This window comes from Mesorhizobium sp. L2C084A000 (genome assembly GCF_000502875.1).
Lineage (GTDB): Bacteria > Pseudomonadota > Alphaproteobacteria > Rhizobiales > Rhizobiaceae > Mesorhizobium.
The window spans coordinates 110,582-335,958 of the sequence record NZ_AYWX01000009.1; the positions used below are offsets into that span (position 1 = coordinate 110,582).

General features: G+C 62.0%; 232 protein-coding genes, 4 tRNA genes and 6 pseudogenes (1 of these 242 cut by a window edge). 80 read left to right on the forward strand and 162 right to left on the reverse strand.

Going from position 1 to position 225,377, the window contains the following annotated elements; all coding sequences use genetic code 11:
• Window positions 1-289: 289 nt before the first annotated feature.
• The 4 genes from X735_RS147675 (at window position 290) to X735_RS1000000167680 (ending at window position 1,710) form a co-directional block, all read left to right on the forward strand.
• Window positions 290-589, forward strand: a complete 300-nt coding sequence (locus X735_RS147675; protein ID WP_013531539.1) for a PRC-barrel domain-containing protein — start codon at window positions 290-292, stop codon at window positions 587-589.
• Between the two features lie 128 nt (window positions 590-717).
• Window positions 718-1,104 (forward strand): GFA family protein, encoded by a 387-nt coding sequence (locus tag X735_RS147670; protein WP_245273245.1) that lies wholly within the window; start codon window positions 718-720, stop codon window positions 1,102-1,104.
• An 80-nt stretch (window positions 1,105-1,184) separates the two neighbouring features.
• Entirely contained in the window at window positions 1,185-1,385 is a 201-nt protein-coding gene (locus X735_RS147665) for a KTSC domain-containing protein (RefSeq protein WP_023811991.1), read from the forward strand.
• Between the two features lie 160 nt (window positions 1,386-1,545).
• Window positions 1,546-1,710 carry a hypothetical protein gene (locus tag X735_RS1000000167680; RefSeq protein WP_023811992.1) on the forward strand — a complete coding sequence of 55 codons (165 nt, stop codon included), beginning with the start codon at window positions 1,546-1,548 and terminating at the stop codon, window positions 1,708-1,710.
• 62 nt (window positions 1,711-1,772) lie between these two features.
• On the opposite strand, the gene X735_RS147660 is transcribed toward X735_RS1000000167680, so the two are convergent.
• The 4 genes from X735_RS147660 to X735_RS147645 form a co-directional block, all read right to left on the reverse strand.
• A complete protein-coding gene (locus X735_RS147660) occupies window positions 1,773-1,985 on the reverse strand; it encodes a hypothetical protein (RefSeq protein ID WP_031213488.1) in 213 nt (70 codons plus the stop codon).
• Window positions 1,986-2,076: 91 nt separating this feature from the next.
• Window positions 2,077-2,316 (reverse strand): hypothetical protein, encoded by a 240-nt coding sequence (locus tag X735_RS147655; RefSeq protein ID WP_031213489.1) that lies wholly within the window; start codon window positions 2,314-2,316, stop codon window positions 2,077-2,079.
• Between the two features lie 208 nt (window positions 2,317-2,524).
• Window positions 2,525-3,703 (reverse strand): acetate/propionate family kinase, encoded by a 1,179-nt coding sequence (locus X735_RS147650; RefSeq protein ID WP_023811995.1) that lies wholly within the window; start codon window positions 3,701-3,703, stop codon window positions 2,525-2,527.
• Window positions 3,700-6,111, reverse strand: coding sequence for a phosphoketolase family protein (locus X735_RS147645; protein ID WP_023811996.1), 2,412 nt, complete (start codon window positions 6,109-6,111; stop codon window positions 3,700-3,702). The genes X735_RS147650 and X735_RS147645 overlap by 4 nt, the downstream gene beginning before the upstream one ends.
• A 262-nt stretch (window positions 6,112-6,373) precedes the next feature.
• Here X735_RS147645 and X735_RS147640 point away from each other — a divergent pair, with 262 nt between their 5' ends.
• The 4 genes from X735_RS147640 (at window position 6,374) to X735_RS1000000167685 (ending at window position 9,433) form a co-directional block, all read left to right on the forward strand.
• The gene (locus X735_RS147640) at window positions 6,374-8,365 is read left to right on the forward strand and encodes a protein-L-isoaspartate(D-aspartate) O-methyltransferase (RefSeq protein ID WP_023811997.1); all 1,992 of its coding nucleotides are present in this window, start codon (window positions 6,374-6,376) and stop codon (window positions 8,363-8,365) included.
• Between the two features lie 101 nt (window positions 8,366-8,466).
• Complete coding sequence (locus tag X735_RS147635; protein ID WP_013531530.1) at window positions 8,467-8,673, forward strand: hypothetical protein; 207 nt, start codon at window positions 8,467-8,469, stop codon at window positions 8,671-8,673.
• A gap of 46 nt (window positions 8,674-8,719) precedes the next feature.
• Window positions 8,720-9,190, forward strand: coding sequence for a YbhB/YbcL family Raf kinase inhibitor-like protein (locus tag X735_RS147630; RefSeq protein WP_023811998.1), 471 nt, complete (start codon window positions 8,720-8,722; stop codon window positions 9,188-9,190).
• Between the two features lie 84 nt (window positions 9,191-9,274).
• Window positions 9,275-9,433: a hypothetical protein gene (locus tag X735_RS1000000167685; RefSeq protein WP_023811999.1), complete on the forward strand. Its 159-nt coding sequence runs from the start codon at window positions 9,275-9,277 to the stop codon at window positions 9,431-9,433.
• 110 nt (window positions 9,434-9,543) lie between these two features.
• Here X735_RS1000000167685 and X735_RS147625 read toward each other — a convergent pair whose 3' ends face one another.
• Window positions 9,544-9,972, reverse strand: a complete 429-nt coding sequence (locus tag X735_RS147625) for a hypothetical protein (protein ID WP_023812000.1) — start codon at window positions 9,970-9,972, stop codon at window positions 9,544-9,546.
• 191 nt (window positions 9,973-10,163) lie between these two features.
• On the opposite strand from X735_RS147625, the gene X735_RS147620 reads away from it, so the two are divergent.
• Complete coding sequence (locus X735_RS147620) at window positions 10,164-12,065, forward strand: DUF4396 domain-containing protein (protein WP_023812001.1); 1,902 nt, start codon at window positions 10,164-10,166, stop codon at window positions 12,063-12,065.
• A 55-nt stretch (window positions 12,066-12,120) separates the two neighbouring features.
• On the opposite strand, the gene X735_RS1000000167690 is transcribed toward X735_RS147620, so the two are convergent.
• A complete protein-coding gene (locus tag X735_RS1000000167690) occupies window positions 12,121-12,279 on the reverse strand; it encodes a hypothetical protein (RefSeq protein ID WP_023812002.1) in 159 nt (52 codons plus the stop codon).
• A gap of 150 nt (window positions 12,280-12,429) precedes the next feature.
• Entirely contained in the window at window positions 12,430-12,657 is a 228-nt protein-coding gene (locus X735_RS147615; protein WP_023812003.1) for a hypothetical protein, read from the reverse strand.
• A gap of 251 nt (window positions 12,658-12,908) precedes the next feature.
• Between X735_RS147615 and X735_RS147610 the strand changes: the two genes are divergently transcribed.
• A complete protein-coding gene (locus X735_RS147610) occupies window positions 12,909-13,304 on the forward strand; it encodes a hypothetical protein (protein ID WP_023812004.1) in 396 nt (131 codons plus the stop codon).
• A 453-nt stretch (window positions 13,305-13,757) separates the two neighbouring features.
• Window positions 13,758-13,943: a hypothetical protein gene (locus X735_RS147605; RefSeq protein WP_023812005.1), complete on the forward strand. Its 186-nt coding sequence runs from the start codon at window positions 13,758-13,760 to the stop codon at window positions 13,941-13,943.
• Window positions 13,944-13,981: 38 nt separating this feature from the next.
• On the opposite strand, the gene X735_RS147600 is transcribed toward X735_RS147605, so the two are convergent.
• Window positions 13,982-14,731, reverse strand: a complete 750-nt coding sequence (locus X735_RS147600) for a metallophosphoesterase (RefSeq protein ID WP_023812006.1) — start codon at window positions 14,729-14,731, stop codon at window positions 13,982-13,984.
• On the reverse strand, window positions 14,724-15,533 hold the full coding sequence (locus tag X735_RS147595) for a nucleotidyltransferase family protein (protein WP_023812007.1): 810 nt from the start codon (window positions 15,531-15,533) through the stop codon (window positions 14,724-14,726). Before X735_RS147595 ends, X735_RS147600 begins: the two co-directional genes overlap by 8 nt.
• A gap of 366 nt (window positions 15,534-15,899) precedes the next feature.
• Here X735_RS147595 and X735_RS147590 point away from each other — a divergent pair, with 366 nt between their 5' ends.
• Window positions 15,900-16,811, forward strand: coding sequence for an agmatinase (locus X735_RS147590; protein ID WP_023812008.1), 912 nt, complete (start codon window positions 15,900-15,902; stop codon window positions 16,809-16,811).
• A gap of 2 nt (window positions 16,812-16,813) precedes the next feature.
• On the opposite strand, the gene X735_RS147585 is transcribed toward X735_RS147590, so the two are convergent.
• The 9 genes and pseudogenes from X735_RS147585 to X735_RS147550 all read right to left on the reverse strand — a co-directional run bounded on the left by X735_RS147585 (window position 16,814) and on the right by X735_RS147550 (window position 24,753).
• Window positions 16,814-17,470 carry a DUF1629 domain-containing protein gene (locus tag X735_RS147585; RefSeq protein ID WP_023812009.1) on the reverse strand — a complete coding sequence of 219 codons (657 nt, stop codon included), beginning with the start codon at window positions 17,468-17,470 and terminating at the stop codon, window positions 16,814-16,816.
• Between the two features lie 64 nt (window positions 17,471-17,534).
• Entirely contained in the window at window positions 17,535-18,197 is a 663-nt protein-coding gene (locus X735_RS147580) for a glutathione S-transferase family protein (RefSeq protein WP_023812010.1), read from the reverse strand.
• A gap of 40 nt (window positions 18,198-18,237) precedes the next feature.
• Window positions 18,238-19,110: an aldose 1-epimerase family protein gene (locus X735_RS147575; protein WP_023812011.1), complete on the reverse strand. Its 873-nt coding sequence runs from the start codon at window positions 19,108-19,110 to the stop codon at window positions 18,238-18,240.
• A gap of 175 nt (window positions 19,111-19,285) precedes the next feature.
• Window positions 19,286-20,002, reverse strand: coding sequence for a Bax inhibitor-1/YccA family protein (locus X735_RS147570; RefSeq protein ID WP_023812012.1), 717 nt, complete (start codon window positions 20,000-20,002; stop codon window positions 19,286-19,288).
• A gap of 23 nt (window positions 20,003-20,025) precedes the next feature.
• Window positions 20,026-20,834 (reverse strand): annotated as a pseudogene (locus tag X735_RS01000000165985) (anti-sigma factor).
• Window positions 20,831-21,346, reverse strand: coding sequence for a sigma-70 family RNA polymerase sigma factor (locus X735_RS147565; protein ID WP_245273246.1), 516 nt, complete (start codon window positions 21,344-21,346; stop codon window positions 20,831-20,833). The pseudogene X735_RS01000000165985 and the gene X735_RS147565 overlap by 4 nt, the downstream one beginning before the upstream one ends.
• 251 nt (window positions 21,347-21,597) lie before the next feature.
• On the reverse strand, window positions 21,598-22,131 hold the full coding sequence (locus X735_RS147560; protein ID WP_023812014.1) for a response regulator transcription factor: 534 nt from the start codon (window positions 22,129-22,131) through the stop codon (window positions 21,598-21,600).
• Window positions 22,121-23,443 carry an ATP-binding protein gene (locus X735_RS147555; protein ID WP_081734886.1) on the reverse strand — a complete coding sequence of 441 codons (1,323 nt, stop codon included), beginning with the start codon at window positions 23,441-23,443 and terminating at the stop codon, window positions 22,121-22,123. Before X735_RS147555 ends, X735_RS147560 begins: the two co-directional genes overlap by 11 nt.
• Window positions 23,440-24,753, reverse strand: coding sequence for an MFS transporter (locus X735_RS147550; protein ID WP_023812016.1), 1,314 nt, complete (start codon window positions 24,751-24,753; stop codon window positions 23,440-23,442). Before X735_RS147550 ends, X735_RS147555 begins: the two co-directional genes overlap by 4 nt.
• Window positions 24,754-24,919: 166 nt before the next feature.
• Here X735_RS147550 and cyoA point away from each other — a divergent pair, with 166 nt between their 5' ends.
• The 7 genes from cyoA (at window position 24,920) to mazG (ending at window position 32,338) form a co-directional block, all read left to right on the forward strand.
• Window positions 24,920-26,089 (forward strand): ubiquinol oxidase subunit II, encoded by a 1,170-nt coding sequence (gene cyoA / locus X735_RS147545; RefSeq protein WP_023812017.1) that lies wholly within the window; start codon window positions 24,920-24,922, stop codon window positions 26,087-26,089.
• 15 nt (window positions 26,090-26,104) lie between these two features.
• The gene (gene cyoB / locus X735_RS147540) at window positions 26,105-28,117 is read left to right on the forward strand and encodes a cytochrome o ubiquinol oxidase subunit I (RefSeq protein WP_023812018.1); all 2,013 of its coding nucleotides are present in this window, start codon (window positions 26,105-26,107) and stop codon (window positions 28,115-28,117) included.
• A 5-nt stretch (window positions 28,118-28,122) separates the two neighbouring features.
• Window positions 28,123-28,749: a cytochrome o ubiquinol oxidase subunit III gene (gene cyoC / locus X735_RS147535; protein ID WP_023812019.1), complete on the forward strand. Its 627-nt coding sequence runs from the start codon at window positions 28,123-28,125 to the stop codon at window positions 28,747-28,749.
• Window positions 28,746-29,126: a cytochrome o ubiquinol oxidase subunit IV gene (gene cyoD / locus X735_RS147530; RefSeq protein ID WP_023812020.1), complete on the forward strand. Its 381-nt coding sequence runs from the start codon at window positions 28,746-28,748 to the stop codon at window positions 29,124-29,126. Before cyoC ends, cyoD begins: the two co-directional genes overlap by 4 nt.
• Before the next feature lie 96 nt (window positions 29,127-29,222).
• Window positions 29,223-29,930: an SURF1 family protein gene (locus X735_RS147525; protein WP_031213493.1), complete on the forward strand. Its 708-nt coding sequence runs from the start codon at window positions 29,223-29,225 to the stop codon at window positions 29,928-29,930.
• A 258-nt stretch (window positions 29,931-30,188) separates the two neighbouring features.
• Window positions 30,189-31,373, forward strand: coding sequence for an amino acid aminotransferase (locus X735_RS147520; protein WP_023812022.1), 1,185 nt, complete (start codon window positions 30,189-30,191; stop codon window positions 31,371-31,373).
• A gap of 140 nt (window positions 31,374-31,513) precedes the next feature.
• Entirely contained in the window at window positions 31,514-32,338 is an 825-nt protein-coding gene (gene mazG, locus X735_RS147515) for a nucleoside triphosphate pyrophosphohydrolase (protein WP_023812023.1), read from the forward strand.
• A 6-nt stretch (window positions 32,339-32,344) separates the two neighbouring features.
• Here the strand turns inward: mazG and hflX are convergent, their stop codons facing one another.
• The 8 genes from hflX to dusB all read right to left on the reverse strand — a co-directional run bounded on the left by hflX (window position 32,345) and on the right by dusB (window position 42,481).
• Entirely contained in the window at window positions 32,345-33,736 is a 1,392-nt protein-coding gene (gene hflX, locus X735_RS147510; protein WP_023812024.1) for a GTPase HflX, read from the reverse strand.
• Window positions 33,737-33,982: an RNA chaperone Hfq gene (gene hfq / locus X735_RS147505; RefSeq protein WP_006202172.1), complete on the reverse strand. Its 246-nt coding sequence runs from the start codon at window positions 33,980-33,982 to the stop codon at window positions 33,737-33,739. It lies immediately after the preceding gene.
• Between the two features lie 145 nt (window positions 33,983-34,127).
• Complete coding sequence (locus tag X735_RS147500; RefSeq protein WP_023812025.1) at window positions 34,128-34,991, reverse strand: D-amino-acid transaminase; 864 nt, start codon at window positions 34,989-34,991, stop codon at window positions 34,128-34,130.
• 99 nt (window positions 34,992-35,090) lie between these two features.
• A complete protein-coding gene (locus X735_RS147495; RefSeq protein WP_023812026.1) occupies window positions 35,091-36,452 on the reverse strand; it encodes a sigma-54 dependent transcriptional regulator in 1,362 nt (453 codons plus the stop codon).
• A complete protein-coding gene (locus X735_RS147490) occupies window positions 36,442-38,727 on the reverse strand; it encodes a PAS domain-containing sensor histidine kinase (protein WP_023812027.1) in 2,286 nt (761 codons plus the stop codon). The genes X735_RS147495 and X735_RS147490 overlap by 11 nt, the downstream gene beginning before the upstream one ends.
• Before the next feature lie 129 nt (window positions 38,728-38,856).
• On the reverse strand, window positions 38,857-40,317 hold the full coding sequence (gene ntrC, locus X735_RS147485) for a nitrogen regulation protein NR(I) (RefSeq protein ID WP_023812028.1): 1,461 nt from the start codon (window positions 40,315-40,317) through the stop codon (window positions 38,857-38,859).
• Entirely contained in the window at window positions 40,314-41,456 is a 1,143-nt protein-coding gene (locus X735_RS147480; protein ID WP_023812029.1) for a nitrogen regulation protein NR(II), read from the reverse strand. The genes ntrC and X735_RS147480 overlap by 4 nt, the downstream gene beginning before the upstream one ends.
• The gene (dusB, locus tag X735_RS147475; RefSeq protein ID WP_023812030.1) at window positions 41,453-42,481 is read right to left on the reverse strand and encodes a tRNA dihydrouridine synthase DusB; all 1,029 of its coding nucleotides are present in this window, start codon (window positions 42,479-42,481) and stop codon (window positions 41,453-41,455) included. The genes X735_RS147480 and dusB overlap by 4 nt, the downstream gene beginning before the upstream one ends.
• Window positions 42,482-42,743: 262 nt before the next feature.
• Here dusB and X735_RS147470 point away from each other — a divergent pair, with 262 nt between their 5' ends.
• Entirely contained in the window at window positions 42,744-43,973 is a 1,230-nt protein-coding gene (locus X735_RS147470; protein ID WP_023812031.1) for a bifunctional 2-C-methyl-D-erythritol 4-phosphate cytidylyltransferase/2-C-methyl-D-erythritol 2,4-cyclodiphosphate synthase, read from the forward strand.
• Window positions 43,970-44,452, forward strand: coding sequence for a CinA family protein (locus X735_RS147465; RefSeq protein WP_023812032.1), 483 nt, complete (start codon window positions 43,970-43,972; stop codon window positions 44,450-44,452). The genes X735_RS147470 and X735_RS147465 overlap by 4 nt, the downstream gene beginning before the upstream one ends.
• 45 nt (window positions 44,453-44,497) lie before the next feature.
• Here X735_RS147465 and plsY read toward each other — a convergent pair whose 3' ends face one another.
• The 18 genes and pseudogenes from plsY to X735_RS1000000170270 form a co-directional block, all read right to left on the reverse strand.
• Window positions 44,498-45,172: a glycerol-3-phosphate 1-O-acyltransferase PlsY gene (gene plsY, locus X735_RS147460; protein ID WP_023812033.1), complete on the reverse strand. Its 675-nt coding sequence runs from the start codon at window positions 45,170-45,172 to the stop codon at window positions 44,498-44,500.
• Window positions 45,173-45,182: 10 nt separating this feature from the next.
• The gene (locus tag X735_RS147455; RefSeq protein ID WP_023812034.1) at window positions 45,183-45,638 is read right to left on the reverse strand and encodes a type II toxin-antitoxin system RatA family toxin; all 456 of its coding nucleotides are present in this window, start codon (window positions 45,636-45,638) and stop codon (window positions 45,183-45,185) included.
• 12 nt (window positions 45,639-45,650) lie between these two features.
• The gene (lipA, locus tag X735_RS147450; RefSeq protein ID WP_023812035.1) at window positions 45,651-46,616 is read right to left on the reverse strand and encodes a lipoyl synthase; all 966 of its coding nucleotides are present in this window, start codon (window positions 46,614-46,616) and stop codon (window positions 45,651-45,653) included.
• A gap of 137 nt (window positions 46,617-46,753) precedes the next feature.
• Entirely contained in the window at window positions 46,754-47,011 is a 258-nt protein-coding gene (locus X735_RS147445; protein ID WP_023812036.1) for a GlsB/YeaQ/YmgE family stress response membrane protein, read from the reverse strand.
• Window positions 47,012-47,100: 89 nt separating this feature from the next.
• Window positions 47,101-48,546 (reverse strand): dihydrolipoyl dehydrogenase, encoded by a 1,446-nt coding sequence (gene lpdA / locus X735_RS147440; RefSeq protein WP_023812037.1) that lies wholly within the window; start codon window positions 48,544-48,546, stop codon window positions 47,101-47,103.
• Window positions 48,547-48,558: 12 nt separating this feature from the next.
• A pseudogene (locus X735_RS01000000165990) lies at window positions 48,559-49,265 on the reverse strand (SGNH/GDSL hydrolase family protein).
• A complete protein-coding gene (locus X735_RS147435; protein WP_023812040.1) occupies window positions 49,262-49,678 on the reverse strand; it encodes a hypothetical protein in 417 nt (138 codons plus the stop codon). The pseudogene X735_RS01000000165990 and the gene X735_RS147435 overlap by 4 nt, the downstream one beginning before the upstream one ends.
• A 42-nt stretch (window positions 49,679-49,720) precedes the next feature.
• Window positions 49,721-50,950 (reverse strand): annotated as a pseudogene (locus tag X735_RS01000000165995) (2-oxo acid dehydrogenase subunit E2).
• Window positions 50,951-50,968: 18 nt separating this feature from the next.
• Window positions 50,969-52,372 (reverse strand): pyruvate dehydrogenase complex E1 component subunit beta, encoded by a 1,404-nt coding sequence (locus tag X735_RS147430; protein ID WP_023812041.1) that lies wholly within the window; start codon window positions 52,370-52,372, stop codon window positions 50,969-50,971.
• A 15-nt stretch (window positions 52,373-52,387) separates the two neighbouring features.
• The gene (gene pdhA / locus X735_RS147425) at window positions 52,388-53,425 is read right to left on the reverse strand and encodes a pyruvate dehydrogenase (acetyl-transferring) E1 component subunit alpha (RefSeq protein WP_023812042.1); all 1,038 of its coding nucleotides are present in this window, start codon (window positions 53,423-53,425) and stop codon (window positions 52,388-52,390) included.
• 194 nt (window positions 53,426-53,619) lie between these two features.
• On the reverse strand, window positions 53,620-53,943 hold the full coding sequence (locus X735_RS147420) for a septum formation initiator family protein (RefSeq protein ID WP_023812043.1): 324 nt from the start codon (window positions 53,941-53,943) through the stop codon (window positions 53,620-53,622).
• 270 nt (window positions 53,944-54,213) lie between these two features.
• Window positions 54,214-55,488: a phosphopyruvate hydratase gene (gene eno, locus X735_RS147415; protein ID WP_023812044.1), complete on the reverse strand. Its 1,275-nt coding sequence runs from the start codon at window positions 55,486-55,488 to the stop codon at window positions 54,214-54,216.
• Window positions 55,489-55,863: 375 nt separating this feature from the next.
• A complete protein-coding gene (locus tag X735_RS147410) occupies window positions 55,864-56,229 on the reverse strand; it encodes a PRC-barrel domain-containing protein (protein ID WP_023812046.1) in 366 nt (121 codons plus the stop codon).
• An 86-nt stretch (window positions 56,230-56,315) separates the two neighbouring features.
• Complete coding sequence (locus X735_RS147405) at window positions 56,316-56,519, reverse strand: dodecin family protein (protein ID WP_023812047.1); 204 nt, start codon at window positions 56,517-56,519, stop codon at window positions 56,316-56,318.
• A gap of 96 nt (window positions 56,520-56,615) precedes the next feature.
• Window positions 56,616-57,476: a 3-deoxy-8-phosphooctulonate synthase gene (gene kdsA, locus X735_RS147400; protein WP_031213495.1), complete on the reverse strand. Its 861-nt coding sequence runs from the start codon at window positions 57,474-57,476 to the stop codon at window positions 56,616-56,618.
• Entirely contained in the window at window positions 57,473-58,363 is an 891-nt protein-coding gene (locus tag X735_RS147395) for a VOC family protein (protein ID WP_023812049.1), read from the reverse strand. The genes kdsA and X735_RS147395 overlap by 4 nt, the downstream gene beginning before the upstream one ends.
• Before the next feature lie 113 nt (window positions 58,364-58,476).
• Complete coding sequence (locus X735_RS147390) at window positions 58,477-58,767, reverse strand: Dabb family protein (protein WP_023812050.1); 291 nt, start codon at window positions 58,765-58,767, stop codon at window positions 58,477-58,479.
• Window positions 58,768-58,858: 91 nt separating this feature from the next.
• The gene (locus X735_RS1000000170270; RefSeq protein ID WP_023812051.1) at window positions 58,859-58,993 is read right to left on the reverse strand and encodes a hypothetical protein; all 135 of its coding nucleotides are present in this window, start codon (window positions 58,991-58,993) and stop codon (window positions 58,859-58,861) included.
• Between the two features lie 331 nt (window positions 58,994-59,324).
• Between X735_RS1000000170270 and X735_RS147385 the strand changes: the two genes are divergently transcribed.
• Window positions 59,325-60,581 (forward strand): cyclopropane-fatty-acyl-phospholipid synthase family protein, encoded by a 1,257-nt coding sequence (locus X735_RS147385; protein WP_023812052.1) that lies wholly within the window; start codon window positions 59,325-59,327, stop codon window positions 60,579-60,581.
• Between the two features lie 85 nt (window positions 60,582-60,666).
• Here X735_RS147385 and X735_RS147380 read toward each other — a convergent pair whose 3' ends face one another.
• Both X735_RS147380 and X735_RS147375 read right to left on the reverse strand, forming a co-directional pair.
• A complete protein-coding gene (locus X735_RS147380; protein ID WP_023812053.1) occupies window positions 60,667-62,646 on the reverse strand; it encodes a bifunctional 2',3'-cyclic-nucleotide 2'-phosphodiesterase/3'-nucleotidase in 1,980 nt (659 codons plus the stop codon).
• A 148-nt stretch (window positions 62,647-62,794) separates the two neighbouring features.
• Complete coding sequence (locus X735_RS147375; RefSeq protein ID WP_023812054.1) at window positions 62,795-64,060, reverse strand: NAD(P)/FAD-dependent oxidoreductase; 1,266 nt, start codon at window positions 64,058-64,060, stop codon at window positions 62,795-62,797.
• A 163-nt stretch (window positions 64,061-64,223) separates the two neighbouring features.
• On the opposite strand from X735_RS147375, the gene X735_RS147370 reads away from it, so the two are divergent.
• Complete coding sequence (locus tag X735_RS147370) at window positions 64,224-64,877, forward strand: 5-formyltetrahydrofolate cyclo-ligase (protein ID WP_023812055.1); 654 nt, start codon at window positions 64,224-64,226, stop codon at window positions 64,875-64,877.
• Between the two features lie 364 nt (window positions 64,878-65,241).
• Here X735_RS147370 and X735_RS147365 read toward each other — a convergent pair whose 3' ends face one another.
• Window positions 65,242-65,715 (reverse strand): Lrp/AsnC family transcriptional regulator, encoded by a 474-nt coding sequence (locus X735_RS147365; RefSeq protein ID WP_023812056.1) that lies wholly within the window; start codon window positions 65,713-65,715, stop codon window positions 65,242-65,244.
• Between the two features lie 155 nt (window positions 65,716-65,870).
• Between X735_RS147365 and ald the strand changes: the two genes are divergently transcribed.
• Together ald and X735_RS147355 are read left to right on the forward strand one after the other, a co-directional pair.
• Window positions 65,871-66,986, forward strand: a complete 1,116-nt coding sequence (gene ald, locus X735_RS147360) for an alanine dehydrogenase (RefSeq protein ID WP_023812057.1) — start codon at window positions 65,871-65,873, stop codon at window positions 66,984-66,986.
• Between the two features lie 208 nt (window positions 66,987-67,194).
• Complete coding sequence (locus tag X735_RS147355; RefSeq protein WP_031213496.1) at window positions 67,195-68,502, forward strand: outer membrane beta-barrel protein; 1,308 nt, start codon at window positions 67,195-67,197, stop codon at window positions 68,500-68,502.
• Window positions 68,503-68,725: 223 nt separating this feature from the next.
• Here the strand turns inward: X735_RS147355 and X735_RS147350 are convergent, their stop codons facing one another.
• From X735_RS147350 to X735_RS147325, 6 genes are all read right to left on the reverse strand, one after another.
• Window positions 68,726-69,193 (reverse strand): DUF1203 domain-containing protein, encoded by a 468-nt coding sequence (locus X735_RS147350; RefSeq protein ID WP_023812059.1) that lies wholly within the window; start codon window positions 69,191-69,193, stop codon window positions 68,726-68,728.
• Between the two features lie 132 nt (window positions 69,194-69,325).
• Window positions 69,326-69,883 carry an OmpA family protein gene (locus X735_RS147345; RefSeq protein ID WP_023812060.1) on the reverse strand — a complete coding sequence of 186 codons (558 nt, stop codon included), beginning with the start codon at window positions 69,881-69,883 and terminating at the stop codon, window positions 69,326-69,328.
• 111 nt (window positions 69,884-69,994) lie between these two features.
• Window positions 69,995-70,558 carry a GNAT family N-acetyltransferase gene (locus tag X735_RS147340; protein WP_023812061.1) on the reverse strand — a complete coding sequence of 188 codons (564 nt, stop codon included), beginning with the start codon at window positions 70,556-70,558 and terminating at the stop codon, window positions 69,995-69,997.
• A gap of 5 nt (window positions 70,559-70,563) precedes the next feature.
• Complete coding sequence (gene sseA, locus X735_RS147335; RefSeq protein WP_023812062.1) at window positions 70,564-71,415, reverse strand: 3-mercaptopyruvate sulfurtransferase; 852 nt, start codon at window positions 71,413-71,415, stop codon at window positions 70,564-70,566.
• Window positions 71,416-71,455: 40 nt separating this feature from the next.
• Entirely contained in the window at window positions 71,456-72,199 is a 744-nt protein-coding gene (locus tag X735_RS147330; RefSeq protein ID WP_023812063.1) for an alanyl-tRNA editing protein, read from the reverse strand.
• On the reverse strand, window positions 72,199-73,233 hold the full coding sequence (locus tag X735_RS147325) for a cysteine synthase A (protein ID WP_023812064.1): 1,035 nt from the start codon (window positions 73,231-73,233) through the stop codon (window positions 72,199-72,201). The genes X735_RS147330 and X735_RS147325 overlap by 1 nt, the downstream gene beginning before the upstream one ends.
• 226 nt (window positions 73,234-73,459) lie before the next feature.
• Here X735_RS147325 and X735_RS147320 point away from each other — a divergent pair, with 226 nt between their 5' ends.
• Window positions 73,460-74,281, forward strand: a complete 822-nt coding sequence (locus X735_RS147320; RefSeq protein ID WP_023812065.1) for an SDR family oxidoreductase — start codon at window positions 73,460-73,462, stop codon at window positions 74,279-74,281.
• A 78-nt stretch (window positions 74,282-74,359) separates the two neighbouring features.
• Window positions 74,360-75,335 (forward strand): annotated as a pseudogene (locus X735_RS01000000166005) (alpha/beta fold hydrolase).
• Window positions 75,336-75,436: 101 nt separating this feature from the next.
• Here the strand turns inward: X735_RS01000000166005 and X735_RS147315 are convergent.
• Window positions 75,437-76,858, reverse strand: a complete 1,422-nt coding sequence (locus tag X735_RS147315; protein WP_023812066.1) for a DEAD/DEAH box helicase — start codon at window positions 76,856-76,858, stop codon at window positions 75,437-75,439.
• Between the two features lie 408 nt (window positions 76,859-77,266).
• Here X735_RS147315 and X735_RS147310 point away from each other — a divergent pair, with 408 nt between their 5' ends.
• Window positions 77,267-78,799: an acyl-CoA carboxylase subunit beta gene (locus X735_RS147310; RefSeq protein ID WP_023812067.1), complete on the forward strand. Its 1,533-nt coding sequence runs from the start codon at window positions 77,267-77,269 to the stop codon at window positions 78,797-78,799.
• A gap of 41 nt (window positions 78,800-78,840) precedes the next feature.
• Here the strand turns inward: X735_RS147310 and X735_RS147305 are convergent, their stop codons facing one another.
• Window positions 78,841-80,841, reverse strand: coding sequence for a hypothetical protein (locus X735_RS147305; RefSeq protein ID WP_023812068.1), 2,001 nt, complete (start codon window positions 80,839-80,841; stop codon window positions 78,841-78,843).
• Complete coding sequence (locus tag X735_RS147300) at window positions 80,842-82,383, reverse strand: bifunctional ADP-dependent NAD(P)H-hydrate dehydratase/NAD(P)H-hydrate epimerase (protein WP_023812069.1); 1,542 nt, start codon at window positions 82,381-82,383, stop codon at window positions 80,842-80,844.
• A 359-nt stretch (window positions 82,384-82,742) separates the two neighbouring features.
• On the opposite strand from X735_RS147300, the gene X735_RS147295 reads away from it, so the two are divergent.
• A complete protein-coding gene (locus X735_RS147295; RefSeq protein ID WP_006205430.1) occupies window positions 82,743-83,081 on the forward strand; it encodes a P-II family nitrogen regulator in 339 nt (112 codons plus the stop codon).
• Between the two features lie 64 nt (window positions 83,082-83,145).
• Window positions 83,146-84,630, forward strand: coding sequence for a glutamine synthetase beta-grasp domain-containing protein (locus X735_RS147290; RefSeq protein WP_023812070.1), 1,485 nt, complete (start codon window positions 83,146-83,148; stop codon window positions 84,628-84,630).
• Window positions 84,631-85,369: 739 nt separating this feature from the next.
• On the opposite strand, the gene X735_RS147285 is transcribed toward X735_RS147290, so the two are convergent.
• The gene (locus X735_RS147285; RefSeq protein ID WP_023812071.1) at window positions 85,370-86,410 is read right to left on the reverse strand and encodes a glutamine synthetase beta-grasp domain-containing protein; all 1,041 of its coding nucleotides are present in this window, start codon (window positions 86,408-86,410) and stop codon (window positions 85,370-85,372) included.
• A gap of 315 nt (window positions 86,411-86,725) precedes the next feature.
• On the opposite strand from X735_RS147285, the gene X735_RS147280 reads away from it, so the two are divergent.
• Window positions 86,726-86,923: a DUF2735 domain-containing protein gene (locus X735_RS147280; RefSeq protein ID WP_023812072.1), complete on the forward strand. Its 198-nt coding sequence runs from the start codon at window positions 86,726-86,728 to the stop codon at window positions 86,921-86,923.
• A gap of 104 nt (window positions 86,924-87,027) precedes the next feature.
• On the opposite strand, the gene X735_RS147275 is transcribed toward X735_RS147280, so the two are convergent.
• The 38 genes and pseudogenes from X735_RS147275 to X735_RS01000000166015 all read right to left on the reverse strand — a co-directional run bounded on the left by X735_RS147275 (window position 87,028) and on the right by X735_RS01000000166015 (window position 114,227).
• Window positions 87,028-88,914, reverse strand: coding sequence for an MFS transporter (locus X735_RS147275; RefSeq protein WP_023812073.1), 1,887 nt, complete (start codon window positions 88,912-88,914; stop codon window positions 87,028-87,030).
• A 191-nt stretch (window positions 88,915-89,105) separates the two neighbouring features.
• Window positions 89,106-89,897 (reverse strand): ATP12 family chaperone protein, encoded by a 792-nt coding sequence (locus X735_RS147270; RefSeq protein ID WP_023812074.1) that lies wholly within the window; start codon window positions 89,895-89,897, stop codon window positions 89,106-89,108.
• A gap of 11 nt (window positions 89,898-89,908) precedes the next feature.
• A complete protein-coding gene (locus X735_RS147265; RefSeq protein ID WP_050592714.1) occupies window positions 89,909-90,781 on the reverse strand; it encodes a DMT family transporter in 873 nt (290 codons plus the stop codon).
• Window positions 90,782-90,843: 62 nt separating this feature from the next.
• The gene (locus X735_RS147260) at window positions 90,844-91,824 is read right to left on the reverse strand and encodes an RluA family pseudouridine synthase (RefSeq protein WP_023812076.1); all 981 of its coding nucleotides are present in this window, start codon (window positions 91,822-91,824) and stop codon (window positions 90,844-90,846) included.
• A gap of 62 nt (window positions 91,825-91,886) precedes the next feature.
• Complete coding sequence (gene crcB, locus X735_RS147255) at window positions 91,887-92,261, reverse strand: fluoride efflux transporter CrcB (protein ID WP_023812077.1); 375 nt, start codon at window positions 92,259-92,261, stop codon at window positions 91,887-91,889.
• Between the two features lie 76 nt (window positions 92,262-92,337).
• Window positions 92,338-93,006, reverse strand: a complete 669-nt coding sequence (locus tag X735_RS1000000169865) for a hypothetical protein (protein ID WP_245273248.1) — start codon at window positions 93,004-93,006, stop codon at window positions 92,338-92,340.
• 256 nt (window positions 93,007-93,262) lie between these two features.
• Window positions 93,263-94,054: a hypothetical protein gene (locus X735_RS1000000169870; protein WP_245273249.1), complete on the reverse strand. Its 792-nt coding sequence runs from the start codon at window positions 94,052-94,054 to the stop codon at window positions 93,263-93,265.
• A 100-nt stretch (window positions 94,055-94,154) separates the two neighbouring features.
• Window positions 94,155-94,985 (reverse strand): aspartyl/asparaginyl beta-hydroxylase domain-containing protein, encoded by an 831-nt coding sequence (locus X735_RS147250; protein WP_023812078.1) that lies wholly within the window; start codon window positions 94,983-94,985, stop codon window positions 94,155-94,157.
• Window positions 94,986-95,156: 171 nt separating this feature from the next.
• Window positions 95,157-96,464 carry a replication-associated recombination protein A gene (locus X735_RS147245; protein WP_023812079.1) on the reverse strand — a complete coding sequence of 436 codons (1,308 nt, stop codon included), beginning with the start codon at window positions 96,462-96,464 and terminating at the stop codon, window positions 95,157-95,159.
• Window positions 96,465-96,512: 48 nt separating this feature from the next.
• Window positions 96,513-98,000 carry a DegQ family serine endoprotease gene (locus X735_RS147240; RefSeq protein WP_023812080.1) on the reverse strand — a complete coding sequence of 496 codons (1,488 nt, stop codon included), beginning with the start codon at window positions 97,998-98,000 and terminating at the stop codon, window positions 96,513-96,515.
• A 200-nt stretch (window positions 98,001-98,200) separates the two neighbouring features.
• Window positions 98,201-98,632 (reverse strand): 50S ribosomal protein L17, encoded by a 432-nt coding sequence (gene rplQ / locus X735_RS147235; protein ID WP_013531439.1) that lies wholly within the window; start codon window positions 98,630-98,632, stop codon window positions 98,201-98,203.
• 104 nt (window positions 98,633-98,736) lie between these two features.
• Window positions 98,737-99,747 carry a DNA-directed RNA polymerase subunit alpha gene (locus tag X735_RS147230; RefSeq protein ID WP_023812081.1) on the reverse strand — a complete coding sequence of 337 codons (1,011 nt, stop codon included), beginning with the start codon at window positions 99,745-99,747 and terminating at the stop codon, window positions 98,737-98,739.
• A gap of 102 nt (window positions 99,748-99,849) precedes the next feature.
• Complete coding sequence (gene rpsK, locus X735_RS147225) at window positions 99,850-100,239, reverse strand: 30S ribosomal protein S11 (protein WP_006205444.1); 390 nt, start codon at window positions 100,237-100,239, stop codon at window positions 99,850-99,852.
• Window positions 100,240-100,400: 161 nt separating this feature from the next.
• A complete protein-coding gene (gene rpsM, locus X735_RS147220; RefSeq protein ID WP_013531437.1) occupies window positions 100,401-100,769 on the reverse strand; it encodes a 30S ribosomal protein S13 in 369 nt (122 codons plus the stop codon).
• A gap of 210 nt (window positions 100,770-100,979) precedes the next feature.
• The gene (locus X735_RS147215) at window positions 100,980-101,576 is read right to left on the reverse strand and encodes an adenylate kinase (protein ID WP_023812082.1); all 597 of its coding nucleotides are present in this window, start codon (window positions 101,574-101,576) and stop codon (window positions 100,980-100,982) included.
• Entirely contained in the window at window positions 101,573-102,913 is a 1,341-nt protein-coding gene (gene secY, locus X735_RS147210) for a preprotein translocase subunit SecY (RefSeq protein WP_023812083.1), read from the reverse strand. The genes X735_RS147215 and secY overlap by 4 nt, the downstream gene beginning before the upstream one ends.
• Before the next feature lie 192 nt (window positions 102,914-103,105).
• A complete protein-coding gene (gene rplO, locus X735_RS147205; protein ID WP_013531434.1) occupies window positions 103,106-103,582 on the reverse strand; it encodes a 50S ribosomal protein L15 in 477 nt (158 codons plus the stop codon).
• A 22-nt stretch (window positions 103,583-103,604) separates the two neighbouring features.
• A complete protein-coding gene (gene rpmD / locus X735_RS147200) occupies window positions 103,605-103,802 on the reverse strand; it encodes a 50S ribosomal protein L30 (RefSeq protein ID WP_006205449.1) in 198 nt (65 codons plus the stop codon).
• A gap of 24 nt (window positions 103,803-103,826) precedes the next feature.
• A complete protein-coding gene (rpsE, locus tag X735_RS147195) occupies window positions 103,827-104,390 on the reverse strand; it encodes a 30S ribosomal protein S5 (protein WP_006333394.1) in 564 nt (187 codons plus the stop codon).
• A gap of 148 nt (window positions 104,391-104,538) precedes the next feature.
• Window positions 104,539-104,898 (reverse strand): 50S ribosomal protein L18, encoded by a 360-nt coding sequence (gene rplR, locus X735_RS147190; RefSeq protein WP_023812084.1) that lies wholly within the window; start codon window positions 104,896-104,898, stop codon window positions 104,539-104,541.
• 139 nt (window positions 104,899-105,037) lie between these two features.
• Window positions 105,038-105,571 (reverse strand): 50S ribosomal protein L6, encoded by a 534-nt coding sequence (rplF, locus tag X735_RS147185; RefSeq protein WP_013531432.1) that lies wholly within the window; start codon window positions 105,569-105,571, stop codon window positions 105,038-105,040.
• An 89-nt stretch (window positions 105,572-105,660) separates the two neighbouring features.
• A complete protein-coding gene (gene rpsH / locus X735_RS147180; RefSeq protein WP_013531431.1) occupies window positions 105,661-106,059 on the reverse strand; it encodes a 30S ribosomal protein S8 in 399 nt (132 codons plus the stop codon).
• 12 nt (window positions 106,060-106,071) lie between these two features.
• Window positions 106,072-106,377, reverse strand: coding sequence for a 30S ribosomal protein S14 (gene rpsN, locus X735_RS147175; RefSeq protein ID WP_013895695.1), 306 nt, complete (start codon window positions 106,375-106,377; stop codon window positions 106,072-106,074).
• Between the two features lie 27 nt (window positions 106,378-106,404).
• Window positions 106,405-107,004, reverse strand: coding sequence for a 50S ribosomal protein L5 (gene rplE / locus X735_RS147170; protein ID WP_013531429.1), 600 nt, complete (start codon window positions 107,002-107,004; stop codon window positions 106,405-106,407).
• Complete coding sequence (gene rplX, locus X735_RS147165; RefSeq protein ID WP_013531428.1) at window positions 106,997-107,311, reverse strand: 50S ribosomal protein L24; 315 nt, start codon at window positions 107,309-107,311, stop codon at window positions 106,997-106,999. The genes rplE and rplX overlap by 8 nt, the downstream gene beginning before the upstream one ends.
• A 12-nt stretch (window positions 107,312-107,323) precedes the next feature.
• Entirely contained in the window at window positions 107,324-107,692 is a 369-nt protein-coding gene (rplN, locus tag X735_RS147160) for a 50S ribosomal protein L14 (protein ID WP_006205457.1), read from the reverse strand.
• An 83-nt stretch (window positions 107,693-107,775) separates the two neighbouring features.
• A complete protein-coding gene (rpsQ, locus tag X735_RS147155) occupies window positions 107,776-108,015 on the reverse strand; it encodes a 30S ribosomal protein S17 (RefSeq protein WP_010909280.1) in 240 nt (79 codons plus the stop codon).
• An 11-nt stretch (window positions 108,016-108,026) separates the two neighbouring features.
• A complete protein-coding gene (gene rpmC, locus X735_RS147150) occupies window positions 108,027-108,227 on the reverse strand; it encodes a 50S ribosomal protein L29 (RefSeq protein WP_006205459.1) in 201 nt (66 codons plus the stop codon).
• A gap of 13 nt (window positions 108,228-108,240) precedes the next feature.
• Window positions 108,241-108,654 carry a 50S ribosomal protein L16 gene (rplP, locus tag X735_RS147145; RefSeq protein ID WP_013531427.1) on the reverse strand — a complete coding sequence of 138 codons (414 nt, stop codon included), beginning with the start codon at window positions 108,652-108,654 and terminating at the stop codon, window positions 108,241-108,243.
• Window positions 108,655-108,681: 27 nt separating this feature from the next.
• Complete coding sequence (gene rpsC / locus X735_RS147140; RefSeq protein WP_013531426.1) at window positions 108,682-109,407, reverse strand: 30S ribosomal protein S3; 726 nt, start codon at window positions 109,405-109,407, stop codon at window positions 108,682-108,684.
• On the reverse strand, window positions 109,407-109,796 hold the full coding sequence (rplV, locus tag X735_RS147135; protein ID WP_006205462.1) for a 50S ribosomal protein L22: 390 nt from the start codon (window positions 109,794-109,796) through the stop codon (window positions 109,407-109,409). The genes rpsC and rplV overlap by 1 nt, the downstream gene beginning before the upstream one ends.
• Window positions 109,797-109,798: 2 nt before the next feature.
• Complete coding sequence (gene rpsS / locus X735_RS0134445) at window positions 109,799-110,095, reverse strand: 30S ribosomal protein S19 (protein WP_031213501.1); 297 nt, start codon at window positions 110,093-110,095, stop codon at window positions 109,799-109,801.
• Window positions 109,987-110,838 (reverse strand): 50S ribosomal protein L2, encoded by an 852-nt coding sequence (rplB, locus tag X735_RS147130; protein WP_023812085.1) that lies wholly within the window; start codon window positions 110,836-110,838, stop codon window positions 109,987-109,989. The genes rpsS and rplB overlap by 109 nt, the downstream gene beginning before the upstream one ends.
• Window positions 110,839-110,860: 22 nt before the next feature.
• On the reverse strand, window positions 110,861-111,154 hold the full coding sequence (locus tag X735_RS147125; RefSeq protein WP_013531424.1) for a 50S ribosomal protein L23: 294 nt from the start codon (window positions 111,152-111,154) through the stop codon (window positions 110,861-110,863).
• Window positions 111,151-111,771, reverse strand: a complete 621-nt coding sequence (gene rplD / locus X735_RS147120; RefSeq protein ID WP_013531423.1) for a 50S ribosomal protein L4 — start codon at window positions 111,769-111,771, stop codon at window positions 111,151-111,153. Before rplD ends, X735_RS147125 begins: the two co-directional genes overlap by 4 nt.
• The gene (gene rplC / locus X735_RS147115; RefSeq protein WP_013531422.1) at window positions 111,771-112,499 is read right to left on the reverse strand and encodes a 50S ribosomal protein L3; all 729 of its coding nucleotides are present in this window, start codon (window positions 112,497-112,499) and stop codon (window positions 111,771-111,773) included. Before rplC ends, rplD begins: the two co-directional genes overlap by 1 nt.
• Before the next feature lie 61 nt (window positions 112,500-112,560).
• Window positions 112,561-112,869, reverse strand: coding sequence for a 30S ribosomal protein S10 (gene rpsJ / locus X735_RS147110; RefSeq protein WP_010909272.1), 309 nt, complete (start codon window positions 112,867-112,869; stop codon window positions 112,561-112,563).
• A gap of 69 nt (window positions 112,870-112,938) precedes the next feature.
• Window positions 112,939-114,227: pseudogene (locus X735_RS01000000166015) on the reverse strand (elongation factor Tu).
• Between the two features lie 379 nt (window positions 114,228-114,606).
• Between X735_RS01000000166015 and X735_RS147105 the strand changes: the two are divergent.
• Together X735_RS147105 and X735_RS1000000169305 are read left to right on the forward strand one after the other, a co-directional pair.
• On the forward strand, window positions 114,607-115,494 hold the full coding sequence (locus X735_RS147105; RefSeq protein ID WP_023812086.1) for a DMT family transporter: 888 nt from the start codon (window positions 114,607-114,609) through the stop codon (window positions 115,492-115,494).
• A gap of 176 nt (window positions 115,495-115,670) precedes the next feature.
• On the forward strand, window positions 115,671-115,808 hold the full coding sequence (locus X735_RS1000000169305) for a hypothetical protein (protein ID WP_164778452.1): 138 nt from the start codon (window positions 115,671-115,673) through the stop codon (window positions 115,806-115,808).
• 75 nt (window positions 115,809-115,883) lie between these two features.
• Here the strand turns inward: X735_RS1000000169305 and X735_RS147100 are convergent, their stop codons facing one another.
• Window positions 115,884-116,141 carry a GlsB/YeaQ/YmgE family stress response membrane protein gene (locus tag X735_RS147100; protein ID WP_023812088.1) on the reverse strand — a complete coding sequence of 86 codons (258 nt, stop codon included), beginning with the start codon at window positions 116,139-116,141 and terminating at the stop codon, window positions 115,884-115,886.
• Window positions 116,142-116,272: 131 nt separating this feature from the next.
• Here X735_RS147100 and X735_RS147095 point away from each other — a divergent pair, with 131 nt between their 5' ends.
• Window positions 116,273-116,737, forward strand: coding sequence for a YidB family protein (locus X735_RS147095; RefSeq protein WP_023812089.1), 465 nt, complete (start codon window positions 116,273-116,275; stop codon window positions 116,735-116,737).
• A gap of 78 nt (window positions 116,738-116,815) precedes the next feature.
• Here X735_RS147095 and X735_RS147090 read toward each other — a convergent pair.
• Together X735_RS147090 and X735_RS147085 are read right to left on the reverse strand one after the other, a co-directional pair.
• Window positions 116,816-116,889 (reverse strand) — tRNA-Gly (locus X735_RS147090).
• 89 nt (window positions 116,890-116,978) lie between these two features.
• Window positions 116,979-117,063, reverse strand: a tRNA-Tyr gene (locus tag X735_RS147085).
• A gap of 198 nt (window positions 117,064-117,261) precedes the next feature.
• Here X735_RS147085 and rlmB point away from each other — a divergent pair.
• Window positions 117,262-118,110 (forward strand): 23S rRNA (guanosine(2251)-2'-O)-methyltransferase RlmB, encoded by an 849-nt coding sequence (rlmB, locus tag X735_RS147080; protein ID WP_023812090.1) that lies wholly within the window; start codon window positions 117,262-117,264, stop codon window positions 118,108-118,110.
• 107 nt (window positions 118,111-118,217) lie between these two features.
• Here rlmB and X735_RS147075 read toward each other — a convergent pair whose 3' ends face one another.
• The 3 genes from X735_RS147075 to gcl are packed head-to-tail and all read right to left on the reverse strand — an operon-like array spanning window position 118,218 to window position 121,764.
• Window positions 118,218-119,135: a 2-hydroxy-3-oxopropionate reductase gene (locus X735_RS147075; RefSeq protein WP_023812091.1), complete on the reverse strand. Its 918-nt coding sequence runs from the start codon at window positions 119,133-119,135 to the stop codon at window positions 118,218-118,220.
• Window positions 119,136-119,168: 33 nt separating this feature from the next.
• Window positions 119,169-119,972 carry a hydroxypyruvate isomerase gene (gene hyi / locus X735_RS147070; protein WP_023812092.1) on the reverse strand — a complete coding sequence of 268 codons (804 nt, stop codon included), beginning with the start codon at window positions 119,970-119,972 and terminating at the stop codon, window positions 119,169-119,171.
• Window positions 119,973-119,982: 10 nt separating this feature from the next.
• Window positions 119,983-121,764: a glyoxylate carboligase gene (gcl, locus tag X735_RS147065; RefSeq protein ID WP_023812093.1), complete on the reverse strand. Its 1,782-nt coding sequence runs from the start codon at window positions 121,762-121,764 to the stop codon at window positions 119,983-119,985.
• A gap of 214 nt (window positions 121,765-121,978) precedes the next feature.
• Between gcl and bhcR the strand changes: the two genes are divergently transcribed.
• Window positions 121,979-122,797: an HTH-type transcriptional regulator BhcR gene (bhcR, locus tag X735_RS147060; protein WP_023812094.1), complete on the forward strand. Its 819-nt coding sequence runs from the start codon at window positions 121,979-121,981 to the stop codon at window positions 122,795-122,797.
• Window positions 122,798-122,876: 79 nt separating this feature from the next.
• On the opposite strand, the gene X735_RS147055 is transcribed toward bhcR, so the two are convergent.
• The 3 genes from X735_RS147055 to X735_RS1000000167705 all read right to left on the reverse strand — a co-directional run bounded on the left by X735_RS147055 (window position 122,877) and on the right by X735_RS1000000167705 (window position 124,239).
• Window positions 122,877-123,182 (reverse strand): BA14K family protein, encoded by a 306-nt coding sequence (locus X735_RS147055; RefSeq protein WP_023812095.1) that lies wholly within the window; start codon window positions 123,180-123,182, stop codon window positions 122,877-122,879.
• 444 nt (window positions 123,183-123,626) lie between these two features.
• Window positions 123,627-123,842 (reverse strand): hypothetical protein, encoded by a 216-nt coding sequence (locus tag X735_RS147050; protein ID WP_023812096.1) that lies wholly within the window; start codon window positions 123,840-123,842, stop codon window positions 123,627-123,629.
• Window positions 123,843-124,071: 229 nt separating this feature from the next.
• Complete coding sequence (locus X735_RS1000000167705; RefSeq protein WP_013531392.1) at window positions 124,072-124,239, reverse strand: hypothetical protein; 168 nt, start codon at window positions 124,237-124,239, stop codon at window positions 124,072-124,074.
• A gap of 156 nt (window positions 124,240-124,395) precedes the next feature.
• Between X735_RS1000000167705 and X735_RS147045 the strand changes: the two genes are divergently transcribed.
• The 4 genes from X735_RS147045 (at window position 124,396) to X735_RS147030 (ending at window position 127,255) form a co-directional block, all read left to right on the forward strand.
• Window positions 124,396-124,471 (forward strand) — tRNA-Thr (locus X735_RS147045).
• A gap of 456 nt (window positions 124,472-124,927) precedes the next feature.
• Complete coding sequence (locus X735_RS0134460; RefSeq protein WP_023812097.1) at window positions 124,928-125,581, forward strand: outer membrane beta-barrel protein; 654 nt, start codon at window positions 124,928-124,930, stop codon at window positions 125,579-125,581.
• Between the two features lie 516 nt (window positions 125,582-126,097).
• Window positions 126,098-126,370 carry a hypothetical protein gene (locus X735_RS147040; RefSeq protein ID WP_023812099.1) on the forward strand — a complete coding sequence of 91 codons (273 nt, stop codon included), beginning with the start codon at window positions 126,098-126,100 and terminating at the stop codon, window positions 126,368-126,370.
• Window positions 126,371-126,871: 501 nt separating this feature from the next.
• Complete coding sequence (locus X735_RS147030) at window positions 126,872-127,255, forward strand: hypothetical protein (protein WP_023812102.1); 384 nt, start codon at window positions 126,872-126,874, stop codon at window positions 127,253-127,255.
• Between the two features lie 350 nt (window positions 127,256-127,605).
• Here the strand turns inward: X735_RS147030 and X735_RS147025 are convergent, their stop codons facing one another.
• Window positions 127,606-127,833 (reverse strand): hypothetical protein, encoded by a 228-nt coding sequence (locus X735_RS147025; protein WP_023812103.1) that lies wholly within the window; start codon window positions 127,831-127,833, stop codon window positions 127,606-127,608.
• Between the two features lie 858 nt (window positions 127,834-128,691).
• On the opposite strand from X735_RS147025, the gene X735_RS147015 reads away from it, so the two are divergent.
• The gene (locus X735_RS147015) at window positions 128,692-128,991 is read left to right on the forward strand and encodes a DUF1236 domain-containing protein (protein WP_013531386.1); all 300 of its coding nucleotides are present in this window, start codon (window positions 128,692-128,694) and stop codon (window positions 128,989-128,991) included.
• Window positions 128,992-129,239: 248 nt separating this feature from the next.
• Here the strand turns inward: X735_RS147015 and X735_RS1000000169310 are convergent, their stop codons facing one another.
• The 3 genes from X735_RS1000000169310 to X735_RS147005 all read right to left on the reverse strand — a co-directional run bounded on the left by X735_RS1000000169310 (window position 129,240) and on the right by X735_RS147005 (window position 130,743).
• Complete coding sequence (locus X735_RS1000000169310) at window positions 129,240-129,422, reverse strand: hypothetical protein (RefSeq protein WP_196815335.1); 183 nt, start codon at window positions 129,420-129,422, stop codon at window positions 129,240-129,242.
• A 12-nt stretch (window positions 129,423-129,434) separates the two neighbouring features.
• Complete coding sequence (locus tag X735_RS147010) at window positions 129,435-130,004, reverse strand: DUF2569 family protein (protein ID WP_023812106.1); 570 nt, start codon at window positions 130,002-130,004, stop codon at window positions 129,435-129,437.
• Between the two features lie 124 nt (window positions 130,005-130,128).
• On the reverse strand, window positions 130,129-130,743 hold the full coding sequence (locus tag X735_RS147005; RefSeq protein WP_023812107.1) for a TetR/AcrR family transcriptional regulator: 615 nt from the start codon (window positions 130,741-130,743) through the stop codon (window positions 130,129-130,131).
• Between the two features lie 91 nt (window positions 130,744-130,834).
• On the opposite strand from X735_RS147005, the gene X735_RS147000 reads away from it, so the two are divergent.
• Genes X735_RS147000 through X735_RS146980 form a run of 5 tightly spaced genes read left to right on the forward strand, consistent with a single transcriptional unit; the run spans window position 130,835 to window position 135,388 of the window.
• A complete protein-coding gene (locus tag X735_RS147000; RefSeq protein WP_023812108.1) occupies window positions 130,835-131,914 on the forward strand; it encodes a spermidine/putrescine ABC transporter substrate-binding protein in 1,080 nt (359 codons plus the stop codon).
• A 13-nt stretch (window positions 131,915-131,927) separates the two neighbouring features.
• Window positions 131,928-132,782: an ABC transporter permease gene (locus X735_RS146995; protein WP_023812109.1), complete on the forward strand. Its 855-nt coding sequence runs from the start codon at window positions 131,928-131,930 to the stop codon at window positions 132,780-132,782.
• Window positions 132,783-132,784: 2 nt separating this feature from the next.
• The gene (locus X735_RS146990) at window positions 132,785-133,567 is read left to right on the forward strand and encodes an ABC transporter permease (RefSeq protein WP_023812110.1); all 783 of its coding nucleotides are present in this window, start codon (window positions 132,785-132,787) and stop codon (window positions 133,565-133,567) included.
• Window positions 133,564-134,628: an ABC transporter ATP-binding protein gene (locus X735_RS146985; protein WP_023812111.1), complete on the forward strand. Its 1,065-nt coding sequence runs from the start codon at window positions 133,564-133,566 to the stop codon at window positions 134,626-134,628. Before X735_RS146990 ends, X735_RS146985 begins: the two co-directional genes overlap by 4 nt.
• Window position 134,629: 1 nt before the next feature.
• Window positions 134,630-135,388, forward strand: coding sequence for an MBL fold metallo-hydrolase (locus X735_RS146980; RefSeq protein WP_023812112.1), 759 nt, complete (start codon window positions 134,630-134,632; stop codon window positions 135,386-135,388).
• 6 nt (window positions 135,389-135,394) lie between these two features.
• On the opposite strand, the gene X735_RS146975 is transcribed toward X735_RS146980, so the two are convergent.
• From X735_RS146975 to X735_RS146965, 3 genes are all read right to left on the reverse strand, one after another.
• Window positions 135,395-136,096 carry a TetR/AcrR family transcriptional regulator gene (locus X735_RS146975; protein WP_023812113.1) on the reverse strand — a complete coding sequence of 234 codons (702 nt, stop codon included), beginning with the start codon at window positions 136,094-136,096 and terminating at the stop codon, window positions 135,395-135,397.
• A gap of 138 nt (window positions 136,097-136,234) precedes the next feature.
• Window positions 136,235-137,662, reverse strand: a complete 1,428-nt coding sequence (locus X735_RS146970) for an amidase (protein WP_023812114.1) — start codon at window positions 137,660-137,662, stop codon at window positions 136,235-136,237.
• 82 nt (window positions 137,663-137,744) lie between these two features.
• Window positions 137,745-138,779: an extracellular solute-binding protein gene (locus X735_RS146965; protein WP_023812115.1), complete on the reverse strand. Its 1,035-nt coding sequence runs from the start codon at window positions 138,777-138,779 to the stop codon at window positions 137,745-137,747.
• A 954-nt stretch (window positions 138,780-139,733) separates the two neighbouring features.
• Here X735_RS146965 and X735_RS146955 point away from each other — a divergent pair.
• Together X735_RS146955 and X735_RS146950 are read left to right on the forward strand one after the other, a co-directional pair.
• Window positions 139,734-140,507 (forward strand): NAD kinase, encoded by a 774-nt coding sequence (locus X735_RS146955; RefSeq protein WP_023812117.1) that lies wholly within the window; start codon window positions 139,734-139,736, stop codon window positions 140,505-140,507.
• Window positions 140,508-140,709: 202 nt separating this feature from the next.
• Window positions 140,710-142,299 (forward strand): DEAD/DEAH box helicase, encoded by a 1,590-nt coding sequence (locus tag X735_RS146950; protein WP_031213506.1) that lies wholly within the window; start codon window positions 140,710-140,712, stop codon window positions 142,297-142,299.
• Between the two features lie 73 nt (window positions 142,300-142,372).
• On the opposite strand, the gene X735_RS146945 is transcribed toward X735_RS146950, so the two are convergent.
• From X735_RS146945 to X735_RS146900, 10 genes are all read right to left on the reverse strand, one after another.
• A complete protein-coding gene (locus tag X735_RS146945) occupies window positions 142,373-142,978 on the reverse strand; it encodes a hypothetical protein (protein WP_023812119.1) in 606 nt (201 codons plus the stop codon).
• A gap of 226 nt (window positions 142,979-143,204) precedes the next feature.
• Window positions 143,205-143,855, reverse strand: coding sequence for an OmpA family protein (locus X735_RS146940; protein ID WP_023812120.1), 651 nt, complete (start codon window positions 143,853-143,855; stop codon window positions 143,205-143,207).
• A gap of 175 nt (window positions 143,856-144,030) precedes the next feature.
• The gene (locus tag X735_RS146935) at window positions 144,031-144,399 is read right to left on the reverse strand and encodes a GFA family protein (RefSeq protein WP_023812121.1); all 369 of its coding nucleotides are present in this window, start codon (window positions 144,397-144,399) and stop codon (window positions 144,031-144,033) included.
• A gap of 158 nt (window positions 144,400-144,557) precedes the next feature.
• Window positions 144,558-144,935: a hypothetical protein gene (locus X735_RS146930; protein ID WP_023812122.1), complete on the reverse strand. Its 378-nt coding sequence runs from the start codon at window positions 144,933-144,935 to the stop codon at window positions 144,558-144,560.
• 286 nt (window positions 144,936-145,221) lie between these two features.
• Window positions 145,222-145,641 carry a GFA family protein gene (locus X735_RS146925; protein WP_023812123.1) on the reverse strand — a complete coding sequence of 140 codons (420 nt, stop codon included), beginning with the start codon at window positions 145,639-145,641 and terminating at the stop codon, window positions 145,222-145,224.
• Window positions 145,642-145,711: 70 nt separating this feature from the next.
• Window positions 145,712-146,843 (reverse strand): peptide chain release factor 2 gene (prfB, locus tag X735_RS146920; protein WP_127291384.1). Its coding sequence is split into 2 segments (ribosomal slippage): window positions 145,712-146,776 and window positions 146,778-146,843, totalling 1,131 coding nucleotides; the frame shifts between segments, so codons are not numbered across the junction.
• A gap of 118 nt (window positions 146,844-146,961) precedes the next feature.
• On the reverse strand, window positions 146,962-149,409 hold the full coding sequence (locus X735_RS146915; RefSeq protein ID WP_023812125.1) for a penicillin-binding protein 1A: 2,448 nt from the start codon (window positions 149,407-149,409) through the stop codon (window positions 146,962-146,964).
• Window positions 149,410-149,622: 213 nt separating this feature from the next.
• Complete coding sequence (locus tag X735_RS146910; RefSeq protein ID WP_023812126.1) at window positions 149,623-150,885, reverse strand: N-acetylmuramoyl-L-alanine amidase; 1,263 nt, start codon at window positions 150,883-150,885, stop codon at window positions 149,623-149,625.
• A 3,617-nt stretch (window positions 150,886-154,502) separates the two neighbouring features.
• Window positions 154,503-155,486 (reverse strand): glutaminase, encoded by a 984-nt coding sequence (locus tag X735_RS146905; RefSeq protein ID WP_050592706.1) that lies wholly within the window; start codon window positions 155,484-155,486, stop codon window positions 154,503-154,505.
• A gap of 4 nt (window positions 155,487-155,490) precedes the next feature.
• The gene (locus tag X735_RS146900) at window positions 155,491-156,639 is read right to left on the reverse strand and encodes an aminotransferase class I/II-fold pyridoxal phosphate-dependent enzyme (RefSeq protein WP_023812129.1); all 1,149 of its coding nucleotides are present in this window, start codon (window positions 156,637-156,639) and stop codon (window positions 155,491-155,493) included.
• 144 nt (window positions 156,640-156,783) lie between these two features.
• Between X735_RS146900 and X735_RS146895 the strand changes: the two genes are divergently transcribed.
• The 6 genes from X735_RS146895 (at window position 156,784) to aat (ending at window position 162,095) form a co-directional block, all read left to right on the forward strand.
• Window positions 156,784-158,178 (forward strand): M48 family metalloprotease, encoded by a 1,395-nt coding sequence (locus tag X735_RS146895; RefSeq protein WP_023812130.1) that lies wholly within the window; start codon window positions 156,784-156,786, stop codon window positions 158,176-158,178.
• A gap of 61 nt (window positions 158,179-158,239) precedes the next feature.
• Complete coding sequence (locus tag X735_RS146890; protein ID WP_023812131.1) at window positions 158,240-159,043, forward strand: DsbA family protein; 804 nt, start codon at window positions 158,240-158,242, stop codon at window positions 159,041-159,043.
• A gap of 148 nt (window positions 159,044-159,191) precedes the next feature.
• The gene (aroQ, locus tag X735_RS146885) at window positions 159,192-159,626 is read left to right on the forward strand and encodes a type II 3-dehydroquinate dehydratase (protein WP_013531359.1); all 435 of its coding nucleotides are present in this window, start codon (window positions 159,192-159,194) and stop codon (window positions 159,624-159,626) included.
• A 26-nt stretch (window positions 159,627-159,652) separates the two neighbouring features.
• On the forward strand, window positions 159,653-160,111 hold the full coding sequence (gene accB / locus X735_RS146880) for an acetyl-CoA carboxylase biotin carboxyl carrier protein (RefSeq protein ID WP_023812132.1): 459 nt from the start codon (window positions 159,653-159,655) through the stop codon (window positions 160,109-160,111).
• A gap of 10 nt (window positions 160,112-160,121) precedes the next feature.
• Window positions 160,122-161,465 (forward strand): acetyl-CoA carboxylase biotin carboxylase subunit, encoded by a 1,344-nt coding sequence (accC, locus tag X735_RS146875; protein WP_023812133.1) that lies wholly within the window; start codon window positions 160,122-160,124, stop codon window positions 161,463-161,465.
• 12 nt (window positions 161,466-161,477) lie between these two features.
• Complete coding sequence (gene aat, locus X735_RS146870) at window positions 161,478-162,095, forward strand: leucyl/phenylalanyl-tRNA--protein transferase (RefSeq protein ID WP_023812134.1); 618 nt, start codon at window positions 161,478-161,480, stop codon at window positions 162,093-162,095.
• Between the two features lie 28 nt (window positions 162,096-162,123).
• On the opposite strand, the gene X735_RS146865 is transcribed toward aat, so the two are convergent.
• The 3 genes from X735_RS146865 to X735_RS146855 form a co-directional block, all read right to left on the reverse strand.
• Window positions 162,124-162,510 carry a hypothetical protein gene (locus tag X735_RS146865; RefSeq protein ID WP_023812135.1) on the reverse strand — a complete coding sequence of 129 codons (387 nt, stop codon included), beginning with the start codon at window positions 162,508-162,510 and terminating at the stop codon, window positions 162,124-162,126.
• Between the two features lie 75 nt (window positions 162,511-162,585).
• Window positions 162,586-163,179, reverse strand: coding sequence for a DUF2155 domain-containing protein (locus tag X735_RS146860; RefSeq protein WP_023812136.1), 594 nt, complete (start codon window positions 163,177-163,179; stop codon window positions 162,586-162,588).
• 123 nt (window positions 163,180-163,302) lie between these two features.
• Window positions 163,303-163,701: an NADH:ubiquinone oxidoreductase subunit NDUFA12 gene (locus tag X735_RS146855; protein ID WP_013531353.1), complete on the reverse strand. Its 399-nt coding sequence runs from the start codon at window positions 163,699-163,701 to the stop codon at window positions 163,303-163,305.
• 229 nt (window positions 163,702-163,930) lie between these two features.
• Between X735_RS146855 and panB the strand changes: the two genes are divergently transcribed.
• Both panB and panC read left to right on the forward strand, forming a co-directional pair.
• The gene (gene panB / locus X735_RS146850) at window positions 163,931-164,773 is read left to right on the forward strand and encodes a 3-methyl-2-oxobutanoate hydroxymethyltransferase (protein ID WP_023812137.1); all 843 of its coding nucleotides are present in this window, start codon (window positions 163,931-163,933) and stop codon (window positions 164,771-164,773) included.
• On the forward strand, window positions 164,770-165,621 hold the full coding sequence (gene panC, locus X735_RS146845) for a pantoate--beta-alanine ligase (protein ID WP_023812138.1): 852 nt from the start codon (window positions 164,770-164,772) through the stop codon (window positions 165,619-165,621). Before panB ends, panC begins: the two co-directional genes overlap by 4 nt.
• Window positions 165,622-165,699: 78 nt before the next feature.
• Here panC and X735_RS146840 read toward each other — a convergent pair whose 3' ends face one another.
• The 4 genes from X735_RS146840 to gatB form a co-directional block, all read right to left on the reverse strand.
• Window positions 165,700-166,044, reverse strand: coding sequence for an antibiotic resistance protein VanZ (locus X735_RS146840; RefSeq protein ID WP_023812139.1), 345 nt, complete (start codon window positions 166,042-166,044; stop codon window positions 165,700-165,702).
• An 80-nt stretch (window positions 166,045-166,124) separates the two neighbouring features.
• On the reverse strand, window positions 166,125-166,613 hold the full coding sequence (locus X735_RS146835; RefSeq protein WP_023812140.1) for a GNAT family N-acetyltransferase: 489 nt from the start codon (window positions 166,611-166,613) through the stop codon (window positions 166,125-166,127).
• 4 nt (window positions 166,614-166,617) lie between these two features.
• The gene (locus X735_RS1000000169875; RefSeq protein ID WP_245273255.1) at window positions 166,618-167,346 is read right to left on the reverse strand and encodes a hypothetical protein; all 729 of its coding nucleotides are present in this window, start codon (window positions 167,344-167,346) and stop codon (window positions 166,618-166,620) included.
• Window positions 167,243-168,193 (reverse strand): Asp-tRNA(Asn)/Glu-tRNA(Gln) amidotransferase subunit GatB, encoded by a 951-nt coding sequence (gene gatB, locus X735_RS1000000169880; RefSeq protein ID WP_245273250.1) that lies wholly within the window; start codon window positions 168,191-168,193, stop codon window positions 167,243-167,245. The genes X735_RS1000000169875 and gatB overlap by 104 nt, the downstream gene beginning before the upstream one ends.
• A 280-nt stretch (window positions 168,194-168,473) precedes the next feature.
• Between gatB and X735_RS146830 the strand changes: the two genes are divergently transcribed.
• Entirely contained in the window at window positions 168,474-168,731 is a 258-nt protein-coding gene (locus tag X735_RS146830) for a YjhX family toxin (protein WP_023812141.1), read from the forward strand.
• Between the two features lie 48 nt (window positions 168,732-168,779).
• Here the strand turns inward: X735_RS146830 and X735_RS146825 are convergent, their stop codons facing one another.
• A complete protein-coding gene (locus X735_RS146825; RefSeq protein WP_023812142.1) occupies window positions 168,780-169,211 on the reverse strand; it encodes a CBS domain-containing protein in 432 nt (143 codons plus the stop codon).
• 87 nt (window positions 169,212-169,298) lie between these two features.
• Window positions 169,299-170,057 carry a rhomboid family intramembrane serine protease gene (locus X735_RS146820; RefSeq protein ID WP_023812143.1) on the reverse strand — a complete coding sequence of 253 codons (759 nt, stop codon included), beginning with the start codon at window positions 170,055-170,057 and terminating at the stop codon, window positions 169,299-169,301.
• A gap of 229 nt (window positions 170,058-170,286) precedes the next feature.
• Here X735_RS146820 and X735_RS146815 point away from each other — a divergent pair, with 229 nt between their 5' ends.
• From X735_RS146815 to X735_RS146775, 9 genes are all read left to right on the forward strand, one after another.
• Window positions 170,287-171,327, forward strand: a complete 1,041-nt coding sequence (locus tag X735_RS146815) for a substrate-binding domain-containing protein (protein WP_023812144.1) — start codon at window positions 170,287-170,289, stop codon at window positions 171,325-171,327.
• Between the two features lie 134 nt (window positions 171,328-171,461).
• Window positions 171,462-172,718: a hypothetical protein gene (locus tag X735_RS146810; protein ID WP_023812145.1), complete on the forward strand. Its 1,257-nt coding sequence runs from the start codon at window positions 171,462-171,464 to the stop codon at window positions 172,716-172,718.
• A 72-nt stretch (window positions 172,719-172,790) separates the two neighbouring features.
• Entirely contained in the window at window positions 172,791-174,320 is a 1,530-nt protein-coding gene (locus X735_RS146805; protein ID WP_023812146.1) for a sugar ABC transporter ATP-binding protein, read from the forward strand.
• A complete protein-coding gene (locus tag X735_RS146800; RefSeq protein WP_023812147.1) occupies window positions 174,317-175,333 on the forward strand; it encodes an ABC transporter permease in 1,017 nt (338 codons plus the stop codon). Before X735_RS146805 ends, X735_RS146800 begins: the two co-directional genes overlap by 4 nt.
• A 446-nt stretch (window positions 175,334-175,779) precedes the next feature.
• Window positions 175,780-176,412 carry a PAS domain-containing protein gene (locus X735_RS146795; RefSeq protein WP_023812148.1) on the forward strand — a complete coding sequence of 211 codons (633 nt, stop codon included), beginning with the start codon at window positions 175,780-175,782 and terminating at the stop codon, window positions 176,410-176,412.
• Window positions 176,413-176,588: 176 nt separating this feature from the next.
• Window positions 176,589-177,206 (forward strand): PilZ domain-containing protein, encoded by a 618-nt coding sequence (locus X735_RS146790; RefSeq protein WP_023812149.1) that lies wholly within the window; start codon window positions 176,589-176,591, stop codon window positions 177,204-177,206.
• Window positions 177,207-177,474: 268 nt separating this feature from the next.
• Window positions 177,475-178,083, forward strand: a complete 609-nt coding sequence (locus X735_RS146785; protein WP_023812150.1) for a transglutaminase-like cysteine peptidase — start codon at window positions 177,475-177,477, stop codon at window positions 178,081-178,083.
• A gap of 292 nt (window positions 178,084-178,375) precedes the next feature.
• Window positions 178,376-179,128 carry an NYN domain-containing protein gene (locus X735_RS146780; protein ID WP_023812151.1) on the forward strand — a complete coding sequence of 251 codons (753 nt, stop codon included), beginning with the start codon at window positions 178,376-178,378 and terminating at the stop codon, window positions 179,126-179,128.
• A 115-nt stretch (window positions 179,129-179,243) separates the two neighbouring features.
• On the forward strand, window positions 179,244-179,804 hold the full coding sequence (locus X735_RS146775) for an ankyrin repeat domain-containing protein (protein ID WP_023812152.1): 561 nt from the start codon (window positions 179,244-179,246) through the stop codon (window positions 179,802-179,804).
• Between the two features lie 44 nt (window positions 179,805-179,848).
• Here the strand turns inward: X735_RS146775 and X735_RS146770 are convergent, their stop codons facing one another.
• Window positions 179,849-180,376 (reverse strand): gamma carbonic anhydrase family protein, encoded by a 528-nt coding sequence (locus X735_RS146770; RefSeq protein WP_023812153.1) that lies wholly within the window; start codon window positions 180,374-180,376, stop codon window positions 179,849-179,851.
• A gap of 19 nt (window positions 180,377-180,395) precedes the next feature.
• Complete coding sequence (locus tag X735_RS146765) at window positions 180,396-180,737, reverse strand: hypothetical protein (protein ID WP_023812154.1); 342 nt, start codon at window positions 180,735-180,737, stop codon at window positions 180,396-180,398.
• 125 nt (window positions 180,738-180,862) lie between these two features.
• Between X735_RS146765 and X735_RS146760 the strand changes: the two genes are divergently transcribed.
• Entirely contained in the window at window positions 180,863-181,588 is a 726-nt protein-coding gene (locus tag X735_RS146760; RefSeq protein ID WP_023812155.1) for a hypothetical protein, read from the forward strand.
• Window positions 181,589-181,649: 61 nt separating this feature from the next.
• Here the strand turns inward: X735_RS146760 and X735_RS146755 are convergent, their stop codons facing one another.
• Entirely contained in the window at window positions 181,650-181,853 is a 204-nt protein-coding gene (locus tag X735_RS146755; protein WP_013531334.1) for a DUF3126 family protein, read from the reverse strand.
• 152 nt (window positions 181,854-182,005) lie between these two features.
• Entirely contained in the window at window positions 182,006-182,854 is an 849-nt protein-coding gene (gene cysE / locus X735_RS146750) for a serine O-acetyltransferase (RefSeq protein ID WP_013531333.1), read from the reverse strand.
• 147 nt (window positions 182,855-183,001) lie between these two features.
• On the opposite strand from cysE, the gene X735_RS146745 reads away from it, so the two are divergent.
• Window positions 183,002-183,604, forward strand: coding sequence for a hypothetical protein (locus X735_RS146745; protein WP_023812156.1), 603 nt, complete (start codon window positions 183,002-183,004; stop codon window positions 183,602-183,604).
• A 33-nt stretch (window positions 183,605-183,637) separates the two neighbouring features.
• Here the strand turns inward: X735_RS146745 and X735_RS146740 are convergent, their stop codons facing one another.
• From X735_RS146740 to X735_RS0134480, 3 genes are read right to left on the reverse strand one after another with little or no spacing between them, the layout of a single operon-like run.
• Complete coding sequence (locus X735_RS146740; RefSeq protein WP_023812157.1) at window positions 183,638-184,405, reverse strand: alpha/beta hydrolase; 768 nt, start codon at window positions 184,403-184,405, stop codon at window positions 183,638-183,640.
• A 20-nt stretch (window positions 184,406-184,425) separates the two neighbouring features.
• A complete protein-coding gene (locus X735_RS146735) occupies window positions 184,426-184,986 on the reverse strand; it encodes a DUF192 domain-containing protein (RefSeq protein ID WP_023812158.1) in 561 nt (186 codons plus the stop codon).
• A gap of 24 nt (window positions 184,987-185,010) precedes the next feature.
• Window positions 185,011-185,586, reverse strand: coding sequence for a cold-shock protein (locus X735_RS0134480; RefSeq protein WP_348625598.1), 576 nt, complete (start codon window positions 185,584-185,586; stop codon window positions 185,011-185,013).
• Window positions 185,587-185,824: 238 nt separating this feature from the next.
• On the opposite strand from X735_RS0134480, the gene gloA reads away from it, so the two are divergent.
• Together gloA and X735_RS146725 are read left to right on the forward strand one after the other, a co-directional pair.
• Window positions 185,825-186,265, forward strand: a complete 441-nt coding sequence (gene gloA / locus X735_RS146730) for a lactoylglutathione lyase (RefSeq protein ID WP_023812159.1) — start codon at window positions 185,825-185,827, stop codon at window positions 186,263-186,265.
• Between the two features lie 146 nt (window positions 186,266-186,411).
• Complete coding sequence (locus tag X735_RS146725; protein ID WP_023812160.1) at window positions 186,412-186,702, forward strand: DUF2218 domain-containing protein; 291 nt, start codon at window positions 186,412-186,414, stop codon at window positions 186,700-186,702.
• An 8-nt stretch (window positions 186,703-186,710) separates the two neighbouring features.
• Here X735_RS146725 and X735_RS146720 read toward each other — a convergent pair whose 3' ends face one another.
• Together X735_RS146720 and ilvA are read right to left on the reverse strand one after the other, a co-directional pair.
• On the reverse strand, window positions 186,711-187,271 hold the full coding sequence (locus X735_RS146720; RefSeq protein ID WP_023812161.1) for a DUF1697 domain-containing protein: 561 nt from the start codon (window positions 187,269-187,271) through the stop codon (window positions 186,711-186,713).
• Between the two features lie 15 nt (window positions 187,272-187,286).
• The gene (gene ilvA / locus X735_RS146715; protein WP_023812162.1) at window positions 187,287-188,543 is read right to left on the reverse strand and encodes a threonine ammonia-lyase IlvA; all 1,257 of its coding nucleotides are present in this window, start codon (window positions 188,541-188,543) and stop codon (window positions 187,287-187,289) included.
• A gap of 465 nt (window positions 188,544-189,008) precedes the next feature.
• Between ilvA and X735_RS146710 the strand changes: the two genes are divergently transcribed.
• Window positions 189,009-190,082 carry an alpha/beta hydrolase gene (locus tag X735_RS146710; RefSeq protein WP_023812164.1) on the forward strand — a complete coding sequence of 358 codons (1,074 nt, stop codon included), beginning with the start codon at window positions 189,009-189,011 and terminating at the stop codon, window positions 190,080-190,082.
• A 143-nt stretch (window positions 190,083-190,225) separates the two neighbouring features.
• A complete protein-coding gene (locus X735_RS146705) occupies window positions 190,226-191,389 on the forward strand; it encodes an alpha/beta hydrolase (protein ID WP_023812165.1) in 1,164 nt (387 codons plus the stop codon).
• A 25-nt stretch (window positions 191,390-191,414) separates the two neighbouring features.
• Here X735_RS146705 and ade read toward each other — a convergent pair whose 3' ends face one another.
• Entirely contained in the window at window positions 191,415-193,223 is a 1,809-nt protein-coding gene (ade, locus tag X735_RS146700) for an adenine deaminase (protein WP_023812166.1), read from the reverse strand.
• A gap of 148 nt (window positions 193,224-193,371) precedes the next feature.
• On the opposite strand from ade, the gene X735_RS146695 reads away from it, so the two are divergent.
• From X735_RS146695 to X735_RS146685, 3 genes are all read left to right on the forward strand, one after another.
• Window positions 193,372-194,223: an alpha/beta fold hydrolase gene (locus X735_RS146695; RefSeq protein WP_023812167.1), complete on the forward strand. Its 852-nt coding sequence runs from the start codon at window positions 193,372-193,374 to the stop codon at window positions 194,221-194,223.
• Window positions 194,224-194,316: 93 nt separating this feature from the next.
• Window positions 194,317-194,982 carry an outer membrane protein gene (locus tag X735_RS146690; RefSeq protein WP_023812168.1) on the forward strand — a complete coding sequence of 222 codons (666 nt, stop codon included), beginning with the start codon at window positions 194,317-194,319 and terminating at the stop codon, window positions 194,980-194,982.
• A gap of 284 nt (window positions 194,983-195,266) precedes the next feature.
• A tRNA-Leu gene (locus X735_RS146685) sits at window positions 195,267-195,352 on the forward strand.
• Window positions 195,353-195,592: 240 nt separating this feature from the next.
• Here X735_RS146685 and X735_RS146680 read toward each other — a convergent pair.
• Genes X735_RS146680 through X735_RS146670 form a run of 3 tightly spaced genes read right to left on the reverse strand, consistent with a single transcriptional unit; the run spans window position 195,593 to window position 198,767 of the window.
• Window positions 195,593-197,041: an aromatic amino acid lyase gene (locus X735_RS146680; RefSeq protein ID WP_023812169.1), complete on the reverse strand. Its 1,449-nt coding sequence runs from the start codon at window positions 197,039-197,041 to the stop codon at window positions 195,593-195,595.
• 26 nt (window positions 197,042-197,067) lie between these two features.
• Window positions 197,068-197,652: a GDYXXLXY domain-containing protein gene (locus X735_RS146675; protein ID WP_023812170.1), complete on the reverse strand. Its 585-nt coding sequence runs from the start codon at window positions 197,650-197,652 to the stop codon at window positions 197,068-197,070.
• On the reverse strand, window positions 197,649-198,767 hold the full coding sequence (locus X735_RS146670) for a DUF2157 domain-containing protein (RefSeq protein WP_023812171.1): 1,119 nt from the start codon (window positions 198,765-198,767) through the stop codon (window positions 197,649-197,651). The genes X735_RS146675 and X735_RS146670 overlap by 4 nt, the downstream gene beginning before the upstream one ends.
• A 236-nt stretch (window positions 198,768-199,003) precedes the next feature.
• Between X735_RS146670 and X735_RS1000000167720 the strand changes: the two genes are divergently transcribed.
• From X735_RS1000000167720 to trmFO, 3 genes are all read left to right on the forward strand, one after another.
• Window positions 199,004-199,144, forward strand: a complete 141-nt coding sequence (locus X735_RS1000000167720) for a DUF1127 domain-containing protein (protein WP_013531315.1) — start codon at window positions 199,004-199,006, stop codon at window positions 199,142-199,144.
• Between the two features lie 49 nt (window positions 199,145-199,193).
• Complete coding sequence (locus X735_RS1000000167725) at window positions 199,194-199,334, forward strand: DUF1127 domain-containing protein (protein ID WP_013531314.1); 141 nt, start codon at window positions 199,194-199,196, stop codon at window positions 199,332-199,334.
• A gap of 554 nt (window positions 199,335-199,888) precedes the next feature.
• Window positions 199,889-201,307, forward strand: a complete 1,419-nt coding sequence (trmFO, locus tag X735_RS146660) for a methylenetetrahydrofolate--tRNA-(uracil(54)-C(5))-methyltransferase (FADH(2)-oxidizing) TrmFO (protein ID WP_023812173.1) — start codon at window positions 199,889-199,891, stop codon at window positions 201,305-201,307.
• 452 nt (window positions 201,308-201,759) lie between these two features.
• Here the strand turns inward: trmFO and X735_RS01000000166030 are convergent.
• The 5 genes and pseudogenes from X735_RS01000000166030 to yajC all read right to left on the reverse strand — a co-directional run bounded on the left by X735_RS01000000166030 (window position 201,760) and on the right by yajC (window position 207,265).
• Window positions 201,760-202,678: pseudogene (locus X735_RS01000000166030) on the reverse strand (phytoene/squalene synthase family protein).
• A gap of 1 nt (window position 202,679) precedes the next feature.
• Window positions 202,680-203,072: an Mth938-like domain-containing protein gene (locus tag X735_RS146650; RefSeq protein ID WP_023812175.1), complete on the reverse strand. Its 393-nt coding sequence runs from the start codon at window positions 203,070-203,072 to the stop codon at window positions 202,680-202,682.
• Between the two features lie 25 nt (window positions 203,073-203,097).
• Complete coding sequence (secDF, locus tag X735_RS146645; RefSeq protein ID WP_023812176.1) at window positions 203,098-205,647, reverse strand: protein translocase subunit SecDF; 2,550 nt, start codon at window positions 205,645-205,647, stop codon at window positions 203,098-203,100.
• A gap of 125 nt (window positions 205,648-205,772) precedes the next feature.
• Window positions 205,773-206,897: a hypothetical protein gene (locus tag X735_RS146640; protein ID WP_155930585.1), complete on the reverse strand. Its 1,125-nt coding sequence runs from the start codon at window positions 206,895-206,897 to the stop codon at window positions 205,773-205,775.
• A 29-nt stretch (window positions 206,898-206,926) separates the two neighbouring features.
• A complete protein-coding gene (yajC, locus tag X735_RS146635; RefSeq protein ID WP_023812178.1) occupies window positions 206,927-207,265 on the reverse strand; it encodes a preprotein translocase subunit YajC in 339 nt (112 codons plus the stop codon).
• Between the two features lie 275 nt (window positions 207,266-207,540).
• Between yajC and X735_RS146630 the strand changes: the two genes are divergently transcribed.
• Window positions 207,541-208,416 carry an ATP-binding protein gene (locus tag X735_RS146630; protein WP_023812179.1) on the forward strand — a complete coding sequence of 292 codons (876 nt, stop codon included), beginning with the start codon at window positions 207,541-207,543 and terminating at the stop codon, window positions 208,414-208,416.
• Window positions 208,417-208,455: 39 nt separating this feature from the next.
• Here the strand turns inward: X735_RS146630 and X735_RS146625 are convergent, their stop codons facing one another.
• Window positions 208,456-209,274: an AraC family transcriptional regulator gene (locus X735_RS146625; protein WP_023812180.1), complete on the reverse strand. Its 819-nt coding sequence runs from the start codon at window positions 209,272-209,274 to the stop codon at window positions 208,456-208,458.
• Between the two features lie 111 nt (window positions 209,275-209,385).
• Here X735_RS146625 and X735_RS146620 point away from each other — a divergent pair, with 111 nt between their 5' ends.
• Window positions 209,386-210,276 (forward strand): NAD-dependent epimerase/dehydratase family protein, encoded by an 891-nt coding sequence (locus X735_RS146620; protein ID WP_023812181.1) that lies wholly within the window; start codon window positions 209,386-209,388, stop codon window positions 210,274-210,276.
• Between the two features lie 133 nt (window positions 210,277-210,409).
• Here the strand turns inward: X735_RS146620 and X735_RS146615 are convergent, their stop codons facing one another.
• The 13 genes from X735_RS146615 to X735_RS146555 all read right to left on the reverse strand — a co-directional run.
• A complete protein-coding gene (locus X735_RS146615; RefSeq protein WP_023812182.1) occupies window positions 210,410-211,915 on the reverse strand; it encodes a LysM peptidoglycan-binding domain-containing M23 family metallopeptidase in 1,506 nt (501 codons plus the stop codon).
• A gap of 203 nt (window positions 211,916-212,118) precedes the next feature.
• Entirely contained in the window at window positions 212,119-212,778 is a 660-nt protein-coding gene (locus X735_RS146610; RefSeq protein ID WP_023812183.1) for a protein-L-isoaspartate(D-aspartate) O-methyltransferase, read from the reverse strand.
• Window positions 212,775-213,533 carry a 5'/3'-nucleotidase SurE gene (surE, locus tag X735_RS146605; RefSeq protein ID WP_023812184.1) on the reverse strand — a complete coding sequence of 253 codons (759 nt, stop codon included), beginning with the start codon at window positions 213,531-213,533 and terminating at the stop codon, window positions 212,775-212,777. The genes X735_RS146610 and surE overlap by 4 nt, the downstream gene beginning before the upstream one ends.
• Window positions 213,533-214,837: a serine--tRNA ligase gene (gene serS / locus X735_RS146600; RefSeq protein ID WP_023812185.1), complete on the reverse strand. Its 1,305-nt coding sequence runs from the start codon at window positions 214,835-214,837 to the stop codon at window positions 213,533-213,535. Before serS ends, surE begins: the two co-directional genes overlap by 1 nt.
• A 197-nt stretch (window positions 214,838-215,034) precedes the next feature.
• A complete protein-coding gene (gene tatC, locus X735_RS146595; protein WP_023812186.1) occupies window positions 215,035-215,910 on the reverse strand; it encodes a twin-arginine translocase subunit TatC in 876 nt (291 codons plus the stop codon).
• Window positions 215,907-216,692, reverse strand: coding sequence for a Sec-independent protein translocase protein TatB (gene tatB, locus X735_RS146590; RefSeq protein WP_023812187.1), 786 nt, complete (start codon window positions 216,690-216,692; stop codon window positions 215,907-215,909). Before tatB ends, tatC begins: the two co-directional genes overlap by 4 nt.
• 29 nt (window positions 216,693-216,721) lie before the next feature.
• Complete coding sequence (locus X735_RS146585; protein WP_023812188.1) at window positions 216,722-216,943, reverse strand: twin-arginine translocase TatA/TatE family subunit; 222 nt, start codon at window positions 216,941-216,943, stop codon at window positions 216,722-216,724.
• Window positions 216,944-217,112: 169 nt separating this feature from the next.
• Window positions 217,113-217,880, reverse strand: a complete 768-nt coding sequence (gene scpB, locus X735_RS146580) for an SMC-Scp complex subunit ScpB (protein ID WP_023812189.1) — start codon at window positions 217,878-217,880, stop codon at window positions 217,113-217,115.
• Complete coding sequence (locus tag X735_RS146575; protein ID WP_023812190.1) at window positions 217,877-218,677, reverse strand: ScpA family protein; 801 nt, start codon at window positions 218,675-218,677, stop codon at window positions 217,877-217,879. The genes scpB and X735_RS146575 overlap by 4 nt, the downstream gene beginning before the upstream one ends.
• 62 nt (window positions 218,678-218,739) lie before the next feature.
• The gene (gene nagZ / locus X735_RS146570) at window positions 218,740-219,759 is read right to left on the reverse strand and encodes a beta-N-acetylhexosaminidase (protein WP_023812191.1); all 1,020 of its coding nucleotides are present in this window, start codon (window positions 219,757-219,759) and stop codon (window positions 218,740-218,742) included.
• A 131-nt stretch (window positions 219,760-219,890) separates the two neighbouring features.
• Entirely contained in the window at window positions 219,891-223,247 is a 3,357-nt protein-coding gene (locus X735_RS146565) for an SPOR domain-containing protein (RefSeq protein ID WP_023812192.1), read from the reverse strand.
• Between the two features lie 103 nt (window positions 223,248-223,350).
• A complete protein-coding gene (gene argS / locus X735_RS146560) occupies window positions 223,351-225,108 on the reverse strand; it encodes an arginine--tRNA ligase (RefSeq protein ID WP_023812193.1) in 1,758 nt (585 codons plus the stop codon).
• A 75-nt stretch (window positions 225,109-225,183) separates the two neighbouring features.
• A protein-coding gene (locus X735_RS146555; protein WP_023812194.1) for a deoxyguanosinetriphosphate triphosphohydrolase crosses the window boundary here: on the reverse strand, window positions 225,184-225,377 show its end. It continues 1,021 nt past the right edge of the window; 194 of the gene's 1,215 nt are visible here — the last part of the coding sequence; its start codon lies beyond the right edge, outside the window; it ends in the stop codon at window positions 225,184-225,186.

The following is a 225,377-nucleotide window of genomic DNA, read 5'->3' on the forward strand; positions in this document are numbered from 1 at the left end:
CGGTTATCGCGCCTACTGGCAGACCGGGGTGCTCGGGCTCCTTCGCCATGCAACGCCATGCCTCGTGATGGGCAAGAGCGATGGTCACTCCCAAGCGTCAACGCCCAAACTGTGCTGCTGACGATTGCTCTTTGTACGCTTCCGTACGGAGCTTTGCGAGTCAATTCGGCCCGAGGCTGGTTTGAGGGTTCTTGCGTCCCTGCGTCGTCCGTCCGTCGCCCCCGAAATTGTTGGGAACGATTGCTCGCCTGAGAGGTTCAAATATTCCACCCAACAGGAGCTTTGACCGATGGATCACACCAACCATGTACGCCTCACAAGCACCGAACTGACGCCAGACATTCTCGAAGACGCCACCATTTACGACGCGGACGACAACAAGGTCGGCAGCGTTTCGCATGTCCACGGCTCCGGAGCCGCCAGTCAGGTCGTCATCGATGTCGGCGGCTTTCTCGGCATAGGCGCCAAGCCGGTGGCCGTTCCCGCGAGCCAGCTGGAATTCATGCGTGATGAAGACGGCGATGTTCACGCGGTGACGAACTGGACCAAGGATCAGCTCAAGAGCATGCCCGAGCATCACGATGCATGATTCGAGGAAATCACCTTCAATGGGAGCGGCCGCTTGGCCGCTCTCTTAACGTCGCTTGGGCGCGACAGGATGGACAGACAATGCGGCGCGAGACCGGAGCCTGCTTCTGCGGAGGGATCGCCGCAGCCATGGACGGAGAGCCTTTCTGGATATGCTACGATCACGACGACGATTGCCGCCGGGCCATCGGAAGTCCGCTGACGATCTGGGTCGGTTACCGGCCAAAGCAATTTCAGCTTCTTAGGGGAACACCGAAGGCCTTTTCCAAAACGCCAGGCGTCACCCGCACGTTCTGCCCGGACTGTGGAAGCTCGATAGGCTATAGCGACGAAGGCCTGCCGGACGAGTTCTATGTGACCATCGGCTTCCTCGACAAACCTGAAGGTTTTCGGCCGCAAGCCCATGCCTATTGGGACCTGAGGCTACCGTGCATCGAGTTTGATGACAGCCTGCCACGCATCGACCGATATTCGAGGAAGCGCGACCCGACGTTCGGCAACCCGCGCGACCGGTAGTCGCGGTGCGAGCCGCGAGGGCATCGGCGGAACCTGACTACCGCTAGCGGGTTATTCGGGCAGACCCGTCGGGTGCCACCATGCCATCGACCGTGATCCAAAACACACAATACGATCCCGCCACCAAGATCCTCTCGGTCTGGTTTGTGCCGAGCGGCAGACGTTACGATTATGAGGGTGTTGCGCCGGCAACTTATGCCGCTTTCACCAAAGCCTCCTCAAAAGGCCGCTTCTTCAATGAATTCATCCGAGATCGCCATCGATACCGCCGCGTGGCGTGACAAGTTCAGCCATGAGCAGGCGATGCACGGAACCTGACCGGCATCGTCTCGTTGACGTCTCGTCGAAGCAAACCAGGCAACGACAGTTCATCTGGATATGGTCGGGCGTTGGCACCGGCAAAGATCGATCGGAACAGGGCTTCAAGGGAGTTCAAGAGCCATGACGGCCAAGAAGCAGAAGACCGAAAGCAAGGACAAGAAGGCGCTGCGCTTGGCAGAGACCACCGACGTCTCACCCAAGCAGGCCAAGGAGCTCATGCGAAAGCATGGCAAGGACAGCCCCAAGGTCGAGAAAGAAGCCAGAAACTTCAAGGCGGAAGGATAGGATCCGCATTGACGCCCGACCTGTATGACCCTGCAAGCGATCGGCCGCCAGGCAATTCGGTATTAAGGGGGTGCCCCGGCCTTTTCGGCCGCGAGCGCAAAGGGGAAGCGCAGCACCAGGTTGCGGTTCTCGTCAAAAATCTCGAAGGCCAATCCGGTACGCAGCGGCTTGCCATGCAGCAGCTCTTCGGCGAGGATTTCCTTCGCCGACGCCATCGCGTTTTCCTCGGCGCTCGCGAGATCAGGAAATTCCTGGCCCTCCGGATCCTCCTGCAAGCTTCCGCTCTCATCTCGAAGGTCGAAAAAGTATCTGGACATGCCGACTGAACTCCTGCTCATCGCGATGGTGGCCTCGGAAGCGCCAGCCTCAGATTTCAGTGCCTGATATACCCGGATTGTCGAAGAGCACGGCGAGGCCATGCTCTATGGCGCAGGCCGCAATCAGATCATCGAAGGCCTTTCCCGAAAGCGGGCAACTTGGCATCACCTCTCGGATTGCGGTTCCGGCGTTGGCTGTAGAGATCACATCGTGGCGCTTCTTGCGTGTCTCGACATATTGCTCGACCAGGATTTTCAGGCGCCTCACCGCAACGTCGTCCGTAAACATGGATTCCTCAGCCAAAGCCTGAAGTAAGGCTGTCGGCCTGATCATCGTGCCGACGGTCTCGGGGTTAGCCGGGATTGCTCGCACAATATTTCCATGGGCAGTTGGTTCCCCCGACCGCTCGCTTGGTAATTTTCGTACAGGGAATACCCTTGCCCGCGCTTTTGTCGGGCCGAACCGACAGCCGACTTCAGATGCCGATGGCGAGCCTTCAGGCTTGCATCACCTTGCGGCTGTGACGTGCAACGACACTTTCCTCATCGGTCGCAATCACGCGCACCTCCACCTTGCTCTCCGACCGACTGATGATTTCGGCGTGGGTGTCGTTGGCGTGTTCTTCAAGCACCACGCCAAGCCAGGTCAATTTTTCGCATATGGCGTTGCGGATAGACGCGGACCGTTCGCCGATGCCGGCGGTGAACACGAGGCATTCAAGACCACCCATCGTGTTTGCAAGCGCCGCGGCCTCTCTCGCGGCGCGAAAGGCGAAAAGCGCCATCGCCTCATGAGCGCGAGGATCATTGCTCGCTTCCAGCGTCCTCATGTCGCCCGAAATACCGGATACGCCGAGCAGTCCCGACTTCTCGTAGAGGATTGTCTGCAGTTCCTCAGCCGCGATGCCTCTTTCCAGCAGGAAGTACAACAGCACGCCGGGATCGATGGCGCCGCACCGCGTGCCCATGACGAGGCCATCCAGCGCCGAAAACCCCATCGTCGTATCGATGCTCTTGCCCTGCTGCAAAGCGCAAAGGCTGGCACCATTGCCGAGATGGGCGACGATGGTGCGTTTCGTCGCAAGAGTTGGCGATATCCCGCTGAGTCGCCCGGCGATGTATTCATAGGAGAGACCGTGAAACCCGTAGCGGCGCAAGCCTTGCCCTTCATACTGGCGCGGAAGGGCGAAGCGCCGCACGAGCGGATCGATCGTCTGGTGGAAAGCGGTGTCGAAACAGCCAACCTGTGGCAAGTCCGGTTGCAAGGCAGCTATCGCGCGGACCGGCGCGAGACTGCGAGGCTGATGCAGCGGAGCAAGCGGCGTCAACCTGTCGATGGCGTCGATGATGTCTGGGGTCAGACGGACAGGTTCGATGAATTCGCTTCCGCCATGCACGACGCGATGGCCGGCGCAGAGCAGGTTTCTTTCGCCAATTTCGCTCTGCACCCAATTCAGCATCTCGCCTATGGCCGCATCACGCGGCTTGTCGGCGGCGAGCTGCCGCTCGCACTGCACCGTTCCGTTGGCCGCTTTTGCGCGGAGTGTGGGTGTGTCGCCCAAGTCCAACGTGCCGCGTGAAACGAGCTGCAGATCCTGCGACGAGGCAATATCGTAAAGCGCGAACTTTATGCTGGACGAACCGGCATTCAGCGCCAGGATCGACCGGCGGGTCATCGGCGCGCCTTTGCCGCGCTTTTGCCGGGCCAGCTCCATTCCTGGATTTCGGGCATGTCTTCGCCGTGCTCGCGGACATAGGCCCTGTGCTTCACCAGCCGGTCGTGGAGTTCGCCCGCAAGCCCTTCGGCCCTTTCGGCCAGTCCCGGCACGCGTTCGATGGCGGCGAGCGCGAGGTGGTAGCGATCGAGTTCATTGAGCACCACCATGTCGAACGGCGTCGTCGTGGTGCCCTCCTCGCGGAAGCCATGCACATGCATGTTGTCATGGTTGGCGCGACGGTAGGTCAGGCGATGAATGAGATAGGGATAGCCGTGATAGGCGAAGATGACAGGCCGTGTCTTCGTGAACAACGCGTCGAAGTCTCCATCGGCAAGGCCGTGCGGGTGCTCCGTGTTCGACTGCAGCGTCATCAGGTCGACAACATTGACGACGCGGATTTTCAGGTCGGGGATTGCGGAGCGCAGAATGTCGGTCGCAGCAAGTGTCTCTAGCGTCGGCACATCGCCGGCGCAGGCCATGACCACATCGGGCTCCTCGCCCTGAGCAACCGTACCGGCCCATTCCCAGATGCCCGCCCCCGCCTTGCAATGCGCTTCGGCTTCTTCAATGGACAGCCATTGCGGTGCCGGCTGCTTGCCGGCGGTAATGACATTGATGCGGTTATAGGTTCTCAGGCAATGATCGGTGATCCACAGCAGGGTGTTGGCGTCCGGCGGAAAATAGAGCCTTACCGTATCGGCCTTCTTGTTGGCGACCAGATCGGCAAAGCCCGGATCCTGATGGCTGAAACCATTGTGGTCCTGCCGCCAGACATGGGAGGTCAAAAGGTAATTGAGCGAGGCGATCGGCTTGCGCCAGGCAAGCTCGCCGGAGGTCTTCAGCCATTTGGCATGCTGGTTGACCATCGAATCGACAATGTGGATGAAGGCTTCATAGCAGGAGAACAGGCCGTGCCGGCCGGTGAGCAGATAGCCTTCGAGCCACCCTTGGCAAAGATGCTCACTGAGCACTTCCATGACACGTCCGTCACGGGAAAGATGGACGTCGTAGGGTTCGATGCGCTGCATCCAGGTCCGATCGGTAACTTCGAACACCTCATCGAGGCGGTTGGATGACGTCTCGTCCGGCCCCATCAGGCGAAAATTCCGCGCCTCGGCATTGAGGCGGAACACCTCGCGAAGATAGCTTCCGCAAATCCGCGTCGCTTCAGCGATAACGCCACCTGGACGCGGCACTTCCAGCCCCAGGCTTTTCCAGTCTGGAAGCACAAGATCGCGCTTCAGCAGTCCGCCATTCGCGTACGGGCTTGCACCCATGCGCTTTGTCCCTGTTGGGGCAAGTGCCGCTAGCTCTGGCAACAGGTGTCCGCTTTCATCGAACAGCTCTTCCGGTTTGTAGCTTCGCATCCAGTTTTCGAGGATCGTGCGGTGGTCCTCATTTCCGCGTGCGTTCGACACCGGCACTTGATGCGAGCGCCAGAAACCCTCAACCTTCTCGCCATCGACCTCCTTGGGACCTGTCCACCCCTTGGGGCTGCGCAGCACGATCATCGGCCATTGCGGGCGTTGACCATGCCATCCCGGAGCCCGTGCCTGCTCCTGAATGGACCGGATGCGATCGAGCACCGTGTCGAGCGTCGCGGCCATCGACTGGTGCATGGAAAGCGGCTCGTGGCCTTCGACGAAGAACGGTTCGTAGCCATAGCCGGCGAAAAGCTTTCGCAATTCCTGGTCGTCCATGCGGCCGAGGATCGTTGGGCTGGCGATCTTGTAGCCGTTGAGATGCAGGATCGGCAGGACGGCGCCGTCCGACATCGGGTTCAGGAACTTGTTGGAATGCCACGCCGCCGCGAGCGGACCGGTCTCGGCTTCGCCGTCACCAACGACGCAGGCAACCACCAGGTCCGGATTGTCGAAGGCCGCACCGAAGGCATGGACCAAGGCATATCCCAGTTCACCGCCCTCATGGATTGAGCCGGGCGTCTCGGGCGCGGCATGGCTTGGCACGCCGCCGGGGAAGGAAAACTGCCGGAACAGTTTCCTGAGGCCGTCTTCGCCCTGCCCGATATCGGGATAGATCTCGCTATAGGTGCCCTCGAGCCAGGTGTTGGCAACCATTGCGGGACCGCCATGGCCCGGGCCGCAGATAAACAGAACATCAAGGTCGCTTTCGCGGATAACGCGGTTCATATGCAGGTAGAGAAAATTCAGCCCCGGCGTCGTGCCCCAATGTCCAAGCAGCCGCGGCTTGACATGTTCGGCCTTCAACGGTTCGCGCAACAGCGGATTGTCGAGCAGGTAGATCTGGCCGACCGAGATATAATTCGCGGCGCGCCAGTAACGGTCCAAGAGGTCGATCCGTTCGTGGCCGATAGCCTGCGGCGTCGCGGCTGCCTTGTCGTTCATCGACATCTCCAGCTTCGGTTCGCTGGTGATAACTGGGGCATCTTTGCGCTTGAGCAACCCCCGACTGCCGCCGTCCGGGGCGGCGTCGCGACCCGCGCAGCCAAGAGACCGGACGCTATCCCGGCGGGCACACGGCTCTGTCCGCAGATAGTCGGGAACCTTGAAGTCTTCTGGCGGTTAGAAACTGGAATCGCGAAGGCAGGCTCAAGGCAGGTACCGCGAAGGATCGCCTCGAAGCGTTGCACCAAAGGGGAGCTAAAAGATGCTCGATCTTCCTCGTGCCCGTGATCGAATGGTCAAAATCCATGTCGGCCGGCGCGGCATCCATGACCGTGAGATTCTGCAGGCTATGCGCGAAGTTCCACGCGAGGCCTTCGTCGAACCCGGCTTCGAGGAATTTGCTTATGAAGACACGCCGCTGCCGATCGCCGACGGCCAGACCATATCGCAACCCTACATCGTCGCGTTCATGATCGAGATGGCGGATGTCAAACCGGGTGACCATGTGCTCGAAATTGGCACCGGCTCGGGGTACGCGGCCGCGGTGATGAGCCGGATCGTCGAACAGGTCTACACGATAGAGCGTCATCCCAGTTTGGCCGAAACCGCGAAGCGGCGGTTTGAAAAACTCGGCTACCAAAACATCGAGGTTCGGACAGGCGATGGCACCAAGGGCTGGCCGCAGGCGGCGCCGTTCGATGCCATCGTGGTGACAGCCAGCGGTCCCGGCGCACCGCTCGCCCTTCAGGAGCAACTCGATGTCGGCGGCAGGCTCGTCATTCCGGTCGGCGACGACCCGGATTTGCAACGTCTGCTCAAAGTCACCCGGACAGGCGCCGCAACCTATAGCGAGGAGGATTTCGGCGGTGTGCGCTTCGTCCCTCTGATCGGCGAGCAGGGTTGGTCGGAAAACGGCACGGTCACCGACGTCGGTCGTCCGCTTCGACATCCCCATCCGATCAGCCTGCCTGATATGATCGCGGCCGCGGCCGAACCCCTGCCCGATTTCGACGATCCGGCCTTCGGCGCATTGTTCGATCGGTTCGCCGACCGGCGCATTGTTCTGCTTGGCGAGGCAAGCCATGGCACGTCCGAATTCTACAGGGCGCGCGCGGCAATCACCCGCAGGCTCATCGAACGCCACGGCTTCACCATCGTCGCGGTCGAGGCGGACTGGCCCGACGCGGCGGCGATCGACCGCTACGTTCGCCATCGTCGGCCCCGAACCGGCACTGGTGCGCCATTCCAGCGATTTCCGACGTGGATGTGGCGCAACACCGATGTCGCGGCCTTCACCGACTGGATGCGCCGTCACAACGAGAAGCTAGAGCCTTTGGAGCAAGCAGGGTTCTACGGCCTCGACATCTACAATATGAGCGGTTCCATCGGCGCGGTCCTCGACTATCTCGACCGGGTCGATCCCCAGGCAGCCAAGATCGCGCGCGAACGCTATGGCTGTCTGACGCCCTGGCAACACGAACCGTCCACCTACGGCCGCGCGGTGCTCACCGCCGGCTATCAAAAATGCGAAAAAGCGGTGCTGGAACAATGCCGGGACTTGCTCGCCAAACAGCTCGAATATGCGAAAAGGGACGGCACCGACTTTCTCGACGCCAGTCAGAATGCCCGGCTGATCGCGTCCGCCGAACACTATTACCGGATCATGTACTATGGCGGTGCGGAGTCCTGGAACCTGCGCGACACGCACATGTTCGAAACGTTGGAACATTTGCTGCATGCCGGCGGCCCCAACGCCAAGGCCGTGGTGTGGGCGCACAATTCCCATATCGGCGATGCCCGCTTTACCGAGATGGGCGTCGTCAGGGACGAACTGAACATCGGCCAACTCTGCCGGCAGCGTTTCGGGGATGAGGCAGCGCTGATCGGTATGGGCACGCATTCCGGCACTGTAGCGGCCGCCAGCAACTGGGATGGCAAAATGGAGGTGAAGCAAATTCGCGCGTCGCACGCCGACAGCTACGAACGGCTTTGCCACGATTCCCTTGTGTCGCGGTTCCTGCTCGACCTCGGGCGCGACACAACGCTGCGTGAGCGGTTGCTGGAACGCAGGCTGGAGCGATTTATCGGCGTGATCTACCGGCCGGAAACCGAGCTGGGCAGCCACTATGCGGACGCTTCCCTGCCCCGGCAGTTCGACGCGTTCGTATGGTTCGACAAAACCGCGGCAGTGACGCCGCTTGGCCCGGAGCATGCAAGAACCGGCGTTCCCGACACCTATCCATTCGGGCTTTAGGCGGCGCGCGGCGAACCAATGAAGAAGCCGAGGCGTGGAACCGGAACGAATTATCCGGTCTGCGATTTCAAAACTGCAATCCCCGTCGAAGGAGTTTTCTCATGACCGGAACCAAACATCCGAAATGGAAAAAACCGAGCGATGCCGACTTGGCGAACAATCCTGGTATCGGGACTTCCAAGGGAACGATCAAGGAAGGCGAAGAGTTCGAGCTTGAAGGCGAGAACACGGTCGAAGGTGACGTCGAAAACGACACGACCGCCGCTGGCGGGATCGATCCAAGACAAAAGATGCGGACCAACAAGTAGCTGCCCTGCGCGTCGCTGGGACCAACTTCGCCGGAAGGAGTGAACCATGCCACTTGCCCTTAGCAGTGCCGCCTTTGCCGAAGGCGGACAAATTCCCGAAAGATACACACGAGACGGCAAAAACGTATCGCCGCCGCTGACATGGTCTGGAGTGCCCGATGAAGCAAAGAGCCTCGTTCTCGTCGTTCAGGATCCTGACGCGCCGAGCGGAACGTTTGGTCATTGGGCGGTGTTCAACATCTCCCCGGACACAAGGGAACTTCCCGAGGCCGAAAGCGGCAAGCCGGGTCCGGGCGCCCTCAGGCAAGCAACGAATGATTTTGGCAACGCCTATTACGACGGCCCTGAGCCGCCGGTCGGACATGGCGTTCACCATTACCATTTCCGGCTGGCCGCGCTCGACACCCCGAGCCTTGCCATTCCAGCCAGCGTGGGCATCGAGCGCATCTGGCGGGAGGCGCAGAAACATTCGCTTGAGCAGGCTGAACTCATCGGAACCTACGAGCGCAATTCGTAAGTTAATGACCAGGGGCGACCGAGGTGGCCTGCTGCGCGGAACGGTTCTCCTCCTCGTCGGTTGTCTGGGAAAGGAGATGCCGCCATGTTTGGAGATGTCATGTGGTTGGTCGTCGTTGCCGGCGGCCCATTGCTGCTGATCGTGCTGATGGCCTATGCCGTTATCGCACGCCGTCGGCGTGGACCCGCCGAACGAAGGGAGAGCGACCGAGCGACCGACCGGCTATACCAGGACAAGCGTTGATCCGCATCGGCGAGACCTCCGATTGGCAAGACATCCAATCGGCAAGACATCCAATCGGCAAGACAGGGGATCGTATGCCGCACCGAAGCGACGACGATCCCCAACTACGGTCAGCGCATTATCCTTTGCCGCAACCACGCAAAGAACCTGCCGCTGATGGCTGAGCGGACCCGCGTCGCAGCCCAGCGCGCTTTCATGGTTGAGCCGACGTGGCAATCGCAGACGATGTCGTGCAACTGCCAGTCGTTCAACTCGAAAAAGCGCTTTGCCTCACCATATGTGTCGTCTTTCAAACCCGATGCGCGCAGCACTGGATCTTCGAAGGCAACCGAAATTGCCGTACCCTCGCCCCGCATCATCGCACGTGCTTCAGGGTGCAAATGTTCAGTGCCTGCAAAGGCCCCAAGGCATCGCTCGGGATTACGCTCCAGCAGTTCAGCCCAGCGCTCTACGCGCTGATTTCGTGTCATTGCGGAATAGGCAGCCGACGATTCAATCTTGGCGACGGCATGCAGTTGGTCGAGTGTTTGATGTTTCATGGCCAGCTCCTGTTCAGGCAGCGAAGCGCCCACGCCTTCAAGGGAATTACCGCGCGTTAATGCTTCGACAAGAGCGCCAGGCTGGAGAATTCGACACAACCGGATTGGGCCGGCGGGATCATAAACACGCCGGCTGCGTTCATCGACGGGGCTGCTTGTGACAAGCCACTGATCCGCGACGGGATGCATCCATGTTCATCCAGCCAATCGACTATTTCCTTGCCGTCTGGTTCGCTCTTGCCGCCGCCTCGACGCTTTATGTCGGCTTCGATCAATACCGCAACAATCCCGAACCGGTGGTGATGAAATGGGGTTTCATCCTGGTGACCCTCTATATGGGTCCATTGGGGCTGCTGCTTTATGTGCTTGCAGACAAGGAGCCACGGCCGGGCGAGCATGAAGACTTTACCAGGCCGCTGTGGAAACAGGGGGTCGGTTCGACCATCCACTGCGTTGCCGGCGATGCGACCGGCATCATTCTCGCCGCAGTCATCACGGCAACGCTTGGCTTGCCGATGTGGCTCGACCTCATCGTCGAATATCTGGCGGGCTTTGCCTTCGGCCTGTTCATCTTCCAATCGCTGTTCATGAAATCGATGATGGGCGGCACCTACTGGGAGAACGTGCGCAAGAGCTTCCTGCCCGAGTTCATCTCGATGAATTTCATGATGGCCGGCATGGCACCCGTCATGAGCTTTCTGATGATGGGGCGCGACATGCGCGCCATGGAGCCGAACGAGCTTTTGTTCTGGGGCGTGATGTCGATCGGCGTCATCGCTGGCTTCACGCTCGCCTATCCGGCCAATGTCTGGCTGGTCGCGCGCGGGCTGAAGCACGGATTGATGACGCAGCGCCCGCAGGCGAACGAAACGAGCAGTGGAGAGCCGACCGCCCACCAACAGCATGCTATGCATCACCCCAACGCCGGCGACGGCCGACGAAGCCGCAACACCTCCCATAAGTCCAAACGCAGCGGCCACCAGATGGAGACGGACGCTACCACGCCGCAGATTGCGGCCCTCGGTATTGTGTCGGTGTTGGCGCTGGCGATCGGCATGGCCGCGCCGGCCAACTGGCTGAACCTGACGCTTTCGGCGCGTGACGTCGGCGGCGCGATCATGCCGCAAGGCATGATCATGGGTCGCGACACGCCGGCGGAGGCCATGCGTGACATGGCTGCAACCGATCCGCGTCGCGTTACCTCGTCCTATGCTCTTGCCGCCAAGGGCGACCAGGAACTGCCATTCCGCCTGGAGAACGGCGTCAAGGTGTTCGAGCTCAGACCATCGGTGGTCCGCTGGCAGATCCTGCCCAACGTCGCGGTCGACGCCTATGCCTACAATGGCCAGATTCCCGGTCCGCGCATCCACATTCGCCAGGGCGATAAGGTTCGCATCGACGTCACCAACGACCTGCCCGAAGAAACCACGGTGCATTGGCACGGCATGATTCTGCCGAACCAGATGGATGGGCCTGCCGAGATCACCCAGCCGCCGATCGAACCTGGACAATCCTATTCCTATGCATTCACCGCGACCCAGCACGGGACCTATTTCTATCATCCGCATGCCAAGCCGGACCGCACCCAGGCGCTGGGGCTTTATGGGGCGCTGATCATCGATCCCGCCAATCCTGCCGACGAGGTTCCGGCTGACCACGACTATGTCATCGAACTTCAGGAATGGCTGGTGCGTGATGGGCTGACCTACCCCTCAATGCCAATGGAAGGCGGCATGCCGAACTTCTTCACCATCAACGGTAAGGCCTATCCCGCAACCGACACCATTCCTATGAAGGTGGGCGAGACGCTGAAGGTGCGTTTCATCGGCACCAACAACGGCTTCGTCCATCCAATGCATATCCATGGCGGACCCTTCGAGGTCGTCGCCCGTGACGGTGAGACGCTTTCTCCCTCGGCACGCTTCCTGGCCGATACCATCAATGTCGGACCGGGACAGCGCTATGACGTCGTGTGGAAGGCGCTGCGTCCCGGCAAGTGGCTCATTCACTGCCACATCCCGCATCACACGACGAACAACAATGTCGAGGAGAAGGGCGGCGGCGGGTTGATGGTCGTCATCGACGTCGGCTAGATCTGCCAACCCCTGTGGATTTACCGATGTTATTCGGAGGCCGCGTTGTTGCGCGCTACTTCTTGATAATGGTTCCGTTGCGCAAGTCGAATGCTTCGGTACCGCGAGCCTGACGGTAGAAATCGTCCTGCAATTCGCCCCACTCGCCGAGAAAGGCGCCGCAATTGCTGCAATGAATTGGCGTCGATTCCTCCGCGTTGTCGGGAATGTCCATTTGGATAGTCCCACAAGCCTTGCAATCGAGTTTGTCGTCCAACCGTCGTCCCATTTCCCAATGATTGCGCATTTTCGGCCATGAGCCAATTGTCGATTTCGTACCAAATCGCTTCAACCGCCGGTGAGTCCTCCAGCCATGGCTCATCGGTCAATCGCGAGAGTCAAAAAGGACGGCCAGCCCCAGTTCCCGTGCCAGCTCGACGATCGTCTCCATCAACTCATCGTCTGTGTCCTGCAAATAAGGCGCGTCCCTGCGAGCGGCCTCTATCGCCGCTTTGACCGAAACAATGTCGCCGTATCGCGCACTTCGAAGCTCCTCTGCCAGAAACGCCTTGGCGGTACCGACAGGTCTTATTGCCCATCTGGCGATGCTCATGCGGCTCCCTCCCATGGTCACCTCTGCTTGATTTTGATCCTGTCCAAGGTGCAGATCAATCGATGGTACGATTCCGTACGAAACCGCCCAACCGGTTGGGAGACAGCCGTGTGACGGACGCCCTGGCCAAGGTTTTCGGCGTCTCTCTGGGGTGAGTTGGGACGAAATCGCCCGGCGGGACCAGCCCCGCGGGAACCATCGCTCAGCATGGGGGTTTCTTCAAAATCTCCTCGAGGATGCAAGGAGCGACCATGCGCATGTTGACGATAGCTCTCGCACTTTCCGGGGCGGTCATCATTCAGCCCGTCTACGCCCAAACTGTTGGCCCGCAGCCTCCCCAGGTGACGCCACCGCAGGGCGAAGTGCAACCGGAGCTGGCGCTGCCAGATCCAGGCTCTGCTGATTTGAATTTCACCGGCGTTGCCATTATCGCCGTCGAGGATTTGCCTGACGAAATCAAGGCGCAGGCGGATGCCGTGATCAATCAAACCAGCGCCGAAGATTTGCTTCGCCTGCAAAACTCAGTCGATGCTTCGCCTCAGGCGACATCGGCTTTGAGGGCGAATGGGCTCAATTCCTCGCAGGTTGTCGCTGCAAACATAGATGGCGATGGCACGCTGACCCTGATCATCCAGACGACGACTTGAGGCGCCGAAGCAACCATTCAACTTTGCCGATCTGCAGGCGATGGGCTTTCTGTCTCGAGGTTGCGCACTTGCCCCGCGATAAAGAAGCTCCCCTTCGTCTATGCGTGGACGGGAGGCTCTTCATTCTCGTCGGGATTGGGCAGCGGGGTCTCGTCCGGGAGCCTTTCCGGTTCGGGTTCCTCGATCGGCTGGGGCTTCCATGTTGGAGGCGGCACGGGCACATCGCGATTTGGGTCTGGCTGTCTTGGCTGTGGCATCTAACTATCTCCGTTCAGTCGGAACAACTCGTGCGCCGTGGCATGGTTCCTGGCAGAATCCAGCCATCGAGATCGTTACGCCCTCAGGGCACGCGCATGTTGGTCCGCCCAGGTGCCGGCCCAAAAGTTTGCAGATCGTTCGGAACCGGTCGGATTTTCGAGCCGTTGTCATCGACAGGGATCAAGGAGAAGCGCGATGAAGGACAAGCAAGGAAATATCGACCATACATTGCCGCAGGTCGCCATCGACGATCAGCAGGTGCGACAACTGGCGGCCACGACCGATTTGCCGTCCAGGCAGGCTCGCGAACTGGTGCGCCGTCACGGCAACGATCCCCGGAAGCTGGAAGAGTTGGCGAAGTCGATCAACGCCACCAATTGAGTTCAGGCCAATGGGCACCACGGCGCATGCCGCTGGCGTCAGATTTCGAGCAAGGCGTAGGGGCGGCCGCTTGGCTTGGTCACATGCATGGCGACGTTGTAGACCTTGGCTCCGCCAGGCGTTTGACCTTCGTAAGAACCGCGATGTGCATGACCGTGCACGACAGCACTAACCTGGAATCGATCGATCGTCTCCGCCAGGCGTGAAGAGCCCAAAAATGGAAATATCTCCGGCGGTTCTCCCGCGACTGTGTCGGCAATCGGCGCATAGTGGAGGATCACCAGCGTGCGCTTCGCCCGCACCTGGCGCATCGCGTTTTCAAGTCGCATTGCCTCGTTCACGCTTTCGGCGACCATCGTCTTGATGGCCGGTTCACCGAATGAGCCGAGCATGCGTGACCCGAAGCCGCCTATGAATCCCTTCACGCCGACAAAACCCACCTCTTCGATTTCGACTGCCTGCCCGTCGAGGAGATGAACATGCGCCTGGCGCAGGATGTTCGTGACGTCTTCCACCGCACCAGACTCGTAGTCATGATTGCCGAGCACCGCCACGACCGGGATCGAGCAGTTGCGCAGATCCTCGGCCAGCATCTCCGCTTCACGAGGCTTGCCGAGATTGGTCAGATCTCCCGTGAGAACGAGAATGTCCGCTTCGCTCGAAATTTCGCCGAAGAGGTTTCGATACGAGGTTTGCGCATCTTCCCGCACATGGAGATCCCCGACCGCGGCAACTTTGAGCGCGCGTGCGCCGTCCTTGGGCCCGCTGCTCTTGACGGGATCAGCCATCACGGAATTCTCCCACACCACCGACGCCGGCGAAGCCCCATTCCTTGACGTCGATTTCGTAATCGGTTTGCGAAAGCAGCCGCCCACGGCAGATCTTCATCCTTGGAGACGGCAACTGCCGTTGCTTGGCGAGGCGGTCGAGCAATTCATCGAGCAGCCACGCCGGGATATGATCGCGCTCGCTCGGATAGATCCATCTGAAATTGATAAGCTGCATCAACAGAACCTCCCAATGAACCTCCAGATAAGAAAGCAGCCGGTGCCAATCGATCTGATCGCCCGCCTTGAGAATCGTATGAGCGATATCGGCGCCATCGTGTCGCCCTCTGTCCTGGATAAAGCATTTGGACCAGATGAGTTCGGTCGGGCCGATGATCCGCACCCTGCTGCCCAACAGCTCTGTTTGGCGGGCGTGTTCCAGCCACAGGTCGCCAACAGGCACCGTGCCGTTGGCCGAGCCGAATATGACGTCGAAGAAATGCGTGCCCTTGAACACCTTGCCGAGCCACCGGTCATCCTCGATTTCGACGGCATATCCAAGCTGCTTGAAATGGGCGAGGATCCGCGCGTAATCGCCTGCCTTGCAGAAAATATCGAGGTCCTTGGTCTGGCGGGTGACACCCGTATAAGCGCTTACCGCGTAAGTCCCGGCGACCAGAAAGGGTATGTCGGTGGCGGTAAGCTCGCGGATTGCTTCCGTGTAAAATACCTCCGCCTCGGCATTTTTGAGCGTCGGCGCCGCTTTTGCATCGATCTTGGGAAGCGAGACCAGAACGTTTTCAGGCAATGGACCATTGGTCATGAAACGATGACTCCGAATCCGGCAACCGGTAGTCGCCCGCTGTGGTAACAACGTGAACCTCGCCTGGTTCCGCTACCAGGCGACCAGCCAAGGTTCATTCTCGTCACGCACTGGAAATTTCGGGATCGCGCCTGCCGATCCAAACCGCCAACGTCCTCGTCGGCAGCGCAATGTCGCCTCGAGATCGGCCCATGCCACCGCCAATGTCCCATTGGCCCAAATTTGAAACACCAGGTGGGTGATCGATCTCGATTGTTTTAGAGTTTATTGGGCTTACCCAATCGGCCCACAAAGCTGAAGCCGAGGCGCTTGACTTAGACACAACTGATTGGCATGCGCTAAGCCATCATCAGGATCCATCAAGCCATGACACCCTCGCCTCCCTTTCTCGGCTTTCCCGATCGCCTGACAGATGGCCACATGCCCCGCGCAGTGATCTTCGGAGCCGGTCACGGCAGCACTTATCCCGGCAAGGACAGCCGCGGCCATGCCTTGGCGGCGGATGCCATCCGAACTGCGAGCCAGGACGATGCCGCGCTCGTCGAGCACTGGGATTTCGATCTCGGCGGCCCGCTGTTCGACGGCAAGCCGGCCTCTTGCATCGACTTCGGCGATATCTTGACCACCATGCATGACAACGCCGGAAACCGGGGCAGGATCGAGGCAAAAACGTGCGAGATCCTGGCATTGCCGGCCGTGCCGATCCTGATCGGTGGCGACTGTTCCATGACCATTCCCTTCCTCGCCGGCTTTGCGGAGCACGGGCCGGTCTGGGTCCTGCAGATCGACGCTCATATCGACTGGCGCGACGAGGTGTATGGCGAGCGCCACGGCTATTCGAGCCCGATGCGCAGGGCGAGCGAGATGCCGCATGTCGCAGGCATGGTGCAAGTCGGCCTGCGCAGCGTCGGCAGCGCACGCATCACCGAGATCGAAGCGGCACGGCGCTATGGCAGCCGCTTCGTGACCGCCCGCGAGGTTCACGCTCAGGGCGTCGAAGCCGCGCTCCGGCATATTCCGGAAGGCGCGCGGGTTGTCGTCACCCTCGACTGCGACAGCCTCGATCCAAGCATCATGCCGGGCGTGGCGGCGCGTACACCCGGCGGCCTCACCTACATGCAGGTGATCGACCTGATCGCCGGCCTCGGCAGACGGACCCGGATCGCAGGGTTCGACCTTGTCGAGTTCTATCCTCCGGCCGACATCGACGGCCTGTCAGCGCTGACCGCCGCGCGCCTTCTCGTCAATGTGGTCGGCACCGTCGTCCGGCAGGTTTGATATCAAAACCCCGCTTTTCGCCGCAGACCGGCCCAAAAGCTCGTGAGCAAGCTTGCGGCTGAAATGCCCTTTTCCACACCTGGGTACTCGATCCTGCCTTGTCCGACCGGCTCGTCGCTCCAGACCAAGTTGAAAGCAATGCCCTTGAGCCCAAGCTCCCCGATCCGGCGTACGATCGTCTCCTGCAGATAGATATCGGATATTCGCACCCCATCGGCACGCTCGGGCAGCTTGAATATCTCGGCACCGCCGATTGCGTCCGCTCGAAGGACGAGGCTTTCGATCACCATTATGCCGCCATCGTCAAAGCGAACGATCTTTGAACGTTCCTCGTCCAGCGCATCGATCACGGTGGTGACATTGAAGAGCGATATTGGCTTGTCAGCACGAAGCGGCAGGAATTCACCGTACGGTTCGAGGGTTGGCCGAAGCAACTTCAACGCCCTCGCCCGCAGGATGAGCGCATGCTCGCCAAGCCATGGAAAATCTGAATATTGCCGGAGCGTACCGTCGTCGTGTTCGCACAGGATCTCCATCCCGGGCGGATGCCATTGTGTCTGCTTCCGGCCGCAGAGCGTCGAAAACAGCTGGTAGTCGTCCGCCTGTCGAGGAAGGACCCATTCCTGTCCTTCGACCACACTCAGGACATAGATATTCATCCGATCCCCCGCACATCATTGCCTTGGTAGACTCGGCCTGCTGCGCGGCTCTTCGCGCGCGTTCTCACCGCTGGTCCGCGACAGCCGTTTGCGGCACCGGCAGCAATTCGGGTGCATCCATCCCCTTGAAAGGGTCACGCCAGGCGTCGATGTCTTCAAGCCGACGGTACCAGCGGCTGACAGAGGAATAATCGTCGAGCGGCAATCTGGCGGCATCGTTGAACGGCAGAAAGGTCGCCATTCGAAAATCGGCATAGGAAACCGAATTCCCGACCAGCCACTGCCGCTCGGCAAGCACGGCGTCGAGTATTGCCGCGGCCGTATGGAATTGGTTTAGGCCCTCCTCCACCCGCTTCTGATCGATCGGGCCGATGCCGTACCGCTGTTTGGTCCCACGTTCGAAATGCACCGTGTCGCAAGCGAGTGCGAAGTGCTCCTTGCCCCAGCTGAGCCAACGGATCATCTCGGGTTCGTCATCGCCGGTGCGCCAGAAATCCGAATGCGCGTCGCGCGAGAGCCTGCAGGCTATGGCGTCTGCCTCCCAGAGGCTCTTTCCCTCATCATCCACAAGGATGGGCAGTGAGAGATTGGGATTTAACGGCCGATATTTCTCCGCCTGCCCCGGAGCGAAGGGCGAGGCGAATTCAAATTCGACTTTCGCGTCGAGATGGAGTGCCGCCGCGACCGCCAATCGAGGGTTGGGATTGCGGCTGAAATACAGCTTCATAGGGCACTCCCGGCGTGACTGGATCTGCCGATCAGGAACGTCATAGCAGCCGTGTCTGATAGCTCATCACGCGCTTTGCCCCCGGCGCGACCAGCATCAGGCCTGGTTTGTCGACAAAATCACCATCGAAATCCACCGGGCTTGCAAGGCCGTGCCAGGGTTCGATGCAAAGGAATGGCGCGCCGCCCGGCTTTGACCAGACGCCCAACTCCCGAACCCCTTGCCAGGACATCTCCAGAGCCGGGCCACGCTCGGCGGCATAACGCACGCTGGAGCTGGCGATCTGGTCCATGATCACCGCGTCCTCGTCGAACAACCGCTCAGAGAGCGGGAGTATGTTGCCTTCGACAGGCGTCGGCTGTGGCGTTTTCAGCAGCAGTCCGTCCTTAAGACGGCGGATCGGCGCCGGCTCATCATCGGCAAAGATCAGCCGGTAATCCGCCTTGGCCAAATCCGGCTGCAAGGGCCAATTGAATGCCGGGTGCGCCCCGATCGATGCCGGCAGGAGCTCATCACCGGTGTTGGCGATGTCGAAAGTCACATCAAGCTGCTGGCGGACCAGCGTATAGGTCACTTCAAGCCGAAAGGCGAACGGATAGCGCGCCCAGGTGTCGGCGTCGTCAGTGAGCACCAGCGTGCAGGATCTCGCCCCCTTCTGCGTCCAGGCAAACGGCTTGTCGCGCCCAAACCCGTGCTGCGTCATTGGATAGGTCCGGCCGCGATGGCGCAGATGATCGCCCGCCAGCCGCCCCACGATCGGGAACAGCACCGGCGAGTGCCGCCGCCATTCTGGCCCCGCCTGCCACAGGAATTCAAATCCGTGCGCGTCTTGCAGCGAAATCAGTTCGGCACCCTGCGCGACGATGGTCGCCGAGATGCCGTCGCCATGAAGCGTTTGGCTGTCCTGTGCCACATTTCCTCGCGGGTCGTTGTTGAAGGCCGGCGCGGTCGGCAGACTAGCAAAAGCTCTTGGGGACTCAAGGTGTAGCCTGGTTCTGCAGGAACGAATTGTGGCCGGAGGATCTCCCTCCGGCCACCTCTCCGCATCAAGAGCAATAACCCTCGCTCTTGCCCACAGCGAATAGTCGTTATTCGCGTTCGCCGGTAAAATTCAGCAGCAGCTGGAAGATGTTGATGAAGTTCAGATAGAGCGAGAAGGCGCCGAAGACGGCAAGTTTCTGGCGCGATTCCGCGTCGAAATTCTCGGCATACTGTTCTTTGATCGTCTGCGTATCCCAGGCGGTCAGGCCGATGAACACGGCGATGCCGATCACCGAGATGGCGAACTGCAGCGCGGTCGAGCCGAGGAAGATGTTGACGATGCTGGCGATCACAACGCCGATCAGGCCCATGATCAGGAACGACGAGAACTGGGTCAGGTCGCGCTTTGTCGTGTAGCCGTAGAGACTGGTGGCGCCGAACATGGTGGCGGCGATGAAGAAGGTGCGCGCGATGCTGGTTCCGGTGAAGACCAGGAACACGGAGGCGAGCGACAGGCCCATGACCGCGCAGAAGGCCCAGAACATCGCCTGGGCACTCGCCGCCGACATGGTCTGCATTTTGAACGAGAACAACATGACGAAGGCGAGCGGCGCCAGCATCACCACCCATTTCAGCGGGCTGGAGAAGATCGGCACGTAGAGCGCCGGCGTCGATGAGATCATGAAGGCGACGAGGCCGGTGACCACAAGGCCGACGCCCATGTAGTTGTAGACGCGCAGCATATGCTGGCGCAGGCCCTCGTCGAAGATGGCTCCGGTTTGCGCGCCGGCGCCGACGCGATATCCCAGATTGGGGGTGTTCATTTGCGTTCTCCTTTGTGGATCGATCAGTAAAGCGTCTTGGCAAGCGTCTCGGCGGCGCGGTCGAGGTCGTGAACCTCGCTTCGTCCGACCACCGCATAGGCGACATCGCCGATCTGGAAATAGGCCGACGAAATGTCGCCCGAGGGCGCTATCGTCGGCTTGACGACGTCGAAGGTTCCGGGCCGGATCGCAAACAGCGACACCAGCCCCATGTCTTTCGTCTCGACCGCCATCTCGACGCTCGGCCCAAAGCGCGACGGATAGATCTGCACGTCGCGCACCCTCCAATCCGTCGGCAGCGACGGCATGACGATCGCAGTGGCGGCGCGGATTTCGCCGGCGTTGTAATTGGGCGCTTCCGGCTGCGATGGCATGCTCTCGCGCACCAGCGTCGTCCTGTGGGCCTGCACCGCCTCGTCGACATAGGCGGGCGGCTGCGGCGAGGCGACGACCTTGGTCACCGACATCGGCCCGATGATGCCGTTTGCCAGCCAGCCGGCGGCGACGAAGCCGNGGCGGCGACGAAGCCGGCGACCGCCGCCGCGCGCTGCAACACGCCGAAGAGCCGGCCGCGGGCAAGCCCCCTCTCCAGCCGCCGCGCGGCATCGGCGGTCGCGGACCGCGCCATGCCTTTGGAGCCGGCCAAACCTGCGGAACCGGCAAGCGCCACGCGCAGTTCATCGCGGGTCCTGAGATCCGACATCACGCGCGCCGCCGCCTCCGGGCGAGCGGACAAGAATGCTTCGACCTCGATGCGGCGGGTGACGTCGACCTGATCGTCGACATAGGCGTCGAGGTCGATATCGGTCACGGGATCGACAGTTGCGGTCATGACGGGCCTCCAACGATCCTGAGATGGTTTTTTGCCTTCGCCGGCTCCTCCATCTCGCGCAGTGCGGCGCGCGCCCTGCCGATGCGTGACATCAGCGTGCCGAGCGGCACGCCGCTGGCATCGGCGGCCTGTTGATAAGAGAGGCCTTCGATGGCGACGAGGTGCAGCGCTGAACGCTGTTCTTCCGGCAGGCTGAAAAAAGCCTCGCGCACCTGCGCTAGGCGCACCGAATGTTCCTGTGGTGCCGGCGTGCTGCCGTCGGCCAGGTATCCAGCCTGTTCGACGCGCGACGCTTCGGACTTGCGGGACCGCATCTTGTCGATGAAGGTGTTGTGGACGATCGACAGCAGCCACGCGCGCAGGTTTCCGCCGGAGCGGAACGTGCTGCGCCGCTCATAGGCGCGCACCAGCGCGTCATGGACAAGATCCTCGGCGTCGGTGCTGTCGCGCGTCAGCGAGCGCGCATAGCGACGCAGCGAACCGAGCTGTCCTAGGATGTCAAAGCGTGGCATCGACGGTTTCATGTCCTGTTTACGGAGCATGTGGGGATTTTAATCCCTGCCCTGCCAATTTTTTCCCTTTGAGGACATCGTTCGCCTCTACCCTCGCCTCGCAGCATCGAGCGGCTATCCCTGGAACCGCATGATGAAGCCGAGAAATACAAGCTCCCGGAATCGTTGTGCGGGTGATTTCCATCGGTGCATCGACGGCAGGCATGGCGGCAGTGGGCCCAATGTGGCGACTGGAATGCAGTAGATCGTGCCTACTTCACACGCCTCTTCTCCAGCTTCCTCGCCAGCGTCCGGCGGTGCATGCCCAACCGTCGTGCTGTCTCGGAAATGTTGAAGTCGGCCTCCACCAGCATTTCGTGGATGCGCTCCCATTCGAGGTTCTTTATCGAGGTTGGTCGCTCGGCGAGCGGCACCGAAGCATTGCCCTCGACCTGGCCGAAAGCGGCTTCAATGTCGTCGGTGTTGGCGGGCTTGGCAAGATACTGGCAGGCGCCGAGCTTGATCGCCTCGACAGCGGTGGCGATGCTTGCAAAGCCGGTCAACACGACGATCCGCATTTCAGGATCGTGCTCGTGCAGCGCCCTGACGCATTCCAGGCCCGAGCCGCTGGCAAGCTTGAGATCGACGACGGCATATTGGAAGGCAACGGTGCCGATCAGCGCATGCACGCCGTCGACGCTCCGGCAGCTATGCGTTTCGTAGTCACGCCGTTCGAAAGACCGGCGCAGTGCGTTGGCAAAGGCGATGTCGTCCTCGACGATCAACAGCGTGCGTTTAGTCGGCATTGTGCCCTCGCGGAGACAGAGCAGCCAGCGGCAGATGCAACGTAACCGAAGCTCCCCCCTCGGTTCTATTTCTTACGGTGACGCTACCCCCCAGCTTGCGGATGACATTGACGACCAGAAACAGGCCGAGCCCGCTACCTGGCCGGTTTTTGGTCGACGTATAGGGCTTGCCGAATTCAGCAAGCATGGCTTCTTCAAATCCCGGTCCCGCGTCGACAACTTCGACGATAAGATCGTCCGCGTGGCGGCTGACGATCAACCCGACCCATAGAGGCGACGCTTCAAGTGCGTTGTCCAGTACATTGAACATCACCTGTTTGAGCGCAGGATCGGAGACGATCTCCTGGTTGGCGCCGAAACGCCTGGTGTATTCGAAACCTTGCGGCAGCCGTGTCGATTTCCATTCGGCCACCAGCTCCGCCAGGAAGGTGTCGACGGAGGTGCGAACCGTGCCTTCGCCGCGCAATTCGCCCGACGACATCAGGATTCCCGAAACGATCTTCTTGCAACGGTCCAACTGGCCCTGCATCTCCCGGATTTCCTGCGCCAGATCCGGATCGGCCTCGAGAGCCGGCATGCGCTGCCAGTCGTTGAGGATGACCGAAAGCGTGGCCAGCGGCGTGCCGAGCTCATGCGCGGCGCCAGAGGCGAGCAGGCCCATCCTGACGATGTGAGCCTCCTCCGCCGACTGCTGGCGCAAATCCGCAAGATGGGCGTCGCGGGTGCGAATGTTGTTCTGGACCCTGGTGATGAACAGCACCAGAAGCGTTGCCGCCAGGACGAAACAGATGAACATGCCTTGGATGTGCAAGCTGAACAGCCCGGCACCGTGTGCGGCGGGCAGGCTGATCTCACGGTAGAAAGTGGTCAGCGCGATGAAGCACGTGCTTGCAATGAGAACAAGGGCCCAGACCGACCATGTCTCCAGCAGCACCGCGCCCAGGATGACCTGGAGCAGGTAAAGCGAAATGAAGGGATTGGACGCGCCGCCGCTCAGGTAAAGCTGGACCGTCAACGCGGTGACGTCGAGCAGCAGCCCAAGAAACAGCTCGGTGTTGGTGATCGCGTCCTGGCTGCTGTGCCGGCGCAGGCTGGCGACATTGAGAGCGATCAGCAGCAGGATCACCACCGCCATCGGCACCAGCGGCAGGCCGATGCCAAGCGCGTAGCGGACGAACAGGATCGTCACGATCTGACCACCGACCGCGATCCAGCGCAGTTGGATCAGAAGCAGGAAATTCTGTTTGTTGGTCTTGTCGTGCAGAGTCATTGGGCCGGGAGGTCCCCAGCCCTGGCCAAGCAGGTCACTCAAGCGGGCGTCCGATCCAGGCGCTGGTTGAGCCTCAGCGCCAGCAACGTGCACAGCGCTCCCGACAACAGATAGGCGCCTGACGAGATCAGCCCGAAATGGGCGGACAGGAACAGGGCGACTATGGGGGCGAAGCCGGCGCCGAACAGCCAGGCGAGGTCCGAGGTCAGCGCAGCACCTGTATAGCGGTAGGTCTTTGAAAAGTTCGAGGCGAGTGCTCCTGAAGACTGGCCGAACGACAGGCCGAGCAGGACGAAGCCCAATACCATGAAGACGGACTCTCCGACGAAGCCGCCATCGAGCAGCTGTGGCGCGAAACCGCTGAAAACGGCGATGGCCACCGCCGAGCCTCCTAGCAAGGGCCAGCGCCCAACCCGGTCGGCGACGAAGCCCGAGATCGCGATTGCCGCCAGGCCGAAGAAGGCTCCGATCGTCTCGATGACCAGGAACCGGGCCGGTCCCTCGCGCGTGAACAGGAAAATCCAGGACAGAGGAAACACCGTCACCATGTGGAACAGGGCGAAGCTCGCCAGCGGCGCGAAGGCGCCGAGCACGACAGTGCGCCCTTCGGCGCGCAATGTCTCGCGGACGGAAGTCGGCTCCAGTTCCTGGCCTTCGAACAGTTTGGTGTATTCCGGCGTCACCACGATGCGCAGCCGTGCGAACAGGGCGACGACATTGATGGCGAAGGCGACGAAGAAAGGATAGCGCCAACCCCAGCTGAAGAAGTCTTCGGCCGACAGGTTGCCGACGAAATATGCAAACAAGGCGCTGGCAACGATGAGCCCGAGTGGTGCGCCCAGCTGCGGGATCATCGCATACCAGCCGCGGCGCTTTTCGGGCGCATTCAACGCCAGCAGCGAGGCAAGTCCATCCCATGTCCCGCCCAGCGCCAGTCCCTGACCGATCCGAAACATGGCCAGCAGCCAGGCCGAAGCCGGGCCGATCTGGTCGTAACCGGGCACGAAGGCGATCGACACGGTCGAGGTCCCCAGCAGGAACAGTGCGATGGTGAGCTTGGCGCTGCGGCCGTAGGCGCGGTCGAGCGCGGTGAAGATCGCCGTCCCGATCGGCCGCGCGATGAAGGCAAGCGCGAAGATGGCGAAGGAGTAGAGCGTGCCGGTCAACGGGTCGGCATAAGGAAATACGAGCTTCGGAAAAACGATGACGGAAGCGATCGCGTAGACGAAGAAGTCGAAGAATTCCGACGTCCTGCCGATGATGACGCCAACGGCGATTTCGCCGGGCTTCACCTCATGATGGCGCGCGTTTATCCGTCTTGCGTCGGCTTCGATCTTCGAAGTTGGGCTCACAGCATTCTCCGTCGCCCCGCCGCGGTCTCATACGATCGCTTGCCATGTGCGCGGGCCAGGTGCTTTGATGACGCCTGCCGCGTCATTGCGGCATTGGACAAATTGTCCAATGCCTTCATTGCCGCGGTACGGCTAGCACTGGGGGGAACAACCGACAGGTCAAACATTGAGCCGTCTCCGTACCCTTTTCCTGCTGCCCCTGCTGGCATCGCTCGGCTCCTGCAGCATGGTCGTCATGAACCCTGCCGGCGACGTTGCCGCGCAGCAGCGCGACCTGCTGATGGTGTCCACGGCACTGATGCTGATCGTCATCATACCGGTGATGGCTCTCACCATATTCTTTGCCTGGCGATACCGCCAGTCCAACCGCGAGGCGCGCTACGAGCCGGATTGGGACCACTCGACCCACCTCGAACTCGTCATTTGGGCTGTGCCGCTTCTGATCATCATCTGCCTGGGCGCAGTGACCTGGATGGGCACCCATCTGCTCGACCCCTATCGTCCGATCGGACGTGTAGCGGCCGGCAAGCCGCTGCCGCCGGACGTGCGCCCGCTTGAGGTCGAAGTCGTCGCGCTCGACTGGAAATGGCTGTTCATCTATCCGGACTACGGGGTCGCCATGGTCAACGAACTGGCTGCGCCGGTCGACCGGCCGATCAGCTTTCGCATCACCTCCGCATCGGTGATGAACTCCTTCTACATTCCAGCACTGGCCGGCCAGATCTATGCAATGCCGGGTATGGAAACCAGGCTGCACGCCGTCATAAACAAGTCCGGCGACTATGAAGGGTTCTCCGCCAACTACAGCGGCGCCGGCTTCTCGGGAATGCGCTTCGCGTTCCACGGCCTAGACGATGCCGGTTTCCAGGCATGGATCGCGAAGGCAAAGGACGGCGGCGGCAAGCTCGACCGAAACGGCTATCTGGAGCTCGAACAGCCCAGCGAGAACCAACCCGTGCGCCACTATGCGGCGGTGGATGCCGATCTCTACAAGGCGATCCTCAACATGTGCGTCGAGCCCGGCAAGATGTGCATGAGCGAGATGTCGCAGATCGATGCCAAGGGCGGTCTGGGAATGGCCGGCATCCGCAACACCCTGCCGCTGCTGTATGACAAGTTCGCCCGGCGCGGCACGATATTCGGCCCTGCCCCATCCTATGTCGCCAGCATATGCACGACCGAAGAAGCACTGGCGGCTTCGAAGGCCGATCAATCCGTCACGCCGATGACCTCGACGCCGATAGTCGGCGCTGGTCTGCAACGGCCACCGCCCCTGTCGATCCGACTGCCGTCACCTTCCGCAACCGGCACGCTTCGGTCGCCCTTCAACTCCTGAGGCGCCACGCAAGACATGTTCGACAATCCTGCTCTTCTCAAGGCGATCTTCGGCCGGCTCACGCTCGAGTCGCTGCCGCTGCACGAACCTATCGTGGTCGCGACCTTCGTAGTCGTCGCGCTGGGCGGCATCGCCCTCGTCGGCGCGCTGACCTATTTCAAGCTCTGGGGCTATCTGTGGCGCGAATGGTTCACCAGCGTCGACCACAAGCGCATCGGTGTGATGTACATCGTGCTCGGCATCGTCATGCTGCTGCGCGGCTTCAGCGACGCCATCATGATGCGGCTCCAGCAGGCGATGGCCTTCGGCGGTTCGGAAGGCTACCTCAATTCGCATCACTACGACCAGATCTTCACCGCGCACGGCGTGATCATGATCTTCTTCGTGGCGATGCCGCTGGTGACGGGCCTGATGAATTTCGTCGTCCCGCTGCAGATCGGCGCGCGCGACGTGTCGTTTCCGTTCCTCAACAATTTCAGCTTCTGGATGACGGTCGGCGGCGCGGTCATCGTCATGATGTCGCTGTTCGTCGGCGAATTTGCCCGCACCGGCTGGCTTGCCTATCCGCCGCTGTCGGGTATCGGCTACAGTCCCGATGTCGGTGTCGATTATTATATCTGGGCCCTGCAAGTGGCGGGCGTCGGCACGCTGCTGTCGGGCGTGAACCTGGTCTGCACCATCGTCAAGATGCGCGCGCCAGGCATGACCATGATGAGAATGCCGATCTTCACCTGGACCGCGCTCTGCACCAATGTGCTCATCGTCGCCGCCTTCCCGGTGCTGACGGCGGTGCTGGCCCTGCTGGCTCTCGACCGTTATGTCGGCACCAACTTCTTCACGAACGACTTCGGCGGCAATCCGATGATGTACGTGAACCTGATCTGGATCTGGGGCCACCCCGAGGTCTACATCCTGATCCTGCCGGCCTTCGGCATATTTTCCGAAGTGACCTCGGCCTTCTGCGGCAAGCGGCTCTTCGGCTACACATCGATGGTCTATGCAACCATCGTCATCACCATCCTGTCCTACCTGGTCTGGCTGCATCACTTCTTCACCATGGGATCGGGAGCGAGCGTCAACTCGTTCTTCGGCATCACAACGATGATCATTTCGATCCCGACAGGCGCCAAGATATTCAACTGGCTGTTCACCATGTACCGCGGCCGCATCCGCTTCGAACTGCCGATGATGTGGACGGTCGCCTTCATGCTGACCTTCGTGGTCGGCGGCATGACCGGCGTGCTGCTCGCGGTTCCGCCAGCCGACTTCGTGCTCCACAACAGCCTGTTCCTGGTCGCGCATTTCCACAACGTCATCATCGGCGGCGTGCTGTTCGGCCTGTTTGCCGGCATCAGCTACTGGTTCCCCAAGGCATTCGGATTCCGGCTTGATCCGTTCTGGGGAAAGATGTCGTTCTGGTTCTGGGTGGTCGGCTTCTGGTTCGCCTTCATGCCGCTCTACATCCTCGGCTTGATGGGCGTAACGCGCCGGCTGCGCACCTTTGAGGATCCCTCGCTGCAGATCTGGTTCATCATCGCCGCCTTCGGCGCCTTCCTGATCCTGCTTGGCATCCTGTCCTTCCTCATCCAGATCTTCGTCAGCGTGCGCCGGCGCGAGCAGCTTCGCGACGATACCGGCGATCCGTGGGACGGGCGTACGCTCGAATGGGCGACGTCCTCGCCGCCGCCGGCCTACAATTTCGCCTTCACGCCGGTCGTCCACGATCTCGACGCCTGGACGGACATGAAGAATCGCGGCTACCAGCGTCCGTTGACGGGCTTCCGCGACATCCACATGCCGCGCAACACCGGAGCCGGCGTCGTCCTGGCCGGGTTGAGCGTGGTGCTTGCCATGGCGCTCATCTGGTACATTTGGTGGCTGGCGATCGTCAGCTTCGTCGCCCTGATCGGCTACGCCATCGCGCATACTTTCAACTACGACCGGGACTTCCACATTCCGTCCAGTGACGTCACCCGCGTCGAGGACGAGCGGACACGCCTGCTCGCAGCCACCAGCCAGGCGGGATAAGCACCATGGCACACGCCGACACGGTGATCGACGACACGGTCTTCCACCTGGAAGACGACCACGGCCATGCCGAGAGCGGCAGCAGCACCATGCTCGGCTTCTGGATCTATCTGATGAGCGACTGCCTCATCTTCGCGATGCTGTTCGCGGTCTACGGCGTGCTCGGTGGCAATTACGCGGCCGGACCCGCGCCGAAGGACCTGTTCGATCTTCCGCTGGTCGCGCTGAACACCACCATGCTGCTCCTGTCCTCCATCACTTACGGCTTCGCGATGCTGGAGATGGCGAAGGGACGGGTGAAACCCATGCAGGTGTGGCTGGTGATCACTGGCCTGTTCGGCCTCGCCTTTCTCAGCATCGAACTCTACGAATTCGCCCATTTCATCCACGAGGGGGCGACGCCGCAGCGCAGCGGCTTCCTGTCGTCGTTCTTCACGCTGGTCGGAACGCACGGCCTGCACGTCACCTTCGGCCTGATCTGGCTGGTGGTGCTGATGGTGCAGGTCTCCAGGCACGGGCTGATCGCCGCGAACCAGCGGCGCCTGATGTGCCTGAGCATGTTCTGGCACTTCCTCGACGTCATCTGGATCGGCGTCTTCACTTTCGTTTATCTGATGGGAATGTTGCGATGAGCGCCGGCCACCACACAGACACCAGCGACCAGAGCCACGCGCATCCCGGCGTCGATCACGGCTCGCTGCGCGGCTATCTGACAGGCTTCGGCCTGTCGGTCGTGCTGACCGCCATTCCCTTCTGGCTGGTCATGACCAACGCGCTCGGCAATCAGATGGCGTCGGCGATTGCCATCATGGCCTTCGCCGTCGTGCAAATCATCGTCCACATGGTGTTCTTTCTGCATATGAACACCAGGTCGGAGAACGGCTGGACCATGATGGCCCTGATCTTCACCCTCATCCTGGTGGTGATCGCGCTGACGGGCTCACTCTGGGTCATGTACCATCTGAACGTCAACATGATGCCCGGCCATGACATGAGTCAGATACCCTGAGAGAGGGACCTGGCTTTGGACGAACAGGCACGGACGACACCGCATTCGAATACAGGCGACGGCCAAAGGGTTACGCGTTCACCATGGACGCTGTTGGTGCTTTGCCTTTGCGGGGCCATCGGCATCACCGGCCTTTCGGCGCTTGGTGTCTGGCAGCTGGAGCGCCGCGTCTGGAAACTCGACCTGATCGAGCGTGTCGACCAGCGTCTCAAGGCAGTACCTGTGGCCGCCCCGGCGCCTTCGGCCTGGCCAGCGATCAACGCCAGGGATGACGAGTATCGCCGCCTCGTCGTTCCAGGCCGGTTTCTCGGTGATCGCGAGACCCTGGTCCAGGCGGTCACCGATCTCGGCGGTGGCTTCTGGGTAATGGCGCCGTTCCGAGCGGATGATGGCTTCACGATTCTGGTGAACAGGGGCTTCGTGCCGACGGACAAGCGCGATCCGGCAACCCGCCTCGCAGGCAAGCCCTCGGGCGATCACACCGGAATTCACGGCCTGCTGCGCATCAGCGAACCGAAAGGCGGCTTCCTGCGTACCAACGATCCGGCCGCCAACCGCTGGTATTCGCGCGATGTGCAGGCGATCGCCACGACGCAAGGCCTCGGGCAGGTCGCTCCTTATTTCATCGATGCCGATGCCACGCCCAATCCGGGAGGGTGGCCGGTCGGCGGCTTGACGGTGGTTTCGTTCCACAACAACCATCTGGCCTATGCCCTGACATGGTTCGGGCTGGCCTTGATGGTGCTGAGCGCGGTCGCCTATCTGTTGCGGCAGGCTGTGAAAGACAGGCACGGTGGGGGCTGACCACTGGCCGTGGCAAAGCCGAAATTTGCGCACAGAAGCGCTCATGCCGACGCGGACGATGGCGTGGTGGCGCTGTTAATGCCGGCTGGTCATTTTCCCACGCGCATCAATGGGTTCCGCATCAAACCCCGTCCACATCACAGGAGCGTGCAGAGCAGGCTTCCCGGCACCCCCGTCTAGGGCTGGATCACCCAGCTAAAACCGCTGGCGAAACGTGACCGATTTGCGTATCACTCCGCCGCCATTGGAGCCGTATCGATGTTTGAAGCCCTGCAGCCCGCCCCCGCCGACAAGATCCTGGCCCTGATCGGCCTTTATCGCGCCGATCCGCGCCCCGACAAGGTCGACCTCGGCGTCGGCGTCTACAAGGATCGCGACGGCAAGACGCCGGTCATGCGCGCCGTGCGCGAAGCCGAAAAGCGGCTATTGGAGGGTCAGGACACCAAGACCTATCTCGGCCTTGCCGGCGATACCGGCTTCAACACAGTGATGGCCAAGCTCGCCTTCGGTCCAGGCGCCGACATGACGCGCATCCGCGCCGCACAGGCGCCCGGCGGTTCCGGCGCGCTGCGGCTGGTGGCGGAACTGCTGAAGCGGACGCGCTCGGATGCAACCATCTGGCTATCGGATCCGACCTGGCCGAACCACATGCCGGTGATGCGCGCCGCCGGCCTGCAGATCCGTGAATATCCCTATTTCGATGCGGCCTCGGGCGCCGTTCGTTTCGACGACATGCTGGCCGCGTTGCGGACGGCAAAGAGCGGCGACGTCGTGTTGCTGCATGGCTGCTGCCACAACCCGACCGGCGCCAATCTGGATGCGGCACAGTGGGCAGCCGTTACCGATCTGGTCGTCGAGCGCGAGCTGCTGCCGTTTGTCGACATCGCCTATCAGGGCTTTGGCGATGGCCTTGAGGCCGATGCCCTCGGCTTGCGCCTGCTGGCCGCGAAGGTTCCGGAAATGGTCGTCGCCTCAAGCTGCTCGAAGAATTTCGCCGTCTACCGCGACCGCGTCGGCGCGGCGATGATCCTGGCCAGGGACGGCGCACAGGCGGACGTGGCGATGAGCCAGATGCTGTCGGCGGCGCGCGCCATGTATTCGATGCCGCCGGACCATGGTGCGGCCGCGGTGCGCATCGTGCTCGAAGACACCGCCTTGCGCGCCGACTGGGAAGCCGAGCTCGAAGAGATGCGGCTGCGCATGCTCAGGCTTCGGGTCCAGTTCGCCGAGGCGCTGCGCCGGCAGTCCAATTCCGACCGTTTCGATTTCGTCGCCAGCCATCGCGGCATGTTTTCTCGCCTTGGCCTCACCGAAGCGCAGGTCGAGCGGTTGCGCGCCGAGCACGGCATCTACATGGTCGGCGACAGCCGCATCAACGTCGCCGGCCTACCCGAGGACGGCATGGACGAACTCGCCAAGGCGATCGTTTCGGTTCTTGATTGACGCGGCTCATCTGTGGACAAGGCTCCCGCGCCGGCTGACAGCGTTGGCCGCGCGGCCGGTCGCGGGATAGCATCCGATAGACTGTTTTGACGCAATTCCGGACAGAAAACCGTTTCACACTTTTCCTGGAATAGCTCTAGATGACGCCATCGAAAGACATTTCGCGCCTGATCGAGATCATGGCGGCGCTGCGGGCGCCGAAGACTGGCTGCCCCTGGGACATCGAACAGGATTTCTCGACCATTGCGCCCTATACGATCGAGGAAGCCTATGAGGTGGCGGACGCCATCGCGCGCGGCGACCTCGACGATCTGCGCGACGAGCTCGGCGATCTTCTGCTGCAGGTCGTCTACCACGCGCAAATGGCCGAGGAAGCCGGTGAATTCGCCTTCTCTGACGTGGTGCAAGCCATCACGACGAAGATGATCCGCCGCCATCCGCATGTCTTCGGTGACGAGAAAGCCCGCAGCGCCGGCATGGCCAAGGGCATGTGGGAAAAGATCAAGGCCGAAGAGAAGGCTGAGAAGCGAAGCGCTCGCCTCGCCCGCGGTCTCGATCCCGAAGACAACGGCAAGGGGTTTTTGGACAGCGTGCCGGTCGCCCTGCCCGCGCTGACCCGGGCACTGAAACTTCAGGAGAAAGCCGCCCGCGTCGGCTTCGACTGGAGCGAGGCAGCGCCCATCCTCGACAAGATCGAGGAAGAGATCGGCGAGTTGCGCGAGGCACTGGCCAAAGGCGACACCGCCTCGATCAAAGACGAGTTCGGCGACATGCTGTTTGCCGTCGTCAATCTCGGCCGTCATCTCAAGCTCGATTCCGAAGCAGCGCTGAGCGGCACCAACGAAAAATTCCGCTCGCGTTTCCATTATGTCGAACAGGCACTGGGAAAAGCCGGCAACACGCTGGACAAGGCTGATCTGGCCGAGATGGAAGCGCTCTGGCAGGAAGCAAAGACCGCGAAGTAAGTTACATTAGCCGTTGTTTTTACGACGCAATCTGCTTTCGATCTCTTCGCGGGCGCTTTGCGTGGCCTTGAGCGAGATGGTGGCGCTGCCGTCATCATTGTCGCTTCGCGAAACGACATCGCCATTGCGGTAAAGCCAGTCGACAAGGCCGAACTGTGCCGGCTCGATCGTCACGGTGAGGTCTTCGAGTTCGCCCGCCATCCGCGTTTCGATGATCGCCTTCAGCGCATCGATGCCCTCGCCGGTCACCGCCGACACCGCGATCGGCGGCGCCTTGTTGGCATCGGCGCCGTCGGCAAGCAGCCGGGTCCGGTTGCCTTCGTCGAGCCGGTCGATCTTGTTCCACACTTCGATCACCCGCTTGGCGTCGCCGGCGTCAACACCGAGGTCGGCCAGGATACGCTCGACATCTTCGGCCTGGGCGGCCGTGTCCGGATCCGAAATGTCGCGCAGATGAAGCACGAGATCGGCCTCGACTACCTCTTCCAGGGTGGCGCGGAAAGCCGCGATCAGATGCGTCGGCAGGTCCGAGATGAAACCGACAGTGTCGGAGAGGATGATCGGCGTGCCATGTGGCAGGCGCACGCGGCGCAGCGTCGGATCGAGCGTAGCGAACAGCATGTCCTGCGCCAGCACGTCTGCTCCGGTCAGCCGGTTGAACAGCGTCGACTTGCCGGCGTTGGTATAGCCGACGATCGCCACCACCGGGAACGGCACCTTCCTGCGCTTGGCGCGGTGCAGGTCGCGCGTGCGCCGCACCGTTTCCAGCTCCTGCTTCAGCTTGATGATCTTTTCCTGCAACTGCCGCCGGTCGGATTCGATCTGCGTTTCGCCGGGGCCCCCGAGAAAGCCGGCGCCACCGCGCTGGCGCTCCAGATGGGTCCAACTGCGCACGAGGCGGCCCTTCTGGTAGTTGAGATGGGCGAGCTCGACCTGCAGCGTGCCTTCCTTGGTGCGCGCGCGCTCGCCGAAGATCTCGAGGATCAGCCCGGTGCGGTCCAGCACCTTGGCGTTCAGCTCCTTCTCCAGATTGCGTTGCTGCACCGGGGTCAGCGGATGGTCGACGACGACCACCTCCGCGTGTCCCTCTTTGACGATTTCGGCGAATTCGGCGACCTTGCCGCTGCCGAGCAACGTCGCCGGGCGCGGATCGTTGATGGTAACCACCGCAGTGTGGACCAGGTCGAGGTTGATGGCGCGGGCAAGGCCAACTGCCTCGTCATGACGAGCATCAGCCGAACGCATCAACCGAGGACGGTTGGTCTCGTCGTCGTTGCGCTGGTGGCGGGTAAGGACGGGCACAATGACAACGGCCCGGGTCGGGCCCTTGGCTTCCGTCCCGGGATGATGTGTTGGTTTTCCGCGAACGGTGGCGTCCGCGTCTTTCTCACGTGCCAATCAGGCGCCCTGGCTTTCCTCGCCATCGAACATCTGAACCGGCTGGCTCGGCATGATCGTGGAAATGGCGTGCTTGTAGACGAGCTGGGAGTGACCGTCGCGGCGCAGCAGGACACAGAAATTGTCGAACGAAGTGACCACGCCGGTCAGCTTCACGCCGTTGATGAGGAAGATGGTGAGCGGGTTCTTGCTCTTGCGAACTGAATTCAGGAACAGGTCCTGAAGGTTTTGCGATCGTTCCGCCATTGTTCTTGTCTTTCGCCGATCCCCTTCGGTTTGCAAGCCAATGCGCCAAATTAACGGGCGCATGTCAAGCTCGCAAACACCGTCTTGTCGTCAGTAACGACAAGCAGAACGAGATATATTGATGTTCATTCCACCTGTGCGGTTATCAGGCTGGACTTTTTTCCGCAATGTCAAAAAAGGCCTGCCGCAAGGAAAGTGTTATTGAGCCGGGGTGCCCGTTGGCGACCGTATCGCCGTCGATGCTCACCACCGGCATGGCGATTGTCGTTGCGGAGCTGATGAACGCCTCGCGTGCCGCCTTGGCCTCGGCGACGGAAAAGCCGCGCTCCTCGATCTTCAGGCCAAGCTTGGCCGCCACTTCGAACATGGTCGTGCGGGTGATGCCGCGCAAGATGCCGTGCTCGGCCGGCCTGGTGACCAGGACGCCGTCCCGGGTGACGATCCAGGCATTGGACGAGCCGCCTTCTTTTACGTTGCCTTCATCGTCGACGAACCAGGCTTCCTGCGCACCGGCTTCCTTGGCCTTCTGCTTGGCCAATACATTGGGCAGCAGCCCGACGGTCTTGATGTCGACGCGGTCCCAGCGGTTCTCCGGCACGGTGATGACCGCGATGCCGGTCTCGGCTCGCTTCGCTCCAGCCGCTGCGTCGGCCTTCCTGGCGGTGACTACCAGGGCCGGCTTCGTGTCGGCGGAAGGGAAGGCGAAGTCGCGGCTGGCCACGCCGCGCGTCACCTGCACGTAGACCAGGCCATTGGCGACCTGGTTGCGATTGACCACCTCGCGCAGAATGAGTGGCAGCACGCGGGAGGTGACCGGCCAGGCGATCGACAATTCGGTCAGCGAGCGGTTCAGCCGGGACAGATGGCGCGGCATGTCGACGATGAAACCACGCGCCACCTCGCAGACCTCATAGACACCGTCGGCGAACTGATAGCCACGGTCCTCGATATGGACGGCGGCATCGGCGTGCGTGACATAGCGCCCGTTGACATAGGCAATGCGCGGCATGGGCAACCTCTAGATATTCTCGGGGCTTTCTTATGCGATTCCACCGCCGCCGTAACCGGCAAATGCTCGGCCCGGGCGCGGCGGCTGGATATGTCGCGCTCAGACGCCCAGCGACTTCAGCTTGCGATGCAGAGCGGAGCGCTCCATGCCGATGAACTCGGCGGTCTTCGAGATGTTGCCGCCGAACCGGTTGATCTGGGCGATCAGGTAATCCTTCTCGAACTGCTCACGCGCTTCGCGCAACGGCAGCGCCATGATGTGCTGGTCGGATTGATTCGGCGTGCGCGGCATGACATCGCCGATCTCGGCCGGCAACAGGTCGGCGGTGATCGGCGCATCGACGTCGTCGCCGCGCGCAAGGATCATCAGGCGCTCGACATTGTTGCGCAGCTGGCGAACGTTGCCCGGCCAGTTGTGCGCCTGCAGCACGGCCAGCGCGTCGTCGCCGATGCGGCGCGGCTTGATGCCGGCCTGGCGGGCGATCTGCTTCATGAAATTATCGACGAGGTAGGGAATATCCTCGCGCCGCTCGGCCAATCCCGGCACGATGACCGGAACCACCGCGAGGCGATGGTAAAGATCCTCGCGAAAACGCCCGTCGGCAATCATCGCTTCGAGGTTCTGCGAGGTCGAGGAGATGATGCGGACATCGACCTTGACCCGCTTGGTTCCCCCTACCCGCTCGAACTGCTGCTCGACCAGCACGCGCAGGATCTTGTTCTGCGTCTCGCGCGGCATGTCGGCCACCTCGTCGATGTAGAGGATACCGCGATGGGCCTCCTCCAGCGCCCCGACCTTGCGCTCGACGCCATTCGATTCGGTGCCGAACAGCTCGATCTCCATGCGCTCGGGCGTGATGTTGGCGGCGCTCAGCGTCACGAAAGGTGCGCTCTTGCGCGCCGACAGCGTGTGGATGGCGCGCGCGGCCAGTTCCTTGCCCGAGCCAGACGGTCCGATGATCATCACGCGGCTGTTGGTCGGCGCGACGCGTTCGATCGTCTGGCGCAACTGGCTCATCGCCGACGACATGCCGATCAGATCGAAGGTTTCGCCGCTGCGCAGCTTGAGGTCGGAAACCTCGCGCCGCAATTTCGAGGTCTCCAGCGCACGCTCGGCAATAAGGATCAGCCTGTCGGCCTTGAACGGCTTTTCGATGAAGTCATAGGCGCCGCGACGGATGGCGGAGACCGCCGTTTCGATGTTGCCGTGGCCGGAAATCATCACCACCGGCAAGGTCGGATGCATGGTCTTGATCTCGTCGAGCAGCGCCAGCCCGTCCAGGCGCGAGCCCTGCAGCCAGATATCGAGGAAAATCAGCCGCGGCGCGCGATCAGCTATAGCAGCGAGCGCGCTGTCGGCATCGAATGCCGTGCGGGTTTCGTGACCTTCGTCGCTCAGTATGCCCGCGACGAGTTCACGGATGTCTTCCTCGTCATCGACGATGAGAATATCAGACGCCATTACCGACCTTTTCAGTTTCTCTTTCGTTTTCCGCCCTGCTTTCGCCGCGCGGAGCCGTTGCGGCCGCAGGCGGCAGGATGATGCTGATCATCGCGCCGCGCCCATCGTGGAAGTCCGCTGGAGCATCGTGTAGTTCCAGCCTGCCGCCATGGTCCTCCACGATCTTCTTGACGATAGCGAGGCCAAGTCCGGTGCCCTTCTCGCGTGTGGTCATGTAGGGCTCGAGCAGCCGTTGGCGATTCTCGCGCGGCAGGCCTTTGCCATTGTCGATGACGTCGATTCGAATCGCACCATTCTGGCGCCCGGCTTGAATCCGGATTATGCCGTGCGAACCGTCCTTCTGTTCCAATCCGTCGATGGCCTCGGCGGCGTTCTTGATCACATTGCCGAAAGCCTGCGCCATCAAGCGGCTGTCGAAAGTGCCCTTTAGCGGCTCCGTGCCGAAAATCCGCTCGAAAGTGATGTCGGCGCGGCTGACCTCGACCAGGAACGAGGCCTCACGCAGCGATTCGCGCAGATCTATCGCCTTCATCTCGGGCTTTGGCATGCGCGCGAACGCCGAGAATTCGTCCACCATACGGCCGATATCCTCAACCTGACGGATGATGGTGTCGGTGCATTGGTCGAAAACCTCGCGGTCCTCGGTAATCACCTTGCCGTAACGGCGCTTGATACGTTCGGCCGAGAGCTGGATCGGCGTCAGCGGGTTCTTGATCTCGTGGGCGATACGCCGCGCCACGTCCGCCCAGGCCGACGAGCGCTGCGCCTGAACCAGGTCGGTGATGTCGTCGACCGTCACCACATAGGATTTTTCCTCCGAGCCGTCGTCGCCGGCCTCGATCGTGATCTGCACGTTGAAGGTCCGCTCGGCACCGGCGCGGTAAAAGGTCACCTGCTCACGATAGACGGGTTTGCCGGACTTGCGGCCGATCTCGAAGACGCGGCCGACATGCGGCAGCACGGCGGAAAGATTCTGCCCAAGGGCTGCGCTGGCCGAAATCGCCAGCATCGCCTCGGCCGAGCGGTTGACGATGGTGACGATGCCGTAGGGATCGACGCCGATGACGCCGGCGGTAACGCCGGCAAGCACGGCTTCCGAGAAGCGGCGCCTCTCATCGATCAGGTCCTTGGCGGACAGGATCTCATTGCGCTGCGATTTCAGTTCGAGAAGCATCTTGTTGAACGTATCGCCGAGCGACGCGACATCGCCGTCCGAAGGCCTGACGGGAACCGCGACGTCGAGATTGCCGGTCGCGACCTCGTCGGCGGCGCCGATGAGCTGGCGAATGGGCCGCACCAGACGGTCGGCGACCGCAATGCCGGTCCAGATCGCGGACAGGATAATGATGAGCGTCAACGACAGATAGGGCAGCGCGAAGGCCACCTGAGAGGTACGGCGGTTATCTTCCAGCCCCCGATATTCGTCGGTGTTGGACCTGACGATCTGCCTTGCCTTGATCACTTCGGGGTCGACGAGCCGAATGGTGTAGAGGTAGAGTCCTTCGATCTCCCGCAGCTTGACGATGGCACCCATGATGTTGCGCGTTTTCGGTTCGATCAGCACCGGCTTGCCGTCGGTAGCGCTGGCCACCGCGCCTTCCGGCGGCTCGGGCATGGCGAAATCCGTATCGGTCTTGGCGCTCATGACGAAAGAGCCGTCCGGCTTGATCAGCGCCGCATGGGCCAGCGAACGGCCCACAGCTTCCTTGTTCATCAGGTCGAGAAAGCCGGTACGATCAAGGCCGTAGAGCGTGCGCGACGCATCGAGATCATAGGCCATGGACAGCGTCGTGCCCTGGAGGTTGCGGGCATTTTCCTGGACATAGGCGTCGGCGATCGACAGCGATGAATTGACGATCGTCTTGGTGCGGATCTCGAACCAGCGGTCGAGGCCGATGTCGAGCGTGATCGACGCGATGATGGCCACCATGATGGCTGGAATGGCAGCAACCAGGGCGAACATGGCGACAATGCGCACATGCAGCCGCGAAGCGGCCTTGCCATGCCGGCGCGCCATCAGGATGCGGTGCACCTCACGCCCGACCAGCGCGATAAGAAACAGGACGAAAGCCGTGTTGAGGGCAATCAACGCCAGCGTAGTCGACTCGTTCGGTGTGATCGGCGTGGCGCCAACGAGGATGGCGAACGAGATCGCCGCCGTCATCAGCGCGCCGACGACCGCGATCACGCCTGGCAGCGCAAGCAGCCGGCGCCCGTCACGAGCGCCGGGTTCGCTGAAAAGCGGTTGGTTTGTTGTCGGTGCCTGCGGAGCCATGTCGCCGTCTAGAGCCATGATTGCGTCGGATGTATGCAACGCATTGTGGCGATTATGCAACAAGTGTGACCGAGACGGAAATCTTTCGCGAGCCGATCCCCTGAAAAGAGCGCGGGCTCAGATCAAGGCTCAGCCCTGCCGCGATGATTTGTAGACGTTGACGCCGAGCTCGCGAATCTTCTTGCGCAGCGTGTTGCGGTTCAAGCCCAGCAGTTCCGCAGCCTTGATCTGGTTGCCACGCGTTGCCGTCATCGAGGCCAGGACAAGCGGAAACTCGACCTCGGACAGGATGCGCTGATAGAGCCCGGCAGGAGGCAAGTCGCCGGCAAACGACGCGAAATAGCGCTGCAGGAAATGCTCGACCGCCTGGCCAATCGACAAATCGTCGGGAATGAGGTTACCGCCTCCCGGCACTACGGGGCGCTCGCCGGTCTTCAGCTCGGCCTCGATGATCTCGGCGGAAATTTCGTCCTGCGAATAGAGCGCGGCAAGCCTGCGAACCAGGTTTTCCAGTTCGCGAACATTGCCTGGCCACGGATAGCGCTTCATCAACTCGATGCCGCCGGAAGAAATGCGCTTGGTCTGTAGGCCTTCCATTTCGCCGAGCTTGAAGAAGTGGCGGACGAGGTCCGGCACGTCCTCGGAGCGCTCGCGCAGCGCTGGCAGCCGGAGCGGCACGACATTGAGGCGATAGAAAAGATCCTCGCGGAAAAGCCCCTGGTTGATCAGCGTGCGCAGATCCTTGTTGGTGGCGGCGACGATGCGCACGTCGGTCTTGATCGGCGTGCGTCCGCCAACCGTCGTGTATTCGCCCTGTTGGAGCACGCGCAGCAGCCGCGTCTGCGCCTCCATCGGCATGTCGCCGATTTCGTCGAGGAACAGCGTGCCGCCTTCAGCCTGCTCGAAGCGCCCGGTCGAGCGATTCTGTGCGCCGGTGAAGGCACCCTTCTCGTGACCGAACAGTTCCGATTCGATCAGGTCGCGCGGGATCGCCGCCATATTGATGGCGACGAAGGGGCCGCCGCGGCGGCGGCCATATTCATGCAGCGCGCGCGCCACCAGCTCCTTGCCGGTACCGGATTCGCCCGAGATCATCACCGTCAGGTCGGTCTGCATCATGCGCGCCAGCATGCGGTAGATGTCCTGCATGGCGGCCGAGCGGCCGACCAGCGGCATTGCATCGGGCTGCTCTTCCGGCCGCGCGTCGATCTTCGGCCGACGCGGCTCGGAAAGCGCGCGGTTGACGATGTTGAGCAGTTCGGTCAGGTCGAACGGCTTAGGCAGATATTCATAGGCGCCGGTTTCGGAGGCGCGGATCGCCGTCATGAAGGTGTTCTGAGCGCTCATGACGATGACCGGCAGCTCCGGCCTCGCCTTCTTGATGCGCGGCAGCATGTCGAAGGCGTTCTCGTCCGGCATGACCACATCGGTGATGACAAGGTCGCCCTCGCCCGCCGCCACCCAGCGCCACAAAGTCGAAGCATTGGAGGTGACGCGCACCTCGTGGCCGGCGCGCGAAAGCGCCTGGTTGAGGACGGTACGGATCGCCGCGTCGTCGTCGGCGACGAGAATATTGCCGCGAACGGTCATTTGCGGTCTCCTTCACCGTCATCATCGGCGCCGTTTGGCGCTTCTTTCCAGGCCGGCATCAGGATGCGGAATGTGGTGCCGCGCGGCGTCGATTCGCATTCGATGATGCCGCCATGCTCGCCGACGATCTTGGCGACCAGCGCAAGACCCAACCCGGAGCCGTTCGGCTTGGTGGTGATGAACGGGTCGAACAGGATCGGCAAGATGTCTTCCGAAACGCCGGAGCCGTTGTCGCGCACACAGAATTCCAGCGGCAGCGACACGCGGTCCTGCGTGCCCGGAACGGAAACACGGATGCCTGGCCGGAAGGCGGTCGACAGCACGATCTCGCCCTGCGGGTCGCTGCCGATCGCCTCGGCGGCGTTCTTGACCAGGTTGAGGAACACCTGGATCAACTGGTCGCGGTTGGCAAACACCGGAGGCAACGAAGGATCATAATCCTCCAATATCTTGATTCTCTTGGCAAAACCGTTCTTGGCAATCGCCTTCACATGGTCGAGAACGACATGGATGTTGACGGGGTAGCGGTCGATCGGCCGCTCGTCGGAAAATACCTCCATGCGATCGACCAGCGACACGATGCGGTCGGTCTCGTCGGTGATCAGCCGCGTCAGCGCGCGGTCTTCGTCGGAAGCCGACAGTTCGAGCAACTGGGCAGCGCCGCGGATGCCTGAGAGCGGGTTCTTGATCTCATGGGCAAGCATCGCCGCCAGACCGGTGACCGAACGTGCCGCGCCCCGATGCGTCATCTGCCGGTCAATCTTGTCGGCCATCGACCGTTCCTGGAACATAACCACCACCGAGCCCGGAAATTCCGGTACCGGCGCGACATAGAGATCGACGACCTTCTCGATGCCGAGCCGCGGCGACGACACGTCGACGCGGTACTCGTTGACCGGAGCCCGGCGCTCGCGCACCTGGTCGACCAGTGTCAGCAGCGGGCTGCCGAAGGGAATGAGTTTTGACAGCGTGTTGCGGGCGAGCATGGTCGCGCTCGAGCGAAAAAAGTCTTCCGCATCGGCGTTGGCGAAGGTGATGAACCCCTCCTCGCTGATCATGATCACCGGGCGGCGGATGGTGTTGAGCACGATTTGGGCGGCATCCGCCATTTCGGCGCCCTGGCCGGCGGCGGCGTTCATGCGGCGCTCCGCAGGTTCAAGGGTTGCGGATCGCGCGAAAACACATCGCGCAGCAAGGCAATAACGCGCGCGGGCTCGAATGCGGTCAGTATAGCCTTTCGGCTGTCGTCGGCGACGCCGCCGGCATGCCGATCAAGATACCAGCCAAGATGCTTGCGCGCCTGGCGCAGGCCGCTTTCGGCGCCGTAGAGCGCCAGCATGTCCTCATAGTGGGCCACGATGTAGTCGGCGACCGCGGTCGAGTCCCGTGGCATGTTTGGCGTCGCCTCGCCGGTCGCCGCGGCCGCAATGCCGCCTGCGATCCAGGGCGCGCCATAATGGGCACGGCCGATCATCACGGCGTCGGCACCCGATTGATCGAGAATGTCGGCCGCTTCCGCCGGCGAAGAGACGTCACCATTGGCGACGACCGGGATGGACACGGCTTCCTTGACGCGGGCGATGGCGCGCCAGTCGGCCTTGCCCTGGTAGAACTGGCAGCGCGTGCGGCCGTGCACGGTCACCATGCTGACACCGGCCTGCTCGGCGCGGCGCGCGAGCATCGGCGCGTTGAGCGCGCCTTCGTCCCAGCCAAGCCGCATCTTGACCGTCACTGGCACCTCGACCGCGCCGACAACGGCGTCGATCAGCGACAGTGCGTGGTCGAGATCCAGCATCAATGCCGAACCCGCATAACCGCCGGTAACCTTCTTGGCCGGGCAGCCCATGTTGATGTCGATGATGTCGGCCCCCTCACCGGCTGCGATTCTGGCACCTTCGGCCATGTGCATCGCCTCACGGCCTGCAAGCTGAACCATATGGACGGGCAGGCCGGAGTGGCGTATGCGCAGGTTGAAACCGGCCCTGCCCTTGGCGAGCTCTCCGCTGGCAACCATTTCGGTCACGACCAGGCCTGCTCCATGCGCGTGGGCACGCTGCCGGAACGGCTCGTCCGTAATCCCCGACATTGGTGCGAGGAACACGCGATTGCGGAGTCTCACACCGCCGACATCAAGCGGCCCTGCCAATTTGGTCAAGTCAGGCAATTTGGTCAAGTTAACCATGCACAAAAACCAAGCATCTTCATTCGTTGCACATTCTCTAGCCAGAACCGGCGCAATGTGCAACGCGGAATGACGCCACATTTAGGCGCAATTGGGAAAATGCTGGCCTTCGGCTTTGGCCGCGACCAAAGCGCCGCGCGTCCCTCAGGACGCGCAAAGGACGCTTTGGAATTTCATACTTAGCGCACGATCTTTCCGAAAACCGATTACACTTTTCGGGATCGTGCGCTAGGACCAAACGGGCATGACTGACGCAAGTGAAAATCACGTTTCGGATGCGGATGGCAAGGTCGCGGTGGTGATCGTTGCGGCCGGCCGTGGTGCGCGCGCCGGACAGGCCAACGGACCGAAGCAATATCAACACATTGGCGGCTTTGCCGTCATTGCACACACGCTGGACATTTTTCTGGCCCACCCGCGGACCAGCGAGATCGTCGTCGCCATTCATGCCGATGACCACGAGCTGTTCCGGCAGGCGGCGGGCGCCAATGTAGAGCGCGTCACCGCCATCATGGGCGGGGCGACGAGGCAGGAATCCGTCCGGCTCGGCCTGCTTGCCCTTAGAGGCCACGCGCCGGCGCAGGTTCTGATCCACGATGCCGTCCGCCCGTTTGTCGATGCGGACCTGATAGATCGCACCATCGCCGCCATCGGCGAGCGCGAGGGCGCGTTGCCCGCTTTGCCCGTCGCCGACACGCTGAAGCGCGAATCGGCCTCCGGCGTGGTTGGCGAAACCGTATCGCGCAGCGGGCTTCACGCGGCGCAAACGCCACAAGGCTTTCCGTTCTGGCCCATTCTTGCTGCGCACGAGAAAGCCCATCATCTGGGAAAAGTGGATTTTACCGACGATGCCGCGATCGCCGAATGGGCGCATATTCCGGTCAAGATCGTTCCGGGCTCGCCGGACAATGTCAAACTCACCTGGGCACGGGATATTGCGATGGCGGACCAGCGGCTTTCCGGCGAACGCGTGCGCTTTCCCGATATCCGTACCGGCAATGGCTACGACGTCCACGCTTTCGAACCGGGAGACCATGTCACGCTGTGTGGCGTCGCCATAGCGCACGACAAGAAGCTGTCCGGCCATTCCGACGCCGATGTCGGTCTGCACGCCTTGACCGATGCGCTGCTGGCGACTTGCGGCGCAGGCGACATCGGCACGCATTTCCCGCCGTCCGACCCGCAGTGGAAAGGCGCTGCGTCGCGCATATTCGTCGAGCATGCGGCAAGGCTGGTGCGCGCGCGCGGCGGCCGCATCGCCAATGCCGACATCACGCTGATCTGCGAAGCGCCGCGCGTCGGGCCGCATCGCGAGGCCATGACCGCAGCCCTTTCTCAGATGCTGGCGATTACGCCGGATCGCATCTCGATCAAGGCCACAACCAATGAGAAGCTCGGCTTTGTCGGGCGCGAGGAAGGCATAGCGGCGATTGCCACCGCCAGCGTGGTGTTTCCCGGCGAGGTGCCGGAATGAGCAACAACGAGCTGGCAAATGCGCTGCTGCAAGCCTGCCAGAAGCGCGGCATCATGCTGGCAACGGCGGAAAGCTGCACCGGCGGCATGATCATCTCCGCGCTCACCGACATCGCCGGCTCGTCCACCGTGGTCGATCGCGGCTTCATCACCTATTCCAACGAAGCCAAGATGGACATGCTCGGTGTTTCCGCCGTCACGCTTGAGGCGCATGGCGCGGTTTCGCGCGAGACTGCGATCGAGATGGCAACAGGCGCGCTTGCCCGTTCGCGCGCCGGGCTGACCCTGGCGGTCACCGGGATCGCTGGGCCTGGCGGCGGTTCGGCGGGAAAACCGGTCGGCTTGGTCTGGTTCGGGGTTGCGCTGGACGGCCGACCGATTGTCGCCGAGCACCAGCTCTTTGCAGACAAAGGCCGCGATTTCATTCGTCGCGAAACGGTCCGGCAAGCGCTGGAACTGGGCCTGCAAGCACTTGGATAGGGTTATAAAACGTTGGGCGGGCGGGCCCGAAAGCTGGATTTGCGGTTACGTTTTCGATTCCGGGCTGCTTTGCCCCAAGCGTGGCTCCGTCCCAGCCAGCAGCCTCCGAATGTTGGCACGATGGCGCGCAACCACGTAGATGCTGCCCGCAATCACCAACAACCGATAGGCCAACGGTTGCTCCAGGCCACAGATGAGGGCGATCGCGGTCAACGCCGCTACCATCGAACTCAGGGAAACTATCCGAGACGTAGCCAGCGCAGCACCAAAAGCCGCCGCAGCTCCCACACCTACCGGCCAAGACAGAGCCAGCAACACGCCAAGCCCCGTCGCAGCGGATTTGCCACCTGTAAAATTCAGCCAGATCGAACGGCCATGTCCCAACAACACGGCAATTCCGGCCAGGCAAACAGCCCAAGGCACCCAGGTTTGCAGGTCAAGCGGGGTCGATGGCGTAACCAACGGCAACGTGATGAACCAGGGATAGAACCAGCGGGCAAAGACGATCGCCGCCGCGCCTTTCAGCACATCCAGCAGCAACACCACCAACGCAGGCCATTTTCCCAAGACCCGCAAGACGTTCGTTGCCCCGGTGGATTTGGAGCCATGCTCCCGGATATCGATGCCCTTGAGCAGCTTCCCCGCCAGATAACCCGTGGGCATGGAACCGAAGAGATAGGCGATCGCCAGTCCAACGGTGCTCGCTATCCAGAAAAGCATGCGCAGGGCCTCAAGACGGTTTTGCACCGTAGATGACGTCTGCTCGCTTTTCGAAGGCTTCGGCGAACATGCGGAAGGCGCGATCGAACATGGTTCCCATGACCGCGCCCAGAATACGGCTCTTGAACTCGTAGTCGATGAAGAAGCGGACGGCGCAACCGGCGCCGTCGGGTTCGAAACGCCAGACATTGCTCAAATATTTGAACGGCCCGTCGATATATTTCACGTCGATGGTGTTCTCGGCGGGCTTCAGCAGCACCTGCGTCGTGAAGGTTTCGCGGATGGCCTTGTAGCCGATGCTCATGTCGGCAAGCAGAACAGTGCGCCCGTCACGCTCCTTGCGCGAGCGAACCGTCAGCGCTTCGCAAAGCGGCAGGAATTGCGGATAGGATTCAACATCGGCGACCAAAGCGAACATCTGCTCGGGTGTATGGGATACGCGTCGGGTGGCTTCGAATTTTGGCATGGAACCAGCGAGTTAAGCTGATTTCTTGAGAATCGCTTCCCGTGCCGCGCGCAGCTTGGCAAAATCGTCGCCGGCGTGATGCGATGAACGCGTCAGCGGGCTAGATGCCACCAGCAGGAAACCCTTGGTCCGGCCGATCGTCTCAAAGGATTTGAACTCCTCCGGCGTGACGAAGCGGATCACCGGGTGGTGCTTCTTCGACGGCTGCAGGTACTGGCCGATGGTCATGAAATCGACATTGGCGGACCGCAGATCGTCCATCAGCTGCAGGATTTCATTCCGTTCCTCGCCCAGCCCCACCATGATGCCGGACTTGGTGAAGATTGACGGATCAAGCTCCTTGACCCGCTGCAACAGCCGGATCGAATGGAAATAGCGGGCGCCCGGACGAACCGTCAGATAGTTCGACGGTACGGTTTCGAGATTGTGGTTGAAGACGTCGGGCTTGGCGGCCACGACGATCTCCAGCGCGCCGTCCTTGCGCAGGAAGTCGGGCGTCAGGATTTCGATCGTCGTCGAAGGCGTCGCGGCCCGGATGGCACGAATGACTTCAGCGAAATGCTGCGCACCGCCATCGGAGAGATCGTCACGGTCCACCGAGGTGATGACCACATGGGTAAGGCCCATCTGCTTGACCGCATGCGCGACGCGGGCCGGTTCATCCGGGTCAAGCGCTGTTGGAATGCCCGTGGCGACGTTGCAGAAGGCGCAGGCGCGGGTGCAGATCTCGCCCATGATCATGAAGGTGGCGTGCTTCTTTTCCCAGCATTCGCCGATGTTAGGGCAGCCGGCCTCTTCGCAGACCGTCACCAGCTTGTGCGATTTGACGATTTCGCGCGTTTCGGCATAGCCCTTCGACACCGGCGCCTTGACGCGGATCCAGTCGGGCTTGCGCAGCACGTCCTGATCAGGCTTGTGCGCCTTTTCCGGATGCCGCAAGCGCGGGGCGTTGGCGATCGTATCGAGGACAGTGACCATCGGGAAACCTGGTTCATTCGCGACGCCAGTCAGGCGTTCGCTGTCATAACGTCATCTAAGACTTTTCAACGCAAAGAAAAAGGCCGCCACGGCGCATGCCGCAACAGCCTTTTTCGCATAGCAACTCTTCAGTGATGCTAACGGCGCACCAGACGCCCGGCCCAGATCAGCAGGCAGGCACCGATAAAGCCGGTGATCAGATAGGCAATCCAGCCGACGCCGAACGGGCCAAAATTGAGAGCCTGCAGAATGGCGTTCAGCACGACCGCGCCGACGATGCCCATGACGATGTTCATGAAGATGCCGGTGTTGCTCTTCATGAACATTTCGGCGAACCAGCCTGCCAGGCCGCCGATGATGATGGCTGCTATCCAGCCGACGCCATTCAGGTGCATATGCCTTCTCCTTGTGGGATACGTGAAAACGCATTCGCAAACGAAGTACCTTGCCGCCGGGTTCCATCTGTAGCAGCGCTTTCAATCTATCAGGCGTTGAGCGCGCGGCCATAGGCGTCGAGCACGCTTTCCTTCATCATCTCCGACAGCGTCGGGTGCGGGAAGATGGTGTGCATCAGCTCTTCCTCGGTCGTCTCCAGGTTCATCGCCACGACAAAACCCTGGATCAGTTCGGTCACTTCGGCACCGACCATGTGGGCGCCGAGCAATTGACCGGTCTTCTTGTCGAAGATGGTCTTGATGAAACCCTGATCCTCACCGAGCGCAATCGCCTTGCCATTGGCGGCGAACTGGAAGCGCCCGACCCGGATGTCCTTGCCCTCGGCCTTGGCCTTGGCTTCCGTCAGCCCAACCGAGGCGACCTGCGGATTGCAGTAGGTGCAGCCCGGAATCTTCAGCTTGTCGGTGGCATGCCCGCCAGGAAAATCTGCGATCTTCTCGATGCACACGACCCCCTCATGTTCGGCCTTGTGAGCGAGCATCGGCGGGCCGGCGACATCGCCGATGGCGTAGATGCCCGGCACGTTGGTCTTGCCGTAACCATCGATGACGACGCAGCCACGCTCCGTCTTCACGCCAAGCGCCTCGAGTCCGAGGCCCTCGATGTTGCCCTGGACGCCGACGGCCGAGATCATCCGATCGGCGGTGATCTTCTCGACCTTGCCGTCCTTCATCTCGACATGCGCGGTGACCGAGTTGGCACCCTTCTCGACCTTGGTCACCTTGGCTTCGAGGATGATCTTCATGCCTTGCTTCTCGAACTGCTTCTGCGCGAATTTCGAGACTTCGGCATCCTCGACCGGCATCACCGCAGGCAGCAGCTCGACCACCGTCACTTCGGCGCCCATGGTGCGGTAGAAGGAGGCGAATTCGATGCCGATGGCGCCCGACCCCATGACCAGCAGCGACTTCGGCATCTCCTTCGGCACCATGGCTTCAAAATAAGTCCAGATCAGCTTGCCGTCCGGCTCGATACCGGGCAGTGCGCGCGGCCGGGCGCCGGTCGCCAGGATGATGTGCTTGGCGGTATAGGTGCCTTCGCCTTTGACGCCTTTCGGCACTGGCGGCTGCGGCTCCATCGGCTTCTTGGCCGTCTTCGACACGACGATCTCGCCCGGCTTCGAAAGCTTGGCCTCGCCCCAGATGACGTCGACCTTGTTCTTCTTCATGAGGAAGGCAACGCCGCCATTGAGCCGCAGCGACACCTTGCGCGAGCGGTCGACCACGGCTGACGCATCGACGCTGACCTTGCCGTCGAGCTTCAGCCCGTAATCCTTCAGGTGGTCCGAATAGTGCATGATCTCGGCCGAGCGCAGCAGCGCCTTGGTCGGGATGCAGCCCCAGTTGAGGCAGATACCGCCGAGATGCTCGCGCTCGACGATCGCCGTCTTGAAGCCGAGTTGCGCGGAACGCACCGCGGTGACATAGCCGCCAGGGCCGGAGCCGATGATGATGACGTCGTAGTTCTCAGCCACGGTTTTTCTCCTTCACAATTCCAGCATGACGCGCACGACGGGTGCCAGCGCCTTGCCGATGTTTCGCGTGTTTTCGGCATCGAGATGGACGCCGTCGAGCGGGGTGGTTTGCGCCACGCTGCCGGCGTCGAAGAAGCCGCAGCCGGCCTCATCGGCAAGAGCGGCATAGAGCGGCGCCAACCGCGTCGAAGCCTCGTCACCGCCGGCGAACATCTCCTTGAATTCGGNAGAGCGGCATAGAGCGGCGCCAACCGCGTCGAAGCCTCGTCACCGCCGGCGAACATCTCCTTGAATTCGGCATTGTCTGTACGGCTGACCACAGGCGGCGAAACGATCAGGATCTGCGGCGCCGGCCAGTCGAACGGATAGTCGTGACCGCGCACGATGTCGATCAGCCGCTGGATGCCCTGCTTGGCCGCGACGGGATTGCCGTGGATCCACGGCTTCATGTCGTTGGCGCCGAGCATGATGACAATCAGGTCGATCGGCGCATGGGTCGTCAGGACGGTTGGTAGCAGTTTTGCACCGTTGCGGTCCGCACCGGCCAGATGATCGTCGAAGGCCGTGGTGCGGCCGTTGAGGCCATCGGCAATCACTTGCACGTCGGCGCCTAACGCTGCCTGCAGCACGCTCGGCCAGCGGTCTTCCAGCGCATGGCGGCCACCTTCGGCATTGTAGCCCCAGGTCAGCGAGTCGCCGTAACAAAGAACCGTCTTCATGCGCCCACCTGTGCGTTAATCGAGCCGCGCCTCAACCGCCAGCGCACGAACAGCCAGTGAACCAGCACAGTGGCCAGGTTCGGCAAAACCAGGCCGGCGACGATCGGCAGGTCACCTTCCCACTGGCGCTTATCGACCGGCTGAGAGAACGTCCAACCGATCAGGCCGAGCCCGATCAGCACGAACAGGACAATTGCGCAGAGGCCCAGCCAGTTGATGATCGACGGTGCGTTCGAAAAAAGCTGCGCGATGAAAAACACGATCGTCGCGACAATGGTGACAAGCACCGACGTCATGAACACCAGAATGTATTCTTCCTGCGCATGGGTTGCGACCGCCAGCTGTTGAGCAACCAAGCCGCCTGCCAATCCTGACAGGAAAAACGCCATAAGGGAGGTGAAGAAGATCCGCACCGCCCTCTCCGTCCTAAACCAGCATGCTCATCGGGTTCTCGATCAGGCGCTTGAAGGCGACCAGCAGTTCGGCACCCAGCGCGCCGTCGACGGCGCGATGGTCGGTCGACAGCGTCACCGACATCACGGTGGCGATTTTGATCTCGCCGTTCTTGACCACCGCCCGCTCCTCACCCGCACCGACGGCAAGGATCGTCGCATGCGGCGGGTTGATGACGGCGGCAAAGTCCTTGATGCCGAACATGCCGAGGTTGGACACCGCCGTGGNCCGCCCGGGATCGACACGGCGACGCCGACATCGGCATGCTTGTGCTTGACCATGGCGCTTTCGGTCCATGAGGCATTGGCATCCGGCACCGCCTTCAGCGCCATCGCCATCGCCTTGATGACCATGTCGTTGACCGACAGCTTGTAGGCGGGCGCATCGCCTTTGTCGGTCTTCTTTACCGGGGCTGCGGCGTTAATCTGCGTGCGCAATGCGAGGAGTGCATCGAGCTCGCAGTCGAGCGTCAGGTAGAAATGCGGGATGGTGGTCTTGGCCTCGACCAGGCGGCGCGCAATGGTCTTGCGCATATTGTCATGCGGGACGAGATCGTAGGAGCCAGCCTCGAACAGCTTCAGCACCTGATCGTCGGACATCGCCTTCACAGCAGGAGCAGTTGCCGGAGCCCCGGCGGGTGCTGCCTTGGCGGCAGGCTTGGCGCCGCCACCGGCAATCGCGGCGTCGATATCTGCCTTGACGACGCGGCCATGCGGGCCGGTGCCGGTCACGGCAGACACATCGACGCCGGCTTCCCTGGCGATGCGACGTGCGAGCGGCGAGGCGAAGGTGCGCTCGCCGGCCGCATGACCATTGGCAACTGGAGCCGCCTCTGCCTTGGGTGCGGTCGCGACCGGTTCCGCCTTTGATGCTTCCGCCTTTGATGCTTCCGCCTTTGGTGCGTCAGCCTTGGGCTCCTCCGCTTTCGGCGCCTCGGCTTTCGCTGGTGCGGCACCGCCACCGCTTTTCGCGACGGCGCCTGCATCCTCGCCCTCTCCGGCGAGCACGGCGATCAGCGCATTGACCTTGACGCCCTCGGTGCCGGCGGGAACGACGAGCTTTGCAACCGTGCCCTCATCGACAGCTTCGACTTCCATCGTCGCCTTGTCGGTCTCGATCTCGGCAATGACATCGCCCGGCGAAACCTTGTCGCCTTCCTTGACGAGCCACTTGGACAGATTGCCCTCTTCCATCGTGGGCGACAGGGCCGGCATGGTGATGTTGATTGGCATTTTGTCCTCCCGCCCGGTTCAGCGATACGTGACGGCTTTGACCGCCTCGATGACTTCGCCGACATTCGGCAACGCCAGCTTCTCGAGGTTGGCCGCATAAGGCATCGGCACATCCTTGCCGGCGATGGTGATGACCGGCGCGTCCAGAAAGTCGAAGGCGCGCTGCGACACCTGGTTGGCGATATGGTCGCCGACCGAGTTCTGCGGATAACCTTCCTCCACCACCACCAGGCGGTTGGTCTTCTTGACCGAGGCGATGATGGTGTCGAGATCGAGCGGCCGGATCGTGCGCAAGTCGATGATCTCGGCATCGATGCCAAGGCCACGCAGTTCCGCTTCAGCCTTGACCGCATAGGTCATGCCGATGCCGAAGGAGACGATGGTGACATCCTTGCCTGATTTATGGATGCGCGCCTTGCCGATCGGCAACACGAAATCGTCCAGCTTCGGCACGTCGAAGGACTGACCGTAAAGGATTTCATTCTCGAGGAAGATGATTGGGTTCGGATCGCGGATCGCTGCCTTCAGCAAGCCCTTGGCGTCAGCGGCGGTGTAGGGCATCACCACTTTCAGGCCCGGAATGTGGCTGTACCAGGCGGCATAGCACTGCGAGTGCTGGGCAGCGACGCGTGCGGCGGCACCGTTCGGTCCACGGAACACGATCGGCGCGCCCATCTGGCCGCCGGACATATAGAGCGTCTTGGCGGCCGAGTTGATGATCTGGTCGATCGCCTGCATGGCGAAGTTGAAGGTCATGAACTCGACGATCGGCTTCAGGCCGGCCATCGCCGCACCCACGCCAACGCCGGCAAAGCCATGCTCGGTGATCGGCGTATCGACGACGCGCCGCGGCCCGAATTCCTGCAGCAGGCCCTGCGTGATCTTGTAGGCGCCCTGGTATTCGGCAACCTCCTCGCCCATGACGAAGACATCGCCGTCGCGGCGCATTTCCTCGGCCATCGCATCGCGCAGCGCTTCGCGCACCGTGGTGGAGACCATCTCCGTGCCGGCCGGAATGTCCGGATCGGCGGCGATCTCCGTCTTCGGGGCGGCAGCCACCGGTGCGGCGGCCGGCTTTGTGGCCTCCGCCTTGTCCTCTGCTGCGGCCGGAGCCTCTGCCTTTGCAGGTGCTTCCGCCTTGGCGGGCGCCGCAGACTTGCCGATATCCCCGGCACTTTCGCCGTCCTGCAGCAGCACGGCGATCGGTGTGTTGACCTTGACGCCTTCGGTACCGGCGGCGATCAGGATCTTGCCCAGCGTGCCTTCGTCAACAGCTTCGACTTCCATCGTCGCCTTGTCGGTCTCGATCTCGGCGATAACGTCGCCGGCGACGACCTTGTCGCCCTCGTTCTTCAACCACTTGGAAAGATTGCCCTCTTCCATGGTCGGCGAGAGAGCGGGCATGAGAATTTCGATCGGCATGTCCTTGCCCTCCCGTTACAATACGATATCGGTCCAGAGCTCGGACGGATCCGGCTCCGCGTCGTTCTGGGCAAATTCGGCGGCGTCGGCGACGATGTCGCGGACCTCCTTGTCGATGGTCTTGAGCTCGTCCTCGGTCGCCCACTTCTTTTCCATCAGCCGTGCCTTGACCTGCTCGATCGGGTCATGGTCCGAGCGCATCTTCTGCACTTCTTCCTTGGAGCGGTATTTTGCCGGATCGGACATCGAGTGACCGCGGTAGCGGTAGGTCTGCATTTCGAGAATGATCGGCCCGTTGCCGGCGCGGCACCATTCGGTCGCCTGGTCGGCGGCAGCCTTGACAGCGCGCACGTCCATGCCGTCGACCTGGATGCCCGGGATCTTGAACGAGGCACCACGATGCGAAAAGTTGGTTTCCGCCGAAGAGCGCGACACCGAGGTGCCCATCGCATAGCGGTTGTTCTCGATGATGTAGATCACCGGCAGCTTCCACAGCGAGGCCATGTTGAAGCTTTCATAGACCTGGCCCTGGTTGGCCGCGCCGTCGCCGAAATAGGTCAGCGAGACATTGTTGTTGTCGCGGTAGCGGTTGGCAAAGGCGAGACCAGTACCAAGAGACACCTGCGCACCGACGATGCCGTGGCCGCCGTAAAAGTGCTTTTCCTTGGAGAACATGTGCATGGAGCCGCCCTTGCCCCGGGACAAGCCGCCCCGACGCCCGGTCAGCTCGGCCATGACGCCGCGCGGCGACAGCTCCATCGCCAGCATGTGGCCGTGGTCGCGATAGGCGGTGATCATCTGATCGCCGTCGATCAGCGCCATCTTCATGCCGGTGACGACCGCTTCCTGGCCGATATAGAGGTGACAGAAGCCGCCGATGAAACCCATGCCGTAAAGCTGGCCGGCCTTTTCCTCGAAACGACGGATGAGCAGCATGTGCCGGTAGGCGGCAAGCTCTTCATCCTTGGTGAACTCGGCGGGCTTGGGGGCGGAAAGCCCCGATTTGCCGTCGGATTTGGATTTGGCAGGCGCTTTTCTGGCTGCGGTGGCCATGCATCACTCCCTGTTGGCGTCTCTTCGTGGACATTAGAGCAGGATGAAATCTGCTCTGGGGAGATCAGCTCCTCCCCACCGATTTTAGGGAGGCTAACACGCGTCAAAGCGTTGCGCCATGCCGAATTTGCATAGCTGGCATGCGCCTAAGCAATTAAAATCGTTGAAAATATTGGCGATTAACTGGAAATCAGTTATTTCACCGAGGTCGGCAACATAATGGTGATTTCATCGGCTTGGGACAGATTGAGCGCCTTGCGTGCCTGCTCATCGAGCATGTCCTTCTCGAGCGTGCCTTCATGCATCAGCCGAACGCGGCGCTCGAGTTCCATGCGGCGCGCCTTGATCGCATCGAGCTGGCCTTGCAGCGCAACCGTCTGGGCTTCCAGCTGATATTTCGAATAGATGCCGAATTCGCCGTGATAGGCATGAAAGCCGAAATAGGCCAGGAACACCACGCAAAGCGAGGGAATGATCAGCCGGCCGGTGTTTCTCTGCTTGTGCTGACGCGTCCACATCGCCCGGTTCCTCTAGAGCGTGATGCCGAAATGTGTGAAGCGGTTTTCGGACGACAACATGCTCTATCTCTTTGATTTAGAGTCGGATTCAGACTTCAGGTCGAACAGACCTGAAATCATCCGGCTCTAGCCCGCGAACTCAGGCGGCTCACGATCTTTTTCGCCCGATTGTGCTTAACGGACGGTTACAGGTGACCGGTTTGGCGAACCGAAATGAAAAAAGGCGGGAATGCTCCCGCCCTTTCATCCGATATCCGAGTGTTTTCCGGATCAGCCCTTGATCACCGACTTGCCGGCATAGCTTGCCTGCTTGCCGAGTTCTTCCTCGATGCGGATCAGCTGGTTGTACTTGGCCATGCGGTCGGAGCGCGACAGCGAGCCGGTCTTGATCTGTCCGCAATTGGTGGCAACCGCGAGATCGGCGATGGTCGAATCCTCGGTTTCGCCCGAGCGGTGCGACATGACGGCGGTGTAGCCGGCCTTGTGCGCGGTCTCGACGGCGTCGAGCGTTTCCGTCAACGAGCCGATCTGGTTGACCTTGACCAGGATCGAATTGGCAACGCCCATGCGGATGCCGTCGCGTAGCCGCGCCGTGTTGGTGACGAACAAATCGTCGCCGACCAGCTGCGTCTTCTTGCCGATCAGGTCGGTCAGGTACTTCCAGCCTTCCCAATCGTCCTCGGCCAAGCCGTCCTCGATCGAGATGATCGGATAGTCGGCGGCAAGCTTGGCCAGGTATTTGGCCTGGGCCTTGGGATCGCGCGTCTTCTTCTCGCCCTCATAGACGTAGTTGCCGTCCTTGAAGAACTCGGTCGCGGCGCAATCGAGGCCGAGCGCGATCTCGTCGCCCGGCTTGAAGCCGGCCTGCTCGATCGATTCCATGATGAAATCGAGCGCCACCGGGGCGCTTTTCAGGTTCGGGGCAAAGCCGCCCTCGTCGCCGACATTGGTGTTGTGGCCGGCATCCTTCAGCTTCTTGCGCAGCGTATGGAAGATTTCCGAACCCCAGCGTACACCTTCGCGCAGCGTCGGCGCGCCGATCGGCAGGATCATGAATTCCTGGAAGTCGATCGGGTTGTCGGCATGCGCGCCACCATTGATGATGTTCATCATCGGTACCGGCAGGAGATGCGCCTTGGTGCCACCGACATAACGGTACAGCGGCAGGCCGGCAGCATCGGCGGCCGCCTTGGCCACCGCCAGCGACACGCCGAGAATGGCGTTGGCGCCAAGCCGGCTCTTGTTGGGCGTGCCGTCAAGCTCGATCATGGTCTGGTCGATATGGATCTGGTTTTCGGCTTCCATGCCGCCAATCGCCTCGAACAGTTCGCCGTTCACCGCTTCGACGGCCCTGAGCACACCCTTGCCGAGATAGCGGGCACCGCCGTCGCGCAGTTCGACGGCCTCGTGGGCGCCGGTCGAAGCACCCGATGGCACCGCCGCGCGGCCCATTGAGCCATCTTCGAGAATGACATCGACCTCGACGGTCGGATTTCCACGGCTGTCCAGGATTTCACGCCCGACAATGTCGATGATGGCGGTCATTTGCGATGTCCTCGATTGATCTGAAGAATGCCGCACGTCTTAGCCAAAGTGCTGCAAAAGGCAATCGGCCGGCTGGCAATTATTGCCGCGGCATCAGCCTCCGAACGATTCACGAAGCGCAAATCGCTGTCATCATAAGTCATGTACGGCAGGCCGGCTTGTGGCTATGGTGCGGGGGCGCGGGGCGAAACAGGAGGAGTTTCGCCATGTCCCAGTTGAGTGGTATCGTGAGTCTGTTCCTGATCGCGGCGGCATTCCTGACGTCGTGCGACAATCAGCAGTCGCCGCCGAAGGCGATGGCCCCCTTATACGTCAGCGAATAAGCCAGAATCCAAAGCGGCCCCGCCTCTCGGCGGGGCCGCTTTGTGGTTGCTGTTAATGCCAGTAAGGCGTGACCTTGTAATAATTGTAGGATTCGTCGCGGACCGCCTCACCATCCGCCCCGGTCAATTCGTTGATCGAATAGGCAGGTGCCGCCCTGAGTTGTTCCTTGGAAAACGGCACGACATACCCGCCTTTGTCCTCATCGTAGTCGAGGCTTGCCCACGGAATGGCGTGATATTTCTCGCCGATACCGAGGAAGCCGCCAAAACCGATGACCGCGAACATGATGCCGTTCGTCATCTTGTCAAGCATCACATCCTCGATGCTGCCGATGCTCGTGCCTTCGGTATTGTAGACCGATGTGCCGATGACCCGCGAAGCGGCGATGGCTTGGGTGTGACCTGTCTGGGTTGCCATGATTGTGCTCCTCATTGTGGTTTCGAACCATACTTGGACAATGAGGGGCGCGGGCGAAGGTTCCCGACTTTTTCGGCGTCGACCGTTCACTCCGCGAGGATGAAGGTAACCTTCATATTGACGCGATAAGCAACAATCTTGCCGTCTTGGACGACGATCTTCTGGTCCTGGATCCAGGCGCCCTTGACGTTCTTCAGGGTTTTGGATGCGCGCGCAATTCCCTGTTCGATGGCGTCCTGAAAGCTCTTGTTCGACGAGGATGTGATTTCGGTGACGCGGGCGACGGACATGGCTTCCTCCTGCCAAAACGCTTATTTGCCAGCCAAGCGTATAGCCGGCTCGTGCCTTCCACAAGCGCCGGCAGTCGGCGGAGTATGCGTCCGCCCTTAGAGGCCCTTGGCGATGCGGTCGAATGCCATCAGCCGCTCGAGCAGGGCCGGCATGTCCTTCAACGGGAGCATGTTCGGGCCGTCGGAAGAGGTCGAGTTGTCGGGATCCTGATGGGTCTCGATGAACACGCCGGCAACGCCGACAGCGACTGCAGCGCGCGCCAGCGTCTCGACAAAGCGGCGCTCGCCGCCCGAGGAACCACCCTGCCCGCCCGGTTGCTGCACCGAATGCGTGGCATCGAAGATCACCGGCGCGCCGATCTCGGCCATGATGGGCAGAGCGCGCATGTCGGACACCAGCGTGTTGTAGCCGAAGGACGCGCCGCGCTCGGTGGTCAGCACATTGGCATTGCCGGATCCGGTGATCTTGGCGACGACGTTCTTCATGTCCCAGGGGGCGAGGAACTGCCCCTTCTTCACATTGATAACCTTGCCGGTCCTGGCGGCGGCGACCAGCATGTCCGTCTGGCGCGACAGGAAAGCCGGAATCTGCAGGACATCGACATGCGGCGCGACGATCGCGCACTGCTCCTCGGTATGGACATCGGTCAGCACGGGGAGCGAAAATTCCTTGCGCAACTCGTCGAAGACGGGAAGGGCTGCGTCCATACCGGCACCGCGCGTCGCCGACAGCGAGGTGCGGTTGGCCTTGTCGTAGCTGGTCTTGTAGACGAGCCCTATGCCGAGCCTGCCGGTCAGTTCCTTCAGCGCGCCGGCCATATCGAAGGCGTGCTGGCGTGATTCAAACTGACAAGGGCCGGCGATCAGCGACAGAGCCGCCTTGTTGTCGAAGACGACATTGCCGACGGTTACCGACGAATTGGGCGCCATTGAATTGGACGCTTGCGGCTTGCTCATGGGATCTCCCGGAAGATGAAGGCCGCGCCCTGTCCGGGTGCAGGCCGCACGACGATATCATTGCCCGCTATATCGTGTTGGACGGAATTGGCTGCAAGCAGCCTCGATGTCACATGGGCGTTCCCAACCGAAAAGACCACCGCTGCGAAGCGTAGATCTGTCGGCGCGCCGGCAGGCAGGCCGAAGCGCGCGGTGAAAGCCGGGCCGTCAAGCACGCTCAAATCTGCATTCGGCAAGGGAAACCTGCCGCCCTGCCTGTCGGCGGCCGGATCGTCCACCGCCACGGAAATAAGCCCATGCTGCTTTCCGGGCGCATCGCTGATCGCCAAGATCTCGACAATTCCGGTCGCGCCGTTGGCGTGGGCCTGCAAAGCCGTACGGTCAACATCAGGCGCGTTGACGCGCTCGCAGGCAAACAGGAAGGCGTCCGTGGCTTCGGCTCCGGCCGCGAAGGCGAGCTTGAACGATGCGATGTCGCTTTTGCCGGCCGGGTCGGTGAAGGCGCGCGAAAAACCCAGCATGTCTCCCGCCGAGATGCCGGCACCGACATAGCGTGCATGGTCGGCGTCGGCATTGCCCGTGCCTAGAACAATGGCGGAAAATCCCTCGTCGCCGTTGCTGTCGCGATAGGCGCGATCACGCGTGACGAAGACATTGCCGTCTGCGATAGCCTTTGTCGCCACCTGTTCGTCGCCGACCGCGAGCGGTTCGAGATACGTGCCGTCGGCCAGGAAAACACAGCAGTTTTCCGTTCCGAAGGGATGGATGCCGGTCGGGGCCACGACGAAGCCAAGCGCGGTGAGCCGGGCTCGCGCAACCTCAAGGCTCTGCGTCGGCAGCACCAGGTGATCGAGCGGATGAGTGCCTGCGGCTGCGGTTTGGGTCATGCAGGCGCGATGTGCATCATTCCGCAAATCGGTTCAAGACTTGATCGCAATCCCGGCCAGTTCGCCCACGTCAGTTCACCGGACTTCGAAAAAGGCACCACCTGGACAAGGCATCAGCTTCCGGCAACGACATCGGCGGAATAGCGCAGTTCGCGCATCGGTTTGACCTTGCTGGTGGTCTGCGCATAGAGCGGGTGCGCCTTGTAGGCGGCCAGCGCGGCGTCGTCGGCGAACTCCGCATAGACGACCACGTCGACCTCATCGGACAGTGGATCGACCTTGGTGTTCAAGGTGACCTCGAAAAGGCTGGAATGAGGAATGTCGCCGAGCGCCAGCAAGCCGGTGCGCACAGCCTCGACATCCTCTTTTCGCCGCGCGCTGAAGAAAACGATATGCCGGATCAACCCCGCCTCCTCGATCAAAGTGCTGGGGTCTTTTGTGACGGCAGGACGTTGGCGTCAATCGACAAGGATGTCGCGGCTGCAGCCGCCGGAGCTAAACCTTGCCGGTAGCATATCGCACAATGCGGCTAAGTTCTCTCACCGTGGTGTCGAGATACCGGCCCTGATTGTACATGCCGTCCCAGATCAGGAAAAACGCGATGGCGGCAATGACGATTACATAACGCATGGCTAAATCTATCGCACAAGGAATTCTGCGGCCATAGGCGTTTTTTAACGCGCTGCGCCTTGGCTGTGCAAAGGCACAGATGCCCGCCGGCGCGAGCAATCTGCTTGGCACAGCCCCGGTTGCAGCCTGCCCCTTGAAGTTTCCCCGCATGACGTGGAAGATTGTCGCACGGATTCACCGGGAAGCGCTGAAGCTCTGGTAGGGTGCGCGCACTTCATTCGAGCCCGCTCGCCGACGAACCGGTCGCGGCGGCGTTCGAAGCTGGCGAATGATCCAAGAGAACCGTGGCCCGGCAATTTGCGCCGACACCGCGGAAATCCAGGGGCATGAGATGGCGCAAAAGGAACATTTTGGCGTAGCATTGAGCGACGCGGTCAGGCTCGATGAATTCAATTTCGCGGGGATCGTGAAAGGTCTTCCAGCGAAAGCGCGCATGGTGCTGTCGGCGGCGATGAACCTGCCGCGCGGTTCGCTCAAGGTCAGGCTGCCGGACGGCCGTGCCGTCCTCGTCGGCGGCAAGGGACCTGGCCCAGATGCCGAACTGGTGTTGAAGAATTGGCGCTTGCCGGGCCGCGCCTTTTCCGGCGGCACGATCGGCGTTGCCGAATCCTATATGGACGGCGATTGGGAAAGCCCTGATGTGACCAGCTTCCTGGAGCTGTTCGTGGTCAATTCGGTCATCGGCGAGCGTATCGCGGGCGGCACCAGTTGGCTGATCAACACCGTCCAGCGCATCCGCCACTGGTTCAACCAGAACACGCGCACCGGTTCGAAACGCAATATCTCCGCGCATTACGACCTCGGCAACGCCTTCTACAAGGAATGGCTCGATCCGAGCATGACCTATTCTTCGGCGCTCTACACGACCGGTGCCAACGACCTGGAAGGCGCCCAGGCCGCCAAATATCGCGCTCTGGCGAAGGATACAGGGATCGGTCCGAAGGACCATGTGCTGGAAATCGGCTGCGGCTGGGGTGGCTTCGCCGAATTCGCGGCGCGCGAGATCGGCTGCCGCGTGACCGGGCTGACGATCAGCCGCGAGCAGCACGATTTTGCCACGGCTCGCATCGCCAAGGCTGGCCTTGCCGACAAGGTCGACATCAAGCTGCAGGATTATCGCGACGAAACCGGCACCTATGACCGCATCGCCTCGATCGAGATGTTCGAGGCGGTCGGCGAGAAATACTGGCCGGTGTTTTTCGGCAAGATGAAGGCCTGCCTGAGGCCTGGGGGCACTGCCGGCCTGCAGATCATCACCATCAACGAAGCCGCCTACGACACCTATCGCGCAAGGCCGGATTTCATCCAGCGCTACGTCTTCCCGGGCGGCATGCTGCCGACACCGTCGATCCTGAAGGCACTGGGCAAGGATCATGGCCTCGCCCACCTGCGCGAGCGCGTCTTTCCCGACGACTACGCGCGCACGCTCGCCGAATGGCGCCACCGGTTCCGGGCGTCATGGGAGAAGATCGTTCCGCTCGGCTTCGACGACCGCTTCAAGAAGCTCTGGGAGTTCTACCTGCACTATTGCGAAGCCGGCTTCCGCGCCAGCTACATCGACGTGCGCCAGGTGGTCTACAAGGCGTAAATCGACACGCTCTTCGATTTTCATTGCCGCTGACCAAGCGATGTCGAGCACGATCTCGACATGGCCGCGCGGTCGCCGTCACCCTTCAAAGCAGGATGCGGTATTTCGCGAATCCTGCCTCGCCCTCGCCCGCCGGCTCGATCTTCAGCGATTTCACCTGCGCAATGAAATCCTTGGCCTTGGGGCCGGTTTCGAACACGGCGCTGGCTCCAGGCAGCGGTGCGAACGACCAGTTGTCGTCCGCCGACGGATTGATCGTGCCCTCGCTGACGATATAGCGGACGATGACGTCGCGATTGGTGTCCGGTGCTTCGTAGATGATCTTCGAGGCATTGATGTCGGGGAAATTGCCGCCGCCACCAGCCCGGTAATTGTTGGTCGCGATGACGAATTTCTGTTTGGGATCAATTGGTTTTCCATCGAAACTCAGGTCGACGATGCGATTGGCGCCAGCGTTGGCCAGCCCGCCCTTGGCATCGTATTTCGACGGCTGCGACAGATCGATCTTGTAGGTGACGCCGTCGATGACGTCGAAATTGTAGGACGGAAAATCGGTGTTGATGAGGGTCTGGTCGGCCTTATCAGGCTCGATCCGGTTGAAGATGCCGGCCGACATTTCCAGCCACTCCTTGACCTGCGCACCGGTTATTTCGACCGCCCGCACGGTGTTCGGATAGAGATAGAGGTCGGCAACGTTCTTGATGGCGATGTCGCCTGCCGGCACGTCGGTATAGTAGTCGGCGCCGTTGCGCCCACCGGCCTTGAAGGGAGCGGCGGCCGACAGCAGCGGCACGTCCTTCCATTGCGTGTTCTTGAGAATTTCCTTGAGGTACCAGGTCTGCGCCTGGCTGACGACCTGCACCGACGGATCGTCGGCGACCAGCGCGAAATAGGAATAGAGCGGCGCGGAGGTCTTGCCGACAGGGCGGCGCACATAGGCCAGTGTCGCCTGGTGGTCCTGTTCGAGGGCCGCGATGATGCGCTTGTCGTCCGGGACAGTCGGCTTGTTCTTGTTGTCGACGCGTTCGAAGATCGGCCGCGCCTCGGAAGTGGCTGAAACGACCTTCCATTTCGAGGCGTCACGTTCCAGCATCAGGTCGACCAGCCCCATATGCGAGCCCCAGAAGCCGCCCATGACGGCGGGCTTGCCCTGCAGCGTGCCTTTCTGCGTGTCGACACCATCGAGCGACTGGAAATCCTTCTTGCCGGGGAACACCAGATGCTGGTGACCGGTGAACACCGCATCGATGCCGTCGACACCGGCGACGAAGAACGAGGCGTTCTCCATCATCTCGCCCTGCTTCACATCGATGCCGGAATGCGAGAGCGCAATGACGATGTCGGCGCCCTCCTCCTTCATCTGCGGCACCCAGGCCTTGGCCGCCTCGACGATGTCGCGCGTCTTGACGTTGCCTTCCAGGTTCTTGAGATCCCAAACCATGATCTGCGGCGGCACGAAGCCGATAATGCCGATCCTGATCGGCTGCTCGGCGCCCGCGCCGTCCTTTATCTTCTTGTCGAGGATGACATAGGGCTTGAGATAGAGCTTGTCGTCGCGCGGGTTAGCGGCAAGCTCGGTCCCGCGGATCAAATTGGCGCAGACGAAGGGAAAATTGGCACCGGCCAGCACCTTGTCCAGGAACGACAGGCCGTAGTTGAACTCGTGGTTGCCCAGTGTCGAGCACTCGTAGCCGAGCAGGTTCATGCCTTTCATGACCGGATGCAGGTCGCCGTCCTTCAGCCCCTTCTCATAGGCGATGTAGTCGCCCATCGGATTGCCCTGCAGCAGGTCGCCATTGTCGATCAGCATCGAATTCACGGCTTCCTTGCGCACAGCATCGATGAGAGACGCCGTGCGCGACAGACCCAGCGTGTCGTTCGCTTTGTCGGCGTAGTAATCGTAAGGCAGCACGTTCACATGGATGTCGGTGGTTTCCATGATCCGAAGATGGGCCTGGTTGCCTTGAGCGCGGGCGGAGAACGGATGCAGCATGATCAGTGCCCCTGCGGCGGCGGCACCCGCAAGGAGATCGCGGCGGGATACGGGATGGAGCAGTTGCGACATGTTTTCTCCTCGACAACCTGACAAAGCCCTGCCCCGAAGCGAACTTCGCTCTGAAACCTGCTTAAGTCCATTCAACAAGTCGCGCGCATGAAGCCGTCAGTCCATCAGCAACAGATTGACGTGCGCATGAACGATCGGGGCGAAGAAATCAGCCCTTGTCGTCGTCGCCCTGGGTGATCAGCCGCGCGCTACGTTGCCCCGTCGCGTAGATCCATAGCCAGCTCAGCGAAACCGCAAGCCGGTTGCGAAAGCCGATCAGGAAATAGATGTGCGCCACTCCCCACAGCCACCAGGCGAGCCAGCCGGTGAGCTTGATCCAGCCGAAATCGATGGCAGCGGCGCGTTTGCCGATCGTCGCCAGATCGCCGGCATGCCTGTAGTGGAAAGGACGCGCGGTCGTGTCGCCGCCGAGCCTGGCCTTGATGGTGGCCGCAACATGTCGGCCCTCCTGTTTGGCGGAAGGCGCCACGCCGGGAACCGGCCGCCCGTCCGGCCGCAGCACATGAGCGGCGTCGCCGATGACAAAGATCTCCGGGCTGCCGGGCACGCTGAGGTCAGGCTCGACCAGCACCCTGCCCGCGCGGTCCGCCTTCGCTCCCAGCCATTCAGCGGCTGGCGAAGCGGCAACGCCGGCTGCCCACAGGATCGTTCGGGCTGCCAGTTGCTTATCGCCAAACACAACACCTTCGGCGTCGCAGCGCGTGACGGCCCGGCCGAGCTCGACCGTCACGCCGAGCCGCTCGAGCGCTTTGCTGGCATAGTCGGAAAGTTTCAGTGCGAAATTGGCCAGAATGCGGTCGCCGGCCTCGATCAGCACCACGCGCGTCTGCCGCGTGTCGATGTTGCGGAATTCGCCGCGCAGCGTGTCATGCGCCAACTCGACGATGGTGCCGGCAAGCTCGACGCCGGTCGGCCCGCCGCCGACGATCGCAATGGTCAGCAACGCCTGGCGTTCGGCGGGATCGGTCTCCCGCTCGGCCTGCTCGAAGGCCAGGAGAATTCGCCGCCGAATGGTGGTGGCGTCCTCCAGCGTCTTCAGGCCAGGCGCGAACGGCTCCCATTCGTCATGGCCGAAATAGGCGTGGCGGGCACCGGTGGCGAGCACCAGCGTGTCGTAGGCGACCGCGCTGCCGTCATCGAGCAGCACGCGCTTGCCGGCGCGGTCGACACCGGTGACATTGGCGAGCAGCGTCGTCACATCCTTGCGCTTGCGCAGGAGGTGGCGGATCGGCCAGGCAATTTCGGAGGTGGCCAGCGCCGTCGTCGCCACCTGGTAGAGCAGCGGCTGGAAGAGGTGATGGTTGCGCTTGTCGATCATGGTGATACGGACCGGCGAGCCAACAAGCGCACCGGTGAACTCGAGGCCGCCGAAACCTGCGCCGACAACGACGACATGATGCCTGGCTTCGTTCATTTCGTTCACCCCGAATAGCAAGATTGCCTGTCCTGGATGTAGGTATTTTTGTGCAATGCAACAACAGATGACAGTGCCCGAGACTCGTCGTTGCATGTCGTGAACGCACATGTTGTATCGTATCGCGAGGTATAGCGTCATCGAACACGCGATGAGGTGAGGCATGGCCAACGATCGTGACGACGATGCTCCGGCGCAGTATTCTTCGCCGCCCTGTTTCATGCACGAACTCGATCCGCAATTCCGTGCGCCTTCGAGCGACTGGACCGATGTGAGACGCTGGCGCAAAGCCGAGCGCGAACGCCTGATCGCCGCGCGTCTTGCTGTTTCGGCCGACGCCCGAACGGTAATGTCGCAAAGCATTGCGGAAAGCCTCGACGCGATCATCGGCGAGATCGCCGGGCGCATGGTCAGTCTCTATTGGCCGTTTCGTGGCGAGCCGGATTTGCGGCCTTGGATGGCGTCCATAAACGAACGCGGCGGCCGCACCGCCCTGCCCATCGTCATCGAGAAGGGGCAGCCGCTGATCTTTCGCGCCTACAAAGCGGGCGACCGGTTGGAGAAAGGTGTCTGGAATATCCCGATCCCGGCCGAGGGCGATCCGGTGCTGCCGGACATCGTCATCTCGCCGATCGTCGGTATCGATCCCCAGAACTACCGCCTGGGGTATGGCGGCGGTTTCTTCGACCGTACGCTGGCAGCGATGCCGTTCAAGCCGCTGGTCATCGGCGTCGGCTACGAATTGCAGCGCATCGCGACCATCTACCCGCAGCCGCACGATATCCCGATGGATCGGGTGGTAACGGCGGTCAGCTAGCCCAGGCCCCACAGGGTGGTTAGCGGCCTGTCAGCAGCCAGGTTGTCATGGTTCGTCTCGATGGATCGCAGAGGCATTCGGGATTGACCCAAGGCACCCACCTTCGTCATCCACGGGCGAAGCAGGAGCGAAGCTCCGTCGCGGAGACCCGAGGATCCATGCCGTGACCTTGACCAAGGAATGCAGCCGAGCAGAACTCTGCACCGTAGTGACGCTTTGAAGTCGCGGCATGGATCCTCGGGTCTGCGCTGCGTCGCTACACTCCTTGCTCCGCCCGTGGATGACGAAGTGACGCCCGTTTCCGCAAGTCGAAGGCAGGTGGTTTGTCTATGCAGCGACCCGTCAGAACTTCTGTGTCGAGGAACTAGGCCATCTCCGGCTTCATGCCCATGGCCGTACGGTCGACGATCTCACGCAAGGCGAACGACGAATTGATCTTGGTCACATGCGGCATCGCCGACAGCCATTCCTTGTGGATTCGCTCATAGTCGACGAGATCCTTGGCCGCGATCCTCAGGATGTAGTCATATTCGCCCGACATCAGATGGCAGGACAGCACGTTCGGGCAGCGTTTGATCGCCGCCTCGAAATCCGACAGAGTCTTCTCGAACTGTCCCGACAGCGATATGTGCACGATCGCCGTCATCTGGTGGCCAAGTGCTGTATTGGAAAGCCGGGCATGATAGCCACGGATGGTTCCGGATTTCTCCAGATTGTCGAGCCGGCGCGAACAGGCCGACTGCGATAGGCCGACCTTTTCGGCAAGTGCCGCGTTGGGTATCCTGCCATCCTTCTGCAATGCCTCAAGAATGGCGATATCAATCCTGTCGAGCGTCATTATTCGTGAATCCTGCGAATATCTTGTTATTTCGCGCAACGATTATCGAAACCGGCCGGTTGGCGCAAGCGCATTCGCAAACACCTGCGCAACGATTCGTGGTTCACTCCATCCATACAGGGAACGAGCCCAAAGGGCCGGATCAGGAGAAGAAAATGCGCGTCGGCTGCCCCAAGGAAATCAAGAACCACGAATACCGCGTCGGCCTCACTCCCGGCTCGGTCCGCGAATATGTCGCCCATGGCCACGAAGTGCTGGTCGAGACCGGCGCCGGGGCCGGCATCGGCGCCGATGACAACGCCTATCGCGCCGCCGGCGCCACGATTGCCAAGACGGCCGCCGAGGTGTTCGCCAGGTCGGACATGATCGTCAAGGTCAAGGAACCGCAGCCCAGCGAATGGGCGCAGCTTCGCGAAGGCCAGATCCTGTACACCTACCTCCACCTGGCGCCGGATCCGGAGCAGACCAAGGGCCTGCTTGCGTCCGGCGTGACGGCAATCGCCTACGAGACTGTGACCGACGACCGTGGCGGCCTGCCGCTGCTGGCGCCGATGTCGGAAGTTGCCGGACGCCTGTCGATCCAGGCCGGCGCCACGGCGCTGCAGAAGGCCAATGGCGGCCGCGGTGTGCTGCTGGGTGGCGTGCCCGGCGTGCTGCCCGGCAAGGTCACCGTGCTCGGCGGTGGCGTCGTCGGCCTGCACGCGGCCAGGATGGCGGCCGGCCTTGGCGCCGACGTCACCATCATCGACCGCTCGATCCCGCGCCTGCGCCAGCTCGACGACCTCTTCGCCGGCCGCGTCCACACCCGTTACTCGACTGTCGAGGCGCTGGAAGAAGAGTGTTTTTCAGCCGACATCGTCGTCGGCGCGGTGCTGATCCCGGGTGCCGCGGCACCAAAACTGGTTTCGCGCGAAATGCTGTCGGGCATGAAGAAAGGCTCGGTGCTGGTCGACGTCGCCATCGACCAGGGCGGCTGCTTCGAGACTTCGCACGCCACCACTCATGCCGAGCCGACCTATGAGGTCGACGGCGTCATCCACTATTGCGTCGCCAACATGCCGGGTGCCGTGCCGGTCACTTCGGCCCACGCGCTCAACAACGCGACGCTGCACTATGGCCTGCAGCTTGCCGACAAGGGCCTGAAGGCGCTGGTCGACGATCATCACCTGCGCAACGGCCTCAATGTCCATAAAGGCAAGATCACCAACCGGGCAGTCGCCGAGGCGCTCGGCTACGAACTGGTCGAGCCGAAAGCCGTTCTTGCCGCCTGATTTTTCGCGAAAACAGCTCCTTTCAATCCAGCCCGCCGGTTCCAAGCCGGCGGTTTTTTTTCTTGCGAGCCTGTTTTTCAGGCAAAGCTTGGTGTCGAACCACGTGACGCAACGGCACTTTGCTCATCATTGTTGCATATTTGTCATTCCCGTACCGGCCGACTCCCTGCTAGAGACATTCTGGGTTTATTCATTGGGGTACGGGCATATGTTCATTCGCACATCCGCGAAATCTTTTCTTCTTGGTGCTGTTTCTGCTGTAGCTTTGATGTCTGCTGCTCATGCAGCTGACGTCGTGCAACCGGTAGAAGAAGCTGCCGGCTTTAACTGGAGCGGCCTCTACGTTGGTTTTGGCGTCGGTGCCGGTGCCAACGTACACAAGCTCGGCAGCGATTTTATTCCAATCTCGCTGAACGGCATTGGTGGCGAAGGCGTCTATGGTGAGCTGACGGTTGGCTATGACTATATGGTCTCGCCCCGGTTCCTCATCGGAGGTCTGCTGGACGCTCACGTCGGCAACATCGGGACCACGCTGGACATTACGGGGTTCGACGCTTCGATCAAGGAAACCTACGGTTTCGACGCTGGCCTGCGTCTCGGCTACCTCTTGACGCCGAACACTCTGGGTTACGTGCTGGGTGGCTATTCCTGGCAGAAGTACAAGCTCGATACGAACGCCGGCTTCGACTTTGATTGGGATCAAAGCGGGTATTTTGTCGGAGGTGGCATCGAAACGGCCATCAACAGCAATTGGACGATCAAGACTGAGTATCGCTATACGCGCTTCGGGACCAAGGACGATCTTCTTTCCGACGCTGGCCTTGTCGGAGTTCCGGACGGTCTCCTCAATCTTGACACCTCGCGCCATACCTTCCAGATCGCAGCCAATTACCGTTTCGGTGCGCAGAACGGCGGCGGTGCTGCCTTCGAGACGCCAGCCTACAACTGGACCGGCTTCTACATCGGCGGCGCTGGTGGCGCCGGTGCATCCGTGCATCAGATCAACGTTCCGCCGCTCGGCGACCTGGAATTCAATGGTCTCGGTGGCGAAGGTGCCTTTGGTGAACTGAACGTCGGCTACGATCATGACTTCGGCAGCTGGGTCGCAGGCGTCATGGTCGATGCACGCTACTCCGGCATGACTTCCGAACTGGAGCTCGGCGGCGGATCGATCAACGTCGATACCGACTATGGGTTCGATGTGTTGGGCCGCGTCGGCATGAAGATGAACGAATCGACCCTTGCCTATGCGCTTGCCGGCTATAGCTGGCAGCATTTCGATCTGAACGCTTCCGATCCGATCGGCGACATTCTCGACTGGGGTTCCAGCGGTTTCTCGGTTGGTGGCGGCCTTGAAACGGCTCTGTCCAGCAACGTTACCGTCGGTCTCGAATATCGCTATTCGCAGTTCGCCAAGAAGGACTTTTCTTCGGAATTCGGCGCACCTGACGACACCCTTACCGCGACTTCCTCTTTCCACACCGTGGGTCTCGGCGCGAAGTACAAGTTCAACTAAAAGGCCCTCCAGCCAAACAGTTGCAGCCCGTCGGCCATGCCGGCGGGCTTTTTTGTTGCGCGGAATACCCCCGCGCAACAAAAAAGCGGAGCCAAAGCCCCGCTTCCTCGATGTCGAGATTTACCGCCGGTTCATCCGTGGTCGGCAAATCGATCGACAATGGCTTTCTATCGCGAATATGCGACGGGAGTACGACAACTGTTTCCAGGGGCTAATCTCAGCCTCAAGCGCGCTCGATGCGGCACTGGTAGCAATTGTTGCGCGCCGAACGGACATGGACGTAGGCGATCTCGTCGCGTTCGAACAGCGTCTCGGCCCGTGCAGCAATTGCCGTGGTCGGGATGACGCCGCCGCTGCCATAGACGATACGATCATCCCTGCCATAGCCGCGCACGATGTAGTCAGGGCTATCGAGAACCTCGGGCAGCGCCCCGCTCTCAGCGGCACCATCGCATTCCTCGGCATGCAGGAAGATCGGCCCGGTTTCGGCATAGGGCTGAAGCCCCGGGAATGGCCTGTATGCCAGAACAAGGTAGGCGTCGCCGGCTCCTATGTTCTTCAAGCAATGACGGCAAGGCATGCCGTCACCGTCGGAGATCTTTCGCTCGGGCATTTGGCCATAAGCATCGATGCCACCGCGCTGCAACGTCCTGACATCTTCGGTCGGCAAAGCTTTGAACTGGATGGTCATGGAAAAATCTCCGGTGTCGTGACTGGAAATTATGTCCTTGAACCCTCGCCGCCCACCCGATTCCTGCCAAATGTCGAAGAGCCGGTCGCCCCTCGGCGATCGGCTCTCATCAAGTCCCGTCGGAGCTGCGGCTCAACGGATGAAATCGTCGAAGCGGCGCAGCGTCACCCGGCGATTCTGCCAGTTTTCGGTCTGCGTCTGCACCAGCAAAAACTCCTCGCCATAGCCGACTGTCTCGAGAGCATGACCCGGCACGCCGAATTCGCGCACCAGCGTGCGCTTCAGCGAAGCGGCGCGCTGTTCGGACAGGGCCTGGTTCGACTGGAAGGAGCCGACGGCGTCGGTATGGCCCTCGATCAGCACGCGGGCGCCGCGATCGCGGCGCAGGATGCGCCGCAGCGCGTCGGCAATGGTCTCGATCTTGTCGTATTGCGAACTGGAAATGGCCGCCGAACCGAAGGCGAAGTTGATCGACTGGATATCGATCGAGCGGGCCATGCGGCGCAAATCCGGGCGCCGCTTGAATTCGCGGATGGTGACGCGCTCGTTCGGCCGCAATTTCACACGCGGCGCCGCCTCGAGCTTCCGCTCGATCGTCGCGGCCGAAGGCGTTGTCGCCTGGGCTGCGGCCAGGCTTGGCATGGCAATTGCCGCGATCAGCGCGGCGGCAAGTGTACGGCGGGTCAGCATGTCTTCGTCTCCTTCGGCCTTGGCCGCATTGATGGTGCCGGCAACATGCCAAAAACAGCCTGAAGGGCCGATGAACGACGGGTTCAGATTCGAGCTGGTATTAGCTTCCGGCTAGGGCCGCATGACGCTGGCCGCGCGCTCGGTGAAAGGCAGCGGATGGACGATTTCCCTCTTTTGCGCCACCGGTGCGAAGCCGAGCTTCTGGTAGAGCGGCAGAGCCGCCGGATGATCGAGCGTGCAGGTCTGCACCGTCACCCGCTTCGGCCCATGCGACCATGCGGCGGCGATCGCGGAGCCCAGGAACCAGCGGCCGATGCCTTGCCCGGTCGCATGTTCCATCATGCCGAAATAGGCGAGCTCGACTTCTTCCGGCAGATGCGGCTTGAGGTCAAAGAAGCCGGCGGGGGCGCCATCGAGGTAGAGCACCCTGATGTCGCGGTCCTCGCGATGGATGCCGGCCGAAAGCTCGTCGTCATCCAGTCTCAGCACATTGACCCAGTGCCATTTGCGCCCCACCCGGTCCATCAGATAGCGGTAGAAATGCAGCGGAATGTCCTTGGTCTTCAGCAGCGCGACCTGACGGTTATACGGCACAGGCGGCGAATAGGCCGGCGGCACATGCATCTCGAGGAACGTCACCGTGACGTCAATGTCTTCCAGCGTGCCGTTTTCCATCGTCTTCATTCCTTGCCGGTCACCACAGGCGTGTCGGAAAGCCCGCCCCACTCCGTCCAGGAGCCGTCGTAAAGCCTGTTGTTCGTATGGCCAAGCGTTTCCAGCGCCAGCGTCACCACCGCCGCGGTAATACCGGAGCCGCATGAAGTGACGACAGGTTTCGACAGATCGATGCCGGCCTCCTCGATCACCTTGCGCAGGCGGTCCTTCGACAACAGCTCGCCATTTTCCGACAGCGCCGAATAGGGCAGATTGCGCGCGCCAGGCATATGGCCGGAGCGGATACCCGCGCGCGGCTCAGGTTCAGTGCCGGTGAACCGGCCCGGCCCCCGGGCGTCGGCGATCTGGCTTGCCCTGGTGTCGACGATCCGGCGCATGTCGGCGAGGCTGGCGACGCGCCCGGGGTCGAAATCGGCATGAAACACGCTTGGCGCGATCTTGGTCGGCTCAGCCGTCACCGGCCTGCCGGCGGCTTTCCAGCCATCGAAGCCGCCATCCAGAATATAGGTCTGGAAGACGCCCATCACCCGGAACATCCACCACGCCCGGGGCGCCGAGAAGAAACCCGGACCATCATAGACGACGATGGTGTCATCGGCCGAAACACCCATGGCGCCGACATACTGGGCAAAATGCTGCGGCGACGGCAAGGTATGCGGCAGGGGCGAATCCGGGTCCGAAACGGCATCCTGATCGAGAAATCGTGCGCCCGGGATGTGGGCCGACTCATACTCGCCGCGCGCATCGCGCTTCTGCGCCGGGAGATACCAGGATGCGTCGATGATCGTCAGGCCCGGCTCGCCGAGACGTTGCTGCAGCCAGTCTGCGTCGACGGTGAAGGGGCTGTCCTCGGCCATTTTGTTCTCCTGCTCGCTTTTTTGGCGATCACTGTCCTGTTCAGTTTGCCGACATCGGCCCAAAGCGGATGCGGAAGCGCCGGTTCTCGCGGCCCTTCTTCTCGATCTTGCCGATGTGGATTTCGCCGACTTCGCCGGTGCTCTTTACATGGGTGCCGCCGCAGGGCTGGCTGTCCACCGAGGCGTTGTCGCCGATACAGACCAGGCGGATCTTGCCGGTGCCGACCGGCGGCCGAACGTTCTTGGATTTCACTAGGCCGGGATTGGCAGCCAGATCCTCGTCACTGATCAGCCTGACAAAGATCGGATGATCGGCCCGCACCAGGTCCATCAGCCCGGCAGTGACGTCCTCCTTGGTGAAGCCGGCATCCGGAGCGTCGAAATCGACACGGCTGTCGTCCTCGGAAACCGAGGCACCGGTGATCGGGAACGGGCAGACGACGGTGAGCAGGTGGCAAGCCGCGTGCATGCGCATCAAGAGATGCCGCCGCTCCCAGTCGATGGCCAGCCTCACCGCCTCGCCGGGCTGCGGAACCGCCTGCTCCGGCGCCGGCACATGGATGATCTCGTCCTTGGTCTCACCGGTGAGGGTGGCGGCAATGGCGATGCGGCTACCATCGCCGCGTTCGAGATATCCGGTGTCACCCGGCTGGCCACCCGAAGTGGCGTAGAAGATCGTCCGGTCGAGGATGATACCGCCGCGATCGTTCACAGCAACGACTGTCGCGTCCGCCGTCCGCAGATAGGCATCGTCGCGAAACAGGGCGTCCGTCCTGTTTGCCATCACGCGACCTTTTCGAACGGCACCGGAATTGTGCTCTTCAGCTCCATCCAGCCTGGCACCGGCAGCTGCTTCTCGCGCAGGAATTCCGGGTTGAACAGTTTTGATTGATAGCGCGTGCCGTAATCGCAAAGGATGGTCACGATGGTGTGGCCGGGGCCTAATTCCCTGGCCAGACGGATCGCGCCGGCAATGTTGATGCCGGTCGAGCCGCCGACGCAAAGGCCTTCTTCCTGGATCAGGTCGAAGACGATCGGCAGCGCATCCTCATCGGGGATCTGGAATGAAAAATCCGGCGTGAACCCTTCGAGATTGGCGGTGATTCGCCCCTGCCCGATGCCTTCGGTGATCGAGCTGCCTTCGGACTTCAGCTCGCCGCTGGTGTAGAAAGAATAGAGCGCGGCCCCCAGCGGATCGGCGAGCGCGATCTTCACATCCCGGCTTTTGGCTTTCAGTCCGGAGGCGACGCCGGCCAGCGTGCCGCCCGAACCGACCGCCGAGACAAAGCCGTCGACCTTGCCGCCGGTCTGGTTCCAGATTTCCTCCGCCGTGGTGCGGATATGGCCGTCACGGTTGGCGACATTGTCGAACTGGTTGGCCCAGATGGCGCCGTTCGGTTCTGTCTTTGCCAGTTGCTCGGCCAACCGCCCCGACAGTTTCACGTAATTGTTGGGATTCCTGTAGGGCACGGCCGGCACTTCGATCAGTTCGGCGCCGAGCAGTTTGATCGTGTCCTTCTTCTCCTGGCTCTGTGTGTCCGGGATGACGATGACGGTGCGATAGCCGAGCGCCTTGGCGACCAACGTCAGCCCGATGCCGGTATTGCCCGCCGTTCCCTCGACGATCACACCGCCGGGCTTCAGCAGCCCGCGCTTCTCGGCGTCGCGGATGATGAACAGGCCCGCGCGATCCTTGACCGACTGGCCCGGATTCATGAATTCGGCCTTGCCCAGGATCTCGCAACCGGTTTGTTCCGAAGCTTTGTTGAGGCGGATCAGAGGCGTGTTGCCGATCGCGTCGATCACAGAACGGGGCATTCAGGATTCCTTGTGTAGGTGCGCCGAAACCCTAGAAACCCGAAGCTGCGGTTTCAAGGCAAGAATTTGTCTGGTCCAGTCGCATTTGCAGTGCTGTTGTTGCGTCGGCGCTTCCCGAGGCTGGCCTCTTGCGCCACTGTTCATTTCCGGCTGACGTTGAAAAGCGGCTTTTCATTCGATTTCTTCACCGCTAGAGCAAAGCACCAACAAGTCGACAGGGCGCAGCATGACACTCTACCGGGCTAACCCGAAGCACGGCGTCGCCTGGATCACGGGCGGCTCAAGCGGCATCGGCCGTGCGCTGGCCAGGGATCTTGCTTCCCAGGGCTATGCCGTCGCGGTGACGGCGCTTGACGACGATCCGATCGACACGCTTGTCGTCGAGACCGCGCAGATGCCGGGCAGTGTCACGGCCTTTCCTTGCGATGTCACCGACGAGCCGCGCATGGCAAGAACCGTCGCCGCGATCGAGAAGGAACTCGGTCCCATCGTGCTCGCCATCTTCAATGCAGGGAACTACATTTCGACGCCGGGGGAGAATCTTGTCGTCAACGACTTTCGGCGGTCCTTCGAGGTCAATTATTTCGGCATCATCAACGGCCTCGTGCCCGCGGTCGAACGCATGCGTGTGCGGGCGCGCGGCCATGTCGTGCTGGTCGGCTCGGTGACATCCTATTTCGGCTGGCCGACAACGGCCGCCTATGGCGGCACCAAGGCGGCCATCAACATTCTGGCCGAGTCGCTGAAGTATGATTTCGACAAGATGAACGTGCGTATCCAGGTGTTCAATCCCGGCTTCATCGACACCCCGCTGACCGAGAAGAACATGCTGCCCATGCCGGGACTGATGCCGGTCAGCCGCGCATCGCGCCGCATGGCGCGGGGCATCAAGTCGGGCGGCTTCGAAGTCCATTTCCCGCGCCGGACCAGCTGGCCCCTGAAACTGCTCGGCCTGCTGCCGAGGCCGCTGTGCAGAGGGTTTATCAGCCTGATGACCAGTTGGAAGGCGCGGCCGCTGCATTACGACCGCAAGCCCCCGATCGAATAGGACGCCGGCGAAATTGGCAGGCTCACCGTTTCGGGCCGCCGTCGCCATGGTTGAGGCAAGTGCTGCGTGGAGTCTGCGATGGGGCGACGGATCGTGCTTGCTGTGCTGGGCCTTATCGCCATTCTCGCACTGGCCTTCGTGCTCGGGCCCGCGCGTTCGCGTCGACACCACTATCCGTTTCGATCCCTCGCTCATCGCTGACGATCCGCAGGCCTATGTGGCAAAGGCGGAAGCCGCCATCCCCGGAATCCGTGACGGGCTGGAAAAAGAGATCGTCTGGGCCGATCCGTTGGTGCATGCCACGACCCCGCTGTCGATCGTCTACATCCACGGCTTTTCCGCATCGAAGGGCGAAATCCGCCCGCTGCCCGACGAAGTGGCGGAACAGCTTGACGCCAATCTCTTCTACACACGCCTTACCGGTCACGGGCAGGATGGCGCGGCGATGACGCAAGGCAGCATCAACGCCTGGATCAACGACTATGAGGAAGCACTCGCCATTGGCCGGGCGATCGGCGACAAGGTGATCGTCATCTCGACTTCGACCGGCGGCTCGCTGGCGGTCTGGGCGGCAACGCAGTCCGGTGCATCGGACGGGGTGGCGGCGATCGCGTTCATCTCGCCGAATTTCGGCGTCAAGGCTTCGGGCGCCGAGATCCTGACCATGCCGTGGGGCAAACAGATCGCCAGGCTGGTCGCCGGCAAGGAACACAGCTTCGTGCCGCGCAACGCGCTGCATGAAAAATTCTGGACCACCCGCTATCCGATCGAAGCAACCTTGCCGATGCAGGCGCTGACCGAGCTTGCCTATGGCGCGCCGGTGGAGAAGGCGACCATCCCTGCTTTGTTCATCTTTTCTGATTCGGACAAAGTGGTGTGGGCCGACCGCACCCGCGAGATTGCCGGGCGCTGGGGTGCGCCGCATGAACTGGTTTCGGTCGACGACACCGGCGACCCGGACAATCACGTCATTGCCGGCGACGCGCTGTCGCCATCGACCACGGCGTTTCTGGCGCAAAGGATCGCCGTCTGGATCGAAGCGGTGGTGAAGTAGGCGGACGAAAAAGGCGACCGAAGCATCGCTTCAGCCGCCCTTTCCTTGGTCTGTCCCGGCAATCAGCCAGCCTGAGCTTGACTGACTACAACGCTGGCTACTTACGCAGCCCGCGCCGCCGGGCGCTTGCCGCCGAAGCGGCGCTTGTTGTTGCCCTTGAAGGCCGGCTTGGCGCCATCCGGCTTGCGCTCGCCGGCGAAGGCCGGCTTGTCGCCGAAGCGCTTCTTGCCAAAGCCGTTGCCCTTGTTCTCGCCACCGGGCCGCCTGCCGTCGCGACGCCCATTGCGGTCGTTGCGGTCATTGGCCGGCTCGAAGCGCTCGTTCTTTTCAGCCGGATTGCGCAGCGGATCGGGGCTGCCGAGATGGTCGGCAACGATCGGCAGCTTGGTACGGATGATGCGCTCGACTTGGCGCAGCTTGCTGTTTTCCGAAGGATCGCAAAGCGTGATCGCGATGCCGTCCATGCCGTTGCGGCCGGTACGGCCGATGCGGTGGACGTAGCTCTCGGCTTCATCAGGCAGGTCGAAATTCACGACATGGCTGATGCCGGGCACGTCGATGCCGCGCGCCGCGATGTCGGTCGCCACCAGAATGCGCACCGAGCCGTCGCGGAAATCGTTCAGCGCTTTCTGGCGGGCGTTCTGCGACTTGTTGCCGTGGATGACGGCGGCCTTGAAGCCATCGCGCTCAAGGTCCTTGGTCACCCTGTCGGCACCATGCTTGGTGCGCGAAAAGATGATGACGGACTTCATCGCCTCGTCGGCGAGCATCGTCGACAACACCTGGCGCTTCTGCTTGGTGCGGGCAAAGACGACGCCCTGCACGATCTCGGCCGCCGCCGTGCTTTGCGGCGCGACTTCGACACGAATCGGGTTCTTCAGCAGGCCCTTGGCCAGTTCGGCGATTTCATTGGGCATGGTCGCCGAGAACAGCACCGTCTGACGGTCGGGCGCGGTCGCCTTGGCGATGCGCTTGACGTCGTTGATGAAGCCCATGTCGAGCATGCGGTCGCCTTCGTCCAGCACCAGCCATTTGGTGTCGGCAAGCACAAGGTCTCCCTCACGCACCAGGTCGGTCAACCGGCCGGGCGTGGCGATCAGGATGTCGACGCCGGGAGCAACCTTCTTCACCTGGCTGAAGCGGGACACGCCGCCGAGCACGAGCGCGGTCGAGACATGCGCGCCCTTGGCGAGGATCTTGATCGTGTCTTCGATCTGCACGGCGAGTTCGCGCGTCGGCGCCAGGATAAGCGCACGTGCCGTCTTCGGCCGGCGCTTGGTGCCAAGCGCAATGATCTTCGACAGAATCGGCAGCGCGAAGGCCGCAGTCTTGCCGGAGCCGGTCTGGGCGATGCCGAAAATGTCACGGCCTTCCATCTGCGGCGGGATCGCCTGTGCCTGGATCGGCTTCGGCTCGGCGAAGCCGGCGTTGTGGGTGGCCTTGAGCAGCGCGCCCGTAATACCCAGTGCCGCGAAACCGGTGAGTTCCGCAGTGCTACCGGGCAAAGTGTTTTCGTTGGTCAAAATAATCTTCTTTCACGCGGCTTCTGGCCGCAAACATCGATGGCGGCAGGGCGCAACCTGCCGTCGAAAAATCTGTGATGAACGACAAGGCGGGCGGACGTATTCGTCCACTCGGCTGCGCTGTCGTGCCCGCAGGCATCATGCCACGGGGCTTTTTCGCCGCTTTGTGATTTACCGGAAAAAGGGCCGATATACCGGAAAGAGGGAAAACAGACGCAACCAGTCTCATTCGTCGAGAAGGCCGGATTCGTTCCCGGCCCAAGCGCCTATGGGCTGCATATGGCTGAGTTCGCCCTCAATTGCAAGGGGCTTCATGTTGCAGCGCAGCAAAGCCCGTGGCGCAAGCGCCGCTTGCGCTCGCTTGCCGGCACGATTACGACGAAATGCCGCTGGCTTGGGAGGTAATCGATGAAAGACGTTCTCAAGGAACTCGAGCGCCGCCGCGAGATCGCCCGCATGGGCGGCGGCCAGGTCCGCATCGATGCCCAGCACAAGAAGGGCAAGCTCACCGCGCGCGAACGCATCGAGGTGTTTCTCGACGAGGGCTCGTTCGAGGAATTCGACATGTATGTCGAGCACCGCTCGACCGACTTCGGCATGGAGAACACCAAGATCGCCGGCGACGGCGTCGTCACCGGCTGGGGCACCGTCAACGGCCGCCCGGTCTACCTCTTCGCCAAGGACTTTACCGTATTCGGCGGCTCGCTGTCGGAAGCGCATGCCGAGAAGGTCATCAAGGTGCAGGAGATGGCGCTCCGCAACCGGGCGCCGATCATCGGCCTCTACGATGCCGGGGGCGCGCGCATCCAGGAAGGCGTGGCAGCACTCGGCGGCTATGCCGAGATTTTTCAGCGCAACGTGCTGGCCTCAGGCGTCATTCCGCAGATTTCCGTCATCATGGGACCGTGCGCCGGCGGCGACGTCTATTCGCCTGCCATGACCGACTTCATCTTCATGGTGCGCGACACTTCCTACATGTTCGTTACTGGGCCGGATGTGGTGAAGACTGTGACCAACGAGACGGTGACCGCCGAGAGCCTCGGCGGCGCCTCCGTCCACACGACGAAATCCTCGATCGCCGACGGCGCCTATGACAATGACGTCGAGGCGCTGTTGCAGATGCGCCGGCTGGTCGACCTGTTGCCGGCCTCCAACACGTCGGAGCTTCCCGAGATCGAATGCTACCAGTCGGTCACCGACCATGATTTGTCGCTCGACCGGCTGATTCCCGACAACGCCAACAAGCCCTACGACATCAAGGAACTGATCCTGAAGGTCGCCGATGAAGGCGACTTCTTCGAAATCCAGCAGAATTTTGCCAAGAACATCGTCACCGGCTTCGGACGCGTCGAGGGCCGCACCGTCGGCTTCGTCGCCAACCAGCCGATGGTGCTGGCCGGCGTGCTCGATTCCGACGCCAGCCGCAAGGCCGCGCGCTTTGTGCGCTTCTGCGACTGTTTTTCGATCCCGATCGTCACCTTCGTCGATGTCCCCGGCTTCCTGCCGGGTACGGCGCAGGAATATGGCGGGCTGATCAAGCATGGCGCGAAGCTCCTGTTCGCCTATGCCGAGGCGACCGTGCCGAAGATCACCGTCATCACCCGCAAAGCCTATGGCGGCGCCTATGACGTGATGGCCTCAAAACATCTGCGCGGCGACATGAACTATGCCTGGCCGACGGCGCAGATCGCGGTCATGGGCGCCAGGGGCGCGGTCGAGATCATCTACCGCAAGGACATCGGTGACGCCGAAAAGATCGCAGCCCATACAAAGGCTTACGAGGATCGCTTCCTGTCGCCCTTCGTCGCCGCCGAACGCGGTTATGTCGACGAGGTGATCATGCCGCACTCGACGCGCCGCCGCATCGCGCGCGCGCTCCGCATGCTGCGCAACAAGGATATGCAGAACCCCTGGAAGAAGCACGACAACATACCGCTGTGAGGTGCGGCATGGGCATCTCTCCGAGGTAACCGTCGGGCAGCTTACTCCTCTTCCGCCGTGCCAAACCCCGCTCCCATGGTGGCTCGCACGGGGCTGCCCCATGGCGTTGCGTGGTTGTCGATGCGCATCTGGAAGATGAAATAGGTCGGCGAGCAGAAGCCGATGCCTTTCACTTTGCCGATGCCCGGCGTGTCCGGCGGCAGTGACTGGCACATATAGTCCTCGCGGCAGAAATGATCGGCCGAGCAGGCCGGCCGGTTGCCGCGGTTGACGGCGCCGCCAAGACATTGGTCGAAATTGTTGGTGGCTACGCAGATATCGAATTTCTTGCCGCCGACGAGGCCGCAAATCTCGTTCGGCATCGGCTTGCCGGCCTTGAAGGTAGCAAATGTACGGTCCTTGTCGTCACAGCCGCGATAGGCAATCCCGGCGGGCACGCCGATCTTCGGCGGCCGGCAGGTGTAAGCGGTGCGCGAGACGGCAGGCGCGAAGGACGCGAACTGGCCTGATATGCTGTAGCGGTCGTTGAAAGGCTGCTCCGCATTGCTGGCGATCGAGCCGCTCAGACAAGGATGCCCGGAAAACATGTCAGCGCTGTCCTTTGGCAGCAGGCACTGCGCCAGTTTGGTGCGCACGCCCGAAGCGGTGGCCAGCGGCGTGCAAACGGTGCCGCCACCGCACTGCCAGGTCGCGCCGAAGCGGGCCGCATCTTCCGGCATCAGGCACGGCATGGCCATGTCGGCCGGCGCATAGTCGACCGCGGTGTCCGTCCAGGCTGCCGGCGGCGCAAAGGAGAGCGGACGGAAGTGGTTCGGCTGCTTGCCCGCGGCTGTAGCGGCGAGCCAGCCCTGGCGGCGCGGAATCTCGGCATGAAGATGCGGCGAGATGCCGACCTCGATGCGGTTGAGCGGCGATGTCGTCTTGTCGTCGAGGCCGATGAAATGGAAACCGGCGGTGGAACCGGCCTGGTGGCAACCCTGGCAGGCGCCATTGTCCAGCCGCTCGACCAGCGCTTCCGGCGTGCGCAGCAGTTTCAGCTTGGAATAGTCGAGCGATGCGAATTCCTCGGGTCGGTATAATTGCGTAAACGGATGATTGGCCTGCCGCGCGCTGCCGAAGGTCGACCACGAGATGATTTTCCTGGCCAGGAACTCGTCGGGGATTTCATAGACGCCTTCATCGACCGCCGGCAGGTTGGCGCCGACATAGGCGGCGAGCCGTGCTTTCAGCGCCACGTCTTGCGAGAGCCGCGCGGTGTCGGGCGTGTTCTCCAACGGCTTCTCGCTGATAGCAGCGCCATCGATGCCGAATACCCGCATGAGATAGGCGGCTTGGCCACCGAACTCGGTTTCCTGTCCGGAGGGGAAGCGCACCACCTGCGCGTTGAGCTCCAGCTGCTTGAAGGTCAGCCCGGCCTTCTCCAGCGGCCCGCCGGTCAGCCAGCCGGCATCGACGCTCTCGTCAAGCTGTGGCGTCCAGCGTCCGGCAGTGCCGACGCAGCCGCCGTCGGCATCGGGCGCGGCGCTGTAGACGGCATTGAAATTGAACGGCAGGCGCGATGCCAGCAGCTTGCCGTTCTTGCGAAAACTGTAGGCCAGGCGGTAGACGAAGCGCACCTCGCCGCAGTTCCTGTCGCCTTGCAGCAGCGTGAAATCGCGACGGTCGAGCCGGTTGACGATGCCGACCAACCGGAGGCGCGCGGCATCGGTCTTCAGCCAGCGCATGTCCATGATGCGGCCGACATTGCCGTCGGTTATCTCGTAGAGCGGCCGCCCGCCGGCCTTCATCTCGGCCCTCAGGGCCGCGACATCAGAAGCAACCGTTTCGACGATGGCGTGATAGGCCGGCGCCTCGTCGTAAAGCGTCTTCAGGCCGTCCTCGCCGTCGACCCCGAAAACATCGGCGAAACCGAAACCCTTGGCATCGAGCGCGGCGAGCACCGCCGGATTGTCGACGACGGTCACAGGACCTTCGGCGCGCGCCGTCGGCGCCATGAAGACAGCGATTAGGGTGGCAAGCAACAGAGCGAGCGCACGGCTCATTCAGGCAGCCTTTCGCGCGTCGAAGAGTTCACGCAACACCGGCAGCAGCGCCAGCGGCAGATCCTCGGCGATCAAGCCGGGTCCGAACCGGCTGCCGGCTTCGGCATGCAGCCACACCGCCGCGCAGGTGCCCTCGAAGGGCGGCATGCCTTGTGCGAGCAAACCGGCAATGATGCCCGACAGCACGTCGCCTGACCCGGCTGTGGCCAGCCACGGTGCACCGTTGGAGTTGATCGCCGCTTTGCCATCGGGCGCTGCTATGACCGTGTCGGCGCCCTTGTAGACGATGACGGCATTGGCCCGCGCTGCGGCCGCCCGCGCCTTGTCCAATTTCGACATGGTTTTGTCCCCGGCGATATCTGGGAACAAGCGGCCGAATTCACCCTCATGCGGCGTGATCACCAACGCTGGCGCGTTCAGGTGACGGGCGGCTTCGAACAGCGACTGCGGCTGATGGGCCATAGATGTAATGGCGTCAGCATCAAGCACGATCGCTCCTCCGTGGTTTGCGGTTTGCGATGCGCGTGCACCCTCCGCCAAGGTCTTGATCAGTTGCAGGGCGAAATCGCCGACCTTGGGCTTTGGCCCGAGCCCCGGTCCAAACACCAGCGCCTCGGGATGGCGCGCCGTCAGAAATTCCTGCACCTCCTCGAGTGACCCCGCCTCTCGCAGCATGATCGAGGTGAGGTGTGTCGCGTTCACCTGCAGGGCATTGCCAGGCGACAGCACGGTGACCGCCCCTGCCCCGCTTCTCGCGGCGGCCATCGCCGACAGCCGCGCCGCGCCGGTAGCACTCGGGCCGCCGGAAAAGACGCCGACATGGCCGCGCTTGTATTTATGCGCGTCCACCGCCGGCACCGGAAATTCCTGCAACCACAGGTCCGGCACATTTTCGAAGGTCGAGACAGCGAGTTGGGCGATGATGCCGTCATCGATGCCGATATCGGCGAGCACGATTTCACCGCATTGCCCGCGCCCCGGCAGCAGCAGGTGGCCGGGCTTTTTCCGGGCGAAGGTAACGGTGAGTTCGGCGCGAAACGCCCTGCTCAATATTTCGCCGCTGGCACCTGAGACGCCCGACGGCAGGTCGATCGCGACCACAGGCAGGCGCAGGGCTGTCACGGTATCGACAGCTTTCGCGGCATCGCCGGACAGCGGCTTGGACAGCCCTGCCCCATAGAGCGCGTCGATCACGATCGAGCCGAACTCGGCGTCGAAATCAGACAGCGGCCGGGACTTGATCAGGGATTCCGCGGCGGCGAGCGCCGCATCGCTTTCCGGCCTCGGCGCTCCGGATGACCAGATCGTTGTGCCGACGCCGCTGCCGGCCAGGAGGCGTGCGACGACATAGCCATCGCCGCCATTGTTGCCGGGCCCGCACAGCACATGGATGTGCTTTGCCGAGGGATAGCGCTTGAGAACCTCGGCCGCGACCGCTTCGCCCGCGCGCCGCATCAGGCTGATTCCATCGGCCGGACCGGCCGCGATCGTCAGCCGGTCGGCCGCAGTCATTTCGGCGGGGACAAGAAGTTCGTTGCTCATGGATTGCCGATCCGCATGCTATCAAGCATTGTCCAATTTCGATCCTAAGCAAACAAGGGGGAGTTGCCGAGATCTGCGGCCACAACGTCGGTACGAAGGCATCGCGGGCAGAAAATTGCCTGCGGGATAGGCGATGTGCCTGATTTTTGTGCGGACGCGGGTGCTGGCGCTGTGTAGGCTCTGGCAGCCCATGCCGCATCCGGTGCAGCGAATGACGCGAATTTGCATCCCGGTGCGGCGCGGCTTTGAAATCTTATGAGACCGCTTAGAATCCGCTGAATTGGCACAGTTCGTGCTTGATGGAGGCGCAAGCGGGGGGTCACAACCCGTTTTTTTTGGCAGTGGAGGCCACTTTTTACATGAAAAAGATCGAAGCGATCATCAAGCCATTCAAGCTGGACGAAGTGAAGGAAGCGCTTCAGGAAGCCGGACTGCAAGGCATCACTGTCACCGAGGCAAAAGGCTTCGGTCGTCAGAAGGGCCACACCGAACTCTATCGCGGCGCCGAATATGTCGTCGATTTCCTGCCCAAGGTGAAGATCGAGGTCGTGCTTGGCGACGACGCGGTCGAAGGCGCCATTGAGGCCATCCGCAAGGCGGCCCAGACGGGCCGCATCGGTGACGGCAAGATCTTCGTTTCCAACATCGAGGAAGTCGTGCGGATACGCACCGGCGAAACGGGCATGGACGCGGTCTGACCTGACCGGCCCTCCTCCTGAAAACGTCATCATCAAAAAACGTCATCACACAGGGATACATGACATGACGACAGCCAAAGACATCATGAAGCAGATCAAGGACAACGACGTGAAATTCGTCGACCTGCGCTTCACAGACCCGAAGGGCAAGCTGCAGCACGTGACGATGGATGTCATCGAGGTCGAGGAAGACATGTTCGCCGATGGCGTGATGTTCGACGGCTCTTCGATTGCCGGCTGGAAGGCCATCAACGAGTCCGACATGGTGCTGATGCCCGATCCGGACACGGTTCATATGGACCCGTTCTTCGCCCAGTCGACCATGGTCATCCTGTGCGACATCCTCGATCCGGTTTCGGGTGAATCCTACAACCGCGATCCGCGCGGCACGGCCAAGAAGGCCGAGGCCTACATGAAGGCCGAAGGCATCGGCGACACCATCTATGTCGGCCCGGAAGCCGAATTCTTCGTCTTCGACGACGTGAAGTACAAGGCCGACCCCTACAACACCGGTTTCAAGCTCGACTCCACGGAACTGCCGTCGAACGACGACACCGACTACGAGACCGGCAATCTCGGCCACCGCCCGCGCGTCAAGGGCGGCTACTTCCCGGTGCCGCCGATCGACAGCGCGCAGGACATGCGCTCGGAAATGCTGACCGTGCTCGCCGAGATGGGCGTGCGCGTCGAAAAGCATCACCATGAGGTGGCGGCGGCCCAGCACGAACTCGGCATCAAGTTCGACGCACTGGTGCGCAACGCCGACAAGATGCTGATCTACAAATATGTCGTCCACCAGGTCGCCAACGCCTATGGCAAGACGGCCACCTTCATGCCGAAGCCGATCTTNATCTACAAATATGTCGTCCACCAGGTCGCCAACGCCTATGGCAAGACGGCCACCTTCATGCCGAAGCCGATCTTCGGCGACAACGGCTCGGGCATGCACGTCCACATGTCGATCTGGAAGAACGGCAAGCCGACCTTCGCCGGCAATGAATATGCCGGTCTGTCGGAAAGCTGCCTGTTCTTCATCGGCGGCGTCATCAAGCATGCCAAGGCGATCAACGCCTTCACCAACCCGCTGACCAATTCCTACAAGCGTCTGGTGCCAGGCTATGAAGCGCCGGTGCTGCTCGCCTATTCGGCGCGCAACCGCTCGGCGTCCTGCCGTATCCCGTTCGGCTCGTCGCCGAAGGCCAAGCGCGTCGAGGTCCGCTTCCCCGATCCGGGCGCGAACCCCTACCTCGCCTTCTCCGCGCTGCTGATGGCCGGCCTCGACGGTATCAAGAACAAGATCCATCCCGGCCAGCCGATGGACAAGGATCTCTACGACCTGCCGCCGAAGGAGTTGAAGAAGATCCCGACCGTCTGCGGTTCGCTGCGCGAAGCCCTGCAGAGCCTCGACAAGGACCGTGGCTTCCTGAAGGCTGGCGGCGTCTTCGACGACGACCAGATCGACAGCTACATCGAGCTGAAGATGGCCGAAGTGATGCGCTTCGAAATGACCCCGCATCCGGTCGAATACGACATGTACTACTCGGTCTGAGATTCAATCTCAGTCCAGATTAGCTATAATGCTCAAGCCCTTGAAAGACTTCGCTCTTTCAAGGGCTTTTTGCTGCGCTCCAATAGGAATTGCCAGCCGACCGGCATGTCTCGCCTGCGCGGCAGCCGCATGCGCACCCGTATCCGCCTTTCGTCTTCGGCGATCGCACGATGCCCGGATTCTTGGACCTACGGTCCATCGGAGCGGCCGGCTTGAGCGTCGGTCCGGTGACTTCAATCACTACTCGGCGATGTCCAGTGAAGATCAAGGCGGCCGCTCGGTCGCCAACGTTGGAGCCAGGAGCGAGCGGAGCACTGTCTCAGGCTACAGTGACCGCTCGTCCGGCGCCCACGCCAATGCCGCCGTTCAGAAAACCCCGCCCGTCCGAACAGCATTGCGTGACGTAACCCCAAGGCCTGCGAATACACGCATGCCGTAGCGTGATCTGTCAACGTCGCAAGCTGGGCCGCGAATGGCCGATTCTGCTGTATGAACAGATGCTTATGGAAGGCCCTTTGCCCCGGATAAGGGCTGGAAAAGGCGCTTTTCCGGGCTTTATAGCGAGTGATCGCCGGAGGCTCACATGGCTGCGGCAAGAACTCCCGGGCGATTTGCGATCGCGTGAATTCCCTGACTTTTTCTGGGTATGTTTTCCCAGGAATGCCGTCAGCCGGGTAACGGCCAAAAAAGAACCCCGGCGCGAAACGCCGGGGTCTTCTTGTCATGCAGTCCGAAACGCTTACGCGGCGGCCGAAACCTGGGCGCTTGCCGGAACCGAGGCGATCGTCTTCAGGATCTGCGAGGCGATCTGGTAGGGGTCGCCCTGCGAGTTCGGACGGCGGTCTTCCAGATAACCCTTGTAGTCGCTTTTGATGAAGGAATGCGGCACGCGGATCGAGGCGCCACGGTCGGCAATGCCATAGCTGAACCGGTTCCACGGCGCGGTCTCGTGCTTGCCGGTCAAACGCTTGTCGTTGTCCGGGCCGTAGACGGCGATGTGATCCATCAGGTTCTTGTCGAAGGCCGCCATCAGCGCTTCGAAATAGGCCTTGCCGCCGACTTCGCGCATATAGGCGGTCGAGAAGTTGGCGTGCATGCCAGAGCCGTTCCAGTCGGTGTCGCCAAGCGGCTTGCAGTGGTATTCGATGTCGATGCCGTACTTCTCGGTCAGGCGCTGCATGAGGTAGCGGGCCATCCACATCTGGTCGGCGGCTTTCTTGGAGCCCTTGCCGAAAATCTGGAATTCCCACTGGCCCTTGGCAACTTCGGCGTTGATGCCTTCGTGGTTGATGCCGGCGGCGAGGCAGAGGTCGAGATGCTCCTCGACGATCTGGCGCGCAATGGAGCCGACATTGGAATAGCCGACGCCGGTGTAGTACGGGCCCTGGGGTGCGGGATAGCCGCTCTCGGGGAAGCCGAGCGGCCGGCCGTCCTTGTAGAAGAAATATTCCTGCTCGAAGCCGAACCAGGCGCCCTCGTCATCGAGGATGGTGGCGCGCTTGTTGGATGCGTGCGGCGTCACGCCATCGGGCATCATGACTTCGCACATGACCAGCACGCCGTTGGTGCGGGCGGGATCCGGATAGACCGCAACCGGCTTCAGCACGCAATCGGAGCTGTGCCCTTCGGCCTGCTGGGTCGAGGAACCATCGAAGCCCCACAGCGGCAGCTGCTCAAGATCAGGGAATTCGGCGAATTCCTTGATCTGCGTCTTGCCGCGAAGGTTGGGGACCGGGGTATATCCATCGAGCCAGATATACTCGAGCTTGTATTTCGTCATTCTAGCCTCTCGTTGCTTGATCACCGAACACTGAACGGCGTCGACATGCGTCTGCCGTCAGCAGACGGCCTGCCGCACACTTAAAATGCAATTCGTGTGCCATTCTTGGTCCGGAGGGTGCGGCAAAATTGACGCGGCATCCGCTCGAAAGTCGGTGAGCGCCTAAGCAATGCGCCCGGATCCATCACAATCGTTATTTGCACAAATAGTGTGCAAATACTGATCTTTTCATAGGCATATTGCCTAACTTGATTGCAGACCTTATCTTTGGACCAAGTTGAATCGAAAAGGTTCGGCGGAAGAAAGGAATCCGGCATGGAAATCATTTCCACACGACCGTCGGCCAAAATTCTGATGTTCCCGGCGGCAGCGCGCCTCTCTGCCTCAAATTTGAGCGGAAGGGCTAAGTTTGCGGCAGAGCTTGCCTCGCTGCGTGGTGCCCGCGCAGACTTCGGCGACGGCTGGTACCATGAGGCAGCCATCGAGGATGAGGCCCGGGGCCGCAAGAGCTGACACAGAGGGGCAGCAGCCCTCGTCAACGGATAATTGGCCTGAAAAGAGGAAGCCCGGCGCGATTGCTCGCGCCGGGCTTTATCTTTGTATGCTGGAGCTGTCAGCTACTGCTTGTCGTGCAGGTTGGTTCCCAGCGTATCCCTGACGAAGATCATGCCGATGATCAGCGACATCGCCGCGATCACCACCGGATACCAGAGGCCGTAGTAGATATCGCCCTTGGAGGCGCTGAGCGCGAACACGATCGCCGGCAGCAGGCCGCCGAACCAGCCATTCCCGATGTGATAGGGCAGCGACATGCCGGTATAGCGGATGCGGGTCGGGAACATCTCGACCAGGATCGCCGCGATCGGCCCGTAGACCATGGTCACGTAGAGGACCAGGATGAACAGGATGCCGATGACCTTTGCCCAGTTGACCGCCGCCGGGTCGGCAAACATCGCGAACGCACCGGCCGCCGGAACACTGTAGACGGTCACGTCCGTGGCGCCGGCAGCCTCATCGGCCGTCAGCAGCTTGTCCTTGACCGCCTGGGCGAGCGGGACAGTGGCCTTTTCACCGGCGCGAATGGCTGCCGCGTCGAGCTTCAGTTCGGGATTGGCCGCGACAAAGGCGTCGAGCTTTTGGTCAGCAACCTTGGCGGCAGCACGCTTCAGCGGGTAACCGCCGTCCTGAAGCGCCAGGTTGATCGCCTTCTTGAAAGCCGCATCGCTTGGAGCAGCCTTATCAGCGGCCGCCACGGCGTCGTAAGACGTCACGGTCTCGGCGCCGATCTTGACGCTGGCCGCTGTTCCCGCTGCCGCTGTCGTGACGATATCATAGGGCACCGAGCTTTTGGCCAGGAAGTCCGTCGCAATATCGCACGAGGTGAGAGGCTTGCGTGTTCCGGTTGGATTGAACTGGAACTTGCAGTCCCCCGGAGCAGCGGTCACCGTCGCACGCGTGTTCTGCTGGGCGGTGGCGAGCGCCGGGTTGGCGGCCCATGTCAGCGCCTTGAACAGCGGGAAGGTGGTGACGATCGCCAGCGCGAGACCGGCCATGATGATCGGCTTGCGGCCGATCTTGTCGGATAGCCAGCCGAACACGACGAAGAAGACCGCGCCGAGCGCCAGCGCAATCGCGATCATGATGTTGACCGACTGTGGGTCGACCTTGAGCACATTCGCCAGGAAGAACAGCGCGTAGAACTGGCCGTTGTACCAGACCACAGCCTGGCCGGCGGTGAGGCCGAACAACGCGAGCAACGCGATCTTGGCATTCTTCCACTGGCCGAAGGCTTCCGTCAGCGGCGCCTTGGAGCCCTTGCCCTCGTCCTTCATGCGCTGGAAAGTCGGCGATTCGGCAAGCGACAGGCGGATCCAGACCGATATGCCGAGCAGTATGGCCGAGAGCAGGAACGGAATACGCCAGCCCCAAGCCGCGAAATCCTCCTTGCTCAGCGAATTCTGCACGACCAGGATGACGATCAGCGACAGGAACAGGCCGAGCGTCGCCGTCGTCTGAATCCACGACGTATAGAAGCCGCGGCGATCGTCGGGAGCATGCTCGGCGACATAGGTCGCCGCACCACCATACTCACCGCCGAGCGCCAGGCCCTGCAGCATGCGCAGCCCGACCAGGATGATGGGCGCCGCAATGCCCCAGTTCGCCGAGCCGGGAAGCAGGCCGACCAGGAAGGTCGACAGGCCCATGATCAGGATGGTGACAAGAAATGTGTATTTGCGGCCGACGAGATCGCCAATGCGACCGAACACCAGCGCGCCGAACGGGCGCACCAGGAAGCCGGCGGCGAAAACCAGCAGCGTGAAGATGTTGCGAGTCGCCTCTGGATAGGAGGCGAAGAATGCCGCGCCGATCGCTCCGGCCAATGCGCCGTAGAGATAGAAATCATACCATTCGAAAACGGTGCCGAGCGAGGAAGCGAAGATGACTTTCTTCTCCTCCCGCGTCATGCCGCGGCTTGCTCCGCCGGCGGTCGATGCGATTGCCATTGCGTTATCCTCCCGTGAGACCCGTTCTCGATGCTGCGCGACACCGTCCGCGTTCTCCTCCGAGCACGGACTCAACGACAGCCATTCGGAAAAATGACAGAAAGCGCCTGCCAAAGGCAGCGCGTCTTTGGGATTATGACTTTGGTATTAGGTGCACTGCGGGATGAATCCGGGCGAGCTGGGAAAACTCCTTAGCGCTTGAGCGCTTCCAGCAGGCCGACAGCAGCCATCATGTCGCGCTTGCGAGCCGCGCGGCGGGCAACGGCCTCCGCATCCTGCCCCCAATGCTCGATCTGCCAGTCCTCGTCGACATGGGCAGCGGCCCAGGCAGGATCGGCATCGAGTTCGCCGAAATCGACAGCCAGCGCCAGCAGAGCCGAACCGGTCAGCGACGTCATCACATGGATGGCGGCGAGCCGCAGCGGCTCTGTTCGCTGGGCAAGATGGCTGCCCAGCACGGCGATGGTCTCGCGCGGCTGCTCGACATGGATGATGCCCTCGGCGAGATTGAAGCGGACCCCGAGTGTTCCCCTCACCCAGTCTATCACCGGGTCCCAATGCTGGCTCTGCCGCTCCACCAGCCCTTGCGGTGCGTCGGCGCGATAGCAGAGCAGATCGGATGAGGCAAAGCGCAGGATATCCTCCAGCACCGCCTGGGGGTCGCTGGCGACACCGTCGATGGCGGTGTTGACGAGACGCATCACCGGCATGGTCACCGGATCGATGGTCTCGCTTTGGGCGGCGAATTCGTCGGCGACAAGCACTGCTGCTGCCTCGGTAGGCAGCGCCAGCAGCGCCTTGCTCGGGGTGCGCACCGGCTTGCCGTCGAGATGCACGGCAAACCCATTGTCGACAGGTGCGACAGAGGCGGCCTTGTAGAAGCGCTTCGGCAGATGCGTCTTCATCTGGATCTGGGCGCGACGCACCGGATCGGGATGGGAAAGATATTTGCCCGCTTCGAGGTCGTTGAGGATATCACGCATGAAGGTCTCTCTTACACCGGCGTCAGCTTGCGCGCCGGCCGGTTGACGATGATCAGGCCGGCGGCAATTAGGCCAAGTGCCAGGAAAATGCGCATGGTCAGCGGCTCATTCAAGAACATGGCGCCGCACAGCACGCCGAAAACCGGCGACAGGAAGGTGAAACTGGACAGGCCTGATGCCGGATAGCGCCGCAGCAGCCAGAACCACAGCACATAGGTGAAGGCGACGATGTAGACAGCCTGGAAAAGCAGCGCCAAAGTCGGCAGCACGGTCGGATCGCGAACGGGCGGGCCGGCGAGAGGCAGCACCAAGACGCCTACGATCGCTGCCCCGGCGAGCTGGTAAAGCAGAAGCTTTTCGGCGCTCGCCTCGACCAGCTTCGACCGCTTGATGAGGATGTTGGTCAAAGCCCAGAAGAATCCGGAGCCGAGGCTCAGGAGATCGCCGAACAGCATGTCTCCGCCGCCGCCGAGCTTGTCGGAAAACACCGCGGCAAGACCGGCAAAGGCCAGCAGCAGGCCAAGGAATTTTCTCAACGTGATCTGCTCGCCAAGCAGGAAATGGCCGCCGAGCAGCATCCAGAACGGCATCGTGTTGACCAGCAGCGTGTTGCGGGCAACGGTCGTATGCTCCAGGCCGACATAAAGGCAAAGGAACTCGATGCCGAAAAGCGCGCCAACCGCGATGCCGGCGAGCAAGGTCCCGTCGCGCGTGAAAAGCGCGATGCCGCGCCACCGGCACCAGGCAAAGACACACAGGCCGCCGATGATCGAGCGCGCGATCGATAGGAAAACCGGATCATAGCCAGCGTAGGAGATCTTGGCGGCGACGTAATTCAGCCCCCAGGAAAAGGTCAGCCCGACCATGATGGCGGCGGCGGCCATGTCGACCGTGTCGCGACGATCAAGCGTATCGGTGGCGAGCCCGTCGGTGGCGCCGCTCACGATCAGTCCTCCGCGCTGGCGTCGTCGAAGCCGATCAGGTTCCAGCTCTGTCGCATGTGCGGCGGCATTGGCGCGGTGACATCGATGACGCCCTTGTCGGGATGCGGAATGATGATGCGGCGCGCATGCAGATGCAGGCGGTTTTGAATGCCGCCGGGAAAGTCCCAGTTGGTGTCGGCCTCGAAATATTTCGGATCGCCCAGGATCGGACAGCCGATGTGGGCGGCATGAACGCGAAGCTGGTGGGTGCGGCCGGTATAAGGCTCCATCTCCAGCCAGGTCATCGTCTGCGCCGCCTGCTCGATGATGCGGTAGTAGGACACAGCGTGGTCGGCGCCCTTTTCACCATGCGCGGCGACCCGCACGCGGTCACCGTCCGGCGTCGGCTCCTTGATCAGCCAGGTCGAGATCTTGTCCTCGCGCTTGGGCGGCACGCCCTTAACCAGCGCCCAATAGGTCTTCTTGGTCTCGCGGGCGCGAAACGCTTCCGAGAGCTTCATGGCGGCCAGCCGGCTACGGGCGACGACCAGAACACCCGAAGTGTCGCGGTCGAGCCTGTGAACCAATCTGGGCTTCTCGCCCTTCTGGTTGCGCCAGGCTTCCAGCATGTCGTCGACATTGCGGGTGACGCCCGAGCCGCCCTGCACCGCAAGGCCCGCCGGCTTGTTGAAGACGAAAACCTTAGGGTCCTCATGGATCAGCATCTTGGCGAGAACATCGGCATCGCCCTGGTTGCGGATCGAGTGGCCGGTCAGCGCACTCTCGCCCTTCTTGTCGACCTCGAGCGGTGGGACGCGAACCATCTGGCCGGGCTCGACACGGGTGTCGGCCTTGACCCGGCCGCCGTCGACACGGATCTGGCCGGAGCGCAGAAGCTTCTGCAAATGGCCGAAACCAAGGCCCGGGAAATGGGTCTTGAACCAGCGGTCGAGCCGCATGCCCGCCTCGCCGGCCTCCACCGTGATCTGTTCAACGCCTGCCATGTTTTTTGTCGCTTATCCGTTTCCCGAGCGAAGCTCGGCCTGTTCTTGGCGCGGCAATAGCACTAAGGCAGGCTTCTTGCGAGCCAAAGTCCCAGAAACAGGGCGATAATGGCGCCAACGACGCTGGCAAGGGCATAAGCCAGTGCAGGCAGCGTGGCTCCCCGCTCCCACAGCGTCGCGAAATCGAGCGAAAAGGCGGAGAAGGTGGTGAAGCCGCCAAGAATGCCGGTAGCAACGAACAGCCTGACCTCGTTCGATCCGCCACGGCGCATCATGGAGGCGATGAACAGCCCCATGGCGAAGGAGCCGATGACGTTGATGGCCATCGTGCCCCAGGGATAGTTTGGGCCGACAAGGCGCAATGCGCCGATGTTGGTGAGGTGACGAATTCCGGCACCGATGCCGCCACCGACGACGACGAGAAGCAGATTGAACATGACCGTTTACTGCCCCCGCACGGCTGCCCGGTCAATCCCTTGTTGCGCGCGCAACCGCACGGATCGGCCGAGTTCGTCACCACTCAGGCGTTGCCCATCTCGGATATTTTTTCCTGAACTCGTTATAGAGGTCATCGATCTCCGCTTTGCCGATTGGGCGCACCTGTTCGTAGAGGTAGCCCTTGACGTCGCCGGACAGCTGGTACGCCGCGATGCGCCTGTATGCTGCGGCGATGCCTTTGCCCTCGACAATGTATTGGTCCGGTATCGAGACACAGAGCTGCGCGCCCGGCTGCAGATGGATAACGGGCGGGTCGGTCACGACAACGTATTTGGACTTCAACGTCGCCGGTCTGAATCGATCGCGACTATCGACCTGACAAGCCCACTCGATGCGAGGGTAAAGGTCCTTGTCCATTTCATACAGCAATGAATCGCTCATCATCCCGCTGGATGCAAACACCGACAACCGGTCCTCAGGTCCCATCTTTCCAAGAAGGTCATCGATAAGGCGCCTGTATTCTGGAAGATTGTCGAGGTGCAGCGGGAGCGTGGCTTCGCTGGCAAAGACGTAGCTGATCGGTGACAGCACCTGGCGGCCAGTCGGGAAAAAAGTACCGAAAAACGCCAGCCCGGCGGCAACGGCTATCGCGGCGTTCGACCATAGCGATCTCAGTGCCGGCATCGAAACGATCGCAACGATTGCCTGGGCGTAGGCAGGAAAGAGCCAAAGAAATACTGGCACCGAATGATGGCGATCCGGGTCCTGCATGCGGGTGAAGAGGACGAAGGTGAGTGCCGAAGCAACGGCACAGAACAGGGAAAATCTGTTTTTCGGCGTATGATGGAGATGTAAAGGCCAAATACGATCAACAGCCAGTTCACATAGCTGAGCCGCGATCCTACCTGGCCAAGCTGTGAACCGAAGTTTGTCTTGTATCCGCTGTAAAGGTCGCCATAGCTGGTTCCCAGTATCTTGAGGATCAGGGGTTGCTGGAAGGTCAGCGCGGCTCCGATACCACGAGGATCGCACACAGGCTCCCGACGGCGGCATTGCGGAGTGCCGGAAAGTCCCGGTCTTTCGCCTGCAGAAAACAGAAGAAGGCTGCGGAAATTCCGACCCCGATGACGGGATAGGCGTACCAGCGGCGCAGCACGAATGCCAACCACAGGCATACGCCGACACGTATTCCGCTGATCACCGGTTCATGGGTCAGGAACCTCGATTTCCAGAGAAAATAGGTTGCCGCGCAAAGCGCGAAACAGCCGGCAATGTCAGGCAACCCACGGAGCGTCGCCGCCCAGAAGGGCGTGTAGAGAAAGGCCGCAATCCATACGGTGAGCCAGCTTCGGCATGAAGATGTTCCGGTCGCCGCCTCCAGATAGCTTATTCTGCCGATGAGAAGAGCGGTCGGGACCAGATAAACAGCGACTGTTCCGGCGATGTAGGAAAACCTCGAATCGCCAAAAATGATGTGAAACGGCATCAGCGGCACCAGGATCGCCGCACTGTAGTCATCCGTGGCTATCGAGGTTCTCAGGTGGCTGAGCCATTCGAGAGGGCTCTGAACCAAGAGCGTGCCTTGCTGGCTGAACGTGTCGAAATAGGCAGCGAAGTCCCAGTAATAGACAGGCTGTTCAAGCCCTACATAGGTGAGAGCAAGAGCAACTCCCAGCAGAGCGGTGCACACATAGGTCGTTGCCCAAAATCCGAGAGATCTGTTCTTCGTCACTTGAAGCCGCCAGGAGGGGAGAGGCAGAACTGTCAAAGTCAGCCCGGGGCCGCCGTTCATGCAGCCAGGAGCCGTTCCGGCGCATGAGCGGCCACAAGGATGGGCCAAATCTCACATGCGGAGCACCCAAATGCCGCCGGCAGCGCCGGTTCTCTAAAGCTCAGGTCGTCCCGGCATTTTTCGGCTTGGTCGAGCCGATCATCTTCCAGTTCTTGTAGAACATGGAATTGATGCGCTCGACGCTGACCGAGACGATGGCGAGCATGCCCGCGATGAGACGGGGAACCGGAGACGGCCTGATAATGTCCATGAACACGCAGTAGCGGCGGCCGTCATACTCGTTGACCGAGCGATGCAGCAGCGTGTCGTCGAAGATGAACAGCGGATTGTCGTACCAGTAATTCTTGACGTTGCCGCACTCGACGAAAATCTCCGACTTCACCGGGATCAGATTGTAGAGGATGCGCAGGCTGAGCCGCAGCGGGCCGAAATGCCAGGACGTCGATTCGCGCTTGCTGAAGACGGAAACGGCTATGGTCTTGATATATTTGAAATCCTTGTTGAACTCGGCGACATTATCGATCCTGTGCTTGCCGTACCACTGGTAGACATACATGCCGCGCCGGCCGGCGCCGAAATTGGCGTCGATGTCGGCAATGATCTCATCCTTGCGCGCTTTGAAGATGTCCAGGACCTCGTTGACCTCGCGCTGATAGTCGGCGGGAAACTGCTCCAGCTTCCAGACGCCCGGATTTCTGTAGCACATGAGGTCGACCAGCAGATTGAACGGCGAAAGCAGCCAGGTGAACAGGCCGTTGCCGAGAAAATAGCCTGAGAACAGCGACAGATCCTTGCGGTCGTTGCGCAGCACGTCGATCAGGCCGCAGATGATGAAGATCGTCGTCAGGATGGGAATGAAATAGAAGCCAAGGGCGAGAAGCGGGATGGCAATGGCGAACTTGCGAAGGGATTTGCGAAGGGTTTTTGTCATTTTTCCACGCGCGAAGCGCGATCCTGTTGCGAATGAGGTGCCCAAATCAAGGCAACGGCCACCGCCCGGCCGTGCGCCTTGATAAGGTTTTTTGGGTTACCACACAACGGCCCTGCTATCGTGGCCGGCTGGCTGCCTGGCGGATCTGGTCAACGGCCTCACGCAAACCCGCTATTCCCGCTCCTTGCGCAGCTTCGCCCAATAGTCGAGCCGCTTCCTGATATCGCGCTCGAAGCCGCGCTCGGGCGGATCATAGAAGGTCTGGCGGCCCATCTTCTCCGGAAAATAATCCTGCCCCGAAAAGGCGTCCGGCTCGTCATGGTCGTAACGATAGCCGGCGCCGTAATCCTCCGCTTTCATCAGCTTTGTCGGCGCGTTGAGGATGTGCTTGGGCGGCAGCAGCGAGCCGTGTTCCTTGGCGGCCCGCGTGGCGGCCTTGAAAGCATTGTAGACGGCGTTGGATTTGGGCGCGGTGGCGAGATAGACGGTGGCCTCGGCAAAAGCCAGCTCGCCCTCGGGCGAGCCGAGATAGTCGTAGGCATCCTTGGCGGCATTGGCGACGACAAGCGCCTGCGGGTCGGCAAGGCCGATGTCTTCCATGGCCATGCGCACCAGCCGGCGGCCTAGATAGAGTGGATCCTCGCCCGCATCGAACATGCGTGCGAGATAGTAGAGAGCCGCGTCAGGGTCTGAACCGCGTACCGATTTGTGCAGCGCCGAGATCAGATTGTAATGGCCGTCCTGGCCCTTGTCGTAGATCGGAGCGCGGCGCTGGACGATGCGCTGCAGACCCTCGGGATCGAAGACCTCGCCGGGTTTGGCTGCCCGCCAGACTTCTTCCGCGAGCGTCAGCGACGCCCGGCCGTCGCCATCGCTCATGCGGATGAGCATGGCCCGCGCCTCGTCGTCGAGCGGCAGCGCCCTGCCCTCGGTCTCCTCCGCCCGCACCATCAGCTTGGAGATGCTCTCCTCGCCAAGCGAATGGAAGACCAGAACGCGCGCGCGTGACAACAAAGCGGCATTCAGTTCGAAGGACGGGTTTTCGGTCGTGGCGCCAACCAGCACGACTGTCCCGTCCTCCATGACCGGGAGAAAGCTGTCTTGCTGGGCACGGTTGAAGCGATGGATCTCGTCGACGAACAGCAAGGTCTGGCGGCCATTGGTGCGGCGCAATTTGGCCGCTTCGAACACCTTTTTCAGGTCGGCGACGCCGGAAAAGACAGCCGATATCTGCTCGAAGGCCAGGCTGGTTTCGCCGGCAAGCAGGCGCGCTACGGTGGTCTTGCCGGTGCCGGGCGGCCCCCAGAAGATCATCGAGCCGAGCGAGCCGGAACCGATCAATCGGGTCAGCGCGCCGTCAGGGCCGGTCAGATGCTCCTGGCCGACGACCTCGCCAAGGTTTCTCGGCCGCAGCCTGTCGGCCAGCGGCCGCCCGGGCGGGGTCTTTTCCGGTTCATCGACGCTGAACAGATCGGCCATGCACTTCTTTTTCGTTGGAGCATGAGCCCGAATGCACGGAGCCCAGCCCTAATAACGCAACACCTGACGCATTATCTGCCCGCCGCGCTCGACGGTAAAGCGCCACCAGCGCGTATCCGTCTTGGCCGCCAGCTCCAGGGTCGCCGCGGTATCGATGGTGGTGCCGTTCACCTCACGCACGATGTCGCCCGGCTGGAAGCCGAAATCGGCGGCCGGAGAATCGCGGTTGATGTCGACCACGGTGACGCCCTTGATGTCCGTGCGCAGGCCAAGCCGCTGCGCGAGCCGGGGCGACAGCTCCGCGACCTTGGCGCCCGAAAACGGGCTGCGGCCATGCAGCGTCACCTCGGCAGCCTTCATGCCTTCCGGAGCACGCTCCAGCGCTATATCCATCGCCGCTTGCTGGCCCTTGGTCAAAACCGCGAAATTGGCGGTGGTACCGATCGACAGCGTCGCCATCCGGTAGTCCAGCGCTTCGATGCTCTCGACCGGCTTGCCGTTGAGCTGCAGCACCACGTCGCCGGGCTTGAGCCCTGCCTTGGCGGCCGGACCGGTCGCTTCGACCGACGAGACCAGCGCACCGGTCGGCTTCTCCATGCCGAGCGATTCGGCGATCTGCGGCGTCACCGCTTCGAACTCGGCGCCGACATAGGGCCGCTCGAAGAAGTCGAGCCCGGCCTTGGCCGCGTCGGCAAAAGCGCGAACCATATTCGAGGGAATGGCAAAGCCAATGCCGATCGAACCACCGCTGCGGCTGTAGATGGCGGTGTTGATGCCCACCAGCTGGCCGCCCATGTTGATCAGCGCACCGCCGGAATTGCCCGGATTGATGGCGGCGTCGGTCTGGATGAAGAAGCTGGAATCGGAGACGCCGATATGGCTGCGGGCCAATGCCGAGACGATGCCGCTGGTGGTGGTTTGGCCGACGCCGAAGGGGTTGCCGATGGCCAGCAGCAGGTCGCCGACCTCAAGCGCGTCGGAATCGCCGATGGCGATAACCGGAAACGGCTTGTCCGAGGTGATCTTGAGCACGGCGAGGTCGAGTGTCTCGTCCTTGAGCAGCACCTTGCTGTCGAACTCGCGTCCGTCCGCCGTCGCCACCTTGACCCGGTCGGCATCCTTGATGACGTGGTAATTGGTGACCACGACGCCGGTCGGATCGACCAGCACGCCGGAGCCGAGCGAAGACTGCGCACGCGGCTGCGAGCGGCCGAAGAATTCCTCGAAGAACGGATCGCCGTCGAAAGGCGACGTCACCTTGGCGGTCTGCGAGGCATAGACGTTGACCACCGCCGGGGCTGTCTGCTTGACCAGCGGCGCAAAGGACAATTGCACCTCCTCGCGGCCGAAGGGTACGCGCTTGTCGGGCCCAGCCGTGGCGTTTTCGCCTTCCACGCCATGCAGCAGGTCGGTCAGCACATCGGACAGGCCGGGATCCGTCTTGGTATCCTCGGCCAATGCTTGCCTGACCACCGGTGCGGCCGCAAACGCCATGACGGCGAAAAGCAGAACAAAGGGCAGTCTTCTGGCGCGCATTCGCGAATCCTCCAAGGCAGGTTCGGGGGCATTGTCCCGACGATTGTGCAAAATGAAAGGCTAAGCCGCTGAAATCCGACTATTTTGGGCCAAAACCCCAGGGCCAAGCCAGGAAATCGGATTCCGCCGCGGTTTGCTGCTTTCAGAAAACAAAAAAGGGGCCCGCAGGCCCCTTTGAAGTCATTTGGGAAAACCGAGCCTTATGCGGCTGCGGCGTCCGCGTCAGCGCTTTCGGCTTCGATGCGAGCGCGGTCGCCTGCGCCCTTGGCCGAGACGTCGCGATCGACGAACTCGATGACAGCCATGGCGGCGTTGTCACCGTGACGGAAGCCCGCCTTCATGATGCGCAGATAGCCGCCATTGCGGTTGGCGTAGCGCGGCGCGATGGTATCGAACAGACGCTTGACGACGCCTTCATTGCCGATCTGCGCAATGACCTGGCGGCGGGCGTGCAGGTCGCCGCGCTTGCCGAGCGTCACCAGCTTCTCGACGATCGGACGCAGGTCCTTCGCCTTCGGCAAGGTCGTGACGATCTGCTCGTGCTCGAGCAGCGACACGGCGAGGTTGGCGAACATCGACTTGCGATGGCTAATGCTTCGGGCGAAGCGACGGCCTTTGAAACCGTGGCGCATGGCTCTTTTCCTTCTTCAGTTGTTCAAGAGGCCGTGGCCTCTGATGGTTTTCCGCATGACCGTCGGATCGAGCGGCCCACGCCGCCCATCCTTGGAATTCATGCTCAATATTGGTCTTCGTAACGCTTGGCGAGGTCTTCGATATTTTCCGGCGGCCAGTCCGGCACTTCCATGCCGAGGTGCAGGCCCATCGCCGCCAGGACTTCCTTGATCTCGTTCAGCGACTTGCGGCCGAAGTTCGGGGTGCGGAGCATCTCGGCTTCGGTCTTCTGGATCAGGTCGCCGATATAGACGATGTTGTCGTTCTTCAGGCAGTTGGCCGAACGCACCGAAAGCTCGAGCTCGTCGACCTTCTTGAGCAGCGCCGGGTTGAAGGCGAGCTCGGTGACGGCCTCGGCGGCGACTTCCTTCTGCGGCTCGTCGAAGTTGACGAACAAGCCGAGCTGGTCCTGCAGGATGCGGGCGGCGAAAGCCACCGCGTCCTCGCCGGTGATCGAACCGTCGGTGTCGATCGTCATGGTCAGCTTGTCATAGTCGAGAACCTGACCCTCGCGGGTGTTCTCGACCTTGTAGGAGACCTTCTTGACCGGCGAATAAAGGCTGTCGACCGGGATGAGACCGATCGGCGCGTCTTCGGCGCGGTTGCGGTCGGCCGGCACGTAACCCTTGCCGGTGTCGACGGTGAATTCCATGCGGATTTCAGCGCCTTCGTCCAGCGTGCAGATGACGTGGTCGGGGTTGAGGATCTCGACGTCGCCAACCGTCTGGATGTCGCCGGCGAGAACCGCACCCGGTCCCTGCTTGCGAACGACCATGCGCTTGGGACCATCGCCTTCCATGCGGATGGCGATTTCCTTGATGTTGAGGACGATGTCGGTCACGTCCTCGCGCACACCGGCGATGGACGAGAATTCATGCAGAACGCCGTCGATCTGCACGGCGGTAACAGCCGCACCGCGCAGCGAAGACAGAAGCACGCGGCGCAGCGCGTTGCCCAGCGTCAGGCCAAAGCCACGCTCGAGAGGCTCGGCGACCAGCGTGGTCAGCGTCTTCTTCTTCGACGAGAACTCGATCTTGTTCGGCTTGATCAGTTCCTGCCAATTTTTCTGGATCATGATGCTTTCCTTCCGTTGACCCGCCACCATCCAATCGTGGCGGGCGACCTGGAATGCCGCGGAGGAGCGCCCAAGGGCGCTCGCGCGGCGTTCGGTAAATGCTTAGACGCGACGCTTCTTGCGCGGGCGGCAGCCATTGTGCGGGATCGGCGTCACATCACGGATCGACGTGATGGTGAAGCCGGCGGCCTGCAGGGCGCGCAGTGCCGATTCACGACCGGAGCCGGGCCCGCAGACCTCGACTTCGAGCATGCGCATGCCGTGTTCCTGGGCCTTCTTGGCAACATCCTCGGCAGCCATCTGGGCAGCGAACGGGGTCGACTTGCGCGAACCCTTGAAGCCCTGGGCACCGGCCGACGACCAGGCAATCGAATTGCCCTGCGCGTCGGTGATGGTGATCATCGTGTTGTTGAAGGTCGAATTGACGTGGGCAACGCCCGACGAGATGTTCTTGCGTTCGCGACGGCGAACACGAGCGGCTTCCTTGGCCATGATAGTCCTTTCAGTTGATCTCTACACCGCCGTAATGCCAGCGGCTCCACCTTCGTAAGGGAGTAGGGGAATAGGGCAGTAAGGGAGTAGGGAAAAGTGCGGCCCGATTGATGGGCATTCCCTACTGCCTTACTCCCCTACTCCCTTATTCCCCTAACAAATTACTTCTTCTTGCCGGCGATCGACTTGGCCGGGCCCTTGCGGGTGCGCGCATTGGTATGCGTGCGCTGGCCGCGGACCGGCAGCGAGCGGCGGTGACGCAGGCCGCGGTAGCAGCCGAGGTCCATGAGCCGCTTGATGTTCATAGAGACTTCGCGGCGCAGGTCGCCCTCGACCTGGTAATCGCGGTCGATGGTTTCGCGGATCTGCAGCACTTCCGCGTCGGTCAGCTGGTTGACGCGACGCTCGGCCGGAATGCCGACCTTGTCGACGATCTCCTGGGCGAACCGCTTGCCAATGCCGTGAATGTACTGAAGCGCAATGACAACGCGCTTGTTGGTCGGAATGTTGACGCCGGCTATACGAGCCATGTTCTTTCCTTCTCCATGTGGGCCAGCCAATCCTCAAAAACAAGGCAGGCTCGGCGCTGTCTTAAGTTGCCCCGCGTCCGGTGGAGGCCGGCCCATGCGGGAGTTTCCAGTTCAATACGGCTGCCTTGCCCTTGCGGACAAGCAAAGCTCATGCCTGATAGGAAGACGGGCCGCCATACCGCAGCGAACCGCCTCCGTCAAGTGCAATCGTTAATTTCCCCGCACTGCGTCCTTGAGCACCGCTTCGATCTGTTCCGTCACGGCGTCGATATCGGCCATGCCGTCGACACTGCGGAGCTTGCCCTTGGCATAATAGTACCCAATCAGCGGCGACGTCTTCTTGTAATATTCCCTCAGGCGCTCTTCGAACACGGTCGGATTGTCGTCCTTGCGAACGGGAAGGCCGGCCGCCTGCGCCTCGTCGGCGCGCTTGACGATCCGGCCAACCAGGGCCTTGTCGTCGACCACGAGCTCAATGACGGCGTCGAGGGCCTGGGAGCGATCCAACAGCATCTGCTCGACCGCATCCGCCTGCACCAGGGTCCGCGGATAGCCGTCGAGGATGAATCCCTTGGCGCAGTCGGGCTGATCGATACGCTCGGCGACGATCGCGTTGACGATCGCGTCGGACACCAGTTCACCGGCATCCATCACCGCCTTGGCGCGCTTGCCGACTTCGGTGCCTGCCTGGACGGCAGCACGCAGCATGTCGCCCGTCGAGAGCTGGGGTATGCCGTGTTTTTCTACCAGTCTTTGTGCTTGCGTCCCCTTGCCCGCTCCTGGCGGCCCAAGCAATATCAACCTCATCTGGCTTTCTTCCCCCCGCGCAGCTTCGACTTCTTGATCAGGCCTTCATACTGGTGCGCGATCAGGTGGCCCTGAATCTGCGCAACCGTATCGAGCGTGACACTGACCACGATCAGAAGCGATGTGCCACCAAGGTAGAATGGTACGCCAGTCGCCGAGATCAGGAACTCCGGCAGCAGGCACACCAGCACCAGATAGATGGCGCCAACGACGGTGATGCGGGTGAGAACGTAATCGATGTAATCGGCGGTGCGCTCGCCCGGACGATAACCCGGGATGAAGCCTGAATGCTTCTTGAGCTGGTCGGCGGTGTCCTTCGGGTTGAAGACAATCGCAGTGTAGAAGAAAGCGAAGAACGCGATCATCGCCGCATAGAATGCCATGTAGAGCGGCTGGCCATGTCCGAGTGCGGCCAGAATGGTGCTTGCCCAGGCCGGCATGTTGGTCGTCTGCGAGAAGCCCGCGACGGTGGCCGGCAGCAACAGCAGCGACGAGGCGAAGATCGGCGGAATGACACCCGACGTGTTGAGCTTCAGAGGCAGATGCGAGGTATCGCCCTGGAACATGCGGTTGCCGACCTGGCGCTTCGGATACTGGATCAGCAAGCGGCGCTGGGCGCGCTCAAAGAACACGATGAGCGCGATGACGACGACGGCCAGCACGATGATCGCCAGGATCAGGCCGGTCGACAGCGCGCCGGTGCGGCCAAGCTCCAGCGTGCCGGAGATGGCGTGCGGCAGGCCGGCGACGATACCGGAGAAGATGATCAGCGAAATGCCGTTGCCGATGCCGCGCGCGGTTATCTGCTCGCCCAGCCACATCAGGAACATGGTGCCGCCGACCAGCGTGACGACGGTCGAGATGCGGAAGAACATGCCGGGATCGCTGACGATGCCGTTGCCGCCTTCCAGACCGACAGAAATGCCATAGGCCTGAACCAGCGCAAGCAGCACGGTGCCGTAGCGCGTGTATTGGTTGATGACCTTGCGGCCCTGTTCGCCTTCCTTCTTCAGCGCTTCCAGTGACGGGATGACCGAGGTCATCAGCTGCATGATGATGGACGCGGAGATGTAAGGCATGATGCCGAGCGCAAAGATCGCCATGCGCTGCACGGCGCCGCCGGCGAACATGTTGAACATGCCGAGCACGCCCTTGCTCTGCGAAGAGAAGGCCTGGGCGAAGGCGTCGGGATTGATACCGGGAAGCGGGATGTAGGTGCCGAGGCGATAGACAAGCAGCGCGCCGATCGTGAACCAGATGCGCTTCTTCAAATCCTCCGCCTTGGCGAAGGCCGAGAAATTCAGATTCGAGGCTAATTGTTCAGCAGCCGAAGCCATGCCTGATTCTCCGCTTGGTAACGCTTGATGGCCCTGAGGTCAGGCGGCGCGTTTCACCGAAGCTCACGAGATAAGCTCCGGGCTCTAAACATGCAAGCGGCCGCGTTGACGCGGCCGCCTCGCTGAGCAGATCAAAGCGCAATCGTGAGCAAAAACGGATCCCACTCCTGCCGACCGCGCTTCAAATTGCCGTTACTCGGCAGCTGCCTTTTCCTGCGGCAGCTTGACCGAACCGCCGGCCTTTTCGATCTTTTCGATCGCGGCCTTGGAGGCGCCGGCGACGTCAAAGGCGAGCTTCGCCTTGATCTCGCCGTCCGAGAGGATGCGCACGCCGTCCTTGACGCGGCGGATGACGCCGGCGGCAACCAGCGATTCAGCCGTCACGGTCGCCTTGGCGTCGAGCTTCTTGGCATCGATGGCCACCTGGATGCGGGCCAGCGACACGACGGTGAAGCTCTTGGCGAAGATGTTGTTGAAGCCACGCTTCGGCAGGCGCCGATAGAGCGGCATCTGGCCACCCTCGAAGCCGTTGATGGCGACGCCGGAGCGCGCCTTCTGGCCCTTGACGCCGCGACCGCCGGTCTTGCCCGAGCCGGAGCCGATACCACGGCCGAGACGCTTCTTGGAGTGCGTCGCGCCGTCCTTGTCACGCAGATCGTTGAGTTTCATCTGAGTTCTCCTGCGCTCTGGCTCAGCCCTCGTCCACGACGCGGACGAGATGCTGGACGGCAGCGATCATGCCGCGCACGGAGGGCGTATCTTCCAGCGTGCGCTGCTTGTGCATCTTGTTGAGGCCGAGGCCGACCAGCGTTGCGCGCTGTTCCTTCGGGCGGCGGATCGGCGAACCGATCTGCTCAACGGTGATGGTCTTGGTTGCTTTCTTGGCCATGGTCAAAATCCCTGGTCAGATCGACTATTCTTCAGCCGCAACGGCGGTGCCGCGGCGGGCCTGAAGGGTCGAATACTTGATGCCGCGAGCAGCAGCCACATCCTTGGGATGCATCTGGCTCTTCAGCGCGTCGAATGTGGCGCGAACCATGTTGTAGGGGTTCGACGAACCCATCGACTTGGCGACCACGTCATGCATGCCGAGCGTCTCGAAGACAGCGCGCATCGGGCCACCGGCGATGATGCCGGTACCTTGCTTGGCAGCGCGCAGCAGCACGCGTCCGGCGCCCCAGCGTCCTTCGACGTCATGGTGCAGCGTACGGCCCGAGCGCAGCGGCACGAAGATCATGTCGCGCTTGGCCGATTCAGTTGCCTTGCGGATAGCTTCCGGCACTTCGCGCGCCTTGCCGTGACCAAAGCCGACGCGGCCCTTCTGGTCGCCGACGACGACGAGTGCTGCAAAACCGAAGCGACGGCCGCCCTTGACGACCTTGGCGACGCGGTTGATGTGGACGAGCTTGTCCACCATGCCGTCATCGCGTTCTTCACGATCGCGGCCGCGGCCGCCATCCCTACGTTCCTGTGCCATATCCTGTTCCTTGTTTTTTTCCGGAAGCACGGTTGCTGATAAGATCCGGTGCCTCGCCCCGAATAAATCGGGAAACGGTCACCGGGGGCGAAATCAATTCCTTCGCATAATCCCTATCCGAAAAGTCTGCAACTTTTCGGGACTATGCTTAGAAGCTCAAGCCACCTTCGCGGGCAGCCTCGGCGAGCGCCTTGACGCGGCCGTGATAGATGTAGGCGCCGCGGTCGAAGACGACTTCCTTGACGCCGGCCTTGGTGGCGCGCTCGGCGATCAGCTTGCCGATCGCGGTCGCGGCGGCGGTGTCGGCGCCGGTCTTGAGCGAACCCTTGAGGTCCTTCTCGAGCGTCGAAGCGGCAGCGATGGTGTGGCCCTTGGCGTCGTCGATGACCTGCACGTAGATGTTCTTCGACGTGCGGTGGACCGACAGACGCGGGCGCTCGCCGGCGACCTTCTTGATCTGACGGCGGACGCGCTGCGCGCGGCGCTGCGTGGATTCCTTGGTACCCATGATGGTCTTCCTTGCCTTCAAAAAACGGGGGCCGCCATATGCGGTAGGCGAAAGCGCCTCCCGCGACCGCTCCCCGCGGCGTTACACTTCCTGGCTTGGCCTTTTCCGAAAAGTCTTCAACCTCTCGAGGCCAGGCCCACTACTTCTTCTTGCCTTCCTTGCGGACGATCTTCTCGCCAGCATAGCGGACGCCCTTGCCCTTGTAGGGCTCCGGACCACGATACTCGCGGATCTCGGCCGCAACCTGGCCGACCTGCTGCTTGTCGATGCCGGCCACGGTGATTTCAGTCGGCTTCGGCACCGTGATGGTGATGCCCTGCGGCGTCTCATAGACGACGTCATGGCTGAAGCCAAGCGCCAGCTGCAGGTTCTTGCCCTGAAGTGCCGCGCGATAGCCGACGCCGGTGATCTCGAGCTTCTTCTCGAAACCGTCCTTGACGCCCTGCAGGATGTTGACGATCTGCGTGCGCGACATGCCCCACTTGGAGCGGGCGGTCTTGGTCTGGTCGCGCGGCTGGACAGCGATCTCGCTGCCTTCCATCTTGACCAGCACTTCGTCGTTTACCACGAACTTCAGCTCACCCTTGGGGCCCTTCGCCGTCACGGTCTGGCCGTTGACGGTCGCGGTCACGCCCTGCGGCAGCGAAACGGGTTTCTTTCCAATACGAGACATTTTGTTGTCCTCGTCACTTCTCTTGTTTCAGGTCTCTGTCTTCGGGAACGATCCGAAGACCGGATTCCACTTTGCGGTCAACTGCCAGATCAGAAGATCTGGCAGAGGATCTCACCGCCGACGTTCTGTTCACGTGCTTCATGGTCGGCCATCACGCCCTTCGGTGTCGAAAGGATGGCGATGCCGAGGCCGTTGGCGACCTGCGGGATCGACTTGGCCGAAACATAGACGCGGCGGCCTGGCTTCGAGACGCGGGCGATTTCGCGCACGACCGGCGCGCCGTCGAAATACTTCAGCTCGATCTCGATTTCGGACTTGCCGTTGTCGAAGTCGGTCTGGCTGTAATCGCGGATATAGCCTTCAGCCTTCAGCACGTCGAGGACGCGGGTGCGCAGACGCGAAGCCGGCGTCGAAACGCTCGACTTCTTGCGGCCATACGCGTTGCGGATGCGGGTCAGCATATCGCCGAGAGGATCGCTCAATGACATGTTATGTCCTCCTTACCAGCTCGACTTGACCAGGCCCGGGATCTGGCCGTTATTGCCGAGATCACGAAGCGCGATGCGCGATACTTTGAGCTTGCGATAGTAGGCGCGCGGACGGCCGGTGACTTCGCAGCGGTTGCGGATGCGGATCTTGGCCGAGTTGCGCGGCATGGCGGCAAGCTTCAGCTGAGCGCGGAAGCGCTCTTCCATTGGCTTGGACTGATCCATGATGATCGCCTTGAGCGCAGCCCGCTTGGGACCGTACTGGTCGGCAAGCTTGCGGCGCCTGTTGTTCTTCTCGACTGAGCTGGTCTTTGCCATTTCAGATTTTTCCTTTTCTCGCTGCCGTTACTGGCGGAAGGGGAAGTTGAAGGCCTTGAGCAACGCCCTGGCTTCGTCGTCCGTCTTCGCAGTCGTACAAACGATGACGTCCATGCCCCAGATCTGATCAACCTTGTCGTAGTTGATCTCCGGGAACACGATGTGTTCCTTGATGCCCATGGCGTAGTTGCCACGGCCATCGAAGCTCTTCGGATTCAGTCCGCGAAAGTCGCGGACGCGCGGCAGTGCGATGTTCACGAGGCGGTCGAGGAACTCGTACATGCGTTCCTTGCGCAACGTGACCTTGGCACCGATCGGCATCTTCTCGCGGACCTTGAAGCCGGCGATCGAATTGCGGGCGCGGGTGACGACGGCCTTCTGGCCGGCGATCATCGCCAGGTCTTCGGCCGCGATCGAAGGCTTCTTCGAATCGGCGGTCGCTTCGCCAACGCCCATGTTCAGCACGATCTTGTCGATGCGCGGAACCTGCATCTCGTTGTCGTAGCCGAACTGTTCCTGCAGCGCCTTGCGGATGGTCTCGTTGTAGACCTGCTTGAGGCGCGGCGTGTTCTGAGCCTTGGACTGTTTGCTTTCAGCCTTGGGCTTCGTGGTTTGAGCCTTAGCCATTGATGACTTCTCCCGAGCGCTTGGCGACGCGCACCTTCTTGCCGTCCTTCTGGAAGATGAAGCCGACGCGGGTCGGCTTGCCATCCTTGGGGTCGGCCAGCGCGATGTTCGACAGCTGGATCGGCGCTTCCTTGGTGATGATCCCGCCCTCTTGGGACTGGGACTGCTTCTGGTGACGGCGGATCATGTTGACGCCGCGCACCAGCGCGGTGTCTTCCTTCGGCTGCACCGAGAGGACTTCGCCCGAACGGCCCTTGTCCTTGCCGGCCAGCACGACGACCTTGTCGCCTTTTCTAATCTTTTGCATTGGTCCGGCTCCTTACAGCACTTCAGGCGCGAGCGAGATGATCTTCATGTGGTTCTTGGCGCGGAGTTCGCGCGGAACCGGTCCGAAGATACGCGTGCCGATCGGCTCTTTCTTGTTGTCGACGAGAACGGCCGCGTTCTTGTCGAAACGGATCACGCTGCCGTCCGGGCGGCGGATGTCCTTGGCCGTGCGAACCACGACCGCCTTCATCACATCGCCCTTCTTTACGCGGCCGCGCGGAATGGCTTCCTTGATCGACACCACGATGATGTCGCCCACGGAAGCGTATTTCCGCTTCGAGCCGCCCAGCACCTTGATGCACATGACACGACGGGCGCCGGAATTATCCGCGACGTCGAGGTTTGTTTGCATCTGAATCATGACTGGCCGCCTTCTTCTCTTCTAACGGGATGGGCTCAAAGCCCCTCCCCGGTCTGTCCAAAATTCGTTGTTTACGCCCGAGGTCAGGCTTGGTCCGAAGACACGACGATCCAGCGCTTGTCCTTGGAAATCGGCTTCGATTCCTGGATGAACACCTGATCGCCTACCTTGTGGGCGTTGTTCTCGTCGTGCGCCTTGTACTTCTTGGTCATGCGCACGGTCTTCTTCATCACGGGATGCGTGAAGCGCCGTTCGACCTTGACGACAACCGTCTTCTCGTTCTTGTCGCTGACGACGGTGCCCTGCAGAATGCGCTTTGGCATGGTTTTCGTCCTTAAGCCTTCTTAGCCGCGGACTTTTCCGCAGCGATGGTCTTGATACGCGCAATATCCTTACGGACCTGTCTCACGCGCGCGGTCTTCTCGAGCTGGCCGGTGGCCTTCTGGAAGCGCAGGTTGAACTGCTCCTTCTTCAGGCTGGCCAGGTCGTCGGTCAGCTGGTCCTGGGTCTTGGTCCGGATGTCTTCGGCTTTCATGATCAGCCCGTCCTTATTCTGCGATGCGCTGCACGAAGCGCGTCTTGACCGAGAGCTTGGCCGCGCCGAGACGCAGTGCCTCACGGGCGGTTTCTTCATTGACGCCGTCGATCTCGAACATGATACGGCCCGGCTTGACGCGCGCCGCCCAGTAGTCGACCGCACCCTTGCCCTTACCCATGCGGACTTCGGTCGGCTTCGAAGTGACCGGCACGTCCGGGAAAATACGGATCCAGACGCGACCAGCGCGCTTCATTTCACGCGTGATCGCGCGGCGGGCCGCCTCGATCTCACGTGCGGTGACGCGGTTCGGCTCAAGCGCCTTCAGCCCGAAACCACCGAAATCCAGGTTGGTGCCGCCCTTTGCGGTACCATGGATACGGCCCTTGAACTGCTTGCGGAACTTTGTGCGCTTTGGCTGCAGCATCGTTCTAACTCCAAATTCCTAAATGTCTCAGGCGTTTTCGCGACGACGACCGCGTTCGCGATCACCACCACCGCCATGCGCTGCATCGCTTTCGCTGGCCCGACGCTCAGAAGCCATCGGGTCATGCTCAAGGATTTCGCCCTTGAACACCCAGACCTTGACGCCGCAGATGCCATAAGCCGTGTGCGCTTCGGCCGTACCGTAGTCGACGTCCGCACGCAGCGTATGCAGCGGCACGCGGCCTTCGCGATACCATTCCATGCGCGCGATCTCGGCGCCGCCGAGGCGGCCGGCGCAGTTGATGCGGATGCCTTCGGCACCGAGGCGCATCGCCGACTGAACGGCGCGCTTCATGGCGCGGCGGAACGCGATACGACGCTCGAGCTGCTGGGCGATCGACTGGGCGACCAGGGTCGCGTCGATTTCCGGCTTGCGCACTTCAACGATGTTGAGGTGCGTCTCGGACTTCGTCATCTCCATCAGCTTCTTGCGAAGCTTCTCGATGTCGGCGCCCTTCTTGCCGATGATCAGACCCGGGCGCGCGGCGTGGATGGTGACGCGGCACTTCTTGTGCGGACGCTCGATCACGACCTTCGAGATGGCAGCCTGCTTGAGCTCCTTCTCGAGATACTTGCGGATCTTGATGTCCTCATGCAGCAGCTTGCCGTACTCGCCGGTGTTCGCGAACCAGCGCGAATCCCAGGTGCGGTTGATGCCGAGGCGAAGACCGATCGGATTGACTTTCTGGCCCATTATGCGGCCTCCCCTTTTTCTTCGACTTCACGAACGACGATCGTGAGGTGCGAGAACGGCTTCTCGATACGGCTGGCGCGACCGCGACCACGGGCATGGAACCGCTTCATGACGATCGACTTGCCGACATAGGCTTCCGCCACGATCAGTGCATCGACATCCAGGTCGTGGTTGTTTTCCGCGTTGGCTATTGCCGATTCCAGCGTCTTCTTGACCGTGCCGGAAATCCGCTTGGCCGAGAATTCGAGATCGGAAAGCGCTGTCGCGACCTTCTTGCCGCGGATCAGCGCGGCAACGAGGTTGAGCTTCTGCGGGCTGATACGGATCGTGCGCAATACGGCGCGCGCTTCGTTATCAGCAAGCCTGCGCGGAGCTTTGGCCTTGCCCATGATTATTTCCTCTTCGCCTTCTTATCCGCGCCGTGACCGTAATAGGTCCGGGTCGGAGCGAATTCACCGAACTTGTGACCGACCATGTCCTCGTTCACCGAGACGGGAACATGCTTCTGGCCGTTGTAGACACCGAAGGTGAAGCCGACGAACTGCGGCAGGATGGTGGAGCGACGGCTCCACATCTTGATCACCTCATTGCGACCACCTTCACGAACCTTGTCCACCTTCTTGAGAAGGTAGCCGTCNCGGTCGCCTTGTTGGACCGCGTCTTCTTGCCCTTGGTCGGCTTGCCCCAGGGCGAAACCGGATGGCGGCCACCCGAGGTGCGGCCTTCGCCGCCGCCGTGCGGATGGTCGACCGGGTTCATGGTCACGCCGCGATTGTGCGGGCGCTTGCCACGCCAGACCGTGCGACCGGCCTTGCCGTCATTGATGTTGCCGTGGTCCGGATTGGACACCGCACCGACAGTGGCCATGCAGGAGCCGTGAACGACACGCTGCTCGCCCGAATTGAGGCGCAGGATCGCCATGCCCTGGTCACGACCGACCAGCTGACCGTAACCACCTGCCGAACGGGCGACCTGAGCGCCCTTGCCCGGCTTCAGCTCGATGTTGTGGACGATGGTGCCGACCGGCATCGAAGCCAGCGGCATCGCATTGCCCGGCTTCACGTCGACCGATTCACCGGAGACGATCTTGTCGCCGGGAGCCAGACGCTGCGGAGCGATGATGTAGGACAGCTCGCCATCATCATACTTGATCAGCGCGATGAAGGCGGTGCGGTTCGGATCGTACTCAATGCGCTCGACCGTGCCGACGACGTCGAACTTGCGGCGCTTGAAGTCGATGATGCGGTACGAACGCTTGTGACCACCGCCGATGAAGCGGGCGGTGATGCGACCGTGATTGTTGCGGCCGCCCGACTTGGTCAGGCCTTCGGTCAGACCCTTGACGGGCTTGCCCTTGTAGAGGCCCGAGCGGTCGACGATGACCAGCTGACGTGTGCTGGGCGTTACCGGGTTGAATTTTTTCAGTGCCATTGTTCTGTCCTCGCGGCCTTACTCAGAGACCCGTCGCGACGTCGATCGACTGACCATCGGCCAGCGTCACAACCGCCTTCTTGACGTCGCTCTGGCGGCCAACCGTGCCACGGAAGCGCTTGATCTTGCCCTTGCGGACAAGCGTGTTCACGGCCATCACCTTGACGCCGAACAGCGCTTCGACGGCGGCCTTGATTTCCGGCTTCGACGCCTTCTTGGCGACGTTGAAGACGACCTTGTTCTGCTCGGAGGCCATGGTCGACTTTTCGGTGATCGCCGGCGAGACGATCACGTCGTAATGACGAAGGTCGGTCATTTAAAGCGCTCCTCGAGAGCCTCGACGGCGGCCTTCGAAAGGACCAGCGTGCCGCGGCGCAGAATGTCGTAGACGTTGATGCCCTGGATGGGCAGCACGTCGATGTTGGGGATGTTCGTCGCCGCCAGCTTGAAGTTCTTGTCAAGCTCGGCGCCGCCGATCAGCAGAGCGTTGGTCAGGCCCAGCGTCGCGAAATTCGCGATCAGCGCCTTCGTCTTGGCCTCGGTCAGCTTCAGCTCGTCGATGATGATGATCGACGCGCTCTTGGCCTTGGCCGAGAGAGCATGCTTGAGGCCGAGAGCACGAACCTTCTTCGGCAATTCGTGCTCGTGGCTGCGAACGACCGGGCCGTGGGCCTTGCCGCCGCCACGGAACTGCGGAGCGCGTGCCGAATGGTGACGGGCGCGGCCCGTACCCTTCTGCTTGTACATCTTGGCGCCGGTGCGCGCGATCTCGGCGCGACCCTTGGTCTTGTGCGTGCCCTGCTGCTTCTTGGCAAGCTGCCAGCGCACGACGCGCTGCAGGATGTCTTCGCGCGGATCAAGGCCGAAAATCTCGTCGGAGAGTTCCACCTTGCCGGCGTCCTTGCCGCCCAGCGTTGTGATCTTGAGATCCATTATTCCGCTCCCTCTGTGGCCGGAGCCTCGTTCTTGGCGCCACTTTCGGCAGCAACGGCGCGGATCGCGGCAGGCTTCGGCGCATTGGCCGGCAGTGCCACCTTGGCCGCATCGCGGACCAGGATCCAGGCGCCCTTCGATCCGGGAACCGCACCGCGGATCAGGATCAGGCCGCGGTCGGCGTCGGTCGATACGATCTCGACATTCTGCGTGGTGACGCGGGTGTCGCCCATGTGGCCAGCCATATGCTTGCCCTTGAACACCTTGCCCGGGTCCTGGCGCTGGCCGGTCGAACCGTGCGTACGGTGCGAAACCGAGTTACCGTGCGTTGCACGGCCACCGCCCATGTGGTGGCGCTTGATGACGCCCTGAAAGCCCTTGCCGATCGTCGTGCCCGTCACATCGACCTTCTGGCCGGCGACGAAGTGCTCGACAGTGATCTCGGCGCCGACATCGATCATGTTGTCGGCGGAGACGCGGAACTCGGCGACCTTCGCCTTCGGCTCGACGGAAGCGGTCGCGAAATGGCCGCGCATCGCCTTCGACGTGTTCTTCACCTTGGCAAGGCCAACGCCGAGCTGAACGGCGGTGTAGCCATTCTTCTCTTGCGTGCGCTGGGCCACGACCTGGCAGTTCTCCATCAGGAGAACGGTGACGGGAACATGTTCCCCGGCATCGTTGTAGATGCGGGTCATTCCCACCTTCTTTGCAATCACACCTGAACGCATCGGTTCAATTCCTTTAGAGTTCCGGGCCAGGGGCACCGCCCCTTACCGCGCTCTCATTCCCTTAGAGCTTGATCTCGACGTCGACGCCGGCGGCCAGATCGAGCTTCATCAAAGCATCGACCGTCTGCGGGGTCGGATCGACGATGTCGAGCAGACGCTTGTGCGTGCGCATCTCGAACTGCTCGCGGCTCTTCTTGTCGACGTGAGGCGACCGGTTGACCGTGAACTTTTCGATCCGCGTCGGCAGCGGAATGGGGCCGCGGACGTTTGCACCGGTACGCTTGGCCGTCGACACGATTTCTTTCGTCGAGGCGTCGAGCACGCGGTGGTCAAACGCCTTAAGGCGGATGCGGATATTCTGTCCGTTCATGCGTCACTTCCTTGTTCTGGCGCGGCGCGGGCAACTCCCGCGCCCGCGACAGATCGGTTTAAGTCCAAATTACTCTTTGATGGTGACGACGATGCCGGCACCGACGGTGCGGCCGCCTTCACGGATAGCGAAGCGCAGCTTCTCTTCCATGGCGATCGGCACGATCAGCTCGACATCGACCGTGATGTTGTCGCCCGGCATCACCATCTCGGTGCCTTCCGGCAGCGACACGATGCCGGTCACGTCCGTCGTGCGGAAGTAGAACTGCGGACGGTAGTTGGTGAAGAACGGCGTGTGACGGCCACCTTCGTCCTTGGTCAGGATGTAGGCTTCGGCCACGAACTTCTTGTGCGGCTTCACCGTGCCCGGCTTGGCCAGAACCTGACCGCGCTCGACACCTTCACGATCAACGCCGCGCAGCAGCGCGCCGATGTTGTCGCCAGCCTGGCCCTGATCGAGCAGCTTGCGGAACATTTCCACGCCCGTGCAGGTCGTCTTGGTCGTCGGACGGATGCCGATGATCTCCAGCTCCTCGCCGACCTTGACCACGCCGCGCTCGACGCGGCCGGTCACGACCGTGCCGCGGCCCGAGATCGAGAACACGTCTTCGATCGGCATCAGGAACGGCTTGTCGAGCGGACGAACCGGCGTCGGGATGTAGGCATCGACCGCAGCCATCAGCTCGCGGATCGCGTCTTCACCGATCTNAGCGGACGAACCGGCGTCGGGATGTAGGCATCGACCGCAGCCATCAGCTCGCGGATCGCGTCTTCACCGATCTTCTTGTCGCTGTCTTCCAGAGCAGCCAGAGCCGAACCCTTGACGATCGGAATGTCGTCGCCGGGGAATTCGTTCTTGGTCAGAAGCTCGCGAACCTCGAGCTCGACCAGTTCGAGCAGCTCGGCGTCGTCGACCTGGTCGACCTTGTTCAAGAACACCACGATCGACGGCACGCCGACCTGACGGGCCAGCAGGATGTGCTCGCGGGTCTGCGGCATCGGACCGTCGGCAGCCGACACGACCAGGATCGCGCCGTCCATCTGCGCGGCACCGGTGATCATGTTCTTCACATAGTCGGCGTGGCCGGGGCAGTCGACGTGAGCGTAGTGGCGGGCAGCCGTCTCGTATTCGACGTGCGCCGTCGAGATCGTGATGCCGCGCGCCTTTTCTTCAGGGGCAGCGTCGATCTGGTCGTAGCGCTTGTATTCGCCAAAATACTTGGTGATCGCCGCCGTCAGCGACGTCTTGCCATGGTCGACGTGGCCAATCGTGCCGATGTTCACGTGAGGCTTGTTACGCTCGAATTTACCTTTGNACCGATCTTGGTATCGGCTTCCTGGCCGAGCACGTCTTGCCATGGTCGACGTGGCCAATCGTGCCGATGTTCACGTGAGGCTTGTTACGCTCGAATTTACCTTTTGCCATTGTCTCTTTCCTTGGACGGCCCGGATCTTCAGTTCGGTCGAAGACCTTCAGTTCAGTCGAATGCGGGGCGATTAGCGACAAAGGCCAAAAAACACAAGCGTCTTTTGGCCGGGTGCCGTCTCACTCAGTCCGAACCATCGATCCGATTGCGGGGATATGACGAAGATATAGGAAGGCTCTGGGCAAAATGAAGGGGTAGCGGGCCGACCGATCGAGGCCGCGAAAGCGCTGGCTTGCTTGCCCGGCCCTGTCTGATTCATGGCCAGGCCATGGACCATTGCCGCCACCACCCGCCTCTGATCTTGTGGCCAGATGCATTTCATCCCTGCCTCTATCCGCGGCCCGCTGTTCATGATCGTCTCGACGGGATCGTATCTCGTCAACGACACGATGATGAAACTCGCGACGGCAGGCCTGCCGTCCTACGAAGTGCTGTTTCTGCGGGGTGCCGCGGCTGCGCTCTGGGGCTTCCCGCTGTTGTTCGCGCTGGGCTACGGCAAGCAGATCCCGCTGATCTTCGACAAGCGCGTACTGAGCCGGAACGTGCTCGAGCTGGCGGCGATCCTTTGCTATGTGGTCGCGCTCGCCAATATGCAGATTGCCGATTCCACCGCGCTCGGACAGATCACGCCGCTCTTGATGCTGGTCGGCTCCTCGATCCTGTTTGGCGAACGGATCGGCAGCCGTCGCATGGCGCTCATCGGGCTCGGTTTCGTCGGCGCGCTGATGGTGGCGCAGCCGACCATGCAAGGCATTTCGGTCTACGCCCTGCTGGCGCTCGGCAACGCAGCCCTCGCGGCGGCGCGTGACCTCGCCGGCCGGCGGGTCTCGGCCGAGGTGCCGGGGATGATCGTGGCGATTTCCGCCGTCGTGGTGGTGCTGATCGGCGCCGGCGCCGCGCATCTGGTTTCAGAGCGCTGGGTCATGCCCCAGGCACATCACCTGCTGCTGATGGCGGGTGCTGGATTTTTCCTGATCTTCGGCCATTTCTTCATCTTCATGGCCTATCGCATCGGACCGACCAGCGCCGTGGCGCCGTTCTACTATTGCTTCACCGTCTGGGCGGTCATTTCGGGCCTGCTGGTGTTCGGGCAGTTCCCCAACACGCTGGCCATTTGCGGCATTCTGCTGGTCGTCGGCAGCGGGCTGACCATCGTCTCGCTGGATCAGCGTCAGCGCCGGCTGGCCGTCGTCGCCTGACGCATGTCGCCCAAAAGGGGCCCCGGTTTTGGGAGAACGACGTGCATAAACAAAACCTGGAGCCTCCGCATCCAAGCACCCGCGCATGAGCAGTTGCCGGGCCGAAAAAGATCGTCTACTCGGCGAAGCATCGTTCGTTCGACGACGACATGATCAATCAGCCAAGGGAGTTCCCCGTGACCGATTTTGACCAGAACAAGAGCTCCGACGCCGAGCACAAGGCCGCTATCCGCAAGTCGCTTGTCGGCTGGGCGGTGTTCATCGCCGGAACGCTGATCTTTTTCGTCGCCGCCGATGCAGTGTTGATGCCATAGACGAGCCGCTGCACGTACAGGCCTGAAGCCGGTCTTGCCTTCGGAAACTCGAAACCTCAGACGATCCGCAGGTGCCTAAAGCGTCCGCCTTGCGCTGAACTGATGGTAGGCCCACAGCACGACCACCGCCCCAACCACCGCGACGATCAGGCTGGAGATGTTGAGACCGGTGACACCCACGCCAAAGATCTGGCTGCAGATCACGCCGCCGACAATGGCGCCGACGATGCCGAGGACGATATCCATGATCAGGCCCTGGCCGGTCTTGTTGACGATCTTGCTGCCCAGGAAGCCGGCAATGGCGCCCAGAATGATCCAACTGATGATACCCATTTTTTCCTCTCCATCCCCTCGCCAGCCGACATTTTCATAGGATTGTCAAAACCTCAAGCCAGCTTGAAATTCTGCCCGAATGCTTCATTGTTGATGAGGGGTCGGGCCTTGGTCGCTATGGAGGATCCACGATGGGACTTTTTGACAACGCCGTTCCCGGCGGCAACATCACCAAACCCCTGATGATCGCGCTCGGCGCATTGCTGGTCGGCAAGATGCTGAGCGGCAGAAGTGCCGAAGAGCCAGAACAGTCTCCCGCGCCCGCTCCGACCGCCCCCGTCCCGACGGAAACCACATCCGCCGATGGTGGCCTGGCTGGCGGATTGGGCGGCCTGCTCGACAAGCTCAGAAATGCCGGCCACGGCAATGCCGCCGACTCCTGGGTCGGCACCGGGCAGAACCAGCCGATCAATGCCAACGATCTTGGCACCGCGATCGGACCGCAGATCATTCGCGAGATCGCGCAACGGACTGGGCTGGACGAGCAGGAACTGCTCAAGCAACTGTCCACCGCCCTGCCCGGTATCGTCGACAGACTGACGCCGAACGGCCAGGTGCCGCAGCAGCACCAGGTCGCCACCGCGTTCAACAGCTGACGCGGCACAGCCACGACAATTGGAGCACTGCGCGCCTCGTGCGCAGTGTTTCGGCTTGCCGGTGATGGGATAAGTGTCTGGAGCGGGTAGCGGGAATCGAACCCGCATATTCAGCTTGGAAGGCTGCTGCTCTACCACTGAGCTATACCCGCGCCGTTCCTGAAGTACCGGATTCATCCGAAAAGCGCCATGCACTTTTCGGTCCGATTCTTGTCACGTTTCAGGGCTTCCGGGCCGGCAGTGGTGGAGAGGGTTGGATTCGAACCAACGTAAGCTAAGCTAACGGATTTACAGTCCGTCCCCTTTAACCACTCGGGCACCTCTCCAGTCTGCCGCCGGAGCCATGCAACGAGGCATTCACGCCGATCCGGACCCGAGTTATGTGTTCTCCGAAACCAGCGCAGCGCCTTATGGCGGCAAGCCCATTGGGTGTCAACCGCGCAACCATGGTTTTTCGTTTCTGTTCGCCGGCTGTGACGGCGGGCCATATCCTTGGCCGGAGGACACAGCTATAGAAGCCAGCCATGAGCGACAAAACCAACACCCCCAAAGACACCCATTACGCCAAGCTGCGCCGCGCCTATCGCGACGAGAAAAGCGGCGGCGCGCCGGCGTTCCGGCCCCGACAGCCGGTTCCGCCGGGCGAAAATGCCGCGGATGGCCTGGTGCGGCTCTACGGCCTGCACACCGTGCGCGCCGCACTCGACAATCCGCGCCGCAAGATTAGGAAGATGCTGGTGACGCGCAACGCGGCCGAGCGCCTCGAAATCGCCGATCTCGCCGCCCTGCCCTTCAAGACCGAACTGGTCGAACCCAGGGACATCGACAAGATCACCGGGTCGGACGCCGTGCATCAGGGTGTGCTGATCGAGGCCGAGCCGCTGAAAGCCAAGCGGCTCGATGCGCTTGGCGACGCGAAGCTGGTGCTGGTGCTCGACCAGATCACCGACCCGCACAATGTCGGCGCTATCCTGCGCTCGGCGGTCGCCTTCGGCGCCGGCGCGCTGATCACCACAGCCCGCCACAGCCCGCAGGAATCGGGCGTGCTGGCGAAATCCGCCTCCGGCGCGCTGGAGCACATCGACCAGATCGAGGTGAAGAACCTCGCCGACGCACTCGGCCAGTTGCACGAGGCCGGCTTCCGCACCATCGGACTTGATTCGGACGCGCCGGCCGAACTCGAAAAGAGCTTTGCCGGAGAAAAGATCGCCTTGGTGCTGGGCGCCGAAGGCAAGGGCCTGCGCCAGAAGACGCGCGAGACGGTGACCACGCTGGCGCGGCTCGACATGCCCGGCGCCATCCATTCGCTCAACGTGTCGAATGCCGCGGCGATCAGCCTTTACGTGGCGCGGGCGTTTTTGAAGCGCGGCTAAGCCAAAAATATCTCGAAACGAGAAACGGGTTCCGACAGACGCCGGAACCCGTTCTTCGACGGGCCAAGAGTTTGCGGCTTGGGAACGTTGCGCCGCCCTCTCCTGACCTATGCCGCTTTGCCCTTGGCGTCGGCTGCCTCGCTGCCGACCTCGAAATTGGCCATCCGCTCCAGCGCCCTGACCAGCGCCGAATGATCCTCCTTGGCGCCGCCATTGGCCGCGCAGGAATTGAACAGCTGCTGAGTCGTCGAGGTGTTGGGCAAGGAAACGCCGAGCGCCTTCGCGCCCTCCAGCGCGAGGTTCAGATCCTTCTGGTGCAGTTCGATGCGGAAACCAGGCGCGAAGGTGCGCTTGACCATGCGCTCACCATGCACTTCCAGAATGCGCGAAGCCGCCAGCCCGCCCATCAGCGCCTGCCTGACCTTGGCCGGGTCGGCGCCAGCTTTCGATGCAAAAACAAGCGCTTCGGCGACGGCTTCAATGGTCAACGCGACGACGATCTGGTTGGCCACCTTGGTGGTCTGGCCAACCCCGTTCGGCCCGACCAGGGTGATGTTCTTGCCCATCTTCTCGAAGACGGGCTTGGCGCGCTCGAACGGCTTTTCCTCGCCGCCGGCCATGATGGTCAGCGACGCCGCCTTGGCGCCAACCTCGCCGCCCGAGACCGGTGCATCGAGATAGTCGCAGCCGAGATCGTTGATCTTCTTTGCGAAGATTTTGGTCTCGATCGGCGAGATCGAACTCATGTCGATGACCAGCTTGCCCTTGGCCAGGCCGGACGCGACGCCATTGTCGCTAAACAGCACATCGGCCACCTGCGGAGTGTCGGGCACCATCAGGATGATGATGTCGGCAGCTTTGGCCACGGCGGCGTGGCCGGTGACGGTCTTCAGGCCTTTGGCGACGAGATCGGCCGGCGGCTTGGAGCGATGGTCGCTGGCGATGACCTTGTAACCCGCGTCCAGCAGATGCCCCGCCATCGGCGCGCCCATGATGCCGAGGCCGATGAAGCCGATGGTTTCCATTGTGGTTCTCCAAATGACTGTGTGAAACGCCCCCTAGTGCTTACGCCGCAGCACTTCCCTGCCCGGCCAACTCCGAAGCCACCCCAAGCCAGCCTCCGTCCCGGCCTTCGGCTTGTACTCAGCCCCGACCCATCCGGCATAACCGATGCGGTCGATATGCTCGTAGAGGAAGGGATAATTGATCTCGCCCGTCCCCGGCTCGTGACGGCCGGGATTATCCGCAAGCTGAATATGCGCGATGCGGCCAAGGTTAGCCTCGATGGTCCGGGCGAGATCCCCCTCCATGATCTGCATGTGATAGATGTCGTATTGCAGGAACAGGTTTTTCGAGCCGACGCGATCGATCAGCGCCAAGGCCTGATCGGAATAGTTGAGGAAGAAGCCCGGAATATCGCGCGTGTTGATCGGCTCGATCAGCAGCCTGATGCCGGCCTGCTCCAGCTTTTCCGCCGCGAAGGCGAGGTTTTCGGCAAAGACATCCTCCAGCACCTTGCGGTCGGCGCCCGCCGGCGCGATGCCGGCCAGGCAATTGACCTGCTGGCAGCCGAGCGCCTGCGCATAGGCGATCGCCTTGGCGATGCCCTGGCGGAATTCCGGCACACGGTCCGGCAGCACCGCAATGCCGCGTTCGCCCTTGCCCCAGTCGCCGGCCGGAAGATTGAACAGCACCTGGGTCAGACCGTTCTTCTTCAGCCGGGCCGCGACGACATCGGGCGCATGGTCGTAGGGGCCGATATATTCGACGCCCTTGAAGCCGGCGCGAGCGGCGGCATCGAAACGGTCGAGGAACTCATGCTCGCCAAAGAGCATCGAAAGATTGGCTGAAAACCGCGGCATTCTTTTTCTCCTAATCCAACATCACGATCGCTGTCGGCGCATCTTCCTGATGTTCGGCAAGCTCCTCGAATTCGGTGATCTTGTCGATCTCGGTACCCATCGAGATGTTGGTGACGCGTTCGAGGATGAATTCGAGCACGACCGGAACCCGGTGCTCCTTCATCAGCCGCTGCGCCTCCTTGAAGGCACCAGCGAACTCTTCGGGCTTGCGCACCCTGATCGCCTTGCAGCCCATGGCCTCGGCGACGGCAACGTGGTCGACGCCGTAGCCGGCCTCGGGATCGCCTGACCGGTTGATGTTCTCGAAGGCAAGATCGACCTCGAAATCCATCGAGAAACCACGCTGCGCCTGGCGGATCAGGCCGAGATAGGCGTTGTTCACGACGACATGCAGATAGGGCAATTTGTGCTGTGCGCCGACCGCCAGTTCCTCGATCATGAACTGGAAATCATAGTCGCCCGACAGCGCCACGATGGTGCGGTCCGGGTCGGCGGCGCGAACGCCAAGGGCCGCCGGCAAGGTCCAGCCGAGCGGGCCGGCCTGGCCGCAATTGATCCAGTTGCGCGGCTTGTAGACATGCAGGAACTGCGCGCCGGCGATCTGCGACAGGCCGATCGTGGTGACATAGGTGACGTCGCGGCCGAACGCCTTGTTCATCTCCTCATAGACACGCTGCGGCTTCAGCGGCACCTGGTCGAAATGCGTCTTGCGCTTCATGGTCTTCTTGCGGGCCTGGCATTCCTTCGCCCAGCCGGACCAGTCGCGCAGCTTTCCAGCCGTCTTCCATTCGGTGGCGACGTCGAGCAGCATCTTCAGTGCGGCACCGGCATCCGAAACGACGCCGAGATCCGGCGCGAAGACACGGCCGATCTGCGTCGGCTCGATGTCGACATGGATGAATTTTTTGCCCTTGGTGTAGACATCGACGGAGCCGGTGTGGCGGTTGGCCCAGCGGTTGCCGATGCCGAAGACGAAGTCGGCTTCCAGCATCGTCGCATTGCCATAGCGGTGCGAGGTCTGCAGTCCGCACATGCCGGCCATCAGCCGGTGATCGTCGGGGATCGCTCCCCAGCCCATCAAGGTCGGGATGACCGGCACGCCTGAAATCTCGGCGAATTCGATGAGCAGATCGGACGCATCGGCGTTTATGATACCGCCGCCGGCGACGATCAGCGGCTTTTCGGCGGCGTTGAGCATCGTCAACGCCTTTTCGGCCTGGGCGCGTGTCATGGCCGGCTTGAACGGCGTCAACGGCTCATAGGCGTCGATGTCGAATTCGATTTCGGCGAGTTGCACGTCGACCGGCAGGTCGATCAGCACCGGGCCGGGACGTGACGAGCGCATCAGGTGAAACGCCTTCTGCAGCGCCATCGGGACGAGATAGGGTTCCATGACGGTGACCGCCCATTTGGCGACCGGCGCGGCAATGGCTGATATGTCGACGGCCTGGAAATCCTCCTTGTTCAGCCGCGCCCGCGGCGCCTGACCAGTGATGCACAGGATCGGAATGGAATCCGCGGCGGCCGAATAGAGCCCGGTGATCATGTCTGTGCCGGCTGGACCCGAAGTGCCGATGCACAGGCCGATATTGCCCGCCTTGGCGCGGGTGAAACCTTCCGCCATGTGCGAGGCGCCCTCGACGTGACGGGCAAGCACATGGCGGATCGTGCCCCTCGCCTTCATTGCCGAATAGAACGGATTGATCGCCGCGCCCGGAACGCCGAAAGCGCAGGAAATGCCTTCCTTTTCGAGAACGAGAACCGCGGCATCGACAGCGCGCATCCTGGCCATTTTCCAGCCCTCCACAGGGTTTGTCATTGTTGGATTGGCTAAGGATGTCAGCACGCCGGCTATTTTTCAATTTTTTCAGAATATTTTTCCATTTCTAGAAAACGGCAGCTATATGCTGATTTTGTTGGATTTTCCGTTTTCCAGGAATTCAGTCGCAGCTTGAGTGAAAAACTTTTTCATTGTGCGTTCGGCGAAATCGTCCGAGAATGACGCCATGGAAACCACCGAAAAACGCCAGCGCGGCCGGCCGCGCGCTTTCAACGGGCCGGAGGCCAGTTCGGTGCAGTCGCTCGATCGGGCGTTGCGCATCCTGGCCATTGTCGCGGAAGGCAGTGGCCTGTCGCTGAGCGAAATATCGGCGCAAAGCAGCCTTGCCGCCTCCACCGCCTACCGCATGCTGACGACGCTGCAAAACCACGGCATGGTCGAATTCGACACCAGCGACCAGCTATGGTCGATCGGCGTCGAGACTTACCGCATGGGCGCGGCGTTCCTTCGCCGCCGCAAGCTGGTCGACCGCGCCCGTGTCGTTATGCAGGAGCTGATGGAGAGGACCGGCGAGACCGCCAATCTCGGCGTCGCCGAGGATGATTGCGTGGTCTTCGTCAGCCAGGTCGAGACGCATCAGGCGATCCGCGCCTTCTTCCGGCCGGGCACGCGCAGCCCCTTCCATGCGTCGGGCATCGGCAAGGCGGTGCTGGCGCATCTCGAGCCGGAGCGCGTCGGAACCATCCTGCGCAAGGCCGGACTGCAGCGCTTCACCGACCGGACGTTGTCCGACATTTCGGCGCTTGCCCACGATCTGGCGCGGATCAAGCTGCGCGGCTGGTCGGTCGACGACGAGGAGCGGCACCCCGGCATGCGCTGCGTGGCAGCCGCCATCTTCAACGAATTCGGCGAGCCTATCGGTGGCGTCTCGGTGTCGGGACCGACCGTGCGGGTGACGCCGGAGCGGCTCGCCGAGATCGGCCCGCTGGTGCGCGATGCCGCCGCCGAGGTGACGCGGATGATCGGCGGCATCAGGGCGACCTGACGGTCCGATCGTTTCAAGCACAGCGAAAAGAGGGGCTGCGGGGCGCCCCTCTTCTGGCTGATTGAAACGCCACCTCCTCTCAGAGACGGCAGTAGTGGCGATAGCCGTCGTGGCCGAGATAAGTGTCGGAGTCCGCATCATAGCTCTGGTAGCGGTCATAGCAGCGGCGGACGTGCCACGAGCCGCCGCCTTCGTCGACATAGACGGTGCGCGGCTGGGCGAGCAGGCTGCCGAGGACAAAGCCGCCGACGCCGGCCGCAATGCCGATGCCGATTTCGCGGTTGTGGTGATGGCTGTGGGCGGCCGAGGGCTGGACGGTGCCGGCCAGCGTGGCGGCGGCAACTGCAGTGGCGATGAGGCCGGAAACGAGTGTGCTCTTGAACATGACGATCTCCTTGCTTCGTTGACCGAGGCGATCCATCCGCCTCTTGATCATCTGTCGTCGCGGCCAGGAAAAAGGTTCGAATTTTTTTCGATTTTTCTGGGATCGGGGAAATCGGACCGACCGAGGTCATGCTGACGGCGACCTTGCGAGAGCTTGGCGAAGAAGTTGATGCGGCTGATCTCCCCCCTTGCGGGGGAGATGCCCGGCAGGGCAGAGGGGGGTGCTGTCCCGCCAGCTTGTCAACCAATCAGGGCGAGGCAACCGCACGGACAAATAGAGAAAGTTCATGGGGAAGCCGGTGATCCTTCACACCCCCCTCTGTCCTGCCGGACATCTCCCCCGCAAAGGGGGAGATCGGCAGCTTTGCCGTCCCACTTCACAAAGTGATCGCCCAACGCGAAAAGGGCGGCCGAAGCCGCCCTTTTGGAAGAATGGGTCCCTCCATCAAAGGAAAATGATCACCCTGCCATGCCTGTGGTGATGGTTGTGGTGATGGTTGTAGTGCTTCCACCAGTACTTCTTGAAGTGCTTCTTGTGATGGTTGTAGTTGTGGTGATGGCCGTGCATGCCGTGGGCTGACGACGTGCCGACAGTGCCGGCGAGCGCGCCGGTGGCGACGAAGATGGCGACGAGGCCTGAGGTAAGAGTGCGCTTGAACATGATGATCTCCTGGATCTTTTGATCGAGGCGACCCATTCGCCTCTAACCATCAGTCGGCGCGGCGCGGCAAAAGGTTCGAAGGGCTGGAGATTTTTTGTGGGGCGCCATTGGCGCAAACGAGCAACGACGGCAAGGGACACCAATGAACCGTCGCCCCCTATTCCCCTATTCCCCTATTCCCCTATTCCCCTATTCCCCTATTCCCCTATTCCCCTATTCCCCAATTTCCTCACCCCATGCCCGTCACATGACGCAGCCAGAACGCCAGCGCGATGAAGCCGATGATGGTGGTGACGCCGGTCCAGTCGACATTGGCCTTCTTCACATCGCTGATGATCTTCACCAGCAGCATCCAGGCCACGAAGATGATCGGGAGAATGATGACAAATCTGATCATGCGACACCCCTGCGCGAAGCGATTGCACCTCCCCTAGATGTAGGAAGCGATCCGGCGCTTTTCAGCATGCCCTGCCCCGACAGCGCATGGGACATGCCGGGAAAAAATGGAGTTTTGTCTTTACTGGCGCAACAAATATGCTAACCGGAGCGCCGTGCCCTTGTAGCTCAGCTGGTAGAGCAGCGGTTTTGTAAACCGAAGGTCGGCGGTTCGATTCCGTCCGGGGGCACCAGCACAGTGCGGCAATTGAGTAAATTCAGATAGTTAATCTATTGTCCTCGAGTCGATCCGCCGCCTGATCCACCTTGGAAATCATGCACTTACCGGCGAGAATATCCGCCCCGGAGCATCACCATGTGGAAAGCCCGCCACCGTGCGGCGGCGGGATTTATTGAAGATTAGAACGGCACCTTCCACGCTCCGCTCTCGAATTTCCGGATAATGCCCGCGTCGAAACCTGACTGCCATTCCTCGCCGGCGTTGAGTTTCATTCCAGAGGTTGTGGCGGCGCCGGTGTTCGGCCGCGGAAGTCCGGAACTCCTCGAGGGATGCCTGTTTGCACCGGCCTTCCTGATACCTAGTCGCCGAATTCAGGCGCAGCAACTTAGTCCACAGGTGTGACTTCCTAGCTACATACAAAGTTGCAGGCTCATCGATATAAAGCGCTTGGCGATTTGATGGGGATTTCATGAAAGCTTTTTTGCTCGCTTCATTCGTTGCGCTTTCGGCGGCTCCGGCCATCGCTGCCGATATGATGACCGCTCCTGTCGACACCCATGAATGGACCTGGCAAGGGCCATACGCCGGCGTGTTCGGCGCCGGAACGTTGGAACATTACAAGATCTATGAGCCGGGCGCCCAGGCTGGCGCAACGCACAACGTCGGCTCGGCCGCGGTCGGCGGCTTTGCAGGTTATAACTTCCAGTCCGGCAAGATTGTCTATGGCGTTGAAGGCGAGCTTGGCTACCGCTTTAAGAAGAACACCTTCGACGATATTCCAGGCCCAGGCGTTCTCGACGCCTCCACAGGTTTGTTCGGATCCGTAAAGGGTCGCGTAGGCATGGACATGGGAGCCTACATGCCGTTTGTCACGGCTGGTGTAACCGCCGCAAAGCTGAAGACGTTCTATCCAGGTGGAAACGCCGAGCGGGATGCAACTTTGGTCGGTGGTATTGTTGGAGCAGGCATCGACGTCGCTCTCACACACAACGTGTTCTTGCGAGGCGAATACAACTTCTCCTTCTTCGGCAAGAAGTCGCTTGAATATTGCGGCGGCGGATGCACGCTGGAACACACGCTTCAGACGCACGATTTCCGCGTCGGCATCGCGATGAAATTCTAACTGTTCAGCGCGTCTCCGACGTTGACGCGCTCCGCAGGAATAGCAAGACCAAGGTCCAGCTTGCGAACGGCCTTCCGCGGGCGCAATGTCGCCAAGAACCCGACGGCCAGGGGTCTGGATCGCAAATAGTTCGCGGTTCAGGCCCTTCCTCCGTTTGGGACCATGCTATGCGGCTCTTCTGCCGGGTTGCTCCGGCCCTTGTCGTGCTGGGCGGTCAATTCCACCTGATGATGAACGACGCTTCCTCGCCGGTGATCTCCTTGATGGATTTCAACAGCACCTCATGCACTGCTTGGAGCGATCGGCAATGATCGCAGCTTGGCGATAGAAGCGGCTGCACGATGCTCTTTTGAAGCCGCCTCGCCCAGCGGCGGCGTGTGGACCTGCTCGGGCTCCATCGGAGGATGAACTTCGAATGGCAAGCACCGGACGCATCACGCCCACGATGGGAATCCAAAGCACTAAAATGATTGCACTGGGAAACCTTTTTGGGGGCATCGACATTGTCGGGTTTGCATGGCCCGCTTCTACTTTGATCTGACCGACAACGGCGAATTCTATCCCGACACCAAGGGCACAGAGCTTCCGAGCGTGGAGGCCGTGGAAGACGAGGCCGCACGGGCGCTTTTGGAAATAGCGAAAGACGCGATGCCGGACGGCACTCATCGTCAGGTAGCGTTCCACGTTCGCGACGATACCAACGCCGCTTTGTTGGTCGTTAAGGTCACGTTCGAGCTAATACGATTGGGCAGCGATGAAATGGAGCAAAGCGGCGTTCCGCCCGATTAGGAGATGACCGGCAGACCGTGCTACATAGGGGACGAAATTTCCCCGCCCAGCTTACATGGTCTACCTTCCGCCACTGCCTGGCCTCCCATATCTAGCTGCCACTTTGACGGTGGATGGAGCAATCACGGCGGCGCCGTTTGACACGGCGGATGAAGCCGCAGCCTTCAACAAGCTGATGGCGAAAGCGGAACATCCCGGCAAGGCGATTTTGAATTGAACGCCGCCGAGGTCAGGCAAGATTGTCCGCGACGGTCTATCCCCCTCGACGCCTTCGATGAGATTGTATTAGCGAGTGCCCTGCGTGCCCGCCTGGCTCATGAGCGAGCGCGAATGCACGTCTTGTTTGAACAGCTTACTCACGCCCGAATGCTCGTTAGAGACGCCGCCGCGATCCGCGCCCATCTGCGCGCGGCCCTTGCGTATCAAACCGTACGTTGAATCCTTCTTGGGTCACGCGTGAGAAGAGAGTAAATAAATCCCTTCGCAGCAAGGGAGGCCGCGATGGTTGAAACGCATATGGAAGTCGCACGCGCGGCTATAGAAACCAGCTTTCGGTTGCGGCACCATTCCCTGGCCGGAACTGCCTCGTTTCGCCGTGATATGGATCACTCCCGGCGCGCAATCGAGGCCTCGCGCGAACTGCTCAAGCGCCTCCGCCAACGTCACCGCGATGACATGGCCCGAGGTTGGGAAGATCCGGACCCGACTCCTGCTTCCGTCTCCGCCTTCGATGCTGATATTCTTCGCTCTGCATTTCGAGCCCTGGTCAGGGATATGAGCGTGCCTGAATGTCAATGGCGCGATTTGGCTGAGAACTTGGTCCGCGAATATGTCGGGTGCGAGCAGATCGATGTTGGCTTGTTGGATTGGATCACCCACAAGTAGTCACCAACGCAAGACAGCCCGTCCCGCCCACATTGCCGGTGACACGAAACGGGCTGCAGAAGCCGGCATGCGGTGCTTCCTGCAATCCAACTTTGTGCGCGCACGGTTGTTCCGTCAGCTTCTGCTGAAAAGCGGTACATTCTGCTGCCGTGGCCATTCGACAGTCGCTGGTAGAGTAGACCCGCCGCTCCATTTGCGAAGCGACGGGCTCTCGCCCACCCCATACCTGTCAGAGCAATTTAGATGCCAAACTTTTTGACCCGTTATGGGGCAGCGTTTGGCGCGTTGGCTTCTAATGTGTGACGATCGGGTCCACGGCGAACGCCTTGCGGTCACCCATGAGTCGTCGCTCATATCCCGTGGGTCAGTACAAGGTAAATCGCGGGGACTAACATCAACCAGCCGCCCATTCCAAGAACCACCAAAATGGCCATGCGCTCTGTTCGCCTGACAAGGTCGGCGATGTTTTCCTCTTCCGGCAAGGAGACTGCTTCCACAAACCAGGGCGCATGATCATCGTTGTCATTCCCCGGTTGGTTTGCGCTGCCACTCTCATTCGATCTTTGGAGCAATGTCATTGTTATCGTTCACCAAAAGGAATCTAACCGGCCCGTTCTCGGCGCGTGAGCCGGAACGGGCCAAGGCGGAAAACTAGTTAAAATCGAAGGACGACCGAAGGACCACGTCGGCGATAGCACCGGACGCGACGGCGGCCATGCCGCCAGTAACTGCGGCAGACCCGTCTCCAGCCCCGCCGGCGGCGGTGGGGACGGTGGTGCCAGTCCCGATGGTAGACTTGCTGCACTTCTGCCTGTGCATCTTCGTCAAAGGCCTCTGTTTGTGGCGTCTCAAGTTCATCGAGGATGCCGCGTCCGGCTCCTGGAACACCCGCCATTGCGTCAGTTGGGCGGACAGCGCTTGCAAGGGCCGCTGCCCCGGCAACACCAAACATTGCAGTCAAGAAGGATCGCCGATCCATAATAAACCTCCCAAGGTGCATGAGCTAAGAAGGCGCCTAGGCTGCCGAATGAGCAGGCCCAGCGCATGGTGAAATTCAGGACCCGCAGCCGCCGAAGCGGCTCACGGGTCCTATCAGCGCAGGAAGGGACGTAGCTGCGCCGATCCACGCCATCAGCCAAGGACTATTCCCATCACCAGGAAGGTGATGGCTGTTGCGAAAATCGGTGCGAGCAACCATCGCGCCTGGCCGACACTTTTTTCCACTGTTTCTCTCCGAATTTGGAGAGACAACAACCTTTAGGCCTAAGCCGTTCCGCCTACTCCCAACGGGTAAGACCATTGCGTTTTTCAATCAGACTTTGGTCCTGCGCAGATTCAGACAGAAGCCCGTATGAGGAACGTTTGGCCTGGCGACGTGTTCGGTGGCTGGCGCGCAGCCGATCGTGCTGCCGCCAGGTTACAAGAGGAGAAAAACAATGAGGATGCACCTAAGCAGCGCCGCTGCGGCGCTCTTGCTGTTGGCCAGCGTCGGCGCGGTTGCGGCACAGGATGTGGTTATCACACCGGAACAGGACACCGTCGTGCGCGAATATGTGAAGAAGCAACCCTTGGCTTCTGTGAAGCTTCCAGGGGTGGAGTTGAATGTCGGCACGGCTCTGCCAGACACGGTCGAACTCCACGAAGTTCCCAACGTGAAATACCGCTATACTGTCGTCGACAACCGAACGGTTTTGGTGGACCCGAGCACACGCAAGATTGTGAAAGTCTACGACTGAACCATCGAACCGGCCACGCCCGCCGGCAGGGATGGCGGCGGGTTGAGCTCGTCAAATCGCCCCTGAATCGGACAAATAAAAATGATGAGCCCTGAAGTCGAGACGTTGCAAGCCCTTGTGGCGCGCCTGGCTGATCTTCAGGCGAGAGCGCGGGCAGCACGTATAAACGAGGCCGAAATAAAGACCTCCCAAACGCTCGCAGCCGTCACGGAGGACGGTTGCGGTCGGCCGGCTCGGAATCTGGCCGCTCAAGGTTCGACGACGACATAGTGGTGCGCGAGGTCACCCCAACCCCCACAAGAATCCGGTTCTGCCTGCCGATCCCGCGCGCAGTTCGGGTTCTCCCCCTCGCGCTTCACGGATTCGATGAACATCATGTTCATGTTGTTGAACATCAGTTCGCCGAGCCCGTGATGCTCCAAATATTGCAAGTTTGCTGTCTTTTATGACACGCTCGCGACCTGGGTGGATGCCCCAACCCCGGTGAACGTGTTCCGAACCCTGACGGACTTGTAGACGTAGGCGACCCAGAGTCCTGTCAGCACAAACGAGACTATCGGGGCCACCAGCGCATCGCCTGCGAGCACCAGGCTCACCGGAACGCCCAGAACTGACGCAACCCAGATCGTGTCCAGGATGAAAACGACAGGAATCGCCAGCCACTGGAGCAGAAACAATTGCGGAAAGCGGTGGCTTCGCCGCAGCATCGAAACGAGCACAACCAGTTGAAGCGCCAGAAATGCCAGATTGAGAGCAAGTTCGCCATACACCGCCAGCGGTCCGTTCGGGAGAGCCATGAGCTGCTGGTAGCCTTCGGCCGAATTGGCGAAGTCGGCGAGTGTGCGCAGCGGTGACAATGCCTGGCCGATCGCCAGCAGCATCAACCAGCCGCCGAAGCCCACAAGAGCCTCGGGATTCTGCGACGGCTTCGCGGCTGATCGAACAGCAAAGAAAACAGGCACGCCGATCAACAGCAGCAAGATCGCCCAATGCCAGATAGAAAACGTCCCCATTTACCCCTCCCCCGTTTTTGCTCCTATAAGTTGTATCAGGTTCTAAATTCAACTTAAGAGCCGACCTGCATCTGAAACCAGGTCTTATGCGGAAGCAACGCTTTCTCCTGCCCTTTCCTGCCACTCACACCGCAATCGCCGCCACCAGAATCCTGTTCTGCCTCCGTACCGCCGCCCGCAATTCCGCAATCCTCGCCGCATCGCGCTTCACGAATTCGATGAACATCATGTTCATGTTGTTGAAGATCAGTTCGCCGAGCGCTGCCCCGTCGATGTCCTGCCGCACAAGGCCGAGCGCTTGCAAGCGGACGATCAGGGCGCCGATCTGTTCGGTTAGAGCACGGTCGAGCGCGGTGTAGGCTTGGCCGAACGGGCTGTCGGGCGCTTGCGTCGAGATCGCCATCGCCTGTCGCCACATCTCCTTGCTGAGATAGTAAAGCGAGTGCTCGATATAGATGCCGATCAGCGTATCCAGCGCATCGCCCACATTGGCCGGCGGCCGGGCGACGACGCCCTGACCGGCATTCAGCACCTCGTTGACCTCCAGCGAGACGATGGCGCCGAGGATGTCGCCCTTGTTTTCATAGTAATTGTAGATGGTGCCGACCGAGACCTCGGCCTGTGCGGCGATCGCCTCGATCTTGGCGCCCTCGTAGCCGGCCTCACGAAACAGTTCCGCCGCCGCCTCGATGATGCGGCGGTGCCGGTCCGCCTTTTGCCTTGCCCGCAATCCGCTCATGTCAGCCTCTTGCCATAAAAACAGAATTGACTCAATTTTAGAATTGGTTCAATTTTTTGCAAGAAGCCACAAAGGCAAGGGAGAACACTCGATGTCACACGCAGCCAGCAATCCGCTTTCCATGCTTAAGACCCATTTGCGCACAGCTGCCGCAGCCGCGGCGCTGCTGCTTTCGACGGGCGCGCAAGCCGCCGATCTCAACGCGCTGATCTGGTGCGATCATGCCGATCCGGCCTTGCTGCAGCCGTTCGAGGAGGCCAATGGCGTCAAGGTCAACGTCAAGGAATTCGAGGGCACCGGCGCCGGGTTGGCCATCGTCGAACAGTCGCAGCCGGGCGACTGGGACGTGATGATGATCGACAGCATCGACATACCGCGCGGCGTCGAAAAGGGCCTGTTCGAGCCGCTGCCGGAAGACAAATTGCCACTGGCCGACCTGTTTGCGCAGGTGAAGATGGACGGCTCCACCGTCGTCGGCGGCAAACGCTACGGCATCACCGAAAAATTCGGCTACAACACGATCGGCTACAACAAGACCAAGGTCGATCCGGCCGACATGCAGTCGATGGCCGCGCTGACCGGCGACAAGTACAAGGGCAAGGTCGCCATCTACGACTACTACCTGCCGGTCATCGGCATGGCCGCGCTGGCCATCGGCAAGAAGACGGCCGATCTCACCGAAGCCGACCTGCCCGCTCTCAAGGACGAGCTTCTCAAGATGAAGGCCAATGCCAAGCTGGTCGGCGAAGTGACCGCCAGCCAGACGGCGCTTGCGACCGGCGAAGTCGACATATTGGTCGGCGGCGGCGAATGGGTGACGGCGGGCCTGGCCAAGGAGAACCCGGCGCTCGACTTCTCCATCCCCAAGGAGGGTGCGGTGCTGTGGTCGCAGTCGCTGGCCATGTTCAAGGATTCCAAGAACAAGGACATGGCGCTGAAGTTCATCCAGTACATTATGAGTCCGGAAGGCCAGGCGCGGCTTGCCACCTCGTCCTGCTACTGGGGCATGCCGGCCAACACCAAGGCGGCGCTGACCGACGACCAGAAGAAGGTGCTGCGCTTCGACGAACAGCCGGGCTTCCTTGCCCGCGCCCAGGCCTATCCGGCGCCGAATGCCGATCTCGACAAGAAGATGCAGGATATGTGGACCGAAATGCTGCAGGTAAAATGAGCTATAACCGCTCATGAGCAGCTCGGCAAATAACCCCCTGCCCCGGGCGGCCCTGCCCTGGGCGCTGGTCACGCCGGCGCTCGGCTGGACGCTGCTGTTCTTCGTGCTGCCTTTCGTCGCCATGGGGCTTTCCAGCCTGACGGCGCATGAGGGCGGCGGCTTCACGCTGTCCAATTACAGCCAGTTCTTCACCAACCCCTCCTACTGGCAGGCAATGGTGAACTCGCTGCAGGTGACCGCCATCGTCACCGTGATCTCGGTGCTGCTCGCCTATCCCTTTGCCTGGATCCTCGCCGAACAAGTGCCGGAGCGCTGGCAGCGGCTGGCGCTGATGCTGGCCGTGCTGCCGTTCTGGACATCCTATGTCGTGCGCTCCTACTCCTGGCTGCTGGTGCTGGCGCAGAACGGCGTCGTCAACCGGGCGCTGACCGGCTCTGGCCTGATCAGCGAGCCGCTGCAACTCGCCAACACTCGTTTCGCCACCGTCACCGGCTTCGTGCACTTCTTCGTCATGCTTTTGACGCTGACGATCTTTGCCAATCTCAAGCAGCTCAGCCCGAGCTACCGCAAGGCCGCCGCCGATCTCGGCGCCGGGCCGGTGCGCACCTTCCTGCATGTCGTGCTGCCGCTGACCTTGCCCGGCATCATGGTCGGCGCCTTCCTGACCTTCGTGCTGTGCATCGGCGACTACATCACGCCGCAGATCCTGGGTGGCAACAACGAGCTGCTGATGCCGCAGCTGGTGATGATGCAGATCGGCCGGCGCGGCGACTTTCCGCTGGCCTCGGCGCTGTCGATCATCCTGATGGCGGTGGTCACTATTGCCTACCTCGCCTGCGCCCGCTGGCTGAAGATCGAGCGGGCCTGACCATGTCTCGGATTGTCCGCGTCATTTCCTGGCTCTACGCGATCGCCGTCTACGGCTTCATCTTCCTGCCGGTCGTCGTGCTGGTGCTATTTTCGCTGCAGGCGACGTCGTTTCCGATCCCGCCCTTCACCGGGCCATCGCTGCGCTGGTACGATGCGGTTCTTTCGGACACGCGGCTGACCTCGGCGCTGGTCAACTCGCTGCTGGTGGCGTCCATCTCCTCGCTCGCCGCCGCCACGCTCGGTTTCCTATCCGCCTGGGGCTTTGCCCGTTTCGTCCTGCCGGGCTCCGGCCTGCTGCGCGGGCTGATCACGCTGCCGCTGACGGTCAGCTATCTCATCATCGGCATGGGGCTGCTGGTGCTGTTCAACTGGGCCGGCTTGCCGAAATCGCTGCTTGCGGCAGGGATCGGCCATGTCGTGATCAACCTGCCGCTGTGCTTTGCCATCATCTACAGCCAGATGGGCGACCACCAGATCAACATCGAACGCGCCGCGCGCGACCTCGGCGCGCCGGAATGGAAGGTGCTGCTGTTGATCACCGTGCCGGTCATGGCGCCGGCCATCTTCGCCGGCTTCTTCCTGTCGATGACCTTCTCCTGGGACGAGTTCGTGATCTCCTTCCTGCTCACCCGCTTCGACACCACGCTGCCGGTCGAAATCTGGAACCTGCTGCGTTCCGGCCTCAACCCGAAGACCAACGCCGTCGGCTCGCTGGTTTTCGCCGTTTCCATCGTGCTGGTCGTGCTGTTCGAATTGACATTGCTGCGCAGGAGAAAGGCATGACTGCGCCTTTGGTCGATATTCGCTCCGTCTCGCATCGCTTCGGCCAGCATACGGTGCTGAAGGACGTTTCGCTGCAGATCGAGCCCGGCAGCTACACGATCCTCCTCGGGCCCTCGGGCTCCGGCAAGACGACGCTGCTGTCCATTCTGGGCGGCTTCGTCACGCCCAGCGAAGGCAAGGTGTTCATCCGCGGCGAGGACTGCACGTCCGTGCCGCCGGCCAAGCGCCCGACGACGACGGTGTTCCAGGACTATGCGCTGTTCCCGCATATGAGTGTCGGCAGCAATGTCGGCTTCGGCCTGCGCATGCAGGGGGTCGATGGCGCGACGCGGGCGGCAAAGGCGCGCGCGGCGCTGGCCCTGGTTGGTCTCGCCGCTGCTTTCGACAAGAAACCGCACCAGCTTTCCGGCGGCCAGCGGCAGCGCGTAGCTCTGGCGCGGGCGCTGGTGATCGAGCCGGCGGTGCTTCTGCTCGACGAGCCGCTCGGCGCGCTCGACCTCAAATTGCGCCGGCAGATGCAGGACGAGTTGAAAGCAATCCAGAAGCGCGTCGGCACCGCCTTCATCCACGTCACCCACGACCAGGAAGAAGCGATGGCGCTCGCCGACCATTGCGTGGTGATGAATGACGGGCGCATCGAGGACGAAGGCCCGCCCGAGCGCGTCTACGCACGGCCGGCGACACGCTTTTCGGCGACCTTCATGGGCGAAAGCACGATCCTTGCCGGCACGGTCACGGAGGCCGGGGACCGGACAGGCACTGTCGCGACGCCGGTCGGGCCGGTCTCGGTACCCGGCGCCTTGCCGGTGGGCTCTGGCGTTGTGCTGGCCATACGACCGGAGCATCTTGTGCTCGGCACGGCTGCAGGCAGCGTCAAACTCGGTACTGCCAGAGTGAGCGACATCGTTTTCCAGGGCAGCTTCAAACGCGTGCTCGCCGTCTCCGTCGAAGACCCCTCGCTTCACTTCATCGCCAGGCTGCCCGCGACAGCTACCGTCCGGCCGGGCGACACGGTTGCCGTTTCGTGCGATACCGACCAGATCATTCTGCTGACGGATTGAAATGGGCACGCTCGCGGTCATCGAGGCACCAGACTGGTACGAGACCATCCGCATGAGCGATGGCGTGACCTTGGTCCACGAGCCATGGATAAAACCGTTCTTCCGCTGCAACATGTGGCATGTGCGCGGTCGCGACCGCGATCTCCTCTTCGACACTGGGCTCGGCCATTTCAGCCTTCGGCGTCATGTGCCGCTGGTCAGCGAGCGCAAGCTGATTTGCGTCGCCAGCCATACGCATTTCGACCATATCGGCTGCCATCACGAATTTCCGGACCGCTGCGTACACGCCGCCGAGGCCGACATCCTCGCCGATCCGCGCAACGAATGGACGGCAGCCGGCACCTATGCGACCGACGAGATGTTCGATCGCATGCCGCAAGGCTGGGACACGGCGCGCTACGGCATTTTACCCGCACCCGCCGGCCGTCTGCTCGACCATGGCGATATCGTCGATCTCGGCGACCGGGCCTTCGAGGTGATCCACACGCCCGGCCATTCACCCGGCGGCATCGCGCTTTACGAAAACAGGACGGGCATCCTGTTATCCGGCGACATCATCTATGACGGCCCGCTGATCGACGACGTCTACCACTCGGTTGTCGGTGACTATGTCGCCACGCTGCTGTGTATGCGCGACCTCGATGTCTCGGTGGTGCATGGCGGCCATTTCCCCAGCTTCGGCAAGGTGCGCTACCGCCAGCTTGTCGACGAGTATCTGGAACAGAAGCGGCAGGCAGGCTGCCATCTGCGGCAGCCCTGAAAGCGGTTAGCGCATCAGTTCGAAATGCCGCGGAAACGCCTGATGCAGCAGGAGCAGCATGGTCTTGCGCAGCACGTTGGTGTCACGGCTGGACGGATTGAGATGATCCCAATACCAGGCGCCATGAACCAGATAATTCAGGCTCTCCGACAGCGTGTCGATGTCGACGCCGGTATAACCGCCGCTGCGCGAAATCTCGATCAGCAGCTCGCGCGCCTCGGCGGTGTAGGCGAGATCGCTCGGAAGGCCGATCTCGTCGTAGATCTGCATGCTCTTGCGGTCGCTGGAGAACACGACAAAGACCGAAACCCATTTCGGGTGCTGGCGGGCGAAACGTTGCGCGCAATCGACCGCGCCCAGGGCCCGCTCAACCGGAGACAGGCCGGGCGCCCGCACCAACGTCACCCACAGCTCGTCATAGCGATCGCTGAGATACTGCAGGACGGCGCGAAACAGGTTCTCCTTGCTGCGAAAATGGAAGACGACCAGGGCATTGGACGAGCCGACATGTTCGGCGATGCGCTGCATGGTGACGCTTGCCAGCCCCTCCTCCGCGATGAGCTCGATGGTGGCGTCGATGATCCGCTGCACGCTGGCTTCGCCGCGTTCGCGCCGACGGTCCTTGGGCGGCGCGGCATCGTTTGCCGAAACCCCGTCCTTGGCCATTGCGCCTTTGCGTTTTGCCGCCGCGGCCTTTTGTTGCGCCATCTTCGTCCAGTTCCTTTCGGACCTTCTGGCGGCGATCACCGGCCGCCACGGATCCGTCTATTCGAGATGTCCGGCGCCGGCTCACCACAACCGAGACCGCGGATCAAGCACCGGTGCGGCAAGGGCCGCAGCGCCCTGTTATAGCGACGGGCGCGTTTCGGCGTTTGTGTACCACTGCCCCTTGGCCGTCTCATAGGCCATGGCCGCGCGGAAAACATCGGCATCGCAATAGGTGCGGCCAACGATCTGGATGCCTGTCGGCACGCCGCTTGCCGCCCGGCCCGAAGGGATGGACAGAACCGGACAACGGCTCATCATGTTGAACGGCGTCGTCATCACCCAGCCAAGCGACGGGTTCACCTGCTTGCCGTTGATCTCGACCGTGCCCGTGGTCTGATCGAACTCCGCCGGCACGGAGGGAAGCGCGTTGGTCGGGCAGACCAGCACATCATAAGTCTCAAGCAGCGGCCCCAGCGTCTGGTACATCCTGGCCGCCACATCGAGGGTTCCGACAAAATCCGTGGCTTTGGACTTCTGCCCGTCCTCGGCGAATTGCCTGGCATAGCTCGTCATGTCCTTGCCGTGCTTCTTGAGCAACTGCGACAGCGATGCGCCGAACAGATGCTCCAGATAGGCCATGCCCGCCCTGAGCACGTCGTCGCCCCAGCCCAGATCGACTTCCTCGACCGTGGCGCCGAGCGAGCGGAACACGTCGCAGGCGGCAAGCGTGTTCTTGCGCACATCGGCGTCCACTTCGAAAGAACCGAGGTCCATCGAGAAAGCGATCTTCCAGCCCTTGATCGGCTTGTAGTCGCTGGGCAGGCGCAGTTTGGGGCGCAGCGTGGCGATGTCGAGCGGGCTTGGCCCGGCCATCACGTTCTGCAGCAGGATCGCATCCCCGACGTTTCGTGCCAAAGGTCCGGTGTGGCAGTAGAAATCGAGGTTGAACGGCGGCTCGTCCGGATTGCGCCCGTAAGGCGGCTTGAAGCCGACAAGACCGCAGGCCGACGCGGGAATGCGGATCGATCCGGCAATGTCCGAACCGGTGGCGATCGACGACGTGCCGGATGCCAGCGTCGCCGCGGCACCGCCCGACGAACCGCCGGGTGTGAAATCCGGGTTCCACGGATTGCGCGTCACGCCCCAGCGTTTCGACCAGGTATAGCCGGCGCAGCTGAATTCAGGCGTCGCTGTGCGGGCATGGACAATGCCTCCGGCCTTGATGATGCGCTCGTTCATCGTCGAGGTATGGCCGCCTATCGCATCCCCGGACAGCAGCGAGCCGTGCGAGGTCGGCTTGCCCTTGATGTAGCTCTCGTCCTTGATGCCGATCGGCAACCCCTCGAGCGCCCCGGTCCGGGCGCCCCTGGCGTATTTCGCCTCGGCCTTCCCAGCCAGGTCCATCGCCTCGTCGAAATGCGTGAAGGTGAAGCAGTTGATCGTCGCCTTGGTTGCCTCTGCGCGGCGGATGGTGGCCTGCATCAGTTCGACAGGCGAAAGCTTCTTCGCCTTGAACAGCCGCAGCGCCTCGCCGGCCGGCATGTAGCAAAGGTCGAGATCGGTCATGGGAAGTCTCCTGCGATCTGCGCATCGCGTTTGGCATGGACGGGAGATGACCGCGCCGCATGCAGCGGCGCGGGAAGTCATTTCATTTCTGCAGGTCGGTCCAGATCTTCGTGTAGAGCGCCTGCACATCCGGCGGGCAGGCCTGCATGAACTGACCCTTGGCGGCGAACTCGGCGGGAATGTTGACTTCCGGCGCGGTCTTCATGTCGTCGGGCATGAAGGCTTCCGAGCCCTTGATGCCGTTCGAATAACGCGCAAAGGCTGAGATCAGCGCCGCATTCTGCGGATCCATGATGAAGTTCTGGAACAGCTTGGCGTTGTCGACATTCTTGGCGTCCTTGAGGACAGCGACATTGTCCATCCAGATCGGATAGCCTTCCTTGGGATAGCCATAGACGATCTTGTCGTTCTCAAGCCGCTCGCGCAGCGATATGCCGTTCCAGTTGACGCCCGCGGCGATGTCGCCCCTGCCCAGACCATCGACAGCCGCATAGTCGAGCGAAAGCCATTTCGCCTTCGCCTCCACCAGCTTGTCATGCACCTTTTTCAGCATCTGCATGTCGCTGCTGCAATATTTGCCACCCTCGTAAGCAATGGCGAGGAACATGATGTCACCCATTTCGGGTACGACATTGATCTTGCCGACGAGTTCGGGGGGTGGGTCGAGGAAGATCGCCGATGTGTTCGGGTCGCCGGCATAAACCGACTTGTTCACCGAAATGCCGGTCGTGCCCCACTGCCATGGAACGGTATATTTACGGCCTGGATCGAATGGAACATCGACCCATCTGGGATCGACGTTTTTGAAGTTTTCCATCTTGTTGGGATCGGTCTCCAAGAGCAGACCTTCGCTGATCCAGACCGGCACGACGCTCGCCGAGGGCACGACGATGTCATAGCCGGAGGCGCCCTGCCGGACCTTGGCCAAGGCGGTGTCGTTGGAATCATAGTCGGTGACGGTGACCTTGACCTTGTAGGTCTCTTCGAACTTCTTGATCAGGTCGGGGCTGGTGTAGTTGCCCCAATTGTAGATGTTGAGCTCGCCTTCGGCACGGGCCACGCCCGTGACAGTCAGCAACGACAGGCCGATGGCCGTCGCGGTCAGTTTCCAGTTCATGCTGCATGCTCCCATTGTTGGGACCGGCGGCACTACGGCCCCAAGTCCGTTTCCTGCTGACGAAAAGATGGCCGCGACAATGCCGATGGACGGCACGAGAAAGGCCGTCGACATCGCATTTGCGGCGCGCCGGCAACGGCAAGCCGCATGGCAGTCAAGATATTCCCCCCTTTATTGTGGCCATTCACCGGCTGGAACCCGGCTGTCCAACTCAATTCTCGACCTCAGGAATAACTATGACTAAACATACAGTCAATATCTTATCGTGGATACGGCCATGGCTCGCCCATTGATGCGCCCGATGCGGTGGTGACTCAGTGAGCAGCCAGGAAAGAGGTTTAGCCGCGATGCCGGACGCGTCAGGCCGTTGAGGCCGAAATGCTCGCGGCCGCAATTCGCGGTGGCCGACCGGCCACTGCTTTTAAGGAGAGAAACTGCCGCGCGATGTCGCGCACCGAAGCGGCCGCCAATGCCGCCGGTCCTCCGAAAGGATGATCAGGTTACAGCGCTACAGCGCCCTTTGCGGACATGGCGCTCCGGCTGCGTCACCACAGCGCGACGCCGTGGGCTGCGGCCGGAAGCTCGTTTCTTCGGACTGGCGCACCAGTTCGGCAAAGAGCAGCGCGAAGCTTCCCAGCATCAGAAAGACGATGATCAGGCGTGTTACCGGCAATATGTCGGCCTCGACTGGCTAGCCCCCACGCCACCCATCCACTGCCGGCTAACATGACCGATCCGGCTTTACGAGACTTTAAGGCCGGTCTTAACCATCACATTCGCGTAGCCTTTGACATGATACGCGAACGGCAAGCCCGCATCCGCCGTCCTGCGGCCGCCTTGCCATCCGGCATGGGTCGCATCGGGATGACAGCTCCCTTTGCAGACGTACCCCGCCCATGCTACCCCGGCGCTGGCGCGGCCCTGCCGCTGCCAATCGGTCGTCATCGGGGAGCCATGAGCAAAGCCGCCAGCCGCATCGCCTTCGTCTCGTCCGACACCGCTGACGCCAAGACGGCGCTGGAAAGCCTGTCGGCGCGCTATGGCCAGTCTTCCGTCGAGGAGGCCGGGATCGTCGTTGCCCTTGGGGGTGACGGCTTCCTGCTGCAGACCCTGCGCGACACGATGGGGACCGGCAAGAAGGTCTACGGCATGAACCGCGGCACCATCGGCTTCCTGATGAACGAGTATCGTTCCGGTGGCCTGACGGAGCGTCTCGAAGCCGCCGTCGCCGAGACGATCCGCCCGCTGGAGATGCTGGCCGTGACCTCGGAAGGCGAAACGATTTCGGCACTGGCGATCAACGAGGTGGCGCTGTGGCGTCAATCGTACCAGACGGCCAAGATCCGCATCACCGTCGACGAACAGGTACGGCTTGAGGAACTGAACTGCGACGGCGTCATGATCGCAACCCCGGCCGGGTCCACCGCCTACAATCTTTCGGCGCACGGACCGATCCTGCCGCTCGACGCGCCGCTGCTGGCGCTGACCCCGGTCAGCCCGTTTCGCCCGCGCCGCTGGCGCGGCGCGCTGCTCTCCAACAAGGCGACCGTACGCTTCGACATCCGCGAGCCGGAAAAGCGGCCGGTGAACGCCGCCGCCGACCATACCGAGGTCAAGGCGGTGACCTCGGTAACGGTGCGAGAATCACCCACGGCGACAGCAACGTTGTTGTTCGATCCCAATCATTCCTGGAACGAGCGTATTCTCGCCGAACAGTTCCGCTATTGAGCCGGCGCTGCGGCCGACAGGTCGATTAAGCATCCCGATTAAGGTTACAACTTCACAATCGTGCCATTGCTGCCCGTTTCTGTTGACAAATCGAGGGCTTGCTCCTAATTGCAATACCAATCTTGCAGGCGCGTGGCGCTTGCCGCGACAGACGCCATTAGACGCCGTTGCGCTTCCCCGAACCAGCCAAAGACAACAACACTTGTCCTCAGACACCACGACCGCTCAAGAAGCGTTGACCTTCGCAGACCTCGGCCTGTCGCCGAAGGTCCTTTCCGCAGTCACCGACGCCGGCTATACCCAGCCGACGCCGATCCAGGCTGGTGCGATCCCACACGCCTTGCTCGGCAAGGATATTCTGGGCATCGCCCAGACCGGCACTGGCAAGACGGCTTCCTTCGTGCTGCCGATGCTGACCCGCCTCGAAAACGGCCGAGCCCGCGCCCGTATGCCGCGCACGCTGATCCTGGAGCCGACGCGCGAACTCGCCGCGCAGGTCGAAGAGAATTTCATCCGATACGGCAAGAACCACAAGCTCAACATCGCGCTCTTGATCGGCGGTGTCTCATTCGACGAACAGAACAAGAAGCTGGAGCGCGGCGTCGACGTGCTGATCGCGACGCCCGGCCGCCTGCTCGACCACCGCGAGCGCGGCAAGCTGTTGCTCAACGGTGTCGAGATCCTCGTCATCGACGAAGCAGACCGCATGCTCGACATGGGCTTCATCCCCGATATCGAGCGCATCTGCGAGATGATCCCGTTCACCAGGCAGACGCTGTTCTTCTCGGCGACGATGCCGCCGGAAATCACCAAGCTGACCGAGAAATTCCTGCACGCGCCGGTGCGCGTCGAGGTCTCGAAGGCAGCATCCGCGGCGACCAACATTATCCAGCGGCTGGTCAAATCAGGCTCCAAGCCATGGGACAAGCGCGAGACGCTGCGCAATCTGATCAAGGCCGAAGACGCGGAGCTGAAGAACGCCATCATCTTCTGCAACCGCAAGGTTGAAGTGGCGGAGCTGTTCCGCTCGCTGCTGAAATATGATTTCGACGCCGGTGCGCTGCATGGTGACATGGACCAGCGCGCGCGCATGCAGATGCTGGCCAATTTCCGCGACGGCAAGCTGCGCTACCTCGTCGCTTCCGACGTCGCCGCGCGCGGCTTGGACATCCCCGATGTCAGCCACGTCTTCAACTATGACGTGCCGATCCACGCCGAGGACTATGTCCACCGTATCGGCCGTACCGGCCGCGCCGGACGCTCCGGAAAATCCTTCACCATCGCGGCCAAATCGGACACCAAATACATCGATGCCATCGAACGTCTGATCGGCAACAAGATCGAGTGGCATGACGGCGACTTGTCGACGGTTGTTGCCAGCGAAGGCGGCGAGGATGATGCTCCGCGCCGTGGCAAGGGCGCACCGCGCCGCGCCGGCCGCAAGGACGACGATCGCGGCAGGGAAAAGGGCGGCGAGCGCAAACCGCGCGAACGCCACGCCAAGCGCAGCGAAGACACGGCACCGGAAACAGTCCGCGAGGATCAGCCGGTGGCCGAGGCCGCAGCCGCCGACGTCGGCGAACGGCGCTCGCGCAAGGAAGCGATCCGTTCGGAAAACACCGAGCGCAAATCATCCGATCGCAATGAACAGCGCGCACCGGAACGCGGCGACACGAGGCCGCAGCGCGACAACAGCCGCCCTGCCCGCCAACGACACCAGGAAGACAACGATTCCACCGTCGGCTTCGGCGATGACATGCCGGCCTTCATGCGGATCGTCGCCAAGGTCTGATTCCCGACCGCTTCAAAGGCAAGCCAGCCATCCGGCTTGTCTTCTCGGCAAAGGTTCCTGCCTGACTCGCCCGTTACATCGGCCCAGGCATCATCTTGGTCGGTTTTTCCAGCATCGGAAACTCGGCCTTGTTGCATTTCACGTTCGGATTCGTCGGACTGAACATGCCGTTCGGATTGTCCCCGAGCCAGGCATGCAGGTCGTAGTGGACGAACTCCTTCGGGATGAGAGGGTAGTGCCCCTCCATAGGCCCCATGAAGGTCTGGCCAAACAGCTTCGGGGGTTCCTTGATGTCCGGCGTCAGAGGCACCAGCCATTCCACGCCGACCAACTTCAGGCCTTTCTTGGTCGGCTCGTAGATCAGCACGTTTGGCCTCATCGGATCGAGCTTCTGGCCGACACTCGGGACATTGACGAAGTGGATACCCATGGCGCCCTTCGGGTAGTCCATCGCACCCGCTATCTTTTCTCCGCTGTAGTAGACGCAGCCGACCGTCGACAGATAGAGGTCGCGGACGGCGACGGTGTAATCGTCATATTTGGCGAGCGACTTTTTCAAGGCTTCGATGTCGGCCTTGTTGGCGTCCTCGGCCCGAGCCGAAGCAACGTTCAGCCACGCGCCCACCAAACCTGTCAAAACGAGGACGCCGCAGCGCCCAAGGCTGGCTGTTCTTGTCATGCATTCCTCCCAGATTTCTGATCTGGCCGTGCAAGACCGAGGCGGAAAAATGCTGATTGCGCGGCCAGTGACACCGCCTCATCCCCTCAGGAACAGCGATGATGCTATTCCTTTCCATAGCTCCGGGAAAGCTATATTTTAGCAATAGCTAATTCAACAACGCCAATATCCGCGCAAACAAAAACGGCCCCCATGGGAGCCGTTTCGCATTGGTTTGCCGTGCAAATCAGGTGAGCGGCGACAGCTGGATCTCGACGCGGCGGTTCTGGGCGCGGCCTTCGGACGTGGCATTGGATGCGACCGGGCGCGTCTTGCCGAAGCCGGTGACTGCGAAGCGGCGCTGATCCACGCCCTGACCGGACAGATAGTTCGCGACCGCCAGAGCACGACGCTGCGACAGATCGAAATTGTGCTGGTCGCCACCGGTCGAATCGGTGTGGCCGAACACGTCGACCGTGGTCTGCTTGAACTTCTTCAGCACCAGCGCGACAGAGTTCAGGACCTGGTAGAAGCCGGGCTTCACCGCATCCTGATCCGAGTTGAAGGTGATGTCGGACGGCATGTTGAGAATGATCTGGTCGCCGCTGCGGGTGACGCTGACACCGGTGCCCTCGAGCTGCCGGCGCAGTTCGGCCTCGTTCTGGTCCATGGTGGCGCCGATGGCGCCGCCAGCCAGCGCGCCGATGCCGGCGCCGATCAGTGCGTTGCGGCGGTCATTGCCGCCGGCAAGCAGGCCAAGGCTGGCGCCCGCTAGGGCGCCAAGGCCGGCGCCGGCCGCCGTGTTGGAAATCTTCTGGTCGCCCGTATACGGATCGGTGGTGGTGCAGGCGCTCACGAGCACAGCCGTCGCCACGACGACGAGCACAGTCTTTTTCATAGGATGGTCCCTCTCCAAGTCACGCCTTGCGGTGGCGCCAAATCAGCCCTTCCCGCGACTTGTACCACGAATTGCGGCGAAAAGCGGAATGGCGAAAGCGCCGCTCACGGCTTTTCCCGAGAGATAATACCCGGCGGTGGCGCCGCATCGCCGTGCCGGAATGGTCTGGATCAGGCTACCAGAGGTTCTTGCCGTCTATGACAACCACTTCGACCTTGTCGAGATCGAAATCGTCGAACAGCCGCGCGTTGACGCTGATCTTGGGATTGTCGAAATCCGGCTCGCCGGTCGACCAGTCCGGCGTTTCGGTAAAGGTGCCGCAGCCGCAGGTGGCGCAAAAACCGTGCTTTACGGTTTTCGATCCCCAGCGGTAGAAAGAGACGTTCTCCATCGGGCTGGTGAGCTTGAATTGCGAAGGCACGTAGTAGGCCCAGAGCGAGCCGCGCTTCGAGCAGAAAGAACAAGTGCATTGCGTCACCGTCTGCGGTGCCTGCGAAACCTCGAATGTCGTCGCCTTGCAATGACAGCTTGCCTTGATGGTCATCAACGAACTCCTCCTGTCGCCCGCCACCCTGTGCGGCAAAGGCACCATAAAGAGGTGCTCCTGACAACTGTCTGTCAGCAGGCATCACCCGAACCGCGCAAACCCGGCCTGCGGCCCCGGTCACACGCGACCGCGGACGTCCGACCGCCGTCCTGTCGTCAATAGGAGCGCGGCGGCACGAACAGGCAGATTGTCTTGCCGGCGTCGAGGCCCGCTTGGTGCGCGCACCAATGGAACTCGCCGTCCGGGCTGTCCTTGACACGCTTGTCGGTCATTGGAACGATCTCACCCGTTCCGGCGATGACATAGCCCTCGGGTTTCTCCAGCACTTCGCCTGTATGGGTCGTGCGACAATCATAGTTGGCGCAGCATGCGAACGGATAACTCCAGCCCTGTGGCTTTGCCGCCGTGGGGGTGGCGTCATGCGCGAAGGCAGGTGCCGTCAGCATTGCCATCGCGCCGATCGCGAACAGGGAAAACAAAAGTCGGCCAGCCGGTTGAACGGCATTGGCCGATCTGAGTGTGGCAGCAGACATGACGCGTTCCTTTCAAACGAGCTCAAGCGTTTCGCTTGCCCGTTCCCGGAACGTATCTTCCCAGTGGCCGGATCGTCGGGTCGCAGATATGCCGCGTCCGGCCATAAATGCTTTTGCACTCCCAGCCCTTGGATGCTGGGCTGATTCCTTGGTCGGCGCAAGACGATGCATTCCCGACATCGTTCTATAGACGTCAGGTATCCGCTACCGCCGACGAGATGAGGCCAAGGTCAATTCCCGGCAAACGGGCGTCGGATAAACGGAATAGGCCCGCTGTGGTTCCAGCCTACTGCTGGTCAGAGCCGGCAATCACGTGCTCTTGATACTGCGGCAGGTCATCGGTGATGGTGAACCAGCCCGCCTTCGAACCGACGAAGATGTGCGCGGTCGGGCGGATGGATGGGTCGTCGACGAGGGTTCCCATGGCGACATGGACATAGGCCCCCTCGCGCACGAGCGAATAAAGCAAGGAGCCGCACCGGCCACAATGCGCGTTATGGCCGCTTTCGTCGCCGAAGATCAGGAGCTTGTCCTCGCCTTCGGTGAGGACAAGCTTTTCACGCTCGATACCGGCGAAAGGCTTGAAGGCCGAACCGGTGGTGCGCCGGCAGTCCGAACAATGACAATTCGCGGCATAGATGAATTCGTCAGTGACCTCGTAGTGAACCGCACCGCAGAAGCACTTTCCGGTGAGCTTGCTCGGCACCCTCTCCTCCGTCGCTGTGGTGCGCAGGGGTATGTCAGATTGAGGTCAGCTAACCTCACCTGAACATATCCTAATCCAGGTCTGCTACGGCTTCGCCCGCGCCGCCCTCGATGCGCTGCGACAACGAGGCTTCCATGAAATCGTCGAGGTCGCCATCGAGCACGCTCGACGGGCTGGTGCTCTCGACGCCGGTGCGGAGATCCTTCACCAACTGGTAGGGCTGCAGCACATAGGAGCGGATCTGGTGACCCCAGCCTATATCGCTTTTCGACGCTTCGGTGGCGTTTGCAACCGCCTCGCGCTTTTTCAGCTCTTCTTCGTAAAGGCGCGAGCGCAGCATCTCCCAGGCCTTGGCCTTGTTCTTGTGCTGCGAACGTTCAGCCTGGCATGCGACCGCGATGCCGGTGGCCAGATGCGTGATGCGCACCGCCGAATCGGTGGTGTTGACGTGCTGGCCGCCCGAGCCTGACGAGCGATAAGTGTCGATGCGGACATCGGATTCGGAGACGTCGATCTCGATCGTGTCGTCGATGACCGGATAGACCCAGACGCTGGCGAAGGACGTATGCCGGCGCGCATTGCTGTCATAGGGCGAGATACGCACCAGGCGATGAACGCCCGATTCCGTCTTCATCCAGCCATAGGCATTGTGGCCTTTGATCATCAACGTTGCGGACTTGATGCCGGCCTCTTCGCCGTCATGCATTTCCAGCACTTCGACCTTGAAGCGACGGCGCTCGGCCCAGCGCGTGTACATGCGCAGCAGCATCGAGGCCCAGTCCTGGCTTTCGGTACCGCCGGCGCCGGCATGGATTTCGAGATAGGTGTCGTTGGAGTCTGCTTCACCCGACAGCAACGTCTCGACCTGGCGGGCCTTCGCTTCGCCTTGCATCGAGCGGATCGCGGCTTCCGCCTCGGCGATCACGCCCTCGTCGCCCTCTTCCTCGCCGAGCTCGATCAGGCCGATATTGTCTTCCAGCGCCTGCGTCAGACCTTTCACTGAGGCGATGCCCTCTTCGAGGCCCTGGCGCTCGCGCATCAGCTTCTGCGCTTCCAGCGGCTCGTTCCAGAGGCTGGCGTCCTCGGCGCGCACATTGAGGTATTCAAGCCGCTTTATGGCCTGATCCCAGTCAAAGATGCCTCCTCAGCAGGGTTATCGCCTGCCTGATCTCGTCGACAATATTCTGCGTTTCCGCGCGCATGGCTGGCTGTTCTGTCCTGTTTGCTGAAGTCGGTTGGCGCGATACATAGGCAGGCCGCCGCCGGCTGTAAAGCAAAATGGGCTGGCGCCAAGGCCAGCCCATCCGCTCCTGAAAATCATCAGTAGAGGCCGCCGCCGCCGGACTGGATGGCTTGATTGGCCTGCGGCGACAGCGCGCCACCGGTGGCATTGGAGCCGTCGGCGCCCATGCCGATCACCCAATAGCTGTCGGCGGGACCGGTGCCCGGCTTGAAGGCTTCGATGATGGTTCCGGGATCGCCCGATGCGGCACGCATGCCGGTCTTGCGGTTGATGGCAACCAGGTTCATGCCTTCGGGCACCTTGAAGTCGACATTGGGCGTGCCATCCAGCGCCACCCGCATGAAGTCCTTGAAGATTGGTGCTGCGAGACCACCGCCGGTGGCGCCATGGCCGAGGCCGCGCGGCGTGTCGTAGCCCATGTAGAGGCCGACGACGAGGTTGGGCGTGTAGCCGATGAACCAGGCGTCCTTTTCGTCGTTGGTCGTTCCGGTTTTGCCGGCGATGTGGCGGCCGAGTTCATTGATGGTGGCGCCGGTGCCGCGCTGCACGACGCCTTCCATCATCGAGGTGATCTGGTAGGCGGTCATCGGATCGAGCACCTGCTCGGAATTGTCGACCAGTTCCGGTTCGGGCTGGTTGTTCCATTCGGGCGCNTCGCAGCCGCGCTCGTCCTGCTTGAACACGGTCTTGCCGTAGCGGTCCTGGATGCGGTCGATGAGCGATGGTTTGATCGACTTGCCGCCATTGGCCATGATCGAATAGGCCGACACCATGCGCATCACGGTGGTTTCGCCGGAACCCAGCGCCATCGGCAGATAGGGTGCCAGATGGTCGTAGACACCGAAGCGCTCGGCATATTCGACGACCAGCTTCATGCCCATGTCATTGGCAAGCCGCACCGTCATCAGGTTGCGCGACTTCTCGATGCCGGAGCGCAGGGTCGCCGGACCGGCGACGGTGCCATCGTAATTCTTCGGCGTCCAGCTCGTGTTACCGCTCTGGATCGTGATCGGCCCGTCCATGATCACCGACGCCGGCGTATAGCCATTGTCGAGTGCGGCCGAATAGACGATCGGCTTGAACGAGGAGCCCGGCTGGCGCATGGCTTGCGTGGCGCGGTTGAATTCGGACTGCGCGTAGGAGAAGCCGCCGACCATGGCCAGCACGCGGCCGGTGTGCGGGTCCATGGCGATGAGGCCGCCTTCCACTTCGGGCACCTGGCGCAGGCTGTAGGCGCCATCGGCACCATCGTTTTTCTGCACGAAGATGACGTCGCCCGGCTTCAGCACCTCCGCCGGCGACTTGGCCTTGACGGTCTTGCCGGCAACCACATGGCGCATGGCGAAACCCATGTCCTCCTTGCTGATGGTGCCTTCGACGCGCTCCTTGACGATCTCGCCCGACGCCTGCCGTGCCGGCTGCAGGCCGATCGACAGCCCGGTCGCAGAACTGTCGAGCACGACGGCGAGCGACCATTCGGGGACATCCTCCAGCCCCTTGACGGCGCCAAGCGGCACGCCCCAGTCGCCAGACACGTCGATCGATGTCACCGGCCCGCGATAGCCGCGCAGCGTGTCGTATTTCATCAACCCGTTCTGCATCGATTTGCGGGCAATGAGCTGGATCTTCGGATCGAGCGTGGTGCGGACGGAGAGACCGCCTTCGTAGAGCGCGTTCTCGCCGTAGCGGGCGATGATCTGGCGGCGCACCTCTTCGGTGAAGTACTCGCCGGCGAACAGATAGGTGCCGCTGCGCCGCGGCGTCACGCCCAGCGGCTCGGCCTTGGCCTTGTTGCCCTCCTCACGCGTGACGTAGCCGTTCTCGACCATCTGGTCGATGACCCAGTTGCGGCGCTCGATCGCGCGATCGGCATGCTTGAAAGGGTGGTAGTTGTTCGGCCCCTTGGGCAGCGAGGCCAGGTAGGCGGCCTCGGCCACAGACAGTTCGTTGACCGACTTGTCGAAATAGGTCAGCGCCGCACCGGCGACGCCATAGGCTCCGAAGCCGAAGAAGATTTCGTTGAGGTAGAGCTCGAGGATGCGATCCTTGGGATAGGCCTGCTCGATGCGGAAGGCGAGGATCATCTCCTTGATCTTGCGCTCGTAGGTCTGGTCCGAGGACAACAGGAAGTTCTTCGCCACCTGCTGGGTGATCGTCGAGGCACCGACCTGACGCCGGCCCGAGCCGAGATTCTGCAGGTTGACGATGATGGCGCGGCCGAGGCCGGTCACATCGATGCCCGGGTGGTTGTAGAAATTCTTGTCTTCGGCCGACAGGAAGGCCGCCTTGACGCGGTCCGGTATGGCCTGGATCGGCAAATACAGGCGCCGTTCGCGCGCGTATTCGGCCATCAGCGCGCCGTCAGACGCGTGGATGCGGGTGGTCACCGGCGGCTCGTATTTGGCCAGCACCTCGTAGTCGGGCAGATCCTTCGACAAATGGCCGATATAGATGGCAACGCCCGCCGCGACCAGAAGGGCCAGCGTCGTGCCGATGCCGAAAAAATAGCCAATGAGACGAATCATACCCGCTCCAGTCCTTGGTTCGGGAATTTCCTAAACGAAGCCGCCTTTCGCGCAAGCTTTCGAGCCGGTCCCAATCCGTAATCGAAAACCCTTGTCGCCGCCATGTGGACAAAATACGGCAATGCCTGATTTCGCGGTCGCGAGCCGGAAATAAAAGCATTGGGTGTTGTCGTCGCGCAACGCCGCCTCTGGTTGCAGGCGCCGCCGGTCATGTCAACCTCCGGTTCCCGGTCCGGCCTTGGCCGACGCGAACAGCGCGACGGCGTTGGTTATGCTCTGGGCCGCCTTGCCGCGCCAGTCGGCGTTGAGCAACTGCGCCTCGTCCTTGGCGTTCGAGAGATAACCGAGTTCGACCAGCACTGACGGCACGTCGGGTGCCTTGAGCACCTTGAAGCCCGCCGAACGCTGGGGATTGTTGATCAGGCCGACGCTGGTCGACAACTGGCCGACCAGCGTGTGGGCGAAACTCATCGAGAAATTGTGCGTTTCGCGGCGGATCAGGTCGATCAGGATGTCGGTGACTTCCTTGTTGTCGTTCTTGATTTCCATGCCGGCGAACTGGTCGGAGAGGTTTTCTCGGTCGGCAAGCGCCTGCGCCTCGGGATCCGAAGCCTTGTCGGAGACGGTGTAGACGGTGGCGCCGCGAATGCCTTTGACGCTGATCGTGTCGGCATGGATCGAAATAAGCAGGTCGGCCTCATGCTGACGGGCAATGCGCACGCGATCGTCCAGACGCAGGAATTCGTCTGTGTCGCGCGTCATGAACACATCATAATTGCCGATGGCTGCGAGTTTGTCCCGCAGCTCCGTGGCGAAGGCCAGCGTGACATTCTTCTCGATGGTGCCGTTCAGGCCCTCGGCACCGCCGTCGATGCCACCATGGCCGGGATCGATGACGACGGTGAACCGATGGCCTGGATTGGAGACCGGCCCGGTGCCGACCCGCCCTCCCTTGTCGGTCGAAACGGTCGATCCGGTGGTCAGCGCCTGATTGGCCAGCGCCACATCGAACTCGCGCTCGGATGCCGCCGACATGTCGATGGCAATGCGGTAGCCGGTACCGTCCTCGTTCTTGAGCACATCGAGCTTGTCGACCGCAAAGGGACCCTTGCCGGTGAGGACCAGCCGCGAAACGCCCTCGCCGAGGGCGCCCAGGCGCACGCTCTTGACCAGGCCCCGCGCCTTCAAATCCTTGGCATCAACGGCGAATCTCGTATTCGCGAGATCGATGACAAGACGGTTGGGACCGCGCAGCAGGAACCATTTGATACCGGGTTCGCGATCGAAGTCCATGACGATGCGCATCTTGGTGGCATCGCCGGCCATCTTGTAACCTTTTGCCACGAGCGGAGCGTCGGCGGCATTGGCATTTGAGGACAGGGCAGATGAGACCGCCAGCAGCAGCAAGAGGCAGAAAGCGGCCAGGATCCGGCCGCCGACACGACATCCCTTGTCTGTGAAGTCCGCCAATCCCATCTCTCTTCCAGTCGCTCCCGGTTTGGCGCCCGGCGCCCGGTCATTTCGTCCATATGCCGGTTAGGCCGCGAACTCGATTAACGATTGGTATCCAGAGAAGGTTAACCAAGCCTTTTCATGCAAGGCCGCAAGCCTGGCTTACGCTACGGAACGGCTTTTTGCCGGCATCGGAAATCGGGGTTGCCTTCCATCCCGCCAAATCATAAAAGCGATAGTGGATCACTGCAATCCTGGAACCGCCCTCCTCCGCAGCTTCTTGCTACAGGGTCAGATGTAAAGGCGGCTCCTTTCGCTTCAGGCGAAAAGGGTTCAGGTGATCGCGACGAATTTCGCAGGCGTGCTCCCGTGGCGGGGGAATCGCCTGCGTGAGGAAAACGGCCGGGTTTGTTCCCGCGCCGGCTCTGTATGAGCAAACAAGCTGGTCCGGTTCATCCGGGCTTTGGTTCAAAAGGTTCTGTTGGTGACGATGGCTTCAAGCGCAATCATGGAAAGGTCCGCATCAAACCGCGCCATTATGGCTGCGGGCGGCACCGCCATGGCGCTCAAGCGGCGGCCGGCGGACGTTCAAATATCCGGCACCCACATTCCAGACACGCAGCAGCAGGCTTTGCCTCGCAAGCTGCGGCTGACGGCTGCCGGGGGGAAACGAAATAATGCCCAACAAAATGCTGATAGACGCCTCCCACCCGGAGGAAACACGCGTTGTCGTCGTACGCGGTAACCGTATTGAAGAATTCGACTTTGAATCCCAGGACAAGAAGCAGCTCAAAGGAAACATATACCTAGCCCGCGTAACGCGCGTAGAGCCCTCCCTTCAGGCAGCCTTTGTCGAATATGGCGGCAACCGCCACGGTTTTCTCGCCTTCAGTGAAATTCACCCCGATTACTACCAGATTCCGGTCGCCGATCGTCAGGCACTGCTACGCGCGGAAGCGCAGGAGGCCGAGGACGAGGAGAACGAGGACGGCGACGGCGATGACCGTCAGAGCCGCGATCGCGGACGGCGCGGCCGCCGGCGCGGCGGAAAGCCCCGTGACCGGGGTGAGCACAAGCGCGATGCAGCCGATTCCGGCGAGGCAAACGACGCTGCCGACGAGGCAGAAGAAGGGGCCGACGCTGGTTTCGAAGAGATCTCGCACACGTCCGAGATCATCGAACATGCGGCCGATACGTCCGAACATGCCGATGCGTCCGAACATGGCGAGGATTCCGCCGAGCAGGACGAAGGCGAAACCCGCGAAGGCGGCCCGACGTCGATCGCCGCCTCGGTCGAGGCCGATGTGGTTTCCGAAGCCGTTCCGCAGGCCGAACAAGGCAGCGAAGCGACCTCCGGCGACAATGATCGCGGCATGCTGGAAGAAGTGCAGTCCTCGCATCCGGACGATCACGAGGTCGAATCGGTCGGCGCCGAGGACGCGCTGGAGGAAGTGCGCAACCGCCGCAAGCCGGTGCGCCGCCAGTACAAGATCCAGGAAGTGATCAAGCGCCGGCAGATCCTCTTGGTGCAGGTCGTCAAGGAAGAGCGCGGCAACAAGGGTGCGGCACTGACCACCTACCTGTCGCTTGCCGGCCGCTATTCGGTGCTGATGCCGAACACGGCGCGTGGCGGCGGCATTTCGCGCAAGATCACCAGCGCGGTCGACCGCAAGCGCCTGAAGGAGGTCGTTGCCGATCTCGAAGTGCCGCAGGGCATGGGCGTGATCCTGCGCACCGCCGGCGAGAGCCGCACCAAGGCCGAGATCAAGCGCGATTACGAATATCTGATGCGGCTTTGGGAAAATGTCCGCAATCTCACCTTGCAGTCCACGGCCCCTGCCCTGGTCTACGAGGAAGGCAGCCTGATCAAGCGCTCGGTGCGCGACCTCTACAACAAGGATATCGACGAGATTCTTGTCTCCGGCGAGGAAGGCTACCGCGAGGCCAAGGACTTCATGCGCATGCTGATGCCGAGCCACGCCAAGGTGGTTCAGCCGTTCCGCGACACGACGCCGATCTTTGTGCGCAACGGCATCGAGGCACAGCTAGACCGCATGCTGCAGCCGCAGGTGACGCTGAAGAGCGGCGGCTACATCATCATCAACCAGACCGAGGCGCTGGTTGCCATCGATGTCAATTCGGGCCGCTCCACCAAGGAGCACTCGATCGAGGACACCGCGCTCCACACCAATCTGGAAGCGGCCGAGGAAGTCGCGCGTCAACTCAGGCTGCGCGATCTCGCCGGCCTAATCGTCATCGACTTCATCGACATGGAGGAGAACCGCAACAACCGCTCCGTCGAGAAGCGGTTGAAGGATCACCTCAAGAACGATCGTGCGCGCATCCAGGTCGGCCGCATCTCGCATTTCGGCCTGATGGAGATGTCCCGCCAGCGCATCCGCGCCAGCGTGCTGGAATCGACCATGAAGCCTTGCCCGCATTGCGGCGGCACCGGCCATGTGCGCTCCGATTCGTCGGTCGCGCTGATGGTGGTGCGGGCGATCGAGGAATTCCTGCTCAAGGATTCGCGCAGCCACATCACGGTACGGACAGATCGGAAGAGCACACGTCTGAACTCNCTTCCCGGCCTATGTCGAGCCGGAAGAGCCCGAGGACGAGATTGTCGTCGCCGAGGAGGAGGATGACGAGGCGCCGGTCCAGGCCGAACAGCCACGCCAGCAGCCGCAGCAACAACCCCGACCTGCTGCCGCCGGTGGCGAGGAAGGCGAAGGCCGCGACCGCAAGCGCCGCAAGCGCCGGCGTCGGCGCGGCGGCAAGGATCGCGATCGCGAACATGGCGCCCCGGCGGACGGTGCTTCCGTCTCGGCTCCGGCCGGCGAGTTTTCGGACCCAGACTCGGCCGCCAGCGACGGCGACACGGAAACGGACGACAACGCCCCTGTTGGTGTTGCCGAAACGTCCGAGACAGTTGAGGCTTCGGACGAAGGCCAAGGCAAAAAGCGCCGGCGCGGCAAGCGCGGCGGCAANAGCGCAACCGCCGCGAAGACGGTGAAGGCGAGGCCGAGGCAAGTGCTGGCGAAGCAGCCGACGCGTCCAAAGGCGAAGTCTCGGCAACCGAGGTGATCGCCAGCGAGCCGGTCGTTGCTGCACCAGCCGAAGAGCCGGTGGCGCTTGCTCCGGCCAATGACGACGCGCCGAGCACGGAGAAGCCGAAGAAGCCACGTCGTGCCGCCAAGCCGAAGAAGGCCGCGGCCGAAATCGTCGCCGAAGAGCCGGCTGCCGAGGCGGAAGCACCGGTCGAGACGCCGGCCACGGCGTCCGACGAAGCAGCGGCTGTGGAGAAGGCACCGAAGGCCCGCCCGTCGCGGCGCAAGCCGGCGGCGGTGAATGCGCCGGTCGAGCCCGTGGTGTCTTCGACCGTAGCGGAAGAACCCGCGGCCAAGGCTGAGGACAAGACCGAGGACAAGCCGAAACGCGGCGGATGGTGGCAGCGGAAGGGCTTTTTCTAAGCCTTTCAATCGCATGAGCTAGTTCTTTGACAAAAAAATCCCGCGCCGTCTCGAAGACGGTGCGGGATTTTCTTATCTGGCGTTATGCTGGATCGCGAAAGGCTAAAACGCTTCTTTGATTCCAAGCATGTCGTTGTCCCAAAACCGCTGCGCACTTTTGGGCGACATGCATCACGGCGCGAAGATCGACCAGTTCATCATCCTGGCCAGCTTTTCCAGCGCGATCGACCCCAGCTTGGAGTTGCCGTTGGCATTGAGGCCCGGCGACCAGACGGCAAGCGACGCCACGCCCGGCACGATGCCCAATATGCCGCCGCCGACGCCGCTCTTGCCGGGAATGCCGACGCGGAAGGCGAAATCGCCGGAACCGTCATAGTGACCGCAGGTCAGCATCATCGCGCCGATGCGGCGCGCCCGTTCGGCCGACACCACGGAATGCCCGGTCGCCGGGTTCTTGCCGCCATTGGCGAGAAAACGGCCGGCGAGCGCCAATTGCCGGCAGCTCATGGCGATGGCGCAGTGGTGGAAGTAGACGCCCAGCGCCAGCTCCGGCGCGTGGTGGAGATTGCCGAAGGATTTCATGTAGTTGGCAAGCGCGAAGTTGCGATAGCCGGTGGCCCGTTCGGACGCCGCGACCTCGCGGTCGATGATAACAGTCTCGTCGTCGGCCAGGAACTGGATGAAGCGCAGGATCTCGCCGATCGCCTCGCGCGGCTGGTGGCCGGCAAGCAGGATGTCGGAAATGACGATGGCGCCGGCATTGATGAACGGATTGCGCGGAATGCCGTTCTCATGCTCGAGCTGCACGATCGAGTTGAACGGATTGCCTGACGGTTCGCGGCCGACCCGCTGCCACAGCGCGTCGCCGACATTGCCGAGCGCCAGTGTCAGGGTGAACACTTTCGAGATGCTCTGGATGGAAAAGGCCTGGTCGGCGTCCCCTGCCGTCAGCACGCGGCCGTCATTGGTGACCGCTGCGATGCCGAATTTCTTCGGATCGACCTTGCCCAACTGCGGAATGTAGGAAGCGACATCACCGCGATCGATGCGATCGGCCATTTCGGCGGCGACTTCGGCCAATGCCTGATCAAGTTTGGGGGCCTGATCAAGTTTGGAGGCCTGATCAAGTCTGAGGGGCTGTTCGAGTTCCGGCATGGTGCTACCTCAACCAGCGTTCGATGCGCGCCATTGCCTCGACCATGTCGTCGTGGCTGCCGGCATAGGAAAACCGCATCGTCCGGTGCCCAGCCTGAGTGTCGAAGTCGCGGCCGGGCGTTGCCGCCACATGCGCCTCAGCCAGCATCTTGCGTGCGAAGGCCATGCTGTCATTGGTATGCCTGGTGACGTCACAGAAGGCATAGAAGGCGCCGTCCATGGGCGCTGCCAGCGGAAAGCCGAGTTCCGGCAGGCGTTTCATCAAAAGCTCGCGATTCCAGGCGTAGCGGCCTTTTACCGCCTCCAGCTCCTCGGTCGCCCTGAACGCTTCGATCGCGGCGATCTGCGACAGTTCCGGCGGCGAGATGTAGAGGCTCTGGGCGACGCGCTCGACCGGCCGCACCAGCTCTTGCGGCAGCACCATCCAGCCGATGCGCCAGCCCGTCATGCAGTAATATTTGGAGAAGGAGTTGATCACCGTCACGTCGCCGCCATAGGCCAGCGCCGTGGTGTCGGGGGCGGCATAGGCCAGCCGGTGATAGATTTCGTCGGAGATGACGGCGATGCCGAGCTCTTGTGCCGTCCTCACCAGAACCGCCAGTTCATCGGCCGGTATGACCGCGCCGGTTGGATTGGCGGGGCTGGCGAAGAGAACGCCTTTCAGCGGCTTTTCACGATGCGCGGTCTCGAGATGGCCGGCATGCAGATAGGCGGCGTCGCCGAGCTCGATCTCGACCACCTCGATGCCGAGTGCGGCCATGATGTTGCGATAGGCGGGATAGCCGGGTGCCGCGATGGCGACCCGGTCACCCCCATCGAACATCGCCAGGAAGGCGAGGTTGAAGGCGGCCGACGATCCAGTGGTCACCGCGATCCGGCCGGGCTCGATATCAAGCCCGTAGTGATCGGCATAGTGTCCGGCGATCGCCTTGCGCAAACCTGCCAGTCCCAGCGCATCGGTGTAGCCGATGCGTCCATCCTGCAGCGCCTTGGCGGCTGCGGCGCGAACCAGAACCGGTGCGGGATCGGAGGGCTGGCCGACGGCCATCGAAACAACCGGCACGCCCTGGGACTTCAGCCGGTTTGCCTCTGCCAGAATGTCCATCGCATGGAAGGGCTCGACATTGCCACGGCGTGAGAGCGAAACGACCATTTAACCAGTATTCCCGATGACTGACGGCGCCACGCACTGGCGCATGTGCCGCACAAATGCCCGATTGATGTGAGGATCACAAGTTGAGGAAGTTTCCGGCGCCGACTTTTCATCTTTCGCCCGCTCGTCTACCAGTGAGCCATCATGTTGAGCCGACCCAGATCGACGATTGCCCAGGCAGCGCGCGTCTTCGCGACGCTTTCGCTTGGCGTTGCCGTTGCAATGGCGAGCTCGGTCAGTGCCTTCGCCCAGAACGTGCCGGTGGTGCGCGACGCCGAGATCGAGGCGCTGGTGCGCGATTACGCGCGGCCGATCTTCAGGGCGGCCGGCCTGGCGAATGACGGCATCGACATCGTTCTGGTCAACGACCAGAGTTTCAACGCCTTCGTCACCGGGCGCCGGCTGTTCATCAACACCGGCGCGCTGATGACGGCTGAAACGCCCAACGAGATCATCGGCGTCATCGCGCACGAAGCCGGCCATATCGCCGGCGGCCACCAGCAGAAGCTGCGCGACCAACTCGAACGAGCCAAGACGATGGCCGTCATCGCGACATTGCTTGGCGCCGGCGCCATTGTCGCCGGTGCCACAACCAGCAGCCGCGGTCTCGCCGGCGCTGGCATGGGCGTGGCCGCTGGCGGCGGCGAGATGGCACAGCGCAGCATCCTCGCCTACCAGCGCACCGAGGAGATGACGGCCGACCGCTCGGCGATCACCTATCTCAATGCCACCGGCCAGTCCGGCATGGGCATGCTGAAGACATTCCGCCGCTTCCAGACCGCACTGTCGCTTTCGGGCGCCCAGGTCGATCCGTATCGGATCAGCCATCCGATGCCGCAGGACCGCATCGCCAATCTCGAAGTGCTGGTGAAACAGGACCCCAATGTCGACAGGCCGGACCCGCCCGCGCTGCAGCAGCGCCATGACATGATGCGGGTGAAGATCGCCGTCTACATGGAAGGCCAGGCGGCCGCGTCCCGGCTGATGCGAAAGATGCAAGGAACCCTCGCCGCGCAGTACGGCGACGCCCAGTCGACCTACCTGTTCGGCAACATCGCCGCCGCTCTCGCCAAGACCAATGCACTGATCAAAGCGCAGCCGAAAAATGCCTACTTCCAGGAACTGCGCGGCGACATCCTGATGAAAGCAAACAAACCCAAGGAAGCTGCGGACGCTTACGCCAAGGCGGTCAGCCTCGATTCGGCTCGGTCCGGTCTGCTGCCGGTGTCCGTGGGTCAGGCGCTGATGGCCGTCGGCACGCCCGACTCCCTCAAAAAAGCCGTCGTGCAGATCAACAATGGCCTCGGTCGCGACAAGGAAAATTCAGCCGGATATCGCTATCTGGCACAGGCCTATGGCGAGTTGGGCGACATATCCGGCGCTGAACTTGCCACCGCCGAAAGCCATTTTTATTCCGGCAGCTACAAGGATGCGAAGATTTTCGCCATGCGGGCGCAACAGCAGATGAAACGCGGCGAGCCGCGCTGGCTTCGCGCCCAGGATATCATAAACTACAGGCCGTCAACCAAGATCAAGTGAACCTTCCGGTCGCGCGCCACGACATAGCCAGACCGGAAAACAGGTAGAAGGAACAGGAACGATGAAAAAGGCACTGCTGCTGGGCACCACGGGGGTTGCGGTCGCCCTGGCCATGCTGGCTTTCGGATTCGTTGCCGGAAACCCGCAGATCGCCAAGGCCGGTACCGGGCAGCCGGTCGAGACGGCGGCGGCCAATACCAAGATCGACCGCACCGAGGTCGAAGGCATCATCCGCGACTATTTGTTGAAAAACCCGGAAGTCCTCCTGGAGGTCCAGGATGCGCTTGAGGCCAAGCAGAAGGAAGAGCAGCGCATCGCTCATCTCGGCGTGATCAAGGATGCCAAGGACCAGATCTTCAACTCCGCCTTCGACGGCGTCGTCGGCAATCCCAACGGCAAGGTCACCATCGTCGAGTTCTACGACTACAATTGCGGCTTCTGCAAACGCGCCATCGACGACATGCAGGCGCTGACCAAGACCGATCCGGACCTGCGTTTCGTGCTCAAGGAATTCCCCATCCTCGGACCGGATTCGCAGAAGGCGAGCGTGGTCTCGATGGCCTTCCACCTGATGCACCCGGAAAAGTACGGCGAGTTCCACAATGCGTTGCTCGGTGGCCAGGGGCGCGCCACCGAGGCGGCGGCCATGAAGGTCGCGCTATCGCTCGGTGCCGACGAAGCGGCGCTGCGCGAGAAGATGAAGGACCCGACAATCAACGAGGCCCTCGCCAAGACCTACGATCTTGCCAACAAGCTGGCGATCACCGGAACGCCGTCCTATGTCGTCGGCAACGAGGTGGTGTTCGGGGCGCTCGGGCAGGAAGTGCTGGCTGAAAAGATCGAGGCGGCGAAAGCCGCGCTCTGATCTTGCTCGCCAGCTATTTCTCACGGGCACATTTCCGCCTGTTGTGGACAGTGAAAGAACGCACTTGCGCTCTTTCCGCGGGCGGTTATGCCCATTATAGAGGGCCCAGCGCGCCGGCTTGATGACGGCGCCGGGAAAGGTCGGCTTTTTGAAAACGGTTTTCGTCCTGAACGGTCCCAATCTCAACGCGCTCGGCAAGCGCGAGCCGGGCATCTATGGCGGCAAGACGCTTGCCGCGATCGCCGACGACTGCAAGCAGGCAGGCACGGCGCTGGGGTTCGAGATCGATTTCCGCCAGTCGAACCATGAGGGCGACCTTGTCGACTGGATTCAGGAAGCCGGCGACAAGGCTGTCGGCATCGTCATCAATCCGGGCGCCTACAGCCACACCTCGATTGCCATCCACGACGCCATCCGCGCCGTCGCACCGTTGCCGGTGGCCGAAGTTCATCTTTCCAACATCCATGCGCGGGAACCATTCCGCCACGTCTCCATGGTCGCGCCGGTCGCCGTCGGCATGATCTGTGGCTTTGGGCCGCTCGGCTATACGCTGGCGCTACAGGCGCTGGCCGCACGCCTATGACCGGCCAACAAACAGAAGGCTCGAAAATGTCGATAAAGAAGACCGGTGTTGACCAGCAACTGATTCGCGATCTGGCGGGCATACTGAACGACACCAACCTCACCGAGATCGAGGTTGAACTGGGCGACCTGAAGGTGCGCGTCTCGCGGCAGGCGCCGGCTGTTCATGCAATCGCAGCGCCGCAGCAGGCCTATGCGCCGGCAGCAGCGCAAGCTGCCTCCGTAGCTCTGCCCGTTGTGGCAGATATTTCCAAGAACGCAGTCACCTCGCCGATGGTCGGCACGGCCTACCTGGCGCCGTCGCCGGACGCCAAGGCATTCATCGAAGTCGGCCAGAAGGTCAAGGAAGGCCAGACGCTGCTGATCATCGAAGCAATGAAGACGATGAACCAGATCCCCTCGCCACGCGCCGGCACGGTGACCGCGATCCTTTTCGAGGATTCGCAGCCGGTCGAATATGGCATGCCGCTCGTCGTGATCGAGTAGAGCGGGCCTGATGTTTCAGAAGATCCTCATCGCCAATCGCGGCGAAATCGCCCTCCGGGTGCTGCGCGCCTGCAAGGAACTCGGCATCCAGACGGTGGTGGTGCATTCGACCGCCGATGCCGACGCCATGCATGTGCGGCTCGCGGACGAGAGCGTCTGCATCGGTCCGCCGCCATCGCGCGACAGCTATCTCAACATCCATCAGATCGTTGCGGCCTGCGAAATCACCGGCGCCGACGCCGTGCATCCGGGCTACGGCTTCCTGTCGGAGAACGCCAAGTTCGCCGACATACTGGCCGCGCACAACATCACCTTCATCGGTCCGTCCGGCGACCATATCCGCATCATGGGCGACAAGATCGAGGCCAAGCGAACCGCCAAGCGCCTCGGCATTCCGGTTGTGCCCGGTTCGGACGGCGCCGTCACCGACCAGAAGGAAGCCAGGCGCATTGCCGCCGAGATCGGCTATCCCGTGATCATCAAGGCATCGGCCGGCGGTGGCGGGCGCGGTATGAAGGTCGCCCTCACCGAGGCTGACCTGGAGATCGCCCTGCAGACGGCGAGCACCGAAGCCGGTGCCGCCTTCGGCGACGATGCCGTTTATATTGAAAAATATCTGGAAAAGCCGCGCCATATCGAAGTCCAGGTGTTTGGTGACGGCTTTGGCCGCGGCGTGCATTTCGGCGAGCGCGACTGTTCCTTGCAGCGCCGCCACCAGAAGGTCTGGGAAGAGGCGCCCTCTCCCGCCCTCAATGCCGAAGAGCGCGCCCGCATCGGCGGCATCTGCGCCAAGGCGATCGCCGACCTCGGCTATTCCGGCGCCGGCACGATCGAGTTCCTCTACGAGAATGGCGAGTTCTACTTCATCGAGATGAACACGCGCCTGCAGGTCGAGCATCCGGTGACCGAAGCGATCACCGGCATCGATCTCGTGCACGAGCAGATCCGCGTCGCCTCCGGCGGCGGCCTCTCGGTGAAGCAGGAGGACATAAAGTTCAACGGCCACGCCATCGAATGCCGCATCAACGCCGAGGACCCGCGCACCTTCACCCCCTCGCCCGGCACGATCACCCATTTCCACACACCGGGCGGCCTGGGCATCCGCGTCGATTCCGGCGTCTATTCCGGCTACAAGATCCCGCCCTATTACGACAGCCTGATCGGCAAGCTGATCGTGCATGGGCGTAATCGCGTCGAGTGCATGATGCGCCTGCGCCGCGCCCTGGACGAGTTCGTCGTCGACGGTATCAAGACGACGCTGCCGCTGTTTCGCGATCTCGTCGGCAATGCCGACATCGCCAATGGCGATTATGACATCCACTGGCTGGAAAAATATCTGGCCAAGGAAGAGTAGCGCGGAGACGCGATGACCCGCCCCTACGCGCCCGGCTATCGCATCCCCACCGACCTGCTGCTCAAGGCCTACGCCTCGGGCGTCTTCCCAATGGCAGAAAGTGCCGGCGACCCGGAGGTGTTCTGGGTGCGGCCGGAGACTCGCGGCATCATCCCGCTCGATGGTTTTCACGCACCGAAGAGCCTGAGGAAAACGATCAAGAAGAACCCCTTCGACATCCGTTTCGATTTCGATTTCGAAGCCACGATCGACGGTTGCGCCGAGAAGCGGGTGGAACGGCGCTCGACCTGGATCAATGCGCCGATCCGCGAAGCCTATGTCGAGTTGCATCGGATAGGCCATTGTCATTCGGTCGAGGCGTGGCGCGAGGACCGGCTGGTCGGTGGCCTCTATGGCGTGTCGCTCGGCCGGGTGTTTTTTGGCGAGAGCATGTTCGCCAGGGAGACGGACGCTTCCAAGACCTGCCTTTTCTATCTCGTGGAGCGCTTGAAGGCACGCGGATTCGCGCTGCTCGATACGCAGTTCACCACCGAGCACCTCAAGCGCTTCGGCGCCGTCGACGTGCCGCGCGGCAAATATGAAAAGATGCTGGCCGACGCGCTGAAGGGCGAGGCCGTATTCTATCCCTGACGCCCAATTCTATCCCTGAAGATTGAGCCTACTTCCCAGTGGCGGCTTCCAATGGCGTCTGCGAATGGAACATCATCTTCCAGCCGTTGACGCGATGGACATAGCCGGTGCTGACCAGCGCGGCGTAAGGTTCGCCGTTCTCGCGTGTCGCATGTGCCTCGTAGGTCAGCATGATGATGTCGCTGCCCGGCTCGATAATACCCTTGAGGTCGATTTTCAGGTCGCGCCAGCGGTTGGGCTTGGTTGCGGTCTTGGCGAGATCCGCATTGTCCATCGCCTGTGCCATCTGCGGAAACGCCACCAAGCATTCGGTGTCGGCATTGGCCGCATAGTAGGCCGCGTCGCCCGTCCAGAATCCCTTTTCGAGTTCCAGCAACTCTGTCTTGCCGGCCGTGATCCGCTTGCTGTCTGACATCGGAAGATCCTCCCTGCGCATAAATGCGCGCTCATCCGTGCCCCAACGTATGGTGGCAAGGACGGTTCCGGAGGATCAGTTGGTGTCGGTCGTATCGGGGTCCGAAGCGTCCGGCTCCGTCACGCCAGGCTCTGTCACGTCCGGAGCGGTCGCGGCTTTCGGTTTGGCCGCGGCGGGCTTGGGCGCCTCGGCTTTGGTCGAGTCTGCCTTGGCGCCATCGGGCGCCGGCACATCCGACTTCTGCTTGCAAGCCTTCAGCCAGACGTCATAGACGGCATGCTCGACGGCATTGAGGCCGGGGCTTTCGGCAAACATCCAGCCGGTGAAGATGCGGCGGATCTTGCGGTCCAGCGTGATCTCGTCGACCTCGACGAAGGAATCTGTCTTCGGTTCTTCGGTCTGTGGCCGCGAATAGCAGACGCGCGGCGTCACCTGCAAAGCACCGAACTGCACCGTCTCGTCGATATAGACATCGAAGGTGATGATGCGGCCGGTGATCTTGTCGATACCGGCAAACTCGGCAACGGCGTTGGTAACCCGGTCCGATCCCGGGGCTGGCGCCGGCGCGGGGGCGGCGGGGGTCGGCGAAGCGGCAAACGCCGCGGTGCTGACGGCAAGACCGGCGGCTAGCGTCAGACCGCCCATCGATGTCAGGTTGAAAAAGCTCATGCAAGGATACCGGTGGTTCGCGCCCGGGTGATTCTGTCGATCGCCAAGGCTAGTCGCCGTTTTCTGATCAGCAAGCAGCTAAACACCAATTGTGGCGATAAAGCACCGGCCTGCACCCTACCATTACGACCCGGGCGTCCAGGCGTCGTAGTCGCCGGTAACCTGCGGACGATGCTGATTGGTCAGCACCGAGCCCTTCGGGCGATAGGCCGCCGGGCTGCCGGTCAGATTGGGCTGATGCGGCTTTTGCCAGTCGCGCGGCTTGTAGTCCTCGCTGGACGGCGCGACGTCGACGCGGTGGTGCATCCAGCCGTGCCAGCCGGGCGGTATCGCCGAAGCTTCCGAATAATTGCGGTAGATGACCCAGCGGCGCGTGCGGCCTTCCGAATCGATGCCGCCTTCGTAGTAGAAATTGCCGGTTTCGTCTTGGCCGACCTTCTTGCCGTACCGCCAGGTGTGCAGGCGCGTTCCAATCGTCTGGCTGTTCCACCAGGTGAAAAACTGCGTAAGGAAAGTCTTCATTTCAAAACCCTCGCGCCGGCAGCGCCCGTTTTCCTGCTTATGGCGTCAGGCCTTGCCGAAGGCAAGGCTTTTGCCACGGCGTGCGCGCAAATGGCTTGCCGGAAACCCGACACAAGCCTGTGATCCTGCCGGTCACTGCATGCACGCTTGCCAAGCCTTTACGGTATTTCTAAAGCTCTGCGCGCCCATGCCTGCATCCAGCCCGGCTTGAGGCCAAAGGAGGTGACGATTGGCCACGGAATTGCCGACCACCGACATTCGCATCAGCGCCGAGGCGATTCGCCACCGCAAGGGCGGCACGCCGATCGTTTGCCTGACCGCCTATACCTATCCCATCGCCCGTCTGCTCGATCACCATGTTGACCTGCTTCTGGTCGGCGACAGTGTCGCCATGGTCCTGCATGGCCACAAGACGACGCTGGGCGCCTCGCTGGAGATGATGATCGCACATGGGCAGGCCGTGATGCGCGGCTCGGCCAGGGCCTGCGTCGTCGTCGACCTGCCGGCCGGCAGCTATGAGGCAACGGCAGCGCAAGCCGTCGCCTCGGCGCGGCGGGTCGTCGACGAAACCGGCTGCCAGGCGGTGAAGCTCGAAGGCGGCCTCGACATGATCAGCCAGATCGAGGCCATCGCCGCCGCCGGCATTCCGGTCATGGGACATATCGGCCTGCAGCCGCAATCGGTGGAGAAGGATGGCGGCTACAAGATCAAAGGCCGCACCGAGGAGGCTGTTGCGGCATTGCTTCGCGATGCGCTTGCCGTCGAGAACGCCGGCGCTTTCTCGGTCGTCATCGAAGGCACGGTCGAGAGGGTCGCCGCCGAAATCACCCGCCGCATCGCCATTCCAACCATCGGCATCGGCGCCAGCGGCGACTGCGACGGCCAGATCCTGGTCATCGACGACATGGTCGGGCTGACCGTCGATCGCGTGCCGAAATTCGTCAAGGAATACGCGGATCTGCGCAGCGTGATCTCGCGTGCAGCTGAAAGCTACGCAGCCGAGGTGCGGGGCCGGACATTCCCCGGCCCCGGCCATGTCTTTTCGGCGACAAACAGCAGGGACGACGCATGAGCCAACCCGTCGTCGTCGACAGCGTGGCCGCACTTCGCGCGCAAATCCGGGACTGGCGGCGCAACGGCCTTCGTGTCGCCATGGTGCCGACCATGGGTGCTTTGCATGACGGACACATCTCGCTGGTCAGGATCGCGCTCCAAAAAGCCGAGCGCTGCGTCGTGTCGATCTTCGTCAATCCGACGCAGTTCGCGCCGAGCGAAGACCTCGACAAGTACCCGCGCCAACTCGCCCGCGACCTCGACCGGCTGGGCGCGGCAAAAGCCGACCTTGCCTTCACACCGACGGTTGGCGAGATGTATCCCGCCGGCTTCGCCACGAAAATCTCGGTCGGCGGCCCCTCCGCCGGGCTCGAATCGGACTTTCGGCCGACTTTTTTCGACGGCGTCGCCACCGTGGTGGCAAAGCTCCTCCTGCAGGCAACGCCCGACTGTGCGGTCTTCGGCGAGAAGGACTACCAGCAGCTTTGCGTGGTGAGGCAGCTCTGCCGCGACCTCGACCTGCCTGTCGAGATCATCGGCGCACCGACGATCCGCGACGCGCATGGTCTCGCCATGTCGTCACGCAACGCCTATCTCGATGAGGCCGAACTGAAGATCGCCCGCCAGCTCAACGTGATATTGCGCAATACGGCTGCGGCCCTGGCGGCAGGCGCCGGCCAGAGCGACGCAACCGAAGAGGCCAGCCGCGCCCTCATCGCCGCCGGCTTTCAGAAGGTCGACTATGTCGAGGCACGCCAAAGCCTGACGCTTGCGCCATGGCGTCGAAACCGCGAAGGGCGTCTTCTTGCGGCAGCATGGCTCGGCAAGACGAGGCTGATCGACAATGTGGAGGTTCCCGCTGCCTAGCGAGAAGGCTTCGGCCAGATAGACACGGGCCGCGACCAAGGTCGATGGTCCCGCACTCCCGGCGGATTGCCGCCGCGCCTAGCTCTCGCTCTTTTGTCCGCCGGCCCTGACGATCAGGTGTCCCGCCACGATCCCAACCACCCCGGCAAGGGCTTTCACCAATGCATCGATGAGGCGTGCATGGCGACCGGGATCAATGAGCTGAAGCAGTTCCAGCATGCCGGCGGTCACAGCCACAAAGATCACGACCTGATACAGTCGGTTGGGAAAGCCGATCGCCAGGGCGAAGCCCAGCAGGACATAAGCCAAGGCACGCTCGACATTCGCTTCAGCGAGGTGCGGCCGCATCTGGATCGGCGACAAGGTCGCGAAAATGATGATGGCGAGCAGCGCCAGCGCTGTAATGCGGGACAGTTTGGTCATGCCCTTGCATATCCGTCGTGAGCCGGCACAGCAAACGCCGCGATGACGCATGGCTTGATCGCTCTATTCATCCCGGTGGTCTATCCCAGCGGTTTCTCGAAACTCAGCGTCGTCGGCCTTGAGGTATCACGGGACTCTTCCGCGGCACTGACAGGCAAGAACCCTTTCGACCGATAGAAGGCGATGGCACCGCCATTGGCCTCCTCGACCTCGACGCGCAACGTTCGCGCTTCCGGGAAACTGGCTTCGACCTCGTCGAGCAGTGCTTGCCCGATCCCCCGCCGCTGACAGTCCGGATGGACGTAGAGCTGGTTCAACAGGATGATTTTCGCATCGGCGGTGGCGGCGGCGAAAGCCATGCCGCCGATCCGCTTGCCGTCATCGGCCACCAGGAATTCCGAGTTGGGCCGCGTCAGCCGCGAGCGGAGCGAAGCGATCGAGTGCCATTCGTCGGTGATCTCGGCGACTTTGGCAGCGCCATAAATGGCGTCATAGGTCGCATGCCACGTTTCCACCAGCAGCGTCCGCACAGCGGCAAGGTCGCGTTCACCTGCGGTGCGGACGAACACGGCGCTACTCGATGCCCAGCTTGGCCTTGACGAGGTCGTTGACGGCTTGCGGGTTGGCCTTGCCGCCGGTCGCCTTCATTACCTGGCCGACGAACCAGCCGGCCATGCTCGGCTTGGCGCGCGCCTGTTCGACCTTGTCAGGGTTGGCGGCGATAACGTCGTCGACGGCCTTCTCGATGGCGCCGGTGTCGGTGACCTGCTTCATGCCACGGCTCTCGACCAGTTGGCGCGGGTCGCCGCCCTCATTCCAGACGATCTCGAACAGGTCCTTGGCGATCTTGCCGGAGATGGTGCCATCCCTGATCAGATCGATGACCGCACCGAGCTGCTCGGGCGAAACCGGAGCGTTTTCAATGTCTTTTCCGGCCTTGTTCAATTGCCCGAGCAGATCGTTGATGACCCAATTGGCGGCAAGCTTGCCGTCGCGGCCGGCGGCCACCTTTTCGAAATAGTCGGCGATCGGCTTTTCCGAAACCAGGATCGAGGCGTCATAGACGGACAGGCCGAGCGACGCGATCAGCCGCGCCTTCTTGTCGTCCGGCAGTTCCGGCAATTCCTTGGCCAGCGCATCGACATAGGCCTGGTCGAATTCCAGCGGCAAAAGGTCGGGATCGGGGAAGTAGCGGTAATCATGCGCCTCTTCCTTGGAGCGCATCGAGCGCGTCTCGCCCTTGACGGCGTCGAACAGCCGCGTCTCCTGATCGATCTTGCCGCCATCCTCGAGGATGGCGATCTGCCTGCGCGCCTCGTAGTCGATGGCCTGGCCGATGNTCCTGATCGATCTTGCCGCCATCCTCGAGGATGGCGATCTGCCTGCGCGCCTCGTAGTCGATGGCCTGGCCGATGAAGCGGATCGAGTTGACGTTCTTGATCTCGCACCGCGTGCCGAACTCGCCGCCCGGCTTGCGCACCGAAACGTTGACGTCGGCGCGCATCGAACCTTCGTCCATGTTGCCGTCGCAGGTGCCGAGATAGCGTACAATGGTGCGCAACTTGGTGACATAAGCCTTGGCTTCGTCGGCCGAGCGCATGTCCGGCTTGGAGACGATCTCCATCAGCGCCACGCCGGAGCGGTTGAGATCGACATAGGACATGGTCGCATGCTGGTCGTGCATCGACTTGCCGGCATCCTGCTCCAGATGCAGCCGCTCGATGCCGACCTCGATGTCCTCGAATTCGCCCTGGCGGTCCGGGCCCACCGAAACGATGACCGTGCCCTCGCCGACGATCGGCTGCTTGAACTGTGAAATCTGGTAGCCCTGCGGCAGGTCGGGATAAAAGTAGTTCTTCCGATCGAAGACCGACTTGTGGTTGATCTGCGCCTTCAGCCCCAGGCCGGTACGGATCGCCTGCTTGACGCATTCCTCGTTAATGACCGGCAGCATGCCCGGCATCGCCGCATCGACCAGGCTGACATTGGCGTTAGGCGGCGCGCCGAAGGCCGTCGAGGCGCCCGAAAACAGCTTTGCTTCCGAAGTGACCTGCGCATGGACCTCGAGGCCGATGATGATCTCCCAGTCGCCGGTTGCGCCGGGGATCAGGCGTTTTGCGTCAGGAGTACGGGTGTCGATAAGGGACATGGCGGCCTGCGAACTGGAATGATGGGAAGCTGCATTAATGCACATTCTGATTTGCAACTTCGCTAGTGCAAACCGCCAAAAGAGACAAGCGCAAAGCCACGGACTGGCCTTTTCAGCCGCGTTCGCCTATAGGACGCTCATTCCAATGGAGAGTGGATGTCCACTTACGCTCAGTCCCGGTAAGGCCCTGACCTCCTGGCGAGGCAGGGCAGAAAACCGAAACCCCGTGCCGCGAAGCTTCGCGGCGGCGGCATTTTTTGTTTTCCCGGAAAACTCTCACATGGACATTTCGCGCATAGAACAGAGCATCCTGCACCTGCTCGCGCAGGGTGGACGCATTGAAATCGAAAAGAACGAGAAAAAGCGGATCGCCTCCGTCAAATGCCTGACCCGCGACGGCTGGCATTATCCGGGCGTCGATCTCGATATGTTTCGAAAACTGAAGCGTAAGAAGGCGGTTTCTTCGTCGGGAGGCGGCCCTTACCGCATCACCCGGCGCGGGCTCGCGCTCGTCCGCTCCGAACTCGACAACAGGTAAACCACGGCTCCGCCGGTCGGTTCTCCGGCCGGCGGTTCGCCTCGCCGCTCAGGCGGTGGCGATATAGGCCCTGATCTCGTCGGCCTCGCGCTCGACATCCTCGATGCGGCGCTTGACCACATCGCCGATGGACACGATGCCATCGAGCATGCCGTCCTTCTCCACCGGCAGATGGCGGAAGCGGCCTCGGGTCATGATCTCCATCACCTCGTTGACGGTGTGATTCTCGTTGCAGATCTTCACCTTCGGCGTCATTGCCGAGCGCACGGCGATATCCAGCGCGGCTCCACCTTCGCGGGCGACAACCCGGACGATGTCGCGCTCTGACAGGATGCCGACGATCTTGCGATCGCCATTGGTGATGACCAGCGCACCGATCTTGTGCTCTGCCAGGATGCGGATGGCTTCGCTAAGCTTTTCGTTCGGCCCGAGCGTCAACACGTCATGGCCTTTTCTCTCGAGAATTGCCTTCACCGTCATGGCGTCCTCCTCTGCTTTGCCTGCCGGTTCCTGCCCTGACCGGCCTTCACGTAAGAGTGAACATCGTGCGCCGTGATCGGTTGCATTTCAAGTGCGGTGGTCGGTCGTCTCCCATTCAGGCGCCTGCCATCGCCTGTCGAACCAACGCAAGCCGAAGAAGCCCGCGAAAAAGCCGCCAATATGGGCCTCCCAGGCGATCTGACCATCTACCCCTGGGGCAAACCCGAGCAGGCCGGTGGCGAGATTGATGACCATCCACATGGCGAGGAAGATCACGACACCGCGCAAGCGCAATACGAATGCGATCGGCAGCACAGGGCCGGCGAAGGCGGCCTTGCCGGCCGAACGGTCGGTGCGGAAGCCGAAACGCGCCGCAGCCCCCATCATGCCTGATATCGCACCGGAAGCCCCGACCAGCGGCGCCTCACCATAAGGATGGATCGCCCAGAAAAGCGCGACCGAAGCCAACCCGGTTGCGGCAAAAAACAGCGCGAACCACAGCGTTCCCAGGCGGTTTGCCAATGGTGAACCAAACGCGGCGAGCCACACCATGTTGATGGCGATATGAGCAAAGCCGCCATGCATGAAGGCATAGGTGAAGGGCCGCGAAAACAGGAACCAGTCGAAGCCGTATTGCCCGGTGTAGAGAACGGGGATGAAGGCCCCGTCATACAGCAATGTCATCTGCTGGGATTCGCTCAACACATATTGCTGCAACAGGTAGACGACGACGCAGATGCCGATCACCGCCAACACGACGGGTGGCAGGTTGAACACCGGCTCGCGCCGTCGTCGCGGCGCGTCGTCCATCTGTTCCGTGTCCGAAGGGTTTACCGGTTCGTTCATGCGCATCTGGTCCAGGAATTCCTGCGCGTCCTTTAGAGCAAGGATGTCCGGGTTGGAACAATTCTGTTTTCTCAACAGCGAACGCCCGGCACCGCATCGTCTTCATTTGCTACGAAACCGAAAGGAAGCGAAGTGGAAATGCTCCGGGATTTGAAAAACTCGCAATGAGCGTTCTCGGAAGCGATGGGCCTCCCCCCTAGAATGCGGCCAATTTCAAAGGGGTCTCCACATGATCAAGCATATTCTTTCGCTGGCGGCAGCCGCCGGCATAGCCGGTCTCGCCACCGCGGCTTCGGCGCAGGGCATATCCGGCGCGCCGGCACCCTTCGATAAGGGCGGCGTCAAGATCGCCGTCGTCAGCTTCCTCGGCTCCGGTGACTGGCTCCAGGCATTCGAGGCCGGCGTGAAGCGCCAGGCCGATGCGCTCGGCATCGAGGCCAACATCTCGCAGGCGCGCAACGACATCAACACCGAGCGGCAGTTGATCCAGCAGGCGATCAATCTCGGCGTGCAAGGCATCATCATCAACAACGGCCAGCCAGAAGCCATCAAGGACGTCGCACAGGCAGCGCTTGACGCCGGCATTCCAGTGGTGGCCTACGACACCAACCTCGACAACCCCAAGATCCCGCAGGTCGAGCAGTCCGATGCCGACATGGCGCGCCTCGTGCTCGACCAGGCGGTCAAGGACCAGGGCGAGAAATTCGACGGCGGCGTCCTCTATGTCGCCGGCTTCGCACCGCTCGACCGCCGTTATGCGGTGTGGAAGGATTTCGGCAAGAAGTACCCAGGCATCAAGGAAGTCGCCACCTGGGGCGTGGTCAACGACACCGTTGCCGCTTCGGTCGCCGACCAGACCAAGGCTGTGCTCACCGCCAACCCGACGCTTTCGGTCGTCTTCGCCCCATGGGACGAGTTCGCCCGTGGCGTGAAGCTCGCCATCGACGAGCTTGGCGTGGCAGACAAGGTGAAGATCTACGGTGTCGATATCTCGACCTCGGACATCCAGGCCATCCTCGAACCGAATAGCCCGTGGGTGGCGACGGCGGCAACCAACCCGGCCGTCGTCGGCGAGGCTTCGGTGCGCGCGCTGGCCCAGCTGATCGCCGGACAGAATCCCGGCCATTCGGTGCTGATCCAGCCGACGCTCGTCACCAGAAAGGACCTCGTCGACAACAACATCAAGACGATCGAGGACCTGCAGGCGAAATTCCCGGCCTTCAAGGACAGCGATGCCGCAAAGGCACCGTGGATCCCGGCGACGAATTGAGCTTCAGCGCCTTCACAAAATCAGCGATCCAAACAATCATCCCCCGGCCTGCTGGGGGATGATTGCGCCTGCCTCCGCCACACCACCCGCTGCGACAGGCAAAGTACGCCGGACCGACCTTTTGAAAGACAATTATGGTTTCTGTCCCCACCCCCGACTATTCCAGGAACATGCGCCTGATCGGTCATTCCGACCAAGGCGGGCGGCCGGACGGATTGCAGGTGATGGTGCATCGCGGCTTCGCCTATGTCGCGCATCCCTGGTCACAAGGCTTTTCCATCATCGATGTACGGGATCCCAAGAATCCGGGCGGGACGGTGTTCGTGCCCGCGCTGCCGAATACCTGGACCATCCATCTGCAGACGCATGAGGATCTGCTGTTGGTCGTCCATGCACGCGATCTGTTCGCCGACGCCGCTTTCGCGTTCGACGAGAAGGTCTACTACACCCAGTCGATCGGCGAGACGATCGGCACCGCGTCTGGTTCGGGCGCGGCGCGGACCTGGTCGGCCGGCATGGCCGTCTATGACATCTCGAAGCCGACGCAGCCTCGCCAGATCGGCTTCTTCCCGGTCGACGGCATCGGCATCCACCGCATCTGGTACGTCGGCGGGCGCTACGCCTACGTATCGGCGCTTCTCGACGGCTACAGCGACTACATCCTGCTGACGGTCGACCTTCAGGACCCGGCACGGCCAGTCGAGGCCGGTCGCTGGTGGATTCCAGGAATGCATCTTGCCGGCGGCGAGACACCCGGCTGGCCCGACGGCCGCCGCTATGCGTTGCATCATGCGGTCGTCGAGGGTGATACCGCCTATGCCTGCTGGCGCGACGGCGGGTTGACCGTCCTCGATGTCGCCGACCCTGCCCTGCCGAGGCTGATCAGCCACAGGAACTGGTCGCCGCCCTATGGTGGCGGCACCCATTCGGCGCTGCCGCTGCTCAAACGCGGCTTGCTCGTTGTCGCCGACGAGGCCGTGCTCGACCATGAGGAGGATGGGCGCAAGCTCACCTGGATCTTCGACATACGCGATCCGGCGAACCCGATTTCGATCTCGACCCTGCCGACCCCGGACGAGACCGATTACACCGCCAAGGGCGGACATTTCGGTCCGCACAATCTGCACGAGAACCGGCCGGGCAGCTTTGTGTCAGACACCCTGATCTTTGCAACCTACCAGAATGCCGGCGTGCGCGTTTTCGACATCTCCGATCCCTATCGCCCAAAGGAGACCGGGGCGCTGGTGCCGCCGGCTCCCAGCCGCATGGTCGACAAACGTCCGAATCGGCCGCAAGTGATCCAGTCGACCGACGTATTCGTCGACGCCAACGGCATCGTCTATTCGCCGGATTACAATGCCGGACTGGCGATCATGGAATATGGCGGCTGACAATTACGACCGTGCCCCGTTGGCTTGCTTGCCTTTCCCAGTTCCCGCTCAACCTGTAACCGGCTGAACCAATTGTCCCTCACCGCCGCCCCCATTGCCGTCGCTGTCGCCGGGATCGAAAAATCCTTTGGCCCGACGCGCGCGCTCGCTGGAGCCGATCTTACCGTGGCAGCCGGGGAGGTCGTGGCGCTGATGGGCGCCAATGGCGCCGGCAAATCGACTCTGGTGAAAATCCTTTCAGGCTCGCATGTACCCGACGCCGGAACGATCACCCTGGGCGGCGGGATCGTCGCCCTCGCCTCGCCCAGCGCCGCCAAGGCCGCCGGCATCGCGACCGTCCATCAGGCGACGGATCAGGCGGGGGCTGCCGGACTGACGGTCGCGGAGAATCTTCTGCTCGATGAACTTTGCCAGCCGGGCGAGCGCTTCTTCGTCTCGGCCCGGTCGATCCGCAGGCGTGCGCGCGCCATCGCGGCGCTGATCGATCTCGACCTGCCGCTCGACCGCGACTTCATCGACCTGCGGCCGGCGGAGCGGCAATTGATCGCCATCGCCCGCGCCGTCGCGGCCAAGGCCTCCGTTCTAATCCTCGACGAGCCGACATCCAGCCTCTCGGCCACGGAAGCGGACCGGCTTTTCGCCATCATCCGGCGGCTGCGCGCGGGCGGCATGGCAATCCTCTACATCTCGCACAGGCTGGGCGACCTTGCCGCCATCGCCGACCGCGCCGTGATCATGCGCGGCGGTCGCATCGTCGGCGCCTTTGCCAAACCGATCGATTTCCCGGCCGCCGTTGCGGCCATGATCGGGCGGACGCTGGAAGCCGCCACCCATGACGGCAAGATTTCGGCGGCCCCAATCATCGCCTCCATCAAGGGTGCGCAACTGATTCCCGGTGCGAGGCCTTTCGATCTCGATCTGCGCTCCGGCGAGGTCGTCGCTCTGACCGGCACGCTTGGCTCTGGCAAGAGCCGGCTGTTGCGCGCGCTTTTTGGTCTGGAAACGCTGGCGCAAGGCAGCTTCGTGCTCGATGGAAAACCGTGGCTTTCCAACGGGCCGGCGCGATCGATCGAAAACGGCGTCTTCATGGTCGCCGAGGACCGCTGGGCATCGTCGCTGCTACCGCCCGAGGTTCCCGGCGCCTCGATTGCCGGTACTATCGCCCTGCCGCATCTGCGGCGCTGGTTTCCGGACGGCCTGCTGCGGGTCGCGCGCGAGCGCAAGGTTGCCGCCGAGGCGATCGCCCGGCTCGGCATCAAGGCGCGCGGCCCCGATGACACGCTCGACGAGCTTTCCGGCGGCAACCAGCAGAAGGTCGTGCTCGCCCGCTGGCAGGCGGCACCTTGCCGGCTGCTGCTGCTCGACGAGCCCTTCCAGGGTGTCGACGTCGGGGCGCGTGCCGACCTGATCTCCGCAATCCGCAACAGCCAAAGCGGTTCCGCCACGCTGATCGCGACCAGCGACACCGAAGAGGCGCTGGAGGTTGCCGACCGCATCCTCGTCATGCGCGATCACTCCCTTCACGAGGCCGGTGACGGCCATGGCCCGCTGACCGACCAGATCGGCAAGGTCGAGAGCGAAAAGGCCGGAGAGCATCGATGACGAACCCGACGACGGTCCAGCAGGCCGCCCCGCGCACATCGCTTTTCCGCGAAACGCGCCGTTACGCGCTGTTCGTGCTGCTGGCACTGATGGTGATCGGCTTCTGGTACGCGCAGCCCGCCTTCATCCGCTCGGCCAACCTGTTCTCCATCCTGCAGGCGGTTTCGGTCGTGGCGATCCTCGGCGTCGGGGTCTCGATCACGATGTCGGCCGACGGCTTCGATCTCTCGGTGGGCAGCATCGCCGCCTCGTCGGTGATGGCGGCAAGCTATGCCATGGTCGTATGGCAGCTGGATGCGGCCCAGACCATGGGTCTGGTCTTGCTGATGGGCGCCTTCATAGGCCTCCTGAACGGACTGCTGATTGTCCGCATCGGCGTCCCCGATCTTCTCGCCACGCTGGCGACAATGTTCCTGCTCGCCGGCCTGCAGCTAATCCCGACCGGCGGCCGCTCCATCACCGCCGGCATGGTGCTGCCCGACGGCTCGTCCGTTCCCGGTGCTTACGATCCGGCTTTCCTGATCCTCGGCCGGTCACGGCTCTTCGACACCGTACCCCTGTCTGTCGTGGTCATGGCGGTGGTCGCCATCCTCGCCTGGTTCCTGATGGAGCGTACGCGCTGGGGACGCGTCTTCTATGCGATCGGCGGCAACGAAACGGCCGCGCATCTATCCGGCGCGCCGACCAAGGCATATCGACTCTGGGCCTATATCCTGTCCGGCACGCTTGCTTCGTTGGGAGGGCTGATCGTCGCTTCGCGTGTCGGCCGCGGCGACGTCTCGGCCGGCAACTCGCTCCTGCTCGATGCGGTGGCGGCCTCGCTGATCGGCTATGCCGTGCTCGACAAGCGTCGCCCGCATGTGATCGGCACGGTGGCCGGCGCAATTTTCGTCGGCGTCCTCCTGAACGGCCTCACCATGCTGAACGCGCCCTACTACACGCAGGACTTCGTCAAGGGTGTCGTGTTGGTTGGCGCTCTGGCGCTGACCTTCGGCCCGGGGAAGAAGCGATAGTTCACACCAGCCGACCACGGAACGCAGATTTTTCGTCGCATAGCGATCGGACGATGCCGCCTTAGCGACCGCCGGGATGGTTGCCAGCACTTGTCGGCAGGTAGAAATACACGCCCGCCGTTAACCCCGAATCGCCTGGCGCGAATCAAAAAAGAAGCCGTTCAAGGTTTCCCCTGAACGGCTGGTCGAGCCCCCTGCTCCCCTAAAACTCTGACTGAAGTGCTGCCGATCGTCGCGAAACGACCGCTTCTGGAGTGGTTTTTGTGTGCCACGGGGCTCGCTTCTATGCAACGTAAACCACTTGTTAACCTTAACGGCCCCGACCCGTGAACAAGTGTTAACGACGCTGGCACGCTTCCTGCTCCGCAACGCATGTAGGTCATCGGAGGGCGCCCTTCTGTTCACCGATGGGACATCAGACGACAGAATGCGCGGAGCAGCATAGCATGAATCAGAATGGATCGATCACGCTGTTCCAATATTGGAATCGCCTGCGTGACGGACGCCCTGCCCCGAAGCGTTCGGAGGTCGAGCCGGCCGACATCAAGTCGCTGCTGGCCGACACCTTTATCCTGGAACGTGACACGCGCGGGCAAGCCGTATTCCGGCTGGCCGGCACGAGGCTTTGCGCCTGCTACGGCCGCGAGCTCAAGGGGTTTTCCTTTCCGTCGCTGTGGCGCGAGAAGGATCAACGGCTCGTCTCGCGGCTGATCCACGGCGTCTTCGAGCAGAAGTCGGTCGTGCTCATCAGCTATGAGGGCTTCAGCCGCAACGGGCGCTCCAACAAGTTCGAACTGCTTGCCCTGCCGCTTGACGGCGGCGTCGAAAATCCACGCTGCCTGGGCGTCATCAGCGCCGTGGAGAAGCCCTTCTGGCTGGGTGCCGACCCGATCACCGACGCGTTGATCGATTCGATCCGCGTCATAGATCCGGAGAAGGAGCTCCTCAACAACCGTCCGGCGATCGATGTTCCCTCGCTCGTTCCCGATGAACTTGGAGCACCCGAGACGATCTCGGCGCTCGGCCGGGCGCGCCGCATCCGCCATCTCGTCGTCTTCGATGGCGGGCGCGAGGAATAGTCCGTTTGCGGCCTGATGCACGTCGCCCAAAACCGCGCCGCTGTTTTGGCACCACGGCCTGCAAAAAGGAAACCTTGGAGCGCCCGCTTTTTCCCTTTGTTAACCCGCCTTGTTGTACTTCTCTGATGAAGTTCCTCGCATCGGCGCGCGGGATGCCAAACGGGGTGTAGGCAGTCATGAGGTCAGCGGCGGTCGACTATGCGCCGTCCCAAGCTGAAAGGCGTAACTTTCAGCGCGTCCGGGTCAAAATCTACGGACGCTTCATGCTGGAAGACCGCACCGAACACCCCTGCCAGGTCGTCGACATGTCACCGGGCAACGTCGCGTTTCGCACCGACCGCATCGGCATGCCCGGCGAAAAAATCATTGCCTACATCGATCATATCGGCCGCATCGAAGGTGTCGTCACGCGCACCTTGCAGGACGGTTTCGCGATGACCGTCATCGCGTCGGATCGCAAGAAGGACAAGCTGGCCGCGCAATTGACCTGGCTCGCCAACAAGCATGAACTCGACCTGCCGGAAGATCGCCGCCACGAGCGCGTCGCGCCGCGCAATCCGACCAGCGTGCTGCAGCTCACCGACGGCCGCCAGTACCAGTGCCGTATCATCGACCTTTCGCTCTCCGGCGCCGCGGTCGAGATCGACGTCAAACCGGCGATCGGCATCCAGGTCATGCTTGGCACCATGCGCGGGCAGGTCGTGCGTCATTTCGAGGACGGCGTCGCCATCGAATTCGCTGTGATCCAGCGCCCCGAAACGCTCGATTCCGAATTCAACACGCCACGCACCTGAGCAGGCCCGACAGCGACACTCCAGGAAACCGGCCCTTGTGGCCGGTTTTGTTTTCGACGCCATGACCGGCATGCTTAGCCCACTCTTGGCGGGCTTGGGAGCCCTCCGCGCGCCGAGATTCGCGCCTCAAGATCCAAACGAATTAATACTCAAATGATTCAAATTTTATTTTTATTCTACTGGAGTTTTACTCAATATCTACTTCGCGCTTTTGCGTCAAATAAATCCACATGTGGCAATGTCTCCTTCGAACGGGGAGACTACAACAATGAAGAAAACGAGGGGCAAGCTGTTGCTGGCGGCAATGGCGATGCAGTTTTCCGCTTGGGGATCAGCATATGCCGCGGGACCGGCCTATATGCACACCGGCGGACGCACCACCCAGCCTGTTGGCCATTATGAGTTCTGCCAGCGCAGTCCTGGCGAATGCAGCGAAAGGACCCCGAAGGGTGCGCCGGTCGAACTGACCCGCAAATTGTGGGCGACGATCGTCAACATCAACAATTCGGTCAACACCCGCATCAAGCCGCGCACCGACATGGAAAACTACGGTGTCGAGGAATATTGGGCCTATCCGGCCAATGGCTATGGCGATTGCGAGGATTACGCGCTGGAAAAGCGCCGCGAGTTGATGGATGCGGGCATGCCGGCCGGCAATTTGCTGATGACGGTGGCGCGCCAGCCGAATGGCGACGGCCACGCAGTGCTGACCGTGCGCACCAGCCTCGGAGAATTCATCCTCGACAATCTCGAGACCAAGGTCCTGTCCTGGACGGACACCGACTACACCTATCTCAAGCGCCAGTCTGACCAGAATTCCGGTGTTTGGGTAACGATCAACGACGGCCGCTCCGACGCGGTCGCCAGCGTCCGCTAAAACAGAGATCAAGCGCGCCGCATGAATGCGACCGCTTAAGGAGAAACCCGGTCGAGTCCCCACCCTCCCCGTCCCCAACGACCGGGTGAAAGGAGCCGGCCCCGTCCCCGGGCCGGCTCCGCCATTTCTGGCGGTCCATTGAAATCTTGACAATGTCACGATTTCTATTCCTTAGATTCCTGTTTGCAGCCCACCTCTGCTACAACAGCAAGTAGCGCGAACCGTGGTTTGGCAATGGTTTCGCCGGCTAGAGTTCGAATCTTGAGAGGGCGCCAGCCGCAGGAAGTGTCGCATGCCTCCCGAGCCCCGATCACCTCGCCTTGCGGTTCTTATCGACGCCGACAACGCTTCCGCCAAGATTGCCGACGGCCTGTTCGCGGAGATCGCGAAGATTGGTGAAGCCAGCGTCCGCCGCATCTACGGTGACTTTTCAAACGTCCGGTCGAAGGGATGGACTGACGTCTTGTCAAAGCATGCGATCATTCCGCAGCAGCAGTTCGCCTATACCACCGGGAAGAACGCCTCAGATATCACGCTAGTGATCGATGCTATGGACCTGCTCCATAGCGGTCGTTTCGACGGTTTCTGTCTGGTTTCTTCCGACAGCGACTTCACCCGGCTTGCCGCCCGCATTCGCGAACAGGGTGTCGATGTATTCGGGTTCGGCGAGCAGAAGACACCGGAGAGTTTTCGGCAGGCATGCCGCCGTTTCATCTACACCGAAAATCTTCTACGTGGCGTGGCCAATATTCAAGATACCGCGCCTGCAGCCAAGCCGCTTCAATCGTCCAGCGCTGCGATGCCCATACTCAAGAAAGTCATTGGTCAGATGGACAGTGAGGATGGTTGGGTATTGCTTGGCACATTTGGAAAGCAGCTGTCAAACCTGTTTTCAGATTTTGACCCTCGCACCTACGGCTTCAGCAAACTGAGCGATCTGGTGAGGAGTACGGATGCATTTGAAATCGAAACCCCTAAGGGTGGAGGCATGCGAATACGGACCAAGCCTACGGCAGGGAAGAAAGCAAAAAACAAAGCCGCGTAGCGGTGGCCAGGGGACCACATATCCCAACGAGCGCATCAGAACGTCGCGACCACCTTTCCGCCGGCAGCAGATCGAGGCACTATAGGCCGTCAGTTTCGCCTTCTGGATCACGGCGATGTTGGAAATCCCCGAAGATCGGTGCGAACGTCATCGTCTGTTCAAGGCGATCGACGATGCCTTCAAGGCCGGCGATTTCGAAGGCCTCGGCGTAGCCCTGGGCGGCTCGCCCCGCTGGTTCGATGAGCGCATGCCGTTTGAACTCGGCCTCGGGCATCCGCTGGAATATGCGATCTATTGGAGCCCCGTCGGTTTCATCTCGACCTTGCTGGATGTTGGCTCGGATCCGAACTATCAGGATCACGGCGGGTTTCCTTCCGTCATTGCGGCGCTGTCCACCGACCGGGCCGACAGGCTGGACATCGTGCGGGTATTGATCGACGGCGGCGCCGACCCGAACATGCGGGGTGTGAACGATTGGACGCCGCTTCACTATTCGGTGGCAATCCGCAGTGCCGATGCGATCCGCCTGCTTTTGGTGGCGGGCGCCGACCCGGCACTCGAAACCCGCATCGATAACTACAGGACGGCCGTGGAAGAGGCCGAGATTGCCGGCTTTGAAGCCGGTGCTTCATTGCTGCGCGATGCGATGGCCGGGCGCAGCTCCAACGAACAGTGAGTTGGGGCGCGACGAACCCTCGCCGACAGGTGGCCAAACCGGCCTCAGACCTTCTTCAACCCAACCTTGAAGCGCTTGCCGTTGGCGACATAATGCGCCGCCGAGCCGCGCAACCTGGCCACGGCCGCGTCGTCCAGCACCCTGATCGCCTTGGCAGGTGAACCGACGATCAGCGAATTGTCCGGGAATTCCTTGCCTTCGGTGACCAGCGCGCCGGCGCCGACCAGAGAATTTCTGCCGATTTTCGCGCCGTTCAGCACGATGGCGCCCATGCCGATCAGGCTGTTGTCGCCGATCGTGCAGCCATGCAGCAAGGCGCGGTGGCCGATCGTGCAGCCTTCCCCGATCGTCAGCGGGAAGCCGGGATCGGTGTGCATGACGGTATGTTCCTGCACATTGGTGTCGGCGCCGATGACGATGGGCTCATTGTCGCCGCGGATGACGGCGCCGAACCAGAAGCCGGCATTGCGTCCGACCCTGACGTCGCCGATCAGCGTCGCATCGGGCGCGATCCAGTTCGAGTCCGCATCGGCGAAGCTGGGCTCTGTTCCGTCGATCGCATAAAGCGGCATTTCTGGTCTCCGAATCGTCTCAGCCTGGCAGTTCGGACCCTAGGAGACGGACCGTCCATGAGGCAATGGCAAGCACGACGACGCCCAGCGCGAAGGTCCACGCAATTGCCGTGCAGCCGCAGGACATCAGCGCCAACGTTGAAATGCGGCGCTGACGCCGGGCATCGATGGCATCGTTGACCAGCATGAAGGGTCCGGCACAGGCCGTGGCGAGCAGCGAGCGCAAGACATGTGACGGCGACACATAGGGTTCGGTGAAGGCGACCTTGCGGCCCGACACCAGTTCCATGGCCGATCCGGCCAGCCCGCAGGCCGTCAACCCGACGGCAAAAGCAAAGAGTGTGAGTTCCAGCGGTCCCATCTTAACTTTCCATTTACCATGAAATTGCACAGTCGTTCCATGCAGGCTGCAAGAGCCGTGCCGTGCGATGTGTGCCGCCCAGGGACACTGGAGGCGGACGGGCGGCCCGAGATTCGAGGACTGAGATGAAGCAGGCAGCGCTCGCCAACGAACTTACCGTGGTCGATTCCACGCTGATGAAGCGGGTGCTCTACGGGTTCGCGGCGCTCGCCCTGTTGTCGGTGGCGATCAGCCTTGCCGGCAAATGGTTCGGCCACTCGATCGCCATGGCCGGATACACCGACGACGCAACGGTGCACCAGGTGGTGATCGGCAACAATGTCATCACGGTCCCGGCCAACGCCATCCGTTTCGCCCAAGCCCGGCGCGACGGCATCGCCTCGCGGCTCGACCTCTATCTGCGCTATCCCCAGATGGACGGCTACAGCGAGCCGGCGCGCAACGATTTCAACCACACGGGCACAGTCAAGAACGTCGTCTTTCTGTCCTTCGAACAGCAGATGATGTCGCGTGACATGAGTGGCCGCTTCACGCCGATCTACAGCGCGTTGATCACCCGACCCGGCATTGCCGGGCCTGGCGGCACGATGATTTATGGTTTCAACGAGAAATCAGGCTATCTGAACGAGGTGCTGGTTGTCGGCAATCGCCCCGGCAAGGAGCCGTTCGTGGCCCGTTGCCTGAGCGGGCCGAGTGCCGAGCAATCGCTGGCGCCTTGCGAGCGCGACATTCAGGTCGGCGACGAACTCAGCCTCACCTATCGCTTCCCAAGGGAGTTTTTGGGCGATTGGCAGGCGCTCGACGCGGCAATCGCCACTGAAGCCGGGCGCGTTCTGAAGGCGGGAGGCTAAGAACGCTTCGAGGGAACCGGCTGGCCGGCCGCATGAGCCGACCGACCGCAAGATTTGCTGCTCAGGCCAGATCGATGTCGAGAATTGCCATCGAAAAATTGTAGTCGCCGTCGTCCTCGTCCTTGAAGACGATGCCGAGGAATTCGTCGCCGACATAGACCTCGGCCGAATCGTCCTTGCGCGGCCGCGCCTTGACCTCGAGCTTGGGGTTTTGGAAGACGCGCTTGAAATAGGCGTCCAGCTTTCTGATTTCGTCCGGCTTCAACAGTCTTCTCCGATCATCGGGCTTGCTCGTTCGAACGCGCTTCTGGCACGTCGACAATGGCGATGTAAAGGCAAGCGGCCTGATAAGGCGAGACAACCACCCGCTCATGCCCGCGGCCGGAATCCCGCAGCAGACGGTGGGCCCTGTGAAAATCAGATGTCGAAGCTGACGACCTGATCCATCGTCTGCGACGGCAGAAGCTGGTCCATCTGGCGCGACGGCTGATCGCAGCCGGTCTCGCCGACGACGCGGGCCGGCACGCCGGCAACCGTCTTGTTGTGCGGCACCGGCGACAGCACCACCGAGCCTGCCGCGATCTTCGAGCAATGGCCGATTTCGATGTTACCGAGGATCTTGGCGCCGGCGCCGATCAGCACGCCATAGCGGATCTTGGGGTGACGGTCGCCGCCGGCCTTGCCGGTACCGCCCAATGTCACGCCATGCAGGATCGACACGTCGTCCTCGATGACCGCGGTCTCACCGACCACCAGGCCGGTGGCGTGGTCGATGAAGATGCCCTTGCCGATGCGGGCGGCGGGGTTGATGTCGGTCTGGAAGACCGAGGACGAGCGGCTCTGCAGATAGAGCGCGAAATCCTTGCGTCCCTGGTTCCACAGCCAATGCGCCAGCCGGTGGGTCTGGATGGCGTGGAAACCCTTGAAATAGAGCACAGGCATGATGAAGCGGTCGCAAGCCGGATCGCGATCGTAATAGGCCTGGATGTCGACACGCACCGTCGTCGGCCACTCCTTGTCGTCGGCCAGCATGGACTTGAAGGTCTGGCGGATGAGATCGGAGCCGATGTCCTGGTGCGCCAGCCGCTCGGCCAGCCGATGAATGACCGCCTCCTCCAGGCTGTCCTGGTTGAGGATGGTCGAATAGAGGAATGCAGCGAGCAGCGGGTCGCGGTTGACAGCCTCCATGGCCTCGTCGCGGATCGAACGCCAGATCGGATCGACCGGCTTCAATGCGCTGTGTCGGGAAATGCTGATGCTGTTCATCGCCGTCTGGTCCTGCGTCCTGCCTGGCTTGCCTGTAGTGCTTGCCTGTTGCCTGGCCGCACATATAAGCCAGATCATAGCACGATTGAACTCAATTTTCCTTAGTGCTTTGTCAAATGGATTTGGTTCGCGGGAATTCAAGCAGCCATGGAAAACGAACCCTTGATCGACGACGCGCTGAAAAGCGAGCTTTCGGCTCTCTATCGGGCGCCAGGCCGCCACTATCACAACCTTTCCCATATCGAAGCAATGCTGGCGCTCGCTGGCGACTATCGAAGGTTGCTCGGCGACCCCGAGGCGATCGAAGCGGCGATCTGGTTCCACGATGCCATCTACGACAGCAAGGCCAAGGACAATGAGGCGCAAAGTGCGGCCCTTGCCGAGAAAGAGCTGGCGGGCCGCGCGGATTCTTCACGTCTCGACCGCATCTCGGCAATGATCGTCGCCACCGCCACGCACCAGGTGCCGCCGTTCGACGACGCGGCGGCCACACGGGACGCAAGTCTTTTTCTGGATATGGACCTGTCGATCCTGGGAGCCGCGCCGGACGCCTTCGACGCCTATGAGCGCGCCGTGCGGCGCGAGTATCACTGGGTGGAGGAGCCGATGTGGCGAGCCGGACGCAGTGCGGTGCTGAAGAATTTCCTCGCCCGCCCACACATTTTCCACACCGAGGAATTCCGGCAACGCTTTGAACGGCAGGCCCGGGAAAACATGGCGCGGTCGCTGGCGGCTCTCACCATAGGCTGAGGGCAGTCACGTCCCGCTCCCCTCGCCGTCCGCTCAGAGCGGATTTTCGGCATAGAACTCCAGCACGCGCTGCTTGAAGGTCTTGTCCCCGACGGCCAGCATATGGTCCCGGCCCTCAATGTGAAAGGCCCTGGCGTTCGGCATCAACGCTGCAAGCTCATCGGGCGAACCGCCAATGTCGTCCGTCGTGCCGACGGCGACCAGCGTCGGCTGGGCGATGCGGGCGATATCCTGCTCGCTCAGCAATTCGCGCGATTTGGCGATGCAAGCGGCCAAGGCACGGCGATCGCTGCGGGTCTGGTCGGCGAAGGCGCGAAACGACCGGCCGCGCGGATGGCTGGTGGCGGCCGGATCTTCGGCAAGCAGGGCGGCGGCGATCGGATCCCAATCGCCGACACCGTCGATCATGCCGATGCCGAGACCGCCGAAGACCAGCGTCGCCACCTTGTCCGGATCGGACAGCGCCATGAATGCCGCGATGCGCGCACCCATCGAATAGCCCATGACATGAGCGCGCTCGATGCCGAGATGGCCGAGCAAGGCAGCAGCATCGGAAGCCATCTTGACCGGCGTGTAGTCAGCCTCCTCATAGCTCTTCGACGACGAGCCGTGGCCGCGATTGTCGAAGGCGATGGCGCGGTAGCCGGCATCGTTCAGCGTCTTGAACCAGCCGGGCGACACCCAGTTGACATAATGGCTCGAGGCGAAGCCATGGATCATCAGCACCGGATCGCCCTCGCCCGATGCCGGCTGGCGGTCGAGGAAGGCAAGCTCGAAGCCGTCATGGGTGAAAGACTGCATCTGCGATCCCGCCTGTGTGCTCAACCGCCACCGCCATTTGGCGAATCGCCATTGTCGGCTGGTGGCATGCTCGGGCCGGATACCGTGCCCACGGCCGGATGGCGCAAAAGGTCGCCATACTCGATGCCGTTCCTGGCGGCAGTGCCGGCCTTGAGCTCGAGCACGAAGCGCACCGGTACGCCGGGCGAAATGACGGCGTCCGATTGCGGCTCGCCGTGCTTGACCGCCCGGATCTTGCCATCCTGGCCGACGAAAATCAGATCAAGCGGCATTGGCGTGTTGTGCATCCAGAAGCCGACCTGCTGCTGGACCTCGAAGACGAACAGCATGCCGTGGTTGTCCGCCATGTCCTGGCGGTACATCAAGCCGGCCTCGCGCTCCGCGGCGGTGTCGGCGACTTCGATGGAAAAAGAGCGATCACCGCCTTTCGTCACCACGACCAGTGGCGCCGGATCGGCCGGAAGGATCATCGCCCGGCTGTCCGCCGAGGTCGGCTTTTCGGAATAGAAGTAACCACCGGCGGCGGCGATGAAGGCAATCGCGCACATCGCGCCCGCGGTCAGCCAGTTCCTGTAAGCCATTCGAAATCCTCGGCCGGAAACGCCCTAGTGCGACACCGGCAAGGTCCCCATATCGGGGTGAATTTCGGCGGCCATAAGGCCTTTGTCGCCGCGCCCGAAACGAACCAGCACGACCTGTCCGGGCCGAAGCTCGGTGATACCGTAACGGCGCAAGGTTTCCATATGGACGAAGATGTCCTCGGTGCCCTCGCCGCGGGTGAGAAAACCAAACCCCTTGGTGCGGTTGAACCATTTCACCAAGGCGCGTTCGAGACCGCTCTCCGGCGTCACCGCGACATGGGTGCGCTGCTCCTGCATCTCGGCCGGGTGGACCGCGGTGGTGACGTCCATGGAGAGCACCCGGAAGGCCTGCAATCCGCGGTCGCCATGTTTGACGAGGCAGACCACGCGCGCGCCCTCCAGGGCCGTCTGAAAGCCGTCCTTTCGAAGACATGTCACATGGAGGAGGATGTCGCCCGAAATGCCGTCATCCGGGAGGATGAAACCATAGCCCTTGGCCACATCGAACCACTTGATGGCGCCGGCAATTTCTCGCAGGTCGGCGGCGTCGCCGCCTTCGTCACGCTGCGGGGCGTCGCCAAGGGGTCCGTCCCGCCCCATGAAAGAGGCCTTTTCCCCCATAAGAATGCCCCCTCTTTTCAAGAACACCGCAACTGATTCTTGCCAACAGATTAACACTGCGGCTTCCGGTCTGTGCAAGACCTGCCGTGCCTTTTTTCACGGTTCATTTGGGCAATACCGGATTTGTTCTTTGCCGGCATTGCGCACCGCCGCACGATTGCCCTTTGACAGGGCCGACCCTATGTTGCGCCGCAACGCAATTTATCAAGGAAATCACATGCGCTATCTGCACACCATGATCCGCGTCACCGACGTCGATGCCTCGCTCGACTTCTACTGCAACAAGCTCGGCCTCAAGGAAGTGCGCCGCTACGAAAACGAGCAAGGCCGCTTCACGCTGATCTTCCTCGCGGCCTCCGAAGACGAACAAAGCGCCATCGCCGACAAGGCGCCGCTGGTCGAACTGACCTACAATTGGGACCCGGAAGACTACAAGGGCGGGCGCAATTTCGGTCACCTCGCCTATGAGGTCGACGACATCTACGCCACCTGCCAGCACCTGATGGACAATGGCGTCATCATCAACCGGCCGCCGCGCGACGGCAACATGGCCTTCGTCAGATCGCCGGACGGCATTTCGATCGAGCTTCTGCAGAAAGGCCCGGCTAAGGCCAAGGCCGAACCATGGGCTTCGATGGCGAACACCGGAATCTGGTAGCCGATCACGCTGTCTTGAGCGGACAATGGCAGTCTGACGGCCCGGTACTGTTTGGTTTTTCAGGGACGGCGCCTATCTCTCTGGCTGAGGCGCCAGGCTTGGGCCGGTGCCCCGGCCACGCAACAGGCGCTTGCCCAGGAGAATTCATGCCGACCAGCCATGCCGACGTCGCCACCGAACATGCCAGCCGCTACCTGCAGCAGCTGTGCAAGCACTGGGCGCACAAATTCCCGGTCGAGTTCGATCTCACCCACGGCATCATCGATCTCTCAATGGGCCGTACCGTCATGGATGCCGATGCGGCAACGCTTCATATCACGGTGTCGACTGACGAAGCAGGATCGATCGAGCGCCTGGAAAGCGTTGTCGCCGATCACATCAAGCGCTTTGCTTTCCGCGAAGAGCTGACCTTCGACTGGAAACCCACCTCCGCCTAGGCAGTGACCTACTTCTCACCGGCGTGTGCGGCCATCTCCAGCAACGCCTGCACGGAGCGCCAATTGCGCGCGGTTCCCGGCACTTTCAGCGTGCGCGGGATCAGCCCGGCAAACACCGATTTGCCCAGCCCGTCCGGTGCGCTGAGGTAGAGCACATCGCCCTTGATCTCGAAGCGTTCGGGGCCGGTACACTTTTCGGTCAGCCGCGCCACCTCGTCCGCTGTCGGCTCACGCTCCAGCACATAGGCGTGCAGCTTCGTGTGGTCCGCGGCAATTTCCGGATAGGGATTTTCGCTCACCAGCCGCTCGAACCACGAGAGATCACGCACCATGATGCGCGAATAAAAACCCCATTTCTTCTCGAAGGCTGCTTCGATCTGTTTCGTCAACGTGACCGCTTCGCCCTCTTTCGCCCGGAACACGGCATTGCCGCTCTGCACATAGGTGGCGACATCGGAGAAGCCGAGCCCCTCGAAGAACGACCGCAGCTCCGCCATCTTGACGATGCGATTGCCGCCGACATTGATGCCGGAAAACAGCGCGACGAAGATTTTTCCCGGCTCAATCATTTGATCTCCGATCGCTCATATGATGAACCCGGCCAGTGTCTCGTTGTCGGTGATGTCCTGATACTGGACGCCCTCGGCCTCGAACTTCGCCTTGAGCAGATCGAAATTGCGGCGGTCCCTGGTTTCGATGCCGATCAGCACCGAACCGAAATTGCGCGCCGATTTCTTCAGATATTCGAAACGGGCGATGTCGTCGTCGGGCCCGAGCAGTTCGAGGAAGTCGCGCAGCGCGCCGGGCCGTTGCGGAAAACGGATGATGAAGTATTTCTTCAGGCCCTCGAAGCGCAGCGCCCGTTCCTTGACGTCCGGCAGCCGCTCGAAATCGAAATTGCCGCCCGAAACCACGGCGACGATGGTCTTGCCCCTGATCTCCTTCTTGGAGAAATCCTTGAGCGCATCGATCGCCAGCGCGCCGGCCGGCTCCAGCACGACGCCTTCGACATTGAGCATCTCGATCATGGTGGCGCAGAGCCGGTTTTCCGGGATCAGTCGCACCGTGTCAGCTGGAAAATCCTTGAGATGACGCAACGGCTCGCGGCCGATCTCGGCCACCGCGGCGCCATCGACGAAATTGTCGACCTTGGCGAGTTTGAGCCGTTTTCCCGCCGCGAGGCTCTCGCGCAGGCTCGGCGCGCCGGCCGGTTCGCAGAAGACGAACCGTGCTTGCCTGCCCTGATCGGCGAAATAATGGGTGACGCCCGCGGCAAGTCCGCCACCGCCGACCGGCAGCATGACGATATCGGGCATGCGGGCGCCCGGCATCTGGTCTGCGATCTCGTAGGCGACGGTTGCCTGGCCCTCGATGATGTCCTTGTGATCGAAGGGTGGCACCATATGGGCGCCGGAACTGCCGGTGAATTCCAAGGCAGCGCGATAGCAGTCGTCGAAGAAATCGCCGACCAGTCTGATCTCGATGAAATCGCCGCCGAACAGCCTGGTCTTGTCGATCTTCTGCTGCGGCGTCGTCACCGGCATGAACACAACGCCTCGCCTGCCGAAATGGCGGCAGACGAAAGCAAAACCCTGCGCGTGGTTGCCGGCCGACGCGCAGACGAACAGTTCAGCCTCGTTGCCGGCCGCCAGTGTCTTGCGGAAGAAATTGAAGGCGCCGCGGATCTTGTAGGAGCGGACCGGCGACAGATCCTCGCGCTTCAACAGCACCCGCGCACCGGTCTTTTTCGACAGATAATCGTTTTCCTGCAGCGGCGTTTCAGGGAAGATCTGGCGGATCGCGGCGGCAGCGGCAGCAACACGGGAAGAGAAACTGTTCATCGGAAACCACCCTTGGGAAAGCCGCCTTGCGTTGCACGCTGTCCGCGGACCTCTATCATTGATCGGGTCGCGCACGTCGGTTGTTGAGCGCCCGGACAAGGTGCGGCGCGAGCCCGCGTATTGCATATCCGGCTACGCGGCGCCATCGTCCATCATGTGCGTCCTTCCGGGCGGAAATTTTGCGGAATACTTTCAGCTACTTGCGGGTGCATTCTAATGCCCCCTCGCACCGGGCGGCTTGAAATCGCTATCTCTGCGGGAATTGGAAGGCCGGCGGCGACGGCGCTTATTGCGCGGATCACGCAGGCGTTTTCCGCCATTTTGGCTTTCGCGCAACACTGCGATGCCCGCAGCGGGGCGCCGATCACATTTCGACTGGACATGACTTAGTTCTGCCGCACTCTGCCTGTCCGGGAGGTATCGTGAGGATAGACAGGCCTTTCGGCCGGAGTTGGAAATTCAGGCGTGCCTTTGAAGAAGATTTTTACCGTTGTCCTGGCCTTGTTCGTCGCCGGCTGCGCCGGCCAGCAAACACAGGAATTGCTGGGCAGCGCCATGGTGTCCGCGCCGGTGACGGAGATTGCCGGCAACCACTCGATCTTCATCGCCACGACGCGCAAGAAATCCGACGATCCCAACAAGGTTTTCGACGGCGAACGCTCGGCGACGCTGAACTATGCCCGCGTCAACGTCACCGTTCCGGGGCTTCACAAGACCGGCCAGATCGAGCGCCGCTCGCGCGGCAAGTCGGACGACCCGGCCAAATATTTCATGGCTTCCGAGGTCGTCGGCTACGACACGCAGCCGAAATTCTCCAGCGCGCTCAACGCCGACATCGCGGCGCGTGGCGGCCGCGTCATGGTCTTCGTGCATGGCTACAACACCGGCTTCGATGCCGCCGTCTATCGCCTGACCCAGATCGTCCATGATTCCGGCTATCCCGGCACACCAGTGCTGTTTTCCTGGGCATCGGGCGCCAGGACCACCGACTACGTCTATGACAAGGAAAGCGCCAGCGCTGCCCGCGACCAGTTGGAGGTGACGCTCAGGATGCTGGAGCAGTCCGGCGCGCGGCGCATCGACATCGTCGCGCATTCGCTCGGAACCTGGGTCACCATGGAAACGCTGCGCCAGATGGCCATCACCGGCGACCGCGACCTCGGCGGCAAGCTCGGCGACGTGGTGCTGGCCTCGCCCGACATCGATGTCGACGTGTTCAAGAGCCAGATGCGGCGCTATGGCAAGCCCGACAAGCCATTCATCCTGCTGTTGTCGGACGACGACCGCGCGCTGCGGCTCTCCGGCCTGATCGCCGGTTCACGGCCGCGCGTCGGCGACTACAAGGATGCCGCCGATCTTGCCTCCTATGGCGTGACGGTCGTCGACCTGTCCAAGGTCAAGGGATCGGACAGCTTCAACCATACGAAGTTCGCCGACAATCCGACGCTGGTGAAGATGATCGGACAGCGGCTACGCGAGGATGACGGCTTTGCCAGCGACCGTGACGTGACCGATCGTATCGGCCTGCTTGGACAATAGATGCGGTCCCGCGGTTTTCGCCGTGCCTGTTCACCACTGCGGATGTATCGATTCACTTTGAACTGGACCGCGCCGGTCTCCGGCCTTATCGGAATAGCCAGCGACGTCATGCGTTTGACGTCCCCCTTTGCGGGAGCCGGCGTATGACCATGCGTTCGAAGAGTTATCTCGTCGTTGCATTGACGCTCGCTGTCACCGGCTGCGCCGGCGGGAAAACGCACGACCTGCTCAACAGGACGACGGTCACGGTGCCCGCTTCCGACATCGCGGCCACGCATGAGATCTTCGTCGCCACGACACGCCAGAGGGCAACAAAAGACCCGCGACAGGTGTTCGACGGCGATCGCTCGCTGACCACCAGCTTTGCCCGTGTCGACGTCACCGTCCCGAAAAACCATCAGGTCGGCGCCATCGAGCGGGCCAAGGGATCCGCGAACAGCAATCCGGCCAAGGATTTCACCGCCAAGGACGTCACCTTCTATGAAGGCGCGCCGCAATTCGCCAAGGCGGTCGGCGCCGACATTTCCATGCGCGGCGACCGTGCGCTGGTTTTCGTGCACGGCTTCAACAACGGTTTCGACGACGGCATCTACCGGCTGACGCAGATCGCCCACGACACGAAATATCCCGGCACGCCGGTGCTGTTCTCGTGGGCTTCGAGCGGCAAGACCACGGGTTACATCTACGACAAGGAAAGCGCCAACGCAGCGCGCGACGACCTCGAGGCGACGCTCAGGATGCTGGCCAAGACCAAGGTCAAGAGCATCGACATCATCGCCCATTCGATGGGGACCTGGGTGACCATGGAGGCGCTGCGCCAGCTTGCCATCACCGGCGATCGCGATCTCGACGACAAACTCGGCTACGTCATCCTGGCCTCGCCCGACATCGATGTCGACGTGTTCAAGAAACAGATGATCCGTTACGGCAAACCCGACAAGCCATTCGCCATCCTGCTCTCGGCGGATGACCGGGCTCTCAAGCTTTCCTCCCTGATCTCGGGCGATAAGCCGCGCGTCGGGGATTACGGCGATGCGGCCGACCTCGCCAGCTATGGCGTGTCGGTGGTCGACCTTTCCCAGGCCAAGGGCGGTGACCGCCTCAACCACGCCAAATTCGCCGACAACCCGATGCTGGTGCAACTGCTGGGCGACCGGCTGCGGGCGCCTGCCGGCCTTGCCTCGGACGAGCCCGTCCCGACTCAGCTCAACAATCTCGGCCAGGGCCTCGGAAAGGCCGTCGGCTCGGTCGCCGAGATCGTCATCACCACGCCGTTCAAGGTGCTGACCATCGCCACCGGCGGGTGAACCGGCCGAGCGCAGACGGCTGATCTCAAACGAAAAGATCAACCTTCTGGAATGTCGTCACGTCGATCAGGCCGACATCGGAAATCCTGAGTTCGGGAATGACGACCAGCGCCAGCAGCGAGTGCTGCATGTAGGCGTTGTTCAGCGAACAGCCCATCTTGCGCATCGCCTCGGTGAGCTTCTCCGCCTTGGCCGCGACGATCTCGGCCCGCTCGTCCGACATCAGGCCGGCGATCGGCATTTCGACCAGCGCCAATTCCTTGCCCTTGGAGAACAGCGCGACGCCGCCGCCGACCTCGCCCAGGCGGTTTACCGCCAGCGCCATGTCCTGCTTGTTGGTGCCGACGCAGATGATGTGATGGGCGTCATGCGCGACGCTGGACGCCATGGCGCAGTCGCCCATATAGCCGAAGCCGGAAACGAAGGCGTTGGTGACGCCGCCCGTGCCCCGGTGGCGCTCGACCAGCGCGATCTGGCAGATGTCGTTGCGGCGGTCCATGGCGACCAGCCCGTCCTCGACCGCCAGATCGGCCTCCAGCGCGCGCGTCGGCGCCTGGTTCTCGATGACGCCGATAACACGCACCCGCACCTCGTTGGCGCCTTTGGGAGCAACGATATCGAAGTCGCCGCCCTTCAGCTTCTTGCCGAGCTTGACGGTGTTCTTCGCCGTCTTCGGGTAATCATAGGCCGGAATATCGATTTCGAGCTTGCCGCCCTTGGCCAGCCTGACGCCGCGTGCATAGACCTCGTCGATGGTCATTGCGGCGAGATCCGATACGATCAGCAGGTCGGCCAGCCGGCCCGGCGCGATCGAGCCGATCTCGCGCTCCAGTTTGAAATGCTGGGCGGTGTTGAGCGTCGCCATCTGAATCGCCGTCACCGGCTTCAACCCCTGTTGGATGGCGTGGCGCACCACGCGGTCCATATGGCCTTCCTGGACCAGCGTGCCGGAATGGCTGTCGTCGGTGCACAGGATGAAGTTGCGCGGGTCGATGCCGCTCTCCGTCACCGCCTTGATCTGCGAGGCGACGTCGTACCAGGCCGAGCCCAGCCGCAGCATCGCCTTCATGCCTTGGCGCACCCGGGCAATGGCGTCCTCGGCGCGTGTGCCCTCATGGTCGTCCTCGGGGCCGCCGGCGGCATAGCCATGGAACGGCAGGCCGAGATCGCGCGAGGCATAGTGGCCGCCGACCGTCTTGCCTGCATGAACCGTCGCCGCGATCTCGCCCGACATGACAGGATCATTGGCGGCGACACCGGGAAAATTCATCACTTCGCCCAGGCCGATAATGTTTTCCCAGGTCATCGCCTCCTCGACATCGGCGACCGTCAGCTCGGCGCCGGCATGTTCCAGCCCCGGCGCCGAAGGCACGCAGGACGGCATCTGCACATGCACGTTGATGGGCATGGCGACCGCTTCGTCATGCATCAGCCGCACGCCGGGCAGACCCAGAACATTGGCGATCTCGTGCGGGTCGATGAACATCGAGGTGGTGCCGTGCGGAATGACGGCACGGCAGAACTCGGTCACCGTCACCATGCCGCTTTCGACATGCATGTGCGCGTCGCAGAGACCGGGCACCAGATAGCGCCCGCCGGCGTCGACCACCGTGGTGCCCTGCCCGATGGCATGGCTGGCATTGGGCCCGCAATAAGCGAAGCGCCCGCCGGCAATGGCGATGTCGGTGCCGGCGATGATCTCGCCCGAATGGACGTTCACCCAGCGGCCGTTGCGCACGACCAGGTCAGCGGGCTTCCGCCCCATGGCGACATCGACCAGATGTGTCGCCATCTCGGTCCACGGTCTGGGTTTTGTGGGCGTTGCTTTCGTCATTGGCGATTCCTCGGTTACGGCCAGTCTCGCAAATGTCGGCGGGCGCCGCCAGAGCCGTCGGTCCGACACGCCGCGCAGGCCGGGCTTGTTGACTAATCCGGCTGGAAGGCGATGCTGACCGCGGTCCGAACCATATGAGGGAAAAAACATGACCCGTTTTTGGAAAGCGTTCGCCATCGTCATCTTGTTCGCCGCCTCGAGCGCTTTTGCCGCCGCCGAGGAACGTTGGCAGACCTTGCCGGAGCCTGCAGCCATGCCCAAACCCGATCAGAGCGGATATGCGCCGGTGAACGGCATCCAGATGTACTACGCCGTTTTCGGAGCGGGTGACCCCGTGCTGCTCATCCATGGTGGCCTCGGCCACGCCGACATCTGGGCCAGCCAGGTGGCCACGTTTTCCAAGACGCACAAGGTGATAGTCGCCGACAGCCGTGGTCACGGCCGCTCCACCCGCACCGAGCAGCCCTATGGCTATGACTTGATGGCGTCGGACTATCTGGCGCTGCTCGATCACCTGAAGATCGACAAGACCGCGCTCGTCGGCTGGAGCGATGGCGGAATTATCGGTATCGACATCGCACTGCATCATCCGGAGCGGCTGACAAGGCTCTTTGCGCAAGCCGCCAACGTAACCACCGACGGCGTCGATCCGGGCGTGATGACCAACAAGACCTTTGCCGCCTACATCGACCGCTCCGGCCGCGAATACAAGAAGATGTCGAAAACACCGGACCAGTATGACGCCTTCGTGGCGCAGATGAGCCATATGTGGGAGACCGAGCCGGCGTGGACCAAGGAGCAGCTCGCTGAGATAACCACGCCGACGGCGATCGTTGCCGGCGACCATGACGAAGCGATCAAGCGCGAACACACCGAATATATCGCCTCCGTCATCCCGGGCGCGAAGCTGATTATCCTGCCCAACGCCAGTCATTTCGCCATGCTGCAAGCGCCGGATGAATATAGCCAGGCTGTGCTGGACTTCATCGACGCCAAATAGAGGATTCTGTGCGGCGACAGGGGGATTGCGATTGCGGCGAATGCGGTTATCCTTCTGGCGAGGACCTTTCTGAATCGTCATTTGGGGAGTTCGATGCGTCGACTGATAGTCGCAAGTGCCGGTTTTCTTGCCGTTCTGGCCGTGCCGGCTTTTGCAGCCGACCCAGCGGTCGACGTGCCTATGACCGCGCCCGGCTTCGACTGGACGGGCTACTACGCTGGTCTGCAGGCCGGCTATGGCTGGGGCCAATCCGATATATCGGTGACAGAAGGCGCGCCGTTTTCCATCGCGCCCGACATTGACGGCGGTTTTGTCGGCGGCCATGTCGCAGGCCTGTGGCAGTTCAACCAGGCGGTGCTCGGCGCCGAGGCGGACCTCAACTATTCCTCGGTCGGCGGCACGACGGTATCGGCGCTGGGAAGCACATTCGGCACCGACATCAAGTGGTTCGGGTCGGTCAACGCCAAGGCCGGCTACGCCATGGATCGCCTGCTGGTCTACGGCATTGGCGGCGTCGCCTTTGCCGGCATCGAAACATCGCAAGTCGCGGGTCCGGCGTTCGCCAGCACGCGCACGAATGTCGGCTGGACCGTGGGTGCCGGCGTCGACTACGCGTTGACCGACAAGTTCGTCGTCGGCGCACAGTATCGCTACTATGATTTCGGCTCCGAGCACTACGACGTGGCGGAACCCTTCAACGATCGCGATCAGAACGTGAAGCTCAACACGGTAGGCATCAATTTGAGCTACAAGTTCTGAGCAGGGCCACAATCGCGACGCTGCCGGACCAGGCAACCACTCAAAGGGCTCTTTCATGGAAGGGTGGCCGACGCTCCCAGTGGGCGGGGGGAATGGGTTGGGCCTGAGAGGCGCCGGCCTTGGCAGATCAAATCCACCACACAGGCATCCTACCACTACCCGCCGCGCCGATAATTCCGTGATCGCGCCAGTATCATCAAGCCGCCCCGTCTGTTTGCACGTTCGGCGAACGCTCAACAACACGACTTGACGGCCTGTGTCAGGCGTCTGAAAAGGGCTGGCCTGCGGACGTGGCGGAATTGGTAGACGCAAGGGACTTAAAATCCCTCGATCTCTGATCGTACGGGTTCGATTCCCGTCGTCCGCACCAGCCTTCGCTCTTCGAGCTTGGGGTGGCGGGCCACCTGAAGCTCGTTAGTGCATGTCGCCCAAAGTGACCTCGGTTTTGGGAGAGCGACATGCACAAAGACAAAGACCTGAAGCGGGTCGCCTGAAGGCGCGACACCGCTTAGACAAAGGAGCGTCCTCCGAAGCCTTGGCCAAGGAGGACCGGTTCGAATTTCATCCGTTCAGGCGCACCAATTTCACCAGCCAGGGCTTGTTGGCATCTCTACGCCTCGAACACTTTCTGTGTGAACCATTCCGCCAGCCTGGCAAGCTCAGGCCCCAGCACACGATCGGCACCGACAGGCGGCACGATAGCTCTGATTTGATCGACGAAGGAGCGCAGTGCCGGCGGCGGCGTCCGTTCGGTGACGTGCAGCGCCTGCGAGGCGATCATCGCCAACATCGCCATGGCGGCATCGACGCAGCGGCCGGCGGTCGCTTCCTTGGTCCATGCGAAGAATGCCGTCGTGGCGACGTCGTCCTGCCCCGCACCGGCCGATTCCGTGCCCGGAATGAAGGTACGTTGCGCCGCCAGCTTGGCCTGCTCGAGATAGCCGGTGATCGCCATCGGCACGTAGCCGACATTGCCGTGGCCATCGCTGTCGGCCGAGTGTCGTCCGGTCATCAGAAGATCGGGCAGCAGCGACACCTTGCCGTTGAGCAGCTTGGAGGCGTGGCGATCACAAAGCAGGCAGATGTCGGCCCATATCGCCGCCAGATCATCCAGCGCCGGCGTCGCCATGGCGTTGTGATAGCCGCCGGTCGAGATGCAGCGGCCGAGCGGATGTGCATCTTCGGGCGGGATATAGACCGGATTGTCCGATATAGAGGCCAGCGACACATTGGCTGCCCGCTCGGCCGACGACAGCGCACGATGCGCCTGGCCGAGGACGCGCGGCACGATGCGGTAGCTGACCGGCGCCTGATAATTGCGTCGCCCATCGCCGGCGCCAACCAGAAATTCCCGCAAACCCTGCAGGGCCGCGGCCTCATGCTCATCACCCCAGAGCGTATCGAGGGCGGCGTCATAGTGTTCGAGCGGGGCGCGAAACGCCTCGATCGACAGCGCGAACACTTTTTGCGCCATGCGGATCCGGCGGCGCGCCGCGAGCGCCGCGTCCGCTACGAGGGCTGCAGCGCAGGGCGAGCCGTTGATCAGCGAGCCGCGTTCCTTGACCTCGAGATCGAAGCGCGTCGAAAGCTCGGCAAACAGCGGATAGAGCGCCAGGATTTCGCCGGCGCCGCCCTGGCCCGAGGCCGGCACTGTTGGCATCGGCCCACCATTGAGCATTGCGGCCACGGCAAGCGCGATGCGTGGCGAGGTGGCGGCGTTGCCCTCGATGAAGTTCGTCAGGCGGGCAAGCACGATCGCCCTGACCACGCGATCCGGCAAGGGATCGCCGAACGAGGTGGCGGCGGCAAACGCCTTGATGCGCGCATGGCGATCCCGCTCGTCGAGTTCGAGCTTGCGGCTCGCCAGCTCTCCCATGGCGGTGGTGACGCCATAGATGACCGGTGGCGGATCGGATTCAATCAGCCTGAGAAACGAGGCGCGGCATTCGGCGATGCGCTGCAAGGCCTTCTCGTCGATGTCCACCGTGTCCTTCTTCCAGGCGACGCGGAAAACAGTGTCGAGGTTGATGTCCTCACGCGTCGACAGGCTAACTGGCATGTTTCACACCACTGCAAATAAGGGACTTAGTAGAGTGGTTCCTCGAACAGCGTCTTGTCGCCGTCCACCAGCGCCTTGATCTGCGCGGTGCCGTCGCCGGCGAGCGCAAGACGGATGCCGAATGGCCGCACCCGCATGTCGTTCTGGATCGCCATCCCCTCGCCTTCCGGCAGATAGAAGCGTTCGATGCCATAGTCCGGCGCGATGGTCATCCCTTCGCCGCGAAGATCCCAGCCCTCGGCGATGTGGCCTAAAATATCGGCCTCGTCCGCAGCGGCCGGCTTCGGCGCCTTGCCGAACCAGGCTGTCGTCGGCTGCCAATAGCCGTCGGAGCCCTTCTTCAGGCGCACGACAATCGAGGTGTCGTCGCTGGAAAACTTGTCGGGCGGAATGTTGGCGATCATTTTCACCGGTATGCGCGAAATATCGTAGCCCAGGATAATATAATCGCCGCGCAGGAGGTCGCGCGGATCGACGGGCTCGATCTTCAGAAGCACCTCTTTGCCGTTGCGCAGGATCGCCGCGCGGCCGGCGATGATCCAGCTCGGGAAGCCGATCTGGACGAGCGCCAGCAGCAGTGCCGAGATGACAAGCCTTTTCCCGGTGATCATGCCGTGGCTCCTTTGGCATCTGGACCTTTCATACGCTTTTCCACGCGGATGATGACGATCGCAAGGATGCCGAGCAGCACTGCGGCGGCCAGGAAGAAGCCGGCTGTATCGAGCATCGATTGCAAGGTCACCACATAGATGATGGCGAGTTCGAAGGCGAAGCCAAGATAGGCAAACCAGCGCAGCCCACGGCTCTCCCGTCCCGCCAGCACGATTGCCCCGACGATGCCGCCCAGCGCGATCACCGAAGCGAGGGCAAAACCGCTGTTGTAGGTGCTCTCGTCGGCGAGTTCGAACTGGATCATCGCCAGGCCGGTGAGGAAGCCGAGCAGTGCGTGCAAGGGCAAGCGGCCGCCGAGCTGCACGACCCGGTCGACCGGATCCGGCGCGAAGACCGAGGCCGCGAACAGCAGCGCCGAGACGACGACCAGCGGGATAGCCACCTGCAGCGTGTCGTGGTTGGTGACGAGCAGCACAAGATAAAACAGAACCGACAGGATGATCAGGTGGCGCGCCGCCTGGCTGCGGGTCCAGAACGAGACGGCAAACAGTACGATCGCCATGATCACGAAGGCATGCGGAAATTCGCTGCGGCTGTAGTAGTCGAAGCCTTTGAGGAACAGCCAGGCATCGGCGATGCCGACCGAAGCGACCGTCAGCGGATTCGAACGCAGCGCAACCGCCGCCAGCGCCGTGCCGGCGCCCCAGGTGACCAGAGCAGACGCCTCGTCGCCCGAGAGATGATACATCTGGCCGATCAGCGCGATCGAGCCGCCGAAAGCCGCGGCCGCCACGATCCACAGCGCTTCGCCGAGCGCCGCATGGTCGCGGGTCTTCAGCACCGCGCCGCCGACATAGCCGCCGAGGATGACGGCAAACAGTGCCACCACGCGTGCCAGCCGCGGGATGGCGTCCCAGTTGGCGGCGACGAAAATCAGGATGGCGGCGCCGAAAAGCAAAGCGGCCATCATTGCCAGGATAGAGCCGAAGCTGAGCGACTCGCGCGCGTTGGCCTCGACATTGCGCGAAAGCGAATCGGCTGTGGCGGCGTCAATCAGCCCGGCCTGCAGCCAACGCGCGATATCCGCCCTGACTCGCGACGAATACCCCGCCATGCTGTGTCTCCCCCACGTTTGGTCTTTTTTCAGCCGATCCGGTCAAATCGTTGACGCGGCGGCATTTTCCGATTCGGGTTTCTTTGTGTCAGGTCCGTGAACGCCCGTTAATGCTGCATTGCACAATTTGCATTGCTGCCATGCAGCCATAGCGCTTTTAAATCGATATGGGTCCGCCTATTTATAGTTCGTACACAAACGGAATGATCCGCAAGAAAGACGAAACGAGAACTACCATGAACCTGATCCGCAACTACCGCAACTGGCGCCGCTACAGGGACACCGTGTCCGAGCTGAGCCGCCTGAGCAACCGTGAACTGACCGACCTCGGCATCAGCCGCAGCGACATTCCTTACGTCGCTCGCAAGGCGGTCTAATTCTTCGGACCGCGAATGGTCCGAACCAGTTTTGAAAAAGAGAACGACAATGAACCTGATCCGCAACTATCGTAACTGGCGCGTTTATCGCGAGACGGTTACCGAGCTGGGTCGCCTTTCCAACCGCCAGCTGCATGATCTCGGTATCGTCCGCGACGAAATCAAGATCATCGCCCGCCAGGCGATCTAGACAGAATTTCGGCAGGGTCGACCTCCTCCCCGACCTTGACGAATACGGTCACCCCTTACCTCCTCCCAAGGGTTGACCACAAAAACGGCGCCCGCCGCACCTCCTCCCGCGGCGGGCGCTGTTTCCCCGGGCAAATCAAATTTGCCCAGAAGGGTTTCGCCCCTTTCAAAATTAGCGAAAGAGATTTCGTCAAAGCCGACCTCCTCCCCGGCAATGACGAATAGGTCCGACCTTCACCTCCTCCCGAAGGTTGGCCACCAAAACGGCGCCCGCCGCACCTCCTCCCGCGGCGGGCGCTGTTTCCCGGCCCCAGAAGGGTTTCGCCCCTTTCAAAATTAGCGAAAGAGTTTTCGTCAAAGCCGACCTCCTCCCCGGCGATGACGAATATGGTCGGCCTTCACCTCCTCCCGAGGGTCGACCCCAAAAACGACACCCGCCGGACCTCCTCCCCCGGCGGGTGTTGTTGTTTTCAGGGGCGCTCCGATCAGCAGCTGTTTGCTCCGCACCGCGCACGGCAATTGCAATCGCCGCACCAAGCGATTATTCCGGCGTTCATGAGCAAAAACCCAATCCACATCATCGGCGGCGGCCTCGCCGGTTCCGAAGCCGCATGGCAGGCAGCCGAGGCCGGCGTGCCCGTCATCCTGCATGAAATGCGGCCCGTTCGCGGCACCGATGCGCACAAGACCGACAGCCTGGCCGAGCTGGTCTGTTCGAACTCCTTCCGCTCCGACGACGCCGACAACAATGCCGTCGGCCTGTTGCATGCCGAAATGCGGCTGGCCGGCTCGCTGATCATGAGCGCCGGCGACGCCAACCAGGTGCCTGCTGGCGGCGCGCTCGCCGTCGACCGCGACGGATTTGCCGACGCGGTGACGAAAAGGCTTGAAGCGCACCCGCTGATATCAATCCAGCGCGAGGAAGTGCCGGGCCTGCCGCCGGCGGATTGGGACCAGGCGATCATCGCCACGGGTCCATTGACCGCGCCCTCACTTGCCCAGTCGATCGCGGAAGCGACCGGCGCCGATGCGCTAGCCTTCTTCGACGCCATCGCGCCGATCGTCCACTTCGACACGATCGACATGGACATTTGCTGGTTCCAGTCGCGCTACGACAAGGTCGGGCCCGGCGGCACCGGTAAGGACTACATCAACTGCCCGATGGACAAGGACCAGTACCTTGCCTTCGTTCAGGCGCTGGTCGACGGCCAGAAAACCGAATTCAAGCAATGGGAAGGCACGCCCTATTTCGACGGCTGCCTGCCGATTGAGATCATGGCCGAACGCGGCGTCGAGACGCTCCGTTACGGCCCGATGAAGCCGATGGGGCTGACCAATGCACACAATCCGACGGTGAAGGCCTATGCCGTCGTCCAGCTGCGGCAGGACAATGCGCTGGGCACGCTCTATAACATGGTCGGCTTCCAGACCAAGCTGAAGCACGCCGAGCAGGTGCGCGTGTTCCGCACCATACCAGGTCTCGAAAACGCCGATTTCGCCCGCCTCGGCGGCCTGCACCGCAACACCTACATCAACTCGCCGACCTTGCTCGACGCTTCGCTGCAGCTGAAGTCGCGCCCCGGCCTGCGTTTTGCCGGCCAGATCACCGGCTGCGAGGGCTATGTCGAGAGTGCCGCGATCGGCCTGCTCGCCGGCCGTTTCGCCGCCGCGGAAAGGCTCGGCCATGCGCCGTCGCTGCCGCCGCTGACCACGGCCTTCGGCGCGCTGCTCAACCACATCACAGGCGGCCACATCGTTTCGGATGACGAGCCGGGAAAGCGCTCCTTCCAGCCGATGAATGTCAATTTCGGCCTGTTCCCGCCTGTGGAAGCGCCGAAGACCGAGGGCAAGCGCATGCGCGGCAAGGACAAGACCGTCGCCAAGCGCCACGCCATCACCTCGCGCGCACGCGCCGATTGTAGGGAGTGGCTGGGACTTCCGGCACAAACAGAAACGGCCGAAGCGGCGGAGTAGTCTATGGCTAAGCCTGCCCCAGCTTTTGCCGCCGGGGCTCCCGCCAAGTGAAGAACCGTTCACCGGTGAATATGAAATCATCTGGAGCGTCTACGTCAAATGCAACAACCTGCAGAAGTTGCGCGGCACACATATACCGGCGCTTGAAGCATTGAGCGGCCAGCCCACGGCGGGAAGGGCTGGGTGGTTGACAACGAGGGTAACAATGAGAACCGCGATAGAAGTTTGAAGAGGATTATTGCTGTAAAGCGCCTTCAGGGCCCCTACATGGAACAGTTCCTCCTCGATTTCATGAAGACGCTCTATTCGCTGGCGCCGTCTTGGAACATCCAAGCCCGGCTGAACCCGTTACATCCACATGGGGTGTATGTCTGCGCTCATTTCTCAAGGGAGACCGCCTCAGAGGCGCCGGCAGTCGTCGACGCGCTGGTCGGGACATGTTGACGTTTACGTCAAAGCGCAGGCCAGCCCTTGCTCGCGCGACGCAGCAGCAGCCAATGCCGGCGCAAGGCCGACAGCCGCGCCACGCCTTCGAGCGGCGAACCATTCTCCATCTTGCCGAGATAGGCACGTGACAGGGCGAGCGGCAGGAATGCCGGACGCAGCGATACAGGCAGAGCCGGAGCGCCTCGCTCGAAGGCGGAAAGATGTTCCCGTGCCAGCGCCATNTGCCGGACGCAGCGATACAGGCAGAGCCGGAGCGCCTCGCTCGAAGGCGGAAAGATGTTCCCGTGCCAGCGCCATCATCGCCGCCACCGCGCGTTTGGCGCCGGGTCCGCCATCACCGGCAACGAACTCCTGCGGCGAAGAGCCGGCCGCTGCAAGGATATCGGCCGGGACAAAACACTGTCCGCGCCGGCGATGCAGCGGCAACAGCAGCAGCAGGCCGGTCATCGCCTGCGCACAGCCTGCCCTGCCCGCCAGATCGGCAAAGCGCGGCGCCTCGACAGGATCGAGCACCATCGCCGCAAGCTGGATGAGTGCTGCGGCCGTCTCGCCGCAATAGCCTTCCAGATCGATGCGCGACGGCATCGGGTCGTCGTAGAGGTCGAAGATGCGCGCATCGAGCATGTTCTCGAAGGCCGGCTCCGGGAGGCCGAACGTCGCTATCGTGGCGTTCAAGGCTTCGGCAGTGGGATGGCCGGCGCCGGCCTCGCCGCCGGCGGCAATGACATCGCGCCACCATTGCAGCCTCACCTCGCCCGGCAACGCTTCATGGATGCGATCGCGGATGCCTGCGATCTCGGCATTGAAGGCGTAGAGCGAAAACAGCGCGTCGCGCTTGTCGTCGGGCGCGTAGAGCGCGGTCAGATAGCGATCATGGTCGGCGACGCGCACCGCGTCCATGACGATTTCAGCGCTTCGAGACATGTCAATCGACGGCAATGAGCGCCGCGGCCACCGCGCGCTCTTCCGCCAGAAGGACATTGTAGGTCCGCACCGCGGCCCCCGTCGACATCGGGTCGGATGCAATGCCGGCGGCCTTCAGCGCGGCCCGCAATGCGGCGGGCAATGGCCTGAGATCCCTGCCCATGCCGACCAGCAGGATTTCGACCTTGTCGGCCTCAGCCAGCAGCCTGTCGAAATCCGCCACCGTCAGCGCCAGGGGATCAGCCGGTTCCCAGCCATGGATGCCGGATGGCAGGCACATGAGCGAACCGCGATGCGACATGTCGGCAAAGCGGAACCCGCCATTGCCATAGGCTTCGATCGGCGCGCGGCCCGGAAAATGCGCCTCGCGGATGACGATGCCTTTGCTGGTCACCGTTGTACCCCTTCGGGGCGGCGCGTCAGGTCGCGACCGCCTTGCCGCCATTGACCGGCTTCTCCTCGTCGGCCGTAGCCTGCGGCCGCAGCTTGAATAGGATCAGCAGCGGTGCGGCGATGAAGATCGAGGAATAGGTGCCGAAGACGACGCCGAACAGCATGGCCATGGTGAACGAGCGGATCACCTCGCCGCCGAACAGCACCAGCGCCAGCAGCGCCAGGATCGTCGTCACCGATGTCAGTGTCGTCCTCGACAGAGTCTCGTTGATGGCGTTGTTCAACAGTTGCGGCAGCGGCATCCGCTTGTATTTTCGCAGATCCTCGCGAACACGGTCATAGACCACGATCGTGTCATTCAGCGAATAGCCGATGATGGTCAGGATCGCCGCCAGTGACGACTGGTTGAACTCCAGCCCGGTGATGACGAAGAAGCCAAGTGTCATGACCACATCGTGCACCGTCGCCACGATGGCGCCGACCGCGAACTGCCATTCGAAGCGGAACCAGACATAGGCCAGGATGCCGAGCAGCGCGATCAGCATGGCGATGGTGCCTTGCTTGGCGAGTTCTCCGGAGACTGTCGGTCCCACCACTTCCACGCGGCGGAAGTCATAATTGTCCTGCAGTTCGCCGCGCACCTTGTCGATGACGGTCTGCTCGGCATTCTCGCCGCCATCCTGCGTGCCGACGCGGATCAACACGTCGTTGGGCGTACCGAACTGCTGAACCTGGACTTCGCCGATGTTGAGCTCGGTCAGGCGCGAGCGGAGGTCGGCGAGGTCGGCATTGCCGCTCTTGGCCTGTACCTCGATCAGCGAACCGCCCTTGAAATCGATGCCGTAATTGATGCCGACGGTCATGAACATCACCACCGAGAGGATCGACAGTGCGCTTGACAGCGTGAACGTCCAGCGACGGATGCCCATGAACGGAATTTTCGTGCCGGGCGGAACGAAGGTCACCGGCGCGCGCGGCAGTTCCTTCGGGCGAGCCCGGCGCAGCCAGATCGAGACCAGCAGCCGGGTGAAGGTGAAAGCGGTGAACACGGTCGTCAGGATGCCGATGGCATAAGTGATGGCAAAGCCCTTCACCGGCCCGGTACCGAGATAGAACAGCACCACGGTGGCGATCAGCGAAGTGATGTTGGAATCGACGATGGTCGCCAGCGCCTTGGTGAAACCGGTATCGATCGCCTGGATCACGGAGCGGCCGGCGCGTCGCTCCTCGCGGATTCGTTCGTAGATCAGCACGTTGGAATCGACCGCCATGCCGATGGTCAGCACGATACCGGCGATACCAGGCAAGGTCAGCGTCGCGCCAAGCAACGAGAGCACGCCGACGATCATCGCCACGTGCACCGCCAGCGCGATGTTGGCCAGGAAGCCGAGGAAGCCGTAGGCGACGAACATGAAGGCGACGACGAGGATAGAACCGATGATGCCGGCGACCTTGCCGGCATGGATCGAATCCTGGCCAAGGCCCGGACCCACCGTGCGTTCTTCGATGACCGTAAGCGTTGCGGGCAACGCACCGGCGCGCAGCAGCACCGCAAGGTCGTTGGCGCTCTGGGCGGTGAAGTTGCCGGATATCTGGCCGGTGCCGCCGAGGATCGGCTCGCGGATCTGCGGCGCCGAAATCACCTGGTTGTCGAGGATGATGGCGAACAGCTTGCCGACATTCTGCGCAGTGGCCTGGCCGAAGCGCGCCGCCCCTTTCGAATCAAAGCGGAACGACACCACCGGCTCGTTGTTCTGCGAATTGTATGTCGCCTGTGCGTCAACGAGGTTTTCGCCCGAGACGATGACGCGATTTTCGATCAGATACGGAACCGGCGGATCGTCCTGCGAGTACAGCACCGACGAGCCGGCTGGCGGACGGCCGTTGAGGGCATCCTGCACCGGCATCGACTGGTCGACCATCTGGAAGGTCAGCTTGGCGGTCTGGCCGAGGATTTCCTTCAGCCTTTGCGGGTCCTGAAGACCCGGCACCTGGACAAGGATACGGTCGTCGCCCTGTCGCTGCACGATAGGTTCGGTCGTGCCGAGTTCGTTGACGCGGCGCTCGACCACCTCGATCGACTGCGTCAGCGCCGTCGATGTGCGATATTTGATGCCGGCGTCGGTGACGTTGAACTTGAGCAGGCCGGGCTCGGAATCATCGAGCGTCATTTCCTGGATGGAGCCGCCGGTGAACAGGCCGGCAGCGACCGGATCGGTCAGCGTCTTCAGCGCCGTCTTGGCGGCATCGATCTGGGCGGGATCGGTGATACGGACCTGCAAGACACGTCCGGTGCCGGCGAGGCCGGTGTAGCCGATCTTGGCGTCACGCAGCAGCGTGCGGATTTCGTCGCGCGTCGTCTCCAACCGGTCCTTGATCAGATCGTTCTGATTCATCTCCAGCAGGATGTGCGAGCCGCCCTGCAGATCGAGGCCGAGCGTCATCTGCCGCTTCGGCACCCAGTCGGGAAGCTTGGCCAAAGTGCTTGCGGGGATGAGATTGGGCGCGGCGAGGATCACCGTGATGGCCACGGCCACCCAGATCAGGATCATCTTGAAGCGCGAAAAATACAGCATATGGCGTCGTCCGTCAGAGCGTGTCCGCGGATCGCTCCGCCTAAAATTCGGTTATTTCTTGGCATTCTGGTTCGCCACCGGCTCACCATTCATCCGCGCATCTGTGGTTGTCGAGCACAAGGCGGTCACTTTGGTGCTGCCATCGGACTTTCTTCAACTATTGTCAATCGTGCGGGTAAGCGGCCATTGCGTAATAGCACGGCGAGATCGTTAGCGTCCTCGACAGTGAAATTGCCCGATATCTGGCCGATGCCGTCAAGGATGGGCTCGCGGATTACCGGTACTGAAACCACCCGACCGTCCAGCACGACTGCAAACGAACTGCCGACATTCTGCGAGGTCTCCCGGCTTAGCCGTGCGGTTCCTTTTGAATCGACCCGAAACAGGACAATCGGCTTGTTACTTTGCGGGCTGTAGGCCGGCTTCGCATTGATCAGGTTGTCATCCGAAACGATGACACGGTTCTCGATCAGGTAGGGGACCGGCGGATCGTCGTGTGAATAAAGCATGCTGGACGAATTGGGCAGCGGCCCATTAAGCGCGTCTTTCACCGGCATCGATCCATCAATCATCTGGACAGTCAGCTTGGCGGCACGAACAAGGATATTACTTAGCCTATGCGAATCCTTGAGGCCCGACACTTGGACCATAATCCGATCATCGCCTTGCTGCCGCACGATCGGCTCCGAAATGCCCGATTCAACCCTCCTGAAGTCATGGATGCGATGCTTGATGACCTCCACTGACTGCTTCAAAGCCGCGGACGTTAGGTATTTGATGCCGGCGCCCGTGATGACGAATTTGAGCAAGACTGGTCCGGACTCATCCAGCACCAGCTCCTGGACTGCGTCATCATCGGCAGACGGATCGGTCAGTGTCTTTAGCGTTACTTTGGCCAAAACAAGCTGAGCGGCATCCGAAATGTGTACCTGAACCGCGCGACCCGATACAGCCAGACCGGTATAGCCGATGTGAGCGGAACGCAGCAGTGAGCGGATTTCGTCTTGGGTCGTCTCCAGCCTGCCTTTGATCAATTCGTCCAGATCCAGGCCGAATACGAAGCGCGAAATGCCCTTTTGATCGAGGCCAATCGCCGTCTGGATTTTTGGTGCCCAATAAGGCTGCTTCGCGAGCGGACTTGCCGCGAAAAGGATGGACACATCAAGCACTGCTGTAATGACCGCAGCCACACAGATCAGAACTATCCTGAAGCGCGAAGAAGGCGGCAAATGGCGTCCTCCGTCAGGCATGCTGGCGGATCCCTCCGCCGACAATTCGGTTATTTCTTGGCGTTCTGGTTGGCGACCGGCTCGCCCTTGACGCGCACATCGGCGATCGTGGAACGCAGCGCCGTCACCTTCATGCCACCGCCGAGGTCGATCTCGAGCTCGTTGTCGTCGATCACCTTGGTCACCTTGCCGACGAAGCCGCCGCCGGTGACGACCGTGTCGCCGCGACGGACCGCGGCCAGCATCTCGCCGCGCTTCTTCAGCTGCGTGCGCTGCGGCCTGATGATCAGAAAATACATGATCACGAAAATCAGGACAAACGGCAAAATGCTGATGAACATGTCTGGAGAAGCGCCGACGCCTTGGGCGTATGCCGGTGTCACGAACATCGAGGTACTCCTGAATTTTGAAAACAGCCGCCAATCTGGCGGCCCCTTGAAATTTGGCCGGAATATAGTCGGTAAAGTTGTCAATGCAACTGCGCGGCCGCCCAAATCGGCTGCTTTTCCGGCCTGTTGAGCCGTGTTAGAGCAGGATCGCGAAAAGCGCGAGCCAGTTTTTGGAAAAGATCACGCTCGAACAAAAGGTTGCAGCCGGTTTTGTATCAGACGGAATCGGCCAGCTTCACGCCCCCACACGTCAAAACGCGAAACAAAAGACAGCCATGACCGACAGCAGCATTGAAGCCCTGAACCAGAAACTCGACCGGCTGATCGAGGCGGTGAGCCGTCTTGCCCCGCCGCCGGTACCCCAAACCGACATCGGCGCGGCCGATTGCTTCGTCTGGCAGGCCGATCCGGGCTATCTGGAACCGGTGCGCAGGGTTAACCGCGTCGACATCGGCCTGATCCGTGGCGTCGACCGCGTCCGCGACATCCTTGTCGACAACACCGAACGCTTCGCTGGCGGCTATCCGGCCAACAACGTATTGTTGTGGGGCGCGCGCGGCATGGGCAAATCGTCGCTGGTCAAGGCCGTGCATGCCCAGATCAACGCCAGGACCAAGTCCGACCTGCCGTTGAAGCTGATCGAAATCCACCGCGAGGACATCGACACGCTGCCGAAGCTGATGGGATTGCTCAAGGCGGCGCCCTTCCGCTTCATCCTGTTTTGCGACGACCTCTCCTTCGACCATGACGACACCTCCTACAAATCGCTCAAGGCAGCGCTCGAAGGCGGCGTCGAGGGCCGCCCCGCCAATGTCATCTTCTATGCCACCTCGAACCGCCGGCATCTTTTGCCCCGCGACATGATCGACAACGAGCGCTCGACCGCCATCAACCCGTCCGAGGCGGTCGAGGAAAAAGTGTCGCTGTCCGACCGGTTCGGGCTGTGGCTCGGCTTCCACAAATGTTCGCAGGACGAGTATCTCGACATGATCGACGGCTATGTCAGGCACCATGGCCTTGTCGTGGATCCCGAGCAACTGCGCGCCGAAGCACTGGAATGGGCGACCACCCGCGGCAGCCGCTCAGGTCGCGTCGCCTGGCAGTTCACCCAGGACCTGGCTGGCCGGCTCGGCAAGCCACTGAGGGACTGATACGTTGGGTGGCGTCGCCAACGCCATCCAATGACAAGATCATTTGGGCTGCGACCGCCGCAAGTCACGCGGCGTTTGGCCGATCTCACGACGCATCCAATGCGCCAGGTGTGACTGGTGCGCAAAGCCCGTCAATTCCGCAACCTCGCTTGTGCTGAGATCCCCGCGCCGGAGCAGGACGCGTGCGCGTTCGACCCGGCGTCGCAACACGTACCGGTGCAGGGTGAAGCCTGTCGCCGCCTTGAACCAAGCCCGCAAGTGCGAGCTGCTCGCCCCGGCAACTCGGCTCAGTCGGAGGATCGAAAGGGGCTCGTGCAGGCCAGCCTCAATATGCTCCAACACACGCTTGAGCTGGGCATCTGACAACCGGTTTCTTCGGTCGACATCGAGATTGTCAAGACCGAGCAGCCTCACCGCAAGAGCTGCGCCAATGCTGTCGGCAAACAAAGGTCCACTCGGTGAGTTTGCGTTGACATCGCTCTCGAGTGCTCGGGCGAGATGTTGGATGCGCTGATCACGAAGCAGGTGACGTGTGTCGAGCGGCAATGCGCGCGCCTTGCCGCCAAGCTCAGCCGCCACCCTTTCCATCAGGGCTGGTTGTAACGCGATCTCGATCGTGTCGAACGGGGTTTCAGTCTCGAAACCGCCCTCTTGGCCAGCGGGCACCAGGTCAATATCGCCGGCGCGCCTCACGAAATATCGACCAACCTCATTGCAGTAGGAACGCGTCGCCGCGCTTGCATGCACCATGATGCGATGATGGGCCGCTTTGGAGAGACGATGGACGCCCGCTTCAATATGCCAGAAGGCCATTGTGACGTCGGGCGGAAATCGAGCCGGAACAGACTGCGAATGCATGCTTTCTCACTTCATGGCAAAACCTGTCCAAGAATTGGCAATTTCCGCGCGATTTTCAATGCCGGGGACATGTACCTACGCCTCTCCATAGAGTTTGGACGAGAGGTTGCCATGGGTTTTTATGTAGTTGTCGGAGCAGGCCCGGTCGGGCACGAGACCGCGCGCCTTCTGGGAGAAGAAGGACATGATGTCGTTCTCACGAGCCGGAGTGTCGGCTCAAACGGGTTGCGGAACGTCCGGGCGGTGCAGGCCGATGCCACCGATGGCGTTGAACTGGCGCGTATCTGCCGAAACGCCGACGCCGTTTTCATGTGTGCCATGGCCGCCTATCACCGGTGGCCGACCGACTTTTTCCCAATCATCGACGGCACCGTGCGGGCCGCGGAAGCGGTCGGCGCGAAGCTTGTGATACTCGGAAACCTCTATGGCTATGGCGAACATGCCGATAGTCCGCTTCACTCCGACCTGTCTCTGGATCCGACTTCGAAGAAAGGAACCGCCCGGACGATCATGTGGCAGCGCGCGGTCCGTGCGGACGTGCCGGCAGTCGAAGTGCGGTCCAGCGATTATCTTGGACATGGCGCGATCAGCTCTTTCTCACTGGTCGCGCTGCCCTCCATAATCGAGGGGAGGCCGACTGCTTTCATTGGAAACCTCGACGCGACTCATGCCTGGTCCTTCACGAAGGACGTGGCCAGGACACTGGTCGCCGCTTCCCGCTACACGGGCGAATGGGGACGAGCATTCCATGTTCCATCGCAACACGCCTCACCCCGGGAACTCATCCTAACGACGGCGGCAATGCTTCACCGTGAAATTCCAGAGACACGTTCCTATTCCATCCCCGAAATGGAGGCATCGGGCATGCATGAGCTCATCGAAATGAGCTACCTCTTCGACAATCCCTTGCTGGTCGATTCCTCCGACGCGGAGACGCTTCTCGGCATCAAGGCCAGCAGCCTTGGCGTCATGATCGCCGACACCCTGCGTGATCATCTTTGAAGCTTGAAGACTGGCGCGTCGCGTTGAAGCTGAAAAAGCCCGCTCCTTTCGGAACGGGCTGAGCCGGCGGGCCGGACTGGAGGTCAGACGGCCCGCAAAATTGCTTTTTTTCTTCTATTCGAGATAGCCTCGACTATTCGAGATAGCCGGACGGATCGACCGGGGCGGAGTTCTTGCGCACTTCGAAGTGCAGCTTCGGCGAGTCCGTCGTGCCGCTCATGCCCGACAGCGCGATTTCCTGGCCGCGCTTGACCTTCTGGCCGCGCTGGACCTCGATCGAGCTGGCGTGGCCGTAGACGGTGACCAGGCCATTCTCGTGGCGCACCAGCACCGTGTTACCGAATTCCTTGAGGCCGTCGCCGGCATAGATGACGACACCGTTTTCGGCTGCCTTGACCGGTGTGCCTGAGGGTACGGCGATGTCAACGCCGTCTTTGCCGGAGCCGAAACCGGAAATCACGCGGCCGCGCACCGGCCAACGCATCTTGCCTATGCCGGTGGCGTCTGGCGCGACGGCATCGTCGGCCTCGGCCTGCTGGATGACCTTGGAATCCTTTTTCGGCGGCGTGTAGGACGCCAGCGTTTCCGACGGCGTGGTCTTTGCCGCGGGCTGCGTCGTGGCCGTCGTCACCGGATCGACCTTGGCCGGCTTGGCAGCGGCGGCGGTCGCGGTTCCACCGGCCGGCACCTTCAGCGTCTGGCCGATCTTGAGCAAGCCATCCTTCATGCCGTTGGCCTGCTTCAGCGCAGTGGCGCCGACGCCGGTCTTCCTGGCAATCGAGGAAAGCGTGTCGCCCGACTGCACCGTGTAGGTGCCAGCAGCGCCAGTCGCCTTGGCCACCTGCGGCTTGGGTGCCTTGGGCTGGCTTGCTGCGGCCGGCGTGTCGACCTGAGCGGCGGATTTGCCTTCCTTGAGTTTCGGCTGCTGCGGCAGGACGGCGACCTTGTCGGGCGCGGTGGCCGGCAGGTTGTGCTTGGTGTCTTTCGCCGGCTTGGCATCCGCGAGCTTCGGCTCGCTCTTGCTCGAATAGGCGTAGGCCGGGATGACCAGCTTCTGGCCTGTCTTCAGCCCCTTGGTCGCGCTCAGCCCGTTGACCTTCATGATCACGTCGGACGGCACCTTGTAGCGCTGCGCAAGGCCGCCGATCGTTTCGCCGTCCCTGACGACGATCTCGGTTGCATGCGGAGTGCCGGAAGCAGCCACGCGGGGTTCGTCAGGTTGCGAAACCTTGAAAGGCGACGCCACTGGGGCGACGGTGCCGGTCGTGGTCCTGTCGACATGCGGTGCCGGGGCCAATGCGGTGCGCACCGGCTTCGATACCGGCGCCACTTCGGGAGCCTGGGCAGCGGGCGGCGGCAGCGGCCGCGTCGAGACCGGCTCGAGGCTGGAGCGGCTGACCGACTGTGTATGGCTGCCATCGAGTGGAGCGGCCGCGACATCGCCCGGATAGGGCTGCTGTACGGCATCCCGCTTGTTGATGATGGCGCGCTGATTGTTGGTCGAGGATGTAAAGACATCGTCGACGCCATTGAACCGCGAAACCTGGGAACTGCACCCCGCAGCAGCACCCGCGACCATCAGTATGGCGCAGCCTCGCGCCAGATTGCGACCGTTTGTCTTCAAAACACTGAGTTGCATCGCACTAACCCGCACATACCCGGTACAAACTAGGCATGATTAAAGCGCGTTAATGTTACTCGACGGTTAACCCCATGGAATCCGACGCAATTTTTCTTAAAATATTAGAGAGCGAGCCCAGGGGAGATTTTCAGGTCATGCCGGCCGGGGTCGAAGACGGCGCGCGCACCCGACGCGGCGCGGCCTGAACATCGACATACGCGCTAGATGACAGCGGCGACACCGCGCAGGATCGGCTGCAGGCGAACGAGGCCGATGTCTTCACGCTCGAAGCGGCTGCCGACCTTGGTCAGCTTGGCCAGCACCTGTTCGCCCTCTTCGGGGCCGATCGGAGCGATGACGATACCGCCGCTCGACAACTGGTCGAGCAGGAAGCGCGGCAGGCTGTCGAAGGCAGCCCAGGCGACGATACGGTCAAATGGCCCTTCATTCGGCAGCCCGCCGGAACCATCGGCGTGGCGCACGATCACATTGCCGATGCCGAGCGCCTCGAAGCGCTGCCGCGCCTGCTCGGCGAGCGTCTTGTAGCGATCGGTGGTGATGACCCGCGCCGCCAGCCGCGACATCACCGCCGAAGTGTAGCCCGAGCCGGTGCCGATCTCGAGCACGCGGTTGCCCTGCTCGATAGCGAGCGCCGCGATCACCGCCGCCTGCATGTCGGCACCTTCGATCGCCTCGCCGCATTCGATCGGCAGCATACGGTCCGACCAGGCGATCTGATGGAACTGGGCCGCCAGGAAGCCGCGCCGCGGCGTCGCCTCGAAGGCCGCGATCAGCGCCTTCGGCACAGTCCCCCGGCCGCGCAGGCGCAGCAGAAAGGCAGCAAAACCTTCGCGGTCATCGATCGGGAGGCCTTGGTTCATGCAAGCGCCTTGCTCAATTGGTCACGGATTTCATGCGCGGTCAGGTCGAGCTGCAGCGGCGTCACCGACACCAGCCTGTTGCGCAACGCGTAGAGATCGGTGCCTTGCTTGCCCTCGACCGGCTCGCCGCCGAAGCGCAGCCAGTAGTAAGGCAGGCCGCGCCCGTCGCGGCGCTCGTCGACCCACAGGGAGTGCACGAGCTTGCCTTGCGTGGTGACCACCGTGCCCGCGACCTCTTCGGGCGTGCAGTTGGGAAAATTGACGTTGAGCAGCACGCCGTCCGGCAACGGCGTCGCGACAAGTTTCTTCAGCAGCGCCGGCGCCAGCACTTCTGTCGTCTCGTAGGGCACGACGCGATCTTCGCCGACATAGCTGTAGCCCTGGCTGAGCGCGATCGAGCGGATACCGAGCAGCGCGCCTTCCATGGCGCCGGCGACGGTGCCCGAATAGGTGACGTCATCGGCGATGTTGGCGCCCGAATTGATGCCGGACAGGATCAGGTCGGGTGCGCCAGGCAGAATTTTCTTGACGCCCATGATGACGCAATCCGTCGGCGTGCCGCGCACGGCAAAATGCTTCTCGCCGATCTTGCGCAGCCGCAGCGGCTCCGAGATCGACAGCGAATGCGCGTAGCCGGACTGGTCCTGCTCGGGCGCCACCACCCAGACATCGTCGGACAACGTACGTGCGACGCGTTCGAGCGACGCCAGGCCCTCGGCATGAATGCCGTCGTCGTTGGTCAGGAGGATACGCATTATTTCGCTTCGATCTTTTCCAGACCGCCCATGTAAGGCCGCAGCACTTCAGGAATGGTTACGCTGCCATCTTCATTCTGGTAGTTTTCGATGACAGCGATGAGCGCGCGGCCAACGGCTGTGCCCGAGCCGTTGAGCGTGTGGACGAAGCGGTTGCCCTTGCCGTCCCTGTCCTTGTAGCGGGCGTCCATGCGGCGCGCCTGGAAATCGCCGCACACCGAGCAGGACGAGATCTCGCGATAGGCGTTCTGGCCGGGCAGCCAGACCTCGATGTCGTAGGTCTTGCGCGCGCCAAAGCCCATGTCGCCGGTGCACAGCGTCATGGTGCGGAACGGCAGGCCGAGCCGCTTCAGCACTTCCTCGGCGCATTGCGTCATCCGCTCATGCTCGGCGAGTGACGATTCCTGGTCGGTAATCGACACCAGCTCGACCTTGTAGAACTGGTGCTGGCGCAGCATGCCGCGCGTGTCGCGCCCGGCCGAACCCGCTTCCGAGCGGAAGCACGGCGTCAGCGCGGTATAGCGCAGCGGCAGTTTTTCATGCGCGGTGATTTCTTCGCGCACAAGGTTGGTGAGTGGGACCTCGGCGGTGGGAATCAAGCCAAGCCTGCCCTCCCCGTGCGGCGTGAAGAACAGATCTTCCTCGAACTTCGGCAATTGGTTGGTGCCGAACAGAACATCGTCCTTGACCATCAACGGCGGGATGACTTCCTCGTAGCCGTGTTCGGTCGTATGCAGGTCCAGCATGAACTGGCCGAGCGCACGTTCCATCCGGGCCAGTCCGCTTTTCAGCACCGTAAAGCGCGAGCCCGACAGCTTTGCCGCGCGCTCGAAATCCATCATGCCGAGCGCTTCGCCGATCTCGAAATGCTCCTTCACCCAGTTCGGCCGCGTCGGCACCTTGCCGACGATGTGCTTGACCACATTGTCGTGCTCATCCTTGCCGACTGGCACATCGTCGAGCGGCACGTTGGGAAGCACTGCCAGCGCGTCGTTCAGCGCCTTGTCGAGTTCGCGTTCACGCGCCTCGCCGTTCTGGATGAAGACCTTGATCTCGCCGACTTCGGCTTTCAGCTTTTCGGCCAAGGCGGCATCGCCCGAACGCATGGCGTTACCGATCTCCTTCGACGCGGCATTGCGGCGCTCCTGCTTGGTCTGCAGTTCGGTAACGTGCTCGCGCCGCGCCTCGTCCGAGGCGATCAGCCCGTCGACCATGGACTGCGCCTCGTCAGCCGACCACGAGCGCTTCACCAGCGCCTCGACAAGGGCCTTCGGGTTGTCGCGAATCCATTTGATGTCAAGCATGGTTTGAACGCTCCTGGGTAGCATGTCGCCCAAAAGTGCACAGCGATTTTGGGACAACGATATGCTCAAAACAAAACTGAAACGCATCGCTTTGAGCGCGATGCGTTTCAGCCAGAGGGCGTAAACCGCATCCGAGATCGATGCAAGATGGGCGGGGCGACGACTATGTTTTTCCGCCGCTGCAGCCGCTCTGTTGCCTATGAGGAGGCAGGTGCCGGGGGCTCGTCCGGTGCTTTGTCCGCCACCTCGTCCGCCGCATCCTGCTTCTCGCGTGCCACGCGCTGCTTTTCCCGATCGCGCTCGATCAGCCGGGCAGCCCAGATGGACACCTCGTAGAGAAGGATGGTCGGGATGGCCAGGCCGATCTGACTCATCGGATCGGGCGGCGTCAGTATCGCCGCGACGACGAAGGCAATGACGATCGCCCATTTGCGCTTCTCGGCCAGTCCCTTGGACGACAGCATGCCGACCCGTGTCATCAGGCTGGTCACCACCGGCAGCTGGAACACCAGGCCGAAGGAAAAGATCAGCGTCATGATCAGGCTGAGATATTCCGACACTTTCGGCAGCAACGAAATCTGCACCTGATCGTCGGTGCCGGCCTGCTGCATGGCGAGGAAGAACCACATCACCATCGGCGTGAAGAAGAAATAGACCAGCGACGCACCCATCAGGAACAGGATCGGCGACGCGATCAGGAACGGCAGGAAGGCATTCCGCTCGTTCTTGTACAGGCCGGGCGCGATGAACTTGTAGATCTGCGTGGCGATCAGCGGAAAGGCGATCACCATGCCGCCGAACATGGCGAGCTTGACCTGAGTGAAGAAGAATTCCTGCGGCGCCGTGTAGATCAGCTCGACCTTGTGCGGATCGAGCCCTGCCCATTGCGTCGCCCATTTGAACGGCACGACCAGGAGGTTGAACAGTTTCTTGGCGAAGAAGAAACAGACCAGGAAGGCAACGAAGAAGCCGCCCAGCGACCAGATCAGCCGCCGGCGCAACTCGATCAGATGCTCCATCAGCGGCGCCGACGATTTCTCGATCTCGTCCTTTTCGGTGTCCGAAACGCTCACTTGGCGGCTCCAGCCGTCTTCTTGGCCACCGGCTTCTTCACCGCTGCAAGCTTCGGTTCGGCTTTCGCCCCCGTCTTGGTCGCTACAGTCTTGGCCGCGACAGCGTTGGCCGCAGCGGGCGTCTTGGCCCTGAGCGTTTCAGGCTGTGCCGTCGTCACGGCCTTCGCCGGCGTCTTGGACGCAGACGCTGCCTTCGCGGCTACCTTTGTACCATTTGCCGAAGCTTTTGCAGCCGGCGTCGCTTTTGCCGATGCAGGCTTGGTTAGTTTCTTCGCCGCGGATGCCTTCGGTGCCGCAACGGGTTCCGCCGGCGCTGACGAGGTCACCACCGATTCGTCGGTCATCGCCGGAAAAATCGGCGCTGCTGGCGCTGCTTCCGGCCCGTTGACGCCAGGCATGGTCGTTGCACCGTTCTTCAACGGCTCGGCCGCCTGCGGGGTCGAAGCGACAGAGCTTGCCGGACCGGCTGCCGGCTTCGGCTTCATTGCCGCATCGACGCCGGAGCGAACGTCGGCCGCGGCCTGTTCGAACGGATTGAGCTGCTTCCTGATCTCGGCCATCGGGCTGAGGCCCCTGAGCTCGTCGACTGACTTCTTGACGTCGTCGAGCTCGGCTTCCTTCAGCGCCTCGTTGAACTGTTTCTGGAAATCGGACGCCATGGCGCGCAGCTTCGCCGTCGTGCGGCCGAAGGTGCGCAGCATATTGGGCAAATCCTTGGGTCCGACGACCACGATCATGACGATCGCGATGACCAGCATTTCGGTCCAGCCGACTTCAAACATGGCACTCTGTTCCGACTAGAACCTTGGGCTCAGCTCTTGCTGGCTTTTTCCTTCGCGGCCGCAACGGTCTCGTCGGCACGGTGTTCGACGGTGCGCTTGTCTTCGGCAACCTCGTCGTCGGCCATGCCCTTCTTGAAGCTCTTGATGCCCTTGGCCATATCGCCCATCAGCTCGGGAATCTTGCCGCGGCCGAACACCAAAAGCACGATCACCAGCACGATCAGCCAATGCCAAATCGAAAATGAACCCATAGCAAATCTCTCTCGAATGTTTTCCCTGGCGATGATCTATGCGTTTTCGCGTTGGGATTCAAACACAACTGCGACAGAGTTTATGAAAGGGTGACGGATGTCACGCATTTTCGACGGGAACGCCCGCTACGAATCCGCGCATCCTCATCAAGTTCGCCGCCAATGCCAGTCAATCTTCCGTGACGCGCGGCGTCAGCAGGCCGAGTTCCTCGAGATCGATATCGGTCAGCGCATCCTCGTCGTCGGTCAATGCGTCGGGATCGGCCGGCGGCTGCGGAATGGAGAAATTCGACGGCATGCGGCCCGAAAGCAGTCCGGCCCCCTTCAGTTCCTCCATGCCGGGAAGATCGCGAATCTCTTCCAGCGCGAAATGGTCGAGGAAGGTCTCCGTCGTGCCGTAGGTCACAGGGCGTCCGGGCGTCTTTCGCCGGCCGCGCATGCGCACCCATTCCGTTTCCAGCAGCGTGTCGAGCGTACCTTTTGAGGTCTCCACGCCCCTGATGTCCTCGATCTCGGCACGCGTCACCGGCTGGTGATAGGCAATGATCGCCAGCACTTCGAGAGCCGCGCGGGAGAGCTTCCTTTGCTGGACGGTATCGCGGCTCATCAGGAAGGCCAGGTCGCCGGCGGTGCGGAACGCCCAGGCGTCGCCGACACGCACCAGATTGACGCCGCGCCGCGCATAGATCTGCTGCAGCTCGGCCATGGCCAGGGCAATGTTGATGCCGTCAGGGAGGCGGGCCGCAAGCTGCTTTTCGCTGACGGGTTCAGCGCTGGCGAACACGATCGCCTCGGCCATGCGCACGGCCTCGGCCAGATGCAGCCGTTCGGCCGGGTTCTGTAGCTGCTGCTCGGCCGGATCCTGGGAAAGCGACTCCTCTTCGGGTTCATCGCCGACCTTGAACGGGACAACCGAAGCGTTGGCGCGTTCGCTCATGATGCCACCTCGACTGCCTTGATTGCCTGCGTGCGGCCGCGCAGGTAGATCGGCGCGAACACTTCGTCCTGCCGCACCTCCATCGTGCCGTCGCGCACCAGTTCCAGTGTTGCCGCGAAGGAACTGGCGATCGCCGTGCGCCGCTCCTCGGGGCTGGTCATGTACGCGATGAGAAAACTTTCCATCGTCGTCCAGTCGCTCACGGCCCCGACCAGGCGGGTCAGGATGTCGCGCGCGTCCTTGAGCGACCAGACACCGCGCCTGGCGATCGTCACATTGTTGATCGCCTGCTTCTGGCGCTGCTGGGCATAGGCGGTCAAGAGATCGTAGAGCGAGGCCGAATATGCGTTACGCTTTTCGACGATGACCATTTCCGGCATGCCGCGCGCGAACACATCGCGGCCGAGCCGGTTGCGGTTGACCAGGCGCGCCGAGGCGTCGCGCATGGCTTCCAGCCGCTTCAGACGGAACTGCAGCACCGCCGCCAGTTCCTCGCCGCTTTCGCCCTCGTCGCCGGGCTGCTTGGGGATCAGGAGCTTGGACTTGAGGAAGGCCAGCCACGCCGCCATCACCAGATAGTCGGCGGCAAGCTCCAGCCTGAGCGCCCTCGCCGTCTCGACAAAGGTCAGATATTGCTCGACCAGCGCCAGGATCGAAATGCGCGCCAGATCGACCTTCTGGGTGCGGGCCAGATGCAGCAGAAGATCGAGCGGACCTTCGAAGCCGGCCACGTCGACAACCAGCGACGGGTCGCCGGTAACGCGTGAATCGTCATTCTCGGCCCACAGACGGTCCATCGGTGCGGCCTTCGCGGCCTTGCTTTCCAATGTTTCCGCCACTGCCTGTCGCTTTCCCTTTGCTATGCCATCGCATCGAAGTAGGTGGCGAATTCGGCACGTATTTCGGTTTCTTCAACCGTGTCACGGTTCTTTATATAGGTCAGCGCCCGCTTTGCGCGCTCCAGCGACGTGCCCTCAAGCCCCGTGGTCCGCGATGCGATGCCGGCCATCTCCTCAAAAACGCCATTGCAGTGAAGGACCAGATCGCAGCCCGCTGCAAGGATCGAGGCCGCCTTTGTCGGGAAATCCCCAGAAAGTGCCTTCATCGAGGTGTCGTCGCTCATCAGCAGTCCGTCGAAGCCGATTTCGCGCCGGATGATCTCGTCGATGACCTTGCCGGAGGTGGTCGCCGGATTGTTGGGGTCGATCGCGCTGTAGACGACATGGGCTGTCATCGCCATCGGCAGATGGCTAAGCTCCTTGAACGGGGCGAAATCATGCCGCTGCAGATCGCTGAGCGAGGCATTGACCACCGGCAGTTCGAAATGCGTGTCGGCAAAGGCACGTCCATGACCCGGAATATGCTTCATGACCGGCAGCACGCCGCCCGACATCAGCCCTTCCGCGGCTGCGCGGCCGAGCTCGATCACCGGTCGCGGATCCTTGCCATAGGCCCGCGCGCCGATGACATCGCTGGCGCCTTCGATCGGCACATCGAGCACCGGCAGGCAATCGGCTGTGATGCCGTAGCGCAGCAGGTCGAAGGCATGCAGCCGCGCCATCAGCCAGGCCGCTCGGGCGCCGGCATCATGATCGTCGCGCCACAGCGCGCCGAGCGCGCCGCCGGCGGGATAGTTCGGTGCCAGCGGCGGTCGCAAGCGCTGCACACGGCCGCCTTCCTGATCGATGAACACCAGCGCGTCCGGACGCCCTAGGCAGTCCCGCATCTCGGCGACCAGATCGCGGATCTGTTCGGTCTCGCCAATGTTGCGCGCAAACAGGATGAAGGCCCACGGGCATTCATTGCGATAGAAATTGATTTCTTCGCGGGTAAGCGATTTCCCGGCACAGCCGAGGATCATGGATTTTGATTCGGTCATGTCGGCAGTTTAGGGCTTTGTGCGATCAAAGGGAATCGCCAGGGATTCATCCGGGACAATGCCGGATCTGCTTTCCCCATGAAAAAGCCGGCGCGGTGGACCGCGCCGGCTTTTGATGGTTGGCTCCGGCTTTAGCGCGAGACGAAGCAGTTGCCGCCGGCGGCCTTGTAACTGGTGCACAAATTGATCGCGTCATTGCGTGACTGGGCCGGAACGCGCACGCGGTAGAACGTGCCTTTGCCGGCGATCTCGGCCTTGACGATGTTGGCGGTACGCCCGGCAAGCACGCTGCCATAGCGGCGCTGCAGATCCTGATAGCTGGACTGGGCGCTTTCGACGGTCGGCTGCGAGGCGATCTGCATCGACCACGAGCCACCGCCGGCCGCGGTCGATGCCGGATCTATGGACGCAACCTGATCGGGCTTGACCTCGCCGACAACATCGACCGGCTGGTCGGACGGACGCTGCGGCGCGAGCGGAACCTTTGCCGGCGTGTTCGCCGATTGGGCCTCGGCTTTCGGCTTGGCGACCGGCTTGAGGGCCGGCTCGTCGTCCGCCTGGGCGGCGGCAGGCGCCACGGTGCCGGTCTGGTCCGCGTCGGCTTGCGCCGCCGGGGCGACATGCTGCGGCGCCGGATCGACCGGCTCGGTAGCGGCCATTTGCGGAGCGGCGGGCGCTGCCGGATCTTCACGCGGCACCAGCGAACCGTCCGACTTGACCACCATGGTCCTCACCTTGCGCGGCGCAACGGCGACGACATCGGCATTGGTGCCCTTGTCGGCATCCTGCAGCACCTGCGCGATGCGATCCTCGGACTTGGGCGCCGGCGCAGTGCTATCGGCAGAAGCGTTGTCGGCCGAAGCGGCGCCGGACATCGGCGCGGCATTGCCGACATCGGTTCCAGCGGCGGCTGCATTCTGGTCCGGCGAAAGATCGATGGCGCGGGCCGGGTCCTTCGCCTGCACGTCAACCGGCTCTTCGACGTTGGTGACCAGCTTTTCCTGGACCGGCTCGGCTGGCTTTGCGCCCCTGACCGCGTCGTAGACCTTGTTGTCCTGGTTGGGCACCACGGCGCCGCCCGGATTCTCCGGCTTAACCTTGATCGGCGCGTTGTCGGCCTTGACGATGACAGGCGCTTCGCTGCCGCCCTTGCCGCCAAAGGACAGCGCAAAGGCACCGAGACCGCCCGCGACGGCGACCGCGCCGACAATCGCGGCGATGAACAGGCCGCGTCCGCGCGACGGCCTCGCGGCCTCACGCTCGCCGAGCCCCGGGACAGCCATAGCCTCGTCGAGTTCGGGATCGTAGTCGAGTTCATCGACGGTGAAATCATCGGCTTGGGAAACCGGCTGGCTCCCTGGCAGACTGTCAAGGTCGAAACCAGAGGCGTCGGCATAACCCGTGGGCGCCGCCGCGCGGGCGGACATGTCCATCGGCCGCGCGGCATAGGTCCGCGCTTCCGGCTCATAGCCCGGCTTGATCCCATCATAGCCCGGCTTGACCCCGTCATATGCCGGCTTGAGGCTGTCATAGCCCGGCTTGAAGCCCGCGGCATAGGAGTCATCATCGTAAGACGCGCCGGCCAAATTGCCTGTGGGAGCGGCAGCGACCTCCACCGCGTTCATCTCGGAGAGAAGGCTGGAGAACTCCGCATCGAGATCGTCGTAGCCAGGCGACGCTGGCTGGTCTTCCTCGAAGTGCAGTTCGGGAATATCGAGATCGTCCGCCAGCGCGACGACACGCTCGGGTACATCGACCGTTTCGACGTCGGGCATGTCTTCGTAATGCGCCGGCTGGCGCGATTGCGGCGCCGATACCGGGGCAGCGGGAGCCACGGCCTCGACCGGCTCGGACGAACGGTAGGATGTCATGGCGGCGACTGCCGGCCCGGCGGCCACGGATGCCACCGAAGCGGCCGGCTGAGCACCAAACGCAGGCTGAGCGCTGAATGACGGCTGCTGCGGAACCGGCGTCACGCGGCTCCACGAACGCGGCGGCTCTGCCGGTTGGGAACGCTCCGCAAGCCAATCGAGAGAATCCGCCGAATTGTCCCGGTCAGCGGCTTCGTCACGCGGATCAAGATCCTTGGGCAAAGCCGTGTCGAACGCATCATCGTCGAAATCGACATCGCCAACCGTGTTCCAGGTCGTATCCTGGAGTTCATCAAGCATAAGGTCGTCAATATCCGCATCGGCCGCTTGGGCCGTGCCAACATGCCGGTCCTGCTCAGGCGCGGGTTCGTCAAGATCCCAGTCGAGGTCGCCGACAAGGTCGGCCGGTTCCTCGGCGGGCTCGGCAACAGGCGGCAGGGCAGCGACAGCCGGCTGAGCCGTGACGGGCTCACTGGCCACCGGCACTGTGCGCGCCGTCATGGCACCCAGCAGCGCATTCAACTCGTCTTCCAGGCTCCGTTCGTCCGCGGTCGGGGCATGCACCGCGGCTGCGATGTAGGCTTCCGGCGCCGCCGGCTGGGCGGCAACGGCGGCAACCTCTGTGACCGGCTCTTCGACCGTTTCGGCAAACGCGTCGTCCAAATTCAGGTCAAAAGCATCGTCCGGCACGCTCTCAGGGCTGGGAAGCTCGCCCTTCGCGTCAGCGACATCGGCAAACGCATCATGCGTTGGCGGCTCGTCGAAGGCATTCGGCTCATCCGCGCGAACGTCGAAATCCATGTCGACATCAGCCATGGCGTCGTCGAAATGGCCGGCAAAGCTTTCATCGGAGATTGCATGGCCGTCACGCGCCGCCGCTTGCTCCGGCATGGGATACTCGACGGGCTCGGCGACCACGAATGACTGTTCGGCCGCCGAATGGTCGTCGAGCACCAGCTCGTCTTCAAGCGAGACTGCCACCGCATCGTCGAATTCGTCATCTGAGGCAACTGGCTCGACAGAAGCGTGCGTGTCGGCAACGGCGTATTGGGCCTCTTCGGCTTCCTCATCGATCCGGAGGTCCTGGTCGAGCGAAGTGGCAAGCTCGTCCGCCATCGACTGATCGTCCTCGAAGGGGGAGACGTCCTCAAGCGAACCGGCGACGGCATCGTCAAAATCAGACGCGAAAGCCGGCTCGACGGACGGCGCGGCTTCAGCTGCGACCGCATGGCTGGTGCCGGCGACGTGGCCGTCGATCTCAGCCATGTCCAGTTGGAAATCGTCGTCGAGCGACACCGAAAGCTCGTCGTCCATCGCGCTGGCGTCAGCCGCTTGGAATGCCGGCTCATGCTCGAAGGTCGGCTCATGAGCCTGGACAACCGGAGCGGCGTCGCTGTCGTCAGCGCCGAACTCGCCCATCATTTCTTTCTCGAGATCGATATCGAAATCGCCCTCTTCGGGCCCGCGATCGGCGGCTGGGGCCTGCGGCTGGGCGGGCGATTGCGGCCTGACCGGCTGGCGCGGGTCGAATCCCATGATCCTGGTCAGTTCCGCGAACGGATCATCGTCAGCGATGTCGTTGTTGTCGGCTACTCTCAGCTGGGTTCTGTCTGCCATTATTGTTCCCGAACTCGCACTCATTCGGACGCCATGGACGTCGCGTAGGGTTGGCCCTTACCAGCGCAATGTGGGCAAAAGGTGACAGGTTATTTAGTCAAACCTAACGCATTTCGGTGGGCGCGGCGGCCCCGATCAACGTCAGGCCGGACGTCAAAACGTCCGAAACAGCCTGCACCAGCCCTAGTCTGGCATGCGTCAATTGTCGGTCGTTAACCTTAACAAAACGTAAGTCCGGATTATCCGTGCCACGGTTCCAGTGTCCGTGGAAGCTGGAAGCCAGATCATAGAGGTAAAATGCCAGCCGATGCGGCTCGAGCGCAAGGGCGGCGGACTCGATCAGCCGCGGGTATTCGGCGAGCTTGCGGATCAGGCCGATCTCGCCCTCATCGGTCAGCAATGCCGCGGCCGACGCCAGGCTGTTGCGGTCGAAATTGGCTTCGCCCAGTTGCTCGCTCGCCTGCCGGAACACCGAATGACAGCGCGCCGAGGCGTACTGGACATAGAACACCGGATTGTCCTTGGACTGCTCGGTCACCTTGACGAAATCGAAATCCAGCGGCGCATCGTTCTTGCGGTAGAGCATCATGAAGCGGATCGCGTCGCGGCCGACCTCCTCCACCACTTCGCGCAGCGTCACGAAATCGCCCGACCGCTTCGACATACGCACCGGTTCGCCCTCGCGAAACAGCTTGACCAGATTGCACAGCAGGACAGTGAGCTTCACCTCGTCGCCGGCAACCGCCCGCGCCAAGGCCTCCAGCCGCTTTACGTAGCCGCCATGGTCGGCGCCGAGCACATAGATCAGGTCGACGAAGCCGCGATCGACCTTGTCCTTGAGATAGGCGACGTCGGCGGCGAAATAGGTGAACGAGCCATCGGACTTGACCAGCGCCCGGTCCATGTCGTCGCCGACCGCGGTCGAGCGGAACAGCGTCTGCTCGCGGTCCTCCCAATCGTCGGGTTTCTCGCCCTTGGGCGGCGGCAGCTTGCCCTTGTAGATATGGCCCTTCAGCGTCAAATCGTTGATCGCCGAGCGGATCTTCCTGGCATTGTCGGCGTGCAGCGTGCGCTCGGAGAAGAACACGTCGTGATGCACGTTGAGCATCGCCAGGTCCTCGCGGATCATCGCCATCATCGCATCGATGGTGCGATCCTTGACGATGGCGAGCGCCTCGTCATCGGGCATCTGCAGAAGCGAGCGGCCGAATTCCGCGACCAGCGCCTGGCCGACGGGCACCAGGTAATCGCCGGGATAGAGACCGGCGGGTATTTCGCCGATATCGTCGCCCAGCGCTTCGCGGTAGCGCAGGAATGCGGAACGGCCGAGCACGTCGATCTGCGAGCCGGCATCGTTGATGACATATTCCTTGGTCACATCGTAGCCGGCGAAGGCCATCAGATTGGCAAGCGCGTCGCCGACGACAGCACCCCGGCAATGGCCGACATGCATCGGCCCGGTCGGATTGGCCGAGACATATTCGACATTGGTCTTCCTGCCGCCGCCAACCGTCGAGCGGCCATAGTTGCGGCCCTCGCCGAGCAGTGCGGTCAGATGTGTCTGCCAGAAGCCGTCCTTGAGCCTGAGATTGACGAAACCGGGCCCTGCCACTTCCGTCGCCGCGACATCCTTGTCGTCACGCAGCGCCTGCGCCAGTCTTTCGGCCAGCGCGCGCGGGTTCTGGCCGGTCGGCTTGGCCAGCACCATCGCCGCATTGGTCGCCAGGTCGCCGTGGCTGGCGTCGCGCGGCGGCTCGACGGCAATGCGCGACAGGTCGGGCGAAACGCCGTCTTTGTCTTTCAGATCAAGCGCTTCGACGGCTTTTATGATTCGCGCGGTGAAATCGGCGAAGATGTTCATTTGTGTGACTCTGGGGTCTGGCTCTGGCGGCTTTGCAGCGAATCCGGCTCGTTGGCCGGCAAAATCGAGCCCGCCCTAGCCCAATTCAGGCGTATGGTCAAACAAACGCCGGTGTTCCTTGAGCGCGTAGGTGTCGGTCATACCCGCCAGGAAGTCGGCGACGCTGCGCGCCTTGATGCGGTCGTCGGCCCGATCCAGCCCCTCGCGCCAGCCGTCCGGCATGGCGCGCGGATCGGCGAAATAGGCGTCGAACAGATTTTTGACGATCT

Coding starts and splice junctions, on each gene's coding strand:
- X735_RS147675 (WP_013531539.1), top strand. CDS start 290: ATGGATCACACCAACCATGTACGCCTCACAAGCACCGAACTGACGCCA.
- X735_RS147670 (WP_245273245.1), top strand. CDS start 718: ATGGACGGAGAGCCTTTCTGGATATGCTACGATCACGACGACGATTGC.
- X735_RS147665 (WP_023811991.1), top strand. CDS start 1,185: ATGCCATCGACCGTGATCCAAAACACACAATACGATCCCGCCACCAAG.
- X735_RS1000000167680 (WP_023811992.1), top strand. CDS start 1,546: ATGACGGCCAAGAAGCAGAAGACCGAAAGCAAGGACAAGAAGGCGCTG.
- X735_RS147655 (WP_031213489.1), bottom strand. CDS start 2,316: ATGTTTACGGACGACGTTGCGGTGAGGCGCCTGAAAATCCTGGTCGAG.
- X735_RS147650 (WP_023811995.1), bottom strand. CDS start 3,703: ATGACCCGCCGGTCGATCCTGGCGCTGAATGCCGGTTCGTCCAGCATA.
- X735_RS147645 (WP_023811996.1), bottom strand. CDS start 6,111: ATGAACGACAAGGCAGCCGCGACGCCGCAGGCTATCGGCCACGAACGG.
- X735_RS147640 (WP_023811997.1), top strand. CDS start 6,374: ATGCTCGATCTTCCTCGTGCCCGTGATCGAATGGTCAAAATCCATGTC.
- X735_RS147635 (WP_013531530.1), top strand. CDS start 8,467: ATGACCGGAACCAAACATCCGAAATGGAAAAAACCGAGCGATGCCGAC.
- X735_RS147630 (WP_023811998.1), top strand. CDS start 8,720: ATGCCACTTGCCCTTAGCAGTGCCGCCTTTGCCGAAGGCGGACAAATT.
- X735_RS1000000167685 (WP_023811999.1), top strand. CDS start 9,275: ATGTTTGGAGATGTCATGTGGTTGGTCGTCGTTGCCGGCGGCCCATTG.
- X735_RS147625 (WP_023812000.1), bottom strand. CDS start 9,972: ATGAAACATCAAACACTCGACCAACTGCATGCCGTCGCCAAGATTGAA.
- X735_RS147620 (WP_023812001.1), top strand. CDS start 10,164: ATGTTCATCCAGCCAATCGACTATTTCCTTGCCGTCTGGTTCGCTCTT.
- X735_RS1000000167690 (WP_023812002.1), bottom strand. CDS start 12,279: ATGGACATTCCCGACAACGCGGAGGAATCGACGCCAATTCATTGCAGC.
- X735_RS147615 (WP_023812003.1), bottom strand. CDS start 12,657: ATGAGCATCGCCAGATGGGCAATAAGACCTGTCGGTACCGCCAAGGCG.
- X735_RS147610 (WP_023812004.1), top strand. CDS start 12,909: ATGCGCATGTTGACGATAGCTCTCGCACTTTCCGGGGCGGTCATCATT.
- X735_RS147605 (WP_023812005.1), top strand. CDS start 13,758: ATGAAGGACAAGCAAGGAAATATCGACCATACATTGCCGCAGGTCGCC.
- X735_RS147600 (WP_023812006.1), bottom strand. CDS start 14,731: ATGGCTGATCCCGTCAAGAGCAGCGGGCCCAAGGACGGCGCACGCGCG.
- X735_RS147595 (WP_023812007.1), bottom strand. CDS start 15,533: ATGACCAATGGTCCATTGCCTGAAAACGTTCTGGTCTCGCTTCCCAAG.
- X735_RS147590 (WP_023812008.1), top strand. CDS start 15,900: ATGACACCCTCGCCTCCCTTTCTCGGCTTTCCCGATCGCCTGACAGAT.
- X735_RS147585 (WP_023812009.1), bottom strand. CDS start 17,470: ATGAATATCTATGTCCTGAGTGTGGTCGAAGGACAGGAATGGGTCCTT.
- X735_RS147580 (WP_023812010.1), bottom strand. CDS start 18,197: ATGAAGCTGTATTTCAGCCGCAATCCCAACCCTCGATTGGCGGTCGCG.
- X735_RS147570 (WP_023812012.1), bottom strand. CDS start 20,002: ATGAACACCCCCAATCTGGGATATCGCGTCGGCGCCGGCGCGCAAACC.
- X735_RS147565 (WP_245273246.1), bottom strand. CDS start 21,346: ATGCCACGCTTTGACATCCTAGGACAGCTCGGTTCGCTGCGTCGCTAT.
- X735_RS147560 (WP_023812014.1), bottom strand. CDS start 22,131: ATGCCGACTAAACGCACGCTGTTGATCGTCGAGGACGACATCGCCTTT.
- cyoB (WP_023812018.1), top strand. CDS start 26,105: ATGTTCGACAATCCTGCTCTTCTCAAGGCGATCTTCGGCCGGCTCACG.
- cyoC (WP_023812019.1), top strand. CDS start 28,123: ATGGCACACGCCGACACGGTGATCGACGACACGGTCTTCCACCTGGAA.
- cyoD (WP_023812020.1), top strand. CDS start 28,746: ATGAGCGCCGGCCACCACACAGACACCAGCGACCAGAGCCACGCGCAT.
- X735_RS147520 (WP_023812022.1), top strand. CDS start 30,189: ATGTTTGAAGCCCTGCAGCCCGCCCCCGCCGACAAGATCCTGGCCCTG.
- mazG (WP_023812023.1), top strand. CDS start 31,514: ATGACGCCATCGAAAGACATTTCGCGCCTGATCGAGATCATGGCGGCG.
- hfq (WP_006202172.1), bottom strand. CDS start 33,982: ATGGCGGAACGATCGCAAAACCTTCAGGACCTGTTCCTGAATTCAGTT.
- X735_RS147500 (WP_023812025.1), bottom strand. CDS start 34,991: ATGCCGCGCATTGCCTATGTCAACGGGCGCTATGTCACGCACGCCGAT.
- X735_RS147495 (WP_023812026.1), bottom strand. CDS start 36,452: ATGGCGTCTGATATTCTCATCGTCGATGACGAGGAAGACATCCGTGAA.
- X735_RS147490 (WP_023812027.1), bottom strand. CDS start 38,727: ATGGCTCCGCAGGCACCGACAACAAACCAACCGCTTTTCAGCGAACCC.
- ntrC (WP_023812028.1), bottom strand. CDS start 40,317: ATGACCGTTCGCGGCAATATTCTCGTCGCCGACGACGACGCGGCGATC.
- X735_RS147480 (WP_023812029.1), bottom strand. CDS start 41,456: ATGAACGCCGCCGCCGGCCAGGGCGCCGAAATGGCGGATGCCGCCCAA.
- X735_RS147470 (WP_023812031.1), top strand. CDS start 42,744: ATGACTGACGCAAGTGAAAATCACGTTTCGGATGCGGATGGCAAGGTC.
- X735_RS147465 (WP_023812032.1), top strand. CDS start 43,970: ATGAGCAACAACGAGCTGGCAAATGCGCTGCTGCAAGCCTGCCAGAAG.
- plsY (WP_023812033.1), bottom strand. CDS start 45,172: ATGCTTTTCTGGATAGCGAGCACCGTTGGACTGGCGATCGCCTATCTC.
- X735_RS147455 (WP_023812034.1), bottom strand. CDS start 45,638: ATGCCAAAATTCGAAGCCACCCGACGCGTATCCCATACACCCGAGCAG.
- lipA (WP_023812035.1), bottom strand. CDS start 46,616: ATGGTCACTGTCCTCGATACGATCGCCAACGCCCCGCGCTTGCGGCAT.
- X735_RS147445 (WP_023812036.1), bottom strand. CDS start 47,011: ATGCACCTGAATGGCGTCGGCTGGATAGCAGCCATCATCATCGGCGGC.
- X735_RS147430 (WP_023812041.1), bottom strand. CDS start 52,372: ATGCCGATCGAAATTCTCATGCCCGCTCTCTCGCCGACCATGGAAGAG.
- pdhA (WP_023812042.1), bottom strand. CDS start 53,425: ATGGCCACCGCAGCCAGAAAAGCGCCTGCCAAATCCAAATCCGACGGC.
- X735_RS147420 (WP_023812043.1), bottom strand. CDS start 53,943: ATGTGGACGCGTCAGCACAAGCAGAGAAACACCGGCCGGCTGATCATT.
- eno (WP_023812044.1), bottom strand. CDS start 55,488: ATGACCGCCATCATCGACATTGTCGGGCGTGAAATCCTGGACAGCCGT.
- X735_RS147410 (WP_023812046.1), bottom strand. CDS start 56,229: ATGGCAACCCAGACAGGTCACACCCAAGCCATCGCCGCTTCGCGGGTC.
- X735_RS147405 (WP_023812047.1), bottom strand. CDS start 56,519: ATGTCCGTCGCCCGCGTCACCGAAATCACATCCTCGTCGAACAAGAGC.
- kdsA (WP_031213495.1), bottom strand. CDS start 57,476: ATGAGCAAGCCGCAAGCGTCCAATTCAATGGCGCCCAATTCGTCGGTA.
- X735_RS147395 (WP_023812049.1), bottom strand. CDS start 58,363: ATGACCCAAACCGCAGCCGCAGGCACTCATCCGCTCGATCACCTGGTG.
- X735_RS1000000170270 (WP_023812051.1), bottom strand. CDS start 58,993: ATGCGTTATGTAATCGTCATTGCCGCCATCGCGTTTTTCCTGATCTGG.
- X735_RS147385 (WP_023812052.1), top strand. CDS start 59,325: ATGGCGCAAAAGGAACATTTTGGCGTAGCATTGAGCGACGCGGTCAGG.
- X735_RS147380 (WP_023812053.1), bottom strand. CDS start 62,646: ATGTCGCAACTGCTCCATCCCGTATCCCGCCGCGATCTCCTTGCGGGT.
- X735_RS147375 (WP_023812054.1), bottom strand. CDS start 64,060: ATGAACGAAGCCAGGCATCATGTCGTCGTTGTCGGCGCAGGTTTCGGC.
- X735_RS147370 (WP_023812055.1), top strand. CDS start 64,224: ATGGCCAACGATCGTGACGACGATGCTCCGGCGCAGTATTCTTCGCCG.
- X735_RS147365 (WP_023812056.1), bottom strand. CDS start 65,715: ATGACGCTCGACAGGATTGATATCGCCATTCTTGAGGCATTGCAGAAG.
- ald (WP_023812057.1), top strand. CDS start 65,871: ATGCGCGTCGGCTGCCCCAAGGAAATCAAGAACCACGAATACCGCGTC.
- X735_RS147355 (WP_031213496.1), top strand. CDS start 67,195: ATGTTCATTCGCACATCCGCGAAATCTTTTCTTCTTGGTGCTGTTTCT.
- X735_RS147350 (WP_023812059.1), bottom strand. CDS start 69,193: ATGACCATCCAGTTCAAAGCTTTGCCGACCGAAGATGTCAGGACGTTG.
- X735_RS147345 (WP_023812060.1), bottom strand. CDS start 69,883: ATGCTGACCCGCCGTACACTTGCCGCCGCGCTGATCGCGGCAATTGCC.
- X735_RS147340 (WP_023812061.1), bottom strand. CDS start 70,558: ATGGAAAACGGCACGCTGGAAGACATTGACGTCACGGTGACGTTCCTC.
- sseA (WP_023812062.1), bottom strand. CDS start 71,415: ATGGCCGAGGACAGCCCCTTCACCGTCGACGCAGACTGGCTGCAGCAA.
- X735_RS147330 (WP_023812063.1), bottom strand. CDS start 72,199: ATGGCAAACAGGACGGACGCCCTGTTTCGCGACGATGCCTATCTGCGG.
- X735_RS147325 (WP_023812064.1), bottom strand. CDS start 73,233: ATGCCCCGTTCTGTGATCGACGCGATCGGCAACACGCCTCTGATCCGC.
- X735_RS147320 (WP_023812065.1), top strand. CDS start 73,460: ATGACACTCTACCGGGCTAACCCGAAGCACGGCGTCGCCTGGATCACG.
- X735_RS147310 (WP_023812067.1), top strand. CDS start 77,267: ATGAAAGACGTTCTCAAGGAACTCGAGCGCCGCCGCGAGATCGCCCGC.
- X735_RS147305 (WP_023812068.1), bottom strand. CDS start 80,841: ATGAGCCGTGCGCTCGCTCTGTTGCTTGCCACCCTAATCGCTGTCTTC.
- X735_RS147300 (WP_023812069.1), bottom strand. CDS start 82,383: ATGAGCAACGAACTTCTTGTCCCCGCCGAAATGACTGCGGCCGACCGG.
- X735_RS147295 (WP_006205430.1), top strand. CDS start 82,743: ATGAAAAAGATCGAAGCGATCATCAAGCCATTCAAGCTGGACGAAGTG.
- X735_RS147285 (WP_023812071.1), bottom strand. CDS start 86,410: ATGACGAAATACAAGCTCGAGTATATCTGGCTCGATGGATATACCCCG.
- X735_RS147280 (WP_023812072.1), top strand. CDS start 86,726: ATGGAAATCATTTCCACACGACCGTCGGCCAAAATTCTGATGTTCCCG.
- X735_RS147275 (WP_023812073.1), bottom strand. CDS start 88,914: ATGGCAATCGCATCGACCGCCGGCGGAGCAAGCCGCGGCATGACGCGG.
- X735_RS147270 (WP_023812074.1), bottom strand. CDS start 89,897: ATGCGTGATATCCTCAACGACCTCGAAGCGGGCAAATATCTTTCCCAT.
- X735_RS147265 (WP_050592714.1), bottom strand. CDS start 90,781: ATGGCCGCCGCCGCCATCATGGTCGGGCTGACCTTTTCCTGGGGGCTG.
- X735_RS147260 (WP_023812076.1), bottom strand. CDS start 91,824: ATGGCAGGCGTTGAACAGATCACGGTGGAGGCCGGCGAGGCGGGCATG.
- crcB (WP_023812077.1), bottom strand. CDS start 92,261: ATGTTCAATCTGCTTCTCGTCGTCGTCGGTGGCGGCATCGGTGCCGGA.
- X735_RS1000000169870 (WP_245273249.1), bottom strand. CDS start 94,054: ATGAACGGCGGCCCCGGGCTGACTTTGACAGTTCTGCCTCTCCCCTCC.
- X735_RS147250 (WP_023812078.1), bottom strand. CDS start 94,985: ATGACAAAAACCCTTCGCAAATCCCTTCGCAAGTTCGCCATTGCCATC.
- X735_RS147245 (WP_023812079.1), bottom strand. CDS start 96,464: ATGGCCGATCTGTTCAGCGTCGATGAACCGGAAAAGACCCCGCCCGGG.
- X735_RS147240 (WP_023812080.1), bottom strand. CDS start 98,000: ATGCGCGCCAGAAGACTGCCCTTTGTTCTGCTTTTCGCCGTCATGGCG.
- rplQ (WP_013531439.1), bottom strand. CDS start 98,632: ATGCGCCACGGTTTCAAAGGCCGTCGCTTCGCCCGAAGCATTAGCCAT.
- X735_RS147230 (WP_023812081.1), bottom strand. CDS start 99,747: ATGATCCAGAAAAATTGGCAGGAACTGATCAAGCCGAACAAGATCGAG.
- rpsK (WP_006205444.1), bottom strand. CDS start 100,239: ATGGCCAAGGAAGCCGCTCGTGTTCGCCGTCGCGAACGCAAGAACATC.
- rpsM (WP_013531437.1), bottom strand. CDS start 100,769: ATGGCTCGTATAGCCGGCGTCAACATTCCGACCAACAAGCGCGTTGTC.
- X735_RS147215 (WP_023812082.1), bottom strand. CDS start 101,576: ATGAGGTTGATATTGCTTGGGCCGCCAGGAGCGGGCAAGGGGACGCAA.
- secY (WP_023812083.1), bottom strand. CDS start 102,913: ATGGCTTCGGCTGCTGAACAATTAGCCTCGAATCTGAATTTCTCGGCC.
- rplO (WP_013531434.1), bottom strand. CDS start 103,582: ATGAAACTCAACGATCTGCGTGACAAGGACGGCGCGACGCACTCCAAG.
- rpmD (WP_006205449.1), bottom strand. CDS start 103,802: ATGGCCAAGAAAGCAACCAAGACCATCACCGTTGAGCAGATCGGTTCG.
- rpsE (WP_006333394.1), bottom strand. CDS start 104,390: ATGGCACAGGAACGTAGGGATGGCGGCCGCGGCCGCGATCGTGAAGAA.
- rplR (WP_023812084.1), bottom strand. CDS start 104,898: ATGGGTACCAAGGAATCCACGCAGCGCCGCGCGCAGCGCGTCCGCCGT.
- rplF (WP_013531432.1), bottom strand. CDS start 105,571: ATGTCTCGTATTGGAAAGAAACCCGTTTCGCTGCCGCAGGGCGTGACC.
- rpsH (WP_013531431.1), bottom strand. CDS start 106,059: ATGTCATTGAGCGATCCTCTCGGCGATATGCTGACCCGCATCCGCAAC.
- rpsN (WP_013895695.1), bottom strand. CDS start 106,377: ATGGCAAAGACCAGCTCAGTCGAGAAGAACAACAGGCGCCGCAAGCTT.
- rplE (WP_013531429.1), bottom strand. CDS start 107,004: ATGGCTAAGGCTCAAACCACGAAGCCCAAGGCTGAAAGCAAACAGTCC.
- rplX (WP_013531428.1), bottom strand. CDS start 107,311: ATGCAAAAGATTAGAAAAGGCGACAAGGTCGTCGTGCTGGCCGGCAAG.
- rplN (WP_006205457.1), bottom strand. CDS start 107,692: ATGATTCAGATGCAAACAAACCTCGACGTCGCGGATAATTCCGGCGCC.
- rpsQ (WP_010909280.1), bottom strand. CDS start 108,015: ATGCCAAAGCGCATTCTGCAGGGCACCGTCGTCAGCGACAAGAACGAG.
- rpmC (WP_006205459.1), bottom strand. CDS start 108,227: ATGAAAGCCGAAGACATCCGGACCAAGACCCAGGACCAGCTGACCGAC.
- rplP (WP_013531427.1), bottom strand. CDS start 108,654: ATGCTGCAGCCAAAGCGCACAAAGTTCCGCAAGCAGTTCAAGGGCCGT.
- rpsC (WP_013531426.1), bottom strand. CDS start 109,407: ATGGGCCAGAAAGTCAATCCGATCGGTCTTCGCCTCGGCATCAACCGC.
- rplV (WP_006205462.1), bottom strand. CDS start 109,796: ATGGGCAAGGCCAAAGCTCCGCGCAGGCTTGCTGATAACGAAGCGCGC.
- X735_RS147125 (WP_013531424.1), bottom strand. CDS start 111,154: ATGACCGACCTTCGTCATTACGACGTGATCGTCTCGCCGGCGATCACC.
- rplD (WP_013531423.1), bottom strand. CDS start 111,771: ATGGATCTCAAGATCACAACGCTGGGCGGCAAGGACGCCGGCAAGGTG.
- rplC (WP_013531422.1), bottom strand. CDS start 112,499: ATGCGTTCAGGTGTGATTGCAAAGAAGGTGGGAATGACCCGCATCTAC.
- rpsJ (WP_010909272.1), bottom strand. CDS start 112,869: ATGAACGGACAGAATATCCGCATCCGCCTTAAGGCGTTTGACCACCGC.
- X735_RS147105 (WP_023812086.1), top strand. CDS start 114,607: ATGCATTTCATCCCTGCCTCTATCCGCGGCCCGCTGTTCATGATCGTC.
- X735_RS147100 (WP_023812088.1), bottom strand. CDS start 116,141: ATGGGTATCATCAGTTGGATCATTCTGGGCGCCATTGCCGGCTTCCTG.
- X735_RS147095 (WP_023812089.1), top strand. CDS start 116,273: ATGGGACTTTTTGACAACGCCGTTCCCGGCGGCAACATCACCAAACCC.
- rlmB (WP_023812090.1), top strand. CDS start 117,262: ATGAGCGACAAAACCAACACCCCCAAAGACACCCATTACGCCAAGCTG.
- X735_RS147075 (WP_023812091.1), bottom strand. CDS start 119,135: ATGGAAACCATCGGCTTCATCGGCCTCGGCATCATGGGCGCGCCGATG.
- hyi (WP_023812092.1), bottom strand. CDS start 119,972: ATGCCGCGGTTTTCAGCCAATCTTTCGATGCTCTTTGGCGAGCATGAG.
- gcl (WP_023812093.1), bottom strand. CDS start 121,764: ATGGCCAGGATGCGCGCTGTCGATGCCGCGGTTCTCGTTCTCGAAAAG.
- bhcR (WP_023812094.1), top strand. CDS start 121,979: ATGGAAACCACCGAAAAACGCCAGCGCGGCCGGCCGCGCGCTTTCAAC.
- X735_RS147055 (WP_023812095.1), bottom strand. CDS start 123,182: ATGTTCAAGAGCACACTCGTTTCCGGCCTCATCGCCACTGCAGTTGCC.
- X735_RS147050 (WP_023812096.1), bottom strand. CDS start 123,842: ATGTTCAAGCGCACTCTTACCTCAGGCCTCGTCGCCATCTTCGTCGCC.
- X735_RS1000000167705 (WP_013531392.1), bottom strand. CDS start 124,239: ATGATCAGATTTGTCATCATTCTCCCGATCATCTTCGTGGCCTGGATG.
- X735_RS0134460 (WP_023812097.1), top strand. CDS start 124,928: ATGAAAGCTTTTTTGCTCGCTTCATTCGTTGCGCTTTCGGCGGCTCCG.
- X735_RS147040 (WP_023812099.1), top strand. CDS start 126,098: ATGGCCCGCTTCTACTTTGATCTGACCGACAACGGCGAATTCTATCCC.
- X735_RS147030 (WP_023812102.1), top strand. CDS start 126,872: ATGGTTGAAACGCATATGGAAGTCGCACGCGCGGCTATAGAAACCAGC.
- X735_RS147025 (WP_023812103.1), bottom strand. CDS start 127,833: ATGACATTGCTCCAAAGATCGAATGAGAGTGGCAGCGCAAACCAACCG.
- X735_RS147015 (WP_013531386.1), top strand. CDS start 128,692: ATGAGGATGCACCTAAGCAGCGCCGCTGCGGCGCTCTTGCTGTTGGCC.
- X735_RS147010 (WP_023812106.1), bottom strand. CDS start 130,004: ATGGGGACGTTTTCTATCTGGCATTGGGCGATCTTGCTGCTGTTGATC.
- X735_RS147005 (WP_023812107.1), bottom strand. CDS start 130,743: ATGAGCGGATTGCGGGCAAGGCAAAAGGCGGACCGGCACCGCCGCATC.
- X735_RS147000 (WP_023812108.1), top strand. CDS start 130,835: ATGTCACACGCAGCCAGCAATCCGCTTTCCATGCTTAAGACCCATTTG.
- X735_RS146995 (WP_023812109.1), top strand. CDS start 131,928: ATGAGCAGCTCGGCAAATAACCCCCTGCCCCGGGCGGCCCTGCCCTGG.
- X735_RS146990 (WP_023812110.1), top strand. CDS start 132,785: ATGTCTCGGATTGTCCGCGTCATTTCCTGGCTCTACGCGATCGCCGTC.
- X735_RS146985 (WP_023812111.1), top strand. CDS start 133,564: ATGACTGCGCCTTTGGTCGATATTCGCTCCGTCTCGCATCGCTTCGGC.
- X735_RS146980 (WP_023812112.1), top strand. CDS start 134,630: ATGGGCACGCTCGCGGTCATCGAGGCACCAGACTGGTACGAGACCATC.
- X735_RS146975 (WP_023812113.1), bottom strand. CDS start 136,096: ATGGCGCAACAAAAGGCCGCGGCGGCAAAACGCAAAGGCGCAATGGCC.
- X735_RS146970 (WP_023812114.1), bottom strand. CDS start 137,662: ATGACCGATCTCGACCTTTGCTACATGCCGGCCGGCGAGGCGCTGCGG.
- X735_RS146965 (WP_023812115.1), bottom strand. CDS start 138,779: ATGAACTGGAAACTGACCGCGACGGCCATCGGCCTGTCGTTGCTGACT.
- X735_RS146955 (WP_023812117.1), top strand. CDS start 139,734: ATGAGCAAAGCCGCCAGCCGCATCGCCTTCGTCTCGTCCGACACCGCT.
- X735_RS146945 (WP_023812119.1), bottom strand. CDS start 142,978: ATGACAAGAACAGCCAGCCTTGGGCGCTGCGGCGTCCTCGTTTTGACA.
- X735_RS146940 (WP_023812120.1), bottom strand. CDS start 143,855: ATGAAAAAGACTGTGCTCGTCGTCGTGGCGACGGCTGTGCTCGTGAGC.
- X735_RS146935 (WP_023812121.1), bottom strand. CDS start 144,399: ATGACCATCAAGGCAAGCTGTCATTGCAAGGCGACGACATTCGAGGTT.
- X735_RS146930 (WP_023812122.1), bottom strand. CDS start 144,935: ATGTCTGCTGCCACACTCAGATCGGCCAATGCCGTTCAACCGGCTGGC.
- X735_RS146910 (WP_023812126.1), bottom strand. CDS start 150,885: ATGGGATTGGCGGACTTCACAGACAAGGGATGTCGTGTCGGCGGCCGG.
- X735_RS146905 (WP_050592706.1), bottom strand. CDS start 155,486: ATGCCGGAACTCGAACAGCCCCTCAGACTTGATCAGGCCTCCAAACTT.
- X735_RS146900 (WP_023812129.1), bottom strand. CDS start 156,639: ATGGTCGTTTCGCTCTCACGCCGTGGCAATGTCGAGCCCTTCCATGCG.
- X735_RS146895 (WP_023812130.1), top strand. CDS start 156,784: ATGTTGAGCCGACCCAGATCGACGATTGCCCAGGCAGCGCGCGTCTTC.
- X735_RS146890 (WP_023812131.1), top strand. CDS start 158,240: ATGAAAAAGGCACTGCTGCTGGGCACCACGGGGGTTGCGGTCGCCCTG.
- accB (WP_023812132.1), top strand. CDS start 159,653: ATGTCGATAAAGAAGACCGGTGTTGACCAGCAACTGATTCGCGATCTG.
- accC (WP_023812133.1), top strand. CDS start 160,122: ATGTTTCAGAAGATCCTCATCGCCAATCGCGGCGAAATCGCCCTCCGG.
- aat (WP_023812134.1), top strand. CDS start 161,478: ATGACCCGCCCCTACGCGCCCGGCTATCGCATCCCCACCGACCTGCTG.
- X735_RS146865 (WP_023812135.1), bottom strand. CDS start 162,510: ATGTCAGACAGCAAGCGGATCACGGCCGGCAAGACAGAGTTGCTGGAA.
- X735_RS146860 (WP_023812136.1), bottom strand. CDS start 163,179: ATGAGCTTTTTCAACCTGACATCGATGGGCGGTCTGACGCTAGCCGCC.
- X735_RS146855 (WP_013531353.1), bottom strand. CDS start 163,701: ATGAAGACTTTCCTTACGCAGTTTTTCACCTGGTGGAACAGCCAGACG.
- panC (WP_023812138.1), top strand. CDS start 164,770: ATGAGCCAACCCGTCGTCGTCGACAGCGTGGCCGCACTTCGCGCGCAA.
- X735_RS146840 (WP_023812139.1), bottom strand. CDS start 166,044: ATGACCAAACTGTCCCGCATTACAGCGCTGGCGCTGCTCGCCATCATC.
- X735_RS146830 (WP_023812141.1), top strand. CDS start 168,474: ATGGACATTTCGCGCATAGAACAGAGCATCCTGCACCTGCTCGCGCAG.
- X735_RS146825 (WP_023812142.1), bottom strand. CDS start 169,211: ATGACGGTGAAGGCAATTCTCGAGAGAAAAGGCCATGACGTGTTGACG.
- X735_RS146820 (WP_023812143.1), bottom strand. CDS start 170,057: ATGAACGAACCGGTAAACCCTTCGGACACGGAACAGATGGACGACGCG.
- X735_RS146815 (WP_023812144.1), top strand. CDS start 170,287: ATGATCAAGCATATTCTTTCGCTGGCGGCAGCCGCCGGCATAGCCGGT.
- X735_RS146810 (WP_023812145.1), top strand. CDS start 171,462: ATGGTTTCTGTCCCCACCCCCGACTATTCCAGGAACATGCGCCTGATC.
- X735_RS146800 (WP_023812147.1), top strand. CDS start 174,317: ATGACGAACCCGACGACGGTCCAGCAGGCCGCCCCGCGCACATCGCTT.
- X735_RS146795 (WP_023812148.1), top strand. CDS start 175,780: ATGAATCAGAATGGATCGATCACGCTGTTCCAATATTGGAATCGCCTG.
- X735_RS146790 (WP_023812149.1), top strand. CDS start 176,589: ATGAGGTCAGCGGCGGTCGACTATGCGCCGTCCCAAGCTGAAAGGCGT.
- X735_RS146785 (WP_023812150.1), top strand. CDS start 177,475: ATGAAGAAAACGAGGGGCAAGCTGTTGCTGGCGGCAATGGCGATGCAG.
- X735_RS146780 (WP_023812151.1), top strand. CDS start 178,376: ATGCCTCCCGAGCCCCGATCACCTCGCCTTGCGGTTCTTATCGACGCC.
- X735_RS146775 (WP_023812152.1), top strand. CDS start 179,244: ATGTTGGAAATCCCCGAAGATCGGTGCGAACGTCATCGTCTGTTCAAG.
- X735_RS146770 (WP_023812153.1), bottom strand. CDS start 180,376: ATGCCGCTTTATGCGATCGACGGAACAGAGCCCAGCTTCGCCGATGCG.
- X735_RS146765 (WP_023812154.1), bottom strand. CDS start 180,737: ATGGGACCGCTGGAACTCACACTCTTTGCTTTTGCCGTCGGGTTGACG.
- X735_RS146760 (WP_023812155.1), top strand. CDS start 180,863: ATGAAGCAGGCAGCGCTCGCCAACGAACTTACCGTGGTCGATTCCACG.
- cysE (WP_013531333.1), bottom strand. CDS start 182,854: ATGAACAGCATCAGCATTTCCCGACACAGCGCATTGAAGCCGGTCGAT.
- X735_RS146745 (WP_023812156.1), top strand. CDS start 183,002: ATGGAAAACGAACCCTTGATCGACGACGCGCTGAAAAGCGAGCTTTCG.
- X735_RS146740 (WP_023812157.1), bottom strand. CDS start 184,405: ATGCAGTCTTTCACCCATGACGGCTTCGAGCTTGCCTTCCTCGACCGC.
- X735_RS146735 (WP_023812158.1), bottom strand. CDS start 184,986: ATGGCTTACAGGAACTGGCTGACCGCGGGCGCGATGTGCGCGATTGCC.
- X735_RS0134480 (WP_348625598.1), bottom strand. CDS start 185,586: ATGGGGCGGGACGGACCCCTTGGCGACGCCCCGCAGCGTGACGAAGGC.
- gloA (WP_023812159.1), top strand. CDS start 185,825: ATGCGCTATCTGCACACCATGATCCGCGTCACCGACGTCGATGCCTCG.
- X735_RS146725 (WP_023812160.1), top strand. CDS start 186,412: ATGCCGACCAGCCATGCCGACGTCGCCACCGAACATGCCAGCCGCTAC.
- X735_RS146720 (WP_023812161.1), bottom strand. CDS start 187,271: ATGATTGAGCCGGGAAAAATCTTCGTCGCGCTGTTTTCCGGCATCAAT.
- ilvA (WP_023812162.1), bottom strand. CDS start 188,543: ATGAACAGTTTCTCTTCCCGTGTTGCTGCCGCTGCCGCCGCGATCCGC.
- X735_RS146705 (WP_023812165.1), top strand. CDS start 190,226: ATGACCATGCGTTCGAAGAGTTATCTCGTCGTTGCATTGACGCTCGCT.
- ade (WP_023812166.1), bottom strand. CDS start 193,223: ATGACGAAAGCAACGCCCACAAAACCCAGACCGTGGACCGAGATGGCG.
- X735_RS146695 (WP_023812167.1), top strand. CDS start 193,372: ATGACCCGTTTTTGGAAAGCGTTCGCCATCGTCATCTTGTTCGCCGCC.
- X735_RS146690 (WP_023812168.1), top strand. CDS start 194,317: ATGCGTCGACTGATAGTCGCAAGTGCCGGTTTTCTTGCCGTTCTGGCC.
- X735_RS146680 (WP_023812169.1), bottom strand. CDS start 197,041: ATGCCAGTTAGCCTGTCGACGCGTGAGGACATCAACCTCGACACTGTT.
- X735_RS146675 (WP_023812170.1), bottom strand. CDS start 197,652: ATGATCACCGGGAAAAGGCTTGTCATCTCGGCACTGCTGCTGGCGCTC.
- X735_RS146670 (WP_023812171.1), bottom strand. CDS start 198,767: ATGGCGGGGTATTCGTCGCGAGTCAGGGCGGATATCGCGCGTTGGCTG.
- X735_RS1000000167720 (WP_013531315.1), top strand. CDS start 199,004: ATGAACCTGATCCGCAACTACCGCAACTGGCGCCGCTACAGGGACACC.
- X735_RS1000000167725 (WP_013531314.1), top strand. CDS start 199,194: ATGAACCTGATCCGCAACTATCGTAACTGGCGCGTTTATCGCGAGACG.
- trmFO (WP_023812173.1), top strand. CDS start 199,889: ATGAGCAAAAACCCAATCCACATCATCGGCGGCGGCCTCGCCGGTTCC.
- secDF (WP_023812176.1), bottom strand. CDS start 205,647: ATGCTGTATTTTTCGCGCTTCAAGATGATCCTGATCTGGGTGGCCGTG.
- X735_RS146640 (WP_155930585.1), bottom strand. CDS start 206,897: ATGCCTGACGGAGGACGCCATTTGCCGCCTTCTTCGCGCTTCAGGATA.
- yajC (WP_023812178.1), bottom strand. CDS start 207,265: ATGTTCGTGACACCGGCATACGCCCAAGGCGTCGGCGCTTCTCCAGAC.
- X735_RS146630 (WP_023812179.1), top strand. CDS start 207,541: ATGACCGACAGCAGCATTGAAGCCCTGAACCAGAAACTCGACCGGCTG.
- X735_RS146625 (WP_023812180.1), bottom strand. CDS start 209,274: ATGCATTCGCAGTCTGTTCCGGCTCGATTTCCGCCCGACGTCACAATG.
- X735_RS146620 (WP_023812181.1), top strand. CDS start 209,386: ATGGGTTTTTATGTAGTTGTCGGAGCAGGCCCGGTCGGGCACGAGACC.
- X735_RS146615 (WP_023812182.1), bottom strand. CDS start 211,915: ATGCAACTCAGTGTTTTGAAGACAAACGGTCGCAATCTGGCGCGAGGC.
- X735_RS146610 (WP_023812183.1), bottom strand. CDS start 212,778: ATGAACCAAGGCCTCCCGATCGATGACCGCGAAGGTTTTGCTGCCTTT.
- surE (WP_023812184.1), bottom strand. CDS start 213,533: ATGCGTATCCTCCTGACCAACGACGACGGCATTCATGCCGAGGGCCTG.
- serS (WP_023812185.1), bottom strand. CDS start 214,837: ATGCTTGACATCAAATGGATTCGCGACAACCCGAAGGCCCTTGTCGAG.
- tatB (WP_023812187.1), bottom strand. CDS start 216,692: ATGTTTGAAGTCGGCTGGACCGAAATGCTGGTCATCGCGATCGTCATG.
- X735_RS146585 (WP_023812188.1), bottom strand. CDS start 216,943: ATGGGTTCATTTTCGATTTGGCATTGGCTGATCGTGCTGGTGATCGTG.
- scpB (WP_023812189.1), bottom strand. CDS start 217,880: ATGAGCGAACGCGCCAACGCTTCGGTTGTCCCGTTCAAGGTCGGCGAT.
- X735_RS146575 (WP_023812190.1), bottom strand. CDS start 218,677: ATGGACCGTCTGTGGGCCGAGAATGACGATTCACGCGTTACCGGCGAC.
- nagZ (WP_023812191.1), bottom strand. CDS start 219,759: ATGACCGAATCAAAATCCATGATCCTCGGCTGTGCCGGGAAATCGCTT.
- X735_RS146565 (WP_023812192.1), bottom strand. CDS start 223,247: ATGGCAGACAGAACCCAGCTGAGAGTAGCCGACAACAACGACATCGCT.
- argS (WP_023812193.1), bottom strand. CDS start 225,108: ATGAACATCTTCGCCGATTTCACCGCGCGAATCATAAAAGCCGTCGAA.